Source organism: Bacillus proteolyticus (genome assembly GCF_001884065.1).
In the GTDB taxonomy this organism is placed as follows: Bacteria; Bacillota; Bacilli; order Bacillales; family Bacillaceae_G; genus Bacillus_A; species Bacillus_A proteolyticus.
Window position 1 is genome coordinate 1 of sequence record NZ_MACH01000092.1, and the last position, 230686, is coordinate 230686.

Consider the following 230686-nt stretch of genomic DNA (forward strand, 5'->3'; position numbering starts at 1 on the left):
TTGGAATACAGGGTTCAAGCCGCTTAAAGTATTTTTATTATTTCCACTGTCTACTTGACAGGGAGCTGTTCAAGATTGATAGAAACGGATTCCTACTTTGTAAAGCATTATATAATTTTTAAAAAATGTGCTAACATCTATACGAAATAGACATAAAACATCGCTGATGTGTAGCTTAATAAAACGATAATAATTAAGCACTTATAATGAATAATAGGTTATTAGAAAAGAAACCACAAAATGTAATGTTTTATATCATTATAAAAAGAGATTATTCTAATAGGTCGTTGTGTAACGGCTGCATAGGATAATCTCTTTTTATGTTTTGTAGAGAATGTACTGTTAACTTTAGTTGTTCAATAAATTCTCGGGTAGCAGCACACATGTATTTATCTTTTCTATAAATAAGTCCTATATCTATTGTTGGAGTGGGGTTTTCAATTTTAATAGATTGAATGTGCTCGCTTTGCAAAAAATCAATATAAGGTTTTGGTAATACTGTAATTCCCATATCTTTTGAGACCATTTGAATTAAAGATTCCATCGTACTAATTTCTAAAATTGGTTTTGGTGTAAAGTTGAATTTTTGACAATGAGATGTAATTAGTTCGGTTAAAAAGAAATTTTTAGGTAAAAGAATTAAAGGGTAGTTCTGTAATTCAGCAATAGATACATGATCACGTTCAGTTAATCGATGGCCGGTTGGCACGACTAATGTAAGTTCACTTTTATATAGAGGGATAGAAATAATCTCTTTATCTTGCGCCGGGAGAAAAGTAATGCCAATATCTAGTTCGTTTTGTAATAATTTTTCACGAATCTCACCTGTACGAAGTCCCAACACAGAAAGTTCGATATTTGGATATTGCTTATTGAAACCTAATATAGTTGGTGGTAGTAAATAATTTACTACGGTTAACAAAGATCCTATCGTTAAGGAGCCGTGCTGTAATCCATTTAAATCTTGAATGGCAGAACGAGCTTGTTCGACTTCATGAAAAATTGTTTTACCGTGTGATAATAAAATTCTTCCTGCCGTAGTTAAAGATATTTTTTTACCAATTCGATCAAAAAGCGGCATTCCCACTTCATGTTCTAATGCACGTATTTGTTGACTTAGTGAAGGTTGTGAAATGTTTAATTTCTCAGCCGCTTTTGTAAAATGTAACTCTTTCGAAACAGCTAAAAAATATTCTAGTTGTCGTAATTCGATTGGAATCACCTCAAATTTAATCATAGGATATACCTATCATTATTATATAAATAATTGAATTGAACAATAGTTTTATGAGATTTATAATCACTTTATCAGAAATGGATTGATTATAAAAATTAGATGAGGTGAAGCAGAATTGTTGAAATCGAACGTATTAACAGGGAATTATTCACAAGTACTTCAAAAAAAGGTATGAGGCGGTTTACCGACAGGAATATAGCATTTAACGTCTTTATATGTAAAATAAGCAAGAGGAGCGATAAGGATGAATAAAGAATATGAAATACTATCTCTAAACATAGGATTGCCAAAAGAGGTTATATATGGAGGGAAGCTAATTCAAACAGGCATAAATAAAGTTGAAACAAAGGAGCCTATATATTTATCGTTTGTAAAATTTAAAGGTGATGGCCAAGCGGATTTACTTCATCATGGTGGAGTGGATAAAGCAGTTTGTGTGTATTCGGGAAAACATTATGGATATTGGGAGAAAGAATTGAGTCAAGACCTTGTATATGGAGCCTTCGGAGAAAATATAACAGTTAGCGGTATTCGCGAAGAGGATGTTTGTATTGGTGATACGTTTCAACTTGGAGAAGCGATAGTACAAGTGACGCAGCCAAGACAGCCTTGTTTTAAACTAGCTAAGAAATACAATGTTCCAAAGTTACCATTGTATTTTCAAGAAACAGGATATACAGGGTTTTATTTTCGCGTATTAAAAGAAGGATGGGTATCACCAGTCGATACGTTAAAATTGCTGAAGTCTGATTCGAAAGGTATTACAGTAGCGTTTGCTAATTGTATCATGCATAAAGAAAAACAAAATATGGAAGGACTAAAAAGAATTTTAGAAGTACATGCGCTTTCTACTAGTTGGAGAAAGACATTTGAAAAACGAATAAGGGGAGAAGAAATTAATACGAAGGAGAGGATTGAAGGAACTAAAGATTAAATAAATATTTTTTATAAATGGTGCATTTCTATTAGTAAAAACTCATTAGAAAGCGCTATTTTTATATAATAAACTTATTAATATTCAAAAAAACTTAATATTGGTTTATTCGACTTATTTTTAAAGAGTCAAAACATAAAATTAATTAGATTCTTTTTTTATGTTTTATGATACTATATTGATTTGTAAGGCCTATTATTTTATGGGTAGGTCTTATAAGTTTATCTAATTTAATGGAATCGACATATGGAGGTACAACATGGGGAGTATTGAAAAAATTGCAAATCTTCTATTAGAAGAACCGAAAAGAGAGCAGTTATTTCCTTTATTTGAAGAAGTGTTTGGGATTACAAGTCAAACATTACATGATTTTTCAAAGAAAGGATATTGGGATTATACATATAAAGCTTTATCATTTATACAAGATGATAAAGTGATTGCAAATGTTGCGGCGTTTTCACTTCCGTTACTAATTAATGGTGAAAAAATAAATGCAGCGGGTATTCAATCAGTAATGACACATCCGGATTTTCGTAGACAAGGACTAATGACACAATTGCTTAATAAGATGATAGAAGAAATTGATAAGCAATGTGAATGTGCTTTCTTGTTTACAGAAACCCCTGAACTATATAAACCATTTGGATTTCAAATTGTGCAGGAATATCTGATGACTATACCACATGATAAAAAGAATAATAAAGATTCTATACTTAGAAAGTTAGATTTTTATAATGAAGAGGATAGAAATTTAATAAATGAAATAATTGAAAATGGTCAAAGGCTTTCTAATATGTTTTCGACAATAAATTATCGATCTTCGTTTTATTTGAAAATGTATGACTTAAAGTGGAATGAGAAATTGTATTATTCTAAGAAACTAGATGCGATGATCGTTTATGAAGTAGAAAATGAAAAGCTAAAGTTATATGGAGTATTTGCTCCAGTACTTCCGATTTTAGATGAATTATGTGAGGAAATCTCTGAATCATTTACAGAGGTTGAATTTTACTTTTGCCCAGATCAATTAGGGATTGATGAGGTACAATATACAGAATTACAGTCTAGTAAGTATTTAATGGTTCGGAGTAATAAAGAATTAGATTTAAAAGGGTATAGATTCCCAGTTTTAACGGATTTTTAAATGTTCATTTAGATGATTTTGATGAAGGATAAAGGTAATAATCGTATTAAAATAAGATTTTACATGTGGAATCCATCTGAAAATAATAGGTTTAAGATTGAGTTTTACAATTAAACAAATATAAATAAAGAACCGCATTCTTTTTCTTTAGAATGCGGTTTTTGTATTTACGTAAGATAAAGCACATTTATTGACCGGAAAGTCTTTAGTGCTTATCATTTAATAATGTTAAATATTAATTTGCATAATATAATAGAAGTAATGAAGAAATTCTAGACTATATCGTTTAGATAAGGAGGAATATGAATTATTCAATGGTAATTTCATAAAAAAGGAGATTATGTATGAAATCATTTCGCAAGTTGTTACAGTATTTAAAACCATACATGTTCTTCGCTATTATTGGACCGCTATTTATGGTACTTGAGGTTGCGATGGACTTAATTCAACCGACAATTATGCAACATATTATTGATGTTGGAATTGCAAATCGGGATTTGAATTATGTAATAAAAATGGGGCTTCTTATGATAGGAGCAGCAGCGATCGGTTTAGTTGGAGGACTTGGTTGTATGATGTATTCTACAAAAGCTGCTGTTAATTTCGCTACAGACATACGAAAAGATGTGTTTGCGAAAATAGAAACATTTTCTAGCAAAAATCGTGATTCATTTGGAACAGGAAAATTATTAACGATTGTTACAAATGATATTACATCCATTCAATCGGCGATGACGATGACGTTACGTGTGCTTGTCCGTGGACCGTTATTATTTATTGGAAGTATCATTATAGTCTTCGTAACAGCGAGAGACCTATTTCCTATTTTACTTGTTGTCGTACCCGTTTTATTAGTTGCAATTGTATTGATTGCAAGTCAAGCGAGCGGTTCATTTAGACGAGTACAAGAAGCATTAGATAAAGTAAACACAAAGCTACAAGAAAATTTATCCGGTGTACGTGTTATAAAAGCATATGTAAGACAAAAATATGAAATCTCACAGTTTGAGAAAGTAAATAAAAATTTAACTGGAATAAATATTCGTGCTATACAAATTATTTCATTGATGATGCCAATTATTATGCTAGTTGTAAATGGCGGGATTGTAGCAACTTTATGGATTGGTGGCGAGAAAGTTTTTAATGGTACACTCCAAGTAGGGGCCATTTTAGCTTTCATTAATTATTTAAATATCATTTTAATGTCACTTATGTCTATTAGTATGGTATTTATTCAAATTGCCCGTGCTTTTCCATCAGCGGATCGTGTACAACAAGTTTTACATACTGAAGTTGACATTACAACTGAAGGCGACGTATATGAACCAAAGCAAGTGGATGGTAATGTAGAGTTTAAAAATGTTAGTTATAGTTATACGAAAAATAATGAATATGTTTTAAAAGATATTTCATTTACTGTACGTAAAGGTGAAAAAATAGGGATTATTGGATCTACTGGAAGTGGTAAATCTACATTGGCGAAACTATTGCCGCGACTTTACGATGTTGATCAAGGTGAAATATGTATAGATGATGTCAATGTGAAAGCGTACGATTTGCAAAAACTTCGTGCTTCAATTGGCTTCGTTCCACAAAAGGCACTTCTCTTTTCAGGCAGTATAGAAGAGAATTTACGTTATGGAAAAGAAGATGCCACTTATGATGAATTGGAATTAGCGTCTTCATCTGCTTGTGCGACTGAGTTTATCAATAAGCTGGAAGACTCTTATCAATATAACTTAACACAAGGTGCAACCAATCTATCTGGCGGTCAAAAACAACGTATATCTATTGCAAGAGCCTTAGTGAGAAAACCATCTATTCTTGTATTAGACGATTCTACATCGGCAGTTGATGCGAAGTCAGAATCTGTAATACAAGAAGCATTAAGGTCGAGATATAGTGGCACAACGACATTTTTAATCGCATCAAAAATATCCTCTATTATAGATGCTGATAAAATTCTCGTTCTGGATAACGGTGAATTAGTTGGAAGTGGTACGCATGAGGCTTTATTGGCAACTTGTGAAGTGTATCAGGAAATTTATCTTTCCCAAGGTGGTAACCTGCAGCAAGAAGGAGGGGAAGAGCGTGCGTAATTTTCAAGGACAATTTGGAAATAAAGGTGGACGTAATAATCCGAAAAAGGGAAAAGCAAAGAATACTAAAGGAACTATAATGCGAGTATGGAACTATATGGGGTATCAAAAAGCATCACTTATGTTCGTTATTATTCTTGTATTCATCACGACATTACTCGGTTTACTTGGGCCATATTATATGGGGGTCATCATTGATGAATATATTGTACCGAAGGATTTAAGCGGGACAGCGAGAATGTGCATGCTACTCATTGCAATATATGGGATAACCGTATTGTTAACATGGTTACAAACATTTGTCATGATTAATGTTGCATTAAAAACAATACAAAAAATACGACAAGATATTTTTGAGAAAATCCAAACACTTTCTCTACGATTCTTTGATGTACGTTCTCAAGGTGATTTAATGAGCCGTGTGACAAATGATATTGATAACTTAAATCAAGCTTTGACACAAAGTGTTGTGCAAATCATTTCATCAGCGTTTACGTTTATAGGTGTAACAATTGCGATGTTTTCATTAGATTGGATTTTAGCAATTGTCACTTTAATTACGGTACCTATTATGTTTTTCGTTACAAAAAAACTTGTTGCTTATAGTGGGAAAAACTTTGCGAAGCGTCAAAGGGATTTAGGAGAATTAAATGGATTTATTGAGGAAGCTATTACAGGTGCAGACGTAACTACGTTATATGGAAAAGAAAAAGAAACCGTACATAACTTCAATGAAATTAACGAACAGCTAAGAATTTCAGCAACGAAGGCTGAAACCTTTTCAGCATTTATTTTTCCGAGTATGAACTTTATTAATAACTTAGGAATGGGGCTTGTAATTGGAGCTGGATCAGTTATGGTATTAAACGGAATGACAACAGTAGGTGTCATTGCTGCTTTTATTAACTATTCTCGTCAGTTCGCAAGACCGCTTAGTCAATTTGCAACGTTAATGAATACGATTCAAGCGGCAGTTGCTGGCGGAGAACGTGTCTTCGAAATTATGGATGAAGTACCAGAGATTCAAAATAAAAAAGACGCAGTACTTGTACAAAATTTACAAGGGCGCGTTACGCTTGAGAACGTTTCATTTGGATACGAACAGGACAACATGATTTTAAAAGATGTGAGTCTTGATGCGAATCCGGGGGAAACAATCGCTTTAGTCGGTCCAACTGGATCAGGAAAAACAACAATTATAAATTTGCTAACTCGCTTTTATGATATTTCAAAAGGACAAATTAGTATTGATGAAAAAGATATAAAGGATTATGATATTAATTCTTTACGGAGTAAAATAGGGGTTGTTTTACAGGATACGTATTTATTTGCTGGGACGATTATGGATAATATCCGTTATGGACGATTAGATGCAAGTGATGAAGAAGTAATTAATGCAGCTAAGGCAGCATCGGCGCATTCTTTTATTAAACATTTACCGGATCAATATGAAACAGAAATTGTTTCAGAAGGTTCAAATTTAAGTCAAGGGCAAAAACAACTTCTTGCGATTGCACGAGCAATTTTAGCAGATGCAGATATATTAATTCTCGATGAAGCGACATCTAATATTGATACGAGAACAGAATTACAAATTCAAGCAGGATTAAATAATTTAATGAGAGGGCGAACGAGCTTTGTAATCGCTCATCGACTGAAAACGATTGAAAAAGCAGATCAAATACTTGTAGTAAAAGATGGAAGTATTTTAGAGAGTGGAAATCATGAAACTCTCATGGAAGATAAAGGATTTTACTTTGAGCTGTATACGAGTCAGTTTAAAATATAATAAATGAGGTTTCTCTAGAAAAGAGAAACCTCATTTTTTTATATTTGCAAACATTGCCACCCGAAAAGTCTTTCACTAAATGTTTTAACAGCGTCCTTTTGCAGACTAGGTGAAAAGAGTTTGGCCTGATTATAAAGGCTGGTGTTATGAAGTTGTGTAAATTTGAAGCAAGATTGGTTCGGTGTTTGTTGCTTTGTTATTTTTGGGGAAAATCAGTTTGGTTTCAGCTTATATTTAGTGGGAAATGAACAAAAATCCGCTTTGATTAAAGCTATACGTTATTATTTTTTTTGCAGAAAACTCCCCCCTTAAGGAGTGAATAGAACAGAGTTCAATAAATAGGTGGGAGATTTGAGCTGACTAGGTAAAAACTTTAAGCATTTATGACATATCAGAATTGGTGCGTTTCGATATGTCATAAATGGTATATAGAGTATCACCCCATCCCATGAATGAATTAGAACTATGAAATATTACTATTAAAAACAATCTAAGTTTTAATAATATATAGAAAGATAGTTTATAAGTAACCAGAAGGAGTATAGAGCTAGTTTATAACGATTGATATAGCACTGAAAACCAATAAAACAGCCATAATGATGTTAAATAATTGAGTATGTTTTAATAATAGTTTTTGGAACATTGAACCAAACAGGCTCCAACTACATGTACTCATTAAACCGACTACACCTAGAAATAATGAAAAAAGTAGAAAACTGGAATATGAATTGTAGTAAGGGAGAATAAAAGTAGAAACTACAGTCAGTCCGAATAATATCCCTTTCGGGTTAACAAACTGAAGAAAAATCCCCACTGTAAATAAGTTTTTATTATCTTTTTCATCGGGATCTGTACTACCTTTACTAGTGAGTATTTTAAAAGCTAAATATAGCATGTATGCTACTCCTAAAATTTTTAAAGGTAATTCGATTTTGGGCAAAATATTAATTAGTACGATATTAAAGAAACTACATAAAGAAGTGAGGAGGAAAAAACCGAAAGCTACTCCAAAGCAAAATTGCATGCTCCTTTTCAAACCAAGTTGATTTGCGTATGTCATAGCTAAAAAATTGTTAGGGCCGGGTGTGAAGCTACTTATAAAAACAAATATTAAAAAAGAAAATATAGGCATTTCAAAACCCCCTAAGTATTTTTCGTGTGTTATAATGACCAAAAAGAACAATATAACGTGTGCTTTTTATTATACATAACGGTCGTTATATTGTATATAGTGTAGGAGTGTTTTTTTATGGAAGAAATTCAACTTATTTTGGCGAAAAATATAAAAGCAATACGTGAGAAAGAAAAATTAAGTTTAGAAAAGGTTTCCCAATTAACAGGTGTGAGTAAAACCATGATTGGACAAATTGAAAGAGGAGATTCAAGCCCGACACTAACAACAATATGGAAGATTGCGAATGGTTTAAAAGTGTCTTTTACCTCTTTAATCAATAATCCACAGGCTGATACGAAAGTAGTTTTACGAAATGATGTGCAAGTATTGTCTGAAGACAATGGGAGATATAAAGTGTATCCTTCTTTTCCTTTTCAAGATGAAAGAAACTTTGAAATCTATACGGTTGAAATTGAAACAGAAGGGAAATTAAGTTCGGAAGCGCATAAAGAAGGAGCGGAAGAATTTATAACGGTGTTTGAAGGAGAATTGACAATTGAAATAAATGATTGTCAATACAAATTAAATAGCGGAGATTCAATTCGCTTTAAGGCGGATAGACCTCACACTTATAAAAATTCAGGAAGAATAGTAACTCGGTTAAGTATGACCATTTATTATCCAGCTTCATAAACTTGCTATTTTATTTAGAATATAAAGAGATATGTTTTGATAAAACCGTCTAAAAGTGATGGTTTTACTTTTTACAATTTACAAAAAAAGACACTCATTTGAGTGTCAACACAGTATTGCCCTCGCGTATAGGATTGGAGAATATTTCTCAAATACGTATTGAGATGGTTCGTAAAGGAGAAATTGTCTTCTTATTTAATGTAACATCAGCATGGGTGCAGTGTAAATTGATAATATATATACGGAAAATTTAGTAAAGATAGTTACTACTATGAATATAGTGCGATGTGATTTTGTTTCTTAATCACTGTCGTGAAAGTTACTAGTTTAGTATCTAAAAATGTTTATTAAAAAAGAATGAATCATTTTTTAATCGATTCGTATACTTGTTAGAGAGGTACCTGTTGAACCACCTTCAACTAAATTAACGATGGATAATATGCCGAATAATTGAAGCGTGATGATAAATTATCAATAAATGAAGCTATGATAGAACCTGGAAATATTGGACCTACATTTCCATTTCTTCCCCCAATTTATATTCCAACGGGACCAACAGGTCTAACAGGATCGACCGGAGAATTTGAGGTTATTGGCCCCATAACAACAACCAATTAATCCCGCATTATCGGGCAGTAAGACCCCCACCTCAAAATTCAGCGAAAGCAAAGAAGTTAGGTGGGGGGCGGGCTGCCCGTAAAAGCCCGATTGGTGCGGGCTAATAATCAGTGGGGGATGAACAAAACCCCCACTGATTAAAGTTTCACTTTATTATATTATACTTTTGCAGATGGAGAGAAACTTATATTTACAGATACAGATGGGATAGCTCAATATGGTACAACTAACATATTATCTCCTAGTGAGGTTTCATATATTAATTTGTTGATTAATGGAATACTTCAACCGCAACCATTATATCAAGTTAGTACTGGTCAACTTACTATATTGGATAATCAACCACCATCGCAAGGTCATCAATAATATTACAATTTATTATTATTAATTAAAAAGACAGATTCTTAATGGAAAAAGGAATCTGTCTTTTTTTGTTCTAAATTACATTAGTTAAAATTAAGTGACGATAAATTCAATTGTTATTGGGATTCCATCGTCTAATGCATCTCCGCCAGGAATTGTAATAGCACCAGTAGGATCTGTGGTGATACTGGAGTTCACGCTAGGTTGAATTATGCCGTTTATATAGAGATTGTAATACGTAAAAGTCTGAAAGGCAGTTGCAGTAGTGCCGGCATCATTTAAGCAAGCTGTTGCAGCAATCGCAAAAGCTACACCTGTTCCAGCTCCTAGTGTAGATGTAAATCTCCTAGAAGCCATGAATGGTTGAATGATTGGCGATTAATTTTCACTCCTTTAATTATTTTTTTTAACGAAGTATAGAATAACTTGTCCACTATATTGTATGAAAGCTTTTTATAATAGAAACGGTTTCATGATTATAGAGGGAACACAAGATTAGTAAAGATATCATTGTTAATTATCTGAAAAAAAGATGTTGTTACTTGCGGAATATATGCTAATGATTTATTTGTGTTTTAATTTTTAAATGAAAATGTTCTTTTGGACCTAATAGATAAACGTGGAAAAATAAAATAAACTCTTAAGTTTAGGTGTTTAATCTAAGCAGTTAATTATTAAAAACATATAATTAATATGTGAGTCATGAACATAATTAAATAACATTTTAAAGTTTAATTATAATTCATGTTTCCTATATTAAGTGAATATATAACACAACTCTTTTTACAATTTTATGTTTCTTATAATAGGAAAATACTCAAATATAAGAAAAGTAAGGAGGAAATAAATGACACATAATAATTGTTTTGGTCATAATAACTGCAATCCGATAGTTTTTACACCAGATTGTTGTAATAATCCACAAACAGTCCCAATTAATAGCGAGCAATTAGGACGATTAATCACTTTACTAAATTCTTTAATTTCGGCTATTGCAGCGTTTTTTGCAAATCCAAGTGATGCAAACAGATTGGCTTTACTCAATTTGTTTACTCAACTATTGAATTTGCTAAATGAATTACCACCTTCTCCAGAAGGTAATTATTTAAAACAATTAATTCAAAGTATTATCAATGTACTACAATCACCTAATCCAGACTTAAGTAAATTACTTTCCCTATTACAACAATTCTACAGTGCTCTTGCACCATTCTTCTTCTCTTTAATTATTGATCCTGCGAGTTTACAACTTCTATTAAACTTATTAACACAACTAATTGGTGCTACTCCAGGAGGCGGAGCAACAGGTCCAACGGGTCCAACAGGAGCAACAGGAGCAGGAGCGACAGGAGCAACAGGAGAAACAGGAGAAACAGGAGAAACAGGAGCGACAGGAGCAACAGGGGCAACAGGAGCGACAGGAGCAACAGGAGAAACAGGAGCAACAGGTGGCGGAGCTATTATTCCATATGCTTCAGGTACAACACCAGCTGTGTTAGTTAACGTGTTAGCAGGAACTATTGGTACAGGAACTCTCCTTGGATTTGGTTTTAGTCAGCCTGGCGTATCTTTATTGGGTGGAGGCGATATCACATTAGCACTAGGTATAGGTGATTATGCATTTGTAGCACCACGCGCAGGGACTATTACGTCATTAGCAGGTTTCTTTAGTGTAACAGCGGGAGTTTCATTATTTGGACCTACTCAAGTTCAAATGCAAATATTAATTGCATCTGCAGCAAGTAATACGTTTTCACCAGTGGGAGCACCTCTTGTATTATTACCAACATTTGCCGGAATAGTGGTTGGTGCTACAGCATCAGGAATCGAACCTCTTAATATTCCAGTAGCCGCTGGGAATAAAATACTAGTATATGTTTCATTAACAGGAGCTAGTCCAATAGCTACACTTGAAGGATTTGTAAGTGCAGGTCTTAATATCGTTTAATTCGTTACAATGTTTAGTGGGAAATTAAACTGGTATTTGTATATAACCCTTCCTAATAATATTAGGGAGGGTTATATTTTTTATCCCGCATTAACGGGCAGTAAAACTTCTACCTCAAAATTCAGGTGGAACAAAGAAGTTAAGTGGGAGTCGGGCTGATAATCAGTGGGGGATGAACAAAACCCCCACTGATTAAAGTTTCATTTTATGGAAAATAAGTAATAAACCAATTGAAAATTTACTCTTTGTTAAGTTGGTATAAAAGAAAAATTTATGTTTTACACTTTATAGTTCATGGAATAAGTTATATTGTTTGAAAAATTCCCCATAAACAAAGAAGATGAATTCCATTTAAAACAGAATTCATCCATTAAATAAACTATATACTAGTGGGTTAAATTGTTAATCATGAGTGGTGAAATGTCATTGCTCAAATTAGTAATAAACTATTTATTTTTATTACAGTTACATCCTTTTTTCTTTACATAGCCTTGCTCGGCTAAATCTCTTTGTGATTGGGAATCGGAAGATTGAGAATTCGAAGACTGAGAGGATGCTGACGAGCTACTATTTTTATTATTAGAGTAGTTTTTTCGATAGTTATAATTACTCATAGTACTATCACCTCCAATTAATTATATAAATATTATATGTATGAACTCTATTAATTGTTACGATAAAAAATCTCCTTGGTATTTTCCAAGGAGATAAATGATGGTTCTATTAAAATGATACTAATTAATACCCCCAGTAAAGAGGGAAGTAATAAGAATCTTGGTAATATAGATTTTGTTGTTGAGTAGGGGGCTGAGTTGACTGATTTATCATGTCGCGGTTTTGATTACAGTTTGCGGGAGGACTAATTACAGTAGTGGATTGAATTGGGGATACTGCTTGTTTCCATTGTTGTTCATTGAGACAATAAGTATGAGCCATCATATTAGCCGGAGTTAATCTTAAAATATCAGAGCCGAAAATAACTTCTGGGGTAGGGGCATCGAAAATAGCTAATAAATGAGTATGATCTGCTGAAGCAATTTCATAATGCCACCACGCTTGTGGAATATTGGCAACTTGGCCTGGTTTTATTGGTAAGTTTAATATTTGATTCGTAAATGGATTAAGTAAAGAAACAACAGCAGATCCTGAAATACAGTAAACGAGTTCAGCTGCATTTTGATGAATATGTGGTTCTACAACGTTCCCTGTACTTAAATAAATATCTAATAAAGAAGTGCTTTCTAAAGTGTTTAATTGTTTCATGCCAAGTACATTTATATAATTTTGGGCATCTTTCTTAAAAAATTACTTTTACTTAAATCATGAGTAAAGTTGGTTGAAGGAGAGGTGTAGTCAATAGTAGAAGTCAATCGTATTACCTGCCTTTCTATAGGTAAGTATGGATACAACTTTAGGATATGTGCCTAGTGTTAGTTATGTGCATTTGTCTGTATCATAATAAATTCACTTGTTTTATAAAGAATATAGGTTGTGCTTCTTATTTCTCATAATGTTAATACGGATAAAAATTAGAGCGAACTAATGAAAGTCGGAATTATTGATGTTAGGTTAGGAGTAAAAATATTAAAATTTATTTCGTAGATTTTAATGGTTACGTTATATGAAAAGACCAATGCCTTATAGAAAGGAATTGGCCTTTTATTTAAGAGAGTTTTTGATGAATCATTAATTGTGCTTTAGCAGTATTGGCGTAATTTAGCCACTCTAATTCCAAGTTTTGTTTTAAATCGAAATTGATTTCGATGATGTCAAAATGAGATACCTTTGTTTTAAGTGGAACAGGCATCCCATTTACTTTTGCTTTTTTCATGTTATGTGCAATTTTTGGAAATGCAGAGAAAGAAAAATCAATAATTGTAGCACCATCTGGTAAATAAATAGGTTGTAAATCTGTAGTATAAGCCGTAATGGTATTTTCGAATAGTTCATACGATACTAAATTGTGGAAGACGACTGGATCTGTAGTTAATAAATTGTTATTCACAATGGTATCATTCATTATTTTATAAGATATTACTTGAACATCTACAGTTCTACTATTCAATAAATAAAAAATACCATTATCTTTTAATATTTTTGCTGATTGTGTTTGAATGATAATTGTTTGTTCAGTATCATTCATATTTATTTTAGTTTTTAAATTGTTATTAAAATGGCTATTTTCAAGAGCGATATTATCTTCGAAAGAGTTTATAGTTGGTTTGTATAATTGATGAATCATTCCAAGAATTTTATAGCAATCTAGCACACTTGTAGTGGTGATACATATTCGTGAAACACTTGATACGTTTTGAGATTCTTGTAGTTGTGAGTAAGCAGAGTAAATGGGGCTGAGTTCATAACTTATTTCAAATGAAAGGGTAGTATCATAAAAAGAAAGTATGCCTTTTCTTAAATTCGTTATATTGTTTTGAATGCGTGGTACATATTCCGTTAGAAGATTATGTATTTTATTATATCTTTCCTTATGTAGATATTGAAAAGAAAGGTTTTCTAATTCATTCTGGATTGAATATAAACCGAATCGCTCTGCAAGTGGTGCAAAGAGTGTTAGTGTTTCATTTGCATAAGCTACTTGTTTTGCAGGCTTTTTAACACTCAATGTTTTAATGTTATGAAGGCGGTCTATAACTTTTATAATGCCAACACGTATATCTGTTTGAGAGGCTAGTAATAACTTTTTAAAATTAATTGCTTCGTATAATGCTTTCTTTTGACCACATTGTTTTTTAACTTTTGTTAGCCCATCTACAATATATTGAACGGTCGCACCAAAATATAACTTAACTTCTTCTAGAGAATGCTCTGTATCTTCTACAACATCGTGTAATAACGCAGCAACTAATGTTGTGACGTCAGCTTTATAATTTAGTAATATTTCTGTAACCGCGAAAGGATGCATGATGTATGGTTCTCCAGTTTGACGGTATTGTCCATCGTGTGCTTGCTCTGCAAACTTTATAGCTTTTTTAAATAGTGTTAATTCCTCAGATTGAAGATAATTCGCCTTTCGTAATAATACCTTGAACATATATATCCATCCTTTAAAATTATTTTTAATAATAATTCTATATAATATGATAAAGACCTTTTGAAATTGTAATTATTGTTTAAAAAAATAAAGTATATTGAGATTAAACTATATTCGTATTCGCATTCGCATTCATACTTTGGATTGATGGAAAAAAGTAATGAACGTGTTAATTTAAAATTACATCAATCAATAATAAGGAGTGAATGTTCATGTCATTTAGTGAAATGATTAGAAATGAAGTGCTCAGCTGGGCGGGTGTTTCTGAAAAACCGCATCGATTTGGTGGTATTGAAATAAATTATGGTAAGAAAGAACTTGGTCATCTTCATGTTGAAAAGTTAGTTGATTTACCATTTCCGAAGGTAAAGCGAGATGAATTAGTGAACGAAGGGTTAGTGAAACCACATCACGTATTACCTGAATCAGGATGGATAAGTTATTATATAAAGAGTGAAGAGGATATTGCATTCGCAATTGAGTTATTTCGTATGCAATATGACCGAATACAAAAAAGAAATAAAGTAGATAAATAAAAATTTATTTTTATGTCACATCCCTCCTAAATCGTTCGTCTTGTATGTAGAACGATAAGGAGGGATTTTAATATGAATACATTTGACGTAGCAATTGTTGGCGGTGGGCTTGCGGGGTTAACAGCATCTATATATTTAGCGAAAGCTGGAAGGAAAGTTATTGTATTGGAAAAATCCAGTCGCTTCGGTGGTCGAGGGATGACTATAAATAAAAATGGCATTTGTTTGAATCTTGGTGCACATGCTTTATATAGAGGTGGGGCAGCGTTTATAACTTTTAATGAGCTTGGTTTGAATCTTCCAGGTGGAATGCCATCTACAAAAGCGCATGGAATATGGAAAGGGGATATATTCACCATCCCAACAGATTTTCGCTCAATTTTATCAACACCACTACTTTCTTGGTCTGCAAAAGTACAATTCTCACGTCTTATGATTCATTTAAGGAATGTAGATGTAGGAGAAGTCCCCAAAATGAGTCTAACTACATGGGCAGAAAATGAAATAAAAGATCCAATGGTGCGAAATATATTTTATGCACTATGCCGAACAACAACATACACGTATGCTCCTACAATACAATTAGCATCATCTGTACTAAAGCAAATACAGCTTTCTATGAAAGAAGGAGTATTTTACGTAGATGGTGGTTGGGAGACGATAATAACAAAATTAAGGGATTTAGCGAATGATGTTGGTGTGCAATTTCTAGCTAGTAAGCATGTTTTGGAAGTAGAACATTGTGAAGGTATACAAAAAATTCGTTGTTCGGATGATGAAGTATTTGAAGTTGATGCAGTTGTCGTGACTACTCCACCTAAAGAAGCTTGTAAAATAATAAAAGGTGCAGAAGGGACACGTCTGTATAGATGGAGTGAACAATCGGTACCGGTTACCGTTGCTGCATTAGATATTGGTTTGAGACGTTTAACCAATCCTATACATCATTTCGCATTGGGATTAGATCAACCTGTATTTTTCACGAATCAATCAAGAGCAGCCAAATTAAGTGAAGATGGAGCAATTGTAGTGAGTTTAATTAAGTACCATAATCCTATGCTAGAGATAAATCATTTTCATGAAGATAAAGAACAGTTGGAAAGTACGATGGAGTTGCTACATCCTAATTGGAAAAGAGAAGTTGTTGCAAAGCAATATTTACCGAAAATAACGGTAGTACATGATTTTCATCATATTGACCGTGTTGAAAAACCGGGCCCTAATATACCTGAAATGCCAGGTGTTTACGTTGCAGGAGATTGGGCTGGGCATGATGAAATATTAGCTGATGCTGCGGTAGCAAGCGGGAAACGTGTAGCGTTACACATTTTAAAGCAATTAGAAAGCGAGGCAGTTCATCATGGAAACGGAGCAATTATATGAAGCGTACCAACCATTATTATTTTCATTAGCATATAGAATCCTTGGGAGTGTTATGGACGCTGAAGATATCGTTCATGACGTATTTATCGCGCTAAATAATATAGAGGATGTTCAATCTATAGAAAATATGAAAGCATATTTGTGTAAAATGGCGACAAATCGTTCAATTGATAAATTACGTTCGGCAGCGCATAAACGTAATGTATATGTAGGAATGTGGTTACCAGAGCCATTTGTGGAAGAGTCTGATGAGCCAGCAGAGTCGTTTGTAATGAAAGAATCCATTTCTACGGCATATTTATTACTTTTACAACAACTGTCTGAGGTAGAAAGGGTTGTTTTCATATTAAGAGAGGTTTTCAGTTATGACTACGAGGAAATAGCTTCAATTGTTGATAAGAGTAGTGTGAATTGCCGGAAGATCTTTCAACGCGCACGAAAAAGTATTTTAGATAAGCCGAAGCAATCAACACTAAGTACGAAGAAAATGGCTACCTATGTGGAAAAGTTTGTATCATCATTACAGTGTGGGGATGCGCAAGGCATGTTAGAAGTATTAAAAACAGATGCGATATTTAAAGCAGATGGTGGTGGTAAAGTTACAACTGCTATTAATCCGATTTATTCTGCGGATAAAATTATACGTTTGTTCTTTGGAATTGCAAAACGATTGCCAGAAAAGTATAGTGTTGATTTCAAAATAGTAAATGGTGCACCAGGCGTTATAGTTACAATAAATAATAAAGTGACGTATGTAATTTCATTCGCATTTGAGGATGAGAAAATTTCAAACATTTATATGATGGTTAACCCTGAAAAACTTACGCATTTAAATGTAATAGTATAAAAAAGACGCATTTCTTTAGAAGTGCGTCTTTTTTTTATTTTTCTAACATTTCAAGAGGTACATCTTTTTCGCCGGCTACCTCAAATTTAATTTCCCCGTCTTCTTCATAAATACGTGAAATAATCGGTATAGTAATCATTAATTTTTTATGCTGTTTTCGCTTTCTAGCGGCATCTAAGCTAATCACGTTCATTGTAAGCATCCTTTCTTCTAGAAATATATAAACAAAAGAAAATGCGTCCGGAAAGGGCGCTTAATTGAATTTGAAATACCGATTCATTTAAATGGGGTTTATATTATTTAATAACTGCAATTTAATTAAAAATAGTATGAATGGAATAATTGCACGTAGAAATTAACTTTACCAAAAAACGAAACAATATGCTATAAAAAAATTTAAAACTTTGTCATATAACGAGAAAAAGGTTTTCGTTTCGCATATAATGAAAGTAGACGGGCAACAAGAGATTTTTCATCATATTGCTTTTTGAAAGGCGATGAAAAGGATGGATACTGTAGATTCATTATTATCTCAACTTGAACAATATGGAGAAGAGCATGATCGAAATAAAAAAACGCGGGAAGAGAAGTTACGGAATATTTCTCGTGAGATGGGGCAATTTTTATCAATTTTAGTAAAAGGGTGTAATGCAAAAAACATTTTAGAAATTGGAACTTCTAATGGTTATTCTACATTGTGGTTAGCTAATGCGGTAGAAGAAACAAATGGAAATGTAACAACTGTAGAGCTTTCTTCAGAACGGGTTGGAGAGGCAATTGTAAACTTTGAAAAGGCGAACCTTGTACAAAGAATTGATGTCCATAATCAAGAAGCAGGGGCGTTTTTAGATTCGCAATTAAATCATTCATTTGATTTTATTTTCCTAGATTCAGAACGTACACAATACATGTGGTGGTGGGAACATATAAAACGTATTTTAGAGCCAAAAGGTTTGCTTGTTATTGATAATGCAACTTCACATACAGAAGAATTAGCGGAGTTTATCAAGATGATTGAAGAAGATGATACGTATGAAACGGCGTTATTAGCTTTTCAAAAGGGAGCATTCGTTGCTCGAAAAAATAAGTAGAAGTGAGCATGACATAATTATCACATTGAAAGATAACAAATGTCAAAAGATTAAGTGCTGTATGATTTGAAGGAGATTGACCAATTGAATTTCAAATTAGAATGGAGAGGTAATAAATAATGGGATTCGTAAAGAATCCGCCTTCAGCATGTTCCTCTCTAGGTCTTAAGTCTGAGGAAAATAATGAAGAGAACAGGTATACTTATACTATGAAACAGGGAATGACTGCATAAGCAGGTATTTCTTGAAAAATCGATTTCAAGCAAGCAAAATGTGTATGAAATACGATATGTTAGATGAAATATAGTGCATATAAATTCGCACATATAAATAAAGGAGCGATTTTGTTGACTGAACTCGAGAAAAAAGAACCTGTATCGATTGTGAAAGATAATAATGTAGAAGTAGTAGTGGATACAGTAATAAAAGATGCAGAACTTGAAGAATTAAATAAAGAAGCTGATCTGTATGTACAAAAGTTAAATAGCGAGCAAAATACAGATTTATCAAAAGTATTGTCGCAGCTTGGAGACTTAGGAGATAAAGAGCAACAAGCGGCAGGACAAACGCTATCAGCTTTAAAACGTCCTGTGACAGCGATGATGAATGGAAAGAATGAAGAAATTCCAAATACATTGTTAGAATTACGCAAAGTGGTATCAGAGCTTGATCCGAATTCATTAAAAGCAAGTGGTATGAAGAAAATTATGTTTAAAGTATTCAAGAAAAATCCACTTGAAACATACGTGCATAAATATCAATCTATAGATAAGCAAATTGAGGAGATTATAAGATCCCTTCTCATTGGTCGTGACAACTTACAAGAAGATACAGTTGGTCTTGAAATGCTTAAAGAACAATCGCACGATAAAATTCACGCTCTTGATAAACAAGTATACTTAGGAAGAAAACTTGCAGGCATGCTTGAAGCCGAGAAACAAAACCCAGAACGTCAAAGGGATATCCCGTTAATAAATGATGCATTAGAAAAAATACTTGTACGTACACGTAATATGCAGCAAGCAAAAAGTGTATTATTACAATCTATCGCATCTGTAGACATCATTAAGAAAAATAATGAAAAGCTATCAGAGGCAATTCGTAATGCAATTACGATGACGCAAAACGTTGTAACAGTTTCAGCTGCTATCCAGCTAGCGTTAACGAATCAACGTAAAACAATTGATGCCGTAAATGCGACAAATGAAGCAATTGAATCAATGGTATTAAGTAACTCACAAGCATTAAAACAAAATACAGAAGAAACAACAAAACTTCTTGAAAATCCTGCAATTAGTATGGATAAATTACGTGAATCATTCCAAAATGTATTTGCCGCTATTGAAGCATCTGAGAAATCGTCAGAACGTATTATTGAGTCTAGTAAGAAATTTGTAATTGAACTAGATACATTTAATGATGAGATGAAGCAGAAACTCATTCAGCGTCCAAGGAAATAACAGACTTTTAGAGGAGGTGAAAAAATGAGTTTCATTCAAGGAGTATTATTACTATTAGGATCATTACTTTTAATCGCATTTACTGTCGTTGTTCTAGTTGTATACTTCGGACGTAAACTTTATTTTTCATGGACGAAACCATATAAGAGAGCACAAGATTCCATTGAGAAATTATCAAACAAATCAACACCGTTTTTACAAGAATTTACGCAGCATCCACTCTTTTATCGCTGGGTTCGTACAGAAGGGAAAAAAGAACAAAATACTTTAAACACTCTTTTCTGTACTTCAGGCCAACGTACGAGAGAGCAAGTTTTCTCAATGTTACCGAAAGAAAAGCAGAAAAAAGTGCATGTGATGGCAAAAACAACGAAAAAGCTTACGAATGAAGATATTGATACCGCAACAATGAAAGTGAAAGATTTCTTGAGACAAGAATCACAACAAACTGTAAAACCGACAGACTTATCGTTTTATAAATTGTATTTCTATGATCGATATCCAGATGCATTAAATACAATTCAAGCATATAAACGCTCGATTAATCCTTCACTACAAAGAACGGTTGATGAGATTACAATTTCAGTATTAAATGCACTTCCATATTATCAAGAACAACGTATGTTTGAACAACAACATAAACTTGAAACGTTCTTAATGAAAGATTTAACAGCGATGCTATCGTTGGTAGTACAATTACCACCTTCACAAAGACCAGAGAAGGAAGAAGAACTGAAAATCTACTTGCAAAATTTCCAAAAAGAAATGGAAGTAGTAGAGCGAGATATCCGCGACTCGATTGATCACGATTTAAATGTGAAGATGAGAGCAGCGACTGAGAAGTTTAAGAATAAATAATAAAAGCGCCTTAAAGCTATAGTTTTTAGCTTTTAAGGCGCTTTTTTATTAGCTGTTATTTTGCTTTAACGGTAGTATGACTAGAAGCAATACTTTCATTATGCAATCGATCAACTGCAGTTACTACATACGTATACGTTTCTCCAGAAATAGCTGTTTTATCTACATAAATTTCTCCAAGTTTTGTTTTTCTTACAGTAGTAAGTAAATTTTTTGGGTTTTGTATATCTACTTCATTTTTTCCATTTACACGGTAAATGGCGTAATAAGCAGAATCATTCTCTCTATCACCAATGATACCTACAGCAATACCTTCCTCTCTTGGAATAGCACCTTTTAAAGTCGGTTGTTTTGGTGGATCATGATCAATCCAAGGCATAGGCGGGATTAATGCAGGGTGTTTATATATGTCTTTTGAGAGTCTATCTTTCACTCCAAGTGGATTATTATTAATATCTTTTAAGCTAAAATGCATACTACCTTTTATTTGAGGATATAGCCGGTTTAATACAATTTGTCTTGGGTATTCTTCAGGATCAGACCAAGCGGGGGCAGAGTTATTATTAATTTTATAGGCAGCCTGACCGATGTATAGGTGAATCGGTTTATTATTTGTTTCTTTTACCCACCAGTCTACTAATATGTCATATGCTGCGGGTGTGAAACCAATATTCCAATATATTTGCGGTGTAATGTAGTCAATATAACCTTTTTGTATCCACTCACGTGTGTCAGCATAAAGATCATCATAGTTTCTTTGTCCGGCGGTTGTGTTAGAGCCAGTAGGATCGTCGGCTATATTTCGCCACACGCCGAATGGACTAATGCCAAATTTCACATATGACTTTTCTTGTTTAATAGCAGCATTTAAACCTTTGACAAGTTTATTTACATTGTCACGTCGCCAATCCTCTATATTTGTAAATCTACCGTTATTATACGTTTCGTACGTTTTTTGATCAGGGAATTCTTCACCAACTACTTTATATGGATAAAAATAATCATCCATATGAAGGGCATCAATGTCATAATTTTGCACGATTTCTAAAGCGCCTTCTGTTATGAATTTTTTTACTTCTGGAATACCGGGATTGTAATATAATTTCCCGCCGTAAGGTACAACCCAATCGGGATGTTGTCTTGCAGGGTGATTATTTGATAATCGATTTATATCAGTGTGATTCATCGTTATTCGGTATGGGTTAATCCATGCGTGAAATTCTATATTTCTTTTATGTGCTTCTTCAACCATAAATGCGAGTGGATCGTATCCAGGGTCTTTTCCTTGTGTGCCCGTAATGTATTCAGACCAAGGACCGTATTTGGAAGGATAAAAAGCATCAGCAGTGGGTTTAATTTGTACAACTACTGCATTCATGCCAGTGCTTTTTACATCGTCTAGCAATCTTATAAATTCTTGTTTCTGCTTTTCAATAGGTAAGCCAGTTTTTGAGGGCCAATCAATATTAAGAACTGATGCAATCCATACTGCACGTAATTCATGTTTTTTGTACGTAGTATTAACTTCAGCATAAGTAGAGTGAGGGGGAATGAAAGAGAAAGGAATAAAAAAGATGACGATACAACATATCATTAATAAACGTTTCAAGATCATTTATACGCCTCCTTATTATATGGTTAACTAAAATAATATCTGAGGTGAGGTTGTTCTTACAATTGAGAAAAATGAATATTGAAACATTAATTTAATAGGAAAAATATTTTTAGTGAAATTTACTTTCATCACAACTAAATTCTTTCACTACTTCATATGCTTGTTAGTAAAGTGAAACTTCCTTTCATTCGAAGGGGATAATTCATAAGTATAGGAGGATTAATAAATGAAGGTTTTATTTGTTTGTTCTGGAGGAATGTCCAGCGCAATTGTTGTAAACGCTTTAAAAAAAGAAGCGGAGAAAAATGGTATGAACATGGAAGTACATGCAATTGGAACAAGTGAGGTGGAGAAAGAAGTAAAGAATGGTTGGGATGTTGTAATGGTTGCACCTCAAATTAGACATCGATTTGATTCAGTAAAAAAACTTGCAGAAGAGGAATCTGTTCCTTGCGGTATCATTCCGCCGAAAGCATACACACCGCTTGGTGGACCAACATTATTGAAAACTGTAAATGAATTAATTAGTTAGGGGGAAGCGTTATGAATAAGTTTGTCACGTTTCTTGATAAAAACTTATCTGGACCGATGGCAAGGCTTTCTGAACAGAGGCATTTACAAGCAATCCGTGATGGAGTTATTTCGGCGTTACCATTTATTATCGTAGGAAGTTTCTTTTTAATCGTAGCATTTCCGCCATTACCGAAAGATAGTTTCATATCCGTTTGGGCATTAAAGAATCAAACAAGTATATTAATACCATATCGTTTAACAATGTTTATTATGTCTTTATATATAGCATTTGGAATAGGATATAATTTAGCCAAAAGTTATAAATTAGATGCTTTATCAGGGGCGCAGTTAGCAGTATGCTCACTACTTTTAACATTGACGCCTGAATTAATCGATAAAAAAGGATTTATGCTTCCGATGACAAATCTCGGGGGGCATGGATTATTCGTAACGATGATCGTATCTATTTTATCAGTAGAGATTTTAAGATTTTGTAAGACGAAAAATGTAATGATTAAAATGCCAGAACAAGTACCGCCGTCTGTTTCACGTTCGTTTGAAGCACTTATACCTGCTGCATTCGTTATTATTATAATGAGTCTAGTAACTGTCGTTTTTAGCATTGATTTACACCATGTTGTTGATAAATTAGCAGCACCATTAGTAAAAGCTGGGGATAGTTACTTCGGTGTAATCATTCCAGTGTTTTTAATTACGTTTTTTTGGTCATTCGGAATCCATGGTGTGTCGGTTGTTGGAACTGTTGCTCGGCCATTATGGGAAGTATACCTAGGGAAAAATGGCGAAGCAGTTGCTAGTGGAGCAGATCAGTTGCCATTCATTTCACCAGAGCCGTTATATCAATGGTTTATATGGATTGGCGGTTCTGGTGCGACGTTAGGACTTGTATTAGCTATGATTGTATTTGGTCGATCAAAATATTCGAAAGCATTATCAAGAACTTGTATTGTTCCGGGTATTTTTAATATTAATGAACCAGTCATATTCGGATTACCGATTGTACTAAATCCAATTTTAATTATCCCATTTATCATTACACCACTTGTAACAGCAACTGTTGCATATTCAGCAACTGCGATGGGATTTGTAACGCCAACACATATTATGCCACCGTGGACATTACCAGCTCCAATTGGTGCGTATTTAGCTACAGGCGGAGATTGGCGTGCAATTGTATTAGTTTTCATAAATATAGCAATATCATTCCTTATTTATCTACCATTCTTTAAAATGTACGACAAAAATATGCTTGAAATTGAAAAGAATGGAGACGGAGAATCTGTTAATCCGTGATTTTTATACTGTATTTATGAGTGATAGGTATTTTGCCTATCACTTCTTTCACATGAAGTCCAGAGAGGGTGAAATGGAATGAATATAAAATTTAGTTATAAAGGTGTATTTTTATTACTATTTGGAGTGATATGTGCGAATTTACTATTTGTACCTTTATTAAGAATGCTAAATCTATCACAAATGCATAGTATATGGCTCGTTACAAGCATTGCGGCAAGTATTTTGCTTACAGTAGTTGTTTCTTTCATTGATGGGTCGTTTACATCAAAAGTGCAGTTGTTTTTTAGATTTATAATATTTTCAATTGGCTGTACGTTTGTAACTTACATGATTGTTTTTTAGTAAATAGGAGGTTATGCATGTTATGTATATTGCAGGGGTAATGTCCGGTACTTCGTTAGACGGAATAGATGTAGCACTCGTTCATATAGAAGGAAGCGGTGTAGGTTCTAAAGTTGAACTCATCCATTTTACTACTGTGCCATTTTATAATGATATGAAAAATGAGATCCAGCAGGCATTATCAATAGAAAATTCAAATGTCCAACTCATATGCAGTTTAAATTTCAAACTCGGTTTATGCTTCGCCAACGCTGTAAAGGAAGTTTGTAAAGAGTCAAATATTTCATTGGAAAAATTAGATTTAATAGGTTCTCACGGACAAACGATTTATCATCAGCCAAAGCAAGATGGTAATATGATTCCCTCAACATTACAAATTGGAGAGCCAGCAGTTATAGCATATGAAACGAACACTACGGTTATCTCTAATTTTCGAACGATGGATATGGCAGCAGGGGGACAAGGTGCACCACTTGTGCCATATTCAGAGGTCATTTTGTATCGTCATCAAACTAAAAATAGACTACTACAAAATATTGGCGGGATCGGCAATGTTACAGTGATTCCAAGTAAACAAAGTAATGAGAGCGTTATTGCTTTTGATACTGGTCCAGGGAATATGGTAATGGATGATGTATGTCAAAGATTATTTCAGTTACCATATGATCAAAATGGTAGGATTGCAAAACAAGGAGTAGTTGTAGATGAAATTTTGACATATTGTATGAACCATCCATTTTTGAAAATGAATCCACCGAAATCAACTGGTAGAGAACAGTTTGGAGAAGAATTTGTAAGTGAATTATTGAAGCGGTTTGGAAAGCATGGTAAAGAAAATCTTTTGACGACTGTAACGATGTTTACAGCAAGTTCAATTGTTCAACATTATAAGAAGTTTATTCTTCCATATTATGAAATCGATGAGGTAATTCTAGGTGGTGGTGGAAGTTATAATGATACACTTGTTGAAATGATACGGAATGGATTGAAAGAAGAAAAATGTGCAATATTCATTCAAGAAGATATAGGCTATTCTTCAGAGGCGAAAGAAGCAATCGCATTTGCTATTTTAGCAAACGAAACGCATCATCGTAATCCGAGTAATGTACCGAGCGCAACAGGTGCAAAGAAATCTGTAGTTTTAGGGAATACAACATTCCCTCCAATAAGAAGATGAAAATGAGGTGAACATATGAAGTATATGATTGGAGTAGACGGCGGTGGATCTAAGACAGAAGCAATTGTATTTGATAAAGATGGAAACGAACTTGTAAGAGCTACAAGTGGATTTGGAAACATTTTAATAGATTTTAAAGAAGCACTTTTTCATATTATGGAAGCGATTGATCAATGCCAGAAAAGTGTAGTGAAAGAGAATTGCGTTTGTATTTGTTTAGGATTAGCGGGTATAAGTGGAGCAAATACAAATGAATTAACATTACGTCTAAAACAGAAGTATGGAACACAAATTGAAGTTTTTAATGACGCAATGATAGCGCATGCAGCTGCTTTAAAGGGGAAGGATGGAATTATAACGATTGGCGGTACAGGCGCGATTTGTCTTGGAAAGAAAGGAGAAGTGTACGAGTATAGCGGTGGATGGGGGCATATTTTAGGTGATGAAGGAAGCGGATATTGGATTGCGTTACAAGGTTTAAAGAGAATAGCAAATCAATTTGATCAAGGAGCTGCACTTTGCCCATTAAGCTTAAGTATTCAAGACGAGTTTCAACTTTTGACATCGTCTCATATAAAAAGACTAGTATATAGCTCTTCAAAAAATAAAGTTGCAGCAATTGCACCATTCATTATTGAGGAAGCGAGAAATGGGAATGATGACGCACGTGAAATAATTATACAAGCTGGAAAGGAATTAGCTAGGATTACAGTAAATGTTTATAACAAGCTGAAATTTAAGCACCCAACTCCAATTGCAGTAAGTGGCAGCATATTGCGTTTAGTTCCTGAAATATATGCATTATTCAAGAAGTGCTGTGAAGAAAGTATGGAAGAGATTACATTTGTATCACAAACAGAAATGGCAGTGAAAGGAACATATTATTTAATGAAGGATAGATACTTTTAAGAATAGTTGTATGAGAATTTTTGTATGAATTGTAAATATATGATGTTAAAATATATAAAGGGATGTGGATAAAAAAGTACAATATACATAGTTCTTGAATATTGTATATGTATTCCCATGTAGAAAGTGAATGATAACATGATTAATAGTATGCAATTTTTGTATTTGGTGGCTTCTTATTTATTTGGAAACATATTGACCGCTTATATAGTAACGAAATGGAGACATAACGTTGATATTCGAGATGAAGGAAGCGGTAATCCTGGCGCAAGAAATATGGGGCGCGTATATGGTAAAGGGTATTTCGTCGCTACATTTTTAGGTGATGCAATTAAAGGGGCAATCGTAGTTTCTATTGCAAAATACCTTTTTGAAAATTCTACATTTGTAATGTTAGCTTTACTAGCTGTTTTACTTGGACATATTTACCCAATTGTATTTAAAGGCAAGGGCGGAAAAGGCATTTCAACATTTATTGGAGGATTAATCGCATTTGATTATTTGATAGCGCTTACTCTTATTGCTGTTTTCATTATATTTTATTTAATCTTTAAAGGATTTACTAAGCCAGGCTTAATTACAATCGCTTGTTTACCGGTTTGCATGATTTTGTATTCTTACTCTATTGTTACGACTATTTTAAGTGCTCTTATCATTGTACTTATTTTATATGTAAATCGAGAATGAAATGAACTTGTAATAAGTGGAGTTAATCTCCACTTATAATTTTTATTAAATACATAAAGGAGATACAACATGGGGTTAATTTATAAAGTTGCTGATCAAGCTTGGGAATTTGAACGTATACATGAATTGAATTATAAAACATTTGTAGAAGAAATTCCGCAACATGAAGAAACGAAAGAGCGTGTTCGTATAGATCGTTTCCATGAAGAAAATACATATTTAATTTGTTTAGACGATAATAAAGTAGTAGGTATGGTTGCGTTGCGAGGAAAACGACCATTCTCGTTAGACTATAAAATTTCAAATCTAGATTTTTATTTGCAAGAACATGGAGAAAATGTATATGAAATTCGTTTGCTTTCAGTAGAACGTGCATATCGAAATGGAAGAGCATTGTTAGGTTTAATTCGCTTTTTACATCGTTATTTGCTTCTAAATGGATATGAATTGGCGCTCATTTCTGCTACAACTCGTGAACTACCTTTATATGAGCAAATGGGATTCAAATCTTTCCATACGTTAGTTGGAACAGAAGAAGCAGCCTTCCAGCCAATGTATGTTACCCCTGCTATGTTTGAAGCGTCGAATGTTGGGGGTATTATGACGAAGGAATATACGTTTTTACCTGGTCCAGTCGATATTGAAGAGAATGTTCGAAAGGCATTTTCTACTAAGCCTACTTCGCATCGTTCTAAGTCATTTCAAGTGACGATGGAAAATGTGAAAAAACGTTTACTGCAAATGACAAAAGCAAAACGTGTGCAAATCATGTTAGGAACAGGGACATTCGCGAATGATTCGATTGCTTTACAGTTACGTTCTATAAAAGGGAAGGGACTAGTATTAACAAATGGGGAATTTGGTAATAGATTAGTTGGACATGCAACACGCGCACAATTACATTTTGATACGTATAAAAAAGAATTGGGAGAACCGTTTATTTATACAGAATTAGAAAAAATAATGGAAACTGGCAATTATGAATGGCTTTGGTTTGTTCACCATGAAACGTCAACTGGAATGTTAAATGATTTAGACGGGCTAAATACTCTTTGTAACAAGCGTCAAATGAAATTATGTGTAGATTGTATCAGTTCGATTGGAGCAATACCGATAAATTTAAAGGATGTATATTTTGCAAGCGGCGTTAGCGGAAAGGCAATTAAATCGTTTACTGGATTATCTTTCGTTTTTTATAATCACAATGTGAAAGTAAATGAGACATTACCGGCCTATATGGACATTGGTATGTACGAAGAAAATGAAAGTATTCCATATTCTCATTCATGGAATTTAATGTATGCATTGCAAGAAGCATTAAAAAGATTCGAAGATGAAATGGCATTTGAAAAAATAAAAGAGACGTATGCATATATTGAACAAGCTATTACTACTATGAGTTTAAAACTTGTTTCACCTAAAGAACATGCTGCATCAATTATACTTACCATTCAATTAAATAAAGGTCTTTCTTCTAAAGCAGTAGGTGATGCGTTAGCATTACAAGGATATATTGTTCATTATGAGTCATCTTATTTACAAACAAATAATTGGATCCAAATTGCATGTTTAAATCATTATAAAGAACGTGATATGAAGAGGATGTTAAATTGTTTGCAAATGTGTGTATTACAGAATGGGGTACATATATAAAAACTTTTTCTTAACATAGATGGATTCGTATAAAGGAGCTACTGCATACGAAAACTTAGAATAGATCATTGGAAGAGGTGTTATTATGATAACTAAAAAACTACCATTACATATAGACGATATTAAAAAAGCTCAAAATATTCTAGATAGAAATGCTCGTAAAACCCCATTAGTAAAATCTTTTTATTTGACTAGTAAAACGGGCGGAGAAATTCACTTGAAATTAGAAAATATGCAATTAACAGGTTCTTTTAAATTCCGTGGCGCATTTAATAAAATGTCGCAGCTCACGGATCAAGAAAAAGAACGAGGCGTAATTGCATGTTCAGCAGGTAATCATGCGCAAGGAGTTGCATTATCTGCACATTTACTTGGTATTAAGAGTAAAATTGTTATGCCAATTTCTGCACCACAGGCGAAAGTTGAAGCAACTAAAGGATATGGATCTGAAGTGATTTTACATGGTGAAACTTTTGATGATGCAAAGGCAAAATGTGAGGAGATTACAAGGGAAACAGGTGAAACATACTTACATCCATATGATGATGTAGAGGTAATGGCTGGTCAAGGTACAATTGGATTAGACATTCTGGATGATATGTGGGATGTTGATACTGTTATTGTACCAATCGGCGGAGGCGGAATTATTTCTGGTATTGCTGTTGCATTAAAATCTTTTAATCCATCCATTAATATAATTGGTGTCCAAGCAGATAATGTTCATGGGATGAAGGCATCTTATGACAAAGGTACAATTGTAGAACATTATGAGGCACCTACTATAGCAGATGGTTGCGCGGTTAAAATACCAGGAAATTTAACTTTTGAAGTTGTAAAAGAATTAGTAGATGATATTGTAACAGTATCAGAAAAAGAGCTGGAAGTAGCGATGAAAGATTTATTACAACGTGGAAAGGCTGTTGTAGAAGGTGCGGGTGCATTAGCTACTGCTGCTCTACTGGCAGGGAAAGTTGATCAATATATTAAAGGGAAAAAAGTAGTAGCGGTAATATCTGGTGGGAACGTAGACTTACAGCGTATTTCGAGTGTTTGTGAGCAATTTTTTGTGGCGAATGAAGTGAAGTAGTATTTTAAAAAATTGTTTTATGAACAAGGAGCTAAGAGGAATGATCTTAGCTCTTTTTAATTATGCCTGTGCTGAAGAAAATAATGACTCCATTTTTACTTTGCTCTTCTCTCGAATTTCAGCATCTGCGTGTCTCATAACATATTTATGCGCTACAGCGATTGCTAAAACATCATCTAATAAGCCAATCCCAATAATAGCAGCAATATCTGGAATGAAATCAATAGTTAATACGTAATAGGATAAAGCGGCTAATATTATGAACTTCGCTTTAGTAGGTAACCCTTTTTTTCTCATTGTGTAGTATAAAATAATACTTTCATATACGCTTGATTTCCCAAGGTTTGCTGAGCTTTTTTTGAACTTTTTCCAAAGTGTCTGTTTCTCCATATAAACACTCCTTTTACAAAAACATCGATTTTTTAAAAGGATAGACAAAGAAGTAGGGAAATAATCAATTATATTGTTTTTCTTATTGTATATTCCATAAAAATAGGGAATTACCTGTTCAAAATAATAGAATGTTGGTTATGTAACGACTCACAGTGTTTTGTTACATAAGTATGTACAGTAAAATGTATGTGGATGATTTATTTATTATTAAAAATTGAATAAAGGGTATGGGGGAAGAAAAATGAAGATAATAGAACTACCAATTGAATTTGAATTTAATGAGGCAAAACAATGTATTTATCCGAGCTTACTTATAGTAAACAATGAATTAACTTTAGTAGATACAGGTTATATAAACTTTTTACCTTTAATTGAAGATGCAATTGTAAAACTTGGGTATGAGATGGAAAACTTAAAAAATATAATTATTACTCATTATGATGATGATCATATAGGATCTTTATATGATTTCAAAATGAAATATCCTCACATTAATATTATTGCTAGTGAAATTGAATCTAACTACATTAATGGTGAAATAAAATCGGAGAGACTAGTCCAAGCTGAAGAAATGTTAGAATGTATGCCAAATGGAGAAAAAGAATTTGGTAAATGCTTTATACAACAGCTAAAAAATATAAGACATATTTCCGTCGATGAAAAAGTAAATGATGGCCAAATGATTTTGAATAATGAATGTCAAATAGTAGCGACGCCAGGACATACTTCGGGGCATATTTCATTATATTTTCCGAATTTAAACTGTGTAATTACGGGAGATGCAGCGGTTCAAGAGAATCGTGAATTAGTTATAGCTAATCCGAATTTTTGTTTAGATTTAGAAAAAGCGGAAGAGTCTTTAAAGAGGATTAAAAACCTTAAAGCTGTAACTTATTATTGTTATCATGGAGGGAAACTTACTGTTTAAAATAATAAAAAAACGATCTTTCCTATATCGAAAAAATCGTTTTTTTAATTCATAGATTCTGCAATTTGGATTAAATCCTTTACGTTATATTTTCCTTGTATATAGCGTTTGTTACCAATTGCAATTGTATATTGAAAACCATTCTTCTGAAAGATAAGTTCATATGCTGAATCAAAATGAGGATTATATAATGCTTTTATATTATTTTTTAAGCTGTAGAACGTAGCTCCCCTATGTACATAGAAGCCTAATTTGTTTTGAACTGGTGAAACAGTGATTTTAAAAATCCCATTAATATCTTCATTGTAGTATTGGAGGTTTAAGTAATCGTTATAGATGTACCCTTGAAATTCGTGAATTTCGAACGGGAATTTTGTAGGAGTAAGTATATGTTCCTTATACTTCATTTCATATTCTTTTACGATAGTAGCTTCTTTCATAAGTGGATTGGTACCATCATAAATTTGATTCATTTGAGATATTTTATTATTTTTTGTTACTATTTCTAAAATGAAACCGATAGTAAATTCATCATTAGTGCCTTTGAAATAAGAAATAAGAATTGTAGTATCTTCTTTTGGAGATCGTACTATTTTAATTTCATGAATAGGTTTTTCCTTTTGGAAAGTAGGTAGTTCAACTCCTTCTGTTACATATGACTGCATTAATTTTTTATCATTTTTGAGTAAAGCATGTTTGAATTCACTGATTACATCTGTTTGAGATTTCGCCATTATAATTGTGGTGGATTGAAAATATAGTAAGAAAAATAAGCAAAAAATTTTTATGAATGTAGTAGTTAATTTTATTATCATATAACTATCTTTCCATAAATTTGAAATATATATGTATAGGAGGAGAGAAGATGAGTTTATTGCTTGATGTAATAATGGATATAATTTTATTTTACCCTCGAAATGACATGAAATTAAAACATCATATTGCCAAATTAAGTGAATTTGAGTGGTTTCGAAGGCTACACGAAGATACAAAGTATACGAGATTAATTTGGAGTAATAGAAAAATTAAAAAGTTCATTTTGTCTTCTACTAACATGGAAGCATTAATAAATTCGGAGGAAAAACAAAAAGAATTTATTCATCTAGTACACGAGGAATATAAAAAAAGAAGATAAGAATTTTTTTATTTTTCATATTTGGCGAAACAAATGGTACAATGAAAGCTAATGTGAAAAATAAGGAAAAGAAGTGGTCTATTTGAAAAACTTTTTAGAATTAGGAATTAGTGAAACTTTTAATCATACATTACGTGAAAATGGAATTACAGAAGCAACACCAATTCAAGAGAAAGCAATTCCGGTAATACTGTCTGGTAAAGATATAATTGGTCAAGCAAAAACTGGAACAGGTAAAACACTTGCATTCGTGTTACCGATTTTAGAAAAAATCGATCCAAAATCTAGTGATGTTCAGGCTTTAATTGTTGCGCCAACAAGGGAACTAGCACTGCAAATTACAACTGAAATTAAAAAAATGCTTGTTCAAAGAGAAGATATTAATGTACTAGCGATTTATGGCGGGCAAGATGTAGCGCAACAATTGAGAAAATTAAAAGGTAATACACATATTGTTGTAGCGACACCAGGACGACTATTAGATCATATACGACGTGAAACAATTGATTTAAGTAATCTTTCAACGATTGTACTAGATGAAGCTGATCAAATGCTTTATTTCGGTTTCTTATATGATATTGAAGATATTTTAGATGAGACACCTGATAGTAAACAAACGATGCTATTCTCAGCAACGATGCCAAAAGATATTAAAAAATTGGCGAAACGTTATATGGATGAGCCGCAAATGATTCAAGTACAAAGTGAAGAAGTAACGGTAGATACAATTGAACAGCGTGTCATTGAGACGACAGATCGTGCAAAGCCAGATGCACTTCGTTTTGTTATGGATCGTGATCAGCCATTTTTAGCTGTTATTTTCTGTCGTACAAAGGTTAGAGCAAGTAAGCTTTATGATAATTTAAAAGGACTAGGTTATAATTGTGCTGAACTTCATGGTGATATACCTCAAGCGAAACGTGAAAGAGTTATGAAGAGTTTCCGCGAAGCTAAAATTCAGTACTTAATTGCGACTGATGTAGCAGCTCGTGGACTTGATGTAGATGGTGTAACGCACGTATTTAACTTTGATATTCCAGAAGATGTAGAAAGCTATATTCACCGCATTGGCCGAACAGGACGTGCAGGTGGATCAGGTCTTGCAATTACATTCGTTGCAGCGAAAGATGAAAAACATTTAGAAGAAATTGAAAAAACGCTTGGTGCACCACTGAAAAGAGAAATAATTGAACAACCGAAGATAAAACGTGTTGATGAAAATGGAAAACCGTTACCAAAGCCGGCTCCAAAGAAATCAGGTCAATATCGTCAAAGAGATAGCCGTGAAGGTTCTAGAAGTGGTTCAAAAGGTGGTCCAAGAAACGATTCAAGAAATAGTTCGAGAAATGATAACAATCGATCATTTAATAAGCCAAGTAATAAGAAAAGTAGTACAAAACAAGGTCAGCAAAGACGTGGCCGTTAAATAGTTATTATTCTAAAAGAGTCGCAATGCGTTGCGGCTCTTTTTTGTTTTTATACAATGAAGTCGATATAAGTACAAGGGTGGTGCACAGAAGTAATTTTTAAAATTTCATTCACCGAATTGAAAAATTAAGAATTCATAAAGGAAATCAAAAGTAGGATGTTGTATATGTACAATAATTAGGAAACTTTTTATTAACTAAACATATAATTTAAATAGACCGACAGTCGGTCTGGTGGGAAGGGGAACTTGAATGCGAATTGTAAAGGAGTATGAGGAGCGCAGAAAGGAAATTTTAGAAACTGCTGAACGTTTATTTGTTACTAAAGGATATACGAAAACAACAGTAAATGACATTTTAAAAGAGATAGGGATAGCAAAGGGGACGTTTTATCATTATTTTAAGTCGAAAGAAGAAGTGATGGATGAAATCATTATGAGGATTATTAAAGCGGATGTTGCTAAAGCGAAAGTAATCATCTCTAATCCAAATATCCCAGTTTTAGAAAAGTTATTTCGAGTTTTAATGGAGCACTCGCCAAAATCAGGTGACATAAAAGATAAAATGATTGAACAATTTCATCAACCCAATAATGCAGAAATGCATCAAAAAAGTTTAGTACAATCCATTATACATTTATCTCCTGTTTTAGCGGAAATTTTAGAACAAGGAATCGATGAAGGCGTATTTTCTACACCATACCCACAAGAAACAATTGAATTATTACTCTCTTCAGCACAAGTCATATTTGATGAAGGTTTATTCCAGTGGAAGCCGGAAGAAATGATGAGAAGAGCGAAAGCTTATATTAAAATGATGGAAGTATCTGTTGGAGCGAAAGAAGGATCCTTTGATTATATGATCGAGGTTTTAATGAAACAGAAATAGCTTTTTTCTGTTTGGGTATTATAGACCGGCAGTCGGTCTAAATTTGAATGAAGGGTGTGATGAAGATGCCAGCAAGTATAAAATCTTCGATGAAAGATTTTCACTTAATGGTGAGTGGGCAAATTATTACTATTTTAGGATCAACACTTTTACGTTTTGCTCTGTCGTTATATGTGCTAGATATAACAGGGCGTGCTGATATATTCGCAGGATTATATGCTGTTACGAGTATTCCGTTTTTGTTAGCCCCTGTTGGCGGAGCGATAGCAGATCGTTTCAATCGCCGTAATGTAATGGTCATTTTTGATTTTATTAACGCTGCGATTGTATTAAGCTTTATAGTTTTATTATTTACTGGATCTGTATCTATTATATTGATTGGGACAATTATGTTTTTACTAGCAGTTATTAGTGCAATGTACTCACCGGTTGTAATGGCAAGTATTCCGCAATTAGTTCCTGAGAAAAAGTTAGAACAAGCGAACGGTATCGTAAATGGTGTGCAAGCACTATCTAATATAGTTGCGCCTGTATTAGGTGGAATATTGTACGGCATAATTGGTTTGAAAATGCTCGTAATAATAAGTTGCTTCGCTTTCTTTTTATCTGCGATTTTAGAATTGTTTATTACAATACCTTTTATAAAAAGAGCGCAAGAAAGCCATATCATACCGACAATTGTAAAGGATATGAAAGAAGGGTTTATATACGTTTTAAAACAACCATTTATTTTGAAATCTATGCTTTTAGCCGCATTACTAAATTTAATACTAACACCGCTATTTGTAGTTGGTGCTCCAATTATTATAAGAGTAACAATGGAAAGTAGCGATACTTGGTATGGAATTGGAATGGGGTTGATCGATTTTGCTACTATTTTAGGTGCATTATCAATAGGTTTTTTTGCGAAAAAACTACAGATGAAAACACTGTATTACTGGATGCTTTTAATAGCTTTATTAGTAATACCAATGACACTATCAGTTACGCCATTTATTCTTAATTTAGGATACTATCCATCATTTATCCTCTTTATACTTTCTTCTATTCTAATTGCAATGATCATGACAAGTGTATCCATCTATGTGATTACTGTAGTCCAAAAGAAAACACCAAATGAAAACCTAGGAAAAGTAATGGCAATTATAATAGCAGTATCTCAATTTATGGCGCCAATTGGGCAAGTCGTTTATGGTTTTATGTTTGAAGAATTCAGTATGAACATTTATTTACCTATATTAGCAATTAGTTTCATAATGATAATAATAGCGATAGTGACGAAGAAAAAATTATGGAATGAAGGGAACTAGCTTCATATGATTAAGAGAATGTTAAAACGAGATTTATCTCAAAATAAAATGATAATTACCATTTTATTTATGTTTATCATGTTATCAAGTCTTTTAATGGCTAGTGCTTCAAGTAACGTTATAAATCTATTGAATTCAATGGATCAATTGTTTAAAGTATCAAGCGCACCGCATTTCGTACAAATGCATGCTGGAGAAATAAATCAAAAGTCAATCGATTTATTTGTTAAAAGAACGCCTATTATAAAAAAACAGCAAACGGCTGAAATGGTTCAAATAAATGGAACCAACATTTTTATAAAGAAGAAAAATCAAGCGGAACATAATAGTGTAATGGACATTAGCTTCGTGAAACAAAATAGTAATTTTGACTTTTTATTAAATTTGAATAATGAAGTGGTCGATGTTAGGAAAGGGGAAATAGGTGTACCCATTTATTATATGCAAAAATATAATTTGCATATTGGAGATAAAATATGGGTTGTTAAAAATAATAATGAACTAGAATTTACTATTTCAGCATTTGTTCGTGATGTTCAAATGAACCCATCAATTGTTAGTTCAAAACGATTTGTAATAAGCAATGAAGATTTCGAAAGAATAAAGGGGGATTTTGGAGAAAGCGAATATCTTATTGAATTCCAGCTAACAGATGTAGATAAAATAAATGAATTTGAAAACCTATACCAGTCATCGAACTTACCTCAAAAAGGTCCCTCTATTACGTATTCACTCTTTAAAACACTCAATTCATTAACAGATGGAATAATAGCTGCAGTACTTATCATAATAAGTGCATTATTAATGATAATCGCAATTTTATGTATTAGATTTACGATTATTACTTCAATGGAAGAAGACTATCAGGAAATTGGTGTAATGAAAGCTATCGGCATTAAAAGTAAAGATATTCAAAAACTATATGTAACAAAATATGTTGTTATTTCTGCTAGCGGATGTATATGTGGATATATACTTTCATTATTTGTTTCAAAAATATTCACCTCTAATATCTCACTTTATATGGGGACAGCAAATACAAGTGTTTTACATTTTGTTGTACCATTAATAGTCACAGCTTTGTTATTTCTAGCCGTTATCCTTTTCTGTCGTCTCATTTTGCGGAATTTCAGGAGAATAACAGCAATAGATGCTTTACGATCAAAAGATAATCTAGGAAAGAGGAAGGTAAAAAGTTCTTTTTCTCTCTCTCAAACTAATATTACAAATGTAAATATATTTATTGGTATACAAGATGTAGTAAAACGATTTAAGTTATATCGCGTATTAAGTATCGTATTAATCATAGCCGTGTTCATGATTGTTGTACCTGTTAACTTTTTGTATACGATTCAGTCACCGAAGTTTGTAAATTATATGGGAACAGGAAAAAGTGATATTCGAATAGATTTACAGCAATCTGAAAATATAGAGAAACGATTTAAGGATGTAATTTCATATATACGAAATGATGAAGAAGTAGAAAAATATGCAGCATTTGTAACGAGTACATTTAAAATGGTGAACGCTGATGGTACACATGAAAACTTAAATATAGAAGTAGGAGACTTCACTCAATTTCCAGTAGACTATATTCAAGGTATGGCACCAAAAAATGAAAATGAAATTGCTCTTTCTTATATGAACGCAAATGAATTAAAAAAGAATGTAGGGGATCATATCGTTTTATTTGTGGATGGGAAAGAAGAAACACTAACGATTAGTGGTATGTATCAAGATGTAACGAATGGTGGGAAAACAGCTAAAGCTAGTTTTTCTAATAATAATGAAAATATATTATGGTATGTAGTAAATGTAGATACGAAGCCTACTGTGAATCTGCAAGAAAAAGTGAAGGAGTATAAACAAAATTTTAATTCTGCAAAAATAACAGATACGGATGATTATTTAACGCAAACTTTAGGAGAGACAATTAAACAATTAAGACTCGTGACTCAAGTGGCTATTTTGATTGCGATATTGATATCAGTTTTAATTACTGCGATGTTTTTTAAAATGTTATTAGCAAAAGACTCCTCCCAAATATTAATAATGAAAAGTATTGGTTTTTCTAGAAAAGATATTCGTATACAGTATATAACACGTTCTATCGTCATTGTATTATTAGGCATTGTGACAGGGACATGTATAGCTGCTACACTTAGTGAAATGTTAGTAAGTTGGTTAGGCTCATTTATGGGAGCAGCTCATATAAAGTTTGTCGTAAATCCCATCGTTTCTTATGTAATATGTCCAGCTATTTTATTTATATCTGTGACTGCAACAACAATTTTCAGTAGTTTTACTATGAAGCAAACAAACGATGTAAAGTCAAATGGGGAGTAGGGGTGTATCACTTGAAAAAAAATTTAGAAGTAAGGCAATTAAACAAAACATATTCAATAGATGGAAATGCAAATTATCACGTGCTAAAAAATATAGATTTAGAGGTTTATGAGGGAGAATTTGTATCGGTTATGGGGCCTTCTGGTTCTGGGAAATCGACGTTACTATATAATATTAGTGGAATGGATCAAATGTCATCAGGAAGTGTGAAAATTGGTAGTAAAGAAATATCTTGTATGAAAGAAGAAGCGTTAGCCAAATTGCGCCTTACTGAAATAGGATTTATTTTTCAGCAGAGCAACCTTCTTAGAAACTTGAATCTATTTGATAATATCATTTTGTCTGCATATTTAGCGAAATGTGAGAGTAAGAAAATAGTAAATCAACGTGCTCTGGAGCTAATGGGGAAAATGGGGATAAGTGATATAGCGTCTCATTATATAACCGAAGTATCTGGAGGGCAATTACAAAGGGTCTCTATATGTAGAGCGCTTATTAATAATCCAAATGTTATTTTTGCAGATGAGCCGACTGGTGCTCTAAATTTAAAATCAACAGAAGAAGTAATGCAAATATTATTAAATATTAACCGTGATGGAACGACTATTATGTTAGTAACTCATGATGTAAAGGTAGCAGCGAAAACAGAAAGAGTTCTTTTTATGGCAGACGGTGAAATTGTTAGTGAAATACAGTTAGGTAAGCTTAGGAACGATGATTTAAAAGCGCGAGAAGAGAAGTTGTTAAAATGGTTAGCTGTACTTGGATTTTAAAGACAAAAACTCCTATTGGGTATAGGAGTTTTTTCTTTGCTTGAAAGTTCAATAAGATTTATAATAATTTTCTGACTATTAAATTTAGGGGGATATAAATGAAAAGTGAAACTTTGCATACTCAAGAAGATATTACTAAAATGCTCGATTCATTATTAAGATCGGCAGAACCATTTTGGAATGAATTTTATGCGAATAGAGAAAAAGATGTTCCGTTTTTTGAAAATGTTCCGGATGAGAATCTGGTTTCATATATAGAAACAGGATGGGTTTCCAAAGGGAAAGTGCTGGAACTTGGATGTGGCCCAGGAAGAAATGCAATTTATTTAGTGACTGAAGGATTTGATGTAACAGCAGTGGATTTATCTATAGAAGGCATTAATTGGGCGAAAGAGAGGGCATTAGAAAAAGGAATAGGAATTCACTTTATTTGTGATTCAATTTTTAATTTAGAGGTTCAAAATGAATTTGATTTTGTATACGATTCGGGTTGTTTACATCATATTCCACCACATAGAAGGATACATTATGTGGATTTAATTAAAAACTCATTGAAATCGGGTGGTTATTTCGGATTAACATGTTTTGCAGCAGGTGATTTAGATGAGCGAAATGGATCAGAAATAACAGATTGGGACGTATATAGAGGTTGGAGTTTACAAGGTGGTCTTGCCTATTCGGATGAAAAATTAAGGGAGATATTTAAAGAGTTTGAAGTGATTGAAATTAGGAAGATGAAACAAATTGAACAACCAAATACTATGTTTGGAGAGTCATTTCTTTGGACAGCATTATTTAAGAAGAAATAAGGAAGTAGATAATTGACAAACTCATCGTTTTTATAGACAATACATTTACAAGAATATACGTTCGGTTTTTGTTAGCCGGTGTATGTTTTACATAAATACATAACAAGGGGCTGTCTCCATATGAGTAACACAAATCAAAAAATTACTACGTTTTTAATGTTTGAGGGCAAAGCTGAGGAAGCGATGAATTTTTATACGTCGCTATTTGATCAATCAGAAATTGTAAGTATTTCTCGCTACGATGAAAATGGACCTGGTAAAGAGGGAACCGTAATTCATGCAACTTTTACGCTAAATGGCCAAGAGTTTATGTGTATTGATAGCTATGTAAATCATAATTTTACATTCACTCCAGCTATGTCTCTTTATGTAACTTGTGGGACAGAAGAAGAGATTGAAACGGTCTTTCATAAACTAGCGCAGGATGGAGCAACTCTTATGCCTTTAGGTTCTTATCCGTTTAGTAAAAAGTTTGGCTGGTTAAATGATAAGTATGGTGTATCTTGGCAGTTAACTCTTGCTGAATAAAAAAGAAAAAGCGTAGCGTATTTGTTTAATGGATTTAGTTAAAATCTTGAAAAATTAAATAACATAAAAAAGCGTTCCAACTGTCAACAGGTTTGGAATGCTTTTTTTATGTGGAAGTGAGTTGTTTAAAACTTACCAATTCTACGATTATTTTAAATGAATGGAATGGATGTGTAATTTTGTGTCTTTTTAGAATTTTTAGTGATTATTAATATTTATCTGTTAATATAAATATAGACAACTATGTATTAACTATCAGGCGGGTTAATAGAAAAAGGAAAGCATAAATAGTTAATAAGCTTACACATAAAATGCAACTAGATTGTTAGGAGGACTAATCACAATGGATATTACACAACAAAACAGTAATGCATGGGATAAGAAGGTTGAAGAAGGTTCTAGATACACGCAGCCTGTAAGTAGCGAGGTTATTGAGAAAAGCAAATCAGGTGAATGGGAGATTACAGTGACTACGGAAAAATCAGTTCCTAGAGAGTGGTTTCCAAAGTCATTAGATGGATTAAAGATACTTTGCTTAGCATCAGGTGGCGGACAACAAGCACCAGTTCTAGCTGCTGCTGGAGCAGATGTAACAGTTACTGATATATCTAAGAAGCAATTGGAACAAGATGAAAAGGTAGCAAAACGGGATGGTTTGACTTTAAAAACAGTACAAGGAGATATGTCAGACCTTAGTGATTTTGAGAATGAATATTTTGATATTGTTGTAAATCCTGTTTCTAATTTGTTTGTAAAAGATATTCATCTTGTATGGAATGAAGTTTCTAGGGTTTTAAAGAATAAAGGTATTCTTATTTCTGGATTTACAAATCCGTTACTATGGATTTTTGATGATAACCAAGAACAAAAAGGTATTCTTGATGTTAAACATTCAATTCCTTCATCAACATTGGATTATTTACCAGAGGATGAAGTTCAAGATTACATCGATTCAAATCAAACAATAGAATATGCGCATACTCTAGAAGACCAAATCCAAGGCCAAGTTGAAGCTGGTTTTGTTATAACAGGTTTTTATGAGGATGATTTTGGTGGAACAAGGATATTAGATAAGCATATTAAAACCTTTATTGCGACAAAAGCTATAAAGGTAAAGATGGATTAAGAATTTTTGCTTGTCATACGGGGCGTTAGTCGAAGACGGCTCTTAAAATAGAAAAGGATGGTGCTTTCCATCCTTTTCCTTATGTATTTTGAGTGTCGAAACTATTCTCAAAACAAGTTTTACACTACCAATTGTATAATTAGGTTATGCTTTTATATTAAGAATTTTGCTGGCCGAATCTTTTTCCAAGTTTAGCTAACAATTCAGGCTGATCGGCTTGGCTCATTTCAACTTCAATAAAGATAAGTTGATTCTTATTTAAAGTTATATTCGTTAAGACTTCTGCTAACTCTATTTCATTTTCCACCTTACATGTTAGACTTTTTTTTCTAATCCGAATACGTTTGCGAGTTTTGTGTAATACCACATTTGTATGTCATTATACGATTCGTTTTGGCCGTAAATTGCACGTTCAACAGTGTATCCGTTGTTCTTGATTAAAAATATAATCGGTTTCAAATTTTGACGTAGTATAGTTGATAACTCTTGGGCAGTTACTTGGAAAGAACCATCACCAATACTAATAATACAATCAGATTCATCAATTCTCTTTCGCAAATACGGAGAACTTACATCACCAGTATAAACCCCTTTAAATTGAGGGGGTTTTTCTGGGAATATTCCTTTTCCCATACTTAACGTCGCGATAGGAAACCCAGTTTTTTCTACGAATTGATGTAAATTTTCTTTAGCGTGAAATCGATCTACTTCAAAATCAGCTAAAATTACAGGGTTTTGGCGTTATTTATTTTTGAAGTGGCATGTAGAAGCATTTTGTCCAATGCTTCTTTATTACTTAAAATCGGTTTATATAAAATTGGTTCTGTAGGTTTATTAATGGGTTTATTATACACATCAATCGGCAAATTAATATGAACAGGGCATTTTTTCATTCCAACATGCACGTAAAACACGGTCAATTTCCTCAGCAGCATGCTCAGGTGTTACATTTGTTTGTGTCACAGTGATTTCTCGATACATAATGGAAAAGTGATCGAACTTTCCATCGCCTAACGTATGATGGACGATTGCTCCATTTTCCATTACTTTTGTTGGTGGAGTACCCGTGATTTTTATAACTGGCACGTTTTCTGCATATGAGCCAGCAATACCGTTAATGGCGCTTAATTCTCCGACACCGAAAGTAGTAATAAGAGCAGCGATTCCTTTTATGCGAGCATATCCATCTGCAGCATATGCCGCATTTAATTCATTACAATTGCCAATCCACTTTAAATTTTCATGTGCTACTACATCATCTAAAAAGGCGAGATTATAATCACCAGGAACCCCAAATATATGTTCAATTCCTAATTCGTGTAGTCTATCCAATAAATATGTACTTACAGTATATTGTTTTTCCAAATGAATCATCCCCTAATTATGCAATGAATGTTTCAATAAACTAAATAAGTTCTAATGCGTTGATTAAAATATTCAATACTAGATTGTGGTATAATTTACATACAGGGGGAAAGTAGATGACACAGCATAAAGAAGAACAGATGAATGAGGCATTAGCATTATTTTACTTTGCATATAAAACATTTACTGAAAAGCCAGATGAAATTATAAAAGAGTACGGTATACAACGAGTACATCACCGAATTTTATTTTTTATTGCACGTTTTCCAGGGATAAGTGTAAATGAGTTATTATCACTGCTAGAAATAAGTAAACAAGCTCTACACGGACCATTACGACAACTTGTGGAAAAGAATTTAATTGAGAGTAATGAAGCTACACATGACCGCCGTGTGAAACAGTTATCTTTAACAGAAGAAGGTACAGATTTAGAGAAAAAACTGAGCGATGTTCAAAGGATGCAAATGGATGCTATTTTTTCAAAATTTGGTGAATCATGCGAAGAAAATTGGCATCAAGTTATGAATGAAATGGCAAATAGCCGATCAGGTTTTGATGCTTGGATATCGAAACGGGAAATACCAGTCGATCAAAAATAATGAGAAAATATATCTGTTTTTATAGTTTGAAAAAGAACAAATTTTATCCATGCATTTGGCAACTATGGATAAATCATAGAGTGAATGGATAAAAAGTTACATTACTAGATACTTTATACGTGTACGCGATGGAACAAAAAAATCCACATTTCCGAGAGGGGAATAATAATGATAAAACTTGTACTTATTCGTCACGGACAAAGTTTATGGAATCTTGAAAATCGCTTTACTGGATGGACTGATGTAGATTTATCAGAGAATGGATTAAGTGAAGCAAGAGAAGCAGGAGCAATATTAAAGGAAAATGGTTATACTTTCGATGTTGCTTACACATCTGTATTAAAACGAGCAATCCGAACTTTAAGGATTGTGCTGCATGAAATGGATCTTACCTGGGTGCCTGTACATAAATCGTGGAAACTAAATGAAAGACATTATGGCGCACTACAAGGATTGAATAAAGAAGAAACTGCAAAAAAATATGGAGAAGAACAAGTTCATATTTGGAGAAGAAGCATTGATGTAAGGCCACCTGCTCTTACTGAAGATGACCCTAGATATGAAGCGAACGATCCAAGATATAAAACACTTCAAAAAGATGAATTCCCATTAACTGAATGTTTGGAGGATACGGAGAAACGAGTGCTTAATTATTGGCATTCAGAAATTGCACCGTCATTAAGAAGTGGTGAGAAAGTAATTATTTCATCTCATGGTAATACAATTCGATCGCTAGTGAAATACTTAGACAACCTTTCAAATGATGGAGTGGTTTCATTAAATATTCCAACTAGCATTCCGCTTGTTTATGAATTAGACGAAAATTTACGTCCGATTCGTCATTATTACTTAAGTATTGATGGAGAAGTACCTGAAGGGGAAATTCCGAAACATATTTCTTTTTAACATGAAAATTTGTAACGCGTGCTTGTCTACATATACAATGTAGATTCATGATAAAAAGACGTGGTACCTTCTAATGTATATGCGATATTGCTAAATTTAGAAGCTTGTCCACGTCTTTTGTCATAAAGAGAGCTGCTTGTGCATGTAATGATATCGTGAGTAGTTTTTGAATGGAGGGTGATGTGATTGGTGATCTCTAACATTCGAATCGGCTTATTTATTTTAGCAATCGTTTTTCTAGTACTTGTTTTCTTTTACTGGAGAAACGAAGAGTTATACGAGGAGAAAAAGCAACGTATTAGAAAGACCTGGTATGGGTTGTTTATAATATCAGTCACCGTATATTTCATGATAAAAGGAATTGATTTAACCCTCTGGAAAAATCTTTTAATGTTCACTGCAATGGTTATTTTCGTTGATATCGCATTTATTTTAACACCTAATATTTCAGAAATATGGGGAGCGAAATTTAGTGATATCGGCAAGACTGTTCAATCGATAAAACGGTCATTAATTGCTTCTAAAGCAAGAGGAGAAATATACACGACAATTATTCAAAATGTTAATCCAGCAGTATTCGGTACGATGGAATGGCATACAGAAGAGGAATATACAAAAAGCTTAAATGCATTTTTAGATTCATATGGGGAAAAGGTTGGTGCGAAAATTGTTGTTTTTGAAGCCGCGAAGGAATTAAATACAAACTTTCGTGGTATTCGCTCGCAATTTAGTATTATTGTTCCCGTAGAACACGTTGAACAGTTGAATGAGCAAAAAGCTGTTCAAATAGAAAACGTTGGGATTATACCAGCAAAAATAGTAAGTGATGTTTTCATTGTTATTGATGGGAAGAAAAATAACCTGCAAGATCGAGATTTTGAAAATGTATATAATTTAACTATACATCATAGTTATTTTAGTAAGTAGGACAGAATTTTCTGTCCTACTCTTTTATACATAAATTCGGAATAAATCGGAAAAAGTTGAATAAAATCGGACAATCATTCCTACACTAGCACGTAGAGGTGATTGTAGTGATAAAAGATTATGACAATGATTTTTTTAAAGAAGACAATGAAGATACGACAGATTTCTCGTTAATAAAAGGAGATACATTACAGCAAGTAGAAGAATTAGAAGAAGAGTTAAAAAGAAAATCATGATTGTACACTTTGTCTGCATTTGCTATATAATATAAATAGAAGATTGTATCTTTTTAAAGAGGGGGAGAAGAGATGGCTGAATTAAATGTACAAAAGTCTTCATTTTTTAAAGAAAAAAAAGAAGAACTAAATACAGATTTCTCTCTTGTGAAAGGTGCATTAACGGAAAATGTAAATCGATTAGAAAAATTTGTAGAGGCAATTCCATATAAGTATATAAAAGAGAATGCGTAAAAACATTCTCTTTTAAATTACCTCTTTATGATTTGTTTATGCGTCATTTCTTTTTTTTGTTTAAAAATGATTTTATACATATAATACCCAAGGGATGCAAAAATGAATCCAATAGCAGCACCAACTATTTCTTTCATAAACAATAAGTATAACGAAGCAATAATTAGGGTAAATAAGATTAAAATTAATACATACTTTGAAATAAATTCTAACCCTTTGTACACTAGTAGAATGACACCTGAAAGAACAGTGATGATAGGTAATATCCTATTTTCGAAAAAGCCTTCTTTTTTTTTGCTAGAATGCTGTTGTTTATTCAATATAAATATACTCCCATCTGAAAGGATTAATCTTTTATTAGTTTTGCTATTTCATTTTCGAAAAGATTTTTGGTTAAATAGGTTATATCAAAGGAATCATTTATTATATTTCGAGTTAATAGCCATTGGGAAAAAGATTTATCTAATTTCCCTAATGATGCAGCAGTTTTTTCTAATGTTGAAAAGTCTTTTAAGGGAATTAATTTATTCCATATTTCTCCTGCCTTACCATTAACCCATTTACGAGTGACGATATCCACTAAATCATTTCTTTTTTTGTTAGGAAGAACATTTAATACACCTGCCATTATACCTAATTTAACGGTGGGAGATAATGAGGTCATCAATCCCTTTTTGAGAGATTCGAGCAAACTTCCCTCATTTGTAGATAACTCAGCTCCTGTTTCATTATCTACTTTTCTGAATTTTTCGGCCGCTCTTTTTAGTTGAATTTCAATCTGTTGAAGGCAGTGAATATATTTATTCATTACTTGGCTAGATTGTTGAAAATCATAATAAAATTTTTCTTTGGTAGAACCATACCAAATTGATTCAAGATATGAGATATCTTGTCGAAGGTTAGTAAATTGTACTTGTGCTTGCTCTTGAGCACTTTTAAACTTGTTAACGGAAGATTCTAATAATTCTGGAGTCACGATGATATTCAATATGGTTAATCTCCTTGTATGAAAAATTATTTTAACCAAAAATATATTAGATGAAAATTCCATTAAAATCTACTTTTATATAATATCAAATATTATTATTAAATAGTAGATTAATATTGGTAATTTTATGATAATTAACAAAAATAAAAAAGAGAGAATTCCAGGTAGGAGTTGAAGATATAACAGATTTCTCGTTAATAAAAGAAGATACATTACAGCAAGTAGAAGAATTAGAAGAAGAGCTAAAAAGAAAATCATGATTGTACACTTTGTCTGCATTTGCTATATAATATAAATAGAAGATTGTATCTTTTTAAAGAGGAGGGAGAAGAGATGGCTGAATTAAATGTACAAAAGTCTTCATTTTTTAAAGAAAAAAAAGAAGAACCAAATACAGATTTCTCTCTTGTGAAAGGTGCATTAACGGAAAATATTAATCGGTTAGAGAAACTGATGAATAATAGCAATTCAAAATATATACGAGTGAAAAAAACAAAAGAAAATGCATAGTGCATTTTCTTTTGTTTTTTTATTTAATGTTAAACTTTTCTTTTATTTTTTTAGGTAAATCTGCTTTCTGAATCTCTTCATAGGACTTTACTTCAATTGATGATATTTCATTTTTGTTATTATCATCTTGATCTACATAAAGGCGTAAAAACGCGTCTTCATTTAATTTATGGTCGTTTTCTTTTTTTGTACTTCTAAATGTAATTTGTTTTTTGACGCCATCTTCATCATATGCGGGCAGCGTATAGTTTCGTAAGTTTCTACCTTCTACTTTTTCGGTATTTCCTTCGCCTTTTATCTGCACGTAATATACATCTTTACCAATTCGATTTAGTGATGCTCTCTCACAGCCAATAGTAAAACTAGAAAATAATAAACATAGTGTAATAAATGCTGAAAACTGTTTCATTTTCTTTATCTCCTTCACTTTGTTTCTTTACACAGTATACGGCTATTATGAAATGAGAAAAATCGAAATAAATTACAACATCCTTACAATGTTGTAAGAGTGTTGCACATAAAATGAACAACATATTAAAAAGTTAAAAGAAAAGTAAAATAACGAATCATGGTATAATGATAAAAGACTTACATATTATTTTGTCATTTTGAGAGGAGCTTAAAAATGTATTCTACTTTAGAACAATTAACAAAGCACCCTGTATTTTATCATTTTGCGGAAATATCAAAGATTCCTAGAGGATCAGGTAATGAAAAGGAAATTAGTGATTATTTAGTGGGCTTTGCAAAAGAGCGTAAATTAGAAGTGATTCAAGATGAAGCATTAAATGTCATTATTAAAAAAGAAGCAGCTGCTGGCTATGAAAATGTACCAGCTATTATTATTCAAGGTCATATGGATATGGTTTGTGAAAAAAATCAAGCAACAGTACATGATTTTGAAAAAGATCCAATTGAATTACGAATCATTGGGGACATGTTATATGCTAATCAAACAACTTTAGGTGCTGATAATGGTATTGCAGTTGCGTATGCATTAGCTTTATTAGATTCAAAAGACATTCCGCATCCAGCACTTGAAGTCGTTATCACTACTGAAGAAGAAACAACGATGGGCGGGGCTTTTTCTGTTGATCCAAATCATTTTGAAGGAAAGGTATTTATAAATATTGATTCTGAAGAAGATCATAAATTACTTGTAAGTAGCGCAGGTGGTGCGAAAGCTGTTGAAACAATTCCCGTGATTTGGGATGAAACGCCAGCGAATATGGATGCATACCGTCTATATGTTGGCGGTCTAAAAGGCGGGCATTCTGGTATGGAAATTGATAAACAACGCGGTAATGCGAACAAAGTATTAGGACGAGTATTACGTGATTTATCAGTAAATACGGAGTTTAACATAAGTGAAGTTCACGGCGGATTAAAAACGAATGCAATTCCGCGTGAAAGTGTAGCTACAATTTTATTACGTCAAGAAGATGTAGAGAAGGTAGAAGAAAAGCTTGAGTCATGGACAAGAGTATTACAAGAAGAAATGCGTGCTGTTGATCCAGATATTCATGTTACACTTACAAAGTTGGATGAGAAAGTAGAAAAAGTATTTGCTAAAGAAACACAAAAGCAGCTTATTTCATCATTATTCTTAATTCCGAATGGTATTCAAAGTATGAGCATGGATATTAAAGGTCTAGTAGAAAGCTCAACAAATTTAGGTGTTATTGAAACATTGCAAGATGAAATTAAATTACGTAACGAAGTGCGAAGTTCTGTAAGTAGTTTAAAACAGCATGTTGCAGAAGAAATCAAATATATTGCTGAATTAGTTGGTGCTTCATTTGAAATAGAGTCAGAGTATCCAGAATGGCCATACAATCCAAACTCACAAATTCGTAATTTATTTGAAAAAGTACATCAAGAAAAATACAATAAAGAAATTGAAATCTTCGCTGTACATGCGGGGATTGAGTGTAGTGCATTCGTTCAAAAGATGCCTGAATTAGATGCAATTTCATTCGGACCAGACATTTTCAACGTCCACACTCCGGATGAACATATTAGTATTTCTTCTGTAGTGAATAACTGGGGATTCTTCATTGATGTAATGAAGGGTACGAAAGAATTAGCTAAGTAATAATGAAAGTAGCCTATATAATTCTATAGGCTACTTTTTTGCATTGAATTTTATCCCGCATTAACGGGCAGTAAGACCCCCACCTCAAAATTCGGCGAAAGCAAAGAAGTTAGGTTGGGGATCAACTGCCCATAAAAGCCCGATTGGTTCAACTAATAATCAGTGGGGAATGAACAAAACCCCCACTGATTTAAGTTCCACTTTATGAGAACTATGGATGTTAATTTTCATTATGAGTTTTTTAGTTGATAGTTTTGTTCTTATTTCTAGAAGAAATTGTACCAAAGATTGCTCCGGATATTGCTCCGATTAAAGTCATAAAAATTGCACTCCATGCTGCAAATGACATTATTACACCTCCAAATAATAAATTATTGTTTCTTAATCCCTTTAATAGAAATGATGATTGCAACAACTACTAAGAAAATAAGAGGAGACCAAGAATAGAAAGACATGTAGCATTCCCCCTTCAATATCCATTTAAGATATTTATATAAATTAATTATCACATGTTTTTAAATCGAACATATAGAATATGCAATATTGCATATTGAATTGTAGAACTTAAAGAGGTGGAAACAGTTGTTGAATAAAAATGATAATTTATATAGAAAGTAAGGATTTTTTAACCCTTAAAAAGGGCAAACAATGAAAAAACTCCTCTATCTTATATAAGGTAGAGAAGCTTTTAAAATAGTTTTTGTCTAATAACAATAGTATTCAATATATATTTACTGGTTAGATAAACGTAAATTATTTTGAGATTTTAAAGCTGCCCCCATAATAATAATTTTCTCCAAGTTTCATAACGGCTACATATGTTCCTGGATTATAAACCTTAGTAATAGGTGTTACAAATCTACCATAATTAGGTTTTAAACCTGAGTCATAAATGGTTTTATATCTATGCAAGTTTATTTCATCATTTTCATTTCCGCTTAATTTATATATTTTTACAATACCAGTATCTTTACCACCAGTATATATAGTAACATCGAATGTATCTCCATGTTTTAAGTCACCAACTGCCAACTCTTCTATAAAATCTGCATTATGGTGTAATAAAAAATAGCTTTGCCACCGCCAATTATCTAAAAATCGTGATTCTTTTTGTGTAAGTTGCGATTCAGCAGACACAGGTGGGAGCGTACCAATTGTATTCGAAAATAAAAATCCTCCAACAGTCAATGCACCAATAATTGTCGATTGCCTTAAAAGTTTCATGTTCTAAACCTCCTATTTACTTAAGGATTCAGAAATCGTTTTTGTGAAAAACTAGCTGTGAAATCTAATGGATGATAATATCTTCTATAATCATATTAACATTTATTGATTTATCAGACAAATCAATAAAAAATAAAACTATATCGAGGGAGTTAAGGCTAATATAAGAAAGAAGTTAGATGTATATCTAAGAAATCTGTATTATATGTAATTAGGATTTGTTATTTGAAAACTCGATTGTTTTAATGCTGAAATTTCAATTCATACTTTAAGTTTCAGTACATAATTTTACAATTTGACTTATGTAATTTATCACGTTATGATTTTTTTATTATAAAAGAAGGGCTTGAAGATAATGATTCGTCGTTTGAGAAAGCTAAAGAATGTAGCAGTCGTAGTAAGCTTCTAAGTAAATTGCAAAAATCTACACTACTTAGAAGCGAGGAATAAAGTTATGAAGCATCCATTATTTAATCATTGGTCAGAAACAAAGTATATAAAAGATATAGTAACAAATCCACTCATTGAGGTAGGAGAGTACTCCTATTATTCAGGCTATTATGGTCATCAAAATTTTGAAGATGGCTGTGTAAGGTATTTGTGGGGGGATGCTAAGTCCCGAGCGCTGTTCAATCCAATTGAACAGATGGGTTGGAAACTTGATAAACTCATTATTGGAAATTATGTTTGTATTGCAAGTGGAGTTGTCATTCTAATGGGTGGGAATCATAATCATCATCCTGAATGGATTACAGTATATCCATTCGCTGAGCAAATTGAACATTCATATGAACCGAAGGGTGATACAGTTATTAAAAGTGATGCTTGGATCGGAATGAATGCTATTATTATGCCTGGTGTTACAATCGGTGAAGGTGCAATCGTTGCAGCAGGATCTGTCGTAAGTAAAGATGTTCCGCCGTATACAATAGTTGGTGGAAATCCTGCTAAGGAAATAAAGAAACGGTTTACTGATACAGAAATAAATATGCTAATGGAAATGCGTTGGTTTGATTGGGATAGAGAATTAGTTGAGCAGGCAACTCCCCTTTTATCTAGTTCATCTATTGAATTATTATATGATTTTTATAATAAGGAAGTAAAAAATAGATAAGTCTGTTAGAAAAACTACACTCTATATAGGGTGTAGTTTTTTTACTATAAAAAAACTAATAGTTTAGACTAAGGAAAATTCATCTCTGGTATGAGCCTAGCAAGTAGCTGAATTGGATAATTAAAATCCTTGATAGCTAATAAAACCAGTGTGTCTCGATATTTAATCGGGACACACTGGTTTTATTTTTTGTAAATGTGGAACAAATGTATTATTTAGATTGTCTATTAATTGTAATCCTAAAAAATATGAAAGTACGGATCATTTTGAAAAATACAAGGGTATTAAAAACAGGGATATGTGTGGGAATACAAAGTATCAGTGCGCCTAAAGGTATGGGATGAGATGGTCTATATGAAAGCGATCCTAACGTCTTATATGTATATAGAATCTGAGAACACTGTCTATTTTTATAGGGATTATGCTAGAATATCGTTTTTTTTTGAGTACAAAGATATTGGAGGTAAGAGAATTGAAAGGTATGTTTTACAAAAAAATCATTGTAATAATAACAGTGCTTACACTATTTTGTAGCATAATTGTTACATCTGGAAGAGCGATAGCGGAAACAGTCCCTGTTTTAGATGTAGAAGCAGGATCAGCAATTTTAGTAGAAGCAAATTCCGGAAAAATTTTATATCAAAAAAATGCGGATGAATCACTAGCAATTGCTAGTATGACAAAAATGATGAGTGAATACTTAGTTCATGAAGCGGTGGATAAAGGAAAACTTAAATGGGATCAAAAAGTTAAAATCTCTGAATATGCATATAAGATTTCGCAAGATCGCTCATTATCAAATGTTCCATTAGAAAATGGTGGCTCTTATACAGTAAAAGAGTTATATGAGGCAATGGCAATTTACTCTGCAAATGGTGCAACAATTGCTTTAGTTGAAGAAATTGCTGGAAAAGAAGTTAATTTCGTAAAAATGATGAACGATAAGTCAAAAGAGTTTGGAATGAAAAATTATAAATTTGTAAACTCTACAGGTTTAACAAACCAAGATTTAAAAGGACATCACCCAGAAGGGACAACTCCTGACGAGAAAAATAAAATGTCTGCAAGAGATTGTGCAATTTTAGCACAACGCCTTATTCAAGATTTTCCAAAAATATTAGATACAGCAAAAATTCCTAAAAAAACATTCCAAGAGGGTGGCAAATATCCAATTGATATGGCGAACTTTAACTGGATGTTAAAAGGTTTAATTAAGCAATATGAAGGTGTAGATGGTTTGAAAACAGGAACTACTCCAGAAGCTGGAGACTGTTTCACTGGTACAGTAGAGAGAAACGGTATGCGTTTAATCTCTGTAGTGATAAAAGCAAACTCTCATACGGCACGTTTTGACGAAACAAAGAAATTATACGATTATGGATTTGCGAATTTTGAAGTGAAGAAGGTCTACGGAAAAGATTCAGTAGTAAAAGGGCATGAAACAGTGCGAGTAGCAAATGCAAAAGACAAAGATGTAGTAGTTCAAACGAAGCAAGCTGTTTCACTTCCAATGCCGAAGGGCAACAAAGACATTTATAAAAAAGAATTTAAAGTATCGAATACGGAACAAGAAGCGCCTATTAAAAAAGGTGTAACAATTAGTAAAATGATTATCTCGCCTAAAGATAATACAGATCCTGGGTTCTTATTAGGTAATTCATTACAAATAGACCTTGTAACAAAATCTGATGTAGAACAAGCAAATTGGTTTACATGTTTTATGCGTAAAATCGGATCTTTCTTTAATGGTATGTGGGATAGTGCGGTTGATATAGTAAAAAGGTAAGTTTATAGGATAAAATTAAATATTAATCTGAAACAAAGAGTTTCGAAATTTTATAGATTCTTATGTAGATAGCTTGGAATAGAAGATGGTATCAATTTTCAAGTTGGATTCTTCGGAACTTTTGTTATTGCAATCAAGTTAAGAAAAATTTGTATCTATAAATTCAAAAAACGCTATTCTTTTTGTAGAAATATACAGAAAGGATGGCGTTTATTATGAATTTTTTGATTTAAATCATTCTAGTACAAGGTTAGTTTAATAAAGTTACTTGAAGAAAAACAATCCATTATTTCATCAAATGACAATAAAAAATTAATATCCGGTACTTATTTCTGTAATTAGATTTTATGAAAATTTAATAAAATCTTTTCTTTGTATTAAATATTTTATTTTAAATTATTTATATAAGGAAATGGAGACCAGAAAACAGATGCATAGTTTGACTTTGAACTGCTTATATCAGGGATCTAAATAGATACTATGTACAATTCTCCCGCTACACTAGTATAGCGGCCTTTATGAACAACAAAATCTACAATTTACAAGGAGAACATTTTATGAGTAAGAGAATAAAAGAATTAGATTCCATACGAGGGTTAGCGGCACTTACTGTGGTATTTGGACATTTTTGTTTAATGCTACCATCGTTGCCTAATTCTATTAAATTTTCCCCGCTTAGGTTTTTATGGGCGGGTGGGGAAGCTGTTATCGTTTTCTATGTACTAAGTGGTTTTGTGTTATCTATGGCACTTTATCATTCAAAAACAAATTATTGGGGATATTTAATTAAGAGATTTGTAAGAATCTATATTCCTTATTATTTTTGGATAATCGTTACCTTTGTTTTATTTATTTTATTTTCGTCGTATGAAGTGGTAGGACTACGGGATTGGTTCTATGATAGGTGGCAAGGGTCTATAACAAAATTAGATATTCTAAACCACTTTGTGCTTCTTAATAACTTTTTTACGGAAAATTATAATCCAGTTATTTGGTCATTGGCTCAAGAAATGCGTATATCTATTGTGTTTCCTTTGTTATTCCTTCTTTTTTATAAACTGAATTGGAAGAAAACGATACTATTTGCTTTGAGCTTTTCTTTAATTAGTGTTTTTCTTAATATGTTGCATATTGGGAAAGCTGAAGGATTTTATAATGGTTATGCTGATACACTGCATTTTTCATCTATGTTTATGGTTGGAATGGTACTTTTTAAGTATCAGGAAAAACTTATCTGCTCATATAGGAATATGAAAAAAATTAAAAAAGGATTTCTTATTGCATTAGGGATTATTCTATATTTATATTCCATTTTAATTTATGGTTTTTCCCGTAATGATACTACTTTCTTATTAAAAGATTGGGGTGTCGTAATGGGGGTTAGTATATTTATTATAATGGCTATGAGTAACCTAAAAGTAAAAGCATTTTTAAATAAGAGTGTATTTGTATATTTAGGAGAAATTTCATACAGTATCTATTTGTGTCATTTTCCAATCATGATGGTACTATTTAAACTTTTGTATACAAAGATACCTATTTTTTTCCTTCTCACTTTGTGCATTACAATGACACTACTTTTTTCTATAGTTTCGTATCATTTAATCGAAAAGAAATGTATCAACTGGGCAAAACAAAGAACAATAAATTTTTTGAAAAAAGTATAATTCCTAGAGAGATTTTATTTCCTTAGTAAATATACGAATATGACCGATTCCTAAGTATACTTAAGAATCGGTCAATTTTGGATTCTACTTGTAAATATAGTAAAGTGGAATATAATTGAAATCGAAAACCACTTAGAAATAACAATTACGGTGTGAGCTATTGTATAGTATAGATATGGTTAATAATAAAGGGGGAATACATATGTGGAAGCGATTTGTAGCAATTGGTGATAGTTTTACAGAGGGGATAGGGGATGAAGTTGAGGGAATTGCATTAAAAAGCTGGGTAGATCATTTTGTTCAACTGTGTGAAAACGATATAGAATATGCCAATTTTGCAAAGCGTGGGTTAGTAACTAAAGAAATTCGCTCGCAGCAATTAGAAAAGGCATTAACTTTTAATCCAGATTTAGTTAGTCTAATTGCAGGTGCAAACGATGTATTAAAAGGACGTTGGAATCATCAAGCGTATAAGAACGATATGGAATTTATGATAGATACATTAAGTAAAACAAATGCTGATATTATTATAGCTAACCTTCCAGATTTTACAGTTCGGCTTCCTTTTTCTTCTGAAAAAAAACAAGTGTTAAAAGAACAATTATTAGAGGCAAACGAAGTTATACTTTCACTGAGCAGAGAGTATAAGCTTCATCATGTTGATTTTTGGAATCATCATTTAGTTAATGATAATACGCTTTGGTCTACGGATTTAATTCATCCAAATTCAAAAGGATATGTAAAAGTTGCTGAATTGATTTTTAGTAGTTTGCCTGTACGTGACTCTTCTAAATAAGCTTTAGAATGAACGAATCCCCTGTCGCATACAGCGCAGGGGTTTTGATGCGAAATAGAAGAATATACAGCGCCTATAAATTATTATTTAAGTAATTCTTTTTATTGTTTATACTTTGTTATTTTTTGTTGTAGGACCCTTAGTATAAGGGTCCTTTTTTGTATCAAATATCTACAAAAAAGATAAGAGCGGAGAACGCAAACTAAAAGGTATTTTAAATAAAATTGTTAAATAAATTCGGATGTTTTGTTTGTAACAACCTTAAAATCTTCCCCTTCGAATGAAGCTTAATCATAAATTAAATTTTTGGTAAATGTGGAACAATTTCATTACTGACACTGTCTATTAAGCGTTACAACATTTTTTATCCCGCTTTAACTGGCAGTAAGACCCCCACCTCAAATTCAGCGAAAGCAAAGAAGGTAGGTGGGGGATCAACTGCCTGTAAAAGTCCGATTGGTGAAGGCTAATAATCACTGGGGGATGAACAAAACCCCACTGATTAAAGTTTCACTTTATTTAATATATCAAGAAAGGAAAAAACATTTTTAACTAAGGGAGAAGATTGAATTGAAAAAATTATGGATGCTACTTTTCGTTTGTTTCGCAGTTATGTTGGTAGGATGTAATAAAAACGAACCGCCAAAACAAGCATTTGAAGAATATATCAATTTATGGAATGATAAAAAATTTGCAAATATGTATGATCATTTATCAGATCACGCCAAAAAATCGATTTCTAAAAAAGAATTAACAGAAAAATATGAAAAAATCTATGAGGGTATTGGAGTTAAGAATTTAAAAGTTAAAATGAAAGGAGAGAATACAAAAGATAAAGAGCGTTTTCTTTTTGAAGTTAAGATGGATACGGATGTAGGAACAGTTTCATTCATCCATGAAGCAAAACTTGTGAAAGATAAAGAATCTTGGAAAATAGATTGGACACCAGACTTCATCTTCCCAGGTATGAAAAAAGATTACAAGGTACGTATGCAAATAGAGCAAGGAACACGCGGAGAAATATATGATCGAAATGGAAAAGGTCTAGCAACGAATGGTAAAGCGACTGAGGTTGGAATTATTCCAGAGAAACTAGGCGAAACTGTAGCGCAAACGAAAGAAATAGTAGCACAATTACTTGATATGTCTACAGAAGAGGTCAATCAGAAGCTCGCAGCGAAATGGATAAAACCAGACTCCTTTGTACCAATTGGTATTTTAAAAGAGGGAACTAGACAGAATGATTATATTGAATTAGAAGGGGTTTCATCTCGCCCAGTAAATATTCGTACGTATCCATTAGGAGAAGCAGCCGCACACTTAACTGGATATATAGGAAAGGTGAATGCAGAGGAGTTAAAATCGCTTCAAAAAAAAGGTTATCAAGCAGATGATTTAGTAGGTAAGACGGGTTTAGAGAAAGTACTTGAGAATAAATTGCGTGGTGAAAAGGGTGGACGCGTATTTATAGAAGATGAGAATGGGAAAGAGATTAAAAACGTAGCAAAAAAAGAAGCAAAAGAAGGGGAAAATGTTACGTTAACAATTGATGCTGCAATTCAAGAAAAAATCTTTATTGAGATGAAAAATGAAGCAGGATCTAGTGCAGCGGTCAATCCTAAAACGGGTGAAACAATCGCACTTGTAAGTAGCCCTGCTTATAATCCAAATACAATAGTTAGAGGAGCATCGAAAGCCCAACGAGAAGCATGGAGTAACGACTCGAAACTACCAATGATGAATCGCTTCACACAAGCATTTGTACCAGGTTCCGTATTTAAAACGATTACAGGTGCAATTGGTTTGGAAACAAACACAATAAATCCGAAGGAAGAATTTAAAATTCAAGGATTGAAGTGGACAAAAGATTCATCTTGGGGAAATTACTATGTAACGCGTGTGAAGGATGCAAGTCCAATTGATTTTGATAAGGCAATGAAGTACTCTGATAATATTTATTTTGCTCAACAAGCTTTGAAAATGGGAAAAGATCAGTATGTAAATGAATTTAAAAAGTACGGATTTCATGAAAAATTACCAATCGAATACGAATTTCCTATTTCAATCATTGCAAGAGATGGGATAAAAAACGATATTCAATTAGCAGACACGGGATACGGACAAGGACAAGTATTAATGACACCACTTCATTTAGCATTAACATATGCACCGATTGTGAATGAAGGGAATATTCCGTCGCCACATCTTTTAAAAGAAGCAAAAGTAGCGGGGAATTGGAAAGAAAATGTGGTTTCTAAAAAGAATCAAGAGATATTAAAGAGCGCATTAATAAAAGTGATTAATGACCCTGATGGCGCGGGGAGAATTGCTAAGGTTGATGGTGTAACTCTTGCGGGTAAAACTGGTACAGCAGAGCTGAAAGAGTCAAAAGAAGCAGACGGAAAAGAACTGGGATGGTTCGCAGCTTTCGATGCAAATGCGCCAGACATGATTGTTACCATGATGATCGAAGATGTAAAAGGAAGAGGAGGAAGTAACGTTCCAGGTGAAAAAGTCAAACATGTATTTCAGAAATAACACTTAATTATAAGGTGAATTTTTTCACTAAATTTATCCCGCATTAACGGGCAGTAAGACCCCCATCTCAAAATTCAGCGAAAGCGAAGAAGTTAGGTGGCCCGTAAAAGCCCGATTGGTGAGGGCTGATTAAAGTTTACTTTATTATATGTTTGCTTAACTCAAAGGTATAAATTGGGGGAAATATAGAACAATTAAATTTCAAAAAAGCATTCTTTCTAATCGAGAATGCTTTTTTGCTGCGACTCTAGAAAATTGATACCTTATCTTTATTTTCATTTCTGAAAAGTTGGCATTGCTAATGATAAATAGAAGAGTATAGCAAATTGAAATGGACAAGTGGAGTGTTACGTTAAATTCAAAAAAACAGATTTTTATGAGTGGATTTTTATCATTGTATGCTTTACTTGTTTTTTAGTAGTATTATTCTGCCTGAAAAAAGATTAACAATGGAACAAATGAAACTTGTATCTTGTCTATATATTGAAACCATAATAAAAGTGAGGGCATTTTTATGTATAGTCAAATAAGTTTGAGGTGTGGAAATGGAACAGACGTTTATTGAAAAATGTAATCATGATGAGCTGGACTATGTTATAAAAGACTATTGGCAAGATGTATGGAATTATTCATTTATTATTACGAAAGATCCACACTTATCAGATGATATCACGCAAGATGTATTTATAAAGGTATATAAAAATTGGAATTCATTTCGAAAGGAGTCATCTATTAAAACGTGGATATTAAAAATTACAAGAAATACGGCAATAAACTATTTGAAATCCTCCTATTTTAAAAGGATATCTTTAATAGGATTTTTTAGTGACGATAAGCAATCCCTGTCGGCAGAACAAGAGTTTTTTAAGAAAGAAGAAATGAATGAAGTGTGGAAGGTTGTATTAAAATTACCTAAAAAGCACCGTGAAATAATAATATTGGACGCAAAATATGAATTATCTTATGAAGAAATGGCTGAAACACTAGGAGTATCCATTGGAACTGTAAAATCTAGATTAAGTAGAGCAAGAAGTAAGGTTTCAAAATTAATAGGGGAGGGTAGTAGTGATGAACAATAAACAAAATCCTGACTGGTATAGAAAATTAAAAAAAGGTCCAATGGAGAATCGTAAAGATGAAGAAGAATTTATTTTTAAAATAAAGCAGTCTATATACGAAAATAATGAAGGGGATTTTGTAAAACATAAAAGACCATTTCGTAAAAAAGCATTACCTATTGTAGTTGTTTTCGTTTGTACAATGTTATTTTTTATTGTTCAACAACCTTGGCTTGATGATAATAAATCACCGGTACAAAGTAGTACTCAAATTAAGCCTAAAACGAAAGATGAGTCTGCTCAAGATCCATCATTAAAACAATTTATGAATGAACTATATCGAAGTACAAACTCAAAAAATGAAAAAGATCTGTACAGAGCGTTAAATGATGAAGTTCTATTTAAAGGGAAGAGTTATAAGAAGGATGAACTGAAGTTTGATGAAGATATATTTCATGAGTTACAAGTCGCTCTTACAATGGGAGGAGAGTTTGTAAATGATACAAAGAAGGTATACAAGGTACCAAGTGGATTGACGGAAAGTAACCAACCGAAGCAAGCGCATTTTATATATGCAACTGTTACTGGAAATAAAACGAAAATTTTAGCTGAACCAAAACGAGAAGCACAAGTTTTATATGAAGTCTCTAATGAAATGGTAAAAGCTTGGATTCCAGAAAAAGTGCAGAATGATGGATATATAAAAATATCGACAATTAACGGTAATACTGGATATGTACAAAAAGAGTATATTTTAAGTGATATTAAGTATTCATTCATGTTCGAAAAGGATCGTGAAGGTATATGGAAAATAACGAATATAGATTCTATATGGTAAAAGAGGAAGGTTCATTTTAATGAACCTTCCTCTTTGTTTTTATTCTCTTTTTGAAGCGTATTCCAGGACTCTAAAATTTCTGATGTAACGAGAGCAGCAATGTTTTTTTCTGAATTACTACCAGGAATAACGACAGAAACGGCAATTTGTGGATCTTCGGTAGGAGCATATGCAATGAAAAGAGAGTGATTTATCATTCTTTCTTGCTCATTTGGAAAACCTGTAATACCTGTTTTACCTGCGACGTCAAAGGGCAACTTTTTAATTTCCTCTATATTTTGACTCATTCCACCTTGCACGACACTCCAAAAGCTCATCGGGTAACGATTTGAAATTTCTAAAATTGGTTTGAAATTTTTTGTTTCCTTACCATCTTGACCAATAATAGCACTTACGATTTGAGGTTTATATTTATCACCTTTACTTGCCAAAGTTGCTGCATATTGGGCGAGTTGAAGAGGAGTGTGCACTTCATTTCCTCCCCAAGAGGCATTTAATAAAGCTGAGATTCCATTTTCAAATTTATTAGATGGATGAAATTCGTATTGTCCGTCTTCTTCAGAGGGTAAATCAATCCCAGTTTTAGAACGAAGGCCGAATTGCATTAAATAATCGGTCCATATGGTTGCCACTTTTTCTATATTCCCGTTATTTTGATTGAATAAGGGTAGTGCTACTTTTGCCGTCATAAATGTATTAGATGAATTTATGATAGCCTGACTCGGTGTAATTTCACCTGTTGGCGTTCCAGGTGCATTAGTAATGTTATTTTGATTATCATACTGAAAACTACCCTTATCTAAATAAGTATCTTCAGGTTGAAAAAGCTTTTCATTTAATCCAATTAAAATAGTCAGTGGCTTTATAGTAGAGGCCATATTTATAAAAGATTCACCATACTTTAATTTTTGAATTGCTTTATTTTGCGAAAGTGATTTAATGTTTTCTTTATTAGGTGATACATGTTTATTTAATATATTTGGATCAAAAACTGCCGAATTGGCCATAGTTAAAATTGCGCCAGTTTTTACATCGCTCACTACAGCATAGCCAGCATTAGCATCAGGTAATTTCTTAATTTGAGATCGTAATGCTTCTTCTGTTTTTTGCTGTAATTTAGAGTCTAAAGCTAGCTTGACATCTTTTCCTTTCTGTACTTTTTGAATGTTCCATAAGAACTTTTTATTACCAATATTAAAAATCAGAGTTTTTCCTGGTTTTCCTTTTAAATCATTTTCATATTGAAGCTCAATCCCACTTTTACCAACAGGTACATTCTTAGAATTGAGGTCATTTTCTACATACCCAATTACTTGTGAAGCCATTTCATGTTTGGGATAATATCGAATCAATTCATCTTTGATTATTACATTATTGGGTTTGTTCTTATTTATGAATGTAAGTTCACTCTCATTTATGTCAGAGTATAACGGTATATCATTCATAGTCTGCTTTTTACAAGATTGTTGTAATTGAGATTTTATGTTTTTTGCAGAAATGTCATGTTGAAACTCGCTTGAAAATTGATTAAAAAAAGCTAATGTGTTTGATGTATCTTGTTTCGATAGCTCTTCATCATTAGAAGTGCAATATAGAGACTTAACTTTCTTATTTGTAGCTAGTATTACACCATTTTGATCGGAAATTTTTCCTCTTTCAGCTGAAGAAGTTGCGATAGTAATTGAAATGAAGTTGATTTTTAATAAAATTAGTAAAATCAAACCTACAATAGAAAGAACCGCAAAAAATCTCCATCTTTTTGTATGTAACATATAACCCTCCCTTATGTAACCTATTTCATCTTATAGTTAATTATTTTTTTTGTAAATGTGGAACAACTTTATTATTTAGGTTGTCTATTAAGTATTACAGCATGAAGAAAGGAATAATTAGTATGAAAAATTACTAGCAAGTCTATGTGTAAGTTTAACATGAGTCATTATACAGTTTAGCATTTCTAATGCAAGCGACAAAAAAATAGAGAGAAAACAGGAAGGGAGAGTTATTAATTACGTAGCTAAACGAAAAGGAATGGATGCTTACAAGGATTAAGCAAAAAATTGAGGCGATATTTATAACCGATTATCGGTATCTAATATATAAGGAATGCTTTTAGTATTTGTAGCAATCCCTGAAAGGATTAAATGGAGGATTTATGATAAAACAAAAAGGAAATAAGCAGAAAACATATATATCTATTCGATTAAATATAATGTTCCTTTGCATCTTTCTGCTATTCTCGGCTATTATTATGCAGCTAGGAAAGGTACAAATTGTTGAAGGAGAGGCTTATAAGAACCAAGTGGAAAACAGTCAAAATGAAACAACTAGTATTCCGGTTCCACGTGGACAAATTCTAGACCGAGAAGGAAAAATGGTTGTTAATAATCGATCTCTTCGTACGATTACGTATACAAGGGTGAAGGGGATAACGAGTGAAGACATTTTAAAAACAGCAAAAGACTTGGCGAAAGTACTTGAAATGCCCGAACAAGATATAAATAAATTAACAGATATCGATAAAAAAGATTTTTGGATGCAATTGAATACAAAACGTGCGGAATCAAAGATTACTAAAAAAGACATAGGAAAGTTTAAAGAAAAGGGAATAGAGGGAAAAGAGCTAGACAAAAAAATTGAAGATTTAAGACGAAGTCGTGTGACAGAAGTGGAATTGGCAGAATTAACAGCACAAGACTTAAAGGTGTTGGCTATTAAAAGTAAAATGAGTTCAGGTTATCAACTGACACCACAAATTATTAAAAAAGATGTAACAGATCAAGAGTATGCGCGCATAAGTGAAAACCTTGCGGAGTTTCCAGGAGTAGATGCAACAGTTGATTGGGAACGTAATTATGTAAATGGTAATTTATTTCGTTCCGTGTTAGGTAATATTACAAGTAGTGAAGAAGGATTACCGAAAGAAAACTTAGATTCTTATTTGGTACGTGGATATAACCGTAATGATCGTGTAGGAAAAAGTTATATTGAACAACGATATGAAGATGTATTACACGGCACAAAAGAAGAAGTGAAAAACATTACTGATAAATCAGGAAACATTGTTAGCGCAGAAATAATCTCTAAAGGAAAAAGTGGTAATAGTTTAACGTTAACGATTGATATGGAATTACAAAAGAAAGTGGAAGAAAGTATAGAGAAAAATTTGAGAGCTTTTAAGAATTCAGAGCCACTGTTGGACCGAGCTTTTGTCGTCATGACGAATCCAAATAATGGACAAATTTTATCTATGGCAGGCAAAAAGATTGTAGCAAAAGAAGGGAAAATAGAGGTTGAGGATTTGGCATTAGGTAACATGACAACTTCGTATGAGCTAGGATCAGCTGTAAAAGGTGCTACTTTATTAACTGGATATGAGACAGGGGCAATACAGCCAGGAGATCAATTTTATGATGCACCGATGAAATTTAAAGGTACACAAGCTAAGAAATCGTGGAATGTATCCGGATTTGGTAATATTAATGATTTACGAGCTTTACAAGTATCTTCGAATGTATACATGTTCCAGACAGCTTTAAAAATTGCGGGAGTTAATTACGTACCAAATGGTTCGTTGGATATTAAACAAGAAGCATTTGATACGATGCGCTATTATTTTAAACAATTTGGTTTAGGAGTCCCAACAGGTATTGATTTACCGAATGAAATAATTGGACAAACTAGAAAAGTAGATAGTCAACCTGGATTTTTACTAGATTTTTCTATCGGTCAGTATGATACTTATACGCCATTGCAATTAGCACAATATATTTCAACAATTGCAAATGGTGGATATCGTATGCAGCCCCAAATTGTACAAGAAATACGAGAACAATCAATAAAAGAAGAAGAGGTTGGCAAAGTTATACGCTCTATAGAGCCTGTCGTATTAAATCGAGTTGATATGAAGAAAGAACATATTGATCGGATAAAAGAAGGCTTTAGATGGGTATTCCAAGAAGGTGATGGAACTGGAGTGAAGTATTTCAAAAATGCTCCATATAAACCAGCAGGAAAGACAGGGACAGCTCAAACTGTATATGGTGGAGATGATCCTATTGGTAGAAATGCAAAAGGAGAACGTATGGAATGTTACAACTTAACATTAGTTGGATATGCTCCATATGATAATCCAGAAGTAGCATTTTCTGTAGTAGTCCCGTGGCTTCATAATGATAAAAATGGAATTAATTCTATAATTGGAAAGGAAGTTTTAGATGCATACTTTGATTTAAAACAGCAACGTATACATGGTGAAGCTGTTAGTACAGATAGTTCGAATCAAAATTAGAAAAATATGTGCACTTTTCTCAGGGGAAGAGCCCCTGTTTATATAAAAACCTTAATAAGTTAAATAAAAAGGAAGATTTAAAATAAGAGATAGCAGCTAACATAGTTGCTATCTCTTACTTTTGTTAATATCTTGGCTACTAGTTAAAAAGGTTTTAAATTTATGGAACAAACTTGTTTCCTAGTTGGTCTATTATGTGTACGTATAAAAACAGGTGTTCAAATTGGATACAGTGTATTGAATTTACCACTTGTTTTCAATATTGAAAATTTGAAAGGAATGATGATTTTGAAAAACAAGAGGATGCAAATAATAGGGATCTGTGCTGGCATATTAGGCTTAGGTCTTATAAGCTTAGGAACTTTTACAGGAGGGACATTGCAAGTTGAAGCGAAAGAAAAGACAGGACCAGTTAAACATAATAATCATGCGACGTATAAAGAATTTTCTCAACTTGAGAAAAAATTTGATGCTCGATTAGGTGTGTATGCTATTGATACTGGTACAAATCGAACAATTTCTTATCGACCTAACGAAAGATTTGCCTATGCATCAACCTATAAGGCCTTAGCGGCAGGGGTATTGCTACAGCAAAACTCAATTGATAAATTAAATGAAGTCATCAACTATACGAAAGATGATTTAGTTGAATATTCACCCGTTACAGAGAAACATGTAGATACCGGAATGACATTAGGAGAAATTGTTGAGGCCGCTGTTCGTTCCAGTGATAATACTGCAGGGAACATTTTATTAAATAAAATAGGCGGTCCTAAGGGATATGAAAAGGCGCTTAGACAGATGGGTGATCGGGTTACTATGGCTGATCGCTTTGAGACAGAGTTAAACGAAGCTATTCCAGGAGACATTCGTGACACTAGTACAGCAAAAGCAATTGCTACAACTCTCAAGGCTTTTACGGTCGGAAAAGCGCTTCCAGCTCATAAACGTAACATTCTTACAGAGTGGATGAAAGGCAATGCTACAGGAGACAAACTTATTCGTGCAGGCGTACCAACTGACTGGGTAGTTGGAGATAAATCAGGAGCTGGAAGTTATGGGACAAGAAATGATATTGCTATCGTTTGGCCGCCGAATAAAGCACCTATTATCATCGCAATTTTATCCAGTAAAGATGAAAAAGAGGACACCTATGATAACCAACTAATTGCAGAGGCAGCTAAAGTTGTAATCAATGCTCTTAGGTAATAAACTCTCAGTTTTCTCATTTCTTTACCTAATTTTATACAAAGTCTTATGCGGGGGAAAAGTGGGGAAGACTAGAGGGGAACAAATAGCATGAAATTATTTAAGAATAATAAATAATAAAACGGACAAATTCAAGAAAGTATGAATTCGTCCGTTTTATTTACTACTTATAATGAGGATTATCTAAACCAAATGTGAATATGGTATACAACTTAATTAAGGCATACGCAATTGGTAAATTTTATTTTAATTGTTTTTCGTTAGACTAGATAGTTCAACAGATTTTTGAGTACAACGCTTCATAGCTGAAATGATGGCTGTTCTTAAACCTTTTTCTTCTAATGTTGCTACAGCTTCTATAGTCGTTCCACCTGGAGAACAAACCATATCTTTCAATGCACCCGGATGTATTCCTGTCTCTAGTACCATTTTTGCAGAACCTAATACAGCCTGGGCTGCGAATTTATATGCTTGATCCCTTGGCATTCCTTCCAATACAGCAGCATCTGCCATGGCTTCTATAAACATATATACATAGGCTGGCGACGAACCACTTACAGAAGTTACAACATCCATTAATTTTTCATTTACTATCTCTGTTTGACCAAAACTATTAAAAATGTTTAATATATCTTCTAAATCTTTTTCTGTAACCAGTTCATTAGGGCATAATGCAGACATTCCTTCGCCAACAAGAGCTGGTGTATTAGGCATTACTCTTACAATCTTTAACTTTCTACCAAAAGCATCCTCAGTACTCATAATGCTTTTTCCAGCAGCGATAGTTACGATTATTACATCGCCATTTATTTGGTCTTTTATTTCGTTAATTACTGATAAGTATAAGTCTGGCTTAATTGACAAAATTAAAATATCAGCATTTTTAGCTACTGCATTGTTTTCAGAAGTTATAGTTACGCCATATTTTTCGCTAGCATTTTTTAAATTAGTAACGTTTACGTCTGAACAAATTATTTTTTCTGCAGACACTATATTTTCGTTTATCATCCCGCCAATCATAGCCATCCCCATATTTCCGCATCCGATGAATCCAATTTGTTTGTCCATAATAACTCGATCTTGCTCCTTTTATAATCAATTTTATCGGTTTTAAAATATTATTCTGAAAAAGTTAAATAATATCCCATACAATATAAAGAAATATTTTAAGAGAGTGTAGTCCTTTTTGCAATACTAAAAATAAATAAACTTTATTTGAGACTATATAAGTACATGCAGTAAAATGTAATATTTTGTATTGTCTACACTTGATAACATCAAAGATCGTGTTTGATAATAGCAAAACATTCTATTATTCGTATAAGGAATTAGGAGAAGTTGTAGGATTTGTAACATAACTAGCTCTATGTTGATTAATAATCGATAAGGTATAGTTAAATCCACATTTTTAAGAAATGGTGATGTTCATAATTTTATACTAGAAACTTGTCGCTCTAATAATTTTTCAAAATATCTCTTGACACAAAAACAAACAATATCGCATAATATAAAAAAATTAGATCGAAAATCGTTGAAGGGAATTAGTACATATGTCTTCTTACGAAAGAGAGTGGAATTCACCGGCTGAAAGATTCCTCGTATAGAATGTATCGAACCTATCCCTGAGTCTTAAATGAAAGTTTAGGCGTACGCCTGCGTTATAGGCGCCAAGTGGATATCTATGTATATCAATTAAGGTGGTACCGCGGAACAATGACCGTTTCGTCCTTTTTATTTTATTAAGGGCGAAGCGGTCATTTTTATTTTGCTCTTTAATAGGCTAGGTGCAGCATTGGTGAGAATAGAAATCGCTGCAAGCTGTATGAATAGAAGTGTAATTTATAAAAAACTTTGATTTTAGACTTGGGGGATACAAAAGTGAAAAAACAACGAATTGTTGTAAAGATTGGGAGTAGCTCTCTAGCAGATAGTCATGGAGGCATTTCTAAAGAACAACTTTCAGATCATGTTGCCGCATTGGCTCGATTGAAAGAGGAAGGGCATGAAGTTTTGTTAATTACATCTGGGGCCGTCGCTGCAGGTTTTTCTGCTCTAGGGTACCCTAACAGGCCAGTAACAATTAAAGGTAAACAGGCTGCTGCGGCTGTCGGGCAAAGTTTGTTAATGCAGGCATACACGGAGGAATTCCGTAAATATGATATCGTTACCGCGCAACTTTTACTAACAAGAAGTGATTTTTCAAGAAAAGAACAATACAGTAATGCTTATGCCACTTTAGGGGAGCTACTAAACCGTTCCGCTCTTCCCATAATTAATGAAAATGATTCTATTTCTTTAGAGGAGTTGACGTTTGGTGATAACGATATGCTGTCTGCTTTAGTAAGCGGACTTGTTTCGGCCGATATGCTCATGATTTTTACAGATGTGAACGGTTTATATGACCAGAATCCCCAGAATAATGCAGACGCGAAAAAATATTATTTCCTCCCTGAGGTTACGGAAGAAATCGCTTCTCTTGCTGGTGATGCTGGATCAAAACTGGGAACTGGCGGTATGAAATCGAAAATCGATGCTGCAAAAACAGCACTTTCTCTTGGTGTGAGTGTATTTATCGGATCAGGTCGTGGACATGAGAAGTTTTTAGATGTTTTGAAGGGGAAAGGTGATGGAACGTATATCGGTAATGCACCTCCAAAAGCGATTAAGATGAATAAGCAGTGGATTGCGTTACATTCACTTGTTAGCGGACAAATCGAAGTGGATGCTGGAGCAGCAGCTGCTATCATTCAGCATGGAAAGAGTCTTCTTCCTGCTGGTGTTACTAGTGTCTCCGGGTTCTTCCAAGCAGGAGAAGTTGTGGAGGTCGTAACGCAACAAGGGCGTGTAATAGGGAAAGGTCAATGCAGATATAGTGCAGAGGAAATAAAAGATCTAAAAGGTATGCAGAGCCAAGACATTCAAGTTCGAGCTGAAAGGCATAGCTATGAAGTCATCCATAGAGATAATTGGGTTTCATTTTAAGAATAGAGTAGACTCATCTGAATCTTAAAGAAGGAGGAAATGAAAATGAATGAAGTGTTGGCAAAGGGACAAATAGCGAAGAAGATTGCTAGAGAACTTGTACTAAAATCTACAGATCAAAAAAACGAAGCACTTATCGCGATTGCTGATCAATTGATATTAGAAACCGCATATATTTTAGAGGAGAACAAACGGGATATTGAGGAAGGTAAGGAAAAAGGATTGTCTGCTTCTCTCCTTGATCGCCTTATGCTGAATGAGCAACGTATTATTGATATGACAGAAGGTATTAAGCAACTGATTGATTTGCGTGATCCTGTTGGAGAATGTGTAAGTGCATGGGAATTGGAAAATGGTTTATCTATTCAGGAGATGCGCGTGCCACTAGGTGTTGTCGGGATGATTTACGAGGCGCGCCCAAACGTGACGGTGGATGCGGCCACGATTTGCTTAAAAACAGGAAATGCAGTGATCTTACGTGGTAGTTCTTCCGCTACGTATTCTAACAAAGCCATCGTGGCTGTTATTCACCGAGCACTTAAACAAACGAGCTTGCCTTCAGAATGCGTACAACTTATAGAAGATACGTCACGTGATAGTGCAAAGCAGCTGTTTACACTAAACGAGTACTTGGATGTTCTTATCCCAAGAGGTGGTAAACAGTTAATCGATACTGTAGTGAGAGAAGCATCTGTTCCGGTATTAGAAACTGGTGCAGGGAATTGTCACATTTTTATTGATGAAACTGCAGATAAACAAATGGCATTTGATATTATCATAAACGCCAAAACGCAGCGTCCATCTGTATGTAATGCAATTGAAACGATTATACTTCATGAAAATTGGGGGCATCGATTTGGTAACGAACTGTTTTCTTCGTTAAAGGAAAGAGGAGTAGAACTACGTGGAGATAATAAAGTATTAGCAATTGATGCTTCTATTGTACCCGCTATAGAAGAAGACTGGGGGACAGAATTTTTATCTCTCACGCTAGCAGTCAAAATAGTTTCCTCTGCTGAAGAAGCGATTAATCATATCAATACTTATGGATCCATGCATTCTGAAGCGATTATTACAGAGAGTGAAGAAAACGTTAGCAAGTTTTTCACATCCGTCGATGCTGCGGCACTCTACCATAATGCTTCGACACGCTTTACTGATGGTTTTGAATTCGGCTTCGGCGCAGAAATCGGCATCAGTACGCAAAAGCTACACGTAAGGGGACCAATGGGGCTTCCTGCATTGACTTCCACAAAATATATGATTCGTGGGAATGGACAGATTCGGAGATAATAAATATAAGGGAAGAGAAAAAAGCTAAATGCCTACTAAACTAACAAGACAGGTTGAGACTTTATCAAAATGCGTATGCTGAAGGTTTTTAAATTGATAACATTAAAATAGAAAGAGGACTGGAATACGGTCCTTTTTTGTTTTTTATCGAAGCGTCATGCTCGTGAAAATTTTTTAATAAAAGGGCATGTCTATAAGTTGAAATGGCCGATTCTTTTTCTATTAGGGTTACATTAGCGTTAATATTGAAAGTAAGTACAAATATATAACAGGAAGACATACGAAGCCATTCAAGGTTCCAATGTTATGGTGATCCGAACTCGATTTTTGTGTTATCGTTATGGAAAGCAGATTAATACAAGTTAAGGTAATAAAGTAGTAAGGAAATAGTTATGGATTTTGATGCTGAAAATAATTAGAGAAATAATTCTATATGTTAAATTAATGAAAACCTTTTAGGAGAAACTATGAAAAAAATATTTATAAAATCATATTGATTATTGGTACATTAGTGGGTATTAGTATATTTTTATATTTGCAGAACAATTTAATAAGTGTAAGTGAAATTAAAATAACATCTAGTAAAATCCCCTCCTCTTTTAAAGGCTTTAAAATCCTCCAGCTTTCAGACTTACATAATAAAATGTTTGGTGATAATCAAGACCTGTTCATTAAAAAAGTAAAAAGTATTCAACCGGACATTATTACTATAACGGGTGATTTAATAGATAGTAAATCATACGATGCAGAAGTTAGTTTGCAAGTAGTGCGAAAGCTTGTAAAGGAGTATCCGGTATATTTTGTTACAGGGAATCATGAAAAGTGGTCCGGGCAATATAACAGTTTAGAGAAAGAATTGAAGAAGCATCATGTCACTGTTTTAAGAAATGAACATATAAACATTCAAAAAGACGGACAGGAAATATATTTGTTAGGTATAGATGACCCTGAGTTTACTAGTGGAAATCATAATGAAGAATCTATAGTGAAAAATGAGATTGCTAAAGCGAAAAATGAAGTAAATCCAGATAGATATATGGTACTACTTTCTCATAGACCTGAATTTTTAAATGTGTATACTGAGGAAAAAATAGATTTAGTTTTATCTGGGCATGCCCATGGCGGACAAGTAAGACTACCATTTATAGGTGGGTTGGTTGCTCCTAATCAAGGTATATTACCTAAATATACAGCGGGTTTATATGAAAAACAAAATACATCAATGATAGTTAGTAGAGGATTAGGTAATAGTATCATTCCGCAAAGAATCTTTAATAGACCCGAGATTGTAGTCGTGCAGTTAAATTAATCTGTACGGCTTTTTTGTTCAGGGGAATAATTTAAAGCTAATTTTTCTTCAGTACAAGTTTCCATTACAATTTTGTTAAATTTTCTCCTCGCTACATAAAGTAACAAAATTTGACTCAATAAGTTTGTTATAGTTTAAATAATCAAAAAATTAAGAATGTCGAATTGAAATGGTCAATATTAGACGTAATTAAAATATAAAGGGGTGTACAAATGCATAAAGAATTTGAAATTGAGGAATATACGGCGATTGAGGAACAAATTCATTATTATTGTAAGTCTTTATTAGTAAGTCATCCTGAACAAATTGTAAAGTATTTAGAAAAAAGATTAGAAAAGTATGCAGAAACTTTACAGTATGCACATTTATATCCGGAAACAGTTATTTTGCCAATACAGCAAATAGTTATCGAATATTCATTAGATGTTGCTAGAATTAGAAAGTATTTAAATTTAAAAACATAAACAAAATCGAATGATTTACAATGAAACAGAGTCGACTTTCAGAAAAAGTATTCTAATGTCGACTCTGTTTCATTGTTTTAGTTATTAACAGAAAAAATATTTATTAGTAAAGTTTGACATATAATAACTCAAGAGTAAAATAAAAGTGAGTACTCACTCATTTTATAGAAAAGGGGGATTTAGAGTGCAACAATCTTCAATTATTTTACGAGATGTATCAAAAAGTTTTGGGAAAAAAGAAGTTTTGTATAACCTTTCATTGCAAGTAGAAAAGGCAGAAATTTTTGGATTGGTCGGACCTTCCGGATCAGGGAAAACAACACTCATTAAAATGATTGCAGGTATTAATGAATCAACTACAGGAGATGTAATTGTTTTTAATACAAACATGCCTAATTTAAATGGCATGAAAAGAATTGGTTATATGGCTCAGGCTGATGCATTATACGAAGAACTATCGGCATATGAAAATGCAGATTTTATTGCAACAATGTATGGATTAAAAGGTAAGCATAAGAAAGAGAGAATTGTAGAAGTTTTTGAACTTGTGCAATTATCCGAGCATATGAAAAAACCAGTACAGCAATTTTCAGGTGGAATGAAAAAACGTTTATCATTGGCGATAGCACTCCTTCATGAACCAGAAGTATTGATTTTAGATGAGCCAACAGTTGGGATAGATCCTCTTCTTCGAAAGTCGATTTGGGAGAAGTTTTATGATCTTAAAAAGAAAGGGACAACTATTATTGTAACAACGCACATTATGGATGAAGCAGAGTTTTGCGAACGTCTAGGGCTAATTAGAGAAGGGAAATTAGTTGCGATTGGTACACCTGAGGAATTAAAAAAACAAACATCATCTGGACGAATTGAAGATGTCTTTATGTTAGAAGGAGTGATTGAATCATGAGAGTTAATGGTGTAGTCATCCGAATCATCCGTCAATTTTTTCGAGATAAACGTTCTTTAGCAATGATGTTTGGGGCACCAATGTTATTACTTTGGTTATTGTCGCTAGTATTTACACAAAAAGACTATATACCGCATATCGCCGTAGTCGATGTACCTGCTCCTATAGTAAAAACGATGAAAAATCAAGAAGCCTCAATTTATGAATACGGCAAAGTGAAAGCAATTTCTGAGTTGGAAAAACAAAAGGTAGATGCAGTAATTTATTTAGAGGATGGGAAAATGAATCTTCTATTAGAAGGCAGTGATTCTGCAAAAAATCGTGCTGTACTCCAAGTGTTGCAAAAAAGTACAGAAAAGAATGATGTATCAGTTATGAAGCCTGAAGTGAATTACTTACATGGCTCTAAAGACATTACGATGTTTGATGGTCTTGGTCCCGTATTAATTGGTTTCTTTACATTTTTCTTTGTATTTATACTGTCGGGAGTTTCTTTTGTAAGAGAACGGTTAAGTGGTACATTAGAGAGATTATTGTCCACGCCGGTGAGAAGATGGGAAATAGTAGTAGGATATATTATTGGTTTTGGAATCTTTGCATTTATACAATCTATTATAATTGTAAGTTTTTCAGTTTATATTCTAGATTTATATGTAGCTGGCTCAATATGGCTAACGCTACTTATAACATGTATGCTTTCTTTAACTGCATTAACACTAGGCACATTTTTATCGGCATACGCAAATAATGAATTTCAAATGATTCAGTTTATACCGCTTGTAATTGTACCTCAAGTCTTCTTTTCTGGATTGTTTCCAATGGAATCCATGAATAAGTGGTTACAAATGTTAGGTAAATTATTTCCACTCACATATGGTGCTGACGCAATGAGGCAAGTAATGATTAGGAATCAAGGGTTTACAGAAATTGCTTTAGATCTTACTGTTTTACTTCTTTTTTCACTATTATTTGCAGTAGGAAATGTATTTGCTTTAAAGAAACATCGCAAAATATAATGAAGACAAAAAGGAGCATTATAAATGAAGAAGGATTGGCTGGAAGAATTAGTTGCCGCAACGAATACTGATAAACGTAATGAACGTCAAATGCGTATATTAGAGGCAGCTGTTGATATGTTTGGAGAAAAAGGATACGCCTCAACTTCAACGAGTGAAATTGCGAAGCGTGCGGGTGTAGCGGAAGGAACAATCTTCCGCTACTATAAAACGAAAAAAGATTTATTGTTTGCAGTTGTGATGCCGACCTTAACAAAGTTCGCTGCGCCATTTTTTATACAAGCTTTTGCCAAGGAAATATTTAAAACAAATTATGAATCGTATGAAGGTCTTTTAAGAGTAGTAATTCATAATAGGTTTGAATTTGCCAAAAAGCACTTTCCAATGATAAAAATACTAATTCAAGAAGTACCATTTCAGCCGGAACTAAAAAGTGAAATACAACAATTAGTAGAAACAGAACTGCTTTCACATTTTAAAAAGTTAATTGTAAAGTTTCAAGAAGAAGGGGAAATTATTGAAATGCCACCATCTTCCGTATTACGTCTTACTTTATCAGCTGTACTAGGATTTCTCTTAACGAGGTTTTTATTATTGCCTGAAGAGAAATGGGATGATGAAGTGGAAATCGAAAATACGATTCAATTTATATTATATGGACTAACGCCACGGAGGTAATGAAATAAATTATGTGAAATTCTCCGATTGCTTAAGTTGCATAAGGGAACGAATTGCTGTTGGGACCCGCTTATACACACCTACTGTTAATTTTTCTAGGAAATCCGAATTCAAACGCTGATATAACGATAACGGCTTTTTGGCCATCTGATCATGCTGGATTAGTGCTGAATCTATTTGTTTAATACAGACTTTCAATAAGAACTACAAAAGATACACGAAATTCAAAGCAATCGATATAAAATCGATTGCTTTTTTTCTATTTCAGAAGAGGAGCGTAACATAATATTGGCTAAGTTAAACGAGCTAAGACAAAGAAACATAACAATAGGTCACAGGATGAATTAACGTAAGAACTCGATGTGAATCGGACAACGCTTTGGAGTGACCTGAAAAGTAGAGGACTTTATGGCCTTCCAAAACGAGATCATTGATAGTTTTCTAGCAGAAAAGCAGGAGTAAATATACGCACAGTTTATGAATTTAATTGGATTGATTTTTAGATAATAGTCGAATTGATAAAGGTAATGTTACACGACATGAAATAAAAACGAAAAAAATTGATTAAATTAAACGTTAAAATTATGGGATTAAGAAAAGAGATTGTCGAATTATATTATTCGGGAACATTTCTTTAAAAGTCATTTAACAATCGCACATTTTAAAACGTTAGAAATTAATTGAAATATGAATGCCATTTAAATATATAACTTGATTACAGATCTTTATTTATGGCACATAACAAAGTGAAGGATAAAAAATTAGGATGTAATGTTACTAACGTTAAAGGTAGTATTTGAAAATCATGAGAAGATCTTTTATTAGTTATTAATGCATACGCCGCTCTATTTATCAAATTGAAATGTATGTGCGCATATTTTCAGGTATTATAAAACACGGTTTAAAAATGGCATGAGCATTGGCTGAGGTATTTCATCAATATGCAGGGAAGAGAAAAACACTTAGCGGTTTGATTACTATTTTAAAATTGTAGGCAATTCGATTTGATAAAAAGTATTATTAAAAAACATATTTCGAAACATCCTCAGAAACGATAGTGATAATTTCTGATTCGGAAAAAGATAGAGATTATAAAACAAAAAAATACATATTTCGACACAAAACACCCTGTGTTGTTGTAGAACAATGTAGGAATTTTTTTGTGCATTGGTACAGAATCTGTTTTAAAATTAAGTTATGACAGAATTGTAGCAATTGTCTAACTAATATTCGTGTCTTTTAAGAAGTAATGTTTGTAGTAGTAACTCGCACGCTGTCGAAACTCAATATTCGATAAGGGGTGTGTAGCGTAATGGAATTTACTCTAACTCGCGAAAAACAAATGATTAAAGAAATGGTACGTGACTTTGCTGAAAAGGAAATCGCACCGAAAGCTGTATATTATGACAAAACTGCGGAATTTCCATATGAAACATTTCAAAAAATGGGCGAACTAGGATTATTAGGCATCCCATTCCCAGAAGAGTATGGAGGTTCAGGTGGCGATACAGTATCGTACGCACTAGCAGTTGAAGAAATTGGTCGCGCTTGTGGTGGTACAGGCTTAAGCTACGCTGCAACAATTTCATTAGGTGCTTCTCCAATTTATTATTTCGGTACAGAAGAACAAAAACAAAAGTATTTAGTTCCAATGGCGTCAGGTAAAACATTAGGTGCTTTCGGATTAACAGAGCCGAACGCTGGATCTGATGCAGGGGGCACTCAAACGAAAGCTATTTTAGATGGCGATGAGTATGTAATTAGTGGTGAAAAGTGCTGGATTACAAACGCAGAGTATGCAAATACAATTATTGTAACCGCTATCAATGGTGTTGAAGACAATGGTAGAAAACGTATTTCTGCATTTATCGTACCGACTACAAGTGAAGGATTAACGATCTCAAGTCCTTACGATAAGATGGGTGTCCGCGCTTCTAATACTTGTGAAATCGTACTTGATGGTGTACGTGTACCGAAAGAAAATATTCTTGGTGATGTTAATAAAGGATTTAAACAATTCTTATATACACTTGATGGAGGACGTATTTCAATTGCGGCATTAGCAGTAGGTATTGCACAATCTGCATTTGAACGTGCTCTGCAATATGCGAAAGAACGTCAACAATTTGGAAAAACGATTTCTAATTTCCAAGCGATTCAATTTAAATTAGCTGATATGGCGACTGAAGTGGAATTAGCGCGTAATTTAGTACATAAAGCAGCTTGGTTAAAAGATAATGATAAACCTTTCGGTAAAGAAGCGGCTATGGCAAAACTATTTGCATCTGAAGCAGCAAGTCGTATAGCGAATCATGCAGTACAAATTCATGGCGGTTATGGCTATATGCGTGAATATGAAGTTGAACGACATATTCGTGATGCAAAACTGTTAGAAATTGGTGAAGGAACTTCTGAAATTCAACGTCTCGTAATTGCTAGACATTTAGGATGTAGATAAAAAGGAGGAATCACTATGTTTCAAAAAATATTAATTGCCAATCGCGGGGAAATCGCAGTTCGCATTATGAAAACTTGTCAAAAACTTGGAATTCGTACCGTTGCTATTTATTCTGAGGCTGATGAAAATGCCCTTCATGTAAAAATGGCAAATGAAGCTTATCTAGTAGGGGGGCCACGAGTCCAAGAAAGCTATTTAAACCTTGAAAAAATTATTGAAATAGCTAAAAAAACAAATGTTGAAGCAATCCATCCGGGATACGGATTATTATCAGAGAATCCATCTTTTCCGATTCGTTGTAAAGAAGAAGGAATCGTATTTATTGGTCCTTCAGAAGAAATCATTACGAAGATGGGAAGTAAAATTGAGTCACGTATAGCAATGCAAGCAGCAGATGTACCAGTAGTTCCAGGCATTACTACAAATATTGATACTGCTGAAGAGGCAATTGAAATTGCAAAACAAATTGGTTATCCATTAATGCTTAAGGCATCCGCGGGCGGCGGAGGCATTGGAATGCAGTTGATGGAAACTGAGCAAACGCTCACCAAAGCATTTGAAAGTAACAAAACAAGAGCACAAAATTTCTTCGGTAATGGAGAAATGTATTTAGAGCGTTATATTGCAGACGCACATCATATTGAAATTCAGCTTTTAGCAGATACACATGGTAACACAGTGTACTTATGGGAACGTGAATGTTCAGTACAGCGCCGAAATCAAAAAGTAATCGAAGAAGCACCTTCACCATTTTTAGATGAAGGTACACGAAAAGCAATGGGAGAAGTGGCTGTACAAGCTGCTAAAGCTCTCGGATATACAAATGCAGGTACAGTTGAGTTTCTTGTAGATGATCAGAAAAATTTCTATTTCTTAGAAATGAATACGAGATTACAAGTAGAGCATCCAGTTACGGAAGAAATTACGGGGTTAGATCTTGTAGAACAACAACTTCTTATCGCAAGTGGTGAGAAACTATCATTTACTCAGGATGATGTAAAACGTAGTGGTCATGCCATTGAAGCACGTATTTATGCAGAAGATCCGAAAACATTCTTCCCTTCACCTGGGAAAATAACAGATTTAACATTACCATCAAATGTACGTATTGATCACTTTTTAGAGAATCATGTAACAATTACACCGTTTTATGATCCAATGATTGCGAAAGTCATTGCTCATGGTGAAACTCGTGAAGAGGCAATTTCAAAATTAGAAAATGCTCTAGTAGAGTTAAAAATTGAAGGTATTAAAACAAATACACCGATGCTACTGCAAGTGCTCGGAGACGATGTGTTTAAAAGTGGTATTTATACAACGGGTTTCGTAACGAAACAACTTGTTAAAAAATAAGATTTATGAATATTAAGGGGGAAAAAATGATGACGAAAGTATATGCATCGATGGCAGGAAATGTTTGGAAGATAGTTGTAGGAGTAGGAGATACAGTAGAGGAAGAGCAGGATGTCGTCATTTTGGAATCTATGAAAATGGAAATTCCAATCATTTCAGAAGAAGCTGGCACAGTTATGAAAATTAATGTGCAAGAAGGCGATTTTGTAAATGAAGGAGATGTATTACTAGAAATTGAATAGGGAGATATAGGGGGAAGCGAATTGAAACTACCTAATTTTGCTGTCATTAAAGAAGTAGGGCCACGTGATGGCTTACAGAATGAAAAAAAGATTGTTGGCACAAAAGATAAAGTAAAATGGATTCAACTACTTACAGAAGCCGGATTGTCGTACGTTGAAGTTTCCTCATTCGTTCACCCAAAATGGGTTCCTGCTTTAGCGGATGCAAATGATGTATTTTCTGAGCTGAAAAGGGATCCAAATGTTACATATGCTGCGCTTGTTCCAAATCAAAATGGTTTGGAACGAGCTTTTTTGCAAAATGTAGATGAGGTGAATGTTTTTTTATCAGCGAGTGAATCTCATAATAAAAGTAATATTAATAAATCAATTAAAGAAGCATTAACTGTCATTGAAGATATAACAAAACAGACAACATTCGAAGGGAAAAAGGTTAGGGGTTATGTTTCTACTGTATTTGGATGTCCTTATGAAGGAGATATAAGTGTCACAGCAGTTGACGAAATATGTAATCAACTATTTTCATACGGCATTTATGAAGTTTCTCTCGGTGACACGATTGGTGTAGCGAATCCATTACAAGTAGAACAAGTATTAGAACATCTATTAAAGAAGTATGATGCTTCACAGTTTGCGATGCATTTTCATAATACGTATGGAATGGCACTGGCAAATGTAGTTAAGTCTTTAGAACATGGTATTACAACGTTTGATAGTTCTTGTGGTGGACTTGGGGGATGTCCTTATGCACCTGGAGCATCGGGTAATGTTGCTACTGATGACTTAGTACATATGCTCCATAAGCTCGGGGTCCAAACTAATATTGATGAAGAAAAGTTATTGAGGGCTAGTCAGTTTATTCAAAGTAAGTTAAATATCCAATTACCGAGTCATGTGTATAGAGCGCTTCAACATAAAACGATAAGTAGGTGAGAAGATGCTACAATTACAAAACATTTCAGTTGACTATGTAACACCGCATGTTGTAAAGATTTCGTTATATCGAGAAAGACAAGCAAATTCTTTATCTTTTGCGTTATTGGAAGAATTGCAAACAATATTAACGGAAATAAGTGAAGAGTCAAATACACGTGTAGTTATTTTAACAGGTGCTGGCGAAAAAGCGTTTTGTGCTGGTGCAGATTTAAAAGAGCGAGCTGGTATGAACGAAGAACAAGTTCGTCATGCTGTTGGTATGATTCGTTCTACTATGGAAATGGTTGAACAATTACCACAACCAGTTATTGCCGCTATAAATGGAATTGCACTTGGCGGTGGTACTGAATTAAGTTTAGCTTGTGATTTTAGAATTGCGGCTGAGTCTGCAAGTCTTGGTCTTACTGAAACTACACTTGCCATTATACCTGGAGCAGGTGGTACGCAGCGGTTACCGAGATTAATTGGCGTTGGTAGAGCGAAAGAATTAATTTATACAGGAAGACGTATTTCGGCGCAAGAAGCGAAAGAATATGGTTTAGTAGAATTCGTCGTACCAGCTGATTTACTAGAAGAGAAAGCAATTGAAATTGCAAATCAAATTGCTAGTAACGGTCCCATTGCTGTTCGATTAGCAAAAGAAGCAATTTCTAATGGTATTCAAGTAGATTTACATACCGGATTACAAATGGAAAAACAGGCGTACGAGGGTGTGATCCATACGGAAGATAGATTAGAAGGATTACAGGCATTTAAGGAAAAACGAAAACCGATGTATAAGGGGGAGTAAATATGTTAGATCAAAAACAACAATCTAATACTTTTGAAGAACGAGTTGAAACGATTAAACAAGGCGGAGCACCGAAATATCATGAACAAAACAAAGCAAAAGGAAAACTATTTGTTCGAGATCGTTTAGCTCTTCTATTTGATAATGGCGAATATGTAGAAGATGCATTATTTGCAAATTGTGAGCAAACAGGATTACCAGCTGATGGTGTTGTAACGGCAACGGGTAAAATACATGGGCGTACTGCGTGCGTAATGGCAAATGATTCAACTGTGAAAGCCGGATCATGGGGAGCTCGTACAGTTGAAAAGATTTTACGTATTCAAGAAACGGCTGAAAAATTACGTGTTCCGTTATTTTATTTAGTCGATTCTGCTGGAGCACGTATTACTGATCAAGTTGAAATGTTCCCAGGGCGCCGTGGTGCAGGAAGAATCTTCTATAATCAAGTGAAATTATCAGGTAAAGTTCCGCAAGTGTGCTTATTATTTGGACCTTCGGCAGCTGGAGGCGCATATATTCCAGCCTTTTGTGATGTTGTAATGATGGTGGAAGGTAACGCATCTATGTATTTAGGATCTCCTCGTATGGCTGAGATGGTTATCGGTGAGAAGGTAACGTTAGAAGAGATGGGCGGAGCTCGTATGCATTGCTCTGTATCAGGATGCGGAGATGTTTTATGTAAAACAGAAGAAGATGCGATTACACAAGCAAGACAATACATTTCATATTTTCCAAACAACTACTTAGAAAAGACTCCATTGGTTACACCTCAAGAACCGAAACAATTCGATAAAACGTTAGAACAAATCATTCCAGAAAATCAAAATGCTCCTTTCAATATGAAAGATCTTATTAATAGAATTATTGATGAAGGTTCTTTCTATGAAGTGAAAAAATTATTTGCTCAAGAACTAATTACAGGCTTAGCACGTATTGATGGTAAGCCAGTTGGTATTATTGCAAATCAACCGCGTATGAAAGGCGGCGTATTATTCCACGATTCAGCTGATAAAGCAGCGAAGTTTATTAATTTATGCGATGCATATCATATTCCATTATTATTCCTTGCAGATGTACCTGGATTTATGATTGGTACAAAAGTAGAGCGTGCTGGTATTATTCGCCACGGTGCAAAAATGATTTCTGCAATGAGTGAAGCAACTGTACCGAAAATTTCTATCATTGTTCGAAAAGCATATGGAGCTGGTTTATATGCAATGGCAGGTCCAGCATTTGAACCAGATTGCTGCTTAGCATTACCGACAGCTTCTATTGCAGTAATGGGTCCAGAAGCAGCGGTTAATGCTGTATATGCAAATAAGATTGCAGCTTTACCAGAAGAAGAGCGTGCAAGCTTCATTGCTGAAAAACGTGAAGAGTATAAGAAAGATATTGATATTTATCATTTAGCATCAGAGATGGTGATTGATGGTATTGTTCATCCAAACAATTTACGTGAAGAGTTAAAAGGACGTTTCGAAATGTATATGAGTAAATATCAAGTATTTACGGATCGTAAACATCCTGTATATCCAGTTTAAAAGCCCTATTAAGGGCTTTCTTGCTCAATAAGTCAAGGAGGGGAAAACATTGAAACAAGCAGTTTGGTTTCCAACAGAAGAATATAAAGAAAAAACGCGTTTATTTAGTTGGATGAAATCATTAGGATACGAAGATTACGAAGTTTTTTATAATAAATCAATTGAAGAAACAGCGTGGTTTTGGGGAGAGGCAGAAAAAGCAGTTGGCTATCAATGGATGAAACCTTATACAGAAGTGTTAGATTTAGAAAATGGTACACCGTTTGCACAGTGGTATAATGGCGGAACATGTAACGTTGTAGAATCAGCTTTATCCCGCTGGCTTGCGGATGAAGAGACAAGAATACAGCCAGCACTTCAGTACGAAGGGGAAAATGGAACTTCAAAATCATTTACATATGAAGAGCTTGACAACTGGGTAAGCCGTGTTGCTAATGGTTTGAAACACGCGGGTATTGAGAAAGGTGATCGTGTAACAATTTATATGCCGATGATTCCAGAAACAGTTGTTGCGATGCTAGCTGTAATGAAAATCGGAGCAATTATTTCACCAATATTCTCAGGCTTTGCGTCTGATGCAGTCATGACACGTGTGCAAGCGGCAGGTTCAAAAATGATTATTACCGCAGATGGATTTTCACGCCGCGGGAAAATTGTTTCTTTAAAAGATGAAGTAGATGAAGCTTGTGAACATTGTCCAACTGTTGAAAAGGTGGTAATTGTTCGGCATGCTGGAAATGATTTTACACCGCATAATTACGATTTTTCATGGAGTACGTTAGAAAAAGAAAAACCATTCATACATGCTGAAGAAATGCAAAGTGATGATCCATTAATGCTCATTTATACATCAGGAACGACTGGTAAGCCGAAAGGGACAGTACACACGCATGCTGGTTTCCCTTTAAAATCTGCATTTGATGCAGGGTTTGGAATGAATATAAAACAAGGCGACCGTGTATTATGGGTAACTGATATGGGCTGGATGATGGGGCCATTTTTATTATTCGGTTCACTCATAAACGGAGCAACGATGGTTATGTACGAAGGTGTCCCAGACTTCCCAGAAGCAGACCGCTTATGGGAGACAGTCGATAAATATGAAATTACTCATCTTGGTATTTCGCCAACGTTAATCCGTGCATTAATGGCAAAAGGTGATGCGTATGTGAATAAACATTCTTTAAAGAGTTTAGAAGTATTCGCATCTACAGGAGAGCCTTGGAATCCAGATCCATGGATGTGGCTGTTTGAAACGGTTGGAAAAGGGAATGTCCCAATTTGTAACTATTCAGGCGGAACTGAAATTTCTGGTGGGATTTTCGGTAATGTTCTAATTAAGCCAATCGCACCAATTAGTTTTAACGCATCATTACCTGGTATGGCAGCGGTTGTACTTGATGATCAAGGAAAACCAATTCGTGATGCAGTTGGAGAATTATGTTTAGAGAAACCTTGGGTTGGAATGACGAAAAGTTTCTGGGAAGACGATGAGCGTTATGTGAACACATATTGGTCACGATTTGAAAATAAATGGGTTCATGGTGACTGGGTTATTTATGATGGTGAACAATATATCATTACAGGACGTTCAGATGATACGTTAAATATTGCAGGTAAACGTATTGGACCTGCTGAATATGAGTCTATTCTTGTGAAACATATTAATGTAATAGAAGCAGCTGCAATTGGTGTACCTGATGATGTAAAAGGTGAGGTTTGTCATTGCTTTGTAGTATTACGAGACGGTGTAATATTTACAGCAGACTTAAAGAAAGAATTAATGAGTCTAGTAAATTCTCATATCGGAAAAGCATTATGTCCAAAGGATATCCACGTTGTAGAGGATTTACCAAAAACACGTAATTCTAAAGTAATGCGACGCGTCATTAAAGCGGCTTACTTAGGAAAAGAATTAGGAGATTTATCATCACTTGTAAATCCAGAAGTAGTTCCACATATTCAGGGGCTACAGTCTAGTAAATTATAAATTTAGGAATGAGCTCTATGTAAATAGAGCTCATTTTTAATGTTTATAAAAAGAGACGAGGGAAGAAGTAAATTTGAAGTAAAAAAATTCTACTAGTATTATTACGTATGTTTGTTTTATAGTTTTTATCAAAATAGGATTGTGGCATGTCTATTCATTGGAGTGATTGAATTTTGTTAAGGATGAAAACTTAGTGAAGAAAAAAGTAATGAATAAAAGGAGAAATCCCTGGGGGACAGGGATTCAATAAGGGAGATAATATTGTCGTTCAATGTCGAAATTTGGCGTATTCGACAAATTAATATTATCACGAATTTTCAGGAGATTGTGATAGTGGATGTGTCAAAAATGTGTACGTGCTGCATATAAAAGTGTTATTTAAATAGGAAAAGGGAAAAGGATTAAGTTCACTCGTTCTTAAGATTTTTCCCTTTTAAATTTACTGTTTGTTCGTTGTTCTATATACATCTGAAATTGGTAAATCTTCACCATGTAAAGCTTGAGGACTGTCCTTTTTGTTTGAATCATGTGCCTGCTGAGATGTTTCTTGCATTTGCTCTTGGGCTTTACTAGGAGTATTCAGCGCATCCGATGACACATGATCAAGTTGTTGACTTAATAAATCTTTTTTATCCATGTTATGTAGCTCCTTTTTGAACTTAGATATAAAAACGAAGTGTTTTTAAATAGTTACGTGGGTATTATGTATCTGTGAATGGAATTATATACACAAACCACATTGAGAAATTAACTAATTATAAAAATTACCTGTGATGACAAGCTTAAGAAATATAAAGATCATTAGTTCTTAATAAAAGCGTTATTTTAGTAGGGTGTTACGAAATTTCATTTGAAAGGAACATCCCAATGATAAGGTGAGCACTGTAAATCAGTGCTCATCTTATCAGAAATTTCTTAGTCCTTAAAAATAAAACCATTACGGACAATTTACAATGGTAATAGTGACGCTAGCCATTGTTCCAGGGGAATCAAGAAGTGAAGCAGTAACGGTTACTGTTCCAGGCCCATTAGCGGATAGAAATACAGCGGTAAAATTACCTGAGGCATTGGTAATGACAGCAAGAGGAACCATGAAAGCAAGAGAAGGATTACTAAATGAAAAACTGACTACTACTCCTGGAGTAGGACTACCGTTTACTAATACTTGACCCGAAAAAAATAAAGTATTATTTCCTTGAGTGGATACACATGCTGTGGTTGCGTTAGAAGTCAAGGTAATAGATGCAGGCCCAGCAGGAAGATTAAATCCAGTTGGTCCAGTTGGTCCGGTTGATCCAGTTGGTCCAGTTGATCCAGTTGGTCCAGTTGATCCGGTTGATCCAGTTGGTCCAGTTGGTCCGGTTGATCCAGTTGGTCCGGTTGATCCGGTTGATCCAGTTGAACCGGTGGAAGTGTAGGTCCAATAGAACCCGGATTAAGTGCAGCAAAAGATAAAAACTCGTCCATTATATATCACCTCTAAAAATCGTATTACTAATAGTAAATGTAATGATAGAGAAAAGTGAACTGGACAAGCGGTTGTATTTTAATAAATTGAACAAAATAGTTATATGATAGAAAGAGAGATTAGCATGATTACTTTAGAAATTAAATATAAAAAGGCGATTATTTTCATATCGCCTTTTGGATAATGCAGTGTAATTTTATTCAGTTATTTGAAATATAGTTTCATTCGGTTTGGAAAATCCATACAGTTTCCTTGCGAATTTTAAAATTTCTTCTTCACTACCTGTTAAAACTTTAACATCATTTTTAAGGGTATGACCATCCTTCTTTAAAGAAGATAATTTTTGTTGCTCCGTATTCAGCGTGATTTGTTTTTCTTTAATCATTTCTTGTTGGTTATTCAGAGAATATTGAAGGACAAAAATTATAGGTAATATAATAGCCAAAGTAGTTATAAAACGGCGTCTTGTTTTTTTTATATTACCTTGTTGGGTATTAGGGTTCACTTGCTGTGAGGGTATATTAGGATTTGATTGGTGTGATGATACTTTTGGGATGTTTCCCATTAAAATGCCTCCATTACTGATTGTAGAATTTAAACCGTTTAAAATTATTATAAATGTTTAATGGGAATTTTAGAAGATATTTTAATATAGTTGCATATCGCAAAGTTTAAACAAAATCCTTATTTACATAAAAGAAACACCGGTTGTCCGCGAGGCTCCTAAGGGTAATCATCAAGTAATGACGTACTCGATTAATTAACGATTTCATGAATTTTTGGTAAAATATTGGTAAATTCATCCAAATCAATAAGGGCATCATTTGAAACAAAAACGTTATTTTAATAGGGCGGGGAATAATGGTGGTTCCATGGAACAAGCGAGAATACATTGTATCAAGGTGATCCTTTTATAACAGAGGGGGCAATTTTAGAGGCTAGCGAAAAGGCGAATAAATCATTATATTGGCTTCGGTGCATGTTATCCAAGCTATGAAAAAGTGTGCGGTAATAGTACAAAGAGACTTCGGTTGATTCGGATAGATGATGACGAGGAATGATATAAAAATTTCATTTCGTAGAGAAGTGAAGTGATTAAGGATAGGTATTGAATATGCCATATTTGTATGAATAAAGAGCAGAATTTAGCCTATATATAGGTGTTGGAATTGTTCTAAAGGGGAGAATATCTGAAATATAAATAACTGAGGGGGTGAAATAAAAATGGAAACTAGCACTTTTTTAGGATTGTTTTGGGGATGGGTAACGGTTATCGTATCGGGAATACTTTTCGTACGTCCATCGGTACTACGTGAATTAAAAAAATTAGTGGTTGAAGACAGAGGTTTTGGTATTATGTACGGTTTTTTATCGATTTTCCTAGGGCTAGGCACTGTGATCCTACACAATGTATGGGTATTTAACTGGCAAGGGTTCATAACGGTTATTGCGTGGCTTGCATTATTAAAAGGGATCTACATAATTGCATATCCTGAACCCTCCAAGAAAACAAACTTTGAATTAAGAGTACTATCTACACGTATAGCGCTCGCTATCATTGGCGCCTTGGCTTTATGGATGCTTATAGTAATCTATATAAAATAATTTTTTTCTAATGAGAAATAAACTAAAATATGAGAAAAGGCTATAATAATACTAATTATAAATTTAGTCCTACTGGAAGAACCAGTGGACATCAAACTAAAAAGGGCGTTGTTATATTGCTCTGTAGTTTGGTGTCCGCTTTCTTATTTTTTATTAACAAAATAGATCAGGGGTGTTTGTATAAATGACGCAATTAACTTCTGACCTAAAATTGACCGAGAAGAAACGCATGTTCGTTCGGGAGGGATTTTAAAGAAATTATTACAAATGTGTAAGGTTAATGTAATATTAATCGATAGTAAATCAAGATACTTAAGTGTATTTTAAATAGTATTTAAAAGTACTGTTTATTTATAAAATATTGGGTTAAATAAAATTTAATTAGGAAGTGTAATAAAATGATTGAAATTAAATCAATTATTCATTCGTACAAACTAAAAAGAAGAATAGCTAAAGATTTATATGGCTGCAGAGATGAATTGACGATGTTATTAAATGAATTTAATAATATGAAAAGTAAAGTGAAATCTGAGAAAAAGAAAAATAATATGTTATCTCGTTTACAATTAATTTATCAAAATATGAAATTAGACAAGCAGTATTCGCTTCCGTTTGCTCTTAATAGTAGGTTATTGGAGAGATTAGAAGATGAATCTATTCAAACAACTGAAGAATGTGTATCATGTCTACACGTAATGTTAGAAATAAATTATGAGAAAATAAAACATTATGGATCTAATACAAGTAGGTCATTTGTGCCGTTATCGCAGTCTTCAATTTGTCTTGCTGATTTTGTTTGTTTGACAGGATTTGTTTTATTAGGCTTACTAGGAACAATTACATTTGGAGGGATAATGTAATCTTTTTATTCACTTGCATAAAAGAAAAATTGTTACTTGTAAAAAGACCACTCATTTAAGGTGTATTTTTTAGTTACATAGGAGAGCTCATGTGGTAGACAGAGAAGAATAACACGAATGCTAATTTATAGTTACTCATTGTTAATGCTTTATGTAACTATAAAGACGAAGTGTTATGATGCTAGTAGTACCAAGGGATTTAGCGTTTGGGCTAGCTACACAAAATATAAGATATGGATAACTCATAGTAAACGTGAAATGATAAACCCTATGTTGTCGCAGTGATGAAGTGAGTATGCTGAGGGTTTGTTATTGATGCAAAATTAAGTGTTACAGGAACACTGTAATACAAAGTGCTCATAGTAAAGGAAAAACTTACTATTGTAAATAAAGCTTATGTGTATGTGAAGGAATTAAAAAGTTGATTTATAAGAGTCAGCTTATTTTTCAATACTCAACTCAACTCAACTTGTAACTATAGATGCCAGTTTAGATCTCTACGTGTTAATATACAAAAAGCTGACTATATTTAGTCAGCTTTTTGTATATTACATTCTATTATTTATCGGTCACAAAAGACATATTTTTTCCTTTAAGTTGACATTGAAAATATTACCAATTTTTTCTTTTGCAATGACAACAAATAAAGAAACACTTACAACGACACTTATTTCGTTTAGAACTCCAATCATCATCACAATGATTCTTTTCTTTAGATTTCCACCAGTCATCACAACAATGCTTTTTCTTAGAACTCCAGCAATCATTTTTCCAGGACATTCTTTTATACCTCCCTTCAATAGGATTACTATTATTCTATGTTTTAGTAAAAGAATGGCTTGTTTATTAACCTATTATTTTACTTTTATATGATAGAGTGCTTTTAAATATAGAATTCATACAAACTATGCTAATTTTCAAGAAAGAGTTGAGAGAACTTCTGGTTATAATATTAATCAACAAACACTTGTTGAAGGAAACGTTATGATTTTAAATAATATCTTATTTTGGAGTACGCTTTTCTAATTGTATATTTCACAACAGCAAAAGAAAAACATACTATATTACTGCAAACAAAGCCTATGCATATGTGAAATAATAGGGAAAGCTGGTGACTCTTAAAGAAGCTGGCTTATTAAAAAAAGATTAATTTGATAAAGAGGTTGTCTAAACTTTGAATTCAGTAGAATTAAATCCAAGTCCACTCATTAAACAATCCTCTAATTGTTAGAGGATTGTTTTTATAAATTAATAAAGAAAAGAATGTTTAGTACAATTGTTTGTTTTTTCTTTCTATGTGTTTGCCTCGTACACTTTTAAGCTAGTGGACATACTTTACTAATAGAAAGGATTAGGGGGTGAGGTTTTGGGTTCTCGATTTAATAATTGTAAAAAGAAGTGTACATGTAAACAGGATGATTGTTGGGAGATATTCGAAGGGTGTAACAAAGAAAAGCATGAGAAATGTGATAATTCTTGTGTACAAGGAATTAGAGATGAGCTTAAGAAATTAATTAATCGAACAGTTCAAATTAATACAGAGGGACGTACTTATGTAGGTACTGTTTCGTCTGTCAGTTGTGATGTTGTTAAGCTTACAGCTATTCCTGGATCTGTTGGAGTAATTATCTCCATTTGTAAAATTGAAGCAATTTTCCCTCCTGTTACAACAGTTACCACTGAGTTTGATTTTAATGGTGTTGACGTAGCAAACAAAGCATAATTATGCTGTTTTTTTGTAAAGCCATTCTTATGAATGGCTTTATTTTAATTTCGTATAAAAGGAGAATATATTCTTTATATAGAAATAGGTTTGAGGCTATAAAGAGTGATGCACGAAAGGAGAATGAGAGTGATTAAATTAGTGCCCTTTAAAAGATCTGATTTCAAACAATTAATAAATTGGATTAATTCCGAAGAATTTTTAATACAATGGTCGGGAAATGCATTCACATACCCTTTAAATGAACAGCAATTAAAGAAATATACAGAAAGTACAAACACACTGGCATTCAAAATAATAGATGAAGAGACTAAAGCAGTTATTGGTCATATTTCTCTTGGACAAATAGATAATATAAATAAGTCTGCTAGAATTGGAAAAGTGCTAGTTGGTAATACGAAAATGAGAGGGCGTTCTATAGGAAAACATATGATGAAAGCCGTACTTCGTATTGCTTTTGAAGAATTAAAACTGCATAGAGTAACTCTGGGTGTTTATGACTTTAATAAGTCAGCTATTTCTTGTTACGAAAAAATAGGTTTTGTAAAAGAAGGTTTATTAAGAGAGTCAAAAAAAGTAGGAGAAACGTATTGGAATTTATGGGAAATGAGTATGTTAGAATATGAATGGAACAATAAATCATAGTAATTTATAATTATATTATGTTAACAAAAGGGGTTTGGTGGGAATCGTGAATAAAACAACAAAAATAATTTCAATTGCAGCTGTTTCAGGGGGCGGTAAAACTACCATTACAGAAAGTTTAGCTCATGAGTTGAAAAACTCAAAGGCTCTATATTTTGATAGTTATAAATTTGATAACTGTCCTGTTGATATTTGTAAATGGATTGATGATGGAGCTAATTACGATGAATGGGTACTTACACCGCTAATAAATGACATTCAGCGTTCTATACAAGATAGTAGTTTAGATTATATTATTGTAGATTATCCTTTTGCATACTTAAATAGAGAAGTGGGACAATTCATTGATGTAACTATATTTATCGATACACCTTTAGATATTGCGATGGCTAGAAGAATTTTGAGAGATTTTAAAGAAGATACAATGAGTGAAATACATAATAATTTGAAACATTACATGACACATGTGAGAAAAGCTTATTTAGAGGCGATTAATACGGTAAAGCCGAATTCAGATATCGTTTTGGATGGATCTTTATCTATAAATGAAATAGTTGTGCAAATAGTAGAGGAATTCAGTAGAAGAAATGTGATTTTGCAAAGTTAATTGAAAAATGAATCATATACGAATGGAACATGTCTGTCTATATAAAAAAGTGGGGTGCTTCAATTTGAAAACGCTATTTTATTACAATTGGCAAGTAAGAGATGATTGGTTTAAGTGGTGTGAACAGCTTACAGAGGAGGAATTGCTTCGCAAACGTGTTGGAGGTGTTGGGAGTATTTTAGAAACACTTTTCCATATTGTAGATGTTGAGTATAGCTGGATTAGTGCGCTTCAAGAAAAAGAGGATAACGAGCCACAGTTTAAAGATTATCAATCAATTAAAAAAGTGAAAGCATTATCTGATTTATATAGACGAGATTTAGATAACTTTTTGCAGTTATGGTCTGGCGACTTCGAATCAAAAATATTGAAAGCTTCATGGACAGATAAAACATATAAATACGGTGAAGTTTTAAGGCATGTAATTGCACATGAAATTCATCATATTGGTCAGATATCTATATGGGCAAGAGAATTAAATCTTCAGCCCGTTTCAGCGAATTTAATTGGAAGAGGATTATAGATATAGAAACCGACTTGCTAAATGCAAGTCGGTTTCTATATAAAAGAGAACGGTTAGTTAAAGTCCTCGGATTTTTTCTGACGTATATGTAAAAACATTAAGATCGTAATGATTAAAAAGATTATAACCGTTTGTATGATTAAATTTTTAAACTGAAGTAAAATGGTCCAAGATGTAATAGTGTCTTTGAAAGCTTGGAGTGCAGAATATGAGGTAGGTTCAAAACCGTATTGAAGTAACTTTTTTGTTTCAACAAAAGCCGTGTTTTCTTCATTGGCGTCTAATACTACAGAAATAAATCGTGTGTCTCCTTGTTTTGCTGTACTAACAAAACTGTAATTACCGTTAGTTGACAAACTAGATTGTAAGCCATCAACACCTTTTAATTTAATGTTTTTATTAAGAGAATAAATCATTTTATTTGTGTTGAAAACTTGAACATCTTTGAAGTTAAATTGGTAAGAGGTTTGTTTGGTAATATTTAATACATCTGGATAGTCTTTTATTAATTGTGCAGCTATTTCGGCTGCGTCTATTGCTGTTGTAATTGATTGTCTATTCTTTTCACTATTTATTCCGGTTGAATTTAAAAATGGAGATTGTTGTGATAACTTTAGTTGTTTTGCTTTTTCATTCATTAACGATGTAAAATTATCTTCATTTCCAGCAATGTGTTCTGCAAGTGCAAGCGCAGAACGATTATTTCCGGTTAGAAGCAAAGCATGAAGTAAGTCACGAACGGTAGTGTTATCCTTTGATGTTACTTGGATCGGAATTGTTTCTGTTTGAAAAACTTCGTTTCTAATTTTCACAGATTCATCTAATTGTATTTTGCCATCATGAAGTTGTTCCATCACAATATATTCTGTCATTAATTTAGATAAAGTGGCCGACTGAATAGGAGTACGTTCATTTTTTTTATAAACAATTTCACCAGAATTAGTATCTATTAAAATAGCTGATTTAGCTCGAATAGTTGGACCATTTACATAAAGATAAAAATATAAAACGATAAGTGCAGTAATAAGAAAAGATAATAATAAAATTGTTATTTTTTTAAAAAATTGCATACGCGATCCTCCTACAATTACATCAATAATATTATTGTAAGAAGTAATGCTAAATTAGTAAGAAAGAAAAGGTAAAGAATTTCTAAAGAATTTTAAGGAATTCTTTAATTTTGGATTTGGATGGAAAATTAAAGGTTCAATTTCTTATTAGATAAGAAATTGAACCTAAAAATATGCCTTATTAACATTTATATGGAAGTAATTTTACAGTGAAAGTTGTCTTTTCATCATCACTATATACTTCAATTGTTCCTTTATGCAGTTCGACAATACTTTTTGCAATTGCTAATCCGAGCCCAGATCCGCCGGTGTTTGTCGATCGTGATTTCTCTACGCGATAAAAACGTTCAAAAACATGAGGTAAATCAGTACTTGGGATAGCTTGTCCGTAATTTGTTATATCAATTGCGATCATATTATTGCTTTCGTAAGCTGTTATATCAATATGATTTCCATCATTTCCATAAGTAATAGCGTTTATGATTAGGTTTTCAAACACACGTACTAATTTATCCCCATCAGCGAGTACCATTAGCTTTTGAGAGGGGAAAGAAGGGCGACATTCAATATTAGCTTCTTGAAGCTGTATCCGAAATTGGACAGTTAATTGTCCAAGCAATTCTACAATATCAATAGGAACAGAATTTAAACTTAACTCTTTATTTTGAACACGTGTATATTCAAACAAATCATTCATTAATGCGTTGAGACGGGTTACTTTATCGTATATGACTTGTATATAATGACGCAATTCCACTTCATCTCTATAATTATCATGATGGATTAAATTTACATATCCAACTATAGATGTAAGAGGCGTTCGTAAGTCATGTGATACATTCGTAATTAGTTCGCTTTTTGCTTGTTCCGCCTGTCTTTCTTCATCAATTGATACTTTTAACTGTTCAACAATTTGATTAACGCCAGTTGCTAATTCTTCTAAATAATTATGCTGTACAATAGAAACTTTATGATTAAAGTTTCCACTCGCAATATATCGAATTTCTTCAATCATTTTTTTAATACAAGTTTCATAGTAAAGCTTTCTTTCATGACGATAAAAAATGTAAAGATAGGATGAGAAAATAGAAAATAAAAACAAATAAGAAACGATCATCATCCATAAAGATTCCTTTATCCCTCTATACTTTTCATAACCAAAAATTCGAATGAATTCTTTACCTAGTTCGCTTAGAGTAAGTGAACTCTCAATTACACTCGTTACGAGGCGAAATATAATTAATTCGGTAATAGGTGTAAGAGTGATAGCTAATAAAAGCCAAAAAATAAGCTTCCACTTTGGTATATCTTTTAATATATCAAATGCTTCATTTCTCAATTTTATATCCTACTCCCCAAACCGTATGAATTAGTTTTTCACCATTCATTACGGTTTCAAGTTTATCGCGTAAATTACTAATATGGACCATAACCGTTTTATTAGAACCATAACCGTCTTCATTCCAAACGCGTTCGAATATCTCTTCAGAGCTAAATACTCTTCCAGTATTACTCGCAAGTAAATATAAAATATCAAATTCGATAGAGGTGAGCTTAATATATTCACCATTTACTTTAACCGTATGATTATGTTTATGAATTTCAACTGTACGAATGCGAATAATACCATCTTCATTCTTTGGTGTGGCAGCGTTTTGGAAAGATGATCTACGTAACAATGCTTTCACTCTAGCAACTAATTCTAGTGGATTAAACGGTTTAATCATATAATCATCTGCACCGGTCATAAGTCCTAATATTTTATCCATATCTTCAGCTTTTGCACTAAGCATAAGGATAGGTACAGTATTATTTTCACGCACTTCTTGACAAACTTCTAATCCATTTCGTTTTGGCATCATAATATCCAAAATCATAAGGTCAACTTCATATGTAGATATCATTTGTAATGCTTCATCACCATCATAAGCTTTATAAATGTTATAACCTTCATTTCGCAAATAAACAGCGAGTAATTCTACAATATCTTTATCATCATCAATAATTAATATGTTTTTATTCATCATATAGTTCCTTTCCTTGCGAATCATCAACATTACTATAATATCAAACATTTATGTATTTTGTAGTAATGTTTCTGCAAAAAATTTCACGTAACGTATTAAAAAGGAATTAACACAATTGTAACGAATACAAAATAAGAAGGATATTTGAATTTCACGTTATATTGAAAGTTAGTTATAAGGAGGAGTTGCTATGTTATATAAAGATATATATTCATTTACTCCAACTGGAAAAATAGAAAATGACATTAAAGCTTTTCTATTAAAATACAATAAAGAGTTTACATATAAACATTCAATTCGTGTGGCAAATGAGGCAAGAAAAATTGCGGGAATATTTTATGAAGATGAAGAAAAAGCAGTGATTGCAGGATGTTTACATGATATTAGTGCAATCTTTCCGAACGAGAATTTCCAATGATTATCCATCAAAAATTATCGAGAGTAATTGCAAAAGAGATATTTAAAATAGAGGATGAAGAAGTTTTAAATGCTATCTGTGTTGCCACACTACTTTGCGTAAACATGCTACAAAGATGGATTTAGTACTATTTGTTGCTGATAAATTAGAATGGGATCAAATAGGGACACCTCCATATTTAATAAATGTAAAAAAAGCTTTAGGAAACTCTTTAGAACATGCTGCTTTTGTATATATTTCATATTTGTGGGAAAGAAAAGATACATTAAAAGTCATACACCCGTGGCTAGAAGAAGCATATTGGTATTTAAAAGAAATTGTAGAGTAGAAAGGGTATGAAAATGCAATTAAAAGAATATATGAATCAAACATTCCCAGGAGTTACATTAGTACCGTCCATATACTTTCAGTGGGAAAATCATCTTCATTTTGATTTTGGGAAAGATAAATATCAATTCAAAGAAGATAGTAACACGTATAATATGGAATATTTCATAAAACTATATAAGTATAATAAAAATCTATTTGAAGATATATTTTCAAAAGAAGATACCGTCTTTTTAGTCACAAATGTTTATCGATTTAAACAGGAAAATATAAAAAATTCGCAGAAAATAAATGTATACAATAGATTTATTAAAAAGAGGGATTTAAAGTTTCATATAAGACAAGAAACATTACCTTTTCTATTTGAAGATGAAGAAGCTGACTTATATTGTACATATCAATTTTCTTTACAATGTTTTGCGGAAGACATTAAATATGAACCGCCTATTGAAGCTGTTAATTATGAGGATTTCCCTGACCTACGTCCACGCCTAGGACGAAAAAAAGAAATTTCATATCCAGATGTATTTTTTATAAATGTAACAAAGGATATCATCATGTTTATTTATGATGATAGAGGATGTGAAATAATCGCGAAGAATAAAGAAATGATACGGGATTTATATGAGGCGTATAAAGAGTGGATACCAGATTATGAACGAGAAAGTATAGCTAGCTTATTTAAATGACAATAGGGGAAGTGAAGCGTGTAATGAAACGTGTAATGAAACGTATCGCCATCGTATCCGCATGGGAACCAGAACTTACGTATTTGCATCAACATTATCCAAGTGAGCGTGTAGAGAAGATAGCTGCTTGGGAATTTCATTTTCATTCTATTAATGAATTAGAAGTGATATCAGTTGTAACAGGTGTTGGTAAAGTAAGTTGTGCAAGTTGTGTGCAATTATTAATTAGTGAATTTCAGCCACACCAGTTATTTATGACAGGAATTTGCGGGAGTTTATCAGATAAAGTAAAAAATGGACACATCGTTGTAGCTCTTAATACTTTGCAGCATGATGTTACAGCGGCTGGTTCAGGAGAAGATAGTTTTAATCTATATGATGGTAGAACAGCACCTATTGAAACAACTAAATCACTCGTAAAACGAATGAAGAAATTACGTTCGTATGATCCGGTCCATTTTGGTACATTTTTATCTGGAGATCAACGTATTCGAAGTTCAGAAATGAGATATTTACTGCATACTGTTTACGGCGCTTTAGCCGTTGATCAAGAAGTGGCCGCATTTGCTTATGTATGTCATATAAATAAAAAACCATTTCTATGTTTAAAAGCTGCCTCAGATCAAGCGAATGACAAAACGAAAGAAGAACAAAAGGTTTTTAAAATGTTGGCATGTGAACGAGCATGTGAGCATTTAATTACTTTTTTACGTGTTTATGAGATTACTGTAGTTAACAATAGATAACAAGAGGGGAAATGGCCACTCATTTCAAATTAAGAGGTGAATTACAATTGCATACGTATTATGGAGAACTTTGTACAAAGATATATGAAAGTGATAAATCAATTGCGAGTGGAAAAGAATTGGATTTTTATCTTTCTTTTGCAAAAGACAAAAACATGAAAGTGTTAGAGCCAATGTGCGGAAATGGTAGAATGCTAATTCCTTTTATACAAAATGGTGTGAATATAGAATGATTCGACCTTTCAGAAGACATGCTTAAAGTGTGTAAAGAGAAAGCGGAAAAATTAAACTTAAAACCGGTTGTGTCACTAGGGAGAATAGAAGAATACCATAGTGATAAAAAATATGATCTTATTATGATTCCTATAGGTTCATTTTCACTGTTACCTGATAATTTAGTAGAAATTAGTCTTCAAAATATGAAAAAAACTTAAAGGAAAATGGAAAATTGCTTCTAACAATTGTACAAGGTGGAAGTGAGACAGAACAAATTCTAGATTGGATAGAGACAAATAGAAAAGAAATTAATAATGAATTAATTGTTGAGTATAGAAAAGTGTCATATGATAAGGCGCAAAAACTTTTGAATATTATACTGAAATATGAAGTCGTTCATGATGAGAAAATTGAAGAAACTGAGATTATGGATTTTCCTATAAGACTATATGATTTAAAAGAGTTTGAAAATATACTTATTGCTAATGGATTTAGTCAAATTGTTGTTCATGAAATAAAAGATGGATATGGTGTAGGGAATTCATTTCATGTATTTGAATGCAATTTATAACAAATCAAAGCGGAGGATTATACTTATATGATTCAATACAAAAGATGTAGTGAAGTAAGTATAGATTTAGTGTATAAAGCTTTTAAGGATGGATTTTCAGATTACATCATTAAAATGGAAGTTTCAAAAGAAGATTTTATAAAAAGATTTTTTGGGCCAGAAGGGAATTCGCTAGAACACTCCTTTCTTGCGTTAGACGGTGACAAATGTATTGGTGTAATACTTGGTGGTATTAAGGTATATGAAAGTATAAAAACAATGCGCTGCGGAACATTAGCGGTTCATCCAGAGTTTCGCGGCATTGGTGTAAGTCAAAAGTTATTTGAGTTACATAAAGAAGAAGCGACACAAAATAAATGTAAGCAACTTTTTCTTGAAGTTATTGTAGGAAACGATCGGGCGATTCATTTTTATAACAAATTAGGTTATGAAAAAGTATATGATCTTTCTTATTATAATTTAAATGATTTAACTGAAATAATGAATAAAGGTAATAAAAATATTGAAGTAAAACAATTAGAATTTCCAACATTTAAAGTTGAAATTCAGAAATGGTTAAACTTCCATATAAATTGGCAAAATGATATTGATTATATCGAAAAAACAAATCATACATTTTACGCTGCATATGTTGATAGTGATATAAAAGGTTCTGTGTGTGTAAATGAACAAGGAAAAATTAGTTTTATTTTTATAGACAAAGACTATAGAAATATTGGTGTTGGGACGAAATTATTACAGGTAGCAAGTGAAGAATTAAAGTTATCAAGTTTATCAATTGGGTTTCCAAACAACAATTTACTGGAAGGGTTTTTAAAGAAAACTGGATTTGAAAAGAATTCTTTAGCACAATATGAAATGTATTTATTGCTATAAAAAGCGGAAGGAATTATTCTTTTCGCTTTTTATTTTGTACTATAAACGTTTTTGCTGTATGTGGGAGGATAAGTAAAAACAACAGAAGTTTTGTTATCTATCTTATTGAGCTAACTGGCACTTTAGTTGAAGAAGGAAAGTATATAGTAAACATAGAATATATTAATACATTAAAAGATTTATGAGGTGAAAGTGATGGCAATTAAGCAAGGTGAAATTAAAGTAGTAGTCGGAGCTGGAGTATTTAATAATAATCCAGGCTGGGTTCAAACCCAAGAAAATGAACTTAACTTACTAGACAATACCACTTGGGAAGAAAGATTTGAATACAATTCCATTTCAGCTATTTTAGCTGAGCATGTATGGGAACATCTTACTTTTGAAGAAGGTGTAAAAGCAGCTGAAATTTGTTATAAATTTTTAAAGCCATCAGGTCATATTCGGTGCGGAGTCCCTGATGCATTTTTCCGAGATGAAACCTACCAAAATATAGTTCAAATAGGCGGACCTGGCCCGAAAGACCACCCAGCTGCAAGCCATAAAATCGTACATAATTATAAAACATTAACGAAAATGTTTGAAATTGCTGGATTTGAGGTAGTTTTACTTGAATATTGTGATGAAAATGGTCAATTTTATTACACAGAATGGGATGCGAATGACGGCGTTATTTTCCGTTCGAAAAGGTATGATTCTAGAAATAGAGGCGATAAACTTGGTTTTCCATCGCTAATTGTTGACGCGATTAAAAGGTAAGTCATTCACCTAAAATAGGTGTTAGTTCTATCAGTTCATGAGTCGCAAATGCGGCTTTTTTTATTTGTTTTGTAAACCTACGTTTTGCAAGGAATTAGACATACATAATAAGTGATTTTGAACGTTACATAACTTGATTTGAATACTATATTAGCTCTTATTAACACCATTTATCTTAAAGGAAATTGCTTTTAAATATTTAATGGAAATATCATATAAATTAAATAAATCAACGTTTTCTCATGTTGAATTTTTTTACGGAAATGTTGAGGTACGCCTATTGTAATAAACACATGGAGAGAATATATAATAAATCAATCAATGTTTAAGATACCATTCACACATTAAATTAATATTTCATTGCCATAGAGATTTCTTTTATACATAAATTCGTGTAAAATAAAACAAGAACATACATTCTACACAAGAGTAGGAGGCAATAAATATGTTAGCTCAAATAGAGAAACAAACTGATGGCTATATTATAAAATTTGAACGCCAATTTCCCAATACAATAGAGGAAGTTTGGTCTGTTTTAACTGAAAACAGCAAGCTTAAAAAATGGATGTCCAATTTACAAATTGAAAACCTTAAAACAGGTGGAATTATAAAGTTCGACATGATGGATGGTTCATTTTTAAATATTGATATTTTAGAGTGCAAACTAAATTCAGTACTTGAATTCACATGGGATAAAGATCGTGTCCGATTTGAAATACATAAAGAGGAAAATGGTTCGCTTTTACTTCTTAAAGAATACATTCATGAATTAACTGACCATACACCGAAAGATATAGCTGGTTGGCATATTTGTTTAGATCTTTTTTCTTCCGTTTTAGAAGGGAAAGAGAAAGAATTTTCCGAAAACGAATGGCGACAATGGTTCGGGAAATATAAGGATAAGATTCAAGGAGTGAGAGGATAATTGTATAATAGGTAATATTCATTATGTAATTATTATATTATAAAAATGATTTTGTGGAAAAATAAGAATAGAGGTTAATATGAAAGTAAATCAATTAATTGTTAATAACATAAATAAACTTGATACTGTTATTCCGTTTAATAAATCACTTGGCATTGCTGGTTTATCTGGGTCTGGAAAAACAACTCTTTGTCAAACAATTGGTGAAGAATCAAAGAAGCGTCTAGTTTCCTTATTGCCAAAGGCTGAATATCAATATTTATTTCCTAATATTATGGAAACTAATTTTAGTGCAATTAAAATGGAAGAAATGCCTTTAGTACTTTTTTTAGGGAAATCATCAATTTCTTCCAATCCGCGTTCGACGATTGGTACTCATACAGGTGTTTTTAAAGAGATTCGTGAAAAATTAGCGGAAGAATTTAATCTTTCTCCTGAAGTCTTTTCATTTAATAATCAATTAGGTTGGTGTGCTGGCTGTAAAGGGCGTGGTACTACTAAAAATATTGAGTGTAAAAAATGTAAGGGGAAACGTTATAGTGAAGAAGTTGAACAACGTACTATTGAGTTGTTTGCTAAATCACATACAATTTCAGATATTAACGATTTAAGTGTTGAATCTATTCTTTCATTAGCAGAAGAATTAACTATTAGCGAAGCAAAACAACATATATTGCAAAATATTATCAATATGAACATTGGTTATTTAACATTAAATCGAATTATGGGTACGTTGTCAGGTGGAGAATTAACACGACTTTACTTAGCTGAATTCATGGCAGTAAGTGAAAATGCTGTAATTATTATTGATGAGATTTCAGTTGGACTTGATCATGAAACATTATTACAAATATTAGAAGAGATCAAGCAATTAGGGTGTAAAAACCAAATTTGGCTCATTGATCATTCAGATACAGTACTGGATACAACAGATGAGCAATTGTTCTTCGGACCTGGTAGTGGAAAATATGGTGGGAAAATCGTAAAAGAATCACCAAGGCCAAAGCCAATACTATCGGAACGAAATTACGAAATGCCAACAAGATATTATACATTCCATGAATTATATTGCCGAAATATCCAAATGACTGAGTTTCAGATTCCTAAAAATAGACTTGTAACTGTTACGGGAGAGTCTGGATGCGGGAAATCTACACTTGTCAATGAGTGTTTAGCTAAAGATTTCTTGAAACGATATCCAAAAGATAAACTAGTTATGGTAGGGCAAGATCGAAACCAATCGATTACAAGTCGGTCAACTGTAGCAACTTTCCTAGATATTAAAAAGAAACTGACAAAGTATAGTGAAGAAATTGATGATATTTTTGAGCGCTCAATTGAGGATATTATTGATGAAATTCCAAACGAAGATATTGCGTATAAACGCTTGAGCCTACTAATCAAATTAGGACTGGGCTATTTAACATTAGAACGAAAAACACAAACATTATCAACGGGTGAGTTTCAATGTGTTCATTTAGTTTCTGAGTTATTTGCAAAAACAAGAAATCCACATACATTGTTTATTTTTGATGAGCCTTCAAAAGGTTTATCGCAAAATATTTTAAATCAATTTATAGATAGTGTTAGAGGGATATTACAAGATGAATCAGTCTCTATCATAATGATTGAGCATAACAGTTACATGCTAGAAAGTTCTGATTATATTGTCGATTTTGGAAAAAGACAGCTTGAATCTATAGAGCATCTTGATGTAGTAAGTCATGATGATTATTATCGTCAAAAGAGCAGTGTGAATGATGCTGAGCAAATACATATTTCTTCAACACTGAATCAACAAAATGGAATTAATTACTTAGAAGAAAATCATATTGATTATTTTAAAAATGCAGAAAACATCTATAAAGGTGGCATATTAAAAAGCTTATCATCAATGGCTCGTTTAATTTACGGTGAATATGAATCTGATACAATTGCACCTGTTGTTGCTATTGATCTTGAAAGACATTTATATAGTCAATATAGTTTCTTATATGAAATTGGTGGATTGATCAATCATATTGTAGCTACTCATCCGACTAATAAAGATACGAGGAGCTTCGATTTCTATTCTCAGGATAATCATTGCCCATCATGTTCGGGACGTCTTCAAATTGAAGTTTTTGATAAAGAAATTACAATTCAAGATAAAAATGTTCCATTTTGGGATGGTCTATTTGATCCGGAAATCATGAAAGTATTAAAATTTTATCAATATGAAAAAATTGAATTTCTATTTAAAGAAATTAAAAATGAGCTTGGTCATGATTTGTCAAAGAGCTATAATGATATGTCTGAGGAAGAAAAACATACATTTTGGTACGGCTATTTTGATAAGTCCTTCTATGATAAGAAAGGTAAGACACGTAGAACATGGGTAGGATTTAATACAATTATTGGCGGATATATTGTTATTTCAAAAGCAGCTATTAAAGAAGATATTAAGACTTCTAAAGAAATGATGACATGTCCAATTTGTGAGGGAACTGTGTTAAATCACCAAAAACCACTTAAATTTGGAGATACAGATATTCGTGAAATTATTAATCAGCCGCTTAATGAAATAATAAAAATTGTAGGAGATTTACCTGTACTCATCAAATTGAAAACTATCGTAGGTGACAATATGATTATGACAGAAGATGTCTCTTTACTGCCTAGGAAAACACAAGTCGCACTGAAAATGTTTGAATTAGAACAGGCAAGCTTTTCAAACCATGAAATGGTGTTACAAAATGTTTTACCATTCTGGGGCGAAATTAAAGGTAATATCGAATCAATCAGCAATAATAATAAGGTGACTATTTGTGATTTCCAAAATATCAATGAAACAAGAGAAACTATCATAGATAAGTATTTCACAAATGGAAAATATAAAAAATTAACATATGTGTATGAAGCATTTGGTTATAAAAAATTAGTTACCCAAATTAATAAAATAAAAAAAAGCAACCCATGTCCATTCTGTAACGGAAAAAAAGTTATAACCGAAGATAATCTACATGATGGTGTGTTTAAATTAACAATTCCATGTATAATTTGTAATGCAAGTGGTATTAATGATGAAGGGCTAAAAGAAATTGTTGAGGGCGTGGATGTACAAACATGGTTAACTGGAAAAGTTAGTGATGTAGTGGATGAGAGTTTATTAACAGAAACTGTTGTGCAAATACCAATTTTTAATCGCATTTGCGAATTGGATAAGCGAGATATGATGGCGGTTTATGAATGTTTGGAGATTAATAAGTAAAATTTTATTAGTTTATGTGTTATTAAAACCACTAACTCAATTAATATTAAGCGTGTATTCTTAATGGTGAATGTAATAGCACAGTATGATTATTATGAAATAATGAAAGAAGATCCAACTTCTTAATGTCAAAATTAAGAAGTTGGATTTTTTAGTGTTTTTATGTCTCACATACAATATTTCTCACTTTAGAAAGAAGTAAAAGAGTCAGGGGGATTGAAAACTAAAAGGGATAAACGATTGATATATTATGTAATTATTATATTATAAAAGTGACGATTAGAGATAAATAAAGGTAATGAATGCTAATTGGTGTTTATAATTTTTTTGTTTTATTGTCTGATTTTTTAAATTTAACAGAAATATATACTTGAATGAAGTATATATTTCTGTTAAATTTATCCTATGGACAAAACAAGTTTAATTAAAGGTCATTTAGAAATGTGTGTGTTATCTATTTTGTCGAAAAAGAAAAGCTATGGTTATGAAATTATGAAAGAACTTGAAGTACACAATTTAAAATTGAAAGGAGTAGGAAGTATTTACCCTATTTTAACTAAGTTAAAAAATCAAGAGTGGGTAAATACTTATCAAGAAGTAACAGACAGTGGTAAAGTTAGAATCTATTATGAAATTAATGAAAACGGGAAAATACGTCTTGAGAAAAAAATTAATGAGTGGTTAGAATTGCAATCTGATATTCAAACATTATTAAAAAGTGGTTTGAAAGGAGACCTTCTGAAATGAGGAATGAATTAAACGGTAAAGAAAAGCAATTTTTAACTGACGTACTTAAGGAATTAAAGCAATACGATATCAGCTTAGAAGAAAGGGAAAATATTAAGCAACAAATATTAGAGCATATTCAAGAATGTTGTGAAAATGGAGAGGATAGTATAAATGATCTAGGTACGCCTCAATTATTTGTTCAAGATTTTTTAGAAATAAGTGAAATTGACCTACAAGTTAAAATGAGACAACTTCAAAATGAAAAGAGAAATTCGAGCACATTTATCTTAGGTGGCATATTCATCGCAGTTATTACTTACCTCATCTCACAAACTACACTTTCACTATTTTTAACTGAATCATTTAACGGAACTAATAGAAAAAATACATTTAATTATAATCTTTTATATCGTATAGCAGAGAATCAATGGTGGAATTCTATATTAATAATGATTAGTTTTACGCTCTCTGCAGTAGTATTTATTAGCTTAGTAAGTTATAAAAAAAGAAAGTTATCTAAAGTATAATGAAGAAAACCATGTATAAAGTATTTCTAATTTGTATTCTTTGTAATGTATTAATGTTTTGTATCGTACATCCAAAAGTTTACGCTCAGCAAAATATTAAAGTTACATTAGATAAATATATTGAAAAATTTATAAAGGAACAGAACATTCCTGGAGCTTCCGTTGCAATTGTACATAATAAAGATGTATTCTTCACAAAAACATGGGGGATTACTGGGGAGTCTGAAAAAAAGGTAACTAGTAAAACCCCATTTGCGATTGGCTCAATAAGTAAATCTTTAACAGCTTTAGCTATAGTCAAGTTAATAGAAGATAAAAAAATAAAATTAGAGGATTCAGTTCAACAACATCTTCCTTCGTTTAAACTAAAAGATACACAATCAACTTCAAATATAACAATCCAACATCTACTAACTCATACAAGTGGAATAAACACATATGAAGGCTTAGCATTATCAGATAAACAATTAAAGAGTTCTAAAGCATTAAAGGAAAATGTAATGAAACTTTCAAAAGTAAAATCAAATGCTCCACCAGGGGAAAAGTATCAATATAGTAATGCAAATTATATGATACTTGGTGCCCTTATTGAGGCAGTCACAAATGAAACATATTCTTCATATATAGAAAAGCATGTTTTTCAGCCTTTAAAAATGAATGGCGCAGCGGCAAATAAAGAAAGTGCATATGAAAAAGGCTATTTAACAGGTTATCAATCTTGGTTTGGTATACCTAGAAAAAGTGTAGTGTCCTATGATAATGCTGGGGCACCGTATGGTTATATTACCGCGAATTTGGAAGATATGATTCAATTTATAATGTTTTTGAATCACCAAGACCACACTCAATTTTTAAAGAAAGAAAGCATGGATCTTTATCTATCACCGCTTTATAAAATAAATTCAGAAAAAAGTTATGGGTTTGGATTAAGAACAACAAATATAAATGAAAGCGAAACGATGGTTTGGCATTCAGGATCAACGCCTGATGCTCGTGCAGAAATGTTTACTTTAAATAAAAGTGGCTGGGCTGGCGTGATTTTAACGAATAAAAATCATGTATTAGAAGAAACAGCATTAACGGTATTGAAAAAGGGGATTATTAGTATTTTGAATGGGGAAAAACCTGGTGATATCCCTAAAAACATACCATTCACACAGATTGTTATGTCGATAGTCACACTCTCACTTATTTTTACATCAATTATGTTAGTGAAAAAGTATAAACGTAAGAAAACTTGTAAAAAACTAACTTGGCTGTTCGTTGGGAGTATATTTCTACTATTATCTATTATTTTAATCCAACTTCTTATTTATTGCACAAATTCACCGTGGCATACGATTAAATTGTTTGCAGCAGATGTAGCTTTACTCACTAGTATTACAGTAATTTTATTAGCTGTGAACGGACTAATATCAATATTTATAGCCTTGAGGAGAAAGAAAGTATAAGGATAAATAATTGAAGAAATATAATTTAAGTTGTTAAAAATAGGTGACTCTCACACAATGTCAATATTTAAGATAAAGTTGAGTTTCGAAGTAGATGTAAATCCCAAAATCTAAAAATTACATTCCTTTTAAGGGTTGCAACAGACCAGAAATTAAACTTAGTAGACATGCAAAACTAAATAGTGGTGTTTCATAATGTTTTAATGATTTGGAGGGGGAATTTTGATAGATATTAATAGAGACGTAAGAACATCTGGCGCGTATGTTCTTTATAATAATCTATTTATTTTTCAAGTTGGTCCAACAAGAAAAGGCGATAGATTAGGTGTAGTAAGGCTGGGAGGCCATAAAGAAAACAATGAGACAGCAGTAGAAACCGCTAAAAGAGAAGTGAAAGAAGAAGCTGCTATTGATATTACTATATTGAGTTCACCAAGTACATACTACAAAGAGAATTGGAATGCACAATCAAAGAAAATAAAAGTAGAAAATGAAGTCGCTCCAATATTAATTATTGATAGTCCATATGAAACTTTATCTATTATGTATATTGCACATTCAGAAAATGAGCCAAATCCATCTTCTGAAACAAATGGACTATTATTACTTTCAGTAAGTGATATTAGGCTAATTTGTAGAAAGGAAATAACACTAAACGATTATATTAAGCAAGGTGGAATGGCTATATTGAAAGAAAAAGTGGATAAAGAGTTAATCTTACAACCTTTTCCTCAACTTTTATTTTTAGCAGAACTTTCAAAAAAGGATCCTGTATTACTTCAGCAGTTTCTAAATTAGCAACAAAAGCCACCTTAATAAGGGGCTTTTGTTTTAAATAATTTAATGGTATGTGTATCCTCCATCAGGAAACAATACATTGCCTGTAGTAAAGCCATTTTGCATTAAATACAGGACAGTATGTGCAATTTCATCATTATGCCCAGGTCTCTGTACAATAGAAAGAGATTTATAAGCTTCATAAGCAGCTAGTCTATTTTCGTTTTGTTCATTTTCCCTTCGTATCGTTCCAGGAGAAACAACATTAACTCTAATTGGAGCTAATTCAACAGCTAAAGCTTTCCCTAAGCTTTCAATAGCGCCATTACAAGCTCCATAAGCAGGTGCACCTTTAAGTGGTCTTTGACTAAATGCACCGGACATTAACACAATAGATCCAGAATTAGAAAGAACAGGAATGGCATATTTTACGGCATAATATTGAGGCCAAAACTTTCCGATAAAGCTGCTTTCGGCGATATCATCCGTAGCAGTTATTGGTCCAAGTGTGTAAGAGGCTCCTGGTGTGAATAAATGATCAAAATTCCCAACTTTCTTGAAAAAATCTTGTAACTGGTTTTTATCTTGGTTATCCAATACATAAGTTTGAAGATGGTTGTTATTTATTACTTCTCGAGCAAGCATTAATTTTTCTTCCGAGCGTCCTGCAATAATAACATGTGCACCTTGTTCAATTGCTTGTTTTGCTGTTGCTAATCCAATACCAGAACTCCCGCCAATGATAACGATATGTTTATTTTTTAATACAGTAATAGACATGATTAAACATCTCCCTTAATATAAGATTTAAAATAAGTTGTGTTAATTTTATTATTCGTTAAAAAATTACTACTGAAAAGTACGCACTTTATATGTACTTAGTCGCGAATTTCGTACTAATCGCTTATTGTACGGATACATAATATAAAAAATTACTGGGGGGAGTGGTGAGGAAAATGAATTTAGAGGAACCGAAATTAAAAGGGGGAATAGCAACATTACAAATAATCGGGGGTAAATGGAAGCCACTCATTTTATTTATATTATTAACAGATGGAACGAAACGGTTTGGTGAATTAAAGCGATTAATACCAGACATTTCTCAAGGAACATTAGCGAAGCAGCTTCGTGAACTAGAGCACGATCAACTAATAAAACGCGAGATTTATCAAGAAATACCACCTAAAGTGGAATATAGCTTAACTGAACATGGAAAAACAGTCAGTATTGTTTTGGATAGTATGTGTGGTTGGGGAAGAGGACATTTAGAATATATCGATAAAAATAAAATATAATATTATTATGTAAACTTTATGTGGTATGTAGAAATAGTATTAATAATTTATATTTCATAATATATAATACTATTAAAGGCTATTATACATATAATCCTCCAACTGAGGTAGGAGGGATGAAATACCATACTGTTCGAAGTAACTAGTTGTTCGGGGCTGAAAAAATGCGTATCAGATATAAAAGGAGATTTACGAAAGTATTAACTTTGAGTCTATTTCAATGATCATCATAAACATTTAATACATTTTAGCAAAGGGGAAATAATAAAATGAATGAATTAGAGTACAAAAACTTTTATGATAAAGTGGGAAGTGAAAACGGCTGGGATTTTAGTAAGCTAAAATGTGAGACTGTAGGAGACACTTGGGACTTTTATAGTGAAGTGAAAGAAAAATGTAAACCATCACATATTCTACTTGATGTTGGCACAGGTGGAGGAGAAAATGTATTAAAAATAGCATCTTCAGCTGCATCACTGATTGGGATAGATAATTCTAATGGAATGATTAAAACAGCACATTCTAATTTGAATAAAGCAGGTGTACAAAACGTTGAATTTCTTCAAATGGATTCTGAAGCTTTAACGTTTCCGCATGCTTATTTTGATATTGCTTCAAGTTGTCATGCGCCGTTTGTAGCATCTGAATTGGCAAAAGTAATAAAAAAAGGTGCTTTTTTCTTAACACAACAAGTTAGTGAACATGATAAATTAAATTTAAAAGAAGCATTTGGAAGAGGGCAATGTTTAGGTGAAAGAGATGGTACTTTAAAAGAAAAATATGTGAGTGAACTGACTAATTCAGGATTTGAACTCGCCCAAGTACGTGAATATGATGTTACTGATTATTACAGTACGCCTGAAGATCTCATTTTCTTATTAAAACATACTCCTATTATTCCTAGATTCGGAGAAGTGGAGGAGGATTTTAATATTTTACAAAAGTTCATTGACACTAATAGTTCTAAAAAAGGTATTCGTACGAATTCGAAAAGGTTTATGATTATTGCTGTTAAATCATAAGGTATTTTAGTGTAAAAGCTGCTTTTCGTTTAAGGAAAGGCAGCTTTTTTGTAGGGAAAAAATGCAGGGAAAACTTGAAAATAATAGAAATAAATATAGTATAAATCTAAAAATCGAAATATTAAGGATGTTTGTTGTGAAACGGTACTATGGATATATATGAGGAGTTACCATCTAATATAATATTACTCCGTGCTACAGTACCAGAAATTTGGGATGAATATAGAAGGAAGGCAGCGAGTATTTTTAGTGAGAGAACAAGAGCGACAGTAAAACTAATCCCAAATTCGACCCATCTGTTATATTGGGATTATCCAAAAGTTATAGTAGAAGAAATAAGAAAACATTGGTAAAGTCAAATATAACTTAAAAAGGTTGATTCTTGTAATCTATAAGAATCAACCTTTTTGAAGCGTATGTAATAAAAAATAACGTATAGAGTAAGTAAGTTGTTTGTTTAGAGTGTTATTTTTTAGCCGGTGTATTTCCCATTGCGATAGAAATTCTATTCCAACTATTAATTTGATTAATAATCAAGACAAGGTCGATATATTGTTTTTCGTCATAATGTTCACATACTCGTTTATATAGGGAATCAGGAACTCTTTTAGTAGGAATAAGTGTAATATGCTCAGCTAGTTCAATAGCGACCTTTTCCTTTGCTGTATAAAAAGTACATTCATCCCAAGTACTTAAGCAATAAATTCTTTGTTCAGTCTCTCCCATTTTTCGCGCATCAGATGTATGTAAATCTATGCAGTAAGCACAGCCATTGATTTGAGAAACTCTAATTTTAATAAGCTCTCTAGTCGTTCGATTAATCGTTGATTGTTTTGTGTACTTTTCCATGTCCATCATAATTTTCATAGCATCAGGTGCAGCATCATAGTAAGAAATTCTTTGAGTCACAATACAACACTCCTTTTAGCTTTAGATATTATTCATTATATCTTGATGTGGTCGTTCATACCAATTATTTGTACTAAAACGCAAACTGCTTGAAGTTAAGATTTTATTGCATTAGCCGATAATGTTAACTTAACTGTTCTAATACAAAAGTAGTAGTTTGTTAATTAAAGTTTCAATCTCCAGATGGATTTTTCCTGTTAGTTTTTGAAATACAATACTAATAGAAATAATGAATTTGGAGGTTTATTATAATGATTACACACATTTCAGATATAAAACTACAAACTGTTTCTATAGAAGGAGTAAAACAAGTATACGGAGATATATTATCTTTTCCAATAAAAAAAGAAACAGCATCATTTATTCAATTTGAAGTAACGCCATACACAACAATTAGTTTTCAGGAAGTGTATGAACCAATTGCACCTGCGCATTTCGCTTTTGAGATTCCATATTCAAAATTTCATGAAACAGCAAGATGGCTTGAAGGATCTGGATTACTCATTGTGAAATGGAAAGATGGAAATACAATTGGTGAGGAGAACGGTCTATTCAATTTATACTTTAAAGACGGAGATGGGAATCTTCTCGAAATTATCGCACATAGTTATGTTAAAGAGGATGTATTAGTCCTCCATTCACCGTTAAACATTTTATACGTAAGGGAAATTGGTCTTCCGGTTAAAAGTGTACCTGTATTTACAGAATGGTTGAAATCAAATCTAGATATGAAAACGATGGAAGATGGGGATATTTTCAACTTTGTTATTGGTGGCACTGCATATATTGTTGCGACTTGGTGGCAGAGGCCCTGGATTCCAATTGCGATGAAAGCTTTACCACCGAAAGTACATGTTTCTTTCGGAACATCTGATCAAGCATTTTTAGAACGAATCCAAAATAAATTTAAGAAAAATAGTGTTCCATTTGAAAGTAAACATAATGAAGTATTATTTATACAACATGGGTATAAATTTTCAATCTTGCATACACCGGAGTTTCATTCAGATACTCCTAGAAAATTAAACTTACCACTTTCTATATAATTATAGGAGGTGGTAGGTTTTTTGCATTTCCATGAAGAAGGGTTTCAGCATAATTACACTGAATTTATAGAGGAGTATAAGGCGTTATCCTAATTTACTGTAAGGAGAGAAATGAATTGAATTTGGGAAATCCGATAGCAAAAGGAAATACTGCTGAAATTTACCTTTGTAATAATAAAGTTGTGAAATTATTTAAAGAATACCTTCCTAATACAGAATCTCTATATGAAGCACAAAAACAGAAGTATGCATATTCACGTGGTTTACACGTTCCTAAAGTGTTTGAAGTTACAGAGATACAAGGTAGACAAGCGATTATTATGGAATATGTAAAAGGGAAAAGTATTGGTGAGCTTCTGCTAAATAATTTAAGTGAAGCGGAGCATTACATAAGTATGTGTGTTAATGAACAACAAAAGATTCATGCTATTTCTGTAAGATCGGATGAAATAGAACAGATGGAAGAGAGACTTTATCGTCAAATTCAATCTGTTCAAAATCTAGATGAGAAACAAAAGAAGAATATATTGAGCAAAATGGATTCAATCGTGTTTGAACCAAGATTATGTCATGGTGATTTTCATCCGTTTAATTTAATTATGAGTAATGATTATGTGAAAGCTATAGATTGGGTTGATGCTAGTTTAGGTGATATTCGAGCAGATGTGTTTCGAACATACTTGTTGTACTCACAATCTTCTGGAGAATTAGCTGAAATGTATTTACATATATATTGCAGGAATACCCGAATATCAAGAAATGAGATTTTTCAATGGGCACCTATTATTATTGCGGCTAGAATATCTGAAAATGTATCTGCTACAAACATTGAATATTTGAATGATCTGGTAGCACAGTATTGTAATTAAAGAAAAACTTTCGCCATTTTAATTTTTAAATTAAATACGTTCTAGCAATACAAACCGATGAGTAAAGGTATTGAGATTTACAATCAGATATTAAATTTGCAAAGGAGGAATCCATTTTATGAAATCTTTTGAATCGATTTCAGGGGAACCTGAATGGGAGGAATCTGCTCCCGCGCTACAAATTTCGAAGCTGTATAAACAATTCGGCGAGTTTATTGCAGTCAATCATATTGATTTAACTGTTCCGAGGGGATCTTTTTATGGAGTTGTTGGCCCTAATGGGGCAGGAAAAACTACTTCGTTGTCGATGGCTGTTGGTTTATTACGACCAGATGGCGGGAACGCTAAAGTTTTGGGGTTGATGTTTGGGGAAATCCGACACAAGCAAAGACATTGATCGGGGTATTACCAGATGGATTGGCCTTGCCGGAAAGACTTACTGGTCGCGAATTATTAACATATATGGGCCTGTTAAGGGGAATGAGTGCCAAAGAAGTTAATCGACGAACAGAAGAATTACTTACAATACTAGAATTGAATAATGCTGAAGGAACGCTAGTTATCAATTATTCTACTGGCATGCGTAAAAAAATTGGTCTTGCACTTGCACTCCTCCATGCACCGAAATTACTCATTCTCGATGAACCATTTGAGGCGGTAGATCCTATTTCTGCAACTACAATTAAAAAGATTTTACAGAAATTTGTTAGTTCTGGTGGTTCAGTAGTATTTTCAAGTCACGTCATGGCGTTAGTTGAACAACTTTGTGATCACGTTGCAATTATTTCCAAAGGAAAAGTGGTTTCTTCAGGAACAATGGAAGATGTTTGCGGTGATGAAACGCTCGAAGACATTTTCGTTCAGCTAGTAGGCATTCCTGCTGTTAAAGGAGGAGAACTATCTTGGTTAGTGTTTTGATTCGAATGAAGTTATCAATCCTAAAAAATTCAATGAATAGTGGTAAAGCAGTTCTTTTAACTATTACAGGAATAGTTGGTTTATTGATTGCAATTGGAACCATTGTGCTCTTTTCTTTTTATCCTACAGAACATAACGTTTCAAAAAGTATCCTATATGTGGTATTCGCTCTGTGGACAGTAGGGTGGATTTTGGGCCCGCTTCTTTCTGGGGGAGATGGAATGTTACGTCCTGAATATTTCGCGCTGCTTCCACTCACTTCATTTAAACTTGCTAGGGCGTTACTCGTTGTAGCTTTTATAGGATTAGGACCACTTGTTAGTCTTATAGCCTACGTAGGATTATTAATTTACGCAGCTAGGGTTAGCTTATATGCAACTATAGTTGCAGTTCCAGCAATTATTTTACAGTTAATATTTGTGGTGCTGTTATCAAAAGTAGTAGCTAGTATTATTGGTGAGACGATGAAATCAAGAATAGGTATGGAATTGGGAGCAATGCTCTTTGGTTTCATCATTGCGTTTTTAAATGTAGGCTGGTATGCACTTCCTGCTATTAATGGGGAAACACTAAACGAGCCTACATTTCTTTACATGTTTCCGTCTAGTTGGGCGATACTTGCTGTAGAGTTTGCTATTCAATCCAATTGGTTATTAGCTTTTGTTTTTTTAATTGTTTTAACAATATTATGCGGACTGCTTTTATTTATATGGACGACATTACTGATGAAAAATACAGTGAAGGATACTAAGAAAATCCAAGTTACGATTACTACTAATAAACATAGAAAAGCTCTACGAATCTTTTCAGAAACGAAAATTGGAGCAATAATTACTAAAGAATTAAAAAGTTGGGCAAGAGATCCACAACGAGGCCGTTTCCTCCGGATGGGTATTTGGATAGGAGTGTTTTATGGTATTTTAGTTACAAGCGCTCATATATCGTATTTAATGCCTTGGGCAGGGGTAATTATGATTGTTTTCACAAGTATGTTTGCCTGCAATATATATGGGTTTGATGGGAGTGCATTATGGTTAACATTAACGACGCCTGGCGCAGAACGGATTGATGTGTGTGGTCGTCAATTTGCTTGGTTGATAGCTATTGGCCCGATTGCAATTTTAACAACAATTATTTTCACTATTTATAGCGGACTTACTTTCGTTTATCCTTGGGTATTTGCAATAATTCCGGCATTACTCGGTGGAGCTGCAGGTCTTATTATGATGTTTTCTGTATTTAACTTAATCCCAATAACTGATCCTCATCGTCGCGGAAAAGGAACCGTTATCTCAGGTGATGATATGAGTGCCAGTAAAATGTTTATAACAACATGGTTAATGATGGTGATGGTATTAGCAACAGCTATACCCGCTTTGTTAGTTGTATGGATTGGGACATTACTACATATAGAGCTCTTACAATGGCTAGGTGTACTGACTGGTATTTGTACAGGAGTGTTTTTAGCTTGGGGGCTTGGTCGAATTGCTTACTTAAAACTTGAAAAAAGTGGCCCTGAGTTGCTATTTGCAATGAAAAGTGGCATGAAAATATTGCGTGATGATAACAAAAAGAAAAATAACAGAATAGCGGCTGAATTACCTAAGAAAAAACTTGCTGTTGTTGTTCTGTTAGGATTTATGGGGATCTTTTTTTTGATTCATCAAAGTATAATACCGTTAATTTTTGAGATATTTAGTGTAGATGAAAAAGTTCGTCTTTTCTTTCTGCCTCGCTACCTGCCACATATTGTTCGTATTCCTATAATCATTATATTTGCTGTAGTAGGTATAGCATCTTTGTATAAAGCTATTTTAATTAAGAAAAGACATGGGAAGGAAAATCAATTTATAAAAGAGGAAATATAGAATTTTTCTAAAAAATTAGTAATTACAGAATTTACGCTGCTTTCATCCCACGCAGGACTTTAGTCCGTCTTTAGACGTGGGATGAAAGCAGCGTTTCTGCATAGCAAAACATGGTATACGTTATTTATAGTCATGCAAAAGACGTAAAAACATTTGAGAACCAACAATCTGTACGGTATGGTCACAGTACCGTAGCCCACGAACCTAAACGGTCTGTTGTGGGAGTGGTAATGGCACATTGCAACCTTGTACGTCAGCGATACCAGAAATGGACTTCGCCTTTGGCAGCAAGAATCCCACTGACATTAGTCAGCTGACCCCTTTAGGGGTGGGAGTGTCAAGTGATGTTAATGAAAGAATGATTATTTTCGATCTTCATTCTATAAAGATTCATTATCCGTACTTCTTCCTCAGTTAATTCTTCTTTATCCCAATACATATGCATTAAGTTATATTCGAATATCTCTTTTAATTTAGTAAACAATGGTATCTGGTCTAGCATCTCTTTAGGTAAATCATTTTCCTCTTTGTATCCTTCAACTATTGCTTTTGTAATAGAACTCTCATAGTCAACTATGTTACCATTCCCCACGAATGAATATTCTATCGCACTATAGATTGGAACCGCTAAATCGAATATATAAAAATGTTTCTCACAGTCTTGAAAATCAATCATTGTTAAATTTGAATTATTTTCGACTAATATGTTTTCTAACCATAAATCTCCGTGAATTAAGCCATAATTTGAAGGATTCTTTGGCAGTTCCTTTATAGAAGCTAAAACGTCAAATGCAATTTCTCTTATAGTAGTTTCTTCTTTAGGGATATAGTTAAGAAAATTATACTCTTCATTTTCATACCAGTCGTTTATATGATTTACCGGTTGAATTCTTTCAAAGTCTTTAGATATACGATGTAATTTTCCAATTTGTTGACCAAGCTTTTTAAATACATTAGAATTCCAGTCGTTTCTTGGTAAATGTATACCAGGAGCAGCTTTATATAATACAGCAAATACTTCTTTGTCTAATGTAATTTTCTCTACTAAATTCCCCCTTAAAGAAGGTATGATTGGAGGGACGCCTAAGCCTTTTTGATATAAAAAGTTCGTATATGTAACTTCTTCTAACTGCTCTTCATATGTTTTATAGTTTGTAATTCTAATGAAGTAGGTACCTTGTGCCGTGAGACATTGATACATTTCATTTGTTATTGGTGTCATTTCAATAAAATCCAATGGATATAGTTTATTAATTAGTTTAAGTATCTCTTTTTCTATATTATTCATTTTAACTTCCTTTCCAAACATAAATTTTTCACTCACAAAACTACTAGTTCCTTAACTTACAAATTTCGTGTTTTATTTGGTAGAATCCTTTAAAAAAGATTTATCCCATGAACGCCCGATTAGTATGGGATAATAATTAGTGGGGAGGAGCAAACCCCCACTGATTAAAGTTTCACTTTATTGGAAAGTTAAGTAAATGTATGGCAAAATGAGATAGCTGAAAAAATATGAAATGATTAGTTACATATGATAATTAAAGGTTCTAGAGGGTGGTTAATGTTATAAACCACAAGAAATATCAAAAGAAAGAATTGGATACTTCTTATAATTATTAGTGAGGAGGGAGATAAATGAATGAACATATACAGCTAATGATTGAATGGATTGAGGGCAATTTACAAAAGAAGTTTTCATTAGATAAATTATCTAATTATATGGGATATTCTCCTTACTTCTGTTCGTTTAAATTTCATCAAGTAACAGGGATAAGTATTAGACGATATATTCTTCTTAGAAGATTGTATTTATCAACGGAAGATTTGACGAATGATAGAAAGATAATTGATATCGCATTTGATTACGGTTACTCTTCGCGAGAGGCTTATAGTAGAGCATTTAAAACTGTTTTTGGTATAACCCCAGGAAAATTCCAACTTAACAAAATACCGGTTCAATCATTTATTAAACTCTCAATCAATGATGGCAAGGAGTGGGATAGAATGAATTTTTCTAGAAAAATTGAAGTTGATCAGTTACGAAATGTGAAGAGTGAGCTGTTTGATAAAGATATACTAAACATATTAAATGGTCAATTTATGTATGAAGAATTTAAAAGTGAAAAACTAATGGGGGAGTCTGATTACGCTCCATTTAATGAAGCTATGTGTGTAAATGCGACTACTGCACAGATTTTTGATGATGAGTTTATTAAAACAAGGGCAGAAGGGCACCAAGGTACTGTAGAAAATTATATGAAAAAGGTTATTCATCCTTTAGAGAATCTTTTTAAGAAAGAGTATAAATGTATTGTTTTATGGTTCGGTGAAGATATGTTTTGCCAAATGAATCTACTTACAGTACTTTCTTACCTTGAACAGTCTGGTTATAAGGGCAAAGTATATTTAAATAGCTTCAGAGAGGATGAATTTAAAGTTAGTCAAATTGAACTTGAATTAGGGAACTATTTTTCTGTTTACAATGAAGTTCTAGTAAATCATAAAAAGCCATCTCATGAGGTACTACCTGTAATGTATCAGGCGATAGATTTATATTTAGAAATGCTAAAAGAAAATAATGTAGTAGTAAAGTATATCTCCAAAAATAAAGGTTTACCAACACAAGAGTTATTAAAAAGGTTGTTTAATCTTTTTCCAACAATAGGATATGGGGACCTACAATATATAGAGCTTATTAATAAAACGAGATGAAAATTGAAACTAATTAGAAGAGAATACAGTAAAAAAGATGCACCTAAAAGTATAGGTGCATCTTTTTTACTTATATTTGTTCAAGTAAATTTAATTCTTCTTCTACAAATGCCATTAATTCTTTTATTGTCTCACTAGAAAAATCAAAACGAATTCCAGCTGCTTCATATACCTCTGGTAAGGATTCAGAGCTACCTAGAGATAATGCTTTTTTATAATTTTGTAGTGCTTGTTTAGTATTCTCTTTATATTGTTTATACATATGCAATGCACCAAGTTGCGCGATTGCATATTCGATATAATAGAATGGTATTTCGAATATGTGTAGTACGGGTAACCAGCCAGTTGCTATCCAGTCTTCATAACCTTCAATATTTACCACATTCGATTGGTAAGTGTTATGTAATTCTAAATATTTTTCATTTCTTTCTTTAGCAGTATGATTTGGATTTTCATACATCCAATGTTGGAATTGATCAACGATAATCATTTGTGGTAAATACTTAACAATATCTTTAAAGAAATCTAATTTTGCTTTTATAAATTCTTCTGTATTCTCATAAAATGTATCCCAATACTCCATCGAAAATAATTCCATTGTCATGCTGGCTAGCTCAGCTGATTCTGAAGGGATTTCTAAATATTTTTGTAGCTCTAGCTGCTTCATACATTCATTATGAATACTATGGCCCATTTCATGGAGGAAAGTAGTAACATCATAATGTGTATGATTGAGATTCATAAAAATAAAAGATAATTGAGAACCAGGTAAGTGTTCGCAAAATCCTCCAGGTGCTTTTCCTTTACGACTTTCTAAATCTAAGCAATCATTTTTATGCATACGGCTCAATAATGCAGAAAATTCTGGGTCTAGTTTTTGTAAAATATGAGAACTTTTTTCGATTAAATCACTTTCGTCTTCAATGGGTTTTAATACTTTTTGATTTGGTGCGGCTGCTTTTAGATCCCATGGACGAAGTGTATCTACTTGAAGTTCAGCTTTTTTCTCATTAAATATATTATCAATAAGTGGTACAACGTATTTACGAACAGATTCAGCAAGTTCATAGCAATCATCAGCCGTATAATCAGAGCGTTCATATTTTTTAAACATATAATCACGATAATTATCTAGTTGAATGTTTTTTGCTTTTTGATGACGTATTTCAATCAATTTATTTAAGATGTTTTGGAGATCTTTTTCAACAGACAAAAACTGTTCTGAGATAAGTCTTTTTGCTTTTTTACGTATATTTCGATTAGGATCTTGTAAATATGATTGTAATTCAGTTATCGTTTTTTCTTCGCCATCCCATATCGCAGTTAAACTCCCTGTGATTTCGAAGTATTCGGTTACTAATTTGTCTTCTTTCACTTCTAAATCAATGTTCTTTTCACAAAATAATGTTTGTGCATTTTTTATTTTTTTATCTAGTATGCTATAAGTTTTTGGATCAAGTAGCATTCGAAATGGTGATTCTAAATATTTATTATCAAATGAATTTTGATAACGTTTCAAAAGAGGCCTTACATATTGTTGATCAAATGCAAACCTATCTTTTATTTCTTTGTTATCGGTATTACATTGAAAAGCAATATAGTGTAATCTTAATTGTTCTTCGATTTTCCATATTAATTTCGACTGTATTTTCAACCAATTTTCTAAATCTTCTTCTGAAGAAATAGGTTTACTTAATAAAGTAGACAATTCGTTTTCTAGCTCATGTATATTACGGATATCGATCGTATTAGAGTTCTGCATTATTTACCCCTCACTTTTTATTTACTCAAGGAGGTATTCTTCTTTTTCGCTATAATTCCTTTTTTGCCTAGAAAATTTGTACCTATTACTCCAAGAACAATCATAAGTGTACCGACAATATGATAGTGGGCAATTTGCTCGTGTAAGAATACAACACCTGCGATAATGGTAATAAGTGTAGATAAGTTGCTAAAAACACTTATTTTTGCTGCTTCAATATAAGATAATGAATAGTTTAATAACAATGCTGTCAGTAAGGAAGATAGTAATCCTAAATATAAAATGGAGATAAGGAATGTTCCATTTGTAAATGGCTTAAAGTATACAGTTATTGTACCTTTGTTCATATGGTCAATGATCGCGATGACATTAAAACTAATAAAACCGATTGCTGTCATTGTGTATGTTAAATCCATTAGCTTGAATTTCTTTGTCATTTTTCGAGCTAATACATTGTAGCAAGCAGATGATAATGCCGATAATAAAATGAGAATAACGCCGATGAAGTTCGTTTCATGAGCTCCTATACCATTCATGATAAATATATATATGACACCGACGACAGAAATAAATACAGATGTTTTTTGCCATGTATTCGTATACTCTTTTAAAAAATAGGAAGCGAGTATCATTGTAAATATAGGAATAGCTGCTTGTATAATTCCAGCTTCAGAAGAACTTGTATATACTAATCCAAATGCTTGGAAAGCAAAGAATAGCGCTGGATAAAATATTGCGAGTGGTAAAAGTGCAAGTATGTTTTTGAATGAAATATTTAACTTTACAAAACCGAAAATAACCGGAATGGTTGCTGCCATGAAGGCAACTGTAAAACGGTGAGCCAGAGTATCAAGAGGACCCGTAATGGTTAGTGCTAGTTTCACAAACATAAATGAAAATCCAATAATAAATGAATAGAGTAATGCTGATATATATGCTTTTGTTGTATTTTTCATAATTTCACCTCATAGTAGTTAATTTCTTACTGGCCAGTATACGTACATAGTAATCCTTCTGATCTAGTGCTACAATGTGAACAAATACAAACTGTACCGGTACAAAAAATATAGGAGGTGTAATGATGTATAAGTATTTACATGTTTTGAACGATCTAGAAAGTATGATTCAAAATGGTGAGATAAAAGAAGGGAAGAAATTACCGTCTATACGTGCACTTGTTACGCAATACGAATGTAATAAGGCGACAATTATACGGGCGCTTCACGAATTAGAAAAACGCCATATTATTTATTCTGTACCTCAAAGTGGATACTACGTTGTTAAAAAATCTGGAAGTTACATAGAGAATAACGAGATAATTGATTTCGCTTCTTCAGCACCAGATCCCGATGTTTTTCCATACTTGGATTTTCAACATTGTATTAATAAAGCGATTGATACATATAAAAATGATTTGTTTATATACGGAACACCGAAAGGATTACCATCTTTAATTTCGGTTGTTCAAAAACAATTAGCAAACTATCAAGTTTTCACGAAGGAAGATAATATATTTATAACGTCAGGTGTGCAGCAAGCACTTGCTATATTAACTTCTATACCATTTCCGAATGAAAACGAAACGATACTAATTGAGCAGCCAAGTTATCATTTATATATTGAATATGTAGAAATAAATAAGATCCCTGTGATCGGAATAAAGCGTACACATGAAGGGATAGATTTAAATGAACTAGAGAAGATATTCCGAACAGAAAAAATTAAATTCTTTTATACAATACCAAGGTTCCACCATCCACTGGGAACGTCGTATTCTAAAAAAGAGAGAGAAAAGATTATTCAACTTGCGAGGAAATATAATGTATTTATAGTGGAAGATGATTATTTAGCAGATTTAGAGACTGATTCAAAAGCAGATCCTTTTTACAGTCAAGATAATTGTAACCATGTTATATATTTGAAAAGTTACTCAAAGATTATTTTTCCAGGTTTACGAGTTGGAGTTGCAGTCATTCCGCCATCCATCGCAAATGATTTCCATAAATATAAAAAGATATTAGATATTGATAGTCCGATGATTTCTCAAGCTGCTTTAGAAATTTATATAAAGAGCGGAATGTTTGAACGCCATAAAAGTAAAATTAAATATTCATACTACAATAGATCAATAAAACTAGCAGAAATATTAGAAAAAATGCAAAATGAAAACTCATCTTTGTTTACATATAATAAGCAAAATACATTGGGAATACACACTTGTTTAGAAATGCAAAAAAACATAGTGACGGAAATACTTATAAAAAAATTAAGTGAAAATCAAATAAGTATTGATTCTATTGATAGAAATTATTTAAATGATTTTCATAAAGAAAGGTTGTTGAAGTTAAACGTATCGAATGTAAAGGAAGATAAGATTGAAGAAGGTATTCGCAAAGTAATTGAGGAAGTAAAACAATTGGGACGTCTAGATTTTCAATTTAAAAAAGAATAATACGTATAAGGAGGTTTGTTATGAAACAAAAAATAATAGCCTTGTTTGTATGTATTACTATAGTTATTGGAGCACTTGTAATTATTATAAATAATAAAGAAAGTGACAAATGTATAGCAGTTGCTATGTATTCGAGAGGTGTTATAGTGGATCATAACAACGAACCTATATCTAATGTGAAAATTTATGAAGATTCCATTAAAAGTAAAGAGCGTGCTATTTCAAATCTACAAGGTGAATTTGAAATTATCAATGGCGTGTGTGGTAAAATTACGTTACAATTTGTTACTCCTGATGGAGAAATCTATACGAAAAAATATGATAGTGAGCATATACCAAAAATAATTAAACTTAGTGATAAAAATGAAGGAGAATCACATGAAACCATTACAAGGTAAAGTAGCAGTTGTGGCCGGAGCAACAAGAGGTGCTGGAAGAGGAATCGCGATGATGCTTGGTGAAGCGGGTGCAACTGTATATGTAACAGGAAGAAGTACTAAAGGGAATTTATCCTGTATGGGAAGAACTGAAACGATTGAAGAAACGGCAGAGCTTGTTACAAAGCATGGCGGAATCGGAATCGTAGTTCGTGTTGACCATACAATAGAAGAAGATATTAAAGCATTATTTACAAAGGTTCAAGAAGAACAAAATGGACAGCTTGATATTTTAGTAAATGATGTTTGGGGCGGCGATCCTTTAACGGAATGGGAGAAACCTTTCTGGGAACACAACTTACATAACGGACTACTCATGCAACAAAGAGCTGTTCATTCTCATATAATGACAAGTCATTACGGTGTACCCTTAATGGTAAATAATAAAAAGGGACTTGTAATTGAAATTACAGATGGTGTCGACTATCAATACAGAGGAAATTTATACTATAGTTTAGCAAAAATCTCAACAATTCATTTAGCAGAAGCAATGGCGAAAGATTTAGAACAACACAATATAACAGCAGTTGCAGTTAGTCCAGGATTCCTTCGTTCAGAAGCGATGTTAGATATATTTGGTGTAACAGAGGAGAATTGGCGAAACGGAGTAAAACAAGATCCTCATTTTATTGCATCAGAAACTCCTTTCTTTGTTGGAAGAGCAGTAGCAGTTTTAGCAAGCGATCCAAATGTTCATGAAAAAATGGGAAGAGCGCTAAGCTCATGGGAATTAGGAAGGGAGTATGGATTTACAGATATGGATGGAAGACGACCAGATTGGGGGAAATACTTCGAAGAGAATGTTTCAAATCAAGATTAATATTTTTTAAGAGCACTCATTTGTAGGAGTGCTCTTTTTTATTTAAGAATTATAGATTTTTATAAAAATGTTGGTAAATAATTCCTGTTAAATGGTATCCTTTAAGTATAGTTTATATATTTTATATGGGGGGAAGTGTATGGCAGTTCTTGTAGTAGAAAATTTATATCAAATGTCTTTATTACTAATGCTTTTATGCTCATTTTTCTTTTATAGATATTTAAAGAATATAAAACGTGAGAGAAAGCTGACTATTTTTGAATTTACGATGTATATTATTACTCTATTTACGATTTATACTTGGGCATTCACTTCTATTATTAAATTTTTGTCTAAATCATAATTCGTATAGAAACGCTCTATTATAAAGTAGTTTCTTTTACCTTCTAGGAATATAAATATAGTCTGTGTCTAAATCAATTACAATATCACTTAAAATATCTTTTAAATAAACTTTTGAAATGAGTTGATAGTTATTTCTAACGCAAAATAAGGCAACAATTTCGTTATAAGATAAATCATCGCGTTTTATATTTTTATACTTTTTCTTTAAATCAGCAATAGAACAGTTACTTCCAATAACATACTCATTAATTTCATATCCATCAAATTCAATTATCATGTGATCACTGTTGAGTGCTAGCTAACGTTATAGCTTTAATTTCAGATGAATCTATTATACATTGTTTGAAGTTTAGTGAGAATATATTTTTGTAAAGTGGGAGGGTAGTAATGGAACAATATAAGTTAGTTTTAGAAGGATCTAAACAATTAAATTGGCAAACTTGTGAAATTAAGTCTATACAGGATGATGAAATTATCGTTAAAACAATCGCAGGTGCAATTAGTATTGGAGCAGAGTTACCGCAGTATAAAGAATCGGACATTTCAGATGTTAATCCTTTATATCCGAGAGAAACCGGATATGAAAGTTATGGTGAAGTCATTCAAGTTGGAAATAAAGTAACACATTTAAAAGTAGGTGATAAAGTAGTTTCTTTTTATGGTCATCAAACGATAGGAATAGTTAAGGGACATAAAGTTATTCGAGTACCCAGTTATATAAAACCTAAAATTGCCTTATTATCCATTCTTTCATGTGATGCCGCTAAAGGAGTATTAAAACTAAATCCAAGTAATAATAAAAAAGTACTTATAACTGGATTGGGAGTTATGGGTTTACTCGCTTGTTATTTCTTAAAATACTATGCAGGTGTGGATCATGTGGATGTTGTTGAACCTAATAGAAATAGAAGAGACTTTGCAAAGAAATTTGGTGCAAAAAACATATATGATTCAGAAGAGAAAATAATAGAAACATATAGTTACGGTTTCGAATGTTCAGCTACAAATAGTGGATTTCGTACATTGCAAAAAGCTCTTAATAGTAATGGAGAAATATGTATACTTTCTGATGGTAATATTGAAGAACTAACATTAACCGCCGACTTTTATCGGAAAGAATTGCAAATCATTGGGTCAAGTGACGGATATGATTATCAAAAACATGCAGATTGGTTTTTTAGCAAAATAGAACAAACACCATGTATAGAAGAAGTTTTTCAACATGAAATACATTATACTGCACTCATACAATGTTTTGAGGAATTGGGGCAAGGGATAATTAATCCTTTAAAAGTATACGTTTCATATGAATAATGAAAAAACTAACCAAATATTTGTCACTTAGCTTACATATGTTTCGTCTTAATTATGATATTCAAAATGAGGAGGAACACATATGAAAATTTTTGTAGCAGGTGCAACGGGTGTAATAGGACGTACTTTATTGCCAATGTTAATAAAAGAGGGGCACCTAATCCTAAGATTCAAACGGGGAAGAATAGCTGGGAGAGGGGTGCTTCAAATAATAAAGTACGTATAGAGTATGGATGGATACCTTTACATCCTTCATGGTCTGAAGGGTTTAAAATATTATAAAAGTCCTTTAATGGGAATACTAGTAACATTCACAATTAAAGGATTGGATTGTAATGAATATACTTTTTGAAAGCATAATTTTAATCCTCACTGGAATTATTTTTTTAAAATTGACGGGGAGTAAATCTGTTAGCCAAATGACTCGTGCTGAAATTATTATTGTTGTTTCGATAGGTCGTATTATTGTAGAACCTGTATTAAGTAGGAAAGTAGTCCCATCTATTTTTGCTGCGTTTATTTTTGCGAGTGTTTTACTTATCATTCATTTTTTTGAATTGAAATCACGAAAAATAGAAAAGTTTCTAAATGGAACTAGCATTATTGTTGTAGAAAACGGAGAGATTTTAAAAAAGAATTTATTACGTGCAAAAATGTCAGAACAACAATTATTTATGCATCTGAGAGAAAAAGGTATACATGAAATCAAGAATTTACAACAAGCAACTGTAGAAACGAACGGACGTATTGGATACCAACTAACTACCACGGCCCAACCGATTACGTTGGAAATGTTAGAAAAGCTATTAGAGCAATACAATCTTAAAAAATAGTTGTAGACTGAAAAACGCTTTCTGTACATAAAGGTATTTTTCGCAAATATGTAAAAGTCCCTTCAGTAATTCTGAAGGGACTTTCGTGCTATCTACTGTATCTAGTAATTTAATTTGTGTCTATTAAGATTGGAAGGTATTATTTTTAACGGTCTCATCATATCATGGTCTTCATGCTCTAAACGATGACAATGCCATACATAATCTCCAGAATAGGGTTCAAACTTCATTATGATTCGAACGGTTTGTTCACCTGCTACTAGCACGGTATCTTTTAAACCAAAATCAGCTGGGAGAGGCTCTAACAAGTTTCCATTCAAATCATGACGATCAAGAACTCGAAAATTTACTAGATGTATATGAATAGGATGAATCCCAACGGTCAAATTTACTAACTCCCATATTTCAACAGAATTAAGTAAAGGTGTTTCTGTCACGGGATCGGCCCATTCTTTATTATCTAGTAAAAGCATGAGACGCCCAAATTCATCCTCTGAGTCATTTAATGTTAATCGTCTTACTTTTTTTACGTTTACTTTTTCTAATGGAATAAAGTCAATGTTACTTAATATGCACGGGATTTTACTTTTATCTGGGCAGGATAATGGTTTTGTTACTTGGAACTCCATTATCTCACCAGTTGGATTATCTAAATCAATTCCATTTTGTAAAACTACTTTTTTTCTTTCAAACCTTGAAAAATCAATAATAATGTCTATACGCTCTGCTGGTGAAACATCTAAACTTTGTACTTTAATCGGCCGTTTAAGAAGGCCTCCATCAGTTCCTATTAAAAAGAATGAGCTAAGGTCACTTAATTGGAACTTGTATGTGCGAGTATTAGAAGCGTTTAATAAACGAAATCTATATTTGCGGGGCTCTACTTTTAAAAATGGCCATACTTTCCCGTTGACTGCAATTGTATTTCCTAAAAATAGAGAAACAATAGAAGGGTATGGTAAACCTGGTGATGGATCTTCAGGTTGAGCAGGATAAAATAGGGAACCGTCCGGATTAAAAGATTTATCTTGAACGATAAGTGGTATCTCGTATTTCCCTTTCGGTAGGGGTAGTGATTTTTCTTCTTTATCACGAATCAAGTAAAGTCCTGCAAGACCCGCATATACATTTAAACGAGTAATCCCAAGTGCATGATCATGATACCAAAGGGCAGTTGCTCGTTCTCGATTCGTATAATGATAAATCTCTTTTACGAAACTAGGTCCTGTTTGTTGAAAGTTTTTCGTAAACCATGCTTCAGGATGACCATCGCTATCTGGTTCACTTGGGCTTCCATGTAAATGTACAACAGTTCGTACTTCTGGGTTATCATGCGCCCCGTGAACGGTTGTATCAACAGGTAAGAAGTGTTTTTTAGGTAAATCGTTTGACCATCTCACATATACAGGATGATCTTTTTTTACCTCAAACGTTGGACCAGGTACCATTCCATTATAACCCCATACTTTCGTCTTTGGTAAATCACTGTGAAACTTGTGTAGCGTTTCAATCATACGTACATCATAAAACGGCTTACCTTTATATGTTCCTATAGGTTTTATTGCAGAGGGAATCGGAAGGGGATCAATAAATTTTTTTAATTCCAAATATCGCTATCTCCTTTCGTTTAATATAATATATTCTATTACGTGAATGTTATATTGTTTGTATACTTGACCAAGAAAATCATTGATATATCCCTTATACATGTGAAACTAATAGGACTTAAAATAATATACAGAAAAAATTAGTGGTCTAACTGCTTTTTCAGGGGTTTTAGGCTGTGGGCCATCCGGATTTTCTTAAAATTTACAAAGGAAGATATTTTACTGGACATAACAGAAAATCTATTTGATTTAGTATGTGCTTGTATTTTACCAAGGGTGATAACGATCAATATTGCGATTAACATTAAAGTTTCAAAAAATAAACAGAATGAATAATTGACAAAAAATGAGAATAATAGTAACCTAACGTAAAACATACGCTACCGTATTTTATTGGAGAGATGATATGCAATTAACGAGGGAAGACTGGATAAAAGTAGGATTACAACAATTAGCTAATGAAGGAATACATAAAGTTCGCATTGAAGTACTTGCTCGATTATTAAAAATAAGCAAAGGAAGCTTCTATCATTATTTTCGTGACCATCAAGAGCTTTTAAATTCTATGCTTGACTTTTGGGAAGTACATGCAACAAAGCTGATTGTTCAAAGTATGGAGCAACAGGATGCCTCTTTAGAACAGCTATTACAGATTAGTTTTAATCGAGATAAAAAAATTGAGAATGGTATTTATGCTTGGGCTAAATATGATCCTGTTGTGGCAACACGTTTAGTAGATATAGAAGAACAAAGAATTTCTTGTGTTGCAAAATTGTATCAAAAAATGGGCATAGACGAAACTGAATCAATTGATCGAGCGAGACTTGCCTATTTAACGTATGTAGGATGGATGACAAGGTTTGAAGCAAATCCTAATTTTGATATTGATAAAATGGTTGAGCTTTTAACTTCTTTCAGCGGGTGTCCAAACATCGACTGAAAGAAGTAAAGCTTCCGGACGCAATTATGCTGAGGCATAATTGATTATTCGATAATAAATGTCCCTAATATGGTTATAAAACCTGAAGGGACAAAATTTTCACTGTAACATACGGTAGTGTATGTTATTTTTGAAGTTACGACATTGGGGGCGAATAAATGAAATTACTATTAACATTAGTAGCTGTAGTGCTTCTGTGTTTTATCAGTTTTTTGCATATTTATTGGGCTTTTGGAGGTCGATGGGGTTCTGCCGCTGTTATCCCAGTAAAAGAAGGAGAACATAAGCCCGCTTTTACTCCGAGAATATGGGGAACATTATTTATAGCCATTCTTATTCTACTAGCTAGTGTCATTATTGTTGTTCAAGTAGGTTATTTGCAAGGGTTCCAAGCAAATAGTTTATCTAAAATCGGAAGTATTGTCTGTGCTTTAGTTTTCATTATTAGGGCAATTGGTGATTTTAAATTTGTTGGATTTTTCAAAAAAATCAAACATTCTCAGTTTGCTAGATACGACACTTGGTTCTATAGTCCATTATGTTTATTCTTTGGCTTTGTCTATATCATGTTGTTGTTTTAATATGTATAATGAATTCCCTATAAAATAAATTTTATACAGGAAGAAAACACCTCTCATTGAACAAGTAGTAATAAAAAGAAGTTTGAGCATAGTAATAGAGAAATACGGGTTCTGTTGACAGCGAAGTCCGCTATGATTAGTCATTAGTGGTTAAAAAGAGGATAGATAGGGTGAATTTATTCAAGCTCTTCTATCCTTTTAATTTTTATACATATAATGTATGACATTAGATAAGAATGCACTATTAATAATGGGTTCAGCTTATATCTTGACTTTTAATAAAATTTTAAAGTGTTGGTTTTTTATTGTGTGAATAAGAGGTTAGTTGTTGTTTTGGAGTTTAAATCATTGATTTAAACTTGGCAATTGTATCATGTAATCTTTCTAATCCAATCAACATATCTTTTTCATTTAACATTGAATAACTAATTCGTAAATGATTATATTGAGTTTCATGGCTTAACAGACAAGCTGTGCCGGGTAAAAAAGAAACATCTACTTTATTCGCTTTTTGTAATAATGTAAAAGGATCGATTGATTGAGGGAGTGTAACCCATAAGTTAAATCCTCCATTAGGTATTTCAAATTCTAATTCTTTTAATAGAGATAATATATCAATTGTTAAATCGCGTCTAATTTGTAAAGCAGTACGTAATTTTTCTAAATGATTTTTCATTCGTTCCGCTCGTAAAAAAGGAAGTAGTGCTTTTTGTGTCAATAAGGGACTACCTATATCCATCGAAGCTTTCACGGCATATAACCATTCAAAAATAGGACCCTCAGCTGCAAGCGCCGCGATGCGAAGACCTGGTGCTAACGTTTTACTAAATCCTTTTAAATATATAACATGACCATTTGTATCAAAGCTTTTTATTGGAGGGGGAATTTTAAAATCCTCAAAATATATCTCTCCGAAAGAATCATCCTCTAAAATGAAAAATTGATAAAGCTCTGATAGTTCTACAAGTTCCATTCTTCTTTCTTTGCTCATTACTGTGCCGGTTGGATTCTGAAAAGTAGGATTCACATATAACAAAACAGGATTCTTTCTTTGACAAATATCATCGATTAAATCTGAGCGAATGCCGTGGTTATCAAGACTAACAGGGATGATTTGAACTCCTTTATTAACAAATACATCAAGCGCCGCTCCATAACACGGACTTTCTACTAACACTATGTCTCCCGGCTTTAATAATGTTTGGGCGATTAAATCGATTCCTTGCTGGGCACCACTTGTAATCAATAATTGAGATGGATCAGTAACTAATTGTTGGTATTCTTTTAAGTAGTTTGTTATTTCCACTCTAAGTTCTTTATCACCTTGAACAGGTCCGTAAGTTGCTAGTATCATTTGATCTTTATTAAGTAATTTATGCATTTCATCTGAAAGAAACGGATTTGGTAATAAACGTGGATAAAGGACCGCCTGTGAAAAATCGAAATATTTACGGTGTTGGTTCATTACATATTGAGAACGCATAACATTAATGGATTTCGTTTGTTGCCATTGATACGGAATTGGTTTGAAATCTTTATTCACACGTTTATGTATATAGGCACCTTTTCCTTGCTCAATGCGTATATATTCTTTCGTTTCTAACTGCTTATAAGCTTTACGAACAGTTAATAAACTAATTTGTAAATCATTAGCCATAGAACGTAAGGAAGGGAGGTAATCGCCATGTGAAAGCATCCCGCTTTGAATTCTCTCAACGATTTGCATATATATTTGTTGGTAATATGGTATGTTGGATTCTTTACGCAGTACTATCTTCATAGAATCACCTGTTTTTCTTTTTAAATTAATTAAAGCGAAAAATATTCTGGCAATCAACTATATTTTTATTCAACTGTTATATGCGTTGATACACTGTTATACACCATTTCCTCTATACTCGTTTCAAGAGTAAAAAGGAGGAAGCAAAATGGTCATTTTAAATTATATTTTAGTATGTATTATTTTTGGAACGACATTTTTAACGATAAAAATTGGAATAGAAGCGGGCGCACCACCATTATTTTCAGCTGGAATTCGTTTCTTTTTGGCAGGTCTTATTCTCATTATTATTTTTAAATTAAAGCGAAAGGATATTATGCCTTACTTAATATCGAAACGTATTATATATGCTGGTTTTTGTTTAACATTTATGACATTCGCGACCCTTTACTGGGCTGAACAATATATTTCTTCTGGATTAGCTGCAGTTCTATCTGCTACGGGTCCAATGATGATCTTGCTATTGCAATCAAAGAGAAATAAAACAAAATTGCAAAAAGAACAACTTGTCGCTTTAGTTATAGCACTTCTTGGTGTTTTTTGCATTTCTTTACCTGGAATGCATCAAGAACTTACATTAATATGGAGTATCGCTTGCCTTGTTATATTAGTAGGAGAGTTGTTTTATGGAATAGGTTCTATTCGTTCTAAAGAGATACTTTCAGATTTACCTAACGTATCTCCATTTCTCATTAACGGCATTCAAATGTTTTATGGAGGAGTTTTGTTGTTAATTGTATCTATCGTAATGGAACAGCCTAATCTAACGATCTTAACATCTTGGAATGTACAATGGCCAATTTTATACCTCATATTTGTAGGGTCTATCGGTGGACACGGTTTATATTACTGGCTTTTATCAAAAACAAATCCTGTATTTCCATCAACGTGGTTATATGTATCTCCGTTAATCGCTGTTATTGTAGGTTATTTTGTATTAGGAGAACCATTAAATCCTACAATGGGAATTGGTGCTTGTTTAATCTTGATTGGTGTATTTTTAGCAAATCGTACTACACTTGGAAATTATTTTAAGCAAGGGAAGTTATTGAAGAAAGAGATATAAATAAAAATTATCGGAGCATTTTAAAACAGAGAGCTAAATGAATAGCTCTCTGTTTTTTTATTCTGAAAGAAAAACATGATACGGAATCGTAGGCATTTTAAAATGTATAATAATTCAACGCGCAAGCCCTCTCTATAATGTTATCTAGCTTCTTATTCAATATAAAAAGTGATAAGTATCAATGTTTAATAGAATACTTAGAAGTGAAAATCTTTGGGATAAAAGATGGTAATAGAGTTGTTAGTCACAAATTAATTACATTAAAAGATTTTGTACCAGATTATCTAACTATTGATAAACTCATGATGAGATTCTTTATAACAGCTAAGAGATGTATTGAAGGTGAGAATAAGGAACTGCTTTTTAGTAGTAAAGATACAGATAGAATAAAAAAACACTAGATCTTTAAGATCTAGTGTTTTTTTATTAGTTCACTTTCTTTATAAAGCCTTTATAATGACGCTTCACAAGTTGACTTTCAAGCGTCTTCATTGTTTCTAATGCTACACCTACAATGATTAGTAAGCTTGTACCACCGATTTGAGCAGAAGGTGGTAATGTAGCGATTTTGGTGAATACGAGCGGTAATATTGAAATTGCGCCTAGGAAAATGGCACCGATAAATGTTAAGCGATATAAAATTTTTGTTACATATTGTTCAGTGGATTTACCTGGGCGAATACCAGGAACGTATCCGTTTTGCTTTTTTAAGTTATCAGCCATTTGTTCAGGATTTACTTGAACGAATGCATAGAAATATGTGAAAGCAACGATAAGACCAACATAAAGTGTCATTCCAAATGGATGTGCAAAATCAAGATTGGCAATTATCCATTTAGATACGCTTGAATCAGGGAAGAGCTGCGCAATTGTACGCGGTGTCATTAAGAAGGCAGAAGCAAAGATAACAGGAATTACACCTGCACTATTTACTTTAAGAGGTAAATGAGTATTTTTTGCTCCTTGATATTGATTGTTCCCTGAAACAGCTTTTGCATATTGAATCGGTATTTTTCGAACTGCTTGTTGGATGTAAATAACACCAACAACAATCGCTAAAATAACAAGTCCAATTAAGACCATTTTTATAATGTGCATAAATAACTGATCGCCTGCGTTTTGGAATTGTTGTAAATAAATTTGATTAGCGACATTTGGAATCGCCGCAACAAGTCCTGCGAAGATAATCATTGAGATTCCATTACCAACGCCGTTAGCAGTAATTTGTTCACCTAACCAAAGTAAAAATGCAGTACCAGCAGTTAATACTGTCGCAATAAATAAGTATGTAGTCCAGCTTGGATCCGTTATTAATTGTCCGCCTGCTATATTATTAAAGCCATAAGACATCCCAATAGCTTGTATGAATGCGAGAATGATTGTAAAGTATCGAGTAAATTGAGCTGATTTTTTGCGGCCCATTTCTCCTTGCTTTGCCCATTCTGTAAATTTAGGTACAACGTCCATTTGTAGTAATTGTACAATGATAGAAGCTGTAATATATGGTGTAATACCTACAGCAAAGATTGAGAAGTGTTGCAGTGCTCCTCCACCAAATACGTTCAGCATGCCTAAAACGTTGGCTTGATCTTGTACTTTTAATACCTCTGCGTTAGTATGAGGAACTGGAATAAACGTGCCAATTCGAAAAACAATTAACATCGCTAGTGTAAAAAGAATTTTATTTCTTATCTCAGCTACTCTCATGAAATTTGAAATCGTACGAAACATTATGTCGCCTCCTATATTTTTATCAGTTCAAAACTGATTATTATATCCCGATGAAGTAACCACAAACCTCCTTCCGCATTAAATTCATTTGACAAATGGAATTTTATACATTTTGTAGTTTTCACGGATATAAAAATATAAGGTGTTATACAAGCGATTTATTAACTTTTCGTAATCATTCAATACCCATAATATAACTAATAAATTAACAAATGTACATACATAAGCATTAAAAATGAATGATTAGGGTGATATTTTACATATATTTAATGTTGGATTGATAGAACACGTTCATAATTGTTATAATTTTCTTGACAAATAAAAGGAGGTGAATAGATCAGATGAAGTCTCTAAAAGAGAAACATGTGGAAATACATCTAGATCTTTCTCATGTAATTGATGGTGTATACATTAATAAGTAATAAGCAACATTATATACATCATACATAAAGTGCATTTCCACATTGTTTAAAAACGTGATGAGGTGGATTGTATGATGAAATTAAGTTCGATGTTAAAAGTGGTTGCAACTGTTGATGAAGAATGGCGTAGTTCTTTTGCCGAAAACATTTTAACAAACTGGGAACACGATGAAGGTACTCTTTATTACATGCGTGCTAGCTCAAATTTTGTATTTGTTTTCCAAAACAATGGTGAGCATTTTTTTCTTAGATTTATAGAAAAAGAAGAAAAAAGTAAAGAAGCTATTCAGGCTGAAATTCATATTTTGCAATATTTATCAAGTTGTGCATTAGAAGTAAATGTGCCAGTTTTATCGAAAAGTCAGCGTTATATTGAAGAAATTCATACAGAGTTAGGAATTTTTTATGCAGTTGTATTTAAAGCGTGTAGCGGAAAACATTATGAAGTAGCAGACTTAACAAAAGATCAATTTCACTTATGGGGTAAACAATTAGGACTTCTACATGCAGCTTTTAAAACTATGCCGAAAGAATTAGTGAAAAATAGAGTAACATGGCAGGAACATGTATCTTTTATGGAAAGTTCAATACCTCAAGACGAACTTGTTTTACAAAAAGAGTTTGAGAGAATTATAAACTGGATTCACACTTTATCGACTACAGAAGAGAATTTTGGAGTCATCCACTATGATTTTGAATTAGATAATTTGTGTATTGATAGGGATAACTTTGGAATTATTGATTTTGATGATTGCGCTCATTATTGGTATGTAGCCGATATTGCATATGCTTTACGGGATATTTGTAATAAAGAACTTGAACTAGATAGACCATGTTTTGAAGCGTTTTTGCAAGGGTATAAAGAAGAGACAACTATTGATAACACGATTTTAAAAGATATACAGTGGTTTCTACGAATGCATCGTCTAATGATGTTTGCCAGATTGACTCGGTCCGTTGATATTCCGGATTCAGAAGATTATCCATTATGGCTGAGGGATTTAAGAGGCAAGCTATTTTACTATAAAGAAGATATTAAGCAACAAGTTGTAAAACATTTCAATAGATAAAAACAGCCTACAAAATAATAATTAAATAACAAAAAAATGCAGCTCAATCGCTAGTTTGGTCTAACGCTTGAGTTGCACTTCATTATTATTTGAATTAAATATATATGTTATAAAAATTAATATAGACGATTATGATTTATAGCTAGTATTCACTTATTTAATTGTGTCAATACTAGCTTCTCCCAATCATTAAAGGATAATTTACTTGTTAAATGTTTTAATTCATCAGGCACAACGATATGACACATTAATTCTAAGCTATTACCATCAGGGTCATAAAAATAAACAGATGCATTACCTTGATGTGGACGAATAAATGGTTCAATAGATTCATTCATTGTAAACGGAATAGCTTGAATGTGAAGTGAATCTAACCATGTTAAGGATTCTTTTAAATCTTCATATGATACTCGAAATGCAATATGTCGTAAAGAAGGATGATACTTAGTTTCATATTCAGAGCCCGCCCATAACCCAAGCCAACTTTTCCCTTCCTCAATCCAAAAGAATGCGGTCGTTTCCTCACTCCATGCTAATTTCAGTCCTAATTTTCGATAAAAATCAATAGAATTTTGTAAATTACTAACTGGTAAGTGTGCTTCGCATAGTCCTTTAATCAATTAAAATCCTCCTTCATATTTGTGTATTCTTATTATTAATATAGCGATTTAAATAGAATATAAAATCAGATGAAAGTATGAAAGTATATACAACTTTAGTGGTAGTAGTAAACAATCATATTACAATTAAGATTTATAAAATTAGAGAATTTGTTTTATTTTTGAAGAAATATTTGTAAATGCAGGGTAAATAAATTGAGTGTAAATTTATAAAGGGGCTAATGTAAATGAAAGTTGTTATAAAAAATTTACCATCATTCGAAGTGGCATTTATTAGACGGATTGGAAGTTACTGAACTGGTCAAAAGAAAATAAACTTACTAAGCGATAATTAGGCTGTCTATCTTCAATAAGTTGCGAAAAATATATAAGGTTAAAAGTATATAAAAACAGAAAATTAATAATATATTGACCTCTTAATAGAAAGTGCTATAGAATGAAAGCGATAACAAACGATTGCTTTAAAATGATTTCCCTGATCTTTTAGTATTTACAAATATATGAAGGGAAAAACAAATCTATTTTTTTAAGGATTAATGCAAACGTTTTCGTATTAAAAGATCATTGAAATACATACGTGAAAATAGTCAATATGGGGGGGGAAGTAAACGAGGTTTCTACATTAATTTAAGCAGTGTAATTTAGACGAATAAATTGCTCGTACTATTTAAAGAAAGGGTGTATGTGGTGCAAATGACAAAAAAATTAATTAACAAATCAGTTTTATTACTTACTATAATCGTTATGTTATCATCTGTTTTCTCTTTTCAGAATGTGAAGGCAGTTTCAAATTCAAAAACAACTGAAATTATCATTCATTACAAAGAGCAGCCTGGAAATGCAAAAGACTGGAATCTTTGGATGTGGGGAGAAAATGCAAATGGTAAATCATATGAATTTACTGGTGAAGATGAATTTGGAAAGTACGCAAAGATTAAAATAGATGGTGACTATAATCGTGTAGGATTTATCATTCGTACGAATGAGTGGGAAAAAGATGGTAGCGATCGTTGGATTGAAAATATAAAGGACGGTCGTGCTGAAGTGTGGATACTTTCGGGTGATGAAAAAGTATATAACTCTAAGCCTTCATCGGATCTCTCAATTCAAAAAGCTACTATTGATAGTTTTAATGAAATCACTGTAACGACTAATGTTCCGTTTAATAGTAAGGAACAGAAAATTGAAATTGAGGGCATTAAAATTAAGGAAATTAATCCTTTTGATAAAAATGGTGGAGATATTACTAATAAGGTGAAAATAATTACGGAACAGAAAATTGATTTAAAACAGACATACAAAGTTAAAATAGAAAACTTAGCTGATACGAATACTGAAATCGGTAAAGTCATTCGTAGCGAAGAGTTTGATAAATTATTTTATTATAGTGGTAACGATTTAGGTAATATATATACCCCGCAACATACAAAATTCCGTGTATGGGCTCCTACTGCGAGTGAAGCGAAGTTAGTTACATATAAAAAATGGAACGATAAAATAGGTACTGAAATAAACATGCAACAAGGTGAAAAGGGGACTTGGAAAGCAGAACTTAAAGGGAACCAAAAAGGTCTCTTTTATACGTATAAGGTGAAAATTGGGGATAAGTGGACTGAAGCAGTTGATCCATATGTGCGTGCTGCTTCTATAAATGGAGATAAAGGTGTAGTCATTGATTTAAACGAAACAAATCCGAAAAAATGGAAAGTAAACAAAAAACCGGAATTTAAAAATCCGGAAGATGCTATTATTTATGAATTGCATGTACGCGATCTTTCCATCCAACCTGAAAGTGGCATTAAGCAGAAAGGGAAATATTTAGGAGTAACAGAAAAAGGAACAAAAGGGCCTGAAGGTGTGAAAACAGGACTTGATCATATAAAAGATCTTGGTGTTACACACGTTCAGCTTTTACCGATATTTGATTATGCTTCAGTAAATGAAGAGAATTTAAATGAACCACAGTATAACTGGGGATATGACCCGAAAAACTTCAACGTTCCAGAGGGATCCTATTCTACAAATCCATATGAGCCGACTGTTCGAATCACTGAATTAAAGCAAATGATTCAAACACTGCATGATAATAATCTTCGTGTTGTTATGGATGTAGTCTATAACCATATGTATAATGCTGCTGAATCTAATTTTCATAAGTTAGTTCCAGGTTATTATTATCGTTACAATGAAGACGGAACATTTGCAAATGGAACGGGAGTAGGAAATGATACCGCTTCAGAACGAAAAATGATGAGGAAGTTTATGGTTGATTCCGTCACATACTGGGCAAAAGAATATAATTTAGATGGATTCCGTTTTGATTTAATGGGCATTCATGATTATGAAACGATGAATGAAATACGTAAAGCTGTTAATCAAATTGACCCTTCTATTATTCTGCATGGGGAAGGTTGGGATTTAAATACACCTCTTGCAGCTGAGTTGAAAGCCAATCAAAAAAATGCAGAGAAAATGAAAGGGATTGCCCATTTTAACGATAATATACGTGATGGATTGAAAGGTAGTGTATTTGAGGAGAAAGAAAATGGGTTTGTAAATGGAAAGGAAAACATGGAAGAACGTATTAAAAAAGGTATTACGGCAGGCATTGACTACGATACAAATTCGTCTACTTATCAAGATCCGGAGCAGGTGCTAACTTATGTGGAAGCACATGATAATCATACATTATGGGATAAACTTGAGTTGACTAATCCAGGTGACAGTGAAGAAGTGCGAAAACAAATGCACAAATTGTCTTCTTCGATTTTATTAACATCACAAGGTATTCCATTCTTACATGCAGGACAAGAGTTTATGCGCACGAAATATGGTGATCATAACAGTTATAAATCTCCTGATTCAATTAACCAGATGGATTGGTTACGCCGTGCAGCATTTAATAATGAAGTAGAGTATATGAAGGGCTTAATAGAATTGCGCAAAAAGTACTCAGCTTTTCGAATGACATCTGCAGAGCAAATTAAAAAGTATGTAGCTTTTATCGATGTTCCAAAAAATGTTGTAGCTTATACAATAGATGGAAATGGAAGTGGGAATAAAAGCGAATACTTTATGGTGGCTCACAATGCAAATAGGGAAGCCGTTGACATAACACTTCCATCGAAAGGTCCATGGAAAGTGCTAGTAGATGGTAAGCAAGCCGGAAGTAAAACACTTTATGTTGTCCATGATAATAAAATTAAAGTTCCTGCATTAAGTTCATTTGTTTTAAAAACAGAGAAGCCGATTAAATAAATGCAAAAAGCGAAGTGACGATTGTTTTCACTTCGCATTAAAAGTTAACTTAGTATAATTTCACATACTGTAATTATATTACAATTTAATAAACAAAAAGAGAAGAACTCACCAAGGTTCTTCTCTTTTTGTTTATGTGTAATAAGAGTATCCATAGTTGCAAGTATGGGTAGTGTACATTTAACTTTTTAGCGGATAGGTGTCTACAAATAAATTATATCAATCAGGGGTACCGTCACATTGCCATCAAGCTAAAATTTTATAGTACCCCCAGAACGAAATTTTATGTTAACTTGTAATAAAAAGCTTATTTCTTTGTTTTGGGGTGGATCTGTTTTCTTAAGTTGATGGGTATGGGGTTCCGCCACATATCCATCAAGCTAATATTTTGATGTCCCCCAAAACAAAAATTTTATCTCTTCACAGTTAGTTGTCTATGAGAATTGAGTTCATTATTTTGTTTTTGGATATTTGCTTTTCTTAGCTTGATGGCAATGCGGTTCTACCCCTAATAAATGTTACAAAAATCTTTCAAATAGCTCTAACTTGCACAATGCTTCCCGTTAATATAATACGCTGATTCTGTGAAAACCGTAAATACAACCTCTACTTCTGGAAGTCCAAAATCCATTACATATGTAGTAATGGCCTTGGCAAATCGATCACGAATTTCCTGTCCACGCTCGAACCATTTCACTTCAATAAGAGGAAACGCTTCTATTTCTTCTCCATTGAATACAAACGTAGAACTTGGTAGTTCCAACGTAAAATTATCCGTACCACACTCACAAATTTCTGCGAGCTCTTCTACTAATGGCTTGCTTATGCGTTTTAATTGTTCAGTAGTAATTCCACGAAACACAACATGCGGCATGTGAATCCCTCCGTTAGATAGCTTTATATTTGCTCACATCATAACACAATTTATTTTGCTTCACTAACATCTATTGGTACATTTCAATGACATTTTTAAGAATAATCATATGTTATTGAAGCAATACATGTATTGTAACTATTTAAAACATTTGCGAGCTCGGTAATTGGGTAAATAAAAAAAGCCTTATCATTCTCCCTGTAAGGAGGCATGAGGGGAGGCCTCTATTAGGAAAGGGATGGTGCGCTTATATATTTTTTAAAAAAAAGACACCCTAAGGTGCCTTCCTCCGACTTGATAACCACTTTAATTTTAAAAACATTGGATTCCCATCCGAATACTATTTTACCACGTTAAGTAATGTTGGTCATTGAGAAAGTCAAATACGTAGCGTTCATATATAGTGACCCCTAGGAGCATGCAAGATTTAATACAGTTTTTTTGTTGATCCAACAATAAAAAAGAACCCTGAAACCGTGCCAGGATAGGAATGTATAAAAAAATGCATAGGTCGATAGAACAAAGAAAGGAGGTTCCCTTGTAAGGGGAAGATTCCTCCTTGTCCTTGCTACTGGTAATAGGACGTTATGTAAACTTGACATGTATAAAATATACAGGGTTCTTTATTCAACTGATGGAGCAAATTAGTTGAACACGACATTTCAAAAACAGTATGATTATGGAGGATGGAATATTAAGGGATTTGGAAAAAGTGGAAATTTAAAAATCAAATTTGTAAATAGAATGGATGATACTATGAATGAAAACAGAATAAAAATACTCGCTATTTCAGGAAGTCTACGGAAGAATTCCTCTAATACAAACGTTTTATATGCTATTTCTAATCTGAAATCGGAAAATTTTGATTTTCAATTTTATGAAGGATTGGAACATCTCCCATACTTTAGTCCTGAAGCAGATACAGATGATCCTCCTGCTTCAGTTAAGAACTTACGTGAACAACTTAAACTAGCTGATGGTGTAATAATTTGTACCCCTGAGTATGCGAGGGGAGTTCCAGGAGTTCTAAAAAATGCTCTTGATTGGGTTGTATCATCGGGAGAATTTATGAATAAACCAGTAGCTGTTATTAGTGCTTCTTCACGTATTACAGGTGGAGATAAAGCACACGAATCAATAATGCTCACATTACAAATGATTGAAGCAAATATCCCAAAAGAAAGCACTTTACAAATTGGTGTCGTAGGAACCAAGATTAATAGTAAAGCAGAAATCCTAGATCCTACAACGAGAGAACAATTAAAATCAGTGCTTAATTCCCTTATTTCATCTATCTAATGTTAAGCAAAACACATGTATTTACTTCCGATAACACTTGATTATGTGAACATAAGAGCCCTCCAGATCAATTAAACTGGAGGGCTTTTGATAGTCTCTAAAATACATTGACTCCCGATAATGAGACATTATGTTAACCGAGCATGTATAGGATATACATTTTCCTTTTATATCTTTAAATATGCTAGAATGGAATAAAAAGGATGGGAAAATATGACACAGTTATGGGGATCTTTTGGATATGCAGTTCCCCTGTTTTTAATTGCAATCGTTATTGTATGTACAATTGCAATTATAGTAGTAAAAAAGAAGGGGAATGAAACAGTTTTACATAAAAACACAATCATTATGAACATAATTTTTGCTCTCTCGATAATTGCTATTTTACTGATTACTGTTACACCAAAACATACAGGAATAGAACAAATAAGAATAGTAAACTTAATCCCTTTTATTGGTATGTATAAGTTAATGACCAATTATGTCGATATTATGGTTCCTATCAAAAATATACTGTTTAACATACTCCTATTTATGCCATTCGGCTTCACCTTGTTATGGAAAAGTCACACAAAACTTTCTATCTATCAAGTAATAATGATAGGCTTTTTATTTTCTCTGCTAATTGAATTTATCCAATATGCCTTTCCGTCAGGACGTTCATCAGATATAGAGTAATATTGAACACTGTTGGAACATTATTGGGATGTTTATTCTGGAACCTGATTAATATGTTATTTCCAAAGCTTTTAAAAACATCGAATGCGAATGCTAATATACAAAATAACTTCCAATAACGATAATTATGTAAATGAGCTGTCCATATGGGAAGCTCATTGTATTTTTTGCTTATTATTTATTCTCTAACATCTCATAAAGACGCTTGTACATATCTTTATATCCTTTAGAATGTCGATTTGTTAGATTGGTATCTACATAGTTTTCAACAAGCATATCAATGATGTTGTTAATTGATGTTTTATCCATACCTTCTTGTTCTTGTATAAATGGTTTAAGGGTATTTAGCTTTAGCAAAACAGCTGGTGAAATTTTAGCTGTTTTAGATGGAACTAAACGTTGATCTGGTTTTTCAGGAGCAGGTATTTTTCCTTTATTAATGATAGGAGTCATAACCTTTTTCTTAACAGGCTCATTATTACGGCCAAAATCGTTTGTTCCTTTTATCTCCACACCTTTGTCATTTAAATTGACCTTAGTAAGCATGACGGCATGACGTTAGAAAAGGCAGCGAAGATGATTGCACAGCAAATAGAAAAAGTTAATCCGAATCTGATTAAAGAAGAAACTGAGGAAATGAATTTAATACCATTCCACATTCAAGAACAGCTCCAGCAACAGTACAGCGTTATGGCACAAGAAATGAATCAAAGTATGTTAGCGATGGAGCAGAGGTTGAGTGAACAGGCAAAGCAACGAGGAAATTAAAGTGAGTATAGAGCAGCATAATGAACGAGTGGAAAAACGACTGGAAGCGTGGGATGAGACGTTGATGAAGACACTACGTGAGATGCAGGAATCTCGGGATGAAGTTGCTGCAGCGAAAGAGAAGAAGAAGCCGTGGTGGAGGTTCTGATGAAAGTAATGTAACTATCCATCGTTTAACTGATGATCAAACGCAAACACGTCTGAAAAATCAAGCAATACGTGAAAAGAAGAAAGGCATTGTCATGAAGGATAAAAGTAAACGTTTAATGGGCATGAATGTATATATCACGAATACGTCGCTAGAAGAAGTACCGACAAACTACGTGCATTCATTATATTCACTTCGTTGGCAGATTGAAATTTTGTTTAAAACGTGGAAGTCATTCTTTGAAATTGATGAATGCAAAAATATAAAAAGAGAACGCCTAGAGTGCCATTTATATGGACAACTCATCAGCATTCTCCTCTGTTCTTCTACGATGTTTCAAATGCGTCAGTTTCTGCTTGAAAAGAAAAAACAGGAACTGAGTGAATACAAAGCGATTTATATAATTAAAGATTACTTTCCGTTACTGTTTCAAGCGATAGCTTTTGGCACAGAAGAACTTTTGAAAATTCTGCATCGCCTTTATCAACTGCTCAAAAAGAACGGTCGTAAATGTCATAGGCATAAGAAGATGACCGTCTTTGATATTCTAGGGATTGTGTATAAAACGACATTGAAGCATAGACAAGCTGCCTAGCGAAAAAATCGCGTTTTAATAGGCTTCTTTAGCATGCCTACTTTTTTATCACTTGCTAGTTTTGAAACAAGGATCATTTCTTACCTAGTAAATTACTTGGTTGACTTGATGGGCATGGGGTACCGTCAGGAAAATGCGGATTTACAACGCTAATCCTATTTCCCTGACGATTCTCCCGTTTTTAACAACGTTAAGAAAGTTTCAGTGGTCTTAAAGAATCTAATGAGATCACTTTCTCCGAATTAAAATGGTATGCCCCTAGCAAATTAATATGTTCCCAGCCTAAAGGTGACATATGGTGCAATAAGTCTTCATTAAAACTACCTGTCGGCTTTTGAAACCGGGATACCGAAGAACGGCTAATTGAACGGCGAACCCTAAACGTTTTTTCTTCTCTACTTCGTTTATTTATAATTTCTAAATCTCGTTTGGAAAAAGTGTAGTAGGTTCCTAGCACCCACTCTTCTTCAGGAATTTGCATAAGAGCCTGCCGCTGTTTTGGTGTAAGCAAGTCTCTACTTCTAGCAATTTTCATACAGTATCATCTCATTTATGTGATCATTCAGTTAATTAGTTCGATTATATATCAATAGAGTGTAATCTATTGATACAAGTATAGGAGACTGATAAAATCATAGTTAAGAGCGTCTCATAAGACTTGTCTCAAAAATGAGGTGATATTTTGCGGAAAATCGGTTATATACGTGTCAGTTCAACTAGCCAGAATCCTTCAAGGCAATTTCAGCAACTGAACGAAATCGGAATGGATATTATTTTTGAAGAAAAAGTTTCCGGAGCAACAAAAGATCGTGAGCAACTTCAAAAAATGTTAGAGGATATACAAGAAGGTGACATCATTTATGTTACGGACTTAACTCGGATTACTCGTAGTACACAAGATTTATTTGAATTAATCGATAACATACGGAGTAAAAAGGCAAATTTAAAATCCTTAAAAGATACATGGCTAGATTTATCAGAAGATAATCCCTACAGCCAATTCTTAATTACAGTTATGGCGGGTGTAAACCAATTAGAACGTGATCTTATCCGTATGCGGCAGCGTGAAGGAATTGAACGCTAAGAAAGAAGGAAAGTTTAAAGGTCGGTTAAAGAAGTACCATAAAAATCATGCAGGAATGAATTATGCAGTAAAGCTTTATAAGGAAGGAGAAATGACTGTAAATCAAATTTGTGAAATTACAAATGTGTCTAGGGCCTCATTATATAGAAAGCTATCGGAAAGGAACAGTTGATGAGTTATACCAAAAACCGGAAATGTATAATAGAAAAAATTCATATAGAGGTGGAATTATATGCCTAAAATTGACAATATGTTAGCAATTCTATGGATGCTTCGTTCAGGTGAAAAAATTACTGCGAAACAAATTTCAGAAAAGTTAGAGATGAATATAAGGACTGTGTATCGTTATATTGATACAATTTCAACAAGTGGTGTACCTATAATTTCAGAACCAGGACATAACGGTGGATACACTTTATTGAACAATTTTATTGAGGCCCCTCTTTTTTTTGATTTTGAGGAGCAAACTTCACTATTTCACGCTGCTGTTTTTGCAGAAGAAGCCGGATATTATGGAGGTGAAGCACTAAATAGGGCCATTTCAAAACTAAGTAAATACTCAAATCAAGAACAGGAAATAAAAATAAACCAACATTTAACTAGTTTTGAAGTAATAAGTCGATTAAGTTCACTCTCTATGAAACCTTTTTTGAAGGAATTGGAGCAGGCCGTAGCTGACGGGTACTCAGTAAAAATTCTTTACCATAAAAGTGGCGAAAAGCAATTAAATTATAGATTGGTCGATCCGTACAGAATTATCTATTGGAATAATAAGTGGTATGTGATTGGATTTTGTCATCTTAGGAATGATATCCGTAGTTTTAGAGTAGATCGAATTGAAAGTCAAATGCTAACCGAAAAAAAGTTTAACCGGCCAGAAAATTTTTCAGCACGTGACTTTTTTATAAAAAGTCTGCTTCCAACTATAGAAGATAAGGAAGGAATTATTCACTTGGTAATTACTGGGGATAAAAGTGTATTGGCTGATATTTGCCAACATTGGTTTTTAGGACATTATTTACAAGAACGGACTTCAAATCAAGCAGTTTTTCTTCTTGAAAAAGATATGATACATACATATGTACCTTATTTACTTTTACCATACAATAAATCTATTAAAGTTATTGAGCCAATAAGTCTTAAGAAAAGACTTATTGTAGTTCTGTCGGAATTAATAAAATTTCATCAAGTATGATAACTTCCCTGACGTTAACTGTCAGGGAAGTTATATTATAATAGCTCTATCAATTGTGATTGGAGTGTTATTCGATGCAAACAAAAAAAGCTTTTCTATATGTATTTAATACAATGTCGGACTGGGAATATGGATATTTAATTGCTGAACTAAACTCAGGAAGATATTTCAAAAAAGATTTAGCACCTTTAAAAGTAATTACAGTAGGAGCTAATAAAGAAATGATTACTACTATGGGAGGACTGAGCATAAAACCAGATATTTCCCTTGATGAATGTATTCTTGAGAGTAAAGATCTATTAATTTTACCAGGAGGGACTACTTGGAGTGAAGAAATACATCAACCTATCTTGGAAAGAATTGGCCAAGCTTTAAAGTTTGGCACTATTGTTGCTGCAATTTGTGGTGCAACAGAGGCCCTCGCGAATATGGGATACTTAGATACTAGAAAGCATACAAGTAATAATTTAGAATACACTAAAATGGTATGTCCTAACTATAAAGGAGAAAAGTTCTATGAGTTGGGATCAGCGGTATCTGATGCAAATTTAGTTACTGCATCAGGAATAGCTCCTCTGGAATTTGCAATGGAGGTACTGAAAAAAATAGATGTATTTACACCAGATGCATTACATTCATGGTATAACTTAAATAAGACTCATAAACCTGAATACTTCTTCCAGTTAATGAATTCAATAAATAAATGAAGTAACTGAAAAGCTCAATTTCTCTATTTTGATTTGTAGAGAAGTTGGGCTTTTTAATTTGGAATTTCATTACGATGAATCCATTTACTAAATGACGAGAAAATGACAAAACTGTAAGAATGCACGAATGTTTGTAAGAAAGTTCGATGTTTTCCTTATTCTTTTTTTATTAAAGTGAAAAAGAAGAAAGCGATGTCATAAGAGGTTGATATTTTTAGATGAGTACAATAACCAAAACTATTCATGTAATGAAGGCATATGGCAATCAGTAATACAACTTACTAAAAAGGAGGGATTTGAAAATGTCTTTTTCACAATTCAATATTGATATTTTCCGAGCAATTAATGATTTAGGTAAACAATATTCATTCCTAAACTCAACCATGGTATTTTTGGCAGAATATATGGTATATATTTTTGCTTTAATCATTTTAGCTTATTGGTTTACTGGGTCCAGAAAAAGTAGGATGATGGTTATGCAAGCGATGGTTGCTTTTGTAATTGCTGAGGTGATTGGAAAAATAGCAGGGAAATTTCATCTGAATTATCAACCATTTGCAGTATTACCTGATGTTAATAAACTTGTCGACCATACTGTAGATAATTCATTTCCTAGTGACCATACGATTCTCTTTTTTTCGATTTGTTTTTCATTTTGGCTTGTTCGTAAAAAGACTGGATGGTTATGGCTTATACTTGCATTTTGTGTAGCGATTTCTCGTATTTGGGTAGGGGTCCATTATCCTTTTGATGTTGCAATAGGGGCTTTAATAGGATGTGTTGCAGCATTATTTTCGTATTGGTTAGTACCGAAATTTTCTTTTATCAAGCAATTGCTTACTCTATATGAAAGAGTAGAGAAACATGTTTTACCATCCAAAAACAAATCAAAGGGATTTTGAGTATAACCCTTTCTCATCCTCATTATTATTCTACACAAGTTGAATGGGTTGATACATTCAATGCACCTATTTACATCCACGAAAACGAAAAATAATGGGTAGTACGTCCAAGTAACAAAATAATTTTTGGGTCGGGCGAGTCTTTTGAATTAACAAATGGCATTACTTTAAATCGTATTGGAGGTCATTTTAAAGGAGGAACTGTTTTACACTGGAAAGGTGGAAATCATAATAAAGGTATTTTGCTAACAGGTGATATCATTCAAGTGATTGCCGACTGTCAGTGGGTTAGTTTCATATACAGTTATCCAAATCTGATTCTACTTCCTGCTAGTAAAGTAAGAGAGATGGCGGATTAAAGTAAAAGGGCTACCATTCAACCGTATTTATAATGCTTTTCATCGAGTCGTGTCAGAGCATGCGGACCTTGCTGTTCAGAAGTCAGCAGATCGATACACAAAAGCACTGCAGGGAACACTTTTTAATACATGAGATGTTTCAATATTACTTGTAGATATCTTTTGGAAATTAAAATAAATAGATAAGTTTAGAGCATGTTATTATCATTTTTTAAAACATGCTCTTTGTACTTAAAGTAACACCAGTATTACTGACACGTACAAGTTATCAACAATCTTTATGTTGAAAGAATCTTAGCGTACGAATGTTGGTACTACCCCCTACTTAGTAATCTCACAATTTAAGGCATGTCATTGGGTAAGTTTTGGGAGTCCAATCGATTCTGAATAAAATTGATAGTATCAGTTGCAATTTTTTTACGTTTAAGAACAATCCCAGCATGCCCACATGTATAAATATATCGAGTAGGTCTTTCCCAGGATTCCCACAAATAGTCTGTATCCTCAGAATGCACATATAGGTCGTGCTTGCCTGAAATTAATAAAATATTTTCTTTTTTTACTTTTGGTAATGCTTGACTCGGTTCAGTGATTTTCCAATAAGCTTTTAAATCATCATACGTAACACCATGATGTTCCAAGTCTTCTCTAATAAATTTACCTGGATTTGTCTTCCAAATTGAATAAGAGAGTCGATTCGCGTAGAAAATGGATGCTAACACATCAATTTCTGGTTCAACAAGAGATGTTAAGTTAGTAATGACTCCACCTAAACTGATTCCTATTAAAATCAAGGGACCGTTTTTATTTACTTTAATCCATTTGATTAAAGTTCGTAAATCAGCTACCGCTTGTCTAGTTGCTTCTACAGTTCGTTCAACATTGGCACTTACCATGTACTCTCCACTGTATAGGGATTGGTTCGGTTTTCTGTCAAAATGATATGGTAAAGTGAAATAATACATATTCCACTTCAAGTTGGTCATATGGTCGTGGAATATTTTTTTTACACGTTCGTTAGAATCCATCCTCCAACCGTGAACAAAGATGACATGAGGTGCATCTTCATTTTTATGTAAGAATAATTCCCCAGTGACAGAGTCGTTGCGTGAATCACCAGATTGAACCGAGCTTTTATATTTGAATTGTCCAACCATGTATTCCTTGTCTTGTTTTAAATGCTTAATGTTAAAATGAATATGAGATGGTTTTACTTTATAAAAAAAATCTATGTCCTTTATATATAGTGAGGTGTTAGAAAGAGAAGTATACTGAAACTCTACACTTCTTTTTTTGTGCAAATCATACAAGGCGTATCGATCAATGAGTTTTGAAAAAATCAAATTAACCTCCTCCAAAATATATATTGTCTAAAAGATGGATAAAATTTATGCTGTAAATTAATTATAAAATATTCTCTTTTCCTAATAGTAGATGCTTGAATTATAAAACAGGTGAGGAATTTGTATATTATATTATAAAGTTATCAATAAAATAAAACTATAAATAATTTTTACTAAAATCTAAAAAGAAAGTTAATATTCTTATTCATAAAAGAGAACATTAACTTTCTTATTTTCGTATCAAAAGGTACACCTTTTGAAGTGAAGTAATTTATATGAAAGACAATGTGTCAATTTGTATATCTAATACAGTGATAGTTACCATAATTTTGAATCCTATAGTTAATTAACCTTACAATATACGTTTTTTTGGTATATAAATAGCTATATTCATTAGAGAAAGAGTTTTAATCCTTCATGAGAATCTTTAAAACCTAATTTCTTATAAAATTGTAAAGCCTCTTGTCGTTCTTTATCTGTTGTTAACTGTACTAAATGACATCCCCGTAATTTAGCACGTTGAATAGCCCATTTAATAAGTTTACTTCCTATACCTTTACCACGTTTTGATGAGGCTGTCCGTACACCTTCAATTGTAGCTCTCCAACCCCCTTGACGTGCAATGTAAGGCGTAAATGTAATTTGTTGAATACCAACAATCTCCGTCCCATCACACGCTACAATCAACTCGTTATTTGGATCACAATCAATAGCATGAAATGCTCTTATATAACTATCAGGGAGTGGCGTTTCATAGCGCTCTCTTTTATTTCCTAAAACATCATCAGCAAGCATTTTTACAATTTCATCTAAATCATCGGCCGTTGCAATCCTAAATGTTATAGTTTCTGTCACTATTAAAAAACCTCCTTAATATATGCACTTGTTACTTTTATTTTACTTGTTTAAATACAATAGGTTAAATTATAAAATATTATGAGTCTCTATAACTTTTTCTTATAGATAGCATAAAAGCCTAACTTATAAAATTATAAGTTAGGCTTTTTAACACCATATTATTATTAGAAAATCCGACCAACTTCAATAAAACTCCATATTCTTTAATGAATTTTCATATTTAACAAGCACACATATAACTATCCAAATAGGGTGGTTTTTATTTGTTGTATAGAAATTACGTAATAAGCATTGATTTATATGCTCTCATTCAATGAATTTTAACCTAACTCTAAGGACTGCCTCTTTATCAATATTCAAAAACGATTACGTTTTTGGATTGGTGTTCCGGTTTTTCTTGACCAGGTCATTGAATAACTACACATAAACTCCTTATATCTCTAGATAAACTACCGATTAGCTCCATATAGACTCTAGATAACCTATATAGAATACAAGTTATCAAGGAGGTAAGAAAAAATGAACTTTATGAAACGAGCAATTCTCAGTATGAAAAAAAGAGTAGGAACATCATTAATTTTGATGGCAGTCTTCCTAATTGTTACAAATTTAGTGTTGGCAGGATTCACAATCCAAAATGCATCAAAAAAAGCTGCTGATGCAGCAAGAAAAAAACTCGGTGCAGATGTTACTTTAATTCTTGATTTTGACAAATTAGGTCAACAAGCTAGGGAAACTGGAGAGATGCCTAATCCACCGAAGCTTAATACAAAAGAAGCAGATCAATTAGCGAAGTCAAAGTATGTAAAAGACTATAATTACATAACTAACACTCTCGGAATTTCTGACGGACTTAAACTAATAGGAGCTTCAGAAGGAGAAGAAGAAGGAAAAGGAAAAGCGGGAATGGCGGCTGTACGAGGCGGTTCAGGCTCCGGTACAGAAATAGATATGAATTCTTCTTTTATGATTGAGGGAGTTCGCAAAACTGCATTACAAGAAAGCTTTAAGAATGGAAAAAGTAAAATCATTGATGGGAAACCAATTACAGAACAGATGAAAGATCAGAATGTAGCTTTAATGGAAAAACGATTAGCGGAATTAAACAACTTGAAAGTAGGAGACAAAGTTAAAGTACAATCAGGGGATAAGAAGGAATCCCTCGAGGTTGAAATTATCGGTATTTACGAAACGAATGAGCAAGCAATGGGTCAACAAGCTCCTCCTATAATGGATCCAGCTAATAAACTATATATGCCGCATTCAACTATGAAAAAATTAGAAATAGATCAAGGTATAAGTAGCATTCAAGTCGTGTATTTCTTGAAAGATCCACAAAACATTGAAGCATTTAAAGAAGAAGCAAAAAAATCTGATATTGATTTTAATTATTATAAATTAGATGCACATGATTCGTTGTACAAACAAATGATTGGGCCTATCGAAAATATCTCATCTACTTCTCAAATGATTATTTATATTGTATCAATTGCAGGTGCGATTATTTTAGGGTTAATCATTATGTTATCGATTAAAGCACGTCGTAAGGAAATGGGGATTCTATTGTCCATTGGAGAGAAAAAGTGGAAACTGATGGCGCAGTTCGTAGTAGAAGTAGTATGTATCGCTATTTTAGCATTTGGATTATCCATAACAACAGGAGCAAAAATTTCTCAATTTATAGGGGATAATTTACTTTCGAGTGAAATTGCTACAGCAGGAGAAGAAACAAACACCCCACAAAATGGAACTGTAATGGTAGCTGGACCTGGTGGAACTGTACAAAATCAAAAAGAGGATCCAATTGATAAAATTAATGTAAGTGTAACAGGAGAAGATGTAGGGAAAATGGGGGGGATTGGACTAGCTATTGCTATATTAGCAACGCTTCTTCCAGCATTATCTATTCTACGCCTGAATCCAAAACAAATTCTTTTAAAAGATGAATAAGGAGGCTCGATATGGAGACGATTTTACAATTTAAAAACTTAGATTATTATTATGAAAGTAACGGAAAAAAAGTAGCGATACTAGACAATGTTAACTTTTCTTTTCAAAAAGGACATTTCTACACAATTCTAGGACCATCCGGATCTGGTAAAACCACTACTCTTAGCTTAGGTTGCGGGCTAGATATACCTAAAAATGGTTATGTACTGTTTAATGGAAAGGATATTCGAAAAATTGGTTTGGATCGGTACCGTAATCAAAATGTATCGGTAATTTTCCAATCTTATAATTTGATTACCTATATGACTGCTCTTCAAAATGTCTTAACAGCAATGGAAATTACAGGTGTTAAAGTGCAAAATAAAACGGCAAGGGCGTTAGAATTATTAGAGAAAGTAGGACTTACAGAAGTAGAAGCGAAACGAAATGTTCTGCAACTAAGTGGCGGGCAACAGCAGCGTGTTGCAATCGCTCGAGCATTATCTTGTAATGTTGATTTACTGATTGCGGATGAGCCGACAGGAAACCTCGACGAAGAAACGGCAATGGATATAATAGAACTGTTTCAAGAACTTGCACACAAAGAAAATAAATGTATTATTGTTGTGACGCACTCACAGGAAGTTGCTAAAAAATCAGACCGTGCAGTCTATTTAAGTAAGAAGAAGTTGGTAGTAAACGAAATTTAATATCACCCTAGTTTTTTAATTCACATAATTTTCGAAATCAGTTTCTTCAAATATTTATATTTGATATACAATATAACCAAGCCATAATCAAAATGGTCTCCCTGTATTGAATATTAAGATAGTTTGTTATTCCCTTTTTAACAATTTTTGAAAAAGAACTTGTAGTATATTCTACAGGTTCTTTTTGTTATGATCGGTTTACTATATCATTGAAGAATTGCATATAAAAAACGGGGCAGTATTTAGATGTATGATCTAAATACTGTCCCGTTTAATTATTTATCTGTAAAAAGGAACTAGCTTACATCTCATGTGATAGATTTTATAAATAAGAGCGTTTAATTGTCCATGGCTCTAAGCACTAACCATTTGGAATAAAGATGCAATGTATCAGTTATACTATGTAATATTTATTCATTACAAAATATGGTGGTATGTATGACTAAGCAAACAATTACTTTATTTCAAGTTTCTATGATACTCATTGGTAGTATTGGGATAATTAATCATGTCATTATGATTCCTATGTTATTAGATACCTCAGGTAGAGATTCGTGGATCTCTATCATATTAGTAAGCGTTATATACTTGATTTGGATTTCATTAATATTCATCATATATAGAAACATAAAAAATGAACACTTGTTTTCGTGGTTAAAAAATAAATTTGGGAAACTCAGTGTATATCCAATCATATTCATAGTTGTGATTTATTTAATAACAATTGGTGTCGTTGCACTAAAAGAAACATTAACCTTTTTCTCTTTTTATTTACCAGAAACACCTCACTTTGTATTAGGAATACTTTTTTCAATGATTTGTCTCTATAATGCTACAAGAGGAATTCAATCTATTGCACTTACAACAGGTGTTTTGTTACCTATTGTATTTCTACTTGGTTTTTTTGTAATGTTTGCAAATGTTCCGCATAAAGATTATTCTTTACTTCAGCCAATGATGGAAAATGGAATGAAGCCAGTATTTAAGGGGATGGTTTATCCTGCAGCAGGATTTTTAGAGTTAATTTTTATTCTTTTCTTACAGCATCACATTTGTTCAAAAGTCAAATTATATCAACTGATTGCTTTGGGAATGGTTATTATTGGTATCACAATAGGCCCAGTTATGGCAGCTATTATAGAATTTGGACCTTTCGTAGCAGCAAACCAACGATATCCAGCATTTGAAGAATGGAGACTTGTGTCAATAGGAAGGTATATTGAAAATTTAGACTTTCTCTCCGTGTATCAGTGGCTTGTAGGGATATTTATTCGTCTATCACTTGTTGTTTTTCTTATACCAGATTTGTTTTCAATTACAAATCGGAAAACGAGAAATGGGATTATGTTTGCAATACTTTCATGTATTTTATTAATAAGTATACTACCCATCAGTGACTCTAGTTTCTATTGGTTTGTATCTCAAATTATTTTACCAGTTTCAGCTTTAGGGCTATTTTTGTTTTCTATCTTACTAATAGTGTTTGTATGGGTTGCTAAATTTAAGAAAAGCTCTTAAAAGAGTATGAAGATGTATTTTATATAAGGTTGCTGAGTTTGAAGGAGACAACGTAGATGAACAAACGAGTAGAATTAAACGAGAAGATAATTCTAGAATGGTTTGAAGGATGCAACGATGTAAAAATAATAAAGCGTGAATTGGATGAGAAAGAAAAAAAGAGATCAGTATTGTTTATGTATTGTCAAAACTTAATTGACAATACAAAATTAAAACAAGCCACATCATCCCATGTCTGCAAAGAGCTTTCAAGTAATTCGACAGAAGAGTTTAACCTCTCAACATTAATTCCCCAGTTATCAGTACAGAAATTAGATATGGTAAATTCGAATGAAACTATCTCTCAGATTATATTTGAAGGTAACCTCCTTATTATTTTTGAAGAATCTAAACATGGATATATAGTTGATATTGCTCAAATACCTACCAGATCGGTTGAACAAACAAATACAGAGATGACCATTCGTGGTGGACGTGATGGATTTGTTGAAGAGTTAAACACAAATATAGGATTAATTAGAAAAAGACTAAAAACGAGTTCTCTTAGTTATGAAGAATTTATTATTGGAGAAAGAACACAAACTAAAGTAGCACTCCTGTATTTAAAAGATGTCGCATCCCAAGATATCATTAATCAAGTTCGATTAAAATTAAGACAAATTAAAATGGACGGGGTTGTTTCAAGTGCACAAATTGAAGAGTTAATCACAAACAATCAATTTAGTGTATTTCCTTTAGTTGAATATACAGGGCGCCCTGATTATGCTGTGAATTGTTTGCTATATGGGCGTTTTATTTTACTAGTTGAAGGGTCACCAACAGCGACAATTGCACCAGTTACATTTCCTTTTTTTGTGAATACATCTGAAGATCAAGATCTTTTCTACATATTCGGTAGCTTTGTACGACTTGTAAGTCTTTTGGGGATAGCAATTTCTATATTTCTTCCAGGAATTTGGATAGCACTAATTACATATCATCCAGATCAGATTCCCTATACGTTGCTAGCTACATTAAGCTTATCAAGAGAAGGGATTCCTTTTCCAGCTCCTTTAGAAGGGCTAATTATGATGACCTTATTTGAAATTTTGAGACAAGCAGGATTGCGTGTTCCTGCCGTATTTGGTCAAACATTATCTGTTGTAGGGGGGTTAATTATTGGACAAGCTGCTATTAGTGCAGGAATTGTTTCAGCATCTATGGTCATTATAATAGCAATCTCGGTTGTTTCGACATTTGCTTTAACTAATCAGTCAGTAACAGGAATAATAAGTATATTGCGGTATGTAGTATTCTTAGTATCTTCTTTATTAGGCATAGTAGGATTTATCTTTTGTGTCCTTGTGATGGTGATACATGTAGTAAATTTACGCTCTTTTGGAGTTCCATTCTTTACACCATATTCACCCCCTGTGTTTAAAAGTATGCTAGCAGCCACATTTAGACTTCCTTTCACGTATATGAAAAAAAGACCTAAAGAATTGCATACGCAAGATAATACAAGGAAAAGAGAGAGTACCGATGAAGAAAAATAAAAGAATAGTTATATTTCTTTTTATAATGTGTACGTTTCTAACAGGGTGTTGGGATCAAAGAGAGTTGCATCACGTTTTGTATATAAATAGTCTAGGTATCGATTTTAAAGATAATAACTATATCATCCGTCCGCAATTTATTAATTTTTCTAACATAGCTAAACAAGAAGGGAGCACTACCCGTAATTATAGTCAGGCCTATATTGGTAAGGGAAAAGGCCCTATTTTAGATGATGCAGCATTTGATTTTTATAAGGGTGCTCAACAAGAAATCTCATGGGAGCATCTCAAAACAATTGTTGTAACAGAGAGATTTCTAAAACATGGTGACTTAAATCAATTTAATGATTTTTTTTCTCGTTTTTTTCAATTTCGAGATACTATGTGGATATTTGGAACTAAAGAACCTTTAGAAAATATATTAGCGAACAATAACATATTAAATATTTCTCAATTATATACAATCATTAATTTACCAAAAGAGATAACCAAGCAATATACAATAATAGATCCTTTACCTTTATATAAATTCCAAAGAAATTATTATGAACCTGGGATGACAACTCGCATTCCTTTCTTAGCTACGACTAAAACATATTGGAAAAAAGGGCATACATCATTTCCAATGTTAAAATTTAGTGGTTATGGTTTTATAAACGATAAATCCTATATAAATCATTTAAACAACCATGATATTGCTGGGGTTCGATGGACGGATGAAAATACTAAACGAGCTCCATTACTATTAAAATTTAACAAGAAAATCATTGGACATATAGTATTAAAAAATCCAGAGATAGATACAAAGCATTTTATTAAAAATGGAAAGTTACGCATGCTTATGAACATCCATTTTGATGCTGATATTTTTCAATTAATAAATTCTATGCCTGTAAATGATATTAAAAAAATTGCAGAGGCCCAAGTTGAAAAAGAAATTAAAAAAACGTACCGAAAAGGAATCGAAAGAGGGATTGACACGTATCAGTTATCACATTCCTTATATCGGCAGAATTCTAAATTGTGGAAACAATATAAAAAAGAGGGGGGAATATCCCTTCAAAATAAAGAATTAGATTTAAATGTCTCGATTAATATAGCTACAAATGGAAAATCTAAAAATATGCGTAATATGATTGAGCATTAGAATGGTTGAAGATGAAAGGAAACGTAAAATATTAACTCTAAATAGTAGATTCGAACGTGAAAGACCACTACGATGTGGTGGCGTCTTCTTTAGGAATGGGATGAGAGTTCGATTAGGAGCAGAAGGAGGCCTTTGCCTCCTTCGTTGCCTGAAAACACGCTTACATTTCTTGGCATTTAGATAAGTACAAGTCTAACTATATGTGCCGTAAAGCAGGAGTAGCTTAAATTCATTACTATGATTTATTCGTTACTTTTAAAGAATCTAACACTATTTTAGTTGCATTTGCAATAAGTTTATCATCGTATTTCGCATCTTCTTTCGCATGATTAGAAAGTATCGCAAGAATAATTGGCTTTTTATTTGGTGGCCAAATGATTGCAATATCATTCCTTGTTCCATAAGACCCAGAGCCAGTCTTATCGGCTACTTCCCATTCTCCTGGAACTCCAGCACGAATTAAGTTGTCCCCCGTAGTATTTCTTTTCATCAAATCTATTAAAAAGTTCCGTTTCTCAATGGAAAGTATATCCCCTAGCGCGTATGCTTGAAGACTAGTAGCTAATGCCTTTGGGGTACTAGTATCACGAGTGTCTCCTGGCTGCACTTCGTTTAATTCTGGTTCAAAACGTTCAGGATTTGTGACAGTATCTCCTATGTCTCTCAGTGATTTTTTGAATTCACTTGGCCCACCTAATTGTTTAAGAATAAGATTTTGTGCAGTATTATCACTATATCGAATGGAAGCATCCGCAAGCTCTTTCAGAGTCATACCTGTATCTACATATTTTTCAGTAATTGGATTGTAATTCACAAGATCTTTGCTAGTATACTTAATTATTTGATCTAAATTTTCTATTGATTTCTTCTGTAACAGTGCTCCCACAGCAAGGGCTTTGTGGGTAGATGCGTATGCAAACCGTTCATCTGAACGATAAGTAACGGTTTGATTCGTACCTGTGTCCAATGCATAAATACCAAGCTTAGCATCATAATCTTTTTCAAGCTTAACAAAAGATTGATTACTTATATGCTCTTGTTTGGTTTGTTTAGGGGATTCGGATTGAATATTACTATTGGAACAGCCTATAAGCGTTACACATGAAAGTAATACTACAGGGAGCATCTTTTTATAATGTGCAATGTGAAAAAACTTCTTTGAAACTATCATACATTTTCAACCTCTTTCAAGAATATATGGATTTTGTATAGGTATTTTACATACCTATACAATTAACAAATGCACAGGATAGCACTCTTCATGTGTTTCTTGCATTACAAAATGAGAGAACTACCAAAAGCACCTTTTTTATATGTAATAGACAATCTAAGTAACGCATTTGTTCCATTTATGATTAAAGTTTTTAGTATATCCATTAACTTTGTTTTTAAGCATCGCAAAATCCATTTTTGAACTTCACTTAATTTAATATGGATTTAGATTGAGTTTTCCTTGTAACGGGAATTTCAATTGGATAGCGCATATATAACAACCTCGTTTCGGATAGAATAAGTCATAACAACTACTGATTTCATTTTAAGTGAGGTGTTATACGATACATACGCCAAAGCAAAAAAGACTTGTGGTGCAAAGTATAACTACATTTAGTCTACTAATAACGACTATCTTTACACCCATGCTTATTTACATTGTTTATGGATTACAGATTTCGAAAGGCTTTGAGGGATACTGGCCATCAATCTTGTTTTATACAACTTATATGACGGGTGTGTTTATCTGGATACCTATTGTGAATAGGGCTGGGATTCACCGCTCCTTATATTGGACTGTTTCTATTCTGATAGTATCATTACTTAGTGTTACTTTCTTTGGATGGAGTTCAAGATGGCTAGAAATAAGTGCGTTAGTTTCTAGTTTTGCAGTTAGTACAATTTCTACCATGACGAGTACTTTATTGTTTCTACATGTGGAAGGCGGGGGAAAGATTTATAATAAAAATCAACAAGCGATTATTATTGGTATCGTTTTTCTTTTACTAATAATCGTATTGTTAGCGATTAGTTTTCTATCGCCACCGCTGATAACATGCATATATGGGATTTGTTTAATCAGTATCCTTTTTGCTATAAAAAAAATGCCGAAAATAGAGTTAGCCAAAGGGCTTTTACCTTTCTCTATCGTATCGGTAGTAGGAAAGTTTCTTTTTGTCTCAATGCTTATTCTTTTGATACGAACAAGTCGTAACATAAATAATGAACAATATATTTTCTATTTTTTTCTACTTTCTATAGCGCTTATTTGTTTCATGTTTTTGAGTTTGTTGAAAGGAAAGTTTTTTCATAAACTTTCATCTTCTTTACCAATTCGCTTAAAGGCAGAATCATTTTTACTTGGATTAGGAAATGGATATTTATTTTTGATAGGTATTTTTTATAGTTTTACTTTCTATAACATGTTAACCTGTATTTTCATTTTAGTTGGACCATACCTATTAGGGATTTTGATGTCCATATTTTTAGATATCAAAGCTGCTAAGAAAGTTAATCCAATCCATTTGTTTTTAGTAAGTACTTTAATCATGATATTCGGGTCTTATTCTCCAATATTTATAGTCCTTAGCGTTACATTTGGGAGCTATGCCATTAATAGTATGTCTTCTCAAAATAATTTGAAAGTATATATGGTGGATGCTACACATAGAGAGCTTTCTTTACTCATTTACACAACATGGAGAAATATGGGGAATATATTTTTACAATTTTTTATATTGATTGTGATTGTGGGAGTAGGGGTCTTTTACAATGTCGAATGGTCGCAACTTTTCCAAACCATTGTTGGGAAGAGTCAAATGCAGATTGAAAGGTTATCCGTACAACGATTGATGTTTATGCTAGCAATTTGCTGTTGGCTTGGCATGGTGGGCTTAGGTATGTGGATTGGTAAAAAGGCTAATCCCAATATTGCTTAAAAAGTAACTTGAAAAATAACAATACTAAAACTAGAAAAAACAAACAAACAAACTCGTCCTACTAAGAGGGGAGTTTGTTTGTTTTTTGTTTAGATAATGGAATGTTCATGCTAAATTGTACACTACGTTCCATATTCTTTATAGAATACTTTATATCTAGCGTTTCAAGAATTTGTTTAACAATATATAGCCCCAAACCACTTCCTCCAGTATTTCGATTCCTTGATTTTTCAATTCGATAAAATGGTTTGAAAATTTGTTGTATATCCTCTTCTTTAATATTGACACCTGTATTCATAATTTGCATTTTGATTTGACCTTGTTTAGAATCCTCACTTAACTTTATATAGACTTTTTCATTATGTGGTGAATACATAACCGCATTATGGATAATATTTTTACATGCTTTTTCAAAAAGAACACGATCTGTATAAACAGAAAGATCAGAATCAATTTCTTTTATTATTTGGATGCTTTTTTGAGAAGCAAAAAATTCGAGATCTTTTGTGATTGTATCTATTAACTTCGAAAGATTAACTTCTTCTACTTTTAGTTTAAAGGTGTGTTGTTCTAATTTCGACATGCTTAAAATTTCACGAACTAATTGTTCCATACTTTCAATAATTTGATGATTTTTCTTTAAATATTGATCACGATTTTGATAAGGGCCAATATTATATATCATCCCTTCTAAGTATCCTTTCATTACAGTAAGAGGGGTCTTTAATTCATGTGCTACAATCGCAAAAAACTCTCTGCGTTTTGTTTCTATTTCTCGTTCTTTTTCAATATCATTTTTTAATTGTTGATTTGCTTTTTTTAAATCAAACATAGCTTGTTGTAAGTTAATAGACATGTCATTCAAACTATTAGATAATTCTCCTAACTCATCTGTAGAGCGAACCTCAATTTTTTCGGAGAAATCTAAATTTGCCATCTTTTGTGCAGCCTCATTAATATAAATAAGTGGTTTTGTAATAAACCTGGAATAGAAATAAGCACTCCCTACACCAATTACGAGTACAATGATACTAATATAGGGGAGAAAGCGTACTAAAACCTGTGAAGCTTCATCAATTGGTTGAAATGTAGCAAAGACTATAAGCGTTAAACTACCATCTTGGAATTGAATTGGTTGCGTAACGTTATATGAATTGCTAAGGGTACCTGCATTATCGAACCGTGTCGCTCTAGTAACTACTGTTGTTTGCGAACCATTTTGAGTAAAAGAAAATGAAGGAGAGTATTTAATTATTCCCTCATTATTTTGAAGATAAAGCATCGCATTATTTTTTTTGGCATATTCATCAAAAAGTGGTATCGCATCTTGAAACGTAAGATCTTTAGACTTATCAATGATTTCTTTTATCCCTGTTTGAAGTTGATCTGTTTTGTATTGCTCATAAAACGTAGGGAGAAAGAAGTATAAAGTTAAATAAATCAATACTGCAAAGGATAACAAAATGAGAGAGGTAGTCATAAAGAGTTTATAAGTAATTTGCTTCATCTTCATGATTTTCACAATACTATTCATCAATTTTATAACCAATACCCTTTATTGTTTTAATATAAGGAATAGCTAACTTTTTACGTAGGTTTTTAATATGTGTATCAATTATTCGTGTTTCTCCAAAATAATCGTACCCCCAAACTTTTTCTACGATATTTTCTCTTGTGAGTACTTTTCTCTCATTTTGAAATAGTAGTTGTAGAATTTCGAACTCTTTTGTCGTTAATAAAATTTCAACATCATTTACATATACTCTATATGCATCAACATCAATGCGCACTTCTTTAAATACCAAATGATTATTTACATTTTTATCATAACTTCTTCTAAGTACAGCTTCGACTCGTCTAATCAAAACATGAAACGAAAAGGGTTTTGTTATATAATCATCGATTCCAAGATCGAACCCTTTCATTTGATCTTCCTCTTCTTCTAACGCAGTTAGCATAATAATTGGTATGTTTGACTGACTTCGAATCATTTTAGCAACTTCAAATCCATTAAGATTGGGCATCATTACATCTAGAAGAACTAAATCAAAGGATTGCTTATTAAATTGTGTCATACCCTCTAGTCCATCTGAAGTAACTACCACTGTATACTGTTGTGTCATTAAAAATTGTTTAATTAATTCCTGAATTTCTTGATCGTCCTCAACCACGAGGATATGATAGTTTTTCATAATATCACCTCTGGTAGTCATTATAGCCGTACTATCTGTAGTTTATGTGGAGATACAGTAGGAAACTTCATAGGACGTTTAACGTATTAACTCCATTTTCAAGATTGTGTATTCTCCGTAAAAAAGTATTATTACCCATATTCCTTTTTTATGGAGAAATATTTGTGTGCTTGAAAAAACTTATCATATAAAAAGCTGAACGATTAATATTTACGAAAAACTAATGTATAATAATGTAAAATGTGTGTAGTTTTTTAAACTGTTTGAAAATATACTTTCGATACTTTACTAGAAGGGAAAAGGGAGATGAATTTAAATATAAAAGAAGCCAGCGAAATTCTAGAGTGTACGCCACAAACTTTGGAGTTTTTTTGCTAATTTAGTAAAGGCCTAAGGTGCGAACTAGGGATTATTTAAATCATGTGAGAAAGGTTGTGAAATTATTTGATGAGTTATAAAGCGATGCTGTTTGATTTAGATGATACGTTACTTGATAGGGAAAAGGCAGTAGATGACTTGTTTTTATTAGTTTTAGAAAAGTGTTATGAGGATGTTAGTGATACAGTCAAAAACAATATGTTACAGAAATTCAAAGAATACGATAAAGGGGAATACGGCATAAGTAATAAAACGATAGTTTTGGAATCATTGTTTGATGAATTCCCGCCGAAGTATAGATTGCCACGCAATTACATTCAAGATTTTTGGAATAATAATTTCCCTAAATGTTTTTCTATAAACCAAAATACTATTAATTTCTTAAATAGTATCAAGATGCATATTAAGGTTGGTATTATTACAAATGGCTCAACTCAAAGGCAAACGGCTAAAATAATTAACACAAATTTAAACAATTACTTTGATACTATCATTATCTCTGAAGAAGTGGGATTTAGTAAACCTGATAAACGTATATTCGAACTAGCATTAAATAAGCTAAATATGCAACCAGAAGATGTATTATTTGTTGGAGATGACTTAGAAAAGGATATTGCTGGTTGTCAAAATGCAAATATAAAGGGCATATGGTTCAATCCTAATATGTTTAAGAATAATACCGACATAAAACCATATGCCGAGATTACTTCTTTTGATAATTTATTAAGTTATTGTGGGGAGATAAATTTTCAAAAATAGTAAAAAGATAGATTACCCTTAATTTCATTGACCGTATGAGAAGTTTTAAAACAATATTTATTTACGATGATATAGAGCCAGGGGCAAATCATTTATGTGTGTTAATGAAGATCTAGACAGCATGTTTAATATATACTTTATAAATTATAGAGGAGTGAGACTATGGAAATAAAGAAAGTCGTAATTGGCGGAATAAAGATTGCTCTTGTTAGAAATGATACAGTAGTAATATCTGATGTTCAAACTGCGTTGGATCTTTTGGCAACAGTTCAATATGAGGTAGATGCGAAACATATTATTATCCATAAATCTTTAATAAGTGAAGATTTCTTTGATCTAAAAACACGTCTTGCGGGCGATATCCTTCAAAAGTTTATAAACTACAAGGTAAAGATTGCTATCATTGGGGATTTTTCTATGTATACTAGTAAAAGCTTAAAGGATTTTATTTATGAATGTAATAAAGGTAAAGATATTTTTTACTTAGCAACTGAACAACAAGCAATTGAAAAACTAAGTACATTAAAGCAATAATAATACCCCAGTAAAATCTCCCTCTTTTTCACATTGCTTATTATTTACAGCATATAGGAACTGATGTTTGTGGTAAACTAAGAAATGAATAAAGGGGGAGTTTTCTTGAACAATTTTAATGATACGATCCGAAATTTAAACAATATAGTTTACAAACCTAACAATTTAATAATTACGAATCTAAAAGAAGAAAAGCAAAACGCAGAATATGCAGGATGTTTATTTCACTTAAATAACAAAACCATTCGTTTTAGAAAGTCAAAGATTACTCCTAATAAAATTGGTCAATTTGTTTCTTTTTGGGAGAAAGATGACAATATGCAAAATCAAACGTTTTCTTATGATGCTGCTCCTGACTTATTAGTTATTACTTGTATAGATGATAATAAACTAGGACAATTTATTTTCCCTAAAGAGATTCTTCTTAAGGAAAAAATTTTGAGAACACAAAATCAAAAAGGCAAGATGGCTATGAGGATTTATCCGATTTGGGATACCCCTGTTAGCAACCAAGCTAAAAAGAGCCAAATGTGGCAACTTCAGTATTTTGTTGATTTAAGCGATCATAATATACCCATAGACAAACTATTAAATTTGTATTCGTAGCTTCTCATCTTAAGTAATCTTGTTGGTTAGACTTTTTGTACCGGTACAGTTAAACGAAATGTACATTGTTTCAGTACCCCATCAAAATTACAATCAGCATATACTATTTTAACTTATACATTTTAAGGGGTGCTGACTATGACAAGTCTACAACATAAGCTTTTTACAAGATTGAATCTTGCAAACCTTACTGAAGTGAAGTTTGAAGAATTAGATACAATTCTCTTTGCATTTGCACACACTATACCATTTGAGAATTTAGATGTTATAGCACGTAATGCGAATACAATTACTATAGAAAATTTACAGGAGAAAATTTTAAGTAGATCCCGCGGCGGACTTTGTTATGAATTAAATACTCTTTTTTACTACTTTTTAAAAGATTGTGGTTTTGATGTACAACTTGCACTAGGTACCGTATATAAAAATGAAATAAACGCATGGGCACTTGAGGATGGGCATATAACGATTATTTTAAATTATGATAACGTACGATACTTAATTGATGTAGGTATTGCTTCATTAGTACCTCTAGTCCCTGTACCTTTTACTGACGAGTCTGTTACCTCTAAAAATGGAACGTATCGAGTGAGACGAAAAGATACGAGTAAAGGAAATTTCGTTTTAGAAAGAAAAGATACTAACGGAGAGTGGAAAGTTTGTCATGCTTTTTATAATCGTATCATTGATGAGATAGTAGTCAATGATGTTCAAAGTAGAGTAATAGAAGATGAGAAATCTATTTTCAATAAGGGACCAATTGTAGTGAAATTGACGGACTATGGCCATGTCTCTTTAACGAATACGAGTTTAACTGAAATGATTCATCGGGAAAAAACGAAACGTGAAATTACAGAAGATCAATATAGAGAGCTTTTATATACTGTATTTGCTATTGAGTTGTGAATATACAAATAGCCGGTTCTTATTCAGAATCGGCTATTTGTATAATTTTTGGTTTAAAAGGTTTTCTTCTAATGTGTTTTGGAAACTGTGGTATAGTTAATGTTTTTAATGTTTTTGCAGCCTCTTCATATGAATTAAAAACTGGTTCTTTTCCATCATCCCCCCTGTAAAACCAGTCCTTCATCTCGGATTACATACGGCATAAAACCATCCCTTCAAATAAAGATTTTTGTTCTTTTGAAACAGAATAACACTATTTAAAGTTTAATTTTCTTAATAGATATAATACACTAGAACAGTATAAAGAAGTATATAAAATGAATATTGGATGTAAAGGAAGATTATAATGTCAGTAATTGATAAATTGAAACTAAATAAGTATACAAATATGGTCGTAATTAACGAACCAAGTGATTATGACATTTTCACAGGTAAAGAAACTTCATTTTCAAAAGAACATGATGCTATTTTTATTTTTGTTGAAACACTTGATGAAATGGTGAAACAAACGAATTTTATTATTAGTAATGAAGAATTACTAATTGAAAAAGGCTACGTGTTTTTCGCATATCCGAAAAAAGGTAACGCTCGTTACAGTACGTTTATTCACCGTGATGAGATGTTTCCGGCATTAAACGTTGGAGATGATGGATATGTGGGGGAAAGCGAAATTAAATTTGCGCGAATGGTAAGTATGGATGATGTCTTTACAGTTGTAGGTTTAAAACGTGAAAAGAAAAAAGCGAAGAAAACACCTGCAGCGAGTCAATGTGTTGCCGATTATGCAGATCGTATTCAAGATGTTGAAGCATTACTGGCTAATCATCCAAATGAACTTAAGTTTTATCAAAGTTTAACTCCTGGATATCAGAAAGATTGGGCACGTAATTTATTTTCTGTGAAACAAGAAAAAACGCGTGAAAAACGTCTTGAGAAAATGATTGAAATCCTTTCACAAGGCTATAAAACAATTGAATTATTCCGTAAGAAGAAAAAATAACAATTAGGAAAGTCACAATGATGAAACAATTGATTGCGATGAGTACATTGAAAAAAGGATTCCTTCTATTATACTTAAGTATGTTCTTATATTTAAATAATCAGCAAAAGAGAAAAGGTGTTTGAAATGAAATCGTATATTGTAGTTGGAGCTGGAATTTTAGGAGCGTCTACTGCTTATCATCTTGCTAAGGCTGGTGCGAAGGTTACTATTGTAGATCGTCAAGATTTAGGTCAAGCAACTGACGCAGCAGCAGGTATTGTCTGTCCGTGGCTGTCGCAACGTCGTAATAAAGCATGGTATAAAATCGTTAAAGGCGGTGCACGTTACTATTCTTCGTTAATTCAGCAATTAGAAGAAGACGGTGAAACGGATACAGGTTACAACCGTGTAGGCGCAATTAGTTTACATACTGATGAGAAAAAACTAGATCAAATGGAAGAGCGAGCGTATAAACGCCGTGAAGATGCACCGGAGATTGGTGAAATCACTCGCTTATCAGCTGAAGAAACGAAAAAATTATTCCCTGCATTATCGGAAGAATATAGTTCTGTTCATATTAGTGGCGCTGCACGAGTAAATGGAAGATTATTACGCAACGCATTAATAAGCGCTGCGAAAAAGCATGGTGCAATTTTCATAAAAGGCGATGCAGTATTAGTCCGTGAAGGGAATCATATTACGGGAGTTAAAGTAAATGACGAAACAATTGTAGCGGAAAAGGTAATGGTAACTGCAGGCGCATGGGCAAACGAAATCTTGAACCCATTAGGAATTAATTTCTTAGTTACGTTCCAAAAAGGGCAAATTATTCATCTGCAAATGGAAAATACAGCAACAGAAAATATGCCAGTTGTTATGCCGCCAAACGATCAATATATTTTAACGTTTGACAATGGCCATGTCGTAATTGGTGCAACGCATGAGAATGATACTGGTTTCGATCACCGTGTAACTGCAGGTGGTTTACATGAAGTATTCCATAAAGCATTAACTGTAGCGCCTGGTTTAGAAGATGGTACAATGATTGAAACAAGAGTCGGCTTTAGACCGTTTACACCAGGGTTCTTACCTGTTATTGGGCCACTACCTAAGTTTGAAGGTATTCTCGTTGCAAACGGATTAGGTGCTTCGGGTTTAACTGCTGGGCCATACTTAGGATCTGAACTTGCTAAACTTGCATTGGGACAACCAATTGAATTAGATTTAAATGATTATGATGTTGCTGGTGCACTGGAATAGTAATAAACAAAAAAGATTAGGAGTGATTTCCTAATCTTTTTTGTTATGTTATTTGGGCGGTAGGTGTTCTTTTAAACAAAGGGGTACCACTACATCACTATTAAGCTAAGAAAATAGATAACCCACAAAACAGAAATTTTTTGTCTTTTTTAGCAACGAAGTACATTTTTATCGTTTGAGTCATTAGAGAAGAAAGGTTGATTCGTTCAATATAGAGGCGAATATCCTTTCTTTTTATACATATCAGAAATATAAACAATAGATTATGAAATTGGAGGGTATCCAATTTCATAATCTATTACAATAGGTAAGCTCTTTAAAGTCGGTCCCATCGCTGAATCCGTAAAATGATGAATAACATCAAAAACCTCAACTTGATGGATATTAGCGAACCGTTTCATAAATGAAATTAAAGTGATAGACGGGATCACAATTAAAGTTTTTTAAACCTAATTGGACTTACCATTAAGAGAGCAAGGATTAATGTAATCCATGCATTGCTATATGAAAATAATCCCATTCCAGCTAATGGTAATCCAGCAGCTGGAATAGGTAATCCCTTAAAATATCCAATGGTTGGTTTTACACTAAATTTAGCTAATCTTAAAGCGCCCATCGTTGGGAAAAGGATAAATGCCAAAGAAGTTAAAATAGATGGTGTTGCTATCGAATGAAATAAAAGTGCAGGAGCAACTCCGAAACTAACAATATCAGCTAAGGAATCCAATTGTACACCAAACTCACTGTTCACTTTTAATTTTCTCGCAATTCTTCCATCAAGGAGATCTAAAACAGCTGAAAAGAAAATAAAAATGGAAGCCACTTCCAAATAGTCACTCATATTCATGGTAATTGAAAAAACACCGCACAATAAATTTCCAATCGTAAATAAATTGGGTACAGCTTTTACTATTTGATTGAACAAGGTTGTCCCCCCTAAGTTGATTAAACTTCACGTTTATGTAGCATTTTCTATATATTCTTCCGTTATTCTTGAAAATATATGACCACTGTATGCTAAGTAAATTCCGACAAGAGAAAAGTCGATTTCCTGTACGTTATGTTGGTTTATAAACATGTTTGATCAAAGGTAAGACTACTACTGCTAATTTACCTAATATAAAAAAACGTTTTTGAAAAAAAGAGTAATCAAAACAGGCTCTAAACATATTTTATAGAATCACTTTTTATAAAATATGTTTGATTATTTTCGGTACGCGTTGTTGAATATTAGCACCCGATAGTTGAAGTGCCGAGCAGTCAAGCATTTTCCTTCGGTTGGTGGATAAGACCAACCACTCCGGTTTTAAATGTATTGTTTTTTATAAGCTTAAGATTGATTTTTTCCGTAATTTCTTTAAATAAAGGTAGTCCACTGCCTAAGACTACAGGAAACATATTAATCCGATATTCATCAATCAATTCAGGTAGTTTACAAAATTCTGGTTTTCCGCCAGAAAAGATTAGTTAGATATCTATTTTGGGATTTAAGTCCTATAAAACAACATCTACACCCTAAAAGTTGCATCATATCTTCATATAGTCATAAAATTAATCTGTAGTCGAAAATACGTAAAGAGCTGCTAGAATGAATTACTGAGAATACGAAGAATAAAGGAGAGAAGCGGAGTAAAAACTAAAAAAATTAGACAAAGAAAATGGAGAGATGAACTAAATGTTAAAGATCATCAAACATTTAAAACCATTTGTTGCTTCCATCATTGCAGTTGTATGTCTTTTAACTGTACAGGCAGTATGCGATCTATCACTGCCAGACTATATGTCTAACATTGTCAATGTAGGGATTCAACAAAAAGGTGTAGAAAATGCAGTACCTGAGGTTATTCGTAAAAGTGAAATGGATAAACTTACGCTCTTTATGAATGAAAATGAAAAGAAAAAAGTAGCTGACAACTATGCGCTTTTAGATAAGAACAACCTCTCTCAAAGTGAACTGAAAAATGATTTAAAAGATTATCCGCAGCTTGATAAAGAGCCACTTTATAAGCTACATACAGAAGATAAAAAAATAATTAACGAACTTAACGATATCTTTGGGAAACCAATGTTAATTACACAAGGAATTGAAAAAGGCGGCTCATCTGCTTTCCCTCCTGCTGCGACAGGCGACAACAAAACACCAGTGAAGCTTCCGCCAAATACTGATCCTTTTGCAATCATTGCGAAACTTCCTCAAGATCAAATCAATGCAATGAAAGACAAGGCAAATGAGAAGTTCAAGAATATGCCAGGTAGCATGGTAACACAGTCAGCTGTTCCATACATTGAGAATGAGTATAAGAAGATCGGTATCAATACTAATAAACTTCAATCTAATTATATTTTTACTTCCGGCGGGAAAATGCTGCTTTTATCCTTAGTAAGTATGGCAGCTACCGTTATCGTGAGTTTACTTGCTGCAAAAGTAGCTGCTGGACTGGGCAGAGACCTTAGAAAGAAAGTATTTCGGAAAGTTACAAACTTTTCGAATGCGGAGTTTGATAAGTTTTCCACTGCATCTCTAATCACAAGAAGTACAAATGATATCCAGCAAGTTCAAACACTTATGGTTATGATGCTTCGCATTGTATTCTATGCACCGATTTTAGGTATAGGCGGCATTATTAAAGTACTTACTACAGACGTTTCAATGGGATGGATTATCGGAGTTGCCGTAATCGCAATTTTAAGCTTAGTCATTGGTTTATTTAGCGTCGCGATTCCTAAGTTTAAGCGTATCCAAAAGTTAGTAGATAAAATTAACTTAATCACTCGTGAATCCTTAACAGGTATGCTCGTTATTCGTGCTTTTAATAATCAAAAACATGAAGAAAAGAAATTTGAAAAAGGAAATCAAGATTTAACAAAAACAAACTTATTTGTAAGCCGTTTAATGTCATTTATGATGCCAATGATGATGTTTATCATGAATGCCGTTACTGTACTTATTATTTGGGTTGGATCACACCAAGTGGATATGGGAAATATGCAAGTTGGTGATTTGATGGCATTTATGCAATATACAATGCAAATCATCATGGCATTCTTAATGATTTCAATGGTATCTATTATGGTTCCACGTGCTTCAGTTTCCGCACAACGTATCGCAGAAGTTTTAGATACTGACATTACCATTAGTGATGTAAAAGAGCCGAAAACATTTGATTCAGACAAGAAAGGTTACGTTGAATTTAAAAATGTTGGCTTTAGATACCCAGGTGCAGAAGAAGATGTGCTCTCCAATATCACCTTTACTGCAAAACCTGGTGAAACGACAGCTTTCATCGGAAGTACAGGTAGTGGTAAATCAACATTAATCAACTTAATTCCACGCTTTTACGATGTCACAAGCGGCCAAATATTAATAGATGGCACGGATATTAGAGAAGTATCTCAGAAGGAATTAAGAGAGAAAATTGGTTATGTACCGCAAAAAGGAGTTCTCTTCTCAGGTACAATCGAGAGTAATTTGAAATACGGTAAGAAAGAAGCAACTGAAGAAGAACTCGAAAAAGCGGCAGAAATCGCGCAGGCTATGGAGTTTATTAACGCGAAACCTGAAAACTTCCGTACAGAAATATCACAAGGTGGTACGAACGTTTCCGGTGGTCAAAAACAAAGACTTTCTATTGCGCGTGCTCTTACGAAAAAATCGGAAATCTTCATATTCGATGATAGTTTCTCAGCTCTTGACTTTAAGACAGACGCAGCATTGCGCAGAGCTTTAAACAATGAGATTACAGGAAGTACTATTTTACTTATTGCCCAAAGAATCAGTACAATCATGAATGCCGATAAGATTATTGTACTTGACGAAGGGAAAATAGTTGGAACTGGTACTCATGGAGAGCTTATGGAAAATTGTGAAGTTTATAAGCAAATTGCTTTATCACAACTTTCAAGAGAGGAGTTGTCATCATGAGTGATAGAAAAATAGAAAATAGAAAACAAGGCGGCCCTGGTCCTGGCGGTGGCGGTCATATGGGCGGCGGCATGAGAAAGATTGAGAAAGCAAAAAACTTCAAAGGAACGATGAATAAACTCCTTCAATACTTGAAGCCCTATAAATTATCAATCTTAGTCGTTATCCTTTTCGCAATCGGTAGTGCAGCCTTTACAATCGTTGGTCCAAAAATTTTAGGCAATGCGACAACAAAACTTTTCGAAGGACTCGTAAGCAAAGTATCAGGAGCACCCGGTGCGGCCATTGACTTTACTTATATCGGAAACATTGTCATTTTACTCCTTGGATTATATATACTGAGCACTGTGTTTGGTATTATCCAGGGATACATTATTTCTGGAGTAGCTCAAAAAGTATCTTATAACTTCAGAAAAGAAATCGATGAAAAAATTAACCGTATGCCGCTGAAATACTTTGATAAAACAACGCACGGCGAAGTATTATCGAGAATTACAAATGACGTAGATACGGTGAGCCAAACTTTAAACCAAAGTATGTCGCAAATCATCACATCCGTTATTACAATCATCGGTGTACTTATCATGATGTTATCAATCAGCTGGCAAATGACATTAGTAGCGATTTTAATATTGCCAGTATCGATGATTCTCATCATGGCAGTCGTAAAACGATCACAAAAATACTTCAAATCCCAGCAAGAATATTTAGGACACGTAAACGGTCAGGTCGAAGAAATTTATAGTGGTCACAATATCGTGAAAGCCTTTAACAAAGAAGAAGAAGAAGTTAAAAAATTCGAAGAGGTAAATGATACCCTTTACCACTCCGCATGGAAATCTCAATTTTTATCTGGAATGATGATGCCGATTATGACATTTATCGGTAATATCGGTTACGTCGCTGTATCTATTTTAGGCGGATGGCTTGCGGTAAAGAGAACCATCGCAGTTGGAGACATTTTAGCCTTTGTGCAATATGTTAGAAGCTTTACGCAACCAATCGCTCAAGTAGCGCAAATCGCGAACGTACTTCAATCCACTGCAGCTGCTGCAGAAAGAGTCTTCGAATTTTTAGAAGAAGAAGAGGAAGTGCCAGAAGCAGAAAATCCAGTGAAGTTGCAAAAAGTTCAAGGAGAAGTTACCTTCCAAGATGTTCAATTTGGATACAATCCAGATAAGATCATCATCAATAATTTCTCATCTAACATTAAACATGGACAAAAAGTAGCAATCGTCGGACCAACCGGAGCTGGTAAAACAACGATTGTAAAACTGTTAATGCGTTTCTATGATATAAACAGCGGTGCAATATGTATCGACGGTCACGATATAAAAGACTTCACGCGAGAAGACTTGCGCAACATGTTTGGTATGGTACTTCAAGACACTTGGCTATTTAACGGCTCCATCATGGAAAATATACGTTACGGTAGACTCGATGCTACAGACTCAGAAGTAATTGAAGCAGCGAAAGCAGCTCACGTTCACAACTTCGTAAAAACATTACCAAATAAATATCAAATGGAACTAAACGAAGAAGCAAGCAATGTATCCCAAGGACAAAAGCAACTACTCACAATTGCACGTGCCCTTATGGCGGATCCGAAAATATTAATACTCGATGAAGCAACAAGCTCCATTGACACTCGTACAGAAGTACTGATTCAAAAAGCGATGGAAAACCTTATGGAAGGTAGAACAAGTTTCATTATCGCCCATAGATTATCAACAATACGTGATGCAGATTTAATCCTTGTCATGAAAGACGGGGATATTGTAGAACAAGGTAATCATGAAGAGTTATTAAAAGCTGATGGTTTCTATGCTTCGCTTTATAATAGTCAGTTTGAAGGTGCGGATGCTTCTTGAGTTAGCTGAAAGTCCATTTAAATAACTAAACCCACGAAGAAAATGCATTTTCTTCGTGGGTTTTTATCATTTTTAAGGTTCTGTTACAAAGTTTTTAAAAGTAATCTAGACATTTGCAAAGCAGAGTGAGGAGCATGATAAATGGAATATTTTAAAGGGAAACCATGATCCTGACTGTGATCACGATAATCGTCGAGGATGGTAAATTCCTTTCAATGAGTGCGTTTCTTCACGGCACTCGTTTTTTTTTATTTATGGGTTTTCTGAACTCTTTATTGATAATATATAAAATACGAAGAATGTAGTTGTTATGGTTGTACAAAAATCTTCACCGTAGCCTCGTAAAGTTTTAGTGTTCTTCTCCTTCTCTTGTTTTATGACTTTCTCCAAAGATAAGGAGCATTTCTTCCCCATTAATTGTTGCTTAACGGATAGCCTGTTTAATTAAAGGGAATTATCAAAAAGGGTACTATAAAACAGAACAAGCCCAAGAAATAGATAAGGAGTGAGCTAGCGATGGACAACATGATTAATACGGGCAACTTTGGTTTACAAAGGGGACCTGCTCAAAAAACGGTTGGCCAGTATTTGTTCGATTGCCTGAAACTCGAGGGCATTACCGAAATTTTTGGTGTCGCAGGGGACTATAATTTTACACTTCTTGATACTTTGGAGTGTTATAACGGCATCCGTTTTATAGAAGGACGAAACGAACTAAACTCAGGTTACGCTGCAGATGGCTATGCAAGAATCAAAGGAATATCCGCTCTTATTACGACATTTGGGGTCGGGGAGCTCAGCGCCTGCAATGCAATAGCGGGAGCCAACAGCGAGCATGTACCAATAATACACATTGTGGGTGCGCCTCCTGAGAAGGATCAAAAAGAGCATCAACTGATGCATCACACCTTAATGGATGGAAATTTTGACGTTTTTCGCAAAGTGTATGAGCAGATTACGGCATATACCGCGGTGCTTACGCCGGAAAATGCCAAGATTGAAATTCAGACTGCGATTCGCATTGCTAAGGAAAAGAAAAAGCCGGTATACCTGGTTGTGGCTAATGATTTAGTGACCAAGCCGATTAAAATTTGGGCAGAGCCAATACCACCACGCCCAACATCCAACTCGAATACCCTCCAGGCTGCAGTGAATCATGTCCGTCCGCTTTTGGAACGTGCTCACCGACCGGTTATCTTGGTGGATGTGAAAACTATGCGTTTCGGCCTTCAGACAGCAACTCGGCAACTGGCCGATGCAATGAATGTGCCTGTTGTAACGATGCTGTACGGGAAGGGAGGATTCGATGAGACCCATCCAAATTATATCGGAATGTATCTAGGCTCTTTCGGGAGGGCTGAAGTCCAAAGTACGGTGGAGAATGCAGATTGTATCATTGCGATTGGCATGGTATGGGCGGACACAAACACCGCAAGTTTTACCGCGAAGCTGAACCCGCTGATAACTGTCAATATTCAACCAGATATAGTTAAAATCGCTGAGGCGGAATATCCGAATGTTCTTGCAGCCGACATGCTACTTGCCGTTCAGAAGGTAGGTTATACGGGCAAAGGTTTGACGAAAAAATTGTCACTCCCTTATGAGCAATTCACAACAACTGCCGACGGACCTCTAATGGAGGACGGCTATTATCCGCGTTTTCAGCGCATGCTGAAAAATGGGGATATTGTAATCGCCGAGACCGGAACGTTTTATTATGGAATGGGAGAGGTAAGACTGCCGGACAATGTAACATATATTGGACAAGGTGGATGGCAGTCCATCGGTTACGCAATCCCTTCGGCGTTTGGTGCTATTATGGCCGCGCCGGAACGCCGAGTATTGGTGTTTACAGGTGACGGTGCCCTGCAGCTAACAGTACAGGAAATCAGTTCTATGCTCTATTACGGCTGCAAGCCCATAATCTTTGTCTTAAACAACGGTGGTTATACGATCGAGAGATATTTAAATGTCAAAACAGAGGATCAAAAGTACAACCAAATCCCTCGATGGTCTTACACCAAGCTGGCCGAAGCTTTTGGAGGTAACGCGTTTACCGTTACGGTCCGGACCTATGGAGAGGTTGATCAGGCTATAATCCATGCTGAAAAGGAAAGCGCCAAAAGACTCTGTATAATTGAAATGATTGCAGGGAATCCAATGGACGCACCTGAATATATGCGACGGATGCGTAGTTATATGGAGAAGCAGGAAAAGCAGCGCAGTCAGAATTAGTATCCAAGTCCCTAGTCCTTAGTCCCTAATTGAATACTAATCGAACAGTTCTAATCATACTCTTTTAATAAAACGCAATTAAAGGGGTGTAAAGTAAGTTGACAAAAGTTAAGGTTAGTTTACGGCCCATCGTTCATAACATAAATTTACCAACTGTAATAAAAACAGCCATACTTCCAGGTGAATCGGCTGAAAGACTATTTATTGCAACCCAATTAGGAGAGATTTTTTATATAGGAGACGGTGTAATAAAAACATTTTTAAATATTCGTCCGCGAATTATCAAATTAGGCACGTTTGAAGAAGGTGTTTCTAGTAGCGGTTATGATGAACGCGGATTGCTAGGACTAGCGTTTCATCCGCAATTTAATCATAATGGCTTATTTTATCTTCATTATTCAATGGCTGGGACTCAAGGACCAGGTGCACTTGCAGAACAATTTAAACCGAACCCTTGTGACCCGAAAACTTTAAACTTAAAGTGGATAAATAGAGATACTCAATATGATCATATTGATACAATTGAAGAATGGATTTTACAATCAAACGGTCAACCTCAAAAACGAAGAACGTTACTTAATATAAAACGGCCATTTTTTAATCATAACGGTGTTAATAGTTTAAACTTTTCACCCGAGACTGGAAAACTTGTTTTTACAAATGGAGATGGTGGATCGGGTTATGATCCATTTAATCTAAGCCAGGATGACTTAGAAATAGCGGGTAAAATAATTGAAATCGATGTAAGTAAAAATACATTTATAAATAACCCTCCAGTAGTTACGCTCTTTAATGAGTTTCCTTTATCTATACAAGAAACACTTACGGTAATTGCGAAAGGGGTTCGTAATATAACAGGTATTTCATTCCAAAGGTTTTATAATCAATATATCAAATACATCGGAAATGTCGGGCAGGATATTACAGAGTCTATTTTTTCGTTTGTGTATTATAAACCCATACCGGTTACCGAACTTGGTCAAACGCATTTAATGAGATCCACACCCAATCAAGATGGATTTATTAATTTTGGTTGGCGAGGATGGGAAGGAGAATTACCTACTTCTTTTATAAGGCACTGTTCTGAGAATCCTACTTTGGATGAGAGAACAATGGCTTATTATAATGAAACAATTCAAACGTCAGTGAGGCGTATTCAGCCTCTAATTAGTTATTTTCATAAAGATTCCAGGGCCGATAAGTTTGGAGGAACTTCACTTACAGGAGTCCAGCCATATATGGGAACTGCAATTCAAAATTTAGCTAGTAGTGTCGTGTTTACGGATCTTGCTAAGAAAGAAGAATCTCAATCTCCAGTAAAGGGAGTGTTAGCTTTTACTAGAGCAGCTACAGATGGGAAACGTAATGATTTTCATGTTATTGAAACCAATTATGATTTTGGTGCTCAAGCAGCTTATTATATGAGTTTGGGAACAAACTTAGATCAAACTAGGTTATATTTAGGAGTTTATGGTTCAATGAAAGTAACGGATTTTAACAAAGGTACTATTTTTGAAATTGTTCCTTAATACGATATAAACTTTGAGTCTAAAAATATATGGAATTTATATTTTTTCAAACGCATGATTTAGCGCCTCTTAAAAACCTTCTATGGATAAACATCTATTGTATAGTGATTCCTAACAAGCAGAAACATAACCATTAAGTATATGAATAAAAATAGAAAGTGATGGATTAGGTCTCTTTAGGGGGAATCTGATGAATCGCTTTAGAAGATATTGGTATCGATTGATGATATCAAATGATGTGAACTTAGTTCATAAAAGAAGGATGAATCCTGCAAGTAGGTTAGTCGTTACAGCATTACTCGGGTCATTTGCTGCTATCTTTCAATCTGCAGGGAACTTAATTCCTGGTATAGGTCTATTTATTAGTCCATTCTCGACACTGCCGATATTTTTTGCTATTTGCTATTCTATTCGTGAGGGGATACTCTCTTATATTCTTACTATTTTCCTATTATTTATTATTGAGCCGAGTGAACTAATTGTCTTTCCCTTTACTACAGGATTATTAGGTATAGCGTTAGGAGTATCCTTTTTACAATTCAAGAGGAGGATTTTGATAGTTTCCTTTTCAGCGTTATGTCTACTTATAGGAATTATGATCGTTCTCGATATATTCCGCTTTCCAGTACTTGGTCCTACTGTTCATACAATTATGGATATAAAAGCTATTACATTAATATTTATACTGAGTTTTGTATACTGCTGGATCTATGCAGAGTTGTGTAGAATAATGATGAATAGAGTATATAAAGTATGGTCTTAACAATTGCATAAAATCTTTTTGAACAAATACACTTTCTCATATATTTTCAAAGATTGGAGATTTAAGTCATGTATAACATTGAAATTAGAAGGCCGAATTCGAATGATTTAGATGAACTACATTTGTTTTTTCGTCTTGTTATTACTAATACATTTAAAAACGAAGGGTTATCACATCTATTAGATGACATAGAAAATGAAATTAACTCGAAAAAGCAATATTTGAAAGATGATTTTGATAGTAATGGAGAAAATCGTTACTTTTTATTAGCAATAGATACAAATAACGATAAAATTATTGGAACAATTGAAGTCGGTCCAGCAAGTACATTGATTAATAGTTGTACAGACGGTGTACTTAAGGATTTGTATGAAATAGGAACTGTATTTATACTTCCGGAGTACCAAAGAAAAGGTATAGGGAGTTTACTTCTAAATACAATGTATCTTACATTACTTAGCAGAGGAATAACCGAATGCTGTTTAGATAGTGGATACAAAAAAGCACAAAGTATATGGACAAAAAAGTTTGGAAAACCTAGTTATGTGCTGAAGGATTATTGGGGCGAATCAAACGATCATATGATTTGGAAAAAAAGTTTACATGATATACCTATAATATTTGAATTATAAAATGAAATATCTCTCTTAACATAGCTTTTCTTACATACTTATGCTATTATTTATCTTTATAATAAAAGAGGACGTGAATGAACTTGATTAAAATTAATATTCCTGAAGCTGATGTTTCAATTACTGAACGTAAACAAGTTATTAAAGGAGACGAGCCATTAATTACTCCAATTAACGGTTTTATCGATTTCCACTTGTTCCCTAGAGATAAAGGCGGCATTTTTATGTTTTACAATATTAATGACGAACTTCTTTTCGTAGGTAAAGCTCGTAAAATTAGACAACGTATTAAAAAGCATTTTGAAGACAATGTTTCACCAATCAAAAATCATCGTGATGAAGTATATCGTATCGATGCATGTATCGTAGAAGATCCAACAGAAAGAGAAATTTACGAAACTTACATTATTAATGAATATAAAGCAAAATATAACGTTGATAAAGTGTTCTATAAATAAGTAACAAAAAACAATCCTAGCACATATACTGGGATTGTTTTTTTGTGTTTCATTCTTCATTTCTTTCTCCTTTTTTAAAATGATTAGCAGCAATTAAACAGAAAAGCCCTATAAATAAAATTATAATTCCAAGCGTTTTATGTTTTCCTTCAAAAAAAGGAATATCTGAAATAACATTTGTAATACATAACCCTATAAACACAAGGATAGGTCCTGCCCACAGTAATACATTGCCGAATTTCGTATGTTGCCACATAGTAACCCTCCTCACTATTTTTTACATATATATCCATAAAATAAAAGTAAATTCATAGAGAAAAATAGTTTTTTTCATATTGAAAATTGAACCTTCATATATTGGTACAAGCAAACGAGAAAGGGGACCATCATGAATTGGTTAGAAGCTTTTATATTAGGAATAATACAAGGTTTAACAGAGTTTTTGCCGATTAGTAGTACAGGACATCTTTATTTAGGAAGGCATTTGTTTCAATTAGATGACGCAGGTTTATTTTTAGATACGATGCTGCATATCGGAACTTTGCTTGCAGTGTTTATTTATTACAAAAAAGAATTTATATACTTAATTAAAAATCCATTTTCAAAACTAATGTTATTGCTTATTGTTGGGACGATACCTGCAGTTGTAATTGGATTGTTATTTAAAGACTTCTTTGAAGATATTTCAAAAACAGGTATTACGATTGGATGGGAGTTTTTAGTGACAGGTTTCTTTCTCTACATGGCCGATAAACAAAAAAATGGTCGTAAAAAAATGGATGACATTACATATAAAGATGCATTTATCATCGGTTCATTTCAAGCGGCTGCTATTTTTCCGGCAATTTCCCGTTCTGGTATGACAATCGTCGCTGCATTATGGAGAAAATTAGACCGTGAAACAGCTGCTTACTTTTCTTTTTTACTGTCGACACCAGCCATTGTTGGAGCTATCATTTTGCAATTTATAGATGTTTTTCAAGGGAAAGTAGAATCTATTTCTAGTACATCTTTAATTGTCGGAACGTTATCAGCAGCGTTTTTTGGTTACATAGCTGTTTCATGGATGATTCAATATTTAAAACGTCACTCCTTAAAAGTATTCGCGTATTACGTATGGGGATTAGGCATTTTAATTTTAACGTTGCAATTTACTCATGTGTTTTAATTTAGTAATTCTTCGTTTAGATCCTGTTTCATTCATACAAGGCAGGATCTCTTTTCATTAAGGGGGAAAATATGTTTAATAAGGCTATTGTTATTGGTGGAAGTATGGCGGGAAAGTTTGCAGCAAAAGCATTATCAACTTCTTTTAAAGAAGTAATCATTTTAGAAGTCGGTGAAAAATGGGATGGAAAAACTTCAAGAAAAAGAGTTCCACAAAGCAATCATCCTCACGTGTTATTAAAAGGTGGAGAAAAAGCAATTGAAGAATTGTTTCCTACTATTACGAATGAATTAATAGAAGCGGGCAGTATCATAAATAACTTTACGCGTGATTTGAAATGGCATCAATTTGGTCTATGGAAACAACCGTTCATAGGGGAAGTACATATGATTCAGCAAAGTCGCCCTTTGCTAGAATGGCATATTCAAAAACGAATTGATCAAATTTCAAATATTACTATTAAATATGAAACATTGGTTAAAGGGTTATTAGTAGATGGAAAGCTTAACAAAGTGTGTGGAGTAAAAGTTAAATATTTAGAGGCAGGCATGCAAGAAGAAGTTTATGCAGATATTGTAATTGATGCGAGTGGATTTGGGTCGAAAAGTATAGAGTGGCTACGAGAATACGAAATTGAAGTAAAAGAAGAGAAAGTTCGTATTGATTTATTTTACGCAACGAAAATGTTCAAACTTAAAGAAAATGAGGAGTTAGACTGTTGTAATATGTTAATGTCTCCAAGTTTCCCTGAAAACCCTTATGGCGTTCTTATTCAAACGATTGAAGATAATCGTTATTTTGTTACCTTCAGTGGATATGCAAATGAGAAAGCACCACAAACAGATGATGAGTTTTATGATTTTGCTGAAAATCTATCAATCCCTAATGTAACAAAGTTTCTAAACAAAGCTGAGGGGATTACTGATATAAAGACATACAAAATTCCTTATCAAGTACGTCGGCGATTTGATTTAGTTAGCAATGTACCAGAAGGGTTGTTAGTAGTTGGAGATGCGCAATGTCGTTTTGATCCCGTTTTCGGTCAAGGTGTTTCAGTTGCTGCTATGGAATCTCACCAGTTGCAATTACTTCTGCAAGGTAGAAAACAACTTGATAAAACATTTACACAACAATTTTATAAAAAGGCAGCTAATATAATAGAAACCCCTTGGGATATGACAACAACGGAAATATCACGTCACCCGCAACTAAAGAGAGAATTAACTACGAAACAAAAATTTCAGCTGTGGTATACGAAACAAATATATCGACTATCCGCAAGTGATTCCGATGTTTATATTCGGTTAGTACGAGTGATGAATTTAATTCGTAGTCCATTTCATCTTTTTCATCCGAAAGTGCTACTAGCTGTATTACTTAATCGAAAGAAATAGCAGGAATATAATTGATTAAAAAAGAATGTATAACAGTTAGTAAATCAAGAAGGAGAATACGGGATGGAAATATACATAGAGCAACTAAAGAAACAAGACGCTAAGGATTTATTTACGTTTGAACTTACGAATAAATCTTTTTTTGAAACAATGGTACCAAATCGTGGCTCGAAATATTTTGAATTTGAATATTTCCAAAAACTACTAGACGATTTATTAATAGAACAGGCGGATGGAGATTCTTATTTTTATTTAATTCGTAATGAAGAAAAAGAAATTGTAGGACGAATAAATTTAGTAGATATAGATACAGAAACTCGAATTAGTTCGCTAGGGTATCGGGTCGGAGAAAAATTTACTAAAAAAGGAGTTGCAACAGCAGCCGTAAAATTAATTTTAGACGTAGCGAAAAACAATGAAATTAATAGGGTTCATGCTAAAACAACGACTAATAATCTCGCATCACAAATTGTACTAGAAAAAAGCGGATTTTCTTCTTATCAAAACGAATCAGATACAACATCTGTAGAATTAAATGGAGAACATGTGAAGTTTGTACATTATATTTGGAGAAATACTTCGCGCTTATAATAAGGGGGACTTATTCATGAATGATTTACGTTATCCAATTGGCCAATTTACATACAAACGTCCTATAACTGAAGAAATGATTGATACATGGATTCAAGAAATTGAAGATTTACCTAATGAACTAACAAAGGCAATTAAAGATTTAGATCAGAAGCAGTTAGATACACCGTATCGCGTTGGAGGATGGACTGTCCGTCAAGTTGTTCATCACGTTGTTGATAGCCATATGAATAGCTACATACGCTTTAAATTAGCACTGACAGAAAAGAATCCAACTATTAAACCGTATAAAGAAGAAAAGTGGGCAGAATTGCCTGATTCGAAATTACCGGTAGATGTTTCACTAGTAATGCTAGATTCATTACATAAAAGATGGGTTAACCTTTTATATTCATTAGAACCTACTGATTTAGAAAAGACATTTAATCATCCTGAATCTGGTGAAACAAAACTGGCTGTTGCAATTGGACTATACGCCTGGCACGGTCGTCATCATACAGCTCATATTACTTCTTTAAGAAAGCGTCTAAATTGGTAATATGGAGATTATATTAGAGAAGGCGACAGAAGCTGATGCAGAAGTTATATTTCAAATGCAAATAGACTCATTTAGCCTTTTATTAAATACATATAAAGACTATGAAACAAATCCAGCAAATGAAACTATCGAAAAAACTATTTATAGAATAAATCATGTAGACAGTGGCTTCTATAAAATAATAGTGGCTATGAATCTTGTGGGAGCGATATGTATTTCACAAAAAGAAACACCCTCTAAATTTTGGATCAGTCCAATGTTTATTCACCCGAGTCATCAAGGAAAAGGAATTGCTCAAAAGGTACTTACATTAATTGAGGAAATGTTTCCTGAAGCAACGAGCTGGGAACTGGCTACTATTTTAGAAGAAGAGAAAAATTGTTTTTTGTATGAAAAGATGGGGTATAAAAGAACAGAAGTTATAAAGAAATTAAATGATAAAACTACACTTATTTATTACAAAAAAGAAAGGTAAAGCATATAAAATACGCTTTACCTTTTTATGATAATTCAGATTAAATATACAAAAATAATGTATATTCTTCCAAAATACTCGGGTTAGTAATTTTGAAATTGAATAAAAATACAAAAACTACTACTTTGTCGTAAATGTTACTAACGCTTTTTGAATGCTTAAAATACTATCGTCACCTTTAAATTCTTTCGTAATTGGATCCTCCATACTAGACACCCAAATTTTAAGTTCTGCATCCAAATCAAAATGTCCAGCCGTTTCGATGCTGTATTGTGTAATACTTTTATAAGGAATAGAATGGTATTCTGTTTTTTTGCCAGTTACTCCTTGTTTATCTACTAAAATAAGACGACGATTTGTAAATACGATTAGATCACGAATTAATTTATAAGCATGCTCTACTTTTTCATCGTCTAGCATAATCTTCTCTAAATCACGTTCTACACTTTCAGAACTCGTATTTGATGCATTTCCTAAAATACCGCTAAATAAACCCATATTAAATTCCTCCTTTAATATATGTGGAATGAATTACTTATATTGTAACATGTTACTCACAAAGATATTATGACATTACTTTAGTAGTTTTTGGTTATTGTTGTAATTAGTTTATATAACCTCATCTTAATATCTTGTGCTAATATGAAATTAAGAAAAAAGAAGCAGAGGGATATAGCATGAAGAATATCGGTTTAGTATTAGAAGGCGGCGGGATGAAAGGATTATATACTGCAGGAGTACTTGAGTATTTTATGGAAAGGGATTTATTCTTTCCGTATGTAGTCGGTGTATCCGCTGGAGCATGTATGGGAGCAACATATTTGTCACGTCAAAAAGGAAGAAATAAGAAAGTGAATACAGAGCTAGTAGCAGATCACAGGTATATATCTTATCGAAATTTAATTAGAAAACGTGAATTATTTGGAATGGATTTTTTATTCGATGAAGTACCAAACAAAATTGTACCGTTTGATTTTCAAACTTTCCTAAATTCAAATGAACAGTTTGTAATCGGAACGACTGATTGCGAATCAGGACAAGCAGTTTATTATAATAAAACAGAACACGGAAATGATATTTTAAAAATTATTCGTGCATCAAGCTCTGTTCCGTTTATAGCACCTGCTGTAGATTATGATAATCGAAAATTGTTAGATGGAGGGATTATAGATCCTATTCCAGTATTAAAAGCGCAAAATGATGGTTACCAAAAGAATGTTGTTATTATGACAAAGCCGGATGGATACGAGAAGCAGCGGAATAAATTTTCTGGATTGGCTAAAATTTTATATAGAAAATATCCGAAAATCGCAGAGACTTTAGTAGAACATTATCGCTTTTATAATGAAACGATATCTTATATGAGTCAAAAAGAACAAAAAGATAATTTTTATGTAATTCAACCAAGTGTACAACTTCCTATAAGCGGAATAGAAAGAGACAAGGAAAAACTCGTTAATTTATATAATCTAGGTTATAAAGATGCTCAATATCATTATGAAAACTTATTAAATTGGATAGAGAAATAAAGGGGTGGGTATTTGAAGTTAGGAAAACAAGTTATGTTTAATGAATTGCAGAAAATGCATAGTCCTCTATATAAACCATTTCCGAATTGTGATATTCGAAAAATACGGAAAGATCATAAAAATATGTTTACAGAAGATGATTGTATAAGTGCTGATTTAAATTATTATTGGATGCATACAGCAGGGACTTTAAGTTACGTACTTAATGAAAATGAAAAGGAGATTTCGTTTGAGCAAATAAAATGGCTACGAAAATCGTTTTTCGAATGGTTTCCACAATATCGTTTTCTAGAAACAGAAATTGTGAAGTATCCCATTTTGTATAGAGATTTCATGAATTATGAGAAGGTCCGGAAACTATTACTTTATTACCTTACTGAATAAAAGCGAAAGCGTACAGGTTACATTACTTGTACGTTTTTTGTTCATAAAATATACAATATTAACAACTTGTTTATATAGGAATTCTAATACGAAGAAAGAAGTACATATAGAATGATGTAAGGGAGGGAGAGATGTTTAGTGACCGTTTTCCATTAATTTATTGTCCAACTCGAATATATTTAGTTAATTATGTTAAAATATTTCGAGTGAAATCAAGTACTTATTTTATCAAACATTAAACAAAATAAGTGAGAAGGGACAACATTAACATGGAAAACGTATCAACTATAGATAAATTGGAATCAATAAAATCTTTACAGTCAACAATCCGTAAACTTGAAAATGCACTATCACAAATGACTCAAAAAGGTGCAAATACTACATTAGTGAAAAAACGACTTAAAGCTGTGTGCGTAGGGTTAGCAGTGCTAGAAAAAGTATGGAACCAAGAAAGTCACCTGTATAGCCATGAAGAGTTAGCAGAAGCTCGTAATATCCTTGCTGGTTTGCTTCCATCAATCGAGAGGGCCTATGATAAGTCTAAGGCTGGTAGTCCACAAAGAACGCTTTTAACAAGGAGGATCAAAGCGTTAGAACTTTCTATTCAGGCAATTGATAAACTTTCTAGTGAATGACTCATCTAAATACATAACATCCAAATTCTAATTTTATAAAAGCAATCTAGTGAAAAGAAAGAAATACAAAGGAGGAAGATGGGTGACTTCAATAACTAGTCCTAAGTTAGAGGAGCTTAATAATCAATTAAAGAATGGAAACGAAAAAGCTTTGTATACTTTTTTGCATGAAATAAAGTCGAATAATACGCCACTAATAGAACAATGTCCTGTAGATAGTCAGTATAGTCTTATAACGTATATGCTAATAGAGCGTCTGTGTTAAGCATAGGGATGAAAGTGCAGTATAGCAGTCGTTTCCCTTCAAATCATTATCCATCTGGAAAAATTGAAACACATTCTTTTCATAGTACGATTTTAAATAACACACGTAGAATTCATATTTATACGCCTCATGATTATTCTCACACTTCACATCTTCAAGAACTTCTCATTGTGTTTGATGGGAATTCATTCATTAATAACTTTTCAATCGAAAGAACACTCAATTATTTAATTCACGCAAAAAAAATCCCTTCTTGTATTGCTGTTGCTATAGAACCAGTTAATCGGCTAGAAGAACTAACTTATAACGATAAAATGAATGCGTTTTTAACGGAGGAATTACTTCCGTGGATCCAGGCGAAGTATCGAGTGCATCAAGAAGCCAAACATACAACAATTGCTGGTTTCAGTCTTGGTGGCTTAGCAGCTTTTTATGCAGCGCTTCAAAATCCACACATTTTCGGGAACGTGTTGTCAATGTCTGGATCCGTGCATTGGAAAAAGGATGCCTATGAAAATAAAATTCCTTGGATTGAAAATCAAATTTCATCTATAAATTCCAATACGAGTCAACCTCATTTTTACATAGCAGCAGGAGAACTCGAAAACAAACCTCTTTTAACGGCTAATAGGAGCCTGTACAAAGCTTTAAAAGAAAAAGAGTACCAAATTACTTATGAAGAGTTTCAAGGCGGATATGACAGTGTGTGGTGGCGAGAAAAGTTATTTGATGGATTGATAGCATTGAAACATACAAAAACAACGCTAAAAAATGAAAAGGGGAATGAATCCATGAATCAAGATGAACTAGATAAAAACCTTAAAAAACAAGAGATTTTAGTAAAAGATGAGAAAGTTTGGTCCTATACGTATGAGGATCATATTAGTTCTATCGTTAAAGAAGCAGAAAAGAAAGGGTCTTTTGATAATTTACCCGGTAAAGGGAAACCTCTTAATCTTGATAAAGACCTTTCGTACAATCCTGAAAAGCAATTGTATAGAACTTTGAAAAATAATCATGTTTTACCTAGGTGGATTGAAATTTCAAAGGAAATTGATGATTTAAAAGAAAGACTAAAAGAAAATACAAATACTACAGAAGCAGCGGATTTAATTCGAACTATTAATAAAAAGGTTTTAGAACATAATTTAATTTGTCCACCAAGTGCGCAAAAAACAAGGGTGAAAACGGATTTTTAACAATTTTTAATTAAGCTATCTCATGCTATATAATTAAGTAAGGCATTTTCAATTCATTATTAAAGGGAGGTAAATGTGATGAAGAATACGTATCAGCTTCAATTACCGAAAGAACTAGAACAGTATCGAACAAGTTTAGAAGAAAGTGTAAAACCGTATATTAAAGTGTCTGGAACGCTAGCAGAGACAACTCTTTTTGAAAGTAAGTTTGGCGGTTATCCGTATTTACCTATAAATCAAGAGCATCCTAAAGACTCAAACGGACAACCTATGATGTTACTTGCGCAGTTGAATTTTGAAGAAATGCCGCATATTGAATCCATGCCTCAAAACGGACTGTTACAATTTTTCGTAAGTGCTGATGATGAGCTTTTTGGAATAGATCTCGATCATCCAACAAGCCAAAACGACTTTCGAATTATTTATCATTCTACAATAACGGCAGATTTAACTAAGGTTATTACTGATTTTAATTATTTAAATACTTTAGCTTTAGAGCATTTTATCATACCTGAAGCAGCTAAACTAAAATTTGAATTGGATTACCAACCAGTAACATCAAGAGATTATCGATTTGAAAAGATTTTTAGTGATATCATTGATTGGGGAGAAATCGTTGATGAAGAAAATGAAACAGAATTAGGCGAACTATATGATGATTTATGTGAAAATTACGGGCATAAAATTGGTGGCTATCCGTTTTTCACACAGACAGATCCGAGGGAATGGGAAGAAAAATACCAACAACATGATATATTATTGTTGCAAATCGATACAGACAATTTATTAAATATTATGTGGGGAGATTCTGGTGTTGCTAATTTCTTTATACGCAAGGAAGATTTATTAAACTTAGATTTTTCTAACGTTATATACAATTGGGATTGTTACTAAAAGATATAAATAAAATAATAGCAAACTAAAAATCTTCCTGAAGGTGAGGAGGATTTTTTTATGTTAAAAATAAACATTATGTTAACTAGAGTGCGAAATGATATGTGCAATAAAAGTCAAGTGTAAATACAAAAAATAACAACAAGAAAATATAAAATTATAAAGTGTATGTAATTAGCAATAAATCGATACAGTAAAACATAAAATGAAATTTATAATCTAGATTTTGTATAGAAAAATTATTTCGCATAAAAATTTATTGCTGATCAAAAATATTTTTGAGTCGCTAAATGATACATCGATAATCGATTTAAATATGCTGTGATTCATTGATATAAAAATAGACGATAGAAACTGTAGAAATTCATTTAGATAAGACTTTGTGTAAATCTCATTAAAAATCTCCGTTTCGTCTCATTAAGTATAGTTTACTTGGTTTTTGATACCTGAGATTACTTTGTTTCATTAACTGCCTATAATATATATTATGTTAACTAATTAAAAATAATAAACTTATTATATGTTGGTTATTGTTATTGGGCTCCCCTTTTCTTGGGATTCATTCTGTGTGATGGATTGTGTGGTTATTTGTTTTTGTTTTATAAGTTGTTGATGATAATGTCTCCAGATATAAATGATATTTAAGACAATAAAAAATACAATTCGTTTAAAATGAACGCATTAAACGAATTGTATGGATATGATTTAATAACAAGTTTTTAAAATTAGTTTGCTACAGCAATTGCTTCGATTTCAATTAATAAGTTATCGTTAATTAACTTTCTAACTTCTACAGCTGAACTTGCTGGTGGATTGTTAGTATCAATGTATTGGTCTCGTATATCTCTAACGATGGCCATTTGAGAAATATCTGTTAAGAAAAATGTTAATTTTACTACATCATTAAATTTTAATTCCGAAGTTTCTAATGCACTTTTAATATTTTCGAATACTTGTCGCGTTTGTGTAGCTAAATCATCAATGCCAACTATTTGACCATCAGTATTGATCGCTACTTGTCCAGATATGTAAATTGTTCGTTTAGCGTTATTGACCTCGACTATATGAGAATATCCGAAAGTTGCTGGCATTGTTTCTGGATTGATAAATTTCTTTTGCATGGCTCTTCTCTCCTTTTAATGTCTTATTTTCTTTATATTAGGTTTTTATTTCGGATTATCCTCTATTTACTAATTATTGTCTATACATTCAGCTGCTACATACGCAAAAGTATATTAGTCACTTTAATTTAAAGTTTTTAATAGATTATGTACGTTTGATTTTTTTGAGCGCTTGTTATAATTACGCCTTTTGTATTAATTCTTCAGTTACTTTTGTATAGAAAAAAGTGATACCACCAAATAAAAAATTCTTCGTAAGTTATTTCTTTTGAGTATCTGCTGCTTGCAAAGTATTCTTTTAAAGGCTTCTTATTTTCTTTACATAATAAAATCAAATCTTCACTGATCGCGTTCGCGATTTCGTTAAGTATAGATAAGTCTGCGGCTGTAAACACTGGGATAACAGGTTGTGAATTTTTATATAAGCCTAATTCTTCGTATAATACATTTAAATTTAAGTCTACTTGTCTATCTGCTGCTACAATATTTTCACGATGCTATTTCGTATAATTAATATCGATAATAGTAGCGTGAAAATATTCTTCAAACGTTTCTTTATTCGCAGTTATTAAATTCAAGGTTGTATATCGAGTGTTTCCATAAAAACCAATTTGATTAGAATACTTTTCAATTATGTTAAGTGTAGGTTTAATTAGAGGCTCACATAGGTTATACAGCTTTTCTCCTTCATTAGCTGTTATAACCATACATGTTGGATAGTAACTCCCTTCTGTCTTTTTCAATAAACCTTCTAGTTCTAATGCGTGCATTTGTTTTTCGAATTCCTCGTTAGTCCAATTTGGCTTTGTTTTTATAGCATTTGATTTTATACCCAGATGGAGCATTACAAGTAAATATTGAAGGTTTGTTCCGCTTATTTTTAAAGCTGGATAATTGTCACTTTATGAAATCATTTTTGTCTCATAAGTTGTTTTAAGTATTTTTTCCGGAGTATAATTAGCAAGCATTTTAAAATCCCTCCTTTTTTAGTAATTTAATTGTAAAATCTATGTAGTTACATGGTTTGGCCATTCTGCTTCTCTTTTAAAAATAGAAGGTAAAAAACTGTTATTAGACCCTATGCTTGGAGATGCCTCTTCCCCGTTCCCTGTTTTTAATAGTAAACGTTATAGTGGTGCTTTTTCTTTAGAACGTGAAGATCTTCAGGAAATTGATGCGATTATCATTTCGCATAATCACTATGATCATTTAAATTACAAAAGTATTATGCAGTTAAAAGATCGTGCAAAGCATTTTTATGTTCCGACTGGAGTTGCACGCTATCTTATTAAATGGGGTGTTTCACCTAATAAAATTAGTGAGCATAATTGGTGGGATGAAATTACGTTTGATAATATTAAGTTAGTTTGTGCTCCTGCAAGGCATTTCTCCGGACGAAGTATGACTGATAAAGATCGTTCTTTATGGTGTTCATGGCTTATTCTTGGTCAAGAAACGAAGGTTTTCTTTAGTGGCGATAGTGGCTATGCTCCGCACTTTAAGGAGATTGGTAATAAATACGGTCCGTTTGATCTTACTTTAATGGAATGTGGACAATATGATGCGAGATGGTCTGCTATTCATATGTTGCCAGAAGAAACCGTACAAGCTCATATTGACGTTAAAGGAGAATTACTTCTTCCGATTCATTGGGGTGCTTTTACGTTAGCATTACATGAATGGAGTGATCCTATTGAACGTGTTACGAAAGAAGCAAATCGTTTAGGGGTTAATATTGCAACGCCACAAATCGGTGAAGCTATTACGTTAAAATCTAAAGGCTATCCTACGTCAACTTGGTGGAGAGAAGTATAATTATAATAAAAAGCGAACCGATTAAATATTGATGGTTCGCTTTTTATTCATTTATGACTCATCTATTAAAATTCTTTGTTTTATCTACTGGAATTGCATTTTTCATCTTTTCTGTTGTCCAATATCCTGTAGGGTCTTCTATATCGTTTGAATCTTGAATAGCAGATGGGATACCGGGGGCTTTTTTTAGTTGAGTAAGGGTATCTTTTTCGCTAGAGGCTACCAATGCTAAGTAAATAATTAAGGGTATTATAATGATACTAGTTATATATACCCAAAATAAGTGATTTCCTTTTTTCATGAGCTCCTCCTTCTATTACATACTAATCTCCCCTAATTACTACTTTACTATATTTGCCTTCCCGCTATCTAAAACTCTACTTGTCGGCACAGAGGTAATATCAATGGTTGTGTTCATGCTCTTATCAGTTAGTTCAATGAGTTCGTTTTCGTGATTAATTTTCTGTAAATCCCACACCATTCCATTGAATTCGTTATGCTGTCCACTTACCCTTAAAATGTTTTTTGTTTTACTTGACGGTTGTATTTGTAGATTTGTAAATTGATTCCCGCTAATCTCATTTGGTGTAGTTAAATTACTATCCATATAAATCATATTCACACAATCCTCTAGAGAGAAGTTCATAAAACGGTTGGCATTTATCCAGGCATGTCCAGATTTCGGTTTTTTCGCTATTAATTTTAACCCTGTTTCCATTCCTGCTACTTTAATGTTATCGAAGTTAATAAAGGAGATTTCATTTTCTTTTCCACCAGTGAATAAAGAAATTCCTGTTCCTTTATTTGTTTCGGACCAATTTATAATATTTATATCTTTTATTTGTGTTTTGTTCCAAGTGTTATAATACTTATTTTTACCATCTAAATATATAACTTCAGAATTAAATTTAGGATCATTGATAGCTATGTACGCTCCTTCAATCGAAGCATTTTTTTCTAGTTCCAATACCCTAAAGTTTCCCTCAACAACAAATTGTGTACCATAACCGAATAATAATTTAACACCTTGCTTAACGATGATTGGTGAAGTGACTTTATATTTTTTATCATCGAGCAAAACCGTTTTAATTTTACTTGATTCTGCTTTATTAATGGCTGCTTGAATTTTATATGAATCATTTTTACCTTTAAAGTCCTCAACGAACAATTTATCATTTTGAACTAAACTTTCTTTATTGTAATGAAAAAAAGCGAAAATAATTAGAACGATACCTAAGAGTAAAGCGATTATTTTCTTCATAATACTCACCCTCACGTTAAATTTTATCTTTAGTTTCACTTCGACTACATTAGCTAAATTCATTCCTTTGTTCTTAATAAGTTCTAACAGGTGATATTAAATATACTGCTGCAGATTGTTCACCTGATTCAATTAAAATAGGTCTCATAGAACCACCAAAACTTAAAGTTACTCTATCTTCTTTTATTGCTTTTAAAGTATCGACCATATATCGTCCATCAAAAGATATATTTAATTGCTTTTCACCGTGAATAGTATCTATTTGTTGTGTCTCGGATATTTTACCAATCTGAGAAGCGTTAGAAGAGATTTGTATTGTGAATTCGTCGATGATCTCTAAGTTAACGTTGTTGTTTGCCCATTCACTAGCTAATAAACTTGATCGATCTACACCTTGTAAAATCTGTTTTCTATCTATATTAATAACCGTTTGGGATTCATTTGGAATTAGGCCGAATATATTAGGATATTTTCCTTCAATAAGCCTTGAATACAACGTAATTGTACCGAATTTAAAAATAATATGACTCTCTGAAAGATATATGTATACTAAATTTGAATTACTGTTCATTAATTTTAGTAGTTCACTAATAGTGGAACTTGGTACAATACAATTTAATTCCGCATGTGAAGAAATGGGTATTTCACGTAAAGCCAGTCTATGAGAATCAGTAGCAGCACAAATTAATTTGTTATGATCAATAACGAAATGTACGCCAGTAAGAACGGGTCTAGATTCATTTTTAGCAGCTGCAAAGACAGTTTGTTTAAATACTTCAATCAACTGTTCCATTTCTACTTGTATTTCTGCATGATCGTCTATAAATGGTACATTCGGAAATTCGTTCGCTGAGAATCCATTTAAGTTTAAAGTAATTTCATCAGATTGGATTGTAATCAACTGCTCATTCATACTTTTTATTAAAATCTCACTTGGCATTTTCTTAATAATTTCAATGAAATACTTTGCTGGTACAACAATACTCCCTGCTTTTAAAATAGTTGCAATTTGTTCGTCTTCAATTGAAATAGGTATAAATTTTTCAATGAAAATATTCGAATTACTTGCGATTAAAGTAATTCCGGATGGATCTGCTGTTATTTTTATTCCGGATAATATAGGAATTAAATTTTTTGTTGAGATAGCTTTACTTACTTCTGAAAGAGCTTGTGTAAATTGTTTGTGATTAACGATAAACTCCATTTTTCCCCCGCCTTAAATGAAATACTATCTTTATGAAGATTGATGAATAATAGTTCCATTAAAAATATAAGGAACTGTTTCTTTCTTTTGTAAAAGGCTTTTTAAGTGTTCTGGTATACGTAAATAAGGTTCTGCTTTATGTAATTCCATCCAGATAATTCCTTCAATTTCTTTTGGTCTTGATATACAGATTTCCCCTCCGATTATTTCTCCTAAAAAATTAAAGAAGATTGCATGATGTCCCCTTTCCTCAAAAAACGCTTCACTAATGGAACAAACCCCTTTTACGGATATATCTAGTCCAGTTTCTTCTTTTACTTCACGAACTGTTGCCTCTTCTAACGTTTCACCTAATTTAACTGCTCCACCTGGTAAAGTGTAATAAGAGCCATTTTTCCCTTTGTTTTTAACCATTAAAAGCTTTTCGTGAGTTTCATTGTATAACAGCGCGTATGTAACATTCACCTTTTTCATATTTAATCCCCTTCAATGATACGAATTTTCTGTCTTTATTTCATTCTATCATTAAATGGTTTTTATTCACAAAAAAGAAAAAGAACATGTTTTGAAAAAGAATAATCAAAACACATCCACTAAATGTTAAAAAATCGATTCGGTTAAAAAATACCAAGCAATAGCAACTATAAATTTAATATGTTTTTTACAACCTTTTTTCTAAATAATAGTGATGATGTCCTTTAGGATGATCTTTACTGACTCCGATCACTTTGTATCCATGTTTTTTATAAAAGTTTGGAGCTTGGAAACTAAAAGTGTCTAAGTTTATAAGCCGACATTCTTTTTCGATTGCAAATTCTTCAATAAGTTTCATTAATTTGCTGCCATAGCCTTCGTGTCTATATTCTTCAGACACCCACAGAAAGTCAATATGCAAGTGATGCCAAAAAGTTATCGCTGTTACCCCTCCGATTATTTCTTCTTTTTCATTCCTTACTATAAAACTTACCTTTTCTGAAGGTGTTTTCTCTTCATTTGAAAGATGTTTTTGGTTATATTCAATTACTTTCTCACTTATGTAATCACTATCTTCTTGAATCCATTGTTTTTGAATTTTCATTTTCAGTATCACGCACCTTTTTATATTTACGTAATCTATTCAATTTAATAATTAAATTATCCTGTCTTTATTAATAGTAGGTTACGTAATAAGTAAAGGGTGAAATGCAGATATTTCGAGTGGAGACTCTAATTGTAATTAATAGTAATTATCCTTTTTACGTGGTTTTATTTTGATGTGGAGTACATTGTTTACACATTATCTTATAATGTAAAGATAACCTTTTAAAAAGAGCCCCTGCATAAGGACTCTTTCTTAGCATTAAGCTATTTTTCGATTTAACGATTGTATTTCCTTCTCCTTTTCTGCATTTGGAGGGCGGATTACTATAGAGATAACGAAAGATATTACACATAGAACACCTATTGTAATGAAGGTTGGTTGAAATCCGCCAAGTAGTGCTCCAATGAATGATCCTGCAAGTGCACCAAATCCGAAACCTTGGTAAACAATCCCGTAGTTTGTACTATGGTTTTTTAATCCGAAGAAGTCCCCGACAATGGCTGGGAATATAGTAATATTACCACCAAAGCAAAAGGCAACACTTGCTACACAAGCAAAATAAATCCCGTAATTTAGCGGAATAAAACTTAAAGTGAAGACGGACAATCCAATAATAATAAATGTAGCAGAGACGATTTTTAATCGGCCTATTTTATCTGATAACGTTCCAAGAATAATTCTACCTATTGTATTAAAGATTGCGATCATTGCGACGGCATTTGCGGCAGTCGCTGCACTAAGGCCGACGAGCTGCACCCCAATGTCTTTTACCATACCGATTAAATACAGTCCGCCCATACATGATGTAAATAGCATGAAAAATAAGAGATATACTTGTTTTGTTTTCATCATTTCACGCGGCGTATAATCATTGTGTAATGTTTCAGTTACAGTGTTACTTACAATTGCTTCACGTAAGAAGAATGATCCTGTCAACACTAAAAGTAAGACGATAATACCCCAATATAAAAATGCTTGTGATACTCCAAGACTGTTGATAAGATTTCCGTTTATATATCTAAAGATTAAGCTTCCCATTCCATATGCCGAAACAGATATACCAGAAATAAGCCCTTTACGGTTTGGAAACCATTTAATTAAATTAGATAGTGAGGTAATATACGCTGTTCCATCAGCATATCCAACGACAACACCAGCTAATAAATAAAGTAATGGTAATGAGGAAACTTGTGAACTAAGTATTAAACCGAGTCCTAAAACAATTCCTGCAGTAGCGATTAGTTTACGGAGTCCAAATTTTTGTTGTAGCTTTCCTGCAAATAGAGTTGAGAATGATAAAGAAAAACTCGTAATTGAGAAAGTAATTGCGACTGAATTGAGGTTCCATCCAAACTTACTTACAAGGGGTTGATTAAATAAACTCCATGTGTAAATTGTTCCTAGGCCAATTTGAACAATGATTGTACCTAGAACAATTAGCAACGGATTTATAGATGATTGTTTCATACTAACTGTCCCCTTCTTTTATCATGACATGAATTTTCACAATTAGTATATCCATGATAAATTGCACGATACCGTACGGAAAATGGAAATTAAGTTAGTTTACACAAAAAAGACACTTCATCAAGAAGTGCCTTTTTTTAGGTTATATACAGATGTATTTAAAGAAAGCTTTGTTAAGATAAGACATTTTCAAATGCTTATGTACATATGTTATCAAATAATTTGCGGAAAGTGATGAGACTTAAGACGTATTTTTCTTTCATAAATAAGTCGGAGAGAAAATTAATATTCAATTTCCTCGAAATCTTTCGGCTGCGGTACAGTTTGCATATTTGCTGCATCTTTCGGATCGCTATAAATCGCGTTTTGTTCTGTGTTTACATCCTTTATATTTTGCTTTTTATTTTTATTCACTTCATTTTTCATTAAAGTTCACTCCTTTTTATTATAGGAGTAGTTATGCCCTAACCGTATTATTTTTACTGCTACTAAATGTATCAGTGACTAAATTGCTAAATTCACGTAAATAATATAAATAATTATCCCCACCATAGTTGTATCTTTTATTGTACATTTTAGCAACGACGACATTATATTCTGGAATGACTAATATCGTGGGTCCTGTAATTCCTAATATTTGATAGGAACCTTTCGGAACTCGCTCACCAAGTTCGCTAAATAAAGCAGGTTCATTTTGAACGAACCAAAATAATCCGTTTTGAGGTAGTTCTTTATTTTTATACGCTGGACTTTGTAAGCTCGTAGCAAGTTCTATAACTTCTTTTGGCACAATTTGTTTACCATCTAAGAACCCGTTATTTAAATGCAGGTTCCCCCAGTATGCAAGTTCTCTCGCAGAGACAAACAAATTTTTCTCGGAGCCGTCATCTACTGCACCGACACTTTCTATAGCATCTTCATTTGGATTTACAATAACCTTAACTAAATTTTCATTATGTTCTATTCTCCATCCAGTTTCATTGAAGTTGGCAGGTAGGAATACACGCTCCTTTAATAATTCAGGAAAACTCTTATTATACAGCTGATAAATAAGCTGCGTTACCATTCTTACATTAATATCTCTGTACGCCCAAGCTTGTCCCGATTCAAATTCACGAAAAACTGTCCCCTCATCGTTTTCATTTAAACCGTGTGAATGAGTTACTAAGTGTCTTATCGTTGTCTTACCAAGTAATGAAGGATCATGTTTTTTAAAATAATTTACTGCCTCGTCATCAAGAGATTTTATTTTCCCCTCATAAACTGCATAAGCTACCATTAATCCTAAATAGCTTTTTCTTGCGGAAGCGACATTGAACTGTGAAGATATGTTTACTTTTTTACTAGTAGGAGTATTTGAATGCTTTCCACTATAGTGCTCTAGTACAATTTTATTATCTTTCATAATACAAAGTGCAGCCGCAGAACTTTGATTAGTTTCTTTAATATTTTCTACCCATGAAATTAATTTCTCATATTTGTACAAATAAGTTCCCCCTAAAATGAAAACGAAAAAATGATAGCATGAAAGAAAAGCGTTAACACAACATAAACTGGTATTTACACTTTTCTTTCATATGAAATATTATTCTGTACTTAAATAATCCACCAGCTCCAGCAATTAGAACAGCTGAAACAACCAACACAGCCAACACAACCTACACAACCACCGCAACGTCCGCCGCCACAACCACCACAGCGACCACCACAGCCACCACAACGTCCACCGCATCCGCCACAACGACGTGCATCGTCTTGGATGTAATAATATGGATATTGATTTTGTTGCTGATCCCAATACACAACATTACCAGGTTGATAATCATTAAGGTTTAATGCTTGTAGTTCTTGTTGAAACTCATTCATTATGAAACCCTCCATTTACAAATGTAAATTCCGTCCATACTTTTAACTTTATTTACTTTTAAAAATAAAGTAGAAATAAAGCTATAGACTAAATGCGTACATCAACAAAATATGACTTTACACTAGGTGATGTACCTTGTTTATGAGCCTATTTTCTTTATATTCTTTTAGTGGACGTAATTAATATAAATAGAGTCAATTAAAAGTTACTAATCCAGCAAGTTAATAGTTCATCACTTAATTTTCTTTCTAGTAATTCTTTTACTGAAGGTGCCGGCATTATTATATAAGAATTTATGTTTTCTTTATTAAAATCAATCCAGTGAAATGCTAAATGGGACTCTTTAGATATTGGAGTAAAATCAGATTTCAATTCATTAGAATCTATTTCAAAAATGTGGTTAATTTCATGGTGGAGAGTTTCTTTAGCTTGCCATTTATTTTCTATGACGCCTAAAAATTGTTTTATACTGCATGTTACTCCAAGTTCTTCGCGTAACTCTCTTATTAGTGCATTCTCTGCTGATTCCCCAATTTCAACATGGCCACCGGGTAAAAAATAGTGATGTCCTATATATTCAGCAACTAGTAATTTTTCATCTTTTATCATGATTGCTCGTACAATGTGATGGAATTTACTTTTCATTTCGTATTCCTCCTAATCATTCACTTTATACTTGCTCAAAAATTGTCATTTAAAAGCGGGATAATATAAATCATAGGTGTATCATATGGATGAACATTATGAATAACTGCAAGTGTGCATTTACATGTTCGCGTTTACAATTTAATTGAAACTAATAATCTTGATAAAGGATTCTAAAAAAGAGTATGTTTATGAAAATAAATCATCAAAACATACTCTTAATATTTTTAGTTGATTCATTTTTTTACAAAAAGGTTTGATTAGCCCCATTCTTCGCGGACTCAAAATCGAAACCGATAGCAAAAGAATGCAATCACTACTTTTCCCTAGGCAAATCTATTCTCTATTTCAAATTTACCTGCCTGTACAAATTTTAGACTCTTAGCGAACCACGAAAGCCTCTTGCCGCATAGTAAGATTCTGCCCCATTGTGATACACAAAGACGTGTCCAAAGCGATAATCGCAAAAAAGGGCACCGCCAAGTTCTCTAATATCAGAAGGTGTTTGCACCCAACTCGATGTCTTCAAATCGAAATCCCCAAGATTTTGCAACGCCCGATATTCTTCTTCCGTTAATAGTTCAATGCCCATAGCAGTTGCCATATCAATAGCGTTATTTTCTGGTTTATGTTTCTTCCTTGATTCTAGCGCTTCAAGGTCATAACAAACACTTCTACGACCTTTAGGACTTTCTGCTGAACAATCATAAAAAATGTATTCGCTTTTTTCTTTATCAAAATCAATAACATCAGGTTCTCCGCCAGTTCTTTCCATTTCATTGAGCGACCACAACTTTTCAGCATTAGCATCCAACTTCTCTTGAATATTAGCCCATTCTAACCCTCTATGACGGTTCATGTTATTCTCAAAACGATCTTTCAATGTTTGTAGTAATTCTTCACGTTGCTCTAGTGACAACTCTTTTTTATTGCTCTCTTTCATAATAGTTCCTCCATTGATGTTTTTATTAATGATAGTTTAAGTATATATAAATACTGTTTTATAATAAAATGTTTAAATAATTGCGTGAATTCACTTTGTAAATAATTTATATGGATTAGTAAAACCAATTCTCCTCAATTTGACCCTTTTCCGAAACAACTTATTGTTTCTAATCAGTTACTTAATCGATCTTTCAATTCTAGATATCCTTTGCCTTTTCACTATAAATACACGATATAACTTTATTGAAAATCGCACATCTTTAATTCAATAACAATAAGCGATATACTTCCTCACCGTCATATACATTTCCTAATGGTTTAAAACCATAACATTCATATAGTTTCTTTGCAGAAGTATTATCTTTATGGACAGTTAATCTAATTTCCTCACACTCTTTAAAGTTATTTTTTATTAATTTAATGATTTCCTGTAATGCTGCTTTTCCATATCCTTTTCCTTGCTCTTTTTTATCAACGATAAATCCGTTAATCCAATACATATCTGTTGACTCACGTACAAAAGCATGCATAATAAAACCGACTATAAGGTCACCATCATATATAGCGAATGGAATATATTCGACATTTTCACCATCTGGTTTTATGTATACTTTAGCAAGTGATACTGCCACTGCTGGAACAAATTGTATTTGATTTTCTTTAACTTGTAACTTTAATGCAGCTTCCCAATTTTCTCTCGTAACAATTTTTAATTGGACGTTCACTATTTTAAGCTCCTTTAAAAAGAGAATTTATCTTTTATATTCAACGGAGTGAAATGATTCCCTTTTTCGACATCAACCTATAACAGGATTTTCATAAAATCCTGTATAAATTTTTCCTCATCTAATTGTAACGCTATACGCGCTCCTTCAGATTTAGAGTGTGAGCGAAAATCAGCAAAAGTTTGTCCCTTCGTTTCACCGCATATATCCACAGTCACTTTTCGGGATGTATAATTTAAAAATGTAGGATTCACCAAATCGCTTATAGCAAGTACATCGTGTAATAATGGCCCTTCAATAGATGGATTGAGCTTTTGGTATGCTGATAAATAATAATCGTACATTGGTTTCATAATTGGCTTAAATGAATTTTTTGTATTAGCTAAAATATAAGTAAATACATTTGGGGTTAAAACTGTTTTATTTGTTACATTTAAAGGGAATAACGTTATATTTTTCGCTTGCTAAAATACAATTTGACTTGCTATAGGATCTCCGTACACGTTCGCCTCTGCTAATGGAGTAACATTCCCTGCTTCTAAAAAGACACCGCCCATAAAATAAATTCCTTTTACATTTAACATCAAGTCGTTCCATAAATTAAAAGCAATTGCTAACGAGGTAGATCTTCCTACATCGACAATTGTTAAATCTTCTCCATACTTTACAAGAATCGCAGCAATACTACCAAAATTGTATATCGGAATAGATAACACACTTTCCGGTACATGTATGGGTCCTAATCCTTCTGGTCCATGAATTTCAGGGTAATACGTTGTAATTTCATTTGTAAGTGGCTTTGTTGCCCCGCTAATTACAGGAATATCTTGTCTGTTTGCTAACTGTAAAATATAAGCTGCATTATGAGCGGCATGTATATGTTCAACATTTCCATATCCAGTTACGATACCAACAATTTCAATTTCAGGATGTAGTAATCCGTACATAATTGCAAATGAATCATCAATACCTGGGTCTCCGAAAAATAAAACTTTCTTCAAGAAACGTTCCCCTTTCATAGGTAAGATAATTATGTATATGTGGAAAAAATTAAAATCTATACAATTCTAAGCAAATATTAATGGTGGGTAGTGTGTCGATAAAAAGAACTAGTATTATACTAGTTCTTACTCTGATAATCATCTAACAGTATAATTAAATTCCGTACAAATGCTGGACTAGTGCATTTTAATATAGATATTTTCCATTATATCTATATTAAAAACCCCATATTAGTTCAATATTGTTACTTTCAAGTTGCAACTACTCGCAGAAGAGTTTTACCATACTTTTTCGCTCTCGATTTGCTTATAATTATCTTTTTTAAATGTTAAATGAGCAATCACAACTCCAAGTATAGTAATGATTCCTCCAGCTATCGAAACAACAGTGGGCACCTCTCCTAACCATATCCAAGCGATAAAACACGCAGTTACTGGTGTTAAATATAGAGAGCTAGTTGCCTCAGATGCACCAGCATGGGATGTAATGTATGCTAATGCAATGTACGGAAGTACTGTCGGAAACATACCTAAATATATAACGCTCAAAGTAATTTCTATAGGAGCTGCTACGATTTCTTCATAAATCCCAGGTAAAAAAATAAGCATACATACAGTACCAGACCAAATTGTATATATTGTAAATGGCAAGAAACCATACTTTTTTAAGTACGACTTTTGGAAAACGAAAAATATGCTTTCTGAAAATGCCGCTAATAATATAAGGAATACCCCACTATTCAATTGAATGGAATCTCCTTGACTGAATGATAAAAAAGCAATTCCTGCTAAACTAATTACACCACCGATCCAACCATTTAATTTCATTTTTTCATTCAAAAAAACAGAAGCAAGAATTGCCGTTAATATAGGTGTTACAGATACAATTAAACTAGCAGGTCCAGCATTCACACTCTTTTCACCGTAGTTCAGTGCAATATGATAAATAGTAAATCCTAGAGCGCCAAATATAAAAATTACTGGAATATCTTTTAAGTCGGGTAAACGTAATTTGTATATAAACGAAAACAGTAGAAGAATCAAAGAAGCGATTAATAATCGTAGCAATGTGAGGTGTTCAGGCGTGTAAGCTTCAAGCCCCATACGAATTCCTGGAAAAGCTGTCCCCCATATAAGAATCGTAAAAGCGTGAGCACATACAATACGAAAATCCCATTTTTTATTATGCATATTTTCTCTCCCTCTCCAATAAACCAGCCATTTTATAATTACCAATTATTTCTTTTCATCATATTTAATAGTTGATACAATGTCTTCAACCAGTTATTCCTCTAAAAAACCAACCACTTTGCATTATTAAAATGAATGAGGGAGTTTTTTAATATGTCTACCGATAAAAAATTACCAAAATACCGGCAAATAATAGACTATATGAAAGAGAAAATTAAAAACGGAGAATGGCCAATTGGTAGTAAGATTCCGAGCCAGCGGCAGTTAGCAAAATTATTTCAAGTAAATCGTAGTACTATAATAACTGCGCTAGAAGAACTTATGGCAGATGGTTTAATTCAAGGGAAAATTGGAGCGGGAACAATTGTAATGAATAATACATGGTCATTATTAGCGACTAATCCTCCGCCTGATTGGTGCGAATATGCGAAAGCTGGTATTCATAAACCAAGTAAATTAATGGTTCGAGAAATTAATGAAGCAGAAGCAAATAAAAAATTCATTCATCTGAGTAAAGGAGAACTTGCACCTAATCTTTTCCCGTTAGAAACTATGCAATTCATTATGCGTAACGTATGTGAGGAGCTAGATTATTTCGGATACGAGGAACAAAAAGGATATTTCCCTTTACGTGAAGCGATAAGTAAATATGTAAAATCATTTGGAATAAATACCTCTCCAAATTCTATATTAATAGTCTCCGGGGCATTGCAGGCATTACAATTAATATCAATCGGTCTCTTACATAGAGAATCAACAGTATTACTTGAACAACCTTCTTACTTATATTCTCTTCATGTATTTCAATCAGCAAATATAAATCTATCTGGTATATCAATGGATCATCACGGTATTTTACCTAATGACCTATTAAAACGAATTAAATATTGTCAAAAGAAAAATATTTTATATTCGATTCCTTGTTTTCAAAATCCAACGGGGATATTGATGTCCAAAGAGCGAAGAAAAGAAGTATTAAAAATATGTGAAAAAGAGCAATTACCTATCATCGAGGACGATATTTACCGTGAATTATGGATTGATGAACCGCCTCCAGCTCCTTTAAAGTCGATAGATAAACATGGACATGTATTATATATTGGTAGTCTCTCTAAAACACTTAGCCCAGGACTTAGAATTGGATGGATCATCGGACCAGAGCCTGTTATTGAGAGATTATCAGATATAAAAATGCAAACAGACTATGGATCAAGTTCTTTATCTCAAAGAGTTGCTGCAGAATGGTTAAGTAAAGGCTTTTATGAAGAACACGTTGCGAACGTAAGGATCCACCTGAAAGAACGAAGACGAATGATGGTACAAGCTTTAGAGAAGTATTGTGCAGATATTGCTACATGGGATATTCCAAGTGGTGGATTTTTTATATGGCTAACGGTTGTACCTAACGTACCAATGAAAAAATTGTTTTCAGAGGCACTATCAAAGGGAGTTCTTTTAAACCCAGGACGTATTTATGAAGAAGAATCGGATCAGTGCATACGCTTATCGTATGGATATGCTTCCCCTGAACAAATTACTCAAGGTATTTATATATTAAGTAATTTGATTCGTAAGTTAATGGCATAATAAAAATCCTCTTTTATATAAAGAGGATTTTTTTGTGTACCTAATTTACCACAATCTCATTTCCTGTCCTAGTAAAATAAGTTCTTCATAGGGATCTCCGTCAATTTTTAATACTTGTGCAAAAGCCGGTTCTGTTTTTATGCCTTGTTCTTTTAATTGGATGATTTTTTTTCTAATATGAGGATGCTGCATTAATAGCATGTGCTCCACTATCATATGTTTATATGCATTTTGGTTACGTACTGGCTGCGATTGAGCAAATAATTCAAATTCAAAACCTTCAAATTGAAAATTCACCTTTATTGTTAAGATATTTTTAATGTTTTTCTTTTTCATTTCAAATCCTTCGTACGAGCCATACAATGATCTAATTTCCTGTTCAAAAAAATCATAATTATGTACTTCCATTACAATGTCTAAGTCAGAATGAAGGGTATCAATTCTAATAGGGATTGTCCCGCAAAGTACAGGGCTATATAAGGCTAAATCCTCCATTATGTTTAGTTTATTAATAACTTCGTAAACTTTTTGTTGTTTATCGTTCCCAGATTGTAAGTATGTGATAGATGTAAACATAGAAGTCTCTCCTTCATTTAACGTAGTACTCGTCTCACTAAATTTGAGAAAAAATTTAATCATTCCATTTTGTTCTAGGAGTACCTATATTTCAATATTTTAAGCTGAACTAACAATATTTTTCAACTTTTCTCCTATACTGCAATACTATAAAAATAAAAAAGGAGGAATTTTAATGAGCATTTTTAACATGATTTTGACCATACACATTTTATTTGGAACAATATGCTTAATCACTGGTATCGTAGCGATGGTTGCTCAAAAAAAGAAAGGAAAGCATACAGAATGGGGCGAAATATATCACGCATCCTATGTTGTAATAACTCTTACTGCAATTATATTGTCCATTATAAACTGGGATGAAATCGCATATTTATTTTATGTAGCAATTATCTCCTATTCATTTGCGATTTACGGATATCTCGCAAGAAAACAGCGATGGAAAAATTGGCTAGGGCATCATATTAGAGGTATGCTAGGCTCCTACATTGGTGCAGTGACCGCACTTTTAGTGAACATTGGGATGTATATTCCTATTATAAATTTACTACCACCAATATGGTTTTGGTTCTTACCTACCCTAATTGGCATTCCTCTTGTAACTAGTGTATCAAAAAGGTATAAAAAACAAAGGTAAAATTAATTACAGTTTAATTACCTTCTAATTTATTTTTATAAAGATAACCAGAAAGTGAAAATAAAAAGAATCCAATAATACTTGGATTCTTTTTATTTATGATTTTTTTAAGGCGATATCGAATGCAAACGATCCGGATAATTAGTAAACATCCCGTCTACACCCCATTGTAGTAACTTTTCCATATTTTTTTCATTATCTACTGTAAATGGATGAACTTCTAAGCCATGTTTCTTTATTTTTTTCACATAGACTGCATCAATATATTTGTAGTTCATGCCTAGGCCAATGCAGTATGTTTTATAGTTTTTTATTTCTAAATCTGTTAATTGAACTGCTTTTTTATATGATAATAATTGTACTAACGGTATATTGGCATTTAAACTATGAATCTTTCGTAGACTTTCTTCACTAAATGATTGAATAATAACTTTATCACTTATTTGATAGAGATTTATAATTTCTAATAATTTTTCTTCCATTCCAGGATATTCATCTGGTGATTTTGTTTCGATATAATAATTAGCATTATGTCCAAACGTTTCAATAATTTCTTCTAGTGTTGGAACTTTAGCATTTTCAAATTCTTTCTTTGCTAACTTTGGATACTTTTTATTGAAAAAAGAACCTGCATTCAGTTGTTTTATTTCATCTAATGTATGATCTTTTACAAAACCAGTACCGTTTGTTGTGCGGTTTAATGTTTCATCATGCATAGCTACTAAATGTCCGTCTTTTGTCATTTGGAGATCTATTTCTATATAGTCACCTTTTAATTGCTGTCCTAATTGATATGCTTCTAATGTATGTTCCGGTGCATATGCAGAAGCCCCTCTATGCGCAATATTTTTAATATAATTTGATTGATTAATGGCTTTTGTATATTTTTGTTCATTTACTTGCTGAAAAACAAAAGTGCTAATTACAATAAAGAAACAGATGATTGTAATTATAGATATTTTCTTCATACCGGTATGTTTACTCCTATATTTAAAGCGATTTGATTTGGATGAATTATTCAATTAAATGTCGATTTTCAAAAACTGTAATTTGTCCTGCGGCTTGAAAGCCAGATTTTTTATAAATGTTTATTCCATCAGGTGAAGCTTGTAATACGCAATAATTATTTTTTAGTTGTTTTGCTTCTTGCAGCAGGAAATTAAACATAATAGAACCAAATCCTTTTCCTCTCATATCTTCTTTAGTCGCTATATCATAAATACCGACGCTATCTTCCGTACAAACTAGAGAGCCAACAGATACTACCTTCCCTTTATAAAGGCCTAAGTATAGTTTCATGGCATCACTATTCCATAAATCTAAAGAAGCAATTTGATTATAGTATGCTTGAACTTGAGTACCTTCTGTTGATGTATCGAATAAAGTTGCTAACGTTTCGCCAAATTGTTTTATTTGTTCTGGCGATGTTGCATTTTGTATTGTAAAACCTACTGGAATGTCTATTGTTGGATTAATTTTTCTTAAGTCTGCTACCATCGCGATATTCTGTTCTGCTTCTTTTAAACCAAGTTTGATTAATTCGCTTTTTATAGTCTGTTCTTGCTTATCATCCCAAAACCAAACACTCATTGGAAATTTTTTTTGATTATAGCATTCTACCTCCTTATATAATTTCTCGAACCCTTCCGTTACATTACTATTTAGTAGTGTAATAATATTAAATGTATCTGCGGGTAATCCGCAGTCGACAGTAATATAACCCTTCGTTTCTTTTACATCCATTCCATGTACCCGCCGCGCAATATATGAGGTTTTATATGTGAAATTATCTATTAGTAACTGTTTATAATTCATTAATTTTGCTCCTTTCATAAAAATTCGTATTCGAATCCTTCAGTATTAAATATAACATATAAGAAATGTACCTATTTCTATAAAAATATCTCTATAAATCACTCTTTGCGCCCTAAAAGAATTAAAAATGATATAACGTTGTCGGAATGAAAAAAGTGGTATATAATAAATATTAACATTACTAGTAATTATTTTAGGTATTCCTAGAATAAAGGAGCGATACATATGAAAATTACTATTTATTTCGGAAGTCATGAGGATCAAGATGTTCGTACTATGGACTGTCATTTAGATGTAGAAGATACAGAAGAGATTGTTTCTGTATCATAATATAAATAGTTGGGATGAACCCTCTTCCCTACAGCGTTTAAGGCACCTTTTACTGGTGTCTTTTTTGTTGTTTTTTCATCAAAAACCCTTTACTTTAGAGCGCTTTAATAGTAAAATATAAATATACGAACAAACGTTCTTTTTATTTTAATTGTACATGAAGGGATGATTTTAACAATGACTCAAGCAAAGCGCAGAGGAAGAAAAAAGCAAACACCTATTATTTCAAATACAGGCTTTATCGGCTCTGTCTTTATTGATACATTGGAGTTACAAAAGAAATCCTATTATTTCGCTCGTAAAAAACTTCAAATTGTGCATCACGTATTAGATGGTCTATCTGGAGCAACGAGTGCATTATTTAAAGAACATAATATCGCTACATACATGTCATGTGTGTATTTACATAAACAAAAGAAAATCGGATTCGTTCTTTCAACAAAACCTTTTGAACAAAGTGATGGTGTTTCTTATTTTATAAATTATTTGATTGAAAAGAATTTTTACGGTAACGAAGAAGTAGAATATCAAGAAGTATTTAATACAGGTTTTGTTGGCGTAGTGTTTGCGGATTTATCCAGTATAGATCGCTTTAATTTTGAATTTGAAATGGGTATGTTAACGAAGTTAATGAAAGATATGATCATTCCTGTTAAAGAGCTCTTTTTACGCCACAATGTACCAGCTTACATCTCCACTTCTCATTTAGAGGAGCAAAATAAATTAGGTTTCGTTCTTTCTGTAAAACCATACGATGAACGTGCAGAAGCAGATTTATACTTCGAAACATATTTAAAAGAACGTGGATTATTTATTGGTGATGAAGAGGATGATATCGATAAGATTGTTATTAGAAAAACAGCTGAATTACGATAGAAAAGCGCAGGATGGTGATCCTGCGCTTTTTATAATTTATGAAATTAATTTACCAAATAAACGGTATTAGTTTTTTTGTTTTCTGTTTATATACTGTAAATTGTTCTCCGTACTTATTCTGTAAGTAATCATCAGATTTTGGAATATAGTCAAAAACAAATACTATTAATAGGCCTAGAGGTATTAGCAAACTATAAATATTGTTAGAGATTAGCGCTAAGCCTAATACCCAAAGGCAATCCCCAAGATAATTAATATGAATTGCATATTTAAATAAACCGCCTGTATATAGCTTACCTTGATTTGCAGGATTGTCTTTAAAAGGTTTTCTAAGTAACTCTGAAACTGTGTTTAATATACTCCCTCCTAAAAACAATATCCACCCTATAACAAGCACTATTAAGTTTGAATCCTGTTTACCAGTAATCATTAAAATGGGGAAACCTAAATAATAAATCCCAAAAGCAATACTGTTCATAATTGCTTCTTGCCATGCAATACCTCTAGGTAACCAAATAAACATCATAGCTGTTAATCGTAAAGTTGTAATAATTAAAGCAATAAAAAGTCCTAGTGAAACGCCTGATTTGGCATGAGTAATGAAAAGTAAATAATACGCGATGATTAAATAGATAATCTCAGCAACTAAAATCAAGATTTTTTCTTTTATTGTTGGCCGGTTTATACCATACATTGTGATACGCCCCTTTATTTATTCATTTTATGGGAAAATATACTTCTATGATATTTTTCTCCTCCGGTGTGCTATAAGGATTCGTTTTATAAACTTCAAACGGAGCGCCATTCAGTTTATAGTTATTTTCTTCAATCCAAACATGTAGCTTTGTATGAATAGAAGGTAATTCTTCGTAAGGACCAATAAGCGTAGCCATTGCGCAAAGGCCGGGATTAAATACTTTTGTTTTATTTGAGGCCTCTGCAAGTGGAATCGCAATTTCTACATCATAGCTTTCAGGTACATATTCTGAACTATGGAAAATAGCAAGTGGTTTTGCAATAGGTAATAAATTTTCAAATGAAATTTTACTAAACAACTCATTAAAATGCGTTAAAAAATCAGCGGTATTCATTTGTTTTCGCTGAGATAATATATTATAGGTTAAGTGATTTACAAGATTAATCTCAATATGATTTAAGTAACCCATGATACTTTCCTCTTCATCTAATTGTTGAATATCAAGCGTTAACTTTTTTAATAAAGAAGAATAAAATGTTATTTGTTGTGTTAGATTTTCTTGTTTGACTTTCATTTTAGAGTTAAGAAACTCAGTATTCTCCCAATTTGTTAAAAGATCTTTAATCTCTTCCAGTGAAAATAAATAGGTTTTTAATCGTGTAATCAATAAAGCTGTTTCTAATTGAGAAATATTATAGTAGCGATAGCCATTATTAGCGTCTATGAAATCAGGCTTTAAAAGTCCAATTTCATCATAGTAGCGCAGCGTCTTCATTGTGAGATGTGATATTTTTGAAAACTCACCAATGGAAAGCATAACAATCACCTCCTGTTATTAGTTACTTTAAATATACTGGTTCCTGTAAGGGGAAGGTCAATCAATAAAGTTAAATTTTCTTATTATATTTAGAAATAGCATTCATACTCAGCAACCTACAATTTTGAAGTATCCCCAAAACTGAAATGTAATCTTTTCATAATTGTCCATAGGAATTTAGTTCATTTTTTCGTTTAGGGGTATTTGTTTTTTTAGCTAAGTGGTGATATGGCAGTATCCATTCTATAAATAAACTAAGAAACTACTAAGCGCTATAATCTTTCGAATGAAGTTCTAATGTTAAACGATTTGAAGAAACCTGATTCAATATTAAATATAAGATTCCTCCTACTATTGGAATAGTATAGGCTGGAATATAGTTTAATAATATACCTGATATTGCGAGTGCTATTGGCTGCATCATTTTCCCTAAACTTAATCCAATACTAAGCACTCTTCCCCTATATTTATCGGGAATCTCTTTTTGCATGAAATAAATTAAAGGAATATCAATTAGCGCTATAATAAGCCCTAAAAAGAACATAACAACACAATACGTAATAACGTATACAAAATCATTTACTTCAATATTTTTGAATAAAACTGGAATTCCTGAAATAATCATAAAAACTGCCAGCATAGAACTTAGCTTTTTCAAAAGATAAGAGTAAGAAAAACGATCAGTTATCTTTTTTACTAAAATTGCACCAATTATCATCCCTACTGGAAAAATTCCTTGAATGATACCAAATTGCTTAGAACTAAGATTGAGAACTGTGTTAATAATGTATGGTAATGGAACGGTTACAGCAAACCCTAAGAAGAAATTAAGTGAAATTAAAATTCGAAACGTATTCTTTAAGCTTTCCTTTTCAATTAAGTATGAAAACCCCTCTTTTATATCTTTAATAAAATTAATTCTCCGTTTTGAGCATTCCTCATTTATGTTGAACTCGAACAGTTTAAAATGAATAAATAATATGGATATACCCGAAAGAATATATGAAATACCGTTAATAATTATAAAAATTTTAATATCAAAGACTGCAAAAACGATGCCACCTAACATAGGACCGAGAATTAAAGATACAGAATCGATAATTTTACTTATAGAGTTAATACTCATTAGCCTCTCTTTAGAGACAATATTTGGTTTTGCGGCTTCTAACCCTATTCCAAAGAATGTTGTAAATACCGTCATAAGAAAGGTAGTAGTATAAATGATGAATAAGTTTAATCCATAATAGCTGCTTAATATATAAACCGTTATTAATAAGCATCCACTTAGTAAATCCATACAAACAACCAGTTTCTTTTTATCAACCTTATCAGCAACTACACCGGCAAATGGATTCATAACAATCATTGGAATCGTTCCTAAAATGAGCGTAATCGCAAAATTTAACGCAGATCCAGTTATTTGTAAAACATATAATCCTAATGCGAAACTATAAATAGAACTACCGGATATTGATACTGTTTTCGCAATTGAATAGAGACAAATATTTCTTAGTTCTTGGTTGCTTTTTTTATTTTCCGTATGTAATTGTAAACTTCCCATAACATTTCCCTCCCACTGAACTTTGTATTACGTACAGTGTAAGTTCTCGGGTCAACCCAATATCAATATGTTGTGTTTAAAAATTACTACAAAGAAATAAAAAAAGATGGGGTTAACTCCATCTTTTTCCGAAAAATGAATATGTATAAATTTCTTCTCCTTGAACAAAGAAATCCTCGTACTTTCCGCCTCGATCCAAATAATTTGAAGTTCTTTCATCAATGAATTGAAACTGTAGATTTTGGATTTCTTTCGTTACTTTTGAAAGTGTAAAATTTTCTCGAAACTTAGTTTCAATTTGGCTGTTTATGCTAAAATTTTTAAATAAAATAAATAAACTTAATAAATAACAATCAGCTTTTAAAAGAGAATTTAATTTGTGAAGTAAAAAATTCTCATGCTCAAAACTATAATTACTAGTACCAGACTGATCAATTACAATATCAACAGACTGATTCTGAATAGGTATACTTAAAAAATCAGCACAGATAAAGAGAATGTTTCTTTTCGGATTTCTTCTTTCTAATACATCTTTTAAAAATAGTAGTTTATTCAAATCTCGATCAACTGCAATAAATAAGCAATCCTCGGGTAGTTCTTCATAAATATTTCGCAAAAAGAACCCAAGACCCGATCCTATATCAAGTAGTATTTTGTTATTTAAATCTAATTGCATTAGTTTCTTTTTCGCCCATTCTCCTTCTCTATGCATATTTTCCAAATATGCATTATCAGTTTCATGAATATAATCTGAAATAGAACTTTCAAGTGAAGATCGCTCATATGCTTTAAATAAATTGCCGGCTGTTAGAATACCTGAAGTAATAATGTATTCTTCCCCACAGTTACAAATTAACTTTCCCTCTGTAATTTGATTGCAATTAATAATTCCATTTTGAAGAATTAAGTTTTTGCTGCACTTAGAACATGTAAGTAAATGAAGTACGCTTAAATCTATCCCAATAATAGAATTCGGAGTTTCATTTGTTAGCGATAAATCATTTAACACTTCTTTTAATTTATCCCTTCTCTCCTCTAAAACTTGTATTTCTTGTTCAAACATTTCATATTTTGATTTAAATAAAGATTGGTAAAGAGTATCTTGTTCGTAATTCATAGATTTCGCTAAATTTTGATAAAGAAAAAGTTTTTTAATTTCATTCAAACTAAAACCTAGCCATTTGTACTCTAATATAAGCTCTACATCTTTTTGACAATATTCATCAAAAAAATAGTGGCCACCCTTTTTTTCAGGAATAATTAGTCCGAGATCCATATAATGTCTAATTGTATCTATACTTATATTATTTATTTCTCCAAACTTTCCGATTTTCATAATATCACTACCATTATAATTTTTGTTTATACATACTTCTTTTTTAAAAGGAGAAAATCCTTTTATCTATACATTATTATTTATGATATGAGGTTGATGTAATTAAGATTTTATATAATAAAAAAAACCCGTGAATCATTCACGGGTTTTCCTTTTAATAACTAATTGCTATTGTACCTTCACCGGCATGAACAGCAAATGAAATTGGTAATGGATACAGTTTGAAATCCATTTCAGGAAATGCTTGTTTAATATCTGAAATCCATTCTTCAGCCCCATCTTTATCGTTAGCATAGAACATATGAAGTACTTTTGGTAATTCTTTTTCAAGCTCATTTTTAATGTATTCTCTACATTTTTGAATTTTACGCACTTTCTTTTCAAGTAAAAGTTCTCCGCCTTTTACTTCTAAGATTAAGTTGACACTTAATAAACTTCCAAGTAAGAATTGAACTCCCTTTACACGACCACTTGCATATAAACCTTTTAAGCTCTTTGGAAATACATAAAAAGGTCTTCTTTTTTCATCTACTAATGTTTTGTGTATATCTTGTAAAGTCATACCATCATTGTATAACGTTTTAGCTTTTCTCATAAGTTCATCCATTGGATAACTTGTCGTTTCACTATCTAATATAGTTAAAGGGAAACCTGCCATATCAGCAGCTAGCTTCATATTTTGATAGGTCCCACTTACTTTTCCGCTAATAGCAACTGCAAAGCCTTCTTCATATTCTTCTTTGCATTTCGTAAATAACTCTACCATTTCCCCTATGTTAGGTTGTGAAGTAGTAACCGTTCTTCCATCATTTAACGCTTCATAAAGACGTTCATGAATTCCTTCTTCACAATCTTTATACGACACTCCATCGATAATAACTTCAATTGGGATAACAAAGTTATCTCCTTCTGTTGTAAAACTCGCAGTTGTACTATCAGTAATCCAAGCAACACGCTTCATGTTGTTCCTCCCTTATTCAATTCCTCTTTTCTGACTTTTCTATATATTTATCTTATGAAAAGAGAATATCCCCTGTAATAGTAACAGGACTTTAATATTTTGGCTATAGTAGATATATGATAAATGTGAATATTGTTTGTCTAATTCACAAATAAAAAAAGAAAATCAGGATATTTCCCCGATTTCCCCCTAATAATACATTATTTAAAAGTTTGATTATCTAAAATTACAACATAATCATTCGTCAATCGGCCAGCTTCTTTCGTATAATTAACAAGCCTTTGTATGTTATCACAGCAAATTTTTGCTCCCCATACAAGTAACGGTACTCCGATAAAGTCAATGTGGAACCTTCTAGAAAACAGACCACCGAAAGTCATTGGTAAAGGCACTGTTGGTGATGTATTAGAAAAAATAATCTTTTCATGACTTTGATAATGTTTTTGCAGAATCTCTCCTAAATGTTTCATCGCAGGTACAACAACTTTTGATGCGCCGCATCCAATCGTATAAACAGGATTACCATTTTCGTCTATTCCATGAAAAATAATTTTCCCCATATCTTCTGTTTTTAATTTATTGAAGTAATCTACATTCAAAATTTCTTCTTTCGTTAACTTACGATCAGTTGGTAATTTATTCAAATGATACGCTGCAGCTAGTGATGTTGTATGTGTTCCGCCGAAATCTGTGTAAATAAATATCATATTATCATCCCTTGTTGTAAAAGTTCAATGTTATTTAGTATTGCCGTTCACAGTATTGATAAACAAGGGATGAATATTTTTATACTTTTTGTGTTAATTCATTATATTTTTTCCAAATATAATAACGTCTACTAATCACGGTACCTAATGTAATACATAAAAAAGCATTCGTTACAACCATTAATGTAGAATGCGTACTGCCAGAAAACATACTTTGCTTAATCACGATTTTTGCACCTAAAATAACAAGGAGAATAATAGTACTTAACCAATTTCCTTTTCGTAATACATGACCTGTTTCACTATCTAACCGAAATGTTAAAGTTTTCCCCCTAATAATCCCCAGGGCCAATCCAATTCCAAGCATTGCAACGAAGAGAAGTCCTTGCAATAAAGTTACTTGTTCCATGTGAACAATGGACTGAACTGTTACATAGCACAATAAAGCTGGAACGAGCCAAATACGATTAATTTTCACTTTACGTTCTTTACCTTGCATTAAAACGATAATAAGAATAACAACGATAATATCCAATTAAATTCCCCCTATTTACACGTTTCCCTTTAAAAATTATATTCTCCTTTCTTTATTCCATACTTGAAATGCAATAGCCACTTTTAATTGTAAAATATGGAATGTAATCTTCCATCAGTCTTAAGCATTATTTATAAAAATCAAAAGACGTACTTTTTACTCGTACGCCTTTTAATACCTTTATTCAAAACAAGTATATCCATGAACTCTTTTAAACTTTTAGTTATCAATAGATTCTACACCTTTAGAATTAGCCTTATCTAATACTTGAATGTTAAATTTAGCAGCTATTTTTAAAGCCATTTTATAAATAATAAATCCAAGAATAGAACCTAGAACATTACAGGTTACATCATCAATATCAGTAATGCGACCCCATCCACTAAATAACGACTCAATTAATTGTAATAATTCAATACAAACTGATATAACAAAACCTAATAAAATTATATTTTTGCTCTTTTTACATGTATCCCATATTATTGGTGCTAAAAATCCTAAAGGCATTAATAATAAAATATTCCCGCCTACATTTCTTACGATTAAACTAGTCATAAATAGGACATCACCATCATAAGCACTCCCTATTTGACCAATATCTTTAATAATTGATGCAAAGGGGATAATATTGACTGAACGACTAAGATTTTCAATACTAGAAGGAAAGCCAATTGGTAAAGGGAATAAAGTTACTGCAACAACCATACAAATGTATACTACAAATAGAAAACTAATTAATTCTTTCCACCAATTTACATGCTTTTTATTTTTCATCCCAATTAAAATACTTCGTACAATCAAATAACAGATAACTCCCAAAACAATAAACACACTACCGCTGATCATATGCAAACTGCTAACACATCCCTTCAGATCAATATCAAAACTATATATCATTATTTTTATATATAACCATACAAATTACAACTTAAATATTCAACTGAAAAATTTACGTGCGTTTAATTTGATTTTTATCTGTATAGAATTACAGCCCATTAAAGAAAACCTTCATTTTGTAAATTAAACGAAGGTTTTTAATTTATTGCTTATCACGCATTAACTAAAATATTTTTCAAAGCAGATACAATCATGAACCTGTTTAAACTTTTGCCTTATCTCTTCTTTATTTTCACCTGTGTAATGAGCAAATGTTTGAACCGGATATAACTGTTTTATATTACTATTTATTAAACCTTTTATTTCGTCTGTATGATCGGAATAAACATGTAAATATGAATCTACGTTTACAAATTCGTTCTTTTCATACCATCCATGTACCCATAGATCGTCCCTAGTCCATGCTTCCAGTCGATTTAGCTTAAGTTCTTTAGCTATCTTTTCTGCTTCATGTAATAGTTGATCACCAATTTTCATTCTACGGAAATCCGGATGAACTGCAATATGCCAAATCATACCGCCAAGACCAGTTCCTCTTGAACAAACAGTACGTTCTTCTAATTCGTATTCAATATCTATCAAACCCACTATTTGATTTTCGTGTACAGCTACTAATTCAATAGCAGGATTTTCATATTTTTCTTTCTCTCTAAATACGTTATCATAATATGCTGTAACTAAAAACGATAACGCACGGCAACGTACCCAACCTATTTCGTCTTCTTTTTTATATGCTCTAATTTTTATATTCATGTAATTAAAAAGCTCCTTCTATTTCTGTCATTAATTTTTCGGGTCCTACTCCTTTATTTGATGGAATAACTAATGTAATTCCTAAGTCTGGATATATGGCCGAGCGAAAACTAACGCCTGGATCATATCCCATTACATGATATTTAAAAATGGTATTCTGTTTTTTCTCAATCCATATTCCATAACCGTAAGACTGGCTATTATTCACTGAAATATGAGGAGTTAAAAGTAAATTTGTAAATTGGTGGCTTAATATTTCATTGTTAAATAGAGCCTTCCAAAATTTCAACATGTCTGGTGCGGTAACGTAGGCACCGCCATCAGCACCTCCCTTAATAGGTATAGAGTATGCATTTGTTCTCCATTTTTGATTATTCCCATCTTTTATATATCCAAGGGCTGTATCTTTAGGTAAATTATCTAAAGAAAAATAACCCGAATCATTCATGACAACTGGAACAAATATATTCTTTTCTATATATTCCGTAAATTCAAGTCCTGACTGTTGTTCTATAATTAATCCAAGTATGATAAAACCTGCATTGTTGTAGTGAAACTTACTTCCTGGGGCAAACATCATATTACTGTTTTGGAATAATGGTAAAAAGTCTCTTAAACCTTTTAATAGATACGTAGGCGTTTTTTCCCAAAGATCCTCGAAATTATCCATAACACTTTCATCAAAATAATCCGGAATACCAGAGCTATGCGTTAAAAGTTGATGTATTGTAATGTCTTTATCGAAGTTTGGAAATTCAATACTTAAACAATCTGTTAACTTTGTATGAAAAGAAAGTAAACCTTTCTCAACGAGTTGACATATGCCGATTGCAGTGAAGATTTTACATCCTGAAGCGATTCCGAATCTTGTTTGTAGTGTGTTGTGTATACCTTCACTTCGATTAGCATATCCAAACGAATTTTCGTAGATAATGTCATTTTCTCTTTTAATTAAAATTACCCCGGAAAACTCTAATTCTTGGTGTAATTCTTTTATAATTTTCGCAACCTCATTATTTGTATTGATCATGACAACCACCCTTATCATCCAATAATGTTCTTCCGCCTAATTATTTTTCAATATATAGATGAAAGAACCCTCTTTTTAACTGCTATTAATTGTAAAAAGGAAGGAAGATTATTTTGAATCTATGGATTCAGCTGTATATACTTTGATTCTTGAAGGTAATAAAGTAAATATACACAATATGATAGTTATTATTAGCATTACAAATGCACCTACAGTTACTACAAATTGAATGGACAGAAATTGAGTTGCTACTCCGAAGAATATCGTTACAAAAATTGTTATAATTGCAATGATAAGCCCGTAAATACTACCAATTCGTCCCATTAAATCAACAGGAACATTATTTTGATAAAATGTGTAATACCCCGTATTTGCAAACGCCATAGAGAAAGATAATATAAAGAATCCAATTGCAGCTATTAAAAATCCATTTGAAAAAGCATAGACTATATAACCAATCGCGATGAATAGTGATCCTACTCCAATAAGAAATGAAGTTGCTAATTTTTTTGACAAAATAGTGTTTATTATTGCCCCTAAAATAATACCTGCACCAGCAATACTAACTAGGAAACCGTATTCACTATCTGTTAGTATTAAAATTTCTTTCGCAAACGATAGTTCAAGGGCATCAATAGCTGTTGCTAATACCATTATTCCCTGGAATAAGAAGTATACACATACGATATAGGTAGATTTTTTACTAAAATTTAAAACTATGTTCCAATCTTTTTTTAATAAAGTAAGAGATAATTTGTTACTAGATGTATTACTATTGTCTTTCTTATCTAGATTAGGTAAAAGTAGTGTAATTAAACCAGATATAAGAAAGGCTATCGCATTTATATATATTGCAAACTCTGGTGTACTAGTTATTAATAATATCCCCGCAACTGCTGGGCCAATTAAAAAAGCGCCAGATCCTATTAAACTACGCAGTGAGTTGAAACGTTGCCTTTTGTCTACTGGAATTAGTTTTGTCATATATGTCATGGCAGTTGGCTCGTAAATTGCACTAGCCATGCTAATAAAGAATACCAAGAGATAGACACTCCAAAGAGATGGAAGTAAAGGTAAAATAGCGATAAGTATTACACGATATATATCTAGGTGGATCATTAACTTCCGTTTATTTAAACGGTCTATCAAACTTCCTGCCCAAGCATTTGTAAATAATGTCGCAAATGGCTTTATTACATATAAAGTAGCGACCGCTAAAGCCGATCCGCCCATATTGTATACAAGTATATTTAATGCAATTAAGTAAATCCATGCACCTAAATTTGCAATACCAACTCCTGACAGTAGTAATAAAGGATTTTTCCAGTCTTTAAGTAATTTTCTCACTTTAGGCCCCCGCTTTCAAAATTATTTTAAATCAATAAAAAAATCCCACCCCCAAGACTTAAAGTCTTAGGGACGAGATTTATCATCGCGGTGCCACCCTAGTTTGTTAATATGTCGCCATATTAACCTTATCAGGTACTACATTTTAAAAATGCCTATACCTTAGCTCTATAACGGGAGCTCCCGTCACTCCACCCCCTTATTAAAGGTTCCAGTGTGCTGCTCAGAGGCTTGGTTCAATAAAAGATTTTTGCTCCTTTTCAGCTAAATGGAGCTCTCTGTGAAAAATACATTTTATTTACTCTTCTCGTCACTGCATTTGATTTTTTCCATATTATCACATATTTATTTAACTGTAAATAAAGAATATTCAGATATTTACAGTCGTGCTATCGTTAATGGTCTTATTTATTATTTTTTCTGAAAATTACAGTGCGTGAAATTACTTAAAACTCTAAAAAAGCCTATTGTATATAGGCTCTTCAAAATGTCCGAATTAATTCGTATTTGCCTCTGCTAACGGTTGTAGTGGCGGTTCTAATTCTAATTCTAAAGTATCTCCTTCTTGTAAGTCTTGTCCTTTTTCAATACTTTGACTCGTTACATAGCCGGTACCGGTCGTTTTTAAATCTAATTTAAATAATTTTGATAAATACATAACATCACGCATTGACCAACCTTTTAAGTTTGGCATCTTCACGTTGTTTCCTAATAAAAATATACGATCTCCTTCACTCATTATTTCGCCAGACTGTGGATATTGTTTTACTATCTTTCCTTCTCCTAATAATACTGGCTGAAGTTTCTCTTTTTCTATAATATTCTTTATTGTATCTATCGATTGGTTCACATAATTTTGTATTTTTATTTCAGATTGTTTAGTTGCATCTGCCATTTGTTTTTCTGTATATGGTTTCACTTTTAAATATTCTAGACTATTTTTCATAATTGGTTTGAAAATTTCAGCAAGAGGCTGGGCACCGTACTCATCACCCTTTAATTTCGGTTGTTTAATAGCTAAATATACGACTAGCTGCGGATCATCAATTGGAGCCATTCCTAAGAAAGAAAAAATATAATTTTCTTTTCCTTCCATATATCGTCCATTTTCAGGATTGGGGATTTGCGCTGTTCCTGTTTTACCGCCAATTGAATAACCATCAATTTTATACATCGTTCCCGTTCCTTTTGATGAAGTTATTACTCGCTCCATTAAGCCTCTTACCTTTTCTGATGTTTCTTTTTTTATCGGATTCCCAATTTCTTTAGGTTGATTTTCCATAATAACTTGTTTATTTGTGGGATTTACAACCTTATCAACAATATAAGGCTGCATCATTTTCCCGTCATTTGCTATAGCTGTGGCTGCTTGTATTATTTGAATAGGAGTTACAGTAGATCCTTGGCCGAAAGAAGTAGTAACTTGTTGAATTTGAGTATTTAACAATAATGTATTTTTACTTTCTCCAGGCAAATCTATGCCTGTTTTTTGATTGAAACCAAATTTATTCATATATTGCTTAAATTTATTTGGTTTCAATAATTGATCTTCTAAAATAGAAAAGGCGACGTTTGATGACCTTTCAAACCCTTCATCAAATGTAATTGAGCCCCATCCATATCCGCCATTATGATCTTTGATTTCTGCTGAACCAACTGCGTATTTTCCTGATTGGAAATATTCTTTTCCATTATATACACCTTCATTTATTGCGGCAGCTAATGTAAATATTTTCATTGTAGACCCTGGTTCATATGCGTTCGCAATTGGATCATTTAAAAAATATTCAATGTCTCCTTTGTTAGGGTTATAACTAGGCTTACTAGACATTGCTAAAATTTGCCCGGTTTTTGGATCTGCTATAATACCTACTAACATAGAAGGTTCATAGTGTTGCTGCGCTTTATTCATCGCTTCTTCTAAAAAGCTATCAATTTGTTTATCTAATGTAAGGTATACGTTGTTCCCATTTTTAGCAGGTTCTACTTTTCCTATATCATTTGTAAGTGGGATTCCTTTTCGTGAACCTACATATGAAACATTACCATTTGTAGAGCGCAAATATTTATCCAAACTTTCTTCAAGCCCAAACTTCCCCACCGCATTACCTTTATCGTCTGGTCTTGCAAAACCAAGTATATACGAGGCGAAATCTTCATTTGGGTATACTCTGGCTTTTTCTGTTGTGAAAGATACACCTGGTATTTTCAAATTTTTAATTTCTTCCTTCACTTCTCTAGATAAGTTACGTCCAATTTTACCAATTTCAACTTGTGTACGTCCTTCATGAAAGTTTTTCATGATTTCCTCTTTATCAACTTCAAGCGCATCTGCTAAACGTTTTGCAGTATCTTCTTTATCTTTTAATTTATCTTTTCCTTTTAAGTTTACAACGATGCGATATGTCGTTGAGTCTTGGACTAATACTTTGCCGTTTTGATCATAAATTGTCCCGCGATTTGCCTCTAAAACTCCATTTTGGTTTTGTTGTTCCTTCGCAAGATCCTTTACATTAACATTATGCACGACTCCTACTGCTTGAATATAAAATATGCGTAAAAGCATAGTAAGAAACAAAACAATAAAAGCAATCATCATATATCGAGCGCCTTTATTCGTTTGAAGTTTATGCATATTTATCTCCTTTCTTTTCCAATGTATTAATGCAAAGATGTGTTACTAACTATGTTCTTTATTATATTAGATACTATATTTTTCGAAGTTTTTTCAGTAATTCCTCTATAACTATAAGAAAACTAGCTATGTTACTATTTGTTTTTTATTAATTTATATTTTTAAAATAAAAATACGGTAAGTGAAATTTAAGGATTTTCAAATAAAAAGAACCTACTTTTTGTAGGTTCTTACGATTAAGCTATATGGTTATATTTCGCTAAAAAAGGAACTCGTTTTGCTACTAGTGCATACATTTTGAAAATAAGTTTTGCTAATGGCTCAAATATACGTGTACTTTGCATTACTAAGCCGCTTGTAATAAATGTTAAGAACGCAGCACCAAGTATATCTAGAGGATAATGAACGCCTACGTACATGCGTGATACACCGACTAATATTGCCCATATTAACGCGATATATTTAAGTTTTTCTCCTCTAAGAATAAATACGAAAGCAATCGAAAATACAAGCACAGAATGATCACTTACAAATGATGAATCTGCTGCATGCGGTACTAATTGATTTACATGATGTGTTATAAAAGGACGCGGATGGTAATATACCGCATGTATAAGAACATTTACTAATAATGCAATACTAACTGAAAGTGTCGTATATAACACTGTATATTGTTTTCTAATTGCATTCTCTTTCTTTCCATTATTGAACCATAGGATAAGCATGAATAGAATAGTTACATATGGAACACTATTTGTAATAGCGATCATTAGCGTATCTAATAGCTTGGATGATCCAGCAAAGTTATTAATCCATTGAAATACTGTGTAATTCATATTACTCTCTCCTTATTATTTCTCATTGTACTTTAAATAAAGATACAAGTTCTTGATTTACACAGTATACAACATCAATATGAAAATGGGCTTAAACTTTTCTCATCTAATTCTCATGTTATTACTATTCATTTGACAATCGTGTAACTATTTACAAGAGCTAAGTATGTATAAAGGTTGTAAAACATTTTAAATAGTATGGTAAACACTTTATGCATGAATATAATATTTAACATGTTCATTTAAATATAATTTCTCTGAAATCATATTTTTATTCCATACGAAGGGCAATATTACCAAATTGTTCTCCTTGCTGCATTCGATTTAAAGCTTGAATTGCTTCTTCTAATGGATATACTTTATCAATGATTGGTTTAATATTATGTTCCTCTATAAAATGAATCATCTCATTAAATTCTTCACTGCTGCCCATTGATGTTCCCATTATATCGATTTGATTATAAAATAATGCTCGTAACGGCAATTCAATTTTATCTCCTGAACTTGCACCAAAATTAACGATTCTTCCATTAGGTTTTAATATATCAAAATATTTCAAGAAAGTCGCCGGACCTATACTATCTATAATTAAATCTATTTTTTCTCCATGTAAGCACTCTTCCCAATTACCAGAACTATTAAAAGAAAAGTCTGCTCCATATTTTTCTGCAGTCTTTCTTTTGCTCTCTATCCTTGAAGTAACACTCACCTTTGCTCCAATTGCTTTAGCAAATAACATAACAAAAGTTGCTACACCACCGCCGATTCCTGGAATTAGAACATGTTCTCCAGATTTCAATTTCCCTTTTGTAAAAAGTGCTCTATATGCAGTTAATGCCGATAAAGATAACACACCAGATTCTTCCCACGTAAGATATGATGGCTTTTTCACTACATTTTCAGCTGGCACAATAACATATTCGGCAAACGTTCCATCTGCTGGTCCACCTAACACTTCAGGTAACGCTGGTATTTCGTGAGTATTATTCCATCCAATACTAGGATTTATAATAACCTCTGTATATAGTGTGATATTTGAAACACCTTCTCCTAATTCCGTAACAATACCTGCACCATCTGATCCTAAAATTAAAGGTAATTCCATTTCTTTTCTATTATTCATAATAAATAAATCACGATGATTTAAACCTGCTGTTTTTAATTTCACTTTAACTTCCCCAACATTAGGTGTTATCTCAGCTGATAATTTATATTCTAAACCCTCTAATCCTGTTTTATGTTGATGTACAATAGCTTTCATTAATTATTCCCCCTTAATACTTTCAATGTACTAGAAATATCGAAATAAATAAATTTTTTTGATTTCTAAGCATCAAAAAAGGAGGAAATACAAATGTATTCCTCCTTTTAAAGAGTTTTTTCAAAAAGAATTTTATAAACTTTAGCTATTAATGAGTAGTATAAGGAAATGTAATCGTAACAATTGTTCCTTCATTTTCTTTACTCTCTAATTGAATAGTTCCGTTATATTTTTCTACAAGCCGTTTTGCAATTGATAATCCTAGTCCATTGCCGCCTTGTTTACGACTTCTCGCTTTATCAACTCGATAAAAGCGGTTAAGAACAAAAGGTAAATCTGCTTCAGGTATGCCCGCTCCGTGATCTATTATACTAATTTTAATTTTGCCCGATTGTATACTTGATTCGATGCAAATATACTTATTAGCTTCTTTCGTATACTTGACCGCATTATCCATTACAATAATAATAATTTGTTCTAAGTAAGATGATGGGATTGAAACATAAGCTTCATCTGTATCCAATTTCAGATCAAATTGAAAGTCAGTTTGCAGTACTGCAAAGTTTTGTGTAACTTGTTTCAATACGCTATTAACATGGACTCGTTCGGCTGCTACTGGATGCATCTGTTCTGATTCAGCCCTTGATAGCTCTAGCAGTTCTGAAACTAATTTATTTAATCGATCTACTTCTTTTAAACTGGATTGAAGGGATTTATCCAATACTGCTGGATCATTTTTCCCCCATCGATTTAGCATTGATAAGTGCCCTTGAATAATTGTTAATGGTGTTCTTAATTCATGTGATGCGTCTTCTACAAACTGTTTTTGCTGTGTAAATGAGGTTTCTACTTCATCCATCATTTCGTTAAAAAGAATCGATAATTTTGCGAGTTCATCATTATTTTCTCTTACTGGAACCCTTTCGTTCAGTCCGTTTTTCTTAATACGCTTCATCGTATCTGTTATATTTTGAACACTCGATAAAAGCTTTTTCGTTATAAGTATTCCACCTAAAAAACTAAACACTAATCCGCATATTCCCGCAACAACCATTACCACTAAAATTATTTTTAATAAATGATCAAATGTCTCTAAGTTTTTCGCAAGCTCAATAGTTCCAGTAAATTTCTTTGTTTGAATGGGTATACGCTCAACTAATATTCGATCCTCTATATGTCTTTTTATAAATGATTCATCTTGCGTAACCATTTTGGGCTCTATCCATGCTTCATTAAAGTCTCGTGAAACAGTAACAATAGGTTTTCCATCTCTTCCTATAATACGAATCATTTGATGCTTATCGATCATGTTGTTTAGAAATTCTTTACTATTTTCAAATGTTTTGCTCGAGAGCGTATCATTTTTATCTTGAAAATATGCCGCTATTTCTGTCACTTGTCTGTTTATTTGTTTCTGTTCATAATCTATAGTCCACTTATTAATTACAATGAATTGTAAAGCGCTATACAAAATAAACAAAATAAAAACTAGTGTAGTGGACCAAAGTGTTAATTTCCACTTTATAGGTAAATTTCTAATTCGGTACATAATGTTTTTTATCATTTCATTATATATCCAGCACCGCGGACTGTTTGGATATACTCCTCCTTATCTACACTATGTAACTTATTACGTAAATAACGAACATATACATCGACTATATTTGTCTCAACCATTGCATCGTATCCCCATACTTGATCAAGTAAAATATCACGGGTAAGAACTCGATTTATATTTTTCATAAACATAAGCAATAGCTCGAATTCTTTATTTGTAAGTTCAATTTCTTCGTTTCCTTTAGTTATAGTTCGAGATTCAATCTGAAGCTGTAAATCTTTAAACGTAAGAAAAGATGTGTTTTTATGTTCTTTATTTTCTTCTCTTCTAAATATAACTCTCATACGTGCTAAAAGTTCTTCAATCGCAAACGGTTTTGGAAGATAATCATCAGCTCCACTATCTAAGCCTGTCACACGGTCCATAATACTATCACGAGCAGTCAACATAATAATAGGTGTATTTTTAGTTGCCCTTAGTCGACGACATACTTCCAGTCCATTTAATCCTGGTAACATTAAATCAAGTAAAATGAGATCATAACTTTTTTCAAGTGCAGCTTCTAATCCCTTTCTTCCATCAAGTTGTATATCTACTTTATATCCTTCATACTTTAATTCTAGTTCTAAAAAATCTGCCAAGCTTTCCTCATCTTCAATAATTAATATATGTTGCAACGGTACTTCCTCCTATGCGATTAAATGAATAAGCAATCCTATTCCGAATATAATTGCGATGATTTGATGTACTTTTCGATACATCATCAATTTTGTTTTCTGATTAGATTTCTGTAAAGTAAAGCCTGCAACCCCTAATGCTATTAAGGCTAAAAGAGAAAATATACCACTATATATTAGTATTATATGACGACTTCCTTTTATTAAAAAGTAAATGCCGTGAGTAGTCGTAACAGCTATTACAGCGTATCCAATTAATACGTGAAACTGTTTTATGAAAAGGTATAGTTCTTTAATCATTTTAAATCCGTGCATATTTTTTTTCCTTAAAAATAACCATATTTGACGTAAGAACCATAATGATGCAGCTATAATTGCCCCGTATTCACCTAAAGAACCTAATTTCTTATTTAGCCATTGTACATTTAATACATTCCCATACAAAACATTAATAAATAGCAATTCAACACTGCAAATAATAATAGTAATGCCTATTATTTTAACATACATATGGAAATATTTATTTCTAAGTATTTTCTCCATTTTATATAATCCCCTTTTGACTCAAAAACTCTATAATCAGCAGTGTATCAAGTGAAAGAGAGAATAACATGAGAGAAAGATTAAAATAAAATGAGAATCTGCAAACTACTTATATTTTATTTATATCCTTTTTGGCCAATTCTAATATGTTGCAAATAAACGGTACTTTTGCATTTGTATATGAAACACGATCAAAAGGATATGTAGCAGCAAGTTTCTCTTTTAATTCTCTATATTCTTCACGTGCCCACTCATGATTTTTTAGAAAGTCTCGGAATAAAAGGTTGTTCTTCCATTCTTCACTATTATAAATATAAACATGTAAATGGTGGGTACCAGCTCTCCATTTACCTTTTCTAAAAAAACGCCAATTAGGTGTTTTTTTAGGAACATATTCATAGCCAATTTCTTCTAGGGCTTCCCTCCAATTTTCGGTGATTTGTAAATTAGTTACACCAATCATCATATCAATAAGAGGTTTAGCCCCTAATCCTTCAACGGCTGTACTTCCTATATGTTCAATAGCAATAATTTCTTCATGGAGTAACGGCACAATTTTATTTTTTTCATTTAAAAACTCTGTATGCCAATATTGTTGGTACGGTTTAATTATGATTTTTCCATCCATTTTCTTTCCTCCTTATAACTGTACATTATTATATTTATAAAATTTAAGTTTATTAACATAGGGATTTCACAAAATATGTCGAATACTGTAATAGTCAACTTAATTATATTAAATATGAGGTGAATAATGAAAGATATTCCAGTTAAAATTCAGTTAGATACTATAACATTCCAACTAAAAAAACATCATAATTTTGATTGGCTTACAAAACTAGGTACAGTATTTGCGGTTTTTGACCAACAAGATTCCGGTAATATAAGTTTTGGTGTTGAAAAGAATGGGAAAAAGAACTTTATTAAATATGCAGGGGCACAAACACTCGCATATAATGCTTCTACAAATGAAGCTATAAAAAGATTAAAAAGCTCAGTTACTATATACAATGAATTAAAACACGTTTCTCTTATAAGTTTAATTGATCACTACCCTGTACAACATGGATATGTTTTAATTTTTGATTGGTTTGATGGTGAATGTCTTCACCCGCACTGGAGTTTCCCACCTCCAGCGAAATATATTGATCCTAGCTCACCATTTTATAAATTTAAGCATTTATCTATTAAGGAACGCATCGTATCATTGAATTCTATTTTTTCTTTCCACACTTACGTAGAACACAAAAACTATGTAGCTATTGATTTTTATGACGGTAGTATTTTGTACAACTTTAAAACGAATGAAACAAAAATTTGTGATATTGATTTATACAGTAACAAACCGTATGTAAATAAGATGGGGCGAATGTGGGGATCATCTCGTTTTATGTCACCTGAAGAGTTTCAACTTAATGCTGTAATAGACGGGAAAACTAATGTATTTAATATGGGGGCTATGGCTTTCGCGCTATTAGGTGGCGGGCAAGATCGTTCCTTTATGAAATGGGAAGCTAGTGAAGGCCTATATGAAGTAGCATACCGTGCTGTAAATGAAAATCGTAGTGAGCGCTATGCGTCAATGGAAGAGTTTAATAATGTATGGTTAAAAGTCTATAACGCTGAAAAGTTTTAAAAACTACATACATTATAAAATGTGTATATAAAACTTGTACTTTTATAATGTATAATACATATGGGATTGAAATTCAGAATAACGAGGCATGTATTATGAACTTTGTTTACATTAATCAAAATGTTTTAAATAATCTTCTATATATTTTAAGTAGTATATTTGTTTTTTATTTTATTTATGATAGTGGATACTTTAGGAAGAAATATAAGAAATTGCTTATTATTCTTTGTACGAGCATCCCACTAATTTTATGTATGCGGTACCCCATCTATATGGATGAAAATTGTATTCACGATTTAAGACAAATCCCCTTTTTAATTGGTACACTTTATGGTGGATTTCCTGTCGGTATTGCATTACTCATGATTTTATTAATAACACGTTTTATGTTTTATGGTTTTAGCCTGTTAACAATCATTGTGTATGGAATGATGTTAATAATTACAGTATTCGCATCATCAAAATTTAATACATACAATAGAAAAATGAAAGTAGCTTCATCTATATTTTTAACTTTTTTCCTTGCATTGTTTACAACAGTAATTGTTTTAACTCTATCGGATTTTGAAGTGAATAATTTGTACATTATTTATTTCATTTTATTACCAACTATTTTAATATTATTTATGGTCTATTTTAATGAAGTTTTAAAAGATGCAATATGCATGCGATCAAAATTAATAAAAGTTGAAAAAATGGAGATTGTCAGTCAACTCGCTGCAAGTATTTCACATGAAGTACGGAACCCTTTGACGGTTGTAAAAGGATTTACACAACTTTTAAAAACACCCAATATAACTCAACAATCCAGAGATGAATATATTGAACATATACTTGAAGAATTAAATCGTGCACAGGCAATTATTGATGATTACTTAACTTTTGCCAAACCTGCTTCAGAAAAACTAGATCGTATTTCAGTTGAGCACGAGTTACATCGAGTTATTAAAATGATATTGCCTTTATGTAATATGAATAATATTAATATTACACAAGAGTTCTCTGAGGGAATAATTATTGGTAATACACAGCACTTCCATCAATGTTTTTTAAATTTAATAAAAAACAGTATAGAAGCAATGCCAAGTGGCGGTAATCTAATTATATCTACAACTGTTAATAATAATAAGATCATAATACGGATTCAAGATAGTGGAATCGGAATGTCGCAAGAGCAAATTAATCGATTTGGCGAACCATATTTTAGCACAAAAACGAAAGGTACTGGTTTAGGAACAATGGTTGCTGTAAAAATTATCGAAACGATGCGAGGCACATTGAAAATCCGAAGTGTTATAAATAAAGGAACTACTTTAACAATCACATTACCTAAATGCAGTAATGAGGAGATTTCGTATAATAAATGAAAAAGGAGCTATTAAGCTCCTTTTTCATTTATTACGATACAAAAAGTACCTACTATGTTTTTTAAGTTTACATTTTGTAGAGACTAATTAGAAATTAGTATCCTCAGCCCCAACAGCTGCATCCAACAATTATTAATAAAATAAATAACACAACTAATAAAGCGAAACCTCCACCAAAACCACAAGAACCACCGAAACTCATGTTTTTTCCTCCTTTTGGTTTGAAAACTAATAGGTAGTTGATTTTTTTAACTGGTTCGTATTATACAGTATGTGTATCTCCCATTTTTGAGCATGTCTTCATAAAAATTAGTAAAAGCACTCTATTGAGAGTGCTTTAAAATGGGTACCAGAAACTTTGGAATACATTCAGCTTTAAGTAAACTGCAATAACCAAAATGATAATACCAACAAAAAGTGTGATGTAATCCTCCTTTTGTGCGTCCTTTGCATAGTACCACGTTCGTTTATCCTTTTTTCCAAAACCTCTTAAATCCATTGCATTTGAAACAGTATCAATCCTTTCTAATGAATGAATAATAAGTGGCCAAAAAATTAAAACACGGTTTTTCATACGAATCCACAAGCTCGCTTCTCCTTTTTCAAAAGGTACGCCTCTTGCTTCCTGTGCGTGTCTAATGATTATATATTCAGATTGAATGCTTGGTATATAACGCAGTGCAATATTTATTGCATATGTAATTTTATAAGGAACAGCAAATTTATTTAAGCTGCTTACAAATTCACTTGGATGAGTTGTATAAATAAAGAGAAGTGTAAATGGTAATAACGTAAAATATTTCAATGAAAGTGTAGCTGCATAAAATAAAGTTTCATATGTAATTGTTGCATAACCTATATAAAAAAAAGAGGTATACGATCCCGTTAATTCCGATCCATGGGTGGGCGTAATAAAAAGAATCATAACGGAATTTAATAAACTAAATGTAAATATAACGCTGAAAATAACTATTATTTTACGCAATTGAATTTTTGCAATTAAGAGGCCGATACATCCAACAATAAATAAAATTAGCAATATACGAAAATCAAAAAATAAAAAAGTAAGTGTCATACAAAATATAAATATAGATAATTTAATTGCACCATCCATACGATAAAAATACGTATTATGCATATTCCTCCCTCCTATTAGCCTCAATATAGAGTTTCACAAATGTTTCTGGAGTTGGAATTCCGCTTAATTTAGCTAGTTTTATTAATGAAATCTCTCGTAGATTAGCTCTTTGTAACATTCCTTGATCCCCTAAAACAGCAGATACAGTATTGTCCGCAATAATTTTCCCTTCATGCAGAACTACCGCTCGATCTGCATATTCTAAAGCAAGATTCATATCGTGTGTGATAATAATAAAGGATATGCCCCTTCCAGCCAATTTTCTAATAAACGACATAAACTGTTTGTAATGGTAATAATCTTGTCCAGCTGTCGGCTCATCTAATACAATAATTTTTGGGTTTGTTATAAGTACAGATGCAATAGTAACCCTCTTTTTTTGTCCATAGCTTAATGCCTGAATTGGCCAGTTACGAAATGGATATAATCCACAAATTCTTAAAGCTTTTTCGACTCTTGTCTCAATCTCATCTTTAGAAACCTTTTTTAATTTTAATGAATATGAAACCTCTTCTAAAACAGTAGGCTGTGTAATCATTTGATTTGGATTTTGCATAACGTAAGAAATAACTTCCCCGCGTTTACGAATAGACCAAGAATTTATATTTTCTCCATCGAATGTTATTCTCCC

At 32.8% G+C, this 230686-nt stretch carries 215 protein-coding genes, 19 pseudogenes and 2 other annotated features (1 of these 236 cut by a window edge); of the genes and pseudogenes, 147 read left to right on the forward strand and 87 right to left on the reverse strand.

The window, feature by feature from the left end; translation table 11 throughout:
- Window positions 1–271: 271 nt before the first annotated feature.
- Window positions 272–1222, reverse strand: coding sequence for a LysR family transcriptional regulator (locus BAQ49_RS14520; RefSeq protein ID WP_084667467.1), 951 nt, complete (start codon window positions 1220–1222; stop codon window positions 272–274).
- Between the two features lie 259 nt (window positions 1223–1481).
- Between BAQ49_RS14520 and BAQ49_RS14525 the strand changes: the two genes are divergently transcribed.
- The 4 genes from BAQ49_RS14525 to BAQ49_RS14540 all read left to right on the forward strand — a co-directional run bounded on the left by BAQ49_RS14525 (window position 1482) and on the right by BAQ49_RS14540 (window position 7203).
- On the forward strand, window positions 1482–2171 hold the full coding sequence (locus BAQ49_RS14525) for an MOSC domain-containing protein (protein ID WP_071745897.1): 690 nt from the start codon (window positions 1482–1484) through the stop codon (window positions 2169–2171).
- Window positions 2172–2430: 259 nt separating this feature from the next.
- Entirely contained in the window at window positions 2431–3315 is an 885-nt protein-coding gene (locus tag BAQ49_RS14530; RefSeq protein ID WP_071745898.1) for a GNAT family N-acetyltransferase, read from the forward strand.
- A 344-nt stretch (window positions 3316–3659) separates the two neighbouring features.
- Window positions 3660–5414, forward strand: a complete 1755-nt coding sequence (locus BAQ49_RS14535; RefSeq protein ID WP_071745899.1) for an ABC transporter ATP-binding protein — start codon at window positions 3660–3662, stop codon at window positions 5412–5414.
- Window positions 5407–7203 carry an ABC transporter ATP-binding protein gene (locus BAQ49_RS14540; protein ID WP_071745900.1) on the forward strand — a complete coding sequence of 599 codons (1797 nt, stop codon included), beginning with the start codon at window positions 5407–5409 and terminating at the stop codon, window positions 7201–7203. The genes BAQ49_RS14535 and BAQ49_RS14540 overlap by 8 nt, the downstream gene beginning before the upstream one ends.
- Window positions 7204–7750: 547 nt before the next feature.
- Here the strand turns inward: BAQ49_RS14540 and BAQ49_RS14545 are convergent.
- A complete protein-coding gene (locus tag BAQ49_RS14545) occupies window positions 7751–8335 on the reverse strand; it encodes a LysE family translocator (RefSeq protein WP_071745901.1) in 585 nt (194 codons plus the stop codon).
- A 117-nt stretch (window positions 8336–8452) separates the two neighbouring features.
- Between BAQ49_RS14545 and BAQ49_RS14550 the strand changes: the two genes are divergently transcribed.
- The 3 genes and pseudogenes from BAQ49_RS14550 to BAQ49_RS34290 form a co-directional block, all read left to right on the forward strand.
- Window positions 8453–9010: a helix-turn-helix domain-containing protein gene (locus tag BAQ49_RS14550; protein WP_071745902.1), complete on the forward strand. Its 558-nt coding sequence runs from the start codon at window positions 8453–8455 to the stop codon at window positions 9008–9010.
- 486 nt (window positions 9011–9496) lie between these two features.
- Window positions 9497–9628 carry an exosporium leader peptide-containing protein gene (locus BAQ49_RS34285; protein WP_279626809.1) on the forward strand — a complete coding sequence of 44 codons (132 nt, stop codon included), beginning with the start codon at window positions 9497–9499 and terminating at the stop codon, window positions 9626–9628.
- A 150-nt stretch (window positions 9629–9778) separates the two neighbouring features.
- A pseudogene (locus tag BAQ49_RS34290) lies at window positions 9779–10020 on the forward strand (DUF4183 domain-containing protein); the annotation flags it as partial.
- Window positions 10021–10084: 64 nt separating this feature from the next.
- Here BAQ49_RS34290 and BAQ49_RS14560 read toward each other — a convergent pair.
- Entirely contained in the window at window positions 10085–10348 is a 264-nt protein-coding gene (locus BAQ49_RS14560; protein WP_071745903.1) for a DUF4183 domain-containing protein, read from the reverse strand.
- A gap of 490 nt (window positions 10349–10838) precedes the next feature.
- Here BAQ49_RS14560 and BAQ49_RS14565 point away from each other — a divergent pair, with 490 nt between their 5' ends.
- The gene (locus BAQ49_RS14565; RefSeq protein WP_071745904.1) at window positions 10839–11939 is read left to right on the forward strand and encodes an exosporium glycoprotein BclB-related protein; all 1101 of its coding nucleotides are present in this window, start codon (window positions 10839–10841) and stop codon (window positions 11937–11939) included.
- A 738-nt stretch (window positions 11940–12677) separates the two neighbouring features.
- Here the strand turns inward: BAQ49_RS14565 and BAQ49_RS14570 are convergent.
- Window positions 12678–13309, reverse strand: a pseudogene (locus tag BAQ49_RS14570) (cupin domain-containing protein).
- Window positions 13310–13602: 293 nt separating this feature from the next.
- Window positions 13603–14991, reverse strand: coding sequence for an HD domain-containing protein (locus BAQ49_RS14575; protein ID WP_071745906.1), 1389 nt, complete (start codon window positions 14989–14991; stop codon window positions 13603–13605).
- A gap of 212 nt (window positions 14992–15203) precedes the next feature.
- Between BAQ49_RS14575 and BAQ49_RS14580 the strand changes: the two genes are divergently transcribed.
- From BAQ49_RS14580 to BAQ49_RS14590, 3 genes are all read left to right on the forward strand, one after another.
- A complete protein-coding gene (locus BAQ49_RS14580; protein ID WP_071745907.1) occupies window positions 15204–15527 on the forward strand; it encodes a luciferase domain-containing protein in 324 nt (107 codons plus the stop codon).
- Between the two features lie 72 nt (window positions 15528–15599).
- Window positions 15600–16910, forward strand: coding sequence for a phytoene desaturase family protein (locus BAQ49_RS14585; RefSeq protein ID WP_071745908.1), 1311 nt, complete (start codon window positions 15600–15602; stop codon window positions 16908–16910).
- Entirely contained in the window at window positions 16888–17757 is an 870-nt protein-coding gene (locus tag BAQ49_RS14590; RefSeq protein WP_071745909.1) for a sigma-70 family RNA polymerase sigma factor, read from the forward strand. The genes BAQ49_RS14585 and BAQ49_RS14590 overlap by 23 nt, the downstream gene beginning before the upstream one ends.
- 34 nt (window positions 17758–17791) lie before the next feature.
- Here the strand turns inward: BAQ49_RS14590 and BAQ49_RS32950 are convergent, their stop codons facing one another.
- Window positions 17792–17950, reverse strand: coding sequence for a hypothetical protein (locus BAQ49_RS32950; RefSeq protein ID WP_001100983.1), 159 nt, complete (start codon window positions 17948–17950; stop codon window positions 17792–17794).
- Between the two features lie 304 nt (window positions 17951–18254).
- Between BAQ49_RS32950 and BAQ49_RS14600 the strand changes: the two genes are divergently transcribed.
- From BAQ49_RS14600 to BAQ49_RS14610, 3 genes are all read left to right on the forward strand, one after another.
- A complete protein-coding gene (locus tag BAQ49_RS14600) occupies window positions 18255–18848 on the forward strand; it encodes an O-methyltransferase (RefSeq protein ID WP_071745910.1) in 594 nt (197 codons plus the stop codon).
- Between the two features lie 347 nt (window positions 18849–19195).
- The gene (locus tag BAQ49_RS14605; RefSeq protein ID WP_071745911.1) at window positions 19196–20308 is read left to right on the forward strand and encodes a toxic anion resistance protein; all 1113 of its coding nucleotides are present in this window, start codon (window positions 19196–19198) and stop codon (window positions 20306–20308) included.
- A 24-nt stretch (window positions 20309–20332) separates the two neighbouring features.
- Window positions 20333–21166 (forward strand): DUF3974 domain-containing protein, encoded by an 834-nt coding sequence (locus BAQ49_RS14610; RefSeq protein WP_071745912.1) that lies wholly within the window; start codon window positions 20333–20335, stop codon window positions 21164–21166.
- A gap of 55 nt (window positions 21167–21221) precedes the next feature.
- Here the strand turns inward: BAQ49_RS14610 and BAQ49_RS14615 are convergent, their stop codons facing one another.
- Complete coding sequence (locus BAQ49_RS14615; protein ID WP_071745913.1) at window positions 21222–22781, reverse strand: glycoside hydrolase family 10-like protein; 1560 nt, start codon at window positions 22779–22781, stop codon at window positions 21222–21224.
- A gap of 226 nt (window positions 22782–23007) precedes the next feature.
- Here BAQ49_RS14615 and BAQ49_RS14620 point away from each other — a divergent pair, with 226 nt between their 5' ends.
- From BAQ49_RS14620 to tdcB, 8 genes are all read left to right on the forward strand, one after another.
- Window positions 23008–23313, forward strand: a complete 306-nt coding sequence (locus BAQ49_RS14620; protein WP_071745914.1) for a PTS sugar transporter subunit IIB — start codon at window positions 23008–23010, stop codon at window positions 23311–23313.
- An 11-nt stretch (window positions 23314–23324) separates the two neighbouring features.
- Entirely contained in the window at window positions 23325–24608 is a 1284-nt protein-coding gene (locus BAQ49_RS14625; protein WP_071745915.1) for a PTS sugar transporter subunit IIC, read from the forward strand.
- A 78-nt stretch (window positions 24609–24686) separates the two neighbouring features.
- Window positions 24687–24953: a hypothetical protein gene (locus BAQ49_RS14630; protein WP_071745916.1), complete on the forward strand. Its 267-nt coding sequence runs from the start codon at window positions 24687–24689 to the stop codon at window positions 24951–24953.
- 22 nt (window positions 24954–24975) lie between these two features.
- Complete coding sequence (anmK, locus tag BAQ49_RS14635; protein WP_071745917.1) at window positions 24976–26130, forward strand: anhydro-N-acetylmuramic acid kinase AnmK; 1155 nt, start codon at window positions 24976–24978, stop codon at window positions 26128–26130.
- A 15-nt stretch (window positions 26131–26145) separates the two neighbouring features.
- Window positions 26146–27039, forward strand: coding sequence for a BadF/BadG/BcrA/BcrD ATPase family protein (locus BAQ49_RS14640; RefSeq protein WP_071745918.1), 894 nt, complete (start codon window positions 26146–26148; stop codon window positions 27037–27039).
- Window positions 27040–27177: 138 nt separating this feature from the next.
- On the forward strand, window positions 27178–27726 hold the full coding sequence (gene plsY / locus BAQ49_RS14645; RefSeq protein WP_071745919.1) for a glycerol-3-phosphate 1-O-acyltransferase PlsY: 549 nt from the start codon (window positions 27178–27180) through the stop codon (window positions 27724–27726).
- A gap of 69 nt (window positions 27727–27795) precedes the next feature.
- Window positions 27796–29379 (forward strand): aminotransferase class V-fold PLP-dependent enzyme, encoded by a 1584-nt coding sequence (locus BAQ49_RS14650; RefSeq protein ID WP_071745920.1) that lies wholly within the window; start codon window positions 27796–27798, stop codon window positions 29377–29379.
- An 85-nt stretch (window positions 29380–29464) separates the two neighbouring features.
- Window positions 29465–30466, forward strand: coding sequence for a bifunctional threonine ammonia-lyase/L-serine ammonia-lyase TdcB (gene tdcB, locus BAQ49_RS14655; protein ID WP_071745921.1), 1002 nt, complete (start codon window positions 29465–29467; stop codon window positions 30464–30466).
- Between the two features lie 60 nt (window positions 30467–30526).
- On the opposite strand, the gene BAQ49_RS14660 is transcribed toward tdcB, so the two are convergent.
- Complete coding sequence (locus BAQ49_RS14660; RefSeq protein ID WP_071745922.1) at window positions 30527–30856, reverse strand: YkvA family protein; 330 nt, start codon at window positions 30854–30856, stop codon at window positions 30527–30529.
- A gap of 244 nt (window positions 30857–31100) precedes the next feature.
- Here BAQ49_RS14660 and BAQ49_RS14665 point away from each other — a divergent pair, with 244 nt between their 5' ends.
- Window positions 31101–31787 (forward strand): MBL fold metallo-hydrolase, encoded by a 687-nt coding sequence (locus BAQ49_RS14665; protein ID WP_071745923.1) that lies wholly within the window; start codon window positions 31101–31103, stop codon window positions 31785–31787.
- Window positions 31788–31831: 44 nt separating this feature from the next.
- On the opposite strand, the gene BAQ49_RS14670 is transcribed toward BAQ49_RS14665, so the two are convergent.
- On the reverse strand, window positions 31832–32602 hold the full coding sequence (locus BAQ49_RS14670) for a hypothetical protein (RefSeq protein ID WP_071745924.1): 771 nt from the start codon (window positions 32600–32602) through the stop codon (window positions 31832–31834).
- A gap of 50 nt (window positions 32603–32652) precedes the next feature.
- On the opposite strand from BAQ49_RS14670, the gene BAQ49_RS14675 reads away from it, so the two are divergent.
- The 9 genes from BAQ49_RS14675 (at window position 32653) to BAQ49_RS14715 (ending at window position 42129) form a co-directional block, all read left to right on the forward strand.
- Complete coding sequence (locus BAQ49_RS14675; protein WP_071745925.1) at window positions 32653–32922, forward strand: hypothetical protein; 270 nt, start codon at window positions 32653–32655, stop codon at window positions 32920–32922.
- Between the two features lie 73 nt (window positions 32923–32995).
- Window positions 32996–34348: a DEAD/DEAH box helicase gene (locus BAQ49_RS14680; RefSeq protein ID WP_071745926.1), complete on the forward strand. Its 1353-nt coding sequence runs from the start codon at window positions 32996–32998 to the stop codon at window positions 34346–34348.
- A gap of 253 nt (window positions 34349–34601) precedes the next feature.
- Window positions 34602–35237, forward strand: coding sequence for a TetR/AcrR family transcriptional regulator (locus tag BAQ49_RS14685; protein ID WP_071745927.1), 636 nt, complete (start codon window positions 34602–34604; stop codon window positions 35235–35237).
- Between the two features lie 47 nt (window positions 35238–35284).
- Window positions 35285–36547, forward strand: coding sequence for an MFS transporter (locus tag BAQ49_RS14690; RefSeq protein ID WP_084667448.1), 1263 nt, complete (start codon window positions 35285–35287; stop codon window positions 36545–36547).
- Window positions 36548–36553: 6 nt separating this feature from the next.
- Window positions 36554–38893 carry an ABC transporter permease gene (locus BAQ49_RS14695; RefSeq protein ID WP_071745928.1) on the forward strand — a complete coding sequence of 780 codons (2340 nt, stop codon included), beginning with the start codon at window positions 36554–36556 and terminating at the stop codon, window positions 38891–38893.
- 11 nt (window positions 38894–38904) lie between these two features.
- Window positions 38905–39666, forward strand: a complete 762-nt coding sequence (locus BAQ49_RS14700) for an ABC transporter ATP-binding protein (RefSeq protein WP_071746265.1) — start codon at window positions 38905–38907, stop codon at window positions 39664–39666.
- A 98-nt stretch (window positions 39667–39764) separates the two neighbouring features.
- Complete coding sequence (locus tag BAQ49_RS14705) at window positions 39765–40475, forward strand: class I SAM-dependent methyltransferase (RefSeq protein WP_071745929.1); 711 nt, start codon at window positions 39765–39767, stop codon at window positions 40473–40475.
- A 120-nt stretch (window positions 40476–40595) separates the two neighbouring features.
- Window positions 40596–41003, forward strand: a complete 408-nt coding sequence (locus tag BAQ49_RS14710; RefSeq protein ID WP_071745930.1) for a VOC family protein — start codon at window positions 40596–40598, stop codon at window positions 41001–41003.
- 343 nt (window positions 41004–41346) lie between these two features.
- The gene (locus BAQ49_RS14715; RefSeq protein ID WP_071745931.1) at window positions 41347–42129 is read left to right on the forward strand and encodes a class I SAM-dependent methyltransferase; all 783 of its coding nucleotides are present in this window, start codon (window positions 41347–41349) and stop codon (window positions 42127–42129) included.
- A 157-nt stretch (window positions 42130–42286) separates the two neighbouring features.
- Here the strand turns inward: BAQ49_RS14715 and BAQ49_RS14720 are convergent.
- Window positions 42287–43503: pseudogene (locus BAQ49_RS14720) on the reverse strand (alpha-keto acid decarboxylase family protein).
- Window positions 43504–43610: 107 nt separating this feature from the next.
- On the opposite strand from BAQ49_RS14720, the gene BAQ49_RS14725 reads away from it, so the two are divergent.
- The 5 genes from BAQ49_RS14725 to BAQ49_RS32955 all read left to right on the forward strand — a co-directional run bounded on the left by BAQ49_RS14725 (window position 43611) and on the right by BAQ49_RS32955 (window position 46396).
- On the forward strand, window positions 43611–44093 hold the full coding sequence (locus BAQ49_RS14725) for a MarR family winged helix-turn-helix transcriptional regulator (RefSeq protein WP_071745932.1): 483 nt from the start codon (window positions 43611–43613) through the stop codon (window positions 44091–44093).
- Between the two features lie 168 nt (window positions 44094–44261).
- Window positions 44262–44999, forward strand: coding sequence for a 2,3-diphosphoglycerate-dependent phosphoglycerate mutase (gene gpmA / locus BAQ49_RS14730; RefSeq protein ID WP_071745933.1), 738 nt, complete (start codon window positions 44262–44264; stop codon window positions 44997–44999).
- A gap of 189 nt (window positions 45000–45188) precedes the next feature.
- A complete protein-coding gene (locus tag BAQ49_RS14735; protein ID WP_116733469.1) occupies window positions 45189–45926 on the forward strand; it encodes a type II toxin-antitoxin system SpoIISA family toxin in 738 nt (245 codons plus the stop codon).
- A gap of 107 nt (window positions 45927–46033) precedes the next feature.
- Window positions 46034–46162 carry a hypothetical protein gene (locus BAQ49_RS14740; RefSeq protein WP_029438356.1) on the forward strand — a complete coding sequence of 43 codons (129 nt, stop codon included), beginning with the start codon at window positions 46034–46036 and terminating at the stop codon, window positions 46160–46162.
- Window positions 46163–46234: 72 nt separating this feature from the next.
- Window positions 46235–46396: a stage II sporulation protein SB gene (locus BAQ49_RS32955; RefSeq protein WP_071745935.1), complete on the forward strand. Its 162-nt coding sequence runs from the start codon at window positions 46235–46237 to the stop codon at window positions 46394–46396.
- Between the two features lie 17 nt (window positions 46397–46413).
- Here the strand turns inward: BAQ49_RS32955 and BAQ49_RS14750 are convergent, their stop codons facing one another.
- Window positions 46414–46716, reverse strand: coding sequence for a hypothetical protein (locus BAQ49_RS14750; RefSeq protein ID WP_071745936.1), 303 nt, complete (start codon window positions 46714–46716; stop codon window positions 46414–46416).
- 26 nt (window positions 46717–46742) lie between these two features.
- On the reverse strand, window positions 46743–47384 hold the full coding sequence (locus BAQ49_RS33310) for a WXG100 family type VII secretion target (RefSeq protein ID WP_199640242.1): 642 nt from the start codon (window positions 47382–47384) through the stop codon (window positions 46743–46745).
- Between the two features lie 333 nt (window positions 47385–47717).
- Between BAQ49_RS33310 and spoIISB the strand changes: the two genes are divergently transcribed.
- Complete coding sequence (spoIISB, locus tag BAQ49_RS32960; RefSeq protein WP_071745937.1) at window positions 47718–47894, forward strand: stage II sporulation protein SB; 177 nt, start codon at window positions 47718–47720, stop codon at window positions 47892–47894.
- Between the two features lie 19 nt (window positions 47895–47913).
- Here the strand turns inward: spoIISB and BAQ49_RS14765 are convergent, their stop codons facing one another.
- Complete coding sequence (locus tag BAQ49_RS14765) at window positions 47914–48303, reverse strand: YxeA family protein (RefSeq protein WP_071745938.1); 390 nt, start codon at window positions 48301–48303, stop codon at window positions 47914–47916.
- A 216-nt stretch (window positions 48304–48519) separates the two neighbouring features.
- Between BAQ49_RS14765 and pepD the strand changes: the two genes are divergently transcribed.
- Window positions 48520–49989: a beta-Ala-His dipeptidase gene (gene pepD / locus BAQ49_RS14770; protein WP_071745939.1), complete on the forward strand. Its 1470-nt coding sequence runs from the start codon at window positions 48520–48522 to the stop codon at window positions 49987–49989.
- A 753-nt stretch (window positions 49990–50742) separates the two neighbouring features.
- Here the strand turns inward: pepD and BAQ49_RS14775 are convergent.
- A complete protein-coding gene (locus BAQ49_RS14775) occupies window positions 50743–51213 on the reverse strand; it encodes a DUF5065 family protein (protein ID WP_071745940.1) in 471 nt (156 codons plus the stop codon).
- A 454-nt stretch (window positions 51214–51667) separates the two neighbouring features.
- Between BAQ49_RS14775 and BAQ49_RS14780 the strand changes: the two genes are divergently transcribed.
- From BAQ49_RS14780 to BAQ49_RS14815, 7 genes are all read left to right on the forward strand, one after another.
- Complete coding sequence (locus tag BAQ49_RS14780) at window positions 51668–52327, forward strand: CatB-related O-acetyltransferase (RefSeq protein WP_071745941.1); 660 nt, start codon at window positions 51668–51670, stop codon at window positions 52325–52327.
- Window positions 52328–52799: 472 nt separating this feature from the next.
- Window positions 52800–54113 carry a D-alanyl-D-alanine carboxypeptidase family protein gene (locus BAQ49_RS14790; protein WP_071745943.1) on the forward strand — a complete coding sequence of 438 codons (1314 nt, stop codon included), beginning with the start codon at window positions 52800–52802 and terminating at the stop codon, window positions 54111–54113.
- A gap of 518 nt (window positions 54114–54631) precedes the next feature.
- On the forward strand, window positions 54632–55780 hold the full coding sequence (locus BAQ49_RS14795) for an acyltransferase family protein (RefSeq protein ID WP_084667452.1): 1149 nt from the start codon (window positions 54632–54634) through the stop codon (window positions 55778–55780).
- A gap of 175 nt (window positions 55781–55955) precedes the next feature.
- Window positions 55956–56576 (forward strand): SGNH/GDSL hydrolase family protein, encoded by a 621-nt coding sequence (locus BAQ49_RS14800; RefSeq protein WP_116733470.1) that lies wholly within the window; start codon window positions 55956–55958, stop codon window positions 56574–56576.
- Between the two features lie 570 nt (window positions 56577–57146).
- The gene (locus BAQ49_RS14805) at window positions 57147–59114 is read left to right on the forward strand and encodes a penicillin-binding transpeptidase domain-containing protein (RefSeq protein ID WP_071745946.1); all 1968 of its coding nucleotides are present in this window, start codon (window positions 57147–57149) and stop codon (window positions 59112–59114) included.
- Window positions 59115–59659: 545 nt separating this feature from the next.
- Window positions 59660–60193: an RNA polymerase sigma factor gene (locus tag BAQ49_RS14810; RefSeq protein ID WP_071745947.1), complete on the forward strand. Its 534-nt coding sequence runs from the start codon at window positions 59660–59662 to the stop codon at window positions 60191–60193.
- The gene (locus BAQ49_RS14815) at window positions 60183–61010 is read left to right on the forward strand and encodes an anti-sigma factor (protein WP_071745948.1); all 828 of its coding nucleotides are present in this window, start codon (window positions 60183–60185) and stop codon (window positions 61008–61010) included. Before BAQ49_RS14810 ends, BAQ49_RS14815 begins: the two co-directional genes overlap by 11 nt.
- Window positions 61011–61021: 11 nt before the next feature.
- Here the strand turns inward: BAQ49_RS14815 and BAQ49_RS14820 are convergent, their stop codons facing one another.
- Window positions 61022–62782: a peptidoglycan D,D-transpeptidase FtsI family protein gene (locus tag BAQ49_RS14820; protein ID WP_071745949.1), complete on the reverse strand. Its 1761-nt coding sequence runs from the start codon at window positions 62780–62782 to the stop codon at window positions 61022–61024.
- Between the two features lie 383 nt (window positions 62783–63165).
- Here BAQ49_RS14820 and BAQ49_RS14825 point away from each other — a divergent pair, with 383 nt between their 5' ends.
- Both BAQ49_RS14825 and bla (BAQ49_RS14830) read left to right on the forward strand, forming a co-directional pair.
- A complete protein-coding gene (locus BAQ49_RS14825) occupies window positions 63166–65301 on the forward strand; it encodes a peptidoglycan D,D-transpeptidase FtsI family protein (RefSeq protein ID WP_071745950.1) in 2136 nt (711 codons plus the stop codon).
- 282 nt (window positions 65302–65583) lie between these two features.
- Entirely contained in the window at window positions 65584–66510 is a 927-nt protein-coding gene (bla, locus tag BAQ49_RS14830) for a class A beta-lactamase Bla1 (protein WP_071746267.1), read from the forward strand.
- Window positions 66511–66756: 246 nt separating this feature from the next.
- Here the strand turns inward: bla (BAQ49_RS14830) and proC are convergent, their stop codons facing one another.
- Entirely contained in the window at window positions 66757–67578 is an 822-nt protein-coding gene (proC, locus tag BAQ49_RS14835) for a pyrroline-5-carboxylate reductase (RefSeq protein ID WP_071745951.1), read from the reverse strand.
- Between the two features lie 454 nt (window positions 67579–68032).
- Window positions 68033–68243: a binding site (T-box leader), on the forward strand.
- Between the two features lie 145 nt (window positions 68244–68388).
- Between proC and proB the strand changes: the two genes are divergently transcribed.
- The 7 genes from proB to BAQ49_RS14870 all read left to right on the forward strand — a co-directional run bounded on the left by proB (window position 68389) and on the right by BAQ49_RS14870 (window position 75162).
- The gene (gene proB / locus BAQ49_RS14840; protein WP_071745952.1) at window positions 68389–69492 is read left to right on the forward strand and encodes a glutamate 5-kinase; all 1104 of its coding nucleotides are present in this window, start codon (window positions 68389–68391) and stop codon (window positions 69490–69492) included.
- Between the two features lie 45 nt (window positions 69493–69537).
- A complete protein-coding gene (locus BAQ49_RS14845) occupies window positions 69538–70785 on the forward strand; it encodes a glutamate-5-semialdehyde dehydrogenase (RefSeq protein ID WP_071745953.1) in 1248 nt (415 codons plus the stop codon).
- A gap of 487 nt (window positions 70786–71272) precedes the next feature.
- A complete protein-coding gene (locus tag BAQ49_RS14850; protein ID WP_425266545.1) occupies window positions 71273–72094 on the forward strand; it encodes a metallophosphoesterase in 822 nt (273 codons plus the stop codon).
- 212 nt (window positions 72095–72306) lie between these two features.
- Complete coding sequence (locus tag BAQ49_RS14855) at window positions 72307–72558, forward strand: hypothetical protein (RefSeq protein ID WP_071745955.1); 252 nt, start codon at window positions 72307–72309, stop codon at window positions 72556–72558.
- 184 nt (window positions 72559–72742) lie between these two features.
- Window positions 72743–73468 carry an ABC transporter ATP-binding protein gene (locus BAQ49_RS14860; protein WP_071745956.1) on the forward strand — a complete coding sequence of 242 codons (726 nt, stop codon included), beginning with the start codon at window positions 72743–72745 and terminating at the stop codon, window positions 73466–73468.
- Window positions 73465–74484 (forward strand): ABC transporter permease, encoded by a 1020-nt coding sequence (locus BAQ49_RS14865; RefSeq protein WP_071745957.1) that lies wholly within the window; start codon window positions 73465–73467, stop codon window positions 74482–74484. The genes BAQ49_RS14860 and BAQ49_RS14865 overlap by 4 nt, the downstream gene beginning before the upstream one ends.
- A 24-nt stretch (window positions 74485–74508) precedes the next feature.
- The gene (locus BAQ49_RS14870; RefSeq protein WP_071745958.1) at window positions 74509–75162 is read left to right on the forward strand and encodes a TetR/AcrR family transcriptional regulator; all 654 of its coding nucleotides are present in this window, start codon (window positions 74509–74511) and stop codon (window positions 75160–75162) included.
- Between the two features lie 9 nt (window positions 75163–75171).
- Here BAQ49_RS14870 and BAQ49_RS32965 read toward each other — a convergent pair whose 3' ends face one another.
- A complete protein-coding gene (locus BAQ49_RS32965; RefSeq protein ID WP_208610852.1) occupies window positions 75172–75309 on the reverse strand; it encodes a hypothetical protein in 138 nt (45 codons plus the stop codon).
- Window positions 75310–76474: 1165 nt separating this feature from the next.
- Here BAQ49_RS32965 and BAQ49_RS14875 point away from each other — a divergent pair.
- The 7 genes from BAQ49_RS14875 to BAQ49_RS14905 are packed head-to-tail and all read left to right on the forward strand — an operon-like array spanning window position 76475 to window position 84475.
- Window positions 76475–77620: an acyl-CoA dehydrogenase gene (locus BAQ49_RS14875; protein ID WP_000397266.1), complete on the forward strand. Its 1146-nt coding sequence runs from the start codon at window positions 76475–76477 to the stop codon at window positions 77618–77620.
- A gap of 15 nt (window positions 77621–77635) precedes the next feature.
- Window positions 77636–78973 (forward strand): acetyl-CoA carboxylase biotin carboxylase subunit, encoded by a 1338-nt coding sequence (locus BAQ49_RS14880; RefSeq protein WP_071745959.1) that lies wholly within the window; start codon window positions 77636–77638, stop codon window positions 78971–78973.
- A gap of 26 nt (window positions 78974–78999) precedes the next feature.
- Window positions 79000–79215, forward strand: a complete 216-nt coding sequence (locus tag BAQ49_RS14885) for an acetyl-CoA carboxylase biotin carboxyl carrier protein subunit (RefSeq protein ID WP_001987345.1) — start codon at window positions 79000–79002, stop codon at window positions 79213–79215.
- A 21-nt stretch (window positions 79216–79236) separates the two neighbouring features.
- Window positions 79237–80148 carry a hydroxymethylglutaryl-CoA lyase gene (gene mvaB / locus BAQ49_RS14890; RefSeq protein ID WP_071745960.1) on the forward strand — a complete coding sequence of 304 codons (912 nt, stop codon included), beginning with the start codon at window positions 79237–79239 and terminating at the stop codon, window positions 80146–80148.
- A gap of 4 nt (window positions 80149–80152) precedes the next feature.
- Window positions 80153–80941, forward strand: coding sequence for an enoyl-CoA hydratase (locus BAQ49_RS14895; RefSeq protein ID WP_071745961.1), 789 nt, complete (start codon window positions 80153–80155; stop codon window positions 80939–80941).
- Between the two features lie 2 nt (window positions 80942–80943).
- Window positions 80944–82485 (forward strand): acyl-CoA carboxylase subunit beta, encoded by a 1542-nt coding sequence (locus BAQ49_RS14900; protein ID WP_071745962.1) that lies wholly within the window; start codon window positions 80944–80946, stop codon window positions 82483–82485.
- Between the two features lie 49 nt (window positions 82486–82534).
- Window positions 82535–84475 (forward strand): AMP-binding protein, encoded by a 1941-nt coding sequence (locus BAQ49_RS14905; RefSeq protein WP_071745963.1) that lies wholly within the window; start codon window positions 82535–82537, stop codon window positions 84473–84475.
- A gap of 439 nt (window positions 84476–84914) precedes the next feature.
- On the opposite strand, the gene BAQ49_RS14915 is transcribed toward BAQ49_RS14905, so the two are convergent.
- Complete coding sequence (locus BAQ49_RS14915) at window positions 84915–85112, reverse strand: hypothetical protein (RefSeq protein WP_071745964.1); 198 nt, start codon at window positions 85110–85112, stop codon at window positions 84915–84917.
- Window positions 85113–85428: 316 nt separating this feature from the next.
- Here BAQ49_RS14915 and BAQ49_RS33565 point away from each other — a divergent pair, with 316 nt between their 5' ends.
- Both BAQ49_RS33565 and BAQ49_RS33570 read left to right on the forward strand, forming a co-directional pair.
- Complete coding sequence (locus tag BAQ49_RS33565) at window positions 85429–85644, forward strand: hypothetical protein (protein ID WP_084667455.1); 216 nt, start codon at window positions 85429–85431, stop codon at window positions 85642–85644.
- A gap of 45 nt (window positions 85645–85689) precedes the next feature.
- Window positions 85690–85893 carry a hypothetical protein gene (locus BAQ49_RS33570; protein WP_341865896.1) on the forward strand — a complete coding sequence of 68 codons (204 nt, stop codon included), beginning with the start codon at window positions 85690–85692 and terminating at the stop codon, window positions 85891–85893.
- A gap of 246 nt (window positions 85894–86139) precedes the next feature.
- Here the strand turns inward: BAQ49_RS33570 and BAQ49_RS14925 are convergent, their stop codons facing one another.
- Window positions 86140–86508, reverse strand: a complete 369-nt coding sequence (locus tag BAQ49_RS14925; RefSeq protein WP_071745965.1) for an FtsB family cell division protein — start codon at window positions 86506–86508, stop codon at window positions 86140–86142.
- Window positions 86509–87167: 659 nt separating this feature from the next.
- Between BAQ49_RS14925 and BAQ49_RS14930 the strand changes: the two genes are divergently transcribed.
- Window positions 87168–87548: a hypothetical protein gene (locus BAQ49_RS14930; RefSeq protein WP_071745966.1), complete on the forward strand. Its 381-nt coding sequence runs from the start codon at window positions 87168–87170 to the stop codon at window positions 87546–87548.
- A gap of 398 nt (window positions 87549–87946) precedes the next feature.
- A complete protein-coding gene (locus BAQ49_RS14935; RefSeq protein WP_071745967.1) occupies window positions 87947–88408 on the forward strand; it encodes a homoserine dehydrogenase in 462 nt (153 codons plus the stop codon).
- A gap of 569 nt (window positions 88409–88977) precedes the next feature.
- On the opposite strand, the gene BAQ49_RS32970 is transcribed toward BAQ49_RS14935, so the two are convergent.
- Window positions 88978–89175, reverse strand: a complete 198-nt coding sequence (locus BAQ49_RS32970) for a hypothetical protein (protein WP_165616048.1) — start codon at window positions 89173–89175, stop codon at window positions 88978–88980.
- 599 nt (window positions 89176–89774) lie between these two features.
- Here BAQ49_RS32970 and BAQ49_RS14945 point away from each other — a divergent pair.
- The 4 genes from BAQ49_RS14945 (at window position 89775) to BAQ49_RS14960 (ending at window position 91906) form a co-directional block, all read left to right on the forward strand.
- Window positions 89775–90131, forward strand: a complete 357-nt coding sequence (locus tag BAQ49_RS14945; RefSeq protein WP_071745969.1) for a hypothetical protein — start codon at window positions 89775–89777, stop codon at window positions 90129–90131.
- Between the two features lie 123 nt (window positions 90132–90254).
- On the forward strand, window positions 90255–90776 hold the full coding sequence (locus BAQ49_RS14950) for a GNAT family N-acetyltransferase (protein WP_084667457.1): 522 nt from the start codon (window positions 90255–90257) through the stop codon (window positions 90774–90776).
- 46 nt (window positions 90777–90822) lie between these two features.
- Window positions 90823–91383, forward strand: coding sequence for a nucleoside/nucleotide kinase family protein (locus BAQ49_RS14955; RefSeq protein ID WP_071746268.1), 561 nt, complete (start codon window positions 90823–90825; stop codon window positions 91381–91383).
- 64 nt (window positions 91384–91447) lie between these two features.
- Window positions 91448–91906 carry a DinB family protein gene (locus tag BAQ49_RS14960; protein WP_071745971.1) on the forward strand — a complete coding sequence of 153 codons (459 nt, stop codon included), beginning with the start codon at window positions 91448–91450 and terminating at the stop codon, window positions 91904–91906.
- A gap of 53 nt (window positions 91907–91959) precedes the next feature.
- Here BAQ49_RS14960 and BAQ49_RS14965 read toward each other — a convergent pair whose 3' ends face one another.
- The 3 genes from BAQ49_RS14965 to BAQ49_RS14975 all read right to left on the reverse strand — a co-directional run bounded on the left by BAQ49_RS14965 (window position 91960) and on the right by BAQ49_RS14975 (window position 95003).
- Window positions 91960–92976 (reverse strand): D-alanyl-D-alanine carboxypeptidase family protein, encoded by a 1017-nt coding sequence (locus BAQ49_RS14965; RefSeq protein WP_071745972.1) that lies wholly within the window; start codon window positions 92974–92976, stop codon window positions 91960–91962.
- A 181-nt stretch (window positions 92977–93157) separates the two neighbouring features.
- Window positions 93158–94315, reverse strand: a complete 1158-nt coding sequence (locus BAQ49_RS14970) for a sensor histidine kinase (RefSeq protein ID WP_071745973.1) — start codon at window positions 94313–94315, stop codon at window positions 93158–93160.
- Window positions 94305–95003: a response regulator transcription factor gene (locus BAQ49_RS14975; RefSeq protein WP_000981333.1), complete on the reverse strand. Its 699-nt coding sequence runs from the start codon at window positions 95001–95003 to the stop codon at window positions 94305–94307. The genes BAQ49_RS14970 and BAQ49_RS14975 overlap by 11 nt, the downstream gene beginning before the upstream one ends.
- Before the next feature lie 190 nt (window positions 95004–95193).
- Between BAQ49_RS14975 and BAQ49_RS14980 the strand changes: the two are divergent.
- From BAQ49_RS14980 to BAQ49_RS15035, 12 genes and pseudogenes are all read left to right on the forward strand, one after another.
- Window positions 95194–95749: pseudogene (locus BAQ49_RS14980) on the forward strand (HD domain-containing protein).
- Window positions 95750–95762: 13 nt separating this feature from the next.
- Window positions 95763–96437 (forward strand): DUF3885 domain-containing protein, encoded by a 675-nt coding sequence (locus tag BAQ49_RS14985; RefSeq protein ID WP_071745974.1) that lies wholly within the window; start codon window positions 95763–95765, stop codon window positions 96435–96437.
- Complete coding sequence (gene mtnN / locus BAQ49_RS14990; protein ID WP_208610853.1) at window positions 96434–97183, forward strand: 5'-methylthioadenosine/S-adenosylhomocysteine nucleosidase; 750 nt, start codon at window positions 96434–96436, stop codon at window positions 97181–97183. Before BAQ49_RS14985 ends, mtnN begins: the two co-directional genes overlap by 4 nt.
- Before the next feature lie 47 nt (window positions 97184–97230).
- A pseudogene (locus BAQ49_RS14995) lies at window positions 97231–97970 on the forward strand (class I SAM-dependent methyltransferase).
- A 27-nt stretch (window positions 97971–97997) separates the two neighbouring features.
- Complete coding sequence (locus BAQ49_RS15000) at window positions 97998–98846, forward strand: GNAT family N-acetyltransferase (RefSeq protein ID WP_071745975.1); 849 nt, start codon at window positions 97998–98000, stop codon at window positions 98844–98846.
- Between the two features lie 195 nt (window positions 98847–99041).
- Complete coding sequence (locus tag BAQ49_RS15005; RefSeq protein ID WP_071745976.1) at window positions 99042–99602, forward strand: class I SAM-dependent methyltransferase; 561 nt, start codon at window positions 99042–99044, stop codon at window positions 99600–99602.
- A gap of 445 nt (window positions 99603–100047) precedes the next feature.
- On the forward strand, window positions 100048–100527 hold the full coding sequence (locus tag BAQ49_RS15010) for an SRPBCC family protein (protein ID WP_071745977.1): 480 nt from the start codon (window positions 100048–100050) through the stop codon (window positions 100525–100527).
- 79 nt (window positions 100528–100606) lie between these two features.
- Window positions 100607–103777 (forward strand): ATP-binding cassette domain-containing protein, encoded by a 3171-nt coding sequence (locus BAQ49_RS15015; protein WP_071745978.1) that lies wholly within the window; start codon window positions 100607–100609, stop codon window positions 103775–103777.
- A gap of 405 nt (window positions 103778–104182) precedes the next feature.
- Window positions 104183–104524 carry a PadR family transcriptional regulator gene (locus tag BAQ49_RS15020; protein ID WP_002032268.1) on the forward strand — a complete coding sequence of 114 codons (342 nt, stop codon included), beginning with the start codon at window positions 104183–104185 and terminating at the stop codon, window positions 104522–104524.
- Window positions 104521–105033 carry a DUF1129 domain-containing protein gene (locus tag BAQ49_RS15025; RefSeq protein WP_071745979.1) on the forward strand — a complete coding sequence of 171 codons (513 nt, stop codon included), beginning with the start codon at window positions 104521–104523 and terminating at the stop codon, window positions 105031–105033. Before BAQ49_RS15020 ends, BAQ49_RS15025 begins: the two co-directional genes overlap by 4 nt.
- A complete protein-coding gene (locus BAQ49_RS15030; protein WP_071745980.1) occupies window positions 105033–106484 on the forward strand; it encodes a serine hydrolase domain-containing protein in 1452 nt (483 codons plus the stop codon). The genes BAQ49_RS15025 and BAQ49_RS15030 overlap by 1 nt, the downstream gene beginning before the upstream one ends.
- Window positions 106485–106706: 222 nt before the next feature.
- A complete protein-coding gene (locus tag BAQ49_RS15035; protein ID WP_071745981.1) occupies window positions 106707–107282 on the forward strand; it encodes an NUDIX hydrolase in 576 nt (191 codons plus the stop codon).
- Between the two features lie 42 nt (window positions 107283–107324).
- Here BAQ49_RS15035 and BAQ49_RS15040 read toward each other — a convergent pair whose 3' ends face one another.
- The gene (locus BAQ49_RS15040; protein ID WP_071745982.1) at window positions 107325–108041 is read right to left on the reverse strand and encodes an SDR family oxidoreductase; all 717 of its coding nucleotides are present in this window, start codon (window positions 108039–108041) and stop codon (window positions 107325–107327) included.
- A 176-nt stretch (window positions 108042–108217) separates the two neighbouring features.
- On the opposite strand from BAQ49_RS15040, the gene BAQ49_RS15045 reads away from it, so the two are divergent.
- The 3 genes and pseudogenes from BAQ49_RS15045 to BAQ49_RS15055 form a co-directional block, all read left to right on the forward strand.
- On the forward strand, window positions 108218–108556 hold the full coding sequence (locus BAQ49_RS15045) for a winged helix-turn-helix transcriptional regulator (RefSeq protein WP_071745983.1): 339 nt from the start codon (window positions 108218–108220) through the stop codon (window positions 108554–108556).
- 269 nt (window positions 108557–108825) lie between these two features.
- Window positions 108826–109578: a class I SAM-dependent methyltransferase gene (locus tag BAQ49_RS15050; protein WP_071745984.1), complete on the forward strand. Its 753-nt coding sequence runs from the start codon at window positions 108826–108828 to the stop codon at window positions 109576–109578.
- Between the two features lie 146 nt (window positions 109579–109724).
- A pseudogene (locus BAQ49_RS15055) lies at window positions 109725–109931 on the forward strand (alpha/beta hydrolase); the annotation flags it as partial.
- 112 nt (window positions 109932–110043) lie between these two features.
- Here BAQ49_RS15055 and BAQ49_RS15060 read toward each other — a convergent pair.
- Window positions 110044–110487, reverse strand: a complete 444-nt coding sequence (locus BAQ49_RS15060; protein ID WP_071745985.1) for a carboxymuconolactone decarboxylase family protein — start codon at window positions 110485–110487, stop codon at window positions 110044–110046.
- 251 nt (window positions 110488–110738) lie between these two features.
- On the opposite strand from BAQ49_RS15060, the gene BAQ49_RS15065 reads away from it, so the two are divergent.
- The 5 genes from BAQ49_RS15065 to BAQ49_RS15080 all read left to right on the forward strand — a co-directional run bounded on the left by BAQ49_RS15065 (window position 110739) and on the right by BAQ49_RS15080 (window position 115188).
- Window positions 110739–111533 (forward strand): VOC family protein, encoded by a 795-nt coding sequence (locus BAQ49_RS15065; protein ID WP_071745986.1) that lies wholly within the window; start codon window positions 110739–110741, stop codon window positions 111531–111533.
- 116 nt (window positions 111534–111649) lie between these two features.
- Window positions 111650–112402: an aminoglycoside phosphotransferase family protein gene (locus BAQ49_RS15070; RefSeq protein WP_071745987.1), complete on the forward strand. Its 753-nt coding sequence runs from the start codon at window positions 111650–111652 to the stop codon at window positions 112400–112402.
- 118 nt (window positions 112403–112520) lie between these two features.
- Window positions 112521–112799, forward strand: a complete 279-nt coding sequence (locus BAQ49_RS33915; protein WP_274605845.1) for an ATP-binding cassette domain-containing protein — start codon at window positions 112521–112523, stop codon at window positions 112797–112799.
- Window positions 112796–113320 (forward strand): ATP-binding cassette domain-containing protein, encoded by a 525-nt coding sequence (locus BAQ49_RS15075; protein WP_274605846.1) that lies wholly within the window; start codon window positions 112796–112798, stop codon window positions 113318–113320. Before BAQ49_RS33915 ends, BAQ49_RS15075 begins: the two co-directional genes overlap by 4 nt.
- Complete coding sequence (locus tag BAQ49_RS15080) at window positions 113305–115188, forward strand: hypothetical protein (protein ID WP_071745988.1); 1884 nt, start codon at window positions 113305–113307, stop codon at window positions 115186–115188. The genes BAQ49_RS15075 and BAQ49_RS15080 overlap by 16 nt, the downstream gene beginning before the upstream one ends.
- Before the next feature lie 337 nt (window positions 115189–115525).
- Here BAQ49_RS15080 and BAQ49_RS15085 read toward each other — a convergent pair whose 3' ends face one another.
- Complete coding sequence (locus BAQ49_RS15085) at window positions 115526–116497, reverse strand: phosphotransferase enzyme family protein (protein ID WP_071746270.1); 972 nt, start codon at window positions 116495–116497, stop codon at window positions 115526–115528.
- A gap of 329 nt (window positions 116498–116826) precedes the next feature.
- On the opposite strand from BAQ49_RS15085, the gene BAQ49_RS15090 reads away from it, so the two are divergent.
- A complete protein-coding gene (locus BAQ49_RS15090) occupies window positions 116827–117903 on the forward strand; it encodes a helix-turn-helix domain-containing protein (RefSeq protein WP_071745989.1) in 1077 nt (358 codons plus the stop codon).
- Between the two features lie 70 nt (window positions 117904–117973).
- On the opposite strand, the gene BAQ49_RS15095 is transcribed toward BAQ49_RS15090, so the two are convergent.
- Window positions 117974–119665: a M3 family oligoendopeptidase gene (locus BAQ49_RS15095; protein WP_071745990.1), complete on the reverse strand. Its 1692-nt coding sequence runs from the start codon at window positions 119663–119665 to the stop codon at window positions 117974–117976.
- A 17-nt stretch (window positions 119666–119682) separates the two neighbouring features.
- The gene (locus tag BAQ49_RS15100; RefSeq protein ID WP_071745991.1) at window positions 119683–120621 is read right to left on the reverse strand and encodes a DMT family transporter; all 939 of its coding nucleotides are present in this window, start codon (window positions 120619–120621) and stop codon (window positions 119683–119685) included.
- Window positions 120622–120746: 125 nt separating this feature from the next.
- On the opposite strand from BAQ49_RS15100, the gene BAQ49_RS15105 reads away from it, so the two are divergent.
- The 4 genes from BAQ49_RS15105 (at window position 120747) to BAQ49_RS15120 (ending at window position 123717) form a co-directional block, all read left to right on the forward strand.
- Window positions 120747–122117 (forward strand): aminotransferase-like domain-containing protein, encoded by a 1371-nt coding sequence (locus tag BAQ49_RS15105; RefSeq protein WP_071745992.1) that lies wholly within the window; start codon window positions 120747–120749, stop codon window positions 122115–122117.
- A 20-nt stretch (window positions 122118–122137) separates the two neighbouring features.
- Window positions 122138–122515 (forward strand): serine/threonine protein kinase, encoded by a 378-nt coding sequence (locus BAQ49_RS15110; RefSeq protein ID WP_071745993.1) that lies wholly within the window; start codon window positions 122138–122140, stop codon window positions 122513–122515.
- Window positions 122496–123374: an SDR family oxidoreductase gene (locus tag BAQ49_RS15115; protein WP_071745994.1), complete on the forward strand. Its 879-nt coding sequence runs from the start codon at window positions 122496–122498 to the stop codon at window positions 123372–123374. The genes BAQ49_RS15110 and BAQ49_RS15115 overlap by 20 nt, the downstream gene beginning before the upstream one ends.
- Before the next feature lie 139 nt (window positions 123375–123513).
- Window positions 123514–123717 carry a hypothetical protein gene (locus BAQ49_RS15120; protein WP_071745995.1) on the forward strand — a complete coding sequence of 68 codons (204 nt, stop codon included), beginning with the start codon at window positions 123514–123516 and terminating at the stop codon, window positions 123715–123717.
- Between the two features lie 36 nt (window positions 123718–123753).
- Here the strand turns inward: BAQ49_RS15120 and BAQ49_RS15125 are convergent, their stop codons facing one another.
- Window positions 123754–123996, reverse strand: coding sequence for a hypothetical protein (locus BAQ49_RS15125; RefSeq protein ID WP_071745996.1), 243 nt, complete (start codon window positions 123994–123996; stop codon window positions 123754–123756).
- A gap of 110 nt (window positions 123997–124106) precedes the next feature.
- On the opposite strand from BAQ49_RS15125, the gene BAQ49_RS15130 reads away from it, so the two are divergent.
- From BAQ49_RS15130 to BAQ49_RS15140, 3 genes and pseudogenes are all read left to right on the forward strand, one after another.
- Complete coding sequence (locus tag BAQ49_RS15130; protein WP_071745997.1) at window positions 124107–125033, forward strand: zinc-binding dehydrogenase; 927 nt, start codon at window positions 124107–124109, stop codon at window positions 125031–125033.
- Window positions 125034–125183: 150 nt separating this feature from the next.
- Window positions 125184–125315: pseudogene (locus tag BAQ49_RS32315) on the forward strand (NAD-dependent epimerase/dehydratase family protein); the annotation flags it as partial.
- A gap of 53 nt (window positions 125316–125368) precedes the next feature.
- Complete coding sequence (locus tag BAQ49_RS15140; protein WP_071745999.1) at window positions 125369–125866, forward strand: DUF421 domain-containing protein; 498 nt, start codon at window positions 125369–125371, stop codon at window positions 125864–125866.
- A 101-nt stretch (window positions 125867–125967) separates the two neighbouring features.
- On the opposite strand, the gene BAQ49_RS15145 is transcribed toward BAQ49_RS15140, so the two are convergent.
- Window positions 125968–127473, reverse strand: coding sequence for a multicopper oxidase family protein (locus BAQ49_RS15145; RefSeq protein WP_071746000.1), 1506 nt, complete (start codon window positions 127471–127473; stop codon window positions 125968–125970).
- Between the two features lie 406 nt (window positions 127474–127879).
- Between BAQ49_RS15145 and BAQ49_RS15150 the strand changes: the two genes are divergently transcribed.
- Window positions 127880–128413, forward strand: coding sequence for a TetR/AcrR family transcriptional regulator (locus tag BAQ49_RS15150; protein ID WP_071746001.1), 534 nt, complete (start codon window positions 127880–127882; stop codon window positions 128411–128413).
- 158 nt (window positions 128414–128571) lie between these two features.
- A complete protein-coding gene (locus tag BAQ49_RS15155) occupies window positions 128572–128994 on the forward strand; it encodes a DUF3995 domain-containing protein (RefSeq protein ID WP_002147682.1) in 423 nt (140 codons plus the stop codon).
- 340 nt (window positions 128995–129334) lie between these two features.
- On the opposite strand, the gene pdxR (BAQ49_RS15160) is transcribed toward BAQ49_RS15155, so the two are convergent.
- The gene (gene pdxR / locus BAQ49_RS15160) at window positions 129335–130774 is read right to left on the reverse strand and encodes a MocR-like pyridoxine biosynthesis transcription factor PdxR (protein ID WP_071746002.1); all 1440 of its coding nucleotides are present in this window, start codon (window positions 130772–130774) and stop codon (window positions 129335–129337) included.
- 148 nt (window positions 130775–130922) lie between these two features.
- On the opposite strand from pdxR (BAQ49_RS15160), the gene BAQ49_RS15165 reads away from it, so the two are divergent.
- Window positions 130923–131840 (forward strand): DMT family transporter, encoded by a 918-nt coding sequence (locus BAQ49_RS15165; RefSeq protein WP_071746003.1) that lies wholly within the window; start codon window positions 130923–130925, stop codon window positions 131838–131840.
- A gap of 426 nt (window positions 131841–132266) precedes the next feature.
- Here the strand turns inward: BAQ49_RS15165 and secY are convergent, their stop codons facing one another.
- Window positions 132267–133571, reverse strand: coding sequence for a preprotein translocase subunit SecY (gene secY / locus BAQ49_RS15175; protein ID WP_071746004.1), 1305 nt, complete (start codon window positions 133569–133571; stop codon window positions 132267–132269).
- A 493-nt stretch (window positions 133572–134064) separates the two neighbouring features.
- Between secY and BAQ49_RS15180 the strand changes: the two genes are divergently transcribed.
- The gene (locus BAQ49_RS15180) at window positions 134065–135063 is read left to right on the forward strand and encodes a phosphotransferase enzyme family protein (protein ID WP_084667459.1); all 999 of its coding nucleotides are present in this window, start codon (window positions 134065–134067) and stop codon (window positions 135061–135063) included.
- Between the two features lie 149 nt (window positions 135064–135212).
- Here the strand turns inward: BAQ49_RS15180 and BAQ49_RS15185 are convergent, their stop codons facing one another.
- Window positions 135213–135683 carry a VOC family protein gene (locus BAQ49_RS15185; protein ID WP_071746006.1) on the reverse strand — a complete coding sequence of 157 codons (471 nt, stop codon included), beginning with the start codon at window positions 135681–135683 and terminating at the stop codon, window positions 135213–135215.
- Between the two features lie 687 nt (window positions 135684–136370).
- Between BAQ49_RS15185 and pulA the strand changes: the two genes are divergently transcribed.
- Window positions 136371–138941, forward strand: a complete 2571-nt coding sequence (pulA, locus tag BAQ49_RS15190) for a type I pullulanase (RefSeq protein WP_071746007.1) — start codon at window positions 136371–136373, stop codon at window positions 138939–138941.
- 541 nt (window positions 138942–139482) lie between these two features.
- On the opposite strand, the gene BAQ49_RS15195 is transcribed toward pulA, so the two are convergent.
- Complete coding sequence (locus BAQ49_RS15195) at window positions 139483–139815, reverse strand: DUF1904 family protein (RefSeq protein WP_001120967.1); 333 nt, start codon at window positions 139813–139815, stop codon at window positions 139483–139485.
- Between the two features lie 756 nt (window positions 139816–140571).
- Between BAQ49_RS15195 and BAQ49_RS15200 the strand changes: the two genes are divergently transcribed.
- Window positions 140572–141114: an NADPH-dependent FMN reductase gene (locus BAQ49_RS15200; protein ID WP_071746271.1), complete on the forward strand. Its 543-nt coding sequence runs from the start codon at window positions 140572–140574 to the stop codon at window positions 141112–141114.
- A gap of 213 nt (window positions 141115–141327) precedes the next feature.
- On the forward strand, window positions 141328–141792 hold the full coding sequence (locus BAQ49_RS15205; RefSeq protein ID WP_242477405.1) for a VanZ family protein: 465 nt from the start codon (window positions 141328–141330) through the stop codon (window positions 141790–141792).
- A 174-nt stretch (window positions 141793–141966) separates the two neighbouring features.
- Here the strand turns inward: BAQ49_RS15205 and BAQ49_RS15210 are convergent, their stop codons facing one another.
- Window positions 141967–142338 carry a hypothetical protein gene (locus BAQ49_RS15210; protein WP_071746008.1) on the reverse strand — a complete coding sequence of 124 codons (372 nt, stop codon included), beginning with the start codon at window positions 142336–142338 and terminating at the stop codon, window positions 141967–141969.
- Here BAQ49_RS15210 and BAQ49_RS15215 point away from each other — a divergent pair.
- Together BAQ49_RS15215 and BAQ49_RS15220 are read left to right on the forward strand one after the other, a co-directional pair.
- Window positions 142321–142708 (forward strand): annotated as a pseudogene (locus BAQ49_RS15215) (DUF3967 domain-containing protein); the annotation flags it as partial. The gene BAQ49_RS15210 and the pseudogene BAQ49_RS15215 overlap by 18 nt on opposite strands.
- 4 nt (window positions 142709–142712) lie before the next feature.
- Window positions 142713–143303: pseudogene (locus BAQ49_RS15220) on the forward strand (transposase); the annotation flags it as partial.
- Window positions 143304–143639: 336 nt separating this feature from the next.
- On the opposite strand, the pseudogene BAQ49_RS31475 reads toward BAQ49_RS15220, so the two are convergent.
- Window positions 143640–143838: pseudogene (locus tag BAQ49_RS31475) on the reverse strand (DUF4158 domain-containing protein); the annotation flags it as partial.
- A 147-nt stretch (window positions 143839–143985) separates the two neighbouring features.
- On the opposite strand from BAQ49_RS31475, the pseudogene BAQ49_RS15230 reads away from it, so the two are divergent.
- From BAQ49_RS15230 to BAQ49_RS33580, 5 genes and pseudogenes are all read left to right on the forward strand, one after another.
- Window positions 143986–144559 (forward strand): annotated as a pseudogene (locus tag BAQ49_RS15230) (recombinase family protein).
- A 60-nt stretch (window positions 144560–144619) separates the two neighbouring features.
- On the forward strand, window positions 144620–145582 hold the full coding sequence (locus tag BAQ49_RS15235; protein ID WP_071746010.1) for a helix-turn-helix transcriptional regulator: 963 nt from the start codon (window positions 144620–144622) through the stop codon (window positions 145580–145582).
- Between the two features lie 74 nt (window positions 145583–145656).
- Window positions 145657–146289 carry a type 1 glutamine amidotransferase family protein gene (locus tag BAQ49_RS15240; protein WP_071746011.1) on the forward strand — a complete coding sequence of 211 codons (633 nt, stop codon included), beginning with the start codon at window positions 145657–145659 and terminating at the stop codon, window positions 146287–146289.
- 302 nt (window positions 146290–146591) lie between these two features.
- Window positions 146592–147191, forward strand: a complete 600-nt coding sequence (locus BAQ49_RS15250) for an undecaprenyl-diphosphatase (RefSeq protein WP_071746012.1) — start codon at window positions 146592–146594, stop codon at window positions 147189–147191.
- A pseudogene (locus BAQ49_RS33580) lies at window positions 147191–147683 on the forward strand (MBL fold metallo-hydrolase); the annotation flags it as partial. The gene BAQ49_RS15250 and the pseudogene BAQ49_RS33580, both read left to right, overlap by 1 nt.
- A gap of 208 nt (window positions 147684–147891) precedes the next feature.
- Here the strand turns inward: BAQ49_RS33580 and BAQ49_RS15260 are convergent.
- Both BAQ49_RS15260 and BAQ49_RS15265 read right to left on the reverse strand, forming a co-directional pair.
- Window positions 147892–148893 carry an alpha/beta hydrolase gene (locus BAQ49_RS15260; protein WP_071746013.1) on the reverse strand — a complete coding sequence of 334 codons (1002 nt, stop codon included), beginning with the start codon at window positions 148891–148893 and terminating at the stop codon, window positions 147892–147894.
- A 393-nt stretch (window positions 148894–149286) separates the two neighbouring features.
- Complete coding sequence (locus tag BAQ49_RS15265) at window positions 149287–149748, reverse strand: GNAT family N-acetyltransferase (protein WP_016129523.1); 462 nt, start codon at window positions 149746–149748, stop codon at window positions 149287–149289.
- A gap of 522 nt (window positions 149749–150270) precedes the next feature.
- On the opposite strand from BAQ49_RS15265, the gene BAQ49_RS15270 reads away from it, so the two are divergent.
- The 5 genes from BAQ49_RS15270 to gerXC all read left to right on the forward strand — a co-directional run bounded on the left by BAQ49_RS15270 (window position 150271) and on the right by gerXC (window position 156590).
- The gene (locus BAQ49_RS15270; protein ID WP_071746014.1) at window positions 150271–151701 is read left to right on the forward strand and encodes an ABC transporter permease; all 1431 of its coding nucleotides are present in this window, start codon (window positions 150271–150273) and stop codon (window positions 151699–151701) included.
- Window positions 151702–151712: 11 nt separating this feature from the next.
- Window positions 151713–152390 carry an ABC transporter ATP-binding protein gene (locus BAQ49_RS15275; protein WP_002200387.1) on the forward strand — a complete coding sequence of 226 codons (678 nt, stop codon included), beginning with the start codon at window positions 151713–151715 and terminating at the stop codon, window positions 152388–152390.
- A 438-nt stretch (window positions 152391–152828) separates the two neighbouring features.
- Entirely contained in the window at window positions 152829–153908 is a 1080-nt protein-coding gene (gene gerXB, locus BAQ49_RS15280) for a spore germination protein GerXB (protein ID WP_071746015.1), read from the forward strand.
- Window positions 153909–153964: 56 nt separating this feature from the next.
- Window positions 153965–155443 carry a spore germination protein GerXA gene (gerXA, locus tag BAQ49_RS15285; protein WP_071746016.1) on the forward strand — a complete coding sequence of 493 codons (1479 nt, stop codon included), beginning with the start codon at window positions 153965–153967 and terminating at the stop codon, window positions 155441–155443.
- The gene (gerXC, locus tag BAQ49_RS15290; RefSeq protein ID WP_071746017.1) at window positions 155430–156590 is read left to right on the forward strand and encodes a spore germination protein GerXC; all 1161 of its coding nucleotides are present in this window, start codon (window positions 155430–155432) and stop codon (window positions 156588–156590) included. Before gerXA ends, gerXC begins: the two co-directional genes overlap by 14 nt.
- Before the next feature lie 235 nt (window positions 156591–156825).
- Here the strand turns inward: gerXC and bla (BAQ49_RS15295) are convergent, their stop codons facing one another.
- Window positions 156826–157761: a class A beta-lactamase gene (gene bla / locus BAQ49_RS15295; protein WP_071746018.1), complete on the reverse strand. Its 936-nt coding sequence runs from the start codon at window positions 157759–157761 to the stop codon at window positions 156826–156828.
- A gap of 466 nt (window positions 157762–158227) precedes the next feature.
- On the opposite strand from bla (BAQ49_RS15295), the gene BAQ49_RS15300 reads away from it, so the two are divergent.
- Window positions 158228–159520, forward strand: coding sequence for a hypothetical protein (locus BAQ49_RS15300; RefSeq protein WP_071746272.1), 1293 nt, complete (start codon window positions 158228–158230; stop codon window positions 159518–159520).
- A gap of 61 nt (window positions 159521–159581) precedes the next feature.
- Here the strand turns inward: BAQ49_RS15300 and BAQ49_RS15305 are convergent, their stop codons facing one another.
- Complete coding sequence (locus BAQ49_RS15305) at window positions 159582–161054, reverse strand: sensor histidine kinase (protein ID WP_071746019.1); 1473 nt, start codon at window positions 161052–161054, stop codon at window positions 159582–159584.
- Window positions 161047–161712: a response regulator transcription factor gene (locus tag BAQ49_RS15310; protein ID WP_071746020.1), complete on the reverse strand. Its 666-nt coding sequence runs from the start codon at window positions 161710–161712 to the stop codon at window positions 161047–161049. The genes BAQ49_RS15305 and BAQ49_RS15310 overlap by 8 nt, the downstream gene beginning before the upstream one ends.
- A gap of 462 nt (window positions 161713–162174) precedes the next feature.
- Between BAQ49_RS15310 and BAQ49_RS15315 the strand changes: the two genes are divergently transcribed.
- The 4 genes from BAQ49_RS15315 to BAQ49_RS15330 all read left to right on the forward strand — a co-directional run bounded on the left by BAQ49_RS15315 (window position 162175) and on the right by BAQ49_RS15330 (window position 164895).
- Window positions 162175–162849: an HAD family hydrolase gene (locus tag BAQ49_RS15315; RefSeq protein ID WP_071746273.1), complete on the forward strand. Its 675-nt coding sequence runs from the start codon at window positions 162175–162177 to the stop codon at window positions 162847–162849.
- 162 nt (window positions 162850–163011) lie between these two features.
- Window positions 163012–163383 carry a DUF4180 domain-containing protein gene (locus tag BAQ49_RS15320; protein WP_071746021.1) on the forward strand — a complete coding sequence of 124 codons (372 nt, stop codon included), beginning with the start codon at window positions 163012–163014 and terminating at the stop codon, window positions 163381–163383.
- A gap of 84 nt (window positions 163384–163467) precedes the next feature.
- The gene (locus BAQ49_RS15325) at window positions 163468–163989 is read left to right on the forward strand and encodes a MepB family protein (protein WP_084667460.1); all 522 of its coding nucleotides are present in this window, start codon (window positions 163468–163470) and stop codon (window positions 163987–163989) included.
- Window positions 163990–164127: 138 nt separating this feature from the next.
- On the forward strand, window positions 164128–164895 hold the full coding sequence (locus tag BAQ49_RS15330) for an arylamine N-acetyltransferase family protein (protein WP_071746023.1): 768 nt from the start codon (window positions 164128–164130) through the stop codon (window positions 164893–164895).
- A gap of 19 nt (window positions 164896–164914) precedes the next feature.
- Here the strand turns inward: BAQ49_RS15330 and BAQ49_RS15335 are convergent.
- Window positions 164915–165098 (reverse strand): annotated as a pseudogene (locus BAQ49_RS15335) (hypothetical protein).
- A 143-nt stretch (window positions 165099–165241) separates the two neighbouring features.
- On the opposite strand from BAQ49_RS15335, the gene BAQ49_RS15340 reads away from it, so the two are divergent.
- A complete protein-coding gene (locus BAQ49_RS15340) occupies window positions 165242–165895 on the forward strand; it encodes a YdeI/OmpD-associated family protein (RefSeq protein ID WP_071746024.1) in 654 nt (217 codons plus the stop codon).
- Window positions 165896–166021: 126 nt separating this feature from the next.
- The gene (locus BAQ49_RS15345; protein WP_071746025.1) at window positions 166022–167137 is read left to right on the forward strand and encodes an NAD(P)/FAD-dependent oxidoreductase; all 1116 of its coding nucleotides are present in this window, start codon (window positions 166022–166024) and stop codon (window positions 167135–167137) included.
- Between the two features lie 263 nt (window positions 167138–167400).
- Here BAQ49_RS15345 and BAQ49_RS32980 read toward each other — a convergent pair whose 3' ends face one another.
- Together BAQ49_RS32980 and pssA are read right to left on the reverse strand one after the other, a co-directional pair.
- Window positions 167401–167538, reverse strand: a complete 138-nt coding sequence (locus BAQ49_RS32980; RefSeq protein WP_165616050.1) for a hypothetical protein — start codon at window positions 167536–167538, stop codon at window positions 167401–167403.
- 32 nt (window positions 167539–167570) lie between these two features.
- On the reverse strand, window positions 167571–168062 hold the full coding sequence (gene pssA / locus BAQ49_RS15350; protein WP_002085344.1) for a CDP-diacylglycerol--serine O-phosphatidyltransferase: 492 nt from the start codon (window positions 168060–168062) through the stop codon (window positions 167571–167573).
- Window positions 168063–168812: 750 nt separating this feature from the next.
- Here pssA and BAQ49_RS15355 point away from each other — a divergent pair.
- The 7 genes from BAQ49_RS15355 to BAQ49_RS15385 all read left to right on the forward strand — a co-directional run bounded on the left by BAQ49_RS15355 (window position 168813) and on the right by BAQ49_RS15385 (window position 178547).
- Window positions 168813–171059, forward strand: a complete 2247-nt coding sequence (locus tag BAQ49_RS15355) for an ABC transporter ATP-binding protein (RefSeq protein WP_071746026.1) — start codon at window positions 168813–168815, stop codon at window positions 171057–171059.
- Window positions 171056–172930 (forward strand): ABC transporter ATP-binding protein, encoded by a 1875-nt coding sequence (locus BAQ49_RS15360; protein WP_071746027.1) that lies wholly within the window; start codon window positions 171056–171058, stop codon window positions 172928–172930. The genes BAQ49_RS15355 and BAQ49_RS15360 overlap by 4 nt, the downstream gene beginning before the upstream one ends.
- A 516-nt stretch (window positions 172931–173446) precedes the next feature.
- Window positions 173447–175165: an alpha-keto acid decarboxylase family protein gene (locus tag BAQ49_RS15365; protein WP_071746028.1), complete on the forward strand. Its 1719-nt coding sequence runs from the start codon at window positions 173447–173449 to the stop codon at window positions 175163–175165.
- Window positions 175166–175263: 98 nt separating this feature from the next.
- A complete protein-coding gene (locus BAQ49_RS15370; protein WP_071746029.1) occupies window positions 175264–176694 on the forward strand; it encodes a PQQ-dependent sugar dehydrogenase in 1431 nt (476 codons plus the stop codon).
- A 190-nt stretch (window positions 176695–176884) separates the two neighbouring features.
- Window positions 176885–177457: a YybS family protein gene (locus BAQ49_RS15375; RefSeq protein WP_071746030.1), complete on the forward strand. Its 573-nt coding sequence runs from the start codon at window positions 176885–176887 to the stop codon at window positions 177455–177457.
- Window positions 177458–177525: 68 nt separating this feature from the next.
- On the forward strand, window positions 177526–178089 hold the full coding sequence (locus BAQ49_RS15380; protein WP_071746031.1) for a GNAT family N-acetyltransferase: 564 nt from the start codon (window positions 177526–177528) through the stop codon (window positions 178087–178089).
- A gap of 77 nt (window positions 178090–178166) precedes the next feature.
- Window positions 178167–178547, forward strand: coding sequence for a nucleotide excision repair endonuclease (locus BAQ49_RS15385; RefSeq protein ID WP_002147616.1), 381 nt, complete (start codon window positions 178167–178169; stop codon window positions 178545–178547).
- A gap of 49 nt (window positions 178548–178596) precedes the next feature.
- Here BAQ49_RS15385 and BAQ49_RS15390 read toward each other — a convergent pair whose 3' ends face one another.
- Complete coding sequence (locus tag BAQ49_RS15390) at window positions 178597–178803, reverse strand: hypothetical protein (RefSeq protein WP_071746032.1); 207 nt, start codon at window positions 178801–178803, stop codon at window positions 178597–178599.
- A gap of 132 nt (window positions 178804–178935) precedes the next feature.
- Here BAQ49_RS15390 and BAQ49_RS15395 point away from each other — a divergent pair, with 132 nt between their 5' ends.
- The 5 genes and pseudogenes from BAQ49_RS15395 to BAQ49_RS15415 all read left to right on the forward strand — a co-directional run.
- Window positions 178936–179715, forward strand: coding sequence for an undecaprenyl-diphosphate phosphatase (locus BAQ49_RS15395; RefSeq protein ID WP_071746033.1), 780 nt, complete (start codon window positions 178936–178938; stop codon window positions 179713–179715).
- Window positions 179716–179786: 71 nt separating this feature from the next.
- Window positions 179787–181109: an FAD-dependent oxidoreductase gene (locus BAQ49_RS15400; RefSeq protein WP_071746034.1), complete on the forward strand. Its 1323-nt coding sequence runs from the start codon at window positions 179787–179789 to the stop codon at window positions 181107–181109.
- Window positions 181110–181172: 63 nt separating this feature from the next.
- Window positions 181173–181700: a GNAT family N-acetyltransferase gene (locus tag BAQ49_RS15405; RefSeq protein WP_071746035.1), complete on the forward strand. Its 528-nt coding sequence runs from the start codon at window positions 181173–181175 to the stop codon at window positions 181698–181700.
- Between the two features lie 16 nt (window positions 181701–181716).
- Complete coding sequence (locus BAQ49_RS15410; RefSeq protein WP_071746036.1) at window positions 181717–182238, forward strand: YfiT family bacillithiol transferase; 522 nt, start codon at window positions 181717–181719, stop codon at window positions 182236–182238.
- 1 nt (window position 182239) lies between these two features.
- Window positions 182240–182713 (forward strand): annotated as a pseudogene (locus BAQ49_RS15415) (GNAT family N-acetyltransferase); the annotation flags it as partial.
- A gap of 120 nt (window positions 182714–182833) precedes the next feature.
- Here the strand turns inward: BAQ49_RS15415 and BAQ49_RS15420 are convergent.
- Window positions 182834–183211, reverse strand: a complete 378-nt coding sequence (locus tag BAQ49_RS15420; protein WP_000522472.1) for a PH domain-containing protein — start codon at window positions 183209–183211, stop codon at window positions 182834–182836.
- Between the two features lie 179 nt (window positions 183212–183390).
- Here BAQ49_RS15420 and BAQ49_RS15425 point away from each other — a divergent pair, with 179 nt between their 5' ends.
- The 5 genes and pseudogenes from BAQ49_RS15425 (at window position 183391) to BAQ49_RS15450 (ending at window position 187619) form a co-directional block, all read left to right on the forward strand.
- Window positions 183391–184242 (forward strand): patatin-like phospholipase family protein, encoded by an 852-nt coding sequence (locus BAQ49_RS15425; RefSeq protein ID WP_071746038.1) that lies wholly within the window; start codon window positions 183391–183393, stop codon window positions 184240–184242.
- Between the two features lie 12 nt (window positions 184243–184254).
- Window positions 184255–184626 (forward strand): YxiJ-like family protein, encoded by a 372-nt coding sequence (locus tag BAQ49_RS15430; protein WP_071746039.1) that lies wholly within the window; start codon window positions 184255–184257, stop codon window positions 184624–184626.
- A gap of 269 nt (window positions 184627–184895) precedes the next feature.
- Complete coding sequence (locus BAQ49_RS15435; protein WP_071746040.1) at window positions 184896–185261, forward strand: hypothetical protein; 366 nt, start codon at window positions 184896–184898, stop codon at window positions 185259–185261.
- Between the two features lie 82 nt (window positions 185262–185343).
- Window positions 185344–186725: pseudogene (locus tag BAQ49_RS31490) on the forward strand (DnaJ family domain-containing protein).
- Between the two features lie 78 nt (window positions 186726–186803).
- A complete protein-coding gene (locus tag BAQ49_RS15450; protein WP_071746041.1) occupies window positions 186804–187619 on the forward strand; it encodes a YwqG family protein in 816 nt (271 codons plus the stop codon).
- Window positions 187620–188344: 725 nt separating this feature from the next.
- On the opposite strand, the gene BAQ49_RS15455 is transcribed toward BAQ49_RS15450, so the two are convergent.
- Entirely contained in the window at window positions 188345–188740 is a 396-nt protein-coding gene (locus BAQ49_RS15455) for a RidA family protein (protein ID WP_071746042.1), read from the reverse strand.
- A 137-nt stretch (window positions 188741–188877) separates the two neighbouring features.
- Window positions 188878–189585 (reverse strand): annotated as a pseudogene (locus tag BAQ49_RS33585) (hypothetical protein).
- A gap of 169 nt (window positions 189586–189754) precedes the next feature.
- Here BAQ49_RS33585 and BAQ49_RS15465 point away from each other — a divergent pair.
- A pseudogene (locus BAQ49_RS15465) lies at window positions 189755–190555 on the forward strand (MBL fold metallo-hydrolase); the annotation flags it as partial.
- Between the two features lie 58 nt (window positions 190556–190613).
- Here BAQ49_RS15465 and BAQ49_RS15470 read toward each other — a convergent pair.
- From BAQ49_RS15470 to BAQ49_RS15535, 15 genes and pseudogenes are all read right to left on the reverse strand, one after another.
- Entirely contained in the window at window positions 190614–190856 is a 243-nt protein-coding gene (locus BAQ49_RS15470; RefSeq protein ID WP_071746044.1) for a hypothetical protein, read from the reverse strand.
- A 39-nt stretch (window positions 190857–190895) separates the two neighbouring features.
- Window positions 190896–191816 carry a hypothetical protein gene (locus BAQ49_RS15475; protein WP_071746045.1) on the reverse strand — a complete coding sequence of 307 codons (921 nt, stop codon included), beginning with the start codon at window positions 191814–191816 and terminating at the stop codon, window positions 190896–190898.
- 73 nt (window positions 191817–191889) lie between these two features.
- On the reverse strand, window positions 191890–193020 hold the full coding sequence (gene dnaN / locus BAQ49_RS15480; protein WP_071746046.1) for a DNA polymerase III subunit beta: 1131 nt from the start codon (window positions 193018–193020) through the stop codon (window positions 191890–191892).
- A 30-nt stretch (window positions 193021–193050) separates the two neighbouring features.
- Window positions 193051–193494, reverse strand: a complete 444-nt coding sequence (locus tag BAQ49_RS15485; RefSeq protein ID WP_071746047.1) for an NUDIX hydrolase — start codon at window positions 193492–193494, stop codon at window positions 193051–193053.
- Window positions 193495–193681: 187 nt separating this feature from the next.
- Complete coding sequence (locus BAQ49_RS15490) at window positions 193682–194098, reverse strand: GNAT family N-acetyltransferase (protein ID WP_071746048.1); 417 nt, start codon at window positions 194096–194098, stop codon at window positions 193682–193684.
- 261 nt (window positions 194099–194359) lie between these two features.
- Entirely contained in the window at window positions 194360–195568 is a 1209-nt protein-coding gene (locus BAQ49_RS15495) for an L-lactate MFS transporter (RefSeq protein WP_071746049.1), read from the reverse strand.
- Window positions 195569–195850: 282 nt separating this feature from the next.
- Window positions 195851–195994 carry a hypothetical protein gene (locus tag BAQ49_RS32985; protein WP_002013225.1) on the reverse strand — a complete coding sequence of 48 codons (144 nt, stop codon included), beginning with the start codon at window positions 195992–195994 and terminating at the stop codon, window positions 195851–195853.
- Between the two features lie 31 nt (window positions 195995–196025).
- The gene (locus BAQ49_RS15505) at window positions 196026–197054 is read right to left on the reverse strand and encodes a serine hydrolase domain-containing protein (RefSeq protein ID WP_071746050.1); all 1029 of its coding nucleotides are present in this window, start codon (window positions 197052–197054) and stop codon (window positions 196026–196028) included.
- Between the two features lie 110 nt (window positions 197055–197164).
- A complete protein-coding gene (locus tag BAQ49_RS15510; RefSeq protein WP_071746051.1) occupies window positions 197165–197434 on the reverse strand; it encodes a heterocycloanthracin/sonorensin family bacteriocin in 270 nt (89 codons plus the stop codon).
- Window positions 197435–197633: 199 nt separating this feature from the next.
- On the reverse strand, window positions 197634–198080 hold the full coding sequence (locus BAQ49_RS15515) for an NUDIX domain-containing protein (RefSeq protein ID WP_071746052.1): 447 nt from the start codon (window positions 198078–198080) through the stop codon (window positions 197634–197636).
- 35 nt (window positions 198081–198115) lie between these two features.
- Window positions 198116–198228: pseudogene (locus BAQ49_RS34295) on the reverse strand (cytochrome C biogenesis protein); the annotation flags it as partial.
- A 225-nt stretch (window positions 198229–198453) separates the two neighbouring features.
- Entirely contained in the window at window positions 198454–199023 is a 570-nt protein-coding gene (locus tag BAQ49_RS15520) for a DUF4256 domain-containing protein (RefSeq protein WP_071746053.1), read from the reverse strand.
- A 262-nt stretch (window positions 199024–199285) separates the two neighbouring features.
- Window positions 199286–199750 (reverse strand): GNAT family N-acetyltransferase, encoded by a 465-nt coding sequence (locus BAQ49_RS15525; RefSeq protein WP_071746054.1) that lies wholly within the window; start codon window positions 199748–199750, stop codon window positions 199286–199288.
- Between the two features lie 77 nt (window positions 199751–199827).
- Window positions 199828–200751, reverse strand: a pseudogene (locus tag BAQ49_RS15530) (nucleoside hydrolase).
- A gap of 279 nt (window positions 200752–201030) precedes the next feature.
- Window positions 201031–201942 carry a DMT family transporter gene (locus tag BAQ49_RS15535; RefSeq protein ID WP_071746055.1) on the reverse strand — a complete coding sequence of 304 codons (912 nt, stop codon included), beginning with the start codon at window positions 201940–201942 and terminating at the stop codon, window positions 201031–201033.
- A gap of 153 nt (window positions 201943–202095) precedes the next feature.
- Here BAQ49_RS15535 and pdxR (BAQ49_RS15540) point away from each other — a divergent pair, with 153 nt between their 5' ends.
- Window positions 202096–203529: a MocR-like pyridoxine biosynthesis transcription factor PdxR gene (pdxR, locus tag BAQ49_RS15540; RefSeq protein ID WP_071746056.1), complete on the forward strand. Its 1434-nt coding sequence runs from the start codon at window positions 202096–202098 to the stop codon at window positions 203527–203529.
- A 45-nt stretch (window positions 203530–203574) separates the two neighbouring features.
- Here pdxR (BAQ49_RS15540) and BAQ49_RS15545 read toward each other — a convergent pair whose 3' ends face one another.
- Window positions 203575–204105 (reverse strand): DUF4269 domain-containing protein, encoded by a 531-nt coding sequence (locus BAQ49_RS15545; protein ID WP_071746057.1) that lies wholly within the window; start codon window positions 204103–204105, stop codon window positions 203575–203577.
- 175 nt (window positions 204106–204280) lie between these two features.
- On the opposite strand from BAQ49_RS15545, the gene BAQ49_RS15550 reads away from it, so the two are divergent.
- The gene (locus tag BAQ49_RS15550) at window positions 204281–204742 is read left to right on the forward strand and encodes a DUF2306 domain-containing protein (RefSeq protein ID WP_071746058.1); all 462 of its coding nucleotides are present in this window, start codon (window positions 204281–204283) and stop codon (window positions 204740–204742) included.
- A 107-nt stretch (window positions 204743–204849) separates the two neighbouring features.
- Here the strand turns inward: BAQ49_RS15550 and BAQ49_RS15555 are convergent, their stop codons facing one another.
- Together BAQ49_RS15555 and BAQ49_RS15560 are read right to left on the reverse strand one after the other, a co-directional pair.
- On the reverse strand, window positions 204850–205710 hold the full coding sequence (locus BAQ49_RS15555; RefSeq protein WP_071746059.1) for a glycerophosphodiester phosphodiesterase: 861 nt from the start codon (window positions 205708–205710) through the stop codon (window positions 204850–204852).
- A 46-nt stretch (window positions 205711–205756) separates the two neighbouring features.
- Entirely contained in the window at window positions 205757–206557 is an 801-nt protein-coding gene (locus BAQ49_RS15560; RefSeq protein ID WP_071746060.1) for a GNAT family N-acetyltransferase, read from the reverse strand.
- Between the two features lie 507 nt (window positions 206558–207064).
- Here BAQ49_RS15560 and BAQ49_RS15565 point away from each other — a divergent pair.
- Window positions 207065–207763, forward strand: a complete 699-nt coding sequence (locus BAQ49_RS15565; protein WP_071746061.1) for a hypothetical protein — start codon at window positions 207065–207067, stop codon at window positions 207761–207763.
- A 49-nt stretch (window positions 207764–207812) separates the two neighbouring features.
- Here the strand turns inward: BAQ49_RS15565 and BAQ49_RS15570 are convergent, their stop codons facing one another.
- From BAQ49_RS15570 to BAQ49_RS15660, 18 genes are all read right to left on the reverse strand, one after another.
- Complete coding sequence (locus BAQ49_RS15570) at window positions 207813–208457, reverse strand: methyltransferase family protein (RefSeq protein WP_071746062.1); 645 nt, start codon at window positions 208455–208457, stop codon at window positions 207813–207815.
- Window positions 208458–208479: 22 nt separating this feature from the next.
- A complete protein-coding gene (locus BAQ49_RS15575) occupies window positions 208480–209277 on the reverse strand; it encodes a MerR family transcriptional regulator (protein WP_071746063.1) in 798 nt (265 codons plus the stop codon).
- A gap of 265 nt (window positions 209278–209542) precedes the next feature.
- A complete protein-coding gene (locus tag BAQ49_RS15580; RefSeq protein ID WP_071746064.1) occupies window positions 209543–210838 on the reverse strand; it encodes an MFS transporter in 1296 nt (431 codons plus the stop codon).
- Between the two features lie 112 nt (window positions 210839–210950).
- A complete protein-coding gene (locus tag BAQ49_RS15590) occupies window positions 210951–212174 on the reverse strand; it encodes a methyltransferase domain-containing protein (RefSeq protein WP_071746065.1) in 1224 nt (407 codons plus the stop codon).
- Between the two features lie 154 nt (window positions 212175–212328).
- Window positions 212329–213135 (reverse strand): DegV family protein, encoded by an 807-nt coding sequence (locus BAQ49_RS15595; RefSeq protein WP_071746066.1) that lies wholly within the window; start codon window positions 213133–213135, stop codon window positions 212329–212331.
- Between the two features lie 200 nt (window positions 213136–213335).
- The gene (locus BAQ49_RS15600; RefSeq protein WP_071746067.1) at window positions 213336–213842 is read right to left on the reverse strand and encodes a DUF3189 family protein; all 507 of its coding nucleotides are present in this window, start codon (window positions 213840–213842) and stop codon (window positions 213336–213338) included.
- A gap of 79 nt (window positions 213843–213921) precedes the next feature.
- Window positions 213922–214377 carry a CcdC protein domain-containing protein gene (locus tag BAQ49_RS15605; RefSeq protein ID WP_071746068.1) on the reverse strand — a complete coding sequence of 152 codons (456 nt, stop codon included), beginning with the start codon at window positions 214375–214377 and terminating at the stop codon, window positions 213922–213924.
- 219 nt (window positions 214378–214596) lie between these two features.
- On the reverse strand, window positions 214597–215223 hold the full coding sequence (locus tag BAQ49_RS15610; RefSeq protein WP_083596203.1) for a VanZ family protein: 627 nt from the start codon (window positions 215221–215223) through the stop codon (window positions 214597–214599).
- 210 nt (window positions 215224–215433) lie between these two features.
- Complete coding sequence (locus tag BAQ49_RS15615) at window positions 215434–216027, reverse strand: GNAT family N-acetyltransferase (protein ID WP_071746070.1); 594 nt, start codon at window positions 216025–216027, stop codon at window positions 215434–215436.
- A 4-nt stretch (window positions 216028–216031) separates the two neighbouring features.
- Entirely contained in the window at window positions 216032–217057 is a 1026-nt protein-coding gene (locus BAQ49_RS15620) for a serine hydrolase domain-containing protein (RefSeq protein WP_071746071.1), read from the reverse strand.
- Window positions 217058–217165: 108 nt separating this feature from the next.
- Window positions 217166–218404 (reverse strand): MFS transporter, encoded by a 1239-nt coding sequence (locus BAQ49_RS15625; RefSeq protein WP_071746072.1) that lies wholly within the window; start codon window positions 218402–218404, stop codon window positions 217166–217168.
- 65 nt (window positions 218405–218469) lie between these two features.
- Window positions 218470–218727, reverse strand: a binding site (T-box leader).
- Between the two features lie 173 nt (window positions 218728–218900).
- Window positions 218901–221039 (reverse strand): penicillin-binding protein, encoded by a 2139-nt coding sequence (locus BAQ49_RS15630; RefSeq protein ID WP_071746073.1) that lies wholly within the window; start codon window positions 221037–221039, stop codon window positions 218901–218903.
- Window positions 221040–221275: 236 nt separating this feature from the next.
- Complete coding sequence (locus BAQ49_RS15635; RefSeq protein ID WP_071746074.1) at window positions 221276–221875, reverse strand: undecaprenyl-diphosphatase; 600 nt, start codon at window positions 221873–221875, stop codon at window positions 221276–221278.
- A 271-nt stretch (window positions 221876–222146) separates the two neighbouring features.
- The gene (locus tag BAQ49_RS15640; protein ID WP_071746075.1) at window positions 222147–223136 is read right to left on the reverse strand and encodes a zinc-binding dehydrogenase; all 990 of its coding nucleotides are present in this window, start codon (window positions 223134–223136) and stop codon (window positions 222147–222149) included.
- A gap of 148 nt (window positions 223137–223284) precedes the next feature.
- On the reverse strand, window positions 223285–224700 hold the full coding sequence (locus BAQ49_RS15645; RefSeq protein WP_071746076.1) for a sensor histidine kinase: 1416 nt from the start codon (window positions 224698–224700) through the stop codon (window positions 223285–223287).
- Window positions 224697–225371 (reverse strand): response regulator transcription factor, encoded by a 675-nt coding sequence (locus tag BAQ49_RS15650; RefSeq protein ID WP_071746077.1) that lies wholly within the window; start codon window positions 225369–225371, stop codon window positions 224697–224699. Before BAQ49_RS15650 ends, BAQ49_RS15645 begins: the two co-directional genes overlap by 4 nt.
- Window positions 225372–225383: 12 nt before the next feature.
- Complete coding sequence (locus BAQ49_RS15655) at window positions 225384–225914, reverse strand: hypothetical protein (protein WP_071746078.1); 531 nt, start codon at window positions 225912–225914, stop codon at window positions 225384–225386.
- Between the two features lie 109 nt (window positions 225915–226023).
- Complete coding sequence (locus BAQ49_RS15660; RefSeq protein WP_071746079.1) at window positions 226024–226542, reverse strand: GrpB family protein; 519 nt, start codon at window positions 226540–226542, stop codon at window positions 226024–226026.
- Between the two features lie 126 nt (window positions 226543–226668).
- On the opposite strand from BAQ49_RS15660, the gene BAQ49_RS15665 reads away from it, so the two are divergent.
- Together BAQ49_RS15665 and BAQ49_RS15670 are read left to right on the forward strand one after the other, a co-directional pair.
- The gene (locus BAQ49_RS15665) at window positions 226669–227550 is read left to right on the forward strand and encodes a protein kinase family protein (RefSeq protein ID WP_071746080.1); all 882 of its coding nucleotides are present in this window, start codon (window positions 226669–226671) and stop codon (window positions 227548–227550) included.
- Window positions 227551–227597: 47 nt separating this feature from the next.
- Window positions 227598–228917: a sensor histidine kinase gene (locus BAQ49_RS15670; protein ID WP_071746081.1), complete on the forward strand. Its 1320-nt coding sequence runs from the start codon at window positions 227598–227600 to the stop codon at window positions 228915–228917.
- Window positions 228918–229020: 103 nt separating this feature from the next.
- Here BAQ49_RS15670 and BAQ49_RS15675 read toward each other — a convergent pair whose 3' ends face one another.
- The 3 genes from BAQ49_RS15675 to BAQ49_RS15685 form a co-directional block, all read right to left on the reverse strand.
- Window positions 229021–229119, reverse strand: coding sequence for a YjcZ family sporulation protein (locus tag BAQ49_RS15675; protein ID WP_016115012.1), 99 nt, complete (start codon window positions 229117–229119; stop codon window positions 229021–229023).
- A 135-nt stretch (window positions 229120–229254) separates the two neighbouring features.
- Window positions 229255–230055, reverse strand: coding sequence for an energy-coupling factor transporter transmembrane component T family protein (locus BAQ49_RS15680; protein ID WP_071746082.1), 801 nt, complete (start codon window positions 230053–230055; stop codon window positions 229255–229257).
- Window positions 230048–230686: the end of an ABC transporter ATP-binding protein gene (locus tag BAQ49_RS15685; RefSeq protein ID WP_071746083.1), read on the reverse strand. It continues 1062 nt past the right edge of the window; the window shows 639 of its 1701 coding nt (coding positions 1063–1701); the start codon falls outside the window, past its right edge — the gene reads right to left on this strand; its stop codon occupies window positions 230048–230050. The genes BAQ49_RS15680 and BAQ49_RS15685 overlap by 8 nt, the downstream gene beginning before the upstream one ends.

Excerpts from the sequence above, each read along its gene's own strand:
- pdxR (WP_071746002.1), bottom strand. The coding sequence starts at position 130,774 with ATGAAGATAGTACTGCGTAAAGAATCCAACATACCATATTACCAACAA.
- BAQ49_RS15680 (WP_071746082.1), bottom strand. The coding sequence starts at position 230,055 with ATGCATAATACGTATTTTTATCGTATGGATGGTGCAATTAAATTATCT.
- BAQ49_RS15420 (WP_000522472.1), bottom strand. The coding sequence starts at position 183,211 with ATGGGTTTATTTAGCGGTATTTTAGGAAATGCATCAAATACGAGTTCT.
- BAQ49_RS15315 (WP_071746273.1), top strand. The coding sequence starts at position 162,175 with ATGCTGTTTGATTTAGATGATACGTTACTTGATAGGGAAAAGGCAGTA.
- BAQ49_RS14590 (WP_071745909.1), top strand. The coding sequence starts at position 16,888 with ATGGAAACGGAGCAATTATATGAAGCGTACCAACCATTATTATTTTCA.
- gerXA (WP_071746016.1), top strand. The coding sequence starts at position 153,965 with ATGAACAAACGAGTAGAATTAAACGAGAAGATAATTCTAGAATGGTTT.
- BAQ49_RS14710 (WP_071745930.1), top strand. The coding sequence starts at position 40,596 with ATGAGTAACACAAATCAAAAAATTACTACGTTTTTAATGTTTGAGGGC.
- BAQ49_RS15200 (WP_071746271.1), top strand. The coding sequence starts at position 140,572 with ATGAATGAAAACAGAATAAAAATACTCGCTATTTCAGGAAGTCTACGG.
- BAQ49_RS32965 (WP_208610852.1), bottom strand. The coding sequence starts at position 75,309 with ATGGCCAAAAAGCCGTTATCGTTATATCAGCGTTTGAATTCGGATTTC.
- BAQ49_RS15655 (WP_071746078.1), bottom strand. The coding sequence starts at position 225,914 with ATGGAGAAAATACTTAGAAATAAATATTTCCATATGTATGTTAAAATA.
- BAQ49_RS15040 (WP_071745982.1), bottom strand. The coding sequence starts at position 108,041 with ATGTCTATTACTGTATTAAAAAATAAACATATCGTTATCATTGGCGGG.
- BAQ49_RS14545 (WP_071745901.1), bottom strand. The coding sequence starts at position 8,335 with ATGCCTATATTTTCTTTTTTAATATTTGTTTTTATAAGTAGCTTCACA.
- pdxR (WP_071746056.1), top strand. The coding sequence starts at position 202,096 with ATGTCTACCGATAAAAAATTACCAAAATACCGGCAAATAATAGACTAT.
- BAQ49_RS15340 (WP_071746024.1), top strand. The coding sequence starts at position 165,242 with ATGTCAGTAATTGATAAATTGAAACTAAATAAGTATACAAATATGGTC.
- BAQ49_RS14565 (WP_071745904.1), top strand. The coding sequence starts at position 10,839 with ATGACACATAATAATTGTTTTGGTCATAATAACTGCAATCCGATAGTT.
- BAQ49_RS15555 (WP_071746059.1), bottom strand. The coding sequence starts at position 205,710 with ATGAAGAAAATATCTATAATTACAATCATCTGTTTCTTTATTGTAATT.
- BAQ49_RS14765 (WP_071745938.1), bottom strand. The coding sequence starts at position 48,303 with ATGAAACAGTTTTCAGCATTTATTACACTATGTTTATTATTTTCTAGT.
- BAQ49_RS15065 (WP_071745986.1), top strand. The coding sequence starts at position 110,739 with ATGATTACACACATTTCAGATATAAAACTACAAACTGTTTCTATAGAA.
- BAQ49_RS15475 (WP_071746045.1), bottom strand. The coding sequence starts at position 191,816 with ATGAAGAAAATAATCGCTTTACTCTTAGGTATCGTTCTAATTATTTTC.
- BAQ49_RS15575 (WP_071746063.1), bottom strand. The coding sequence starts at position 209,277 with ATGCTTTCCATTGGTGAGTTTTCAAAAATATCACATCTCACAATGAAG.
- BAQ49_RS15270 (WP_071746014.1), top strand. The coding sequence starts at position 150,271 with ATGAACTTTATGAAACGAGCAATTCTCAGTATGAAAAAAAGAGTAGGA.
- BAQ49_RS15020 (WP_002032268.1), top strand. The coding sequence starts at position 104,183 with ATGGACAAAACAAGTTTAATTAAAGGTCATTTAGAAATGTGTGTGTTA.
- BAQ49_RS15520 (WP_071746053.1), bottom strand. The coding sequence starts at position 199,023 with ATGAAAGAGAGCAATAAAAAAGAGTTGTCACTAGAGCAACGTGAAGAA.
- BAQ49_RS14580 (WP_071745907.1), top strand. The coding sequence starts at position 15,204 with ATGTCATTTAGTGAAATGATTAGAAATGAAGTGCTCAGCTGGGCGGGT.
- BAQ49_RS15100 (WP_071745991.1), bottom strand. The coding sequence starts at position 120,621 with ATGAAAAATACAACAAAAGCATATATATCAGCATTACTCTATTCATTT.
- BAQ49_RS15010 (WP_071745977.1), top strand. The coding sequence starts at position 100,048 with ATGTTAGCTCAAATAGAGAAACAAACTGATGGCTATATTATAAAATTT.
- BAQ49_RS14825 (WP_071745950.1), top strand. The coding sequence starts at position 63,166 with ATGATAAAACAAAAAGGAAATAAGCAGAAAACATATATATCTATTCGA.
- BAQ49_RS14585 (WP_071745908.1), top strand. The coding sequence starts at position 15,600 with ATGAATACATTTGACGTAGCAATTGTTGGCGGTGGGCTTGCGGGGTTA.
- BAQ49_RS15090 (WP_071745989.1), top strand. The coding sequence starts at position 116,827 with ATGAATGAACATATACAGCTAATGATTGAATGGATTGAGGGCAATTTA.
- BAQ49_RS15150 (WP_071746001.1), top strand. The coding sequence starts at position 127,880 with ATGCAATTAACGAGGGAAGACTGGATAAAAGTAGGATTACAACAATTA.
- BAQ49_RS15015 (WP_071745978.1), top strand. The coding sequence starts at position 100,607 with ATGAAAGTAAATCAATTAATTGTTAATAACATAAATAAACTTGATACT.
- BAQ49_RS15000 (WP_071745975.1), top strand. The coding sequence starts at position 97,998 with ATGATTCAATACAAAAGATGTAGTGAAGTAAGTATAGATTTAGTGTAT.
- tdcB (WP_071745921.1), top strand. The coding sequence starts at position 29,465 with ATGATAACTAAAAAACTACCATTACATATAGACGATATTAAAAAAGCT.
- BAQ49_RS15490 (WP_071746048.1), bottom strand. The coding sequence starts at position 194,098 with ATGAAAATTCAAAAACAATGGATTCAAGAAGATAGTGATTACATAAGT.
- BAQ49_RS14675 (WP_071745925.1), top strand. The coding sequence starts at position 32,653 with ATGAGTTTATTGCTTGATGTAATAATGGATATAATTTTATTTTACCCT.
- BAQ49_RS14695 (WP_071745928.1), top strand. The coding sequence starts at position 36,554 with ATGATTAAGAGAATGTTAAAACGAGATTTATCTCAAAATAAAATGATA.
- BAQ49_RS14885 (WP_001987345.1), top strand. The coding sequence starts at position 79,000 with ATGATGACGAAAGTATATGCATCGATGGCAGGAAATGTTTGGAAGATA.
- BAQ49_RS15360 (WP_071746027.1), top strand. The coding sequence starts at position 171,056 with ATGAGTGATAGAAAAATAGAAAATAGAAAACAAGGCGGCCCTGGTCCT.
- BAQ49_RS15325 (WP_084667460.1), top strand. The coding sequence starts at position 163,468 with ATGAATAAAGGGGGAGTTTTCTTGAACAATTTTAATGATACGATCCGA.
- BAQ49_RS14985 (WP_071745974.1), top strand. The coding sequence starts at position 95,763 with ATGCAATTAAAAGAATATATGAATCAAACATTCCCAGGAGTTACATTA.
- BAQ49_RS15165 (WP_071746003.1), top strand. The coding sequence starts at position 130,923 with ATGGTCATTTTAAATTATATTTTAGTATGTATTATTTTTGGAACGACA.
- BAQ49_RS15485 (WP_071746047.1), bottom strand. The coding sequence starts at position 193,494 with ATGAAAAAGGTGAATGTTACATACGCGCTGTTATACAATGAAACTCAC.
- BAQ49_RS14560 (WP_071745903.1), bottom strand. The coding sequence starts at position 10,348 with ATGGCTTCTAGGAGATTTACATCTACACTAGGAGCTGGAACAGGTGTA.
- BAQ49_RS15305 (WP_071746019.1), bottom strand. The coding sequence starts at position 161,054 with ATGAATAGTATTGTGAAAATCATGAAGATGAAGCAAATTACTTATAAA.
- BAQ49_RS15235 (WP_071746010.1), top strand. The coding sequence starts at position 144,620 with ATGCCTAAAATTGACAATATGTTAGCAATTCTATGGATGCTTCGTTCA.
- BAQ49_RS15565 (WP_071746061.1), top strand. The coding sequence starts at position 207,065 with ATGACTCAAGCAAAGCGCAGAGGAAGAAAAAAGCAAACACCTATTATT.
- BAQ49_RS14630 (WP_071745916.1), top strand. The coding sequence starts at position 24,687 with ATGAATATAAAATTTAGTTATAAAGGTGTATTTTTATTACTATTTGGA.
- anmK (WP_071745917.1), top strand. The coding sequence starts at position 24,976 with ATGTATATTGCAGGGGTAATGTCCGGTACTTCGTTAGACGGAATAGAT.
- BAQ49_RS15110 (WP_071745993.1), top strand. The coding sequence starts at position 122,138 with ATGAAACAAAAAATAATAGCCTTGTTTGTATGTATTACTATAGTTATT.
- BAQ49_RS14810 (WP_071745947.1), top strand. The coding sequence starts at position 59,660 with ATGGAACAGACGTTTATTGAAAAATGTAATCATGATGAGCTGGACTAT.
- BAQ49_RS14870 (WP_071745958.1), top strand. The coding sequence starts at position 74,509 with ATGAAGAAGGATTGGCTGGAAGAATTAGTTGCCGCAACGAATACTGAT.
- BAQ49_RS14600 (WP_071745910.1), top strand. The coding sequence starts at position 18,255 with ATGAAAAGGATGGATACTGTAGATTCATTATTATCTCAACTTGAACAA.
- BAQ49_RS14935 (WP_071745967.1), top strand. The coding sequence starts at position 87,947 with ATGATTGAAATTAAATCAATTATTCATTCGTACAAACTAAAAAGAAGA.
- BAQ49_RS14620 (WP_071745914.1), top strand. The coding sequence starts at position 23,008 with ATGAAGGTTTTATTTGTTTGTTCTGGAGGAATGTCCAGCGCAATTGTT.
- plsY (WP_071745919.1), top strand. The coding sequence starts at position 27,178 with ATGATTAATAGTATGCAATTTTTGTATTTGGTGGCTTCTTATTTATTT.
- BAQ49_RS32950 (WP_001100983.1), bottom strand. The coding sequence starts at position 17,950 with ATGAACGTGATTAGCTTAGATGCCGCTAGAAAGCGAAAACAGCATAAA.
- spoIISB (WP_071745937.1), top strand. The coding sequence starts at position 47,718 with ATGGCTGAATTAAATGTACAAAAGTCTTCATTTTTTAAAGAAAAAAAA.
- pepD (WP_071745939.1), top strand. The coding sequence starts at position 48,520 with ATGTATTCTACTTTAGAACAATTAACAAAGCACCCTGTATTTTATCAT.
- BAQ49_RS14665 (WP_071745923.1), top strand. The coding sequence starts at position 31,101 with ATGAAGATAATAGAACTACCAATTGAATTTGAATTTAATGAGGCAAAA.
- BAQ49_RS15320 (WP_071746021.1), top strand. The coding sequence starts at position 163,012 with ATGGAAATAAAGAAAGTCGTAATTGGCGGAATAAAGATTGCTCTTGTT.
- BAQ49_RS14610 (WP_071745912.1), top strand. The coding sequence starts at position 20,333 with ATGAGTTTCATTCAAGGAGTATTATTACTATTAGGATCATTACTTTTA.
- BAQ49_RS15395 (WP_071746033.1), top strand. The coding sequence starts at position 178,936 with ATGAATTGGTTAGAAGCTTTTATATTAGGAATAATACAAGGTTTAACA.
- BAQ49_RS15310 (WP_071746020.1), bottom strand. The coding sequence starts at position 161,712 with ATGAAAAACTATCATATCCTCGTGGTTGAGGACGATCAAGAAATTCAG.
- BAQ49_RS14685 (WP_071745927.1), top strand. The coding sequence starts at position 34,602 with ATGCGAATTGTAAAGGAGTATGAGGAGCGCAGAAAGGAAATTTTAGAA.
- BAQ49_RS14880 (WP_071745959.1), top strand. The coding sequence starts at position 77,636 with ATGTTTCAAAAAATATTAATTGCCAATCGCGGGGAAATCGCAGTTCGC.
- BAQ49_RS15155 (WP_002147682.1), top strand. The coding sequence starts at position 128,572 with ATGAAATTACTATTAACATTAGTAGCTGTAGTGCTTCTGTGTTTTATC.
- BAQ49_RS14690 (WP_084667448.1), top strand. The coding sequence starts at position 35,285 with ATGAAGGGTGTGATGAAGATGCCAGCAAGTATAAAATCTTCGATGAAA.
- BAQ49_RS14670 (WP_071745924.1), bottom strand. The coding sequence starts at position 32,602 with ATGATAATAAAATTAACTACTACATTCATAAAAATTTTTTGCTTATTT.
- BAQ49_RS14865 (WP_071745957.1), top strand. The coding sequence starts at position 73,465 with ATGAGAGTTAATGGTGTAGTCATCCGAATCATCCGTCAATTTTTTCGA.
- BAQ49_RS15670 (WP_071746081.1), top strand. The coding sequence starts at position 227,598 with ATGTATAATACATATGGGATTGAAATTCAGAATAACGAGGCATGTATT.
- BAQ49_RS14640 (WP_071745918.1), top strand. The coding sequence starts at position 26,146 with ATGAAGTATATGATTGGAGTAGACGGCGGTGGATCTAAGACAGAAGCA.
- BAQ49_RS15095 (WP_071745990.1), bottom strand. The coding sequence starts at position 119,665 with ATGCAGAACTCTAATACGATCGATATCCGTAATATACATGAGCTAGAA.
- gpmA (WP_071745933.1), top strand. The coding sequence starts at position 44,262 with ATGATAAAACTTGTACTTATTCGTCACGGACAAAGTTTATGGAATCTT.
- BAQ49_RS14875 (WP_000397266.1), top strand. The coding sequence starts at position 76,475 with ATGGAATTTACTCTAACTCGCGAAAAACAAATGATTAAAGAAATGGTA.
- BAQ49_RS15620 (WP_071746071.1), bottom strand. The coding sequence starts at position 217,057 with ATGATCAATACAAATAATGAGGTTGCGAAAATTATAAAAGAATTACAC.
- BAQ49_RS15365 (WP_071746028.1), top strand. The coding sequence starts at position 173,447 with ATGGACAACATGATTAATACGGGCAACTTTGGTTTACAAAGGGGACCT.
- BAQ49_RS14650 (WP_071745920.1), top strand. The coding sequence starts at position 27,796 with ATGGGGTTAATTTATAAAGTTGCTGATCAAGCTTGGGAATTTGAACGT.
- BAQ49_RS14900 (WP_071745962.1), top strand. The coding sequence starts at position 80,944 with ATGTTAGATCAAAAACAACAATCTAATACTTTTGAAGAACGAGTTGAA.
- BAQ49_RS32970 (WP_165616048.1), bottom strand. The coding sequence starts at position 89,175 with ATGATTGCTGGAGTTCTAAGAAAAAGCATTGTTGTGATGACTGGTGGA.
- BAQ49_RS15125 (WP_071745996.1), bottom strand. The coding sequence starts at position 123,996 with ATGATAATTGAATTTGATGGATATGAAATTAATGAGTATGTTATTGGA.
- BAQ49_RS15025 (WP_071745979.1), top strand. The coding sequence starts at position 104,521 with ATGAGGAATGAATTAAACGGTAAAGAAAAGCAATTTTTAACTGACGTA.
- BAQ49_RS15385 (WP_002147616.1), top strand. The coding sequence starts at position 178,167 with ATGAACTTGATTAAAATTAATATTCCTGAAGCTGATGTTTCAATTACT.
- BAQ49_RS15640 (WP_071746075.1), bottom strand. The coding sequence starts at position 223,136 with ATGAAAGCTATTGTACATCAACATAAAACAGGATTAGAGGGTTTAGAA.
- BAQ49_RS14705 (WP_071745929.1), top strand. The coding sequence starts at position 39,765 with ATGAAAAGTGAAACTTTGCATACTCAAGAAGATATTACTAAAATGCTC.
- proC (WP_071745951.1), bottom strand. The coding sequence starts at position 67,578 with ATGGACAAACAAATTGGATTCATCGGATGCGGAAATATGGGGATGGCT.
- gerXB (WP_071746015.1), top strand. The coding sequence starts at position 152,829 with ATGACTAAGCAAACAATTACTTTATTTCAAGTTTCTATGATACTCATT.
- BAQ49_RS15595 (WP_071746066.1), bottom strand. The coding sequence starts at position 213,135 with ATGAAGCGTGTTGCTTGGATTACTGATAGTACAACTGCGAGTTTTACA.
- BAQ49_RS15380 (WP_071746031.1), top strand. The coding sequence starts at position 177,526 with ATGTATAACATTGAAATTAGAAGGCCGAATTCGAATGATTTAGATGAA.
- BAQ49_RS15250 (WP_071746012.1), top strand. The coding sequence starts at position 146,592 with ATGTCTTTTTCACAATTCAATATTGATATTTTCCGAGCAATTAATGAT.
- BAQ49_RS32985 (WP_002013225.1), bottom strand. The coding sequence starts at position 195,994 with ATGAAAAATGAAGTGAATAAAAATAAAAAGCAAAATATAAAGGATGTA.
- BAQ49_RS15510 (WP_071746051.1), bottom strand. The coding sequence starts at position 197,434 with ATGAATGAGTTTCAACAAGAACTACAAGCATTAAACCTTAATGATTAT.
- BAQ49_RS14715 (WP_071745931.1), top strand. The coding sequence starts at position 41,347 with ATGGATATTACACAACAAAACAGTAATGCATGGGATAAGAAGGTTGAA.
- BAQ49_RS15580 (WP_071746064.1), bottom strand. The coding sequence starts at position 210,838 with ATGGGAAGTTTACAATTACATACGGAAAATAAAAAAAGCAACCAAGAA.
- BAQ49_RS15405 (WP_071746035.1), top strand. The coding sequence starts at position 181,173 with ATGGAAATATACATAGAGCAACTAAAGAAACAAGACGCTAAGGATTTA.
- BAQ49_RS14975 (WP_000981333.1), bottom strand. The coding sequence starts at position 95,003 with ATGATGAATAAAAACATATTAATTATTGATGATGATAAAGATATTGTA.
- BAQ49_RS14925 (WP_071745965.1), bottom strand. The coding sequence starts at position 86,508 with ATGGGAAACATCCCAAAAGTATCATCACACCAATCAAATCCTAATATA.
- BAQ49_RS14845 (WP_071745953.1), top strand. The coding sequence starts at position 69,538 with ATGAATGAAGTGTTGGCAAAGGGACAAATAGCGAAGAAGATTGCTAGA.
- BAQ49_RS15455 (WP_071746042.1), bottom strand. The coding sequence starts at position 188,740 with ATGCAAAAGAAATTTATCAATCCAGAAACAATGCCAGCAACTTTCGGA.
- BAQ49_RS14950 (WP_084667457.1), top strand. The coding sequence starts at position 90,255 with ATGAGAGTGATTAAATTAGTGCCCTTTAAAAGATCTGATTTCAAACAA.
- BAQ49_RS15030 (WP_071745980.1), top strand. The coding sequence starts at position 105,033 with ATGAAGAAAACCATGTATAAAGTATTTCTAATTTGTATTCTTTGTAAT.
- mtnN (WP_208610853.1), top strand. The coding sequence starts at position 96,434 with ATGACAATAGGGGAAGTGAAGCGTGTAATGAAACGTGTAATGAAACGT.
- BAQ49_RS15085 (WP_071746270.1), bottom strand. The coding sequence starts at position 116,497 with ATGTTTGGAAAGGAAGTTAAAATGAATAATATAGAAAAAGAGATACTT.
- BAQ49_RS15615 (WP_071746070.1), bottom strand. The coding sequence starts at position 216,027 with ATGAATATAAAAATTAGAGCATATAAAAAAGAAGACGAAATAGGTTGG.
- BAQ49_RS15675 (WP_016115012.1), bottom strand. The coding sequence starts at position 229,119 with ATGAGTTTCGGTGGTTCTTGTGGTTTTGGTGGAGGTTTCGCTTTATTA.
- BAQ49_RS32980 (WP_165616050.1), bottom strand. The coding sequence starts at position 167,538 with ATGAAACGGTTCGCTAATATCCATCAAGTTGAGGTTTTTGATGTTATT.
- dnaN (WP_071746046.1), bottom strand. The coding sequence starts at position 193,020 with ATGGAGTTTATCGTTAATCACAAACAATTTACACAAGCTCTTTCAGAA.
- BAQ49_RS14550 (WP_071745902.1), top strand. The coding sequence starts at position 8,453 with ATGGAAGAAATTCAACTTATTTTGGCGAAAAATATAAAAGCAATACGT.
- BAQ49_RS15660 (WP_071746079.1), bottom strand. The coding sequence starts at position 226,542 with ATGGATGGAAAAATCATAATTAAACCGTACCAACAATATTGGCATACA.
- BAQ49_RS15355 (WP_071746026.1), top strand. The coding sequence starts at position 168,813 with ATGTTAAAGATCATCAAACATTTAAAACCATTTGTTGCTTCCATCATT.
- BAQ49_RS14795 (WP_084667452.1), top strand. The coding sequence starts at position 54,632 with ATGAACAACAAAATCTACAATTTACAAGGAGAACATTTTATGAGTAAG.
- BAQ49_RS15545 (WP_071746057.1), bottom strand. The coding sequence starts at position 204,105 with ATGTTTACATCTATCACATACTTACAATCTGGGAACGATAAACAACAA.
- BAQ49_RS14820 (WP_071745949.1), bottom strand. The coding sequence starts at position 62,782 with ATGTTACATACAAAAAGATGGAGATTTTTTGCGGTTCTTTCTATTGTA.
- gerXC (WP_071746017.1), top strand. The coding sequence starts at position 155,430 with ATGAAGAAAAATAAAAGAATAGTTATATTTCTTTTTATAATGTGTACG.
- BAQ49_RS15515 (WP_071746052.1), bottom strand. The coding sequence starts at position 198,080 with ATGAAAAGTAAATTCCATCACATTGTACGAGCAATCATGATAAAAGAT.
- BAQ49_RS14535 (WP_071745899.1), top strand. The coding sequence starts at position 3,660 with ATGAAATCATTTCGCAAGTTGTTACAGTATTTAAAACCATACATGTTC.
- BAQ49_RS15470 (WP_071746044.1), bottom strand. The coding sequence starts at position 190,856 with ATGAAAAAAGGAAATCACTTATTTTGGGTATATATAACTAGTATCATT.
- BAQ49_RS15195 (WP_001120967.1), bottom strand. The coding sequence starts at position 139,815 with ATGCCGCATGTTGTGTTTCGTGGAATTACTACTGAACAATTAAAACGC.
- BAQ49_RS15005 (WP_071745976.1), top strand. The coding sequence starts at position 99,042 with ATGGCAATTAAGCAAGGTGAAATTAAAGTAGTAGTCGGAGCTGGAGTA.
- BAQ49_RS14780 (WP_071745941.1), top strand. The coding sequence starts at position 51,668 with ATGAAGCATCCATTATTTAATCATTGGTCAGAAACAAAGTATATAAAA.
- BAQ49_RS14930 (WP_071745966.1), top strand. The coding sequence starts at position 87,168 with ATGGAAACTAGCACTTTTTTAGGATTGTTTTGGGGATGGGTAACGGTT.
- BAQ49_RS15115 (WP_071745994.1), top strand. The coding sequence starts at position 122,496 with ATGAAACCATTACAAGGTAAAGTAGCAGTTGTGGCCGGAGCAACAAGA.
- BAQ49_RS15240 (WP_071746011.1), top strand. The coding sequence starts at position 145,657 with ATGCAAACAAAAAAAGCTTTTCTATATGTATTTAATACAATGTCGGAC.
- BAQ49_RS15410 (WP_071746036.1), top strand. The coding sequence starts at position 181,717 with ATGAATGATTTACGTTATCCAATTGGCCAATTTACATACAAACGTCCT.
- BAQ49_RS15425 (WP_071746038.1), top strand. The coding sequence starts at position 183,391 with ATGAAGAATATCGGTTTAGTATTAGAAGGCGGCGGGATGAAAGGATTA.
- BAQ49_RS15570 (WP_071746062.1), bottom strand. The coding sequence starts at position 208,457 with ATGTATGGTATAAACCGGCCAACAATAAAAGAAAAAATCTTGATTTTA.
- BAQ49_RS15105 (WP_071745992.1), top strand. The coding sequence starts at position 120,747 with ATGTATAAGTATTTACATGTTTTGAACGATCTAGAAAGTATGATTCAA.
- BAQ49_RS14575 (WP_071745906.1), bottom strand. The coding sequence starts at position 14,991 with ATGTTCAAGGTATTATTACGAAAGGCGAATTATCTTCAATCTGAGGAA.
- BAQ49_RS14815 (WP_071745948.1), top strand. The coding sequence starts at position 60,183 with ATGAACAATAAACAAAATCCTGACTGGTATAGAAAATTAAAAAAAGGT.
- BAQ49_RS15450 (WP_071746041.1), top strand. The coding sequence starts at position 186,804 with ATGAAGAATACGTATCAGCTTCAATTACCGAAAGAACTAGAACAGTAT.
- BAQ49_RS14800 (WP_116733470.1), top strand. The coding sequence starts at position 55,956 with ATGGTTAATAATAAAGGGGGAATACATATGTGGAAGCGATTTGTAGCA.
- BAQ49_RS14965 (WP_071745972.1), bottom strand. The coding sequence starts at position 92,976 with ATGCAATTTTTTAAAAAAATAACAATTTTATTATTATCTTTTCTTATT.
- BAQ49_RS14530 (WP_071745898.1), top strand. The coding sequence starts at position 2,431 with ATGGGGAGTATTGAAAAAATTGCAAATCTTCTATTAGAAGAACCGAAA.
- BAQ49_RS15390 (WP_071746032.1), bottom strand. The coding sequence starts at position 178,803 with ATGTGGCAACATACGAAATTCGGCAATGTATTACTGTGGGCAGGACCT.
- BAQ49_RS15600 (WP_071746067.1), bottom strand. The coding sequence starts at position 213,842 with ATGATATTTATTTACACAGATTTCGGCGGAACACATACAACATCACTA.
- BAQ49_RS14895 (WP_071745961.1), top strand. The coding sequence starts at position 80,153 with ATGCTACAATTACAAAACATTTCAGTTGACTATGTAACACCGCATGTT.
- BAQ49_RS15275 (WP_002200387.1), top strand. The coding sequence starts at position 151,713 with ATGGAGACGATTTTACAATTTAAAAACTTAGATTATTATTATGAAAGT.
- BAQ49_RS15635 (WP_071746074.1), bottom strand. The coding sequence starts at position 221,875 with ATGAATTACACAGTATTTCAATGGATTAATAACTTTGCTGGATCATCC.
- BAQ49_RS14625 (WP_071745915.1), top strand. The coding sequence starts at position 23,325 with ATGAATAAGTTTGTCACGTTTCTTGATAAAAACTTATCTGGACCGATG.
- BAQ49_RS15560 (WP_071746060.1), bottom strand. The coding sequence starts at position 206,557 with ATGAATTATAAACAGTTACTAATAGATAATTTCACATATAAAACCTCA.
- BAQ49_RS14525 (WP_071745897.1), top strand. The coding sequence starts at position 1,482 with ATGAATAAAGAATATGAAATACTATCTCTAAACATAGGATTGCCAAAA.
- BAQ49_RS15435 (WP_071746040.1), top strand. The coding sequence starts at position 184,896 with ATGGAAAACGTATCAACTATAGATAAATTGGAATCAATAAAATCTTTA.
- BAQ49_RS15205 (WP_242477405.1), top strand. The coding sequence starts at position 141,328 with ATGACACAGTTATGGGGATCTTTTGGATATGCAGTTCCCCTGTTTTTA.
- BAQ49_RS15045 (WP_071745983.1), top strand. The coding sequence starts at position 108,218 with ATGAATTTAGAGGAACCGAAATTAAAAGGGGGAATAGCAACATTACAA.
- BAQ49_RS33915 (WP_274605845.1), top strand. The coding sequence starts at position 112,521 with ATGAAATCTTTTGAATCGATTTCAGGGGAACCTGAATGGGAGGAATCT.
- bla (WP_071746018.1), bottom strand. The coding sequence starts at position 157,761 with ATGATAGTTTCAAAGAAGTTTTTTCACATTGCACATTATAAAAAGATG.
- BAQ49_RS14660 (WP_071745922.1), bottom strand. The coding sequence starts at position 30,856 with ATGGAGAAACAGACACTTTGGAAAAAGTTCAAAAAAAGCTCAGCAAAC.
- BAQ49_RS15630 (WP_071746073.1), bottom strand. The coding sequence starts at position 221,039 with ATGCATAAACTTCAAACGAATAAAGGCGCTCGATATATGATGATTGCT.
- secY (WP_071746004.1), bottom strand. The coding sequence starts at position 133,571 with ATGTTTCGTACGATTTCAAATTTCATGAGAGTAGCTGAGATAAGAAAT.
- BAQ49_RS15375 (WP_071746030.1), top strand. The coding sequence starts at position 176,885 with ATGAATCGCTTTAGAAGATATTGGTATCGATTGATGATATCAAATGAT.
- BAQ49_RS15610 (WP_083596203.1), bottom strand. The coding sequence starts at position 215,223 with ATGATCAGCGGTAGTGTGTTTATTGTTTTGGGAGTTATCTGTTATTTG.
- BAQ49_RS15120 (WP_071745995.1), top strand. The coding sequence starts at position 123,514 with ATGGCAGTTCTTGTAGTAGAAAATTTATATCAAATGTCTTTATTACTA.
- BAQ49_RS15210 (WP_071746008.1), bottom strand. The coding sequence starts at position 142,338 with ATGCTTACTAAGGTCAATTTAAATGACAAAGGTGTGGAGATAAAAGGA.
- BAQ49_RS14775 (WP_071745940.1), bottom strand. The coding sequence starts at position 51,213 with ATGAAACTTTTAAGGCAATCGACAATTATTGGTGCATTGACTGTTGGA.
- BAQ49_RS14855 (WP_071745955.1), top strand. The coding sequence starts at position 72,307 with ATGCATAAAGAATTTGAAATTGAGGAATATACGGCGATTGAGGAACAA.
- BAQ49_RS15550 (WP_071746058.1), top strand. The coding sequence starts at position 204,281 with ATGAGCATTTTTAACATGATTTTGACCATACACATTTTATTTGGAACA.
- BAQ49_RS15300 (WP_071746272.1), top strand. The coding sequence starts at position 158,228 with ATGCTTATTTACATTGTTTATGGATTACAGATTTCGAAAGGCTTTGAG.
- bla (WP_071746267.1), top strand. The coding sequence starts at position 65,584 with ATGATTTTGAAAAACAAGAGGATGCAAATAATAGGGATCTGTGCTGGC.
- BAQ49_RS15130 (WP_071745997.1), top strand. The coding sequence starts at position 124,107 with ATGGAACAATATAAGTTAGTTTTAGAAGGATCTAAACAATTAAATTGG.
- BAQ49_RS14615 (WP_071745913.1), bottom strand. The coding sequence starts at position 22,781 with ATGATCTTGAAACGTTTATTAATGATATGTTGTATCGTCATCTTTTTT.
- BAQ49_RS32955 (WP_071745935.1), top strand. The coding sequence starts at position 46,235 with ATGGCTGAATTAAATGTACAAAAGTCTTCATTTTTTAAAGAAAAAAAA.
- BAQ49_RS15180 (WP_084667459.1), top strand. The coding sequence starts at position 134,065 with ATGATGAAATTAAGTTCGATGTTAAAAGTGGTTGCAACTGTTGATGAA.
- BAQ49_RS15535 (WP_071746055.1), bottom strand. The coding sequence starts at position 201,942 with ATGCATAATAAAAAATGGGATTTTCGTATTGTATGTGCTCACGCTTTT.
- BAQ49_RS15645 (WP_071746076.1), bottom strand. The coding sequence starts at position 224,700 with ATGATAAAAAACATTATGTACCGAATTAGAAATTTACCTATAAAGTGG.
- BAQ49_RS34285 (WP_279626809.1), top strand. The coding sequence starts at position 9,497 with ATGATAGAACCTGGAAATATTGGACCTACATTTCCATTTCTTCCCCCA.
- BAQ49_RS15050 (WP_071745984.1), top strand. The coding sequence starts at position 108,826 with ATGAATGAATTAGAGTACAAAAACTTTTATGATAAAGTGGGAAGTGAA.
- BAQ49_RS15400 (WP_071746034.1), top strand. The coding sequence starts at position 179,787 with ATGTTTAATAAGGCTATTGTTATTGGTGGAAGTATGGCGGGAAAGTTT.
- BAQ49_RS14725 (WP_071745932.1), top strand. The coding sequence starts at position 43,611 with ATGACACAGCATAAAGAAGAACAGATGAATGAGGCATTAGCATTATTT.
- BAQ49_RS15345 (WP_071746025.1), top strand. The coding sequence starts at position 166,022 with ATGAAATCGTATATTGTAGTTGGAGCTGGAATTTTAGGAGCGTCTACT.
- BAQ49_RS14915 (WP_071745964.1), bottom strand. The coding sequence starts at position 85,112 with ATGGATAAAAAAGATTTATTAAGTCAACAACTTGATCATGTGTCATCG.
- BAQ49_RS33565 (WP_084667455.1), top strand. The coding sequence starts at position 85,429 with ATGGTAATAGTGACGCTAGCCATTGTTCCAGGGGAATCAAGAAGTGAA.
- BAQ49_RS15665 (WP_071746080.1), top strand. The coding sequence starts at position 226,669 with ATGAAAGATATTCCAGTTAAAATTCAGTTAGATACTATAACATTCCAA.
- BAQ49_RS15495 (WP_071746049.1), bottom strand. The coding sequence starts at position 195,568 with ATGAAACAATCATCTATAAATCCGTTGCTAATTGTTCTAGGTACAATC.
- BAQ49_RS15590 (WP_071746065.1), bottom strand. The coding sequence starts at position 212,174 with ATGAAAATCGGAAAGTTTGGAGAAATAAATAATATAAGTATAGATACA.
- BAQ49_RS15140 (WP_071745999.1), top strand. The coding sequence starts at position 125,369 with ATGAATATACTTTTTGAAAGCATAATTTTAATCCTCACTGGAATTATT.
- BAQ49_RS15330 (WP_071746023.1), top strand. The coding sequence starts at position 164,128 with ATGACAAGTCTACAACATAAGCTTTTTACAAGATTGAATCTTGCAAAC.